This is a genomic window from Corynebacterium sp. LK28, from assembly GCF_014335105.1.
Classification (GTDB): domain Bacteria; phylum Actinomycetota; class Actinomycetes; order Mycobacteriales; family Mycobacteriaceae; genus Corynebacterium; species Corynebacterium macclintockiae.
In genome coordinates this window covers 1-230,686 of the sequence record NZ_PDGZ01000001.1, presented here as the reverse complement: position 1 = coordinate 230,686, position 230,686 = coordinate 1, and the positions used below count along the sequence as shown (strand labels likewise).

The 230,686-nt window shown below is 62.1% G+C and carries 198 protein-coding genes, 3 tRNA genes, 1 other RNA gene, 1 pseudogene and 1 CRISPR repeat array (1 of these 204 cut by a window edge); of the genes and pseudogenes, 72 read left to right on the top strand and 131 right to left on the bottom strand.

All coding sequences use genetic code 11. The features are described 5' to 3' along the window. The 22 genes from ileS to CRD15_RS00905 all read right to left on the bottom strand — a co-directional run. Positions 1 to 2,168 carry the 5' portion of an isoleucine--tRNA ligase gene (ileS, locus tag CRD15_RS01010; protein ID WP_187401687.1) on the bottom strand. 1,093 nt of this gene lie to the left of the window's left edge, so the window shows 2,168 of its 3,261 coding nt (coding positions 1-2,168); the start codon lies at positions 2,166 to 2,168; the stop codon falls past the left edge of the window. A gap of 384 nt (positions 2,169 to 2,552) precedes the next feature. Continuing rightward, entirely contained in the window at positions 2,553 to 2,711 is a 159-nt protein-coding gene (locus CRD15_RS01005; protein WP_034970097.1) for a hypothetical protein, read from the bottom strand. Positions 2,712 to 2,771: 60 nt separating this feature from the next. Beyond that, positions 2,772 to 3,920 (bottom strand): DivIVA domain-containing protein, encoded by a 1,149-nt coding sequence (locus CRD15_RS01000; protein WP_034970098.1) that lies wholly within the window; start codon positions 3,918 to 3,920, stop codon positions 2,772 to 2,774. Positions 3,921 to 4,464: 544 nt separating this feature from the next. Then, the gene (locus CRD15_RS00995) at positions 4,465 to 4,755 is read right to left on the bottom strand and encodes a YggT family protein (protein WP_034970099.1); all 291 of its coding nucleotides are present in this window, start codon (positions 4,753 to 4,755) and stop codon (positions 4,465 to 4,467) included. Between the two features lie 69 nt (positions 4,756 to 4,824). Continuing rightward, complete coding sequence (gene sepF / locus CRD15_RS00990; protein WP_034970100.1) at positions 4,825 to 5,391, bottom strand: cell division protein SepF; 567 nt, start codon at positions 5,389 to 5,391, stop codon at positions 4,825 to 4,827. A gap of 60 nt (positions 5,392 to 5,451) precedes the next feature. Continuing rightward, positions 5,452 to 6,198, bottom strand: coding sequence for a YggS family pyridoxal phosphate-dependent enzyme (locus tag CRD15_RS00985; protein ID WP_187401686.1), 747 nt, complete (start codon positions 6,196 to 6,198; stop codon positions 5,452 to 5,454). After that, complete coding sequence (gene pgeF / locus CRD15_RS00980; protein ID WP_034977335.1) at positions 6,195 to 6,938, bottom strand: peptidoglycan editing factor PgeF; 744 nt, start codon at positions 6,936 to 6,938, stop codon at positions 6,195 to 6,197. The genes CRD15_RS00985 and pgeF overlap by 4 nt, the downstream gene beginning before the upstream one ends. Positions 6,939 to 6,965: 27 nt before the next feature. Continuing rightward, entirely contained in the window at positions 6,966 to 8,285 is a 1,320-nt protein-coding gene (gene ftsZ / locus CRD15_RS00975) for a cell division protein FtsZ (protein WP_034977333.1), read from the bottom strand. A gap of 158 nt (positions 8,286 to 8,443) precedes the next feature. Then, positions 8,444 to 9,172 (bottom strand): cell division protein FtsQ/DivIB, encoded by a 729-nt coding sequence (locus CRD15_RS00970; RefSeq protein WP_035001028.1) that lies wholly within the window; start codon positions 9,170 to 9,172, stop codon positions 8,444 to 8,446. After that, positions 9,169 to 10,653, bottom strand: coding sequence for a UDP-N-acetylmuramate--L-alanine ligase (gene murC, locus CRD15_RS00965; protein WP_187401685.1), 1,485 nt, complete (start codon positions 10,651 to 10,653; stop codon positions 9,169 to 9,171). The genes CRD15_RS00970 and murC overlap by 4 nt, the downstream gene beginning before the upstream one ends. Positions 10,654 to 10,763: 110 nt before the next feature. Continuing rightward, a complete protein-coding gene (gene murG / locus CRD15_RS00960) occupies positions 10,764 to 11,879 on the bottom strand; it encodes an undecaprenyldiphospho-muramoylpentapeptide beta-N-acetylglucosaminyltransferase (protein ID WP_043012227.1) in 1,116 nt (371 codons plus the stop codon). A 3-nt stretch (positions 11,880 to 11,882) separates the two neighbouring features. Next, complete coding sequence (gene ftsW, locus CRD15_RS00955; RefSeq protein ID WP_187401684.1) at positions 11,883 to 13,514, bottom strand: putative lipid II flippase FtsW; 1,632 nt, start codon at positions 13,512 to 13,514, stop codon at positions 11,883 to 11,885. A gap of 26 nt (positions 13,515 to 13,540) precedes the next feature. Continuing rightward, complete coding sequence (murD, locus tag CRD15_RS00950) at positions 13,541 to 15,052, bottom strand: UDP-N-acetylmuramoyl-L-alanine--D-glutamate ligase (RefSeq protein ID WP_187401683.1); 1,512 nt, start codon at positions 15,050 to 15,052, stop codon at positions 13,541 to 13,543. Positions 15,053 to 15,141: 89 nt separating this feature from the next. Next, the gene (mraY, locus tag CRD15_RS00945; RefSeq protein ID WP_187401682.1) at positions 15,142 to 16,242 is read right to left on the bottom strand and encodes a phospho-N-acetylmuramoyl-pentapeptide-transferase; all 1,101 of its coding nucleotides are present in this window, start codon (positions 16,240 to 16,242) and stop codon (positions 15,142 to 15,144) included. 7 nt (positions 16,243 to 16,249) lie between these two features. Then, the gene (gene murF / locus CRD15_RS00940; RefSeq protein ID WP_034972087.1) at positions 16,250 to 17,764 is read right to left on the bottom strand and encodes a UDP-N-acetylmuramoyl-tripeptide--D-alanyl-D-alanine ligase; all 1,515 of its coding nucleotides are present in this window, start codon (positions 17,762 to 17,764) and stop codon (positions 16,250 to 16,252) included. After that, entirely contained in the window at positions 17,761 to 19,356 is a 1,596-nt protein-coding gene (locus CRD15_RS00935) for a UDP-N-acetylmuramoyl-L-alanyl-D-glutamate--2,6-diaminopimelate ligase (protein ID WP_034980655.1), read from the bottom strand. The genes murF and CRD15_RS00935 overlap by 4 nt, the downstream gene beginning before the upstream one ends. Further along, positions 19,353 to 21,245, bottom strand: a complete 1,893-nt coding sequence (locus CRD15_RS00930) for a penicillin-binding protein 2 (protein WP_034970140.1) — start codon at positions 21,243 to 21,245, stop codon at positions 19,353 to 19,355. Before CRD15_RS00930 ends, CRD15_RS00935 begins: the two co-directional genes overlap by 4 nt. Before the next feature lie 124 nt (positions 21,246 to 21,369). Beyond that, positions 21,370 to 22,314, bottom strand: a complete 945-nt coding sequence (locus CRD15_RS00925) for a hypothetical protein (RefSeq protein WP_187401681.1) — start codon at positions 22,312 to 22,314, stop codon at positions 21,370 to 21,372. 67 nt (positions 22,315 to 22,381) lie between these two features. After that, on the bottom strand, positions 22,382 to 23,431 hold the full coding sequence (gene rsmH / locus CRD15_RS00920) for a 16S rRNA (cytosine(1402)-N(4))-methyltransferase RsmH (RefSeq protein ID WP_255463665.1): 1,050 nt from the start codon (positions 23,429 to 23,431) through the stop codon (positions 22,382 to 22,384). Positions 23,432 to 23,687: 256 nt separating this feature from the next. Beyond that, complete coding sequence (gene mraZ, locus CRD15_RS00915; protein ID WP_034970161.1) at positions 23,688 to 24,119, bottom strand: division/cell wall cluster transcriptional repressor MraZ; 432 nt, start codon at positions 24,117 to 24,119, stop codon at positions 23,688 to 23,690. A 498-nt stretch (positions 24,120 to 24,617) separates the two neighbouring features. Further along, a complete protein-coding gene (locus tag CRD15_RS00910; protein WP_034970164.1) occupies positions 24,618 to 25,028 on the bottom strand; it encodes a DUF3040 domain-containing protein in 411 nt (136 codons plus the stop codon). Between the two features lie 154 nt (positions 25,029 to 25,182). Then, positions 25,183 to 25,626, bottom strand: coding sequence for an SAV_6107 family HEPN domain-containing protein (locus CRD15_RS00905; protein ID WP_255463664.1), 444 nt, complete (start codon positions 25,624 to 25,626; stop codon positions 25,183 to 25,185). Positions 25,627 to 25,797: 171 nt separating this feature from the next. On the opposite strand from CRD15_RS00905, the gene CRD15_RS00900 reads away from it, so the two are divergent. Beyond that, entirely contained in the window at positions 25,798 to 26,391 is a 594-nt protein-coding gene (locus CRD15_RS00900) for an N-acetyltransferase (protein ID WP_255463663.1), read from the top strand. Here CRD15_RS00900 and metF read toward each other — a convergent pair. Then, positions 26,388 to 27,356 (bottom strand): methylenetetrahydrofolate reductase [NAD(P)H], encoded by a 969-nt coding sequence (gene metF, locus CRD15_RS00895; RefSeq protein ID WP_187401679.1) that lies wholly within the window; start codon positions 27,354 to 27,356, stop codon positions 26,388 to 26,390. The two genes, CRD15_RS00900 and metF, sit on opposite strands and share 4 nt — an antisense overlap. A gap of 138 nt (positions 27,357 to 27,494) precedes the next feature. Between metF and CRD15_RS00890 the strand changes: the two genes are divergently transcribed. From CRD15_RS00890 to CRD15_RS00880, 3 genes are read left to right on the top strand one after another with little or no spacing between them, the layout of a single operon-like run. Further along, positions 27,495 to 28,670, top strand: a complete 1,176-nt coding sequence (locus tag CRD15_RS00890) for a polyprenyl synthetase family protein (RefSeq protein WP_187401678.1) — start codon at positions 27,495 to 27,497, stop codon at positions 28,668 to 28,670. After that, positions 28,671 to 30,425 (top strand): phytoene desaturase family protein, encoded by a 1,755-nt coding sequence (gene crtI, locus CRD15_RS00885; protein WP_187401677.1) that lies wholly within the window; start codon positions 28,671 to 28,673, stop codon positions 30,423 to 30,425. Next, positions 30,425 to 32,053 (top strand): alpha-(1->6)-mannopyranosyltransferase A, encoded by a 1,629-nt coding sequence (locus CRD15_RS00880; protein ID WP_187401676.1) that lies wholly within the window; start codon positions 30,425 to 30,427, stop codon positions 32,051 to 32,053. Before crtI ends, CRD15_RS00880 begins: the two co-directional genes overlap by 1 nt. Here CRD15_RS00880 and CRD15_RS00875 read toward each other — a convergent pair. Further along, positions 31,953 to 32,348: an Rv2175c family DNA-binding protein gene (locus CRD15_RS00875; RefSeq protein ID WP_051893526.1), complete on the bottom strand. Its 396-nt coding sequence runs from the start codon at positions 32,346 to 32,348 to the stop codon at positions 31,953 to 31,955. The two genes, CRD15_RS00880 and CRD15_RS00875, sit on opposite strands and share 101 nt — an antisense overlap. A gap of 269 nt (positions 32,349 to 32,617) precedes the next feature. On the opposite strand from CRD15_RS00875, the gene CRD15_RS00870 reads away from it, so the two are divergent. Continuing rightward, positions 32,618 to 34,654, top strand: coding sequence for a PASTA domain-containing protein (locus CRD15_RS00870; RefSeq protein WP_187401675.1), 2,037 nt, complete (start codon positions 32,618 to 32,620; stop codon positions 34,652 to 34,654). Here the strand turns inward: CRD15_RS00870 and CRD15_RS00865 are convergent. The 8 genes from CRD15_RS00865 to CRD15_RS00830 all read right to left on the bottom strand — a co-directional run bounded on the left by CRD15_RS00865 (position 34,651) and on the right by CRD15_RS00830 (position 43,081). Then, positions 34,651 to 36,039, bottom strand: coding sequence for a class II 3-deoxy-7-phosphoheptulonate synthase (locus CRD15_RS00865; protein ID WP_034970203.1), 1,389 nt, complete (start codon positions 36,037 to 36,039; stop codon positions 34,651 to 34,653). The two genes, CRD15_RS00870 and CRD15_RS00865, sit on opposite strands and share 4 nt — an antisense overlap. 119 nt (positions 36,040 to 36,158) lie before the next feature. Continuing rightward, entirely contained in the window at positions 36,159 to 36,677 is a 519-nt protein-coding gene (locus CRD15_RS00860) for a polyadenylate-specific 3'-exoribonuclease AS (protein ID WP_034972073.1), read from the bottom strand. 31 nt (positions 36,678 to 36,708) lie between these two features. Continuing rightward, complete coding sequence (locus CRD15_RS00855) at positions 36,709 to 37,875, bottom strand: acyltransferase family protein (RefSeq protein ID WP_080716044.1); 1,167 nt, start codon at positions 37,873 to 37,875, stop codon at positions 36,709 to 36,711. Positions 37,876 to 37,991: 116 nt separating this feature from the next. Continuing rightward, positions 37,992 to 38,720 (bottom strand): 1-acyl-sn-glycerol-3-phosphate acyltransferase, encoded by a 729-nt coding sequence (locus tag CRD15_RS00850; protein WP_034972072.1) that lies wholly within the window; start codon positions 38,718 to 38,720, stop codon positions 37,992 to 37,994. Positions 38,721 to 38,753: 33 nt separating this feature from the next. Beyond that, entirely contained in the window at positions 38,754 to 39,743 is a 990-nt protein-coding gene (locus CRD15_RS00845) for an ROK family protein (protein WP_051873840.1), read from the bottom strand. Positions 39,744 to 39,832: 89 nt separating this feature from the next. Beyond that, positions 39,833 to 41,020: a glycosyltransferase family 4 protein gene (locus CRD15_RS00840; protein ID WP_043012235.1), complete on the bottom strand. Its 1,188-nt coding sequence runs from the start codon at positions 41,018 to 41,020 to the stop codon at positions 39,833 to 39,835. 28 nt (positions 41,021 to 41,048) lie between these two features. Continuing rightward, positions 41,049 to 42,227, bottom strand: a complete 1,179-nt coding sequence (locus CRD15_RS00835; protein WP_222866339.1) for an NlpC/P60 family protein — start codon at positions 42,225 to 42,227, stop codon at positions 41,049 to 41,051. 233 nt (positions 42,228 to 42,460) lie between these two features. Continuing rightward, positions 42,461 to 43,081: a C40 family peptidase gene (locus CRD15_RS00830; RefSeq protein WP_034970221.1), complete on the bottom strand. Its 621-nt coding sequence runs from the start codon at positions 43,079 to 43,081 to the stop codon at positions 42,461 to 42,463. A gap of 481 nt (positions 43,082 to 43,562) precedes the next feature. On the opposite strand from CRD15_RS00830, the gene CRD15_RS00825 reads away from it, so the two are divergent. After that, a complete protein-coding gene (locus CRD15_RS00825; RefSeq protein ID WP_370546760.1) occupies positions 43,563 to 44,324 on the top strand; it encodes a PolC-type DNA polymerase III in 762 nt (253 codons plus the stop codon). A 78-nt stretch (positions 44,325 to 44,402) separates the two neighbouring features. Here the strand turns inward: CRD15_RS00825 and CRD15_RS00820 are convergent, their stop codons facing one another. The 4 genes from CRD15_RS00820 to CRD15_RS00805 form a co-directional block, all read right to left on the bottom strand. Continuing rightward, positions 44,403 to 46,037, bottom strand: coding sequence for a cytochrome bc complex cytochrome b subunit (locus CRD15_RS00820; RefSeq protein ID WP_187401674.1), 1,635 nt, complete (start codon positions 46,035 to 46,037; stop codon positions 44,403 to 44,405). Further along, complete coding sequence (locus tag CRD15_RS00815) at positions 46,034 to 47,239, bottom strand: ubiquinol-cytochrome c reductase iron-sulfur subunit (RefSeq protein ID WP_034977280.1); 1,206 nt, start codon at positions 47,237 to 47,239, stop codon at positions 46,034 to 46,036. Before CRD15_RS00815 ends, CRD15_RS00820 begins: the two co-directional genes overlap by 4 nt. Then, a complete protein-coding gene (locus CRD15_RS00810; protein WP_034970231.1) occupies positions 47,236 to 48,135 on the bottom strand; it encodes a c-type cytochrome in 900 nt (299 codons plus the stop codon). The genes CRD15_RS00815 and CRD15_RS00810 overlap by 4 nt, the downstream gene beginning before the upstream one ends. 83 nt (positions 48,136 to 48,218) lie before the next feature. Further along, positions 48,219 to 48,830, bottom strand: a complete 612-nt coding sequence (locus CRD15_RS00805) for a heme-copper oxidase subunit III (protein ID WP_034970235.1) — start codon at positions 48,828 to 48,830, stop codon at positions 48,219 to 48,221. 355 nt (positions 48,831 to 49,185) lie between these two features. On the opposite strand from CRD15_RS00805, the gene trpD reads away from it, so the two are divergent. Then, positions 49,186 to 50,289: an anthranilate phosphoribosyltransferase gene (gene trpD / locus CRD15_RS00800; protein ID WP_187401673.1), complete on the top strand. Its 1,104-nt coding sequence runs from the start codon at positions 49,186 to 49,188 to the stop codon at positions 50,287 to 50,289. 106 nt (positions 50,290 to 50,395) lie between these two features. On the opposite strand, the gene CRD15_RS00795 is transcribed toward trpD, so the two are convergent. The 3 genes from CRD15_RS00795 to CRD15_RS00785 form a co-directional block, all read right to left on the bottom strand. Further along, positions 50,396 to 50,827, bottom strand: a complete 432-nt coding sequence (locus tag CRD15_RS00795) for a cytochrome c oxidase subunit 4 (protein WP_034970243.1) — start codon at positions 50,825 to 50,827, stop codon at positions 50,396 to 50,398. Positions 50,828 to 50,868: 41 nt separating this feature from the next. Further along, positions 50,869 to 51,978, bottom strand: a complete 1,110-nt coding sequence (locus CRD15_RS00790) for a cytochrome c oxidase subunit II (RefSeq protein ID WP_034970247.1) — start codon at positions 51,976 to 51,978, stop codon at positions 50,869 to 50,871. 286 nt (positions 51,979 to 52,264) lie between these two features. After that, complete coding sequence (locus CRD15_RS00785) at positions 52,265 to 54,025, bottom strand: pyruvate dehydrogenase (protein WP_187401672.1); 1,761 nt, start codon at positions 54,023 to 54,025, stop codon at positions 52,265 to 52,267. Positions 54,026 to 54,184: 159 nt separating this feature from the next. Here CRD15_RS00785 and asnB point away from each other — a divergent pair, with 159 nt between their 5' ends. Further along, a complete protein-coding gene (asnB, locus tag CRD15_RS00780) occupies positions 54,185 to 56,122 on the top strand; it encodes an asparagine synthase (glutamine-hydrolyzing) (protein WP_187401671.1) in 1,938 nt (645 codons plus the stop codon). Between the two features lie 92 nt (positions 56,123 to 56,214). Here asnB and CRD15_RS00775 read toward each other — a convergent pair whose 3' ends face one another. Continuing rightward, the gene (locus tag CRD15_RS00775; RefSeq protein WP_034970256.1) at positions 56,215 to 56,559 is read right to left on the bottom strand and encodes an iron-sulfur cluster assembly accessory protein; all 345 of its coding nucleotides are present in this window, start codon (positions 56,557 to 56,559) and stop codon (positions 56,215 to 56,217) included. Between the two features lie 159 nt (positions 56,560 to 56,718). On the opposite strand from CRD15_RS00775, the gene CRD15_RS00770 reads away from it, so the two are divergent. Continuing rightward, positions 56,719 to 57,447 carry a DUF3043 domain-containing protein gene (locus tag CRD15_RS00770; RefSeq protein ID WP_034980619.1) on the top strand — a complete coding sequence of 243 codons (729 nt, stop codon included), beginning with the start codon at positions 56,719 to 56,721 and terminating at the stop codon, positions 57,445 to 57,447. A 10-nt stretch (positions 57,448 to 57,457) separates the two neighbouring features. Continuing rightward, positions 57,458 to 58,462, top strand: a complete 1,005-nt coding sequence (locus tag CRD15_RS00765) for a nicotinate-nucleotide--dimethylbenzimidazole phosphoribosyltransferase (RefSeq protein ID WP_034991852.1) — start codon at positions 57,458 to 57,460, stop codon at positions 58,460 to 58,462. Here the strand turns inward: CRD15_RS00765 and CRD15_RS00760 are convergent. Next, on the bottom strand, positions 58,429 to 59,592 hold the full coding sequence (locus tag CRD15_RS00760; RefSeq protein WP_187401670.1) for a branched-chain amino acid aminotransferase: 1,164 nt from the start codon (positions 59,590 to 59,592) through the stop codon (positions 58,429 to 58,431). The two genes, CRD15_RS00765 and CRD15_RS00760, sit on opposite strands and share 34 nt — an antisense overlap. A gap of 223 nt (positions 59,593 to 59,815) precedes the next feature. On the opposite strand from CRD15_RS00760, the gene CRD15_RS00755 reads away from it, so the two are divergent. Next, positions 59,816 to 61,546 carry a leucyl aminopeptidase gene (locus tag CRD15_RS00755; RefSeq protein ID WP_187401669.1) on the top strand — a complete coding sequence of 577 codons (1,731 nt, stop codon included), beginning with the start codon at positions 59,816 to 59,818 and terminating at the stop codon, positions 61,544 to 61,546. Positions 61,547 to 61,549: 3 nt separating this feature from the next. Here the strand turns inward: CRD15_RS00755 and CRD15_RS00750 are convergent, their stop codons facing one another. Then, entirely contained in the window at positions 61,550 to 61,945 is a 396-nt protein-coding gene (locus CRD15_RS00750) for a hypothetical protein (protein WP_034980610.1), read from the bottom strand. A 130-nt stretch (positions 61,946 to 62,075) separates the two neighbouring features. Between CRD15_RS00750 and sucB the strand changes: the two genes are divergently transcribed. From sucB to CRD15_RS00730, 4 genes are all read left to right on the top strand, one after another. Further along, positions 62,076 to 63,923 carry a 2-oxoglutarate dehydrogenase, E2 component, dihydrolipoamide succinyltransferase gene (gene sucB, locus CRD15_RS00745; RefSeq protein ID WP_187401668.1) on the top strand — a complete coding sequence of 616 codons (1,848 nt, stop codon included), beginning with the start codon at positions 62,076 to 62,078 and terminating at the stop codon, positions 63,921 to 63,923. A 672-nt stretch (positions 63,924 to 64,595) separates the two neighbouring features. Beyond that, complete coding sequence (lipB, locus tag CRD15_RS00740) at positions 64,596 to 65,369, top strand: lipoyl(octanoyl) transferase LipB (RefSeq protein WP_187401729.1); 774 nt, start codon at positions 64,596 to 64,598, stop codon at positions 65,367 to 65,369. 26 nt (positions 65,370 to 65,395) lie between these two features. Continuing rightward, positions 65,396 to 66,445, top strand: coding sequence for a lipoyl synthase (lipA, locus tag CRD15_RS00735; protein WP_034972050.1), 1,050 nt, complete (start codon positions 65,396 to 65,398; stop codon positions 66,443 to 66,445). Positions 66,446 to 66,550: 105 nt separating this feature from the next. Beyond that, complete coding sequence (locus CRD15_RS00730; RefSeq protein WP_034972048.1) at positions 66,551 to 67,330, top strand: DUF4191 domain-containing protein; 780 nt, start codon at positions 66,551 to 66,553, stop codon at positions 67,328 to 67,330. A gap of 38 nt (positions 67,331 to 67,368) precedes the next feature. Here the strand turns inward: CRD15_RS00730 and CRD15_RS00725 are convergent, their stop codons facing one another. Then, on the bottom strand, positions 67,369 to 67,845 hold the full coding sequence (locus tag CRD15_RS00725) for an RDD family protein (protein ID WP_034966160.1): 477 nt from the start codon (positions 67,843 to 67,845) through the stop codon (positions 67,369 to 67,371). Positions 67,846 to 68,000: 155 nt separating this feature from the next. On the opposite strand from CRD15_RS00725, the gene glnA reads away from it, so the two are divergent. Both glnA and CRD15_RS00715 read left to right on the top strand, forming a co-directional pair. After that, positions 68,001 to 69,437, top strand: a complete 1,437-nt coding sequence (gene glnA, locus CRD15_RS00720; RefSeq protein ID WP_034972047.1) for a type I glutamate--ammonia ligase — start codon at positions 68,001 to 68,003, stop codon at positions 69,435 to 69,437. A gap of 268 nt (positions 69,438 to 69,705) precedes the next feature. Next, the gene (locus CRD15_RS00715; RefSeq protein WP_187401667.1) at positions 69,706 to 70,257 is read left to right on the top strand and encodes a hypothetical protein; all 552 of its coding nucleotides are present in this window, start codon (positions 69,706 to 69,708) and stop codon (positions 70,255 to 70,257) included. Positions 70,258 to 70,397: 140 nt separating this feature from the next. Here CRD15_RS00715 and CRD15_RS00710 read toward each other — a convergent pair. From CRD15_RS00710 to CRD15_RS00690, 5 genes and pseudogenes are all read right to left on the bottom strand, one after another. Then, positions 70,398 to 71,052, bottom strand: a pseudogene (locus CRD15_RS00710) (VIT family protein). 123 nt (positions 71,053 to 71,175) lie between these two features. Next, positions 71,176 to 72,291: a DUF3322 domain-containing protein gene (locus CRD15_RS00705; RefSeq protein ID WP_187401666.1), complete on the bottom strand. Its 1,116-nt coding sequence runs from the start codon at positions 72,289 to 72,291 to the stop codon at positions 71,176 to 71,178. Then, a complete protein-coding gene (locus CRD15_RS00700) occupies positions 72,278 to 75,628 on the bottom strand; it encodes an ATP-binding protein (RefSeq protein ID WP_034972717.1) in 3,351 nt (1,116 codons plus the stop codon). Before CRD15_RS00700 ends, CRD15_RS00705 begins: the two co-directional genes overlap by 14 nt. Further along, positions 75,625 to 76,212 carry a DUF4194 domain-containing protein gene (locus tag CRD15_RS00695; protein WP_034966179.1) on the bottom strand — a complete coding sequence of 196 codons (588 nt, stop codon included), beginning with the start codon at positions 76,210 to 76,212 and terminating at the stop codon, positions 75,625 to 75,627. The genes CRD15_RS00700 and CRD15_RS00695 overlap by 4 nt, the downstream gene beginning before the upstream one ends. Next, positions 76,213 to 77,685, bottom strand: coding sequence for a DUF3375 domain-containing protein (locus CRD15_RS00690; protein WP_237744180.1), 1,473 nt, complete (start codon positions 77,683 to 77,685; stop codon positions 76,213 to 76,215). 280 nt (positions 77,686 to 77,965) lie between these two features. Between CRD15_RS00690 and CRD15_RS00685 the strand changes: the two genes are divergently transcribed. Further along, a complete protein-coding gene (locus CRD15_RS00685; RefSeq protein ID WP_034966182.1) occupies positions 77,966 to 78,337 on the top strand; it encodes a carboxymuconolactone decarboxylase family protein in 372 nt (123 codons plus the stop codon). Positions 78,338 to 78,384: 47 nt separating this feature from the next. Here the strand turns inward: CRD15_RS00685 and CRD15_RS00680 are convergent, their stop codons facing one another. Beyond that, positions 78,385 to 80,313, bottom strand: coding sequence for a hypothetical protein (locus tag CRD15_RS00680; RefSeq protein ID WP_034966185.1), 1,929 nt, complete (start codon positions 80,311 to 80,313; stop codon positions 78,385 to 78,387). 237 nt (positions 80,314 to 80,550) lie between these two features. Here CRD15_RS00680 and CRD15_RS10190 point away from each other — a divergent pair, with 237 nt between their 5' ends. From CRD15_RS10190 to CRD15_RS00665, 4 genes are all read left to right on the top strand, one after another. Next, positions 80,551 to 81,459 carry an MFS transporter gene (locus CRD15_RS10190; RefSeq protein ID WP_370546759.1) on the top strand — a complete coding sequence of 303 codons (909 nt, stop codon included), beginning with the start codon at positions 80,551 to 80,553 and terminating at the stop codon, positions 81,457 to 81,459. Between the two features lie 99 nt (positions 81,460 to 81,558). Further along, complete coding sequence (locus CRD15_RS10185) at positions 81,559 to 82,125, top strand: MFS transporter (RefSeq protein WP_370546758.1); 567 nt, start codon at positions 81,559 to 81,561, stop codon at positions 82,123 to 82,125. A 143-nt stretch (positions 82,126 to 82,268) separates the two neighbouring features. Next, positions 82,269 to 83,006, top strand: a complete 738-nt coding sequence (locus CRD15_RS00670; RefSeq protein ID WP_187401665.1) for an ATP-binding cassette domain-containing protein — start codon at positions 82,269 to 82,271, stop codon at positions 83,004 to 83,006. Further along, the gene (locus CRD15_RS00665; protein ID WP_187401664.1) at positions 83,006 to 85,138 is read left to right on the top strand and encodes a YhgE/Pip domain-containing protein; all 2,133 of its coding nucleotides are present in this window, start codon (positions 83,006 to 83,008) and stop codon (positions 85,136 to 85,138) included. The genes CRD15_RS00670 and CRD15_RS00665 overlap by 1 nt, the downstream gene beginning before the upstream one ends. Here CRD15_RS00665 and CRD15_RS00660 read toward each other — a convergent pair. Both CRD15_RS00660 and CRD15_RS00655 read right to left on the bottom strand, forming a co-directional pair. Further along, on the bottom strand, positions 85,135 to 85,770 hold the full coding sequence (locus CRD15_RS00660; protein WP_187401663.1) for a DUF421 domain-containing protein: 636 nt from the start codon (positions 85,768 to 85,770) through the stop codon (positions 85,135 to 85,137). The genes CRD15_RS00665 and CRD15_RS00660 overlap by 4 nt on opposite strands. Positions 85,771 to 85,800: 30 nt before the next feature. Continuing rightward, a complete protein-coding gene (locus CRD15_RS00655) occupies positions 85,801 to 87,063 on the bottom strand; it encodes a membrane protein (RefSeq protein ID WP_034973183.1) in 1,263 nt (420 codons plus the stop codon). Positions 87,064 to 87,273: 210 nt separating this feature from the next. On the opposite strand from CRD15_RS00655, the gene CRD15_RS00650 reads away from it, so the two are divergent. The 5 genes from CRD15_RS00650 to CRD15_RS00630 all read left to right on the top strand — a co-directional run bounded on the left by CRD15_RS00650 (position 87,274) and on the right by CRD15_RS00630 (position 91,794). Then, the gene (locus CRD15_RS00650; RefSeq protein WP_011273306.1) at positions 87,274 to 87,750 is read left to right on the top strand and encodes a cupin domain-containing protein; all 477 of its coding nucleotides are present in this window, start codon (positions 87,274 to 87,276) and stop codon (positions 87,748 to 87,750) included. 566 nt (positions 87,751 to 88,316) lie between these two features. After that, positions 88,317 to 89,411 (top strand): biotin synthase BioB, encoded by a 1,095-nt coding sequence (bioB, locus tag CRD15_RS00645; RefSeq protein WP_187401662.1) that lies wholly within the window; start codon positions 88,317 to 88,319, stop codon positions 89,409 to 89,411. A gap of 22 nt (positions 89,412 to 89,433) precedes the next feature. After that, the gene (locus tag CRD15_RS00640) at positions 89,434 to 89,709 is read left to right on the top strand and encodes a hypothetical protein (RefSeq protein ID WP_034993682.1); all 276 of its coding nucleotides are present in this window, start codon (positions 89,434 to 89,436) and stop codon (positions 89,707 to 89,709) included. A gap of 117 nt (positions 89,710 to 89,826) precedes the next feature. Beyond that, complete coding sequence (locus tag CRD15_RS00635; RefSeq protein ID WP_187401661.1) at positions 89,827 to 90,363, top strand: SRPBCC family protein; 537 nt, start codon at positions 89,827 to 89,829, stop codon at positions 90,361 to 90,363. A 15-nt stretch (positions 90,364 to 90,378) separates the two neighbouring features. Next, positions 90,379 to 91,794 carry a hypothetical protein gene (locus CRD15_RS00630; protein WP_255463662.1) on the top strand — a complete coding sequence of 472 codons (1,416 nt, stop codon included), beginning with the start codon at positions 90,379 to 90,381 and terminating at the stop codon, positions 91,792 to 91,794. On the opposite strand, the gene CRD15_RS00625 is transcribed toward CRD15_RS00630, so the two are convergent. After that, positions 91,724 to 93,031 (bottom strand): MFS transporter, encoded by a 1,308-nt coding sequence (locus CRD15_RS00625; protein ID WP_187401660.1) that lies wholly within the window; start codon positions 93,029 to 93,031, stop codon positions 91,724 to 91,726. The two genes, CRD15_RS00630 and CRD15_RS00625, sit on opposite strands and share 71 nt — an antisense overlap. A 43-nt stretch (positions 93,032 to 93,074) precedes the next feature. Here CRD15_RS00625 and CRD15_RS00620 point away from each other — a divergent pair, with 43 nt between their 5' ends. Beyond that, on the top strand, positions 93,075 to 93,860 hold the full coding sequence (locus tag CRD15_RS00620) for a sortase (protein ID WP_187401659.1): 786 nt from the start codon (positions 93,075 to 93,077) through the stop codon (positions 93,858 to 93,860). Here CRD15_RS00620 and CRD15_RS00615 read toward each other — a convergent pair. Beyond that, complete coding sequence (locus tag CRD15_RS00615; RefSeq protein ID WP_187401658.1) at positions 93,857 to 96,901, bottom strand: bifunctional [glutamine synthetase] adenylyltransferase/[glutamine synthetase]-adenylyl-L-tyrosine phosphorylase; 3,045 nt, start codon at positions 96,899 to 96,901, stop codon at positions 93,857 to 93,859. The two genes, CRD15_RS00620 and CRD15_RS00615, sit on opposite strands and share 4 nt — an antisense overlap. Positions 96,902 to 96,986: 85 nt before the next feature. Then, positions 96,987 to 98,324, bottom strand: coding sequence for a glutamine synthetase family protein (locus tag CRD15_RS00610; RefSeq protein WP_187401657.1), 1,338 nt, complete (start codon positions 98,322 to 98,324; stop codon positions 96,987 to 96,989). Between the two features lie 92 nt (positions 98,325 to 98,416). Here CRD15_RS00610 and panB point away from each other — a divergent pair, with 92 nt between their 5' ends. Continuing rightward, positions 98,417 to 99,277: a 3-methyl-2-oxobutanoate hydroxymethyltransferase gene (gene panB, locus CRD15_RS00605; protein ID WP_187401656.1), complete on the top strand. Its 861-nt coding sequence runs from the start codon at positions 98,417 to 98,419 to the stop codon at positions 99,275 to 99,277. 384 nt (positions 99,278 to 99,661) lie between these two features. On the opposite strand, the gene CRD15_RS00600 is transcribed toward panB, so the two are convergent. The 9 genes from CRD15_RS00600 to CRD15_RS00560 form a co-directional block, all read right to left on the bottom strand. Beyond that, on the bottom strand, positions 99,662 to 100,348 hold the full coding sequence (locus tag CRD15_RS00600; protein ID WP_187401655.1) for a hypothetical protein: 687 nt from the start codon (positions 100,346 to 100,348) through the stop codon (positions 99,662 to 99,664). A gap of 106 nt (positions 100,349 to 100,454) precedes the next feature. Continuing rightward, positions 100,455 to 100,856 carry a DUF202 domain-containing protein gene (locus tag CRD15_RS00595; protein WP_255463661.1) on the bottom strand — a complete coding sequence of 134 codons (402 nt, stop codon included), beginning with the start codon at positions 100,854 to 100,856 and terminating at the stop codon, positions 100,455 to 100,457. Next, positions 100,857 to 101,225, bottom strand: a complete 369-nt coding sequence (locus tag CRD15_RS00590) for a YidH family protein (RefSeq protein ID WP_255463675.1) — start codon at positions 101,223 to 101,225, stop codon at positions 100,857 to 100,859. It abuts the gene before it with no gap. A gap of 115 nt (positions 101,226 to 101,340) precedes the next feature. Next, on the bottom strand, positions 101,341 to 101,532 hold the full coding sequence (locus tag CRD15_RS00585; protein WP_034966290.1) for an SPOR domain-containing protein: 192 nt from the start codon (positions 101,530 to 101,532) through the stop codon (positions 101,341 to 101,343). A gap of 38 nt (positions 101,533 to 101,570) precedes the next feature. Then, positions 101,571 to 103,055 (bottom strand): RNB domain-containing ribonuclease, encoded by a 1,485-nt coding sequence (locus tag CRD15_RS00580; protein ID WP_034966288.1) that lies wholly within the window; start codon positions 103,053 to 103,055, stop codon positions 101,571 to 101,573. Positions 103,056 to 103,178: 123 nt separating this feature from the next. Then, an RNA gene (gene rnpB / locus CRD15_RS00575) (RNase P RNA component class A) lies at positions 103,179 to 103,639 on the bottom strand. A gap of 13 nt (positions 103,640 to 103,652) precedes the next feature. After that, a complete protein-coding gene (locus tag CRD15_RS00570; RefSeq protein ID WP_187401727.1) occupies positions 103,653 to 105,080 on the bottom strand; it encodes a histidine phosphatase family protein in 1,428 nt (475 codons plus the stop codon). 82 nt (positions 105,081 to 105,162) lie between these two features. Next, positions 105,163 to 105,909 carry a C4-type zinc ribbon domain-containing protein gene (locus CRD15_RS00565; RefSeq protein ID WP_034966286.1) on the bottom strand — a complete coding sequence of 249 codons (747 nt, stop codon included), beginning with the start codon at positions 105,907 to 105,909 and terminating at the stop codon, positions 105,163 to 105,165. 13 nt (positions 105,910 to 105,922) lie between these two features. After that, positions 105,923 to 107,101 carry a Nif3-like dinuclear metal center hexameric protein gene (locus CRD15_RS00560; protein WP_187401653.1) on the bottom strand — a complete coding sequence of 393 codons (1,179 nt, stop codon included), beginning with the start codon at positions 107,099 to 107,101 and terminating at the stop codon, positions 105,923 to 105,925. A gap of 102 nt (positions 107,102 to 107,203) precedes the next feature. Between CRD15_RS00560 and CRD15_RS00555 the strand changes: the two genes are divergently transcribed. Together CRD15_RS00555 and CRD15_RS00550 are read left to right on the top strand one after the other, a co-directional pair. Beyond that, complete coding sequence (locus CRD15_RS00555) at positions 107,204 to 107,920, top strand: HAD hydrolase-like protein (RefSeq protein WP_187401652.1); 717 nt, start codon at positions 107,204 to 107,206, stop codon at positions 107,918 to 107,920. Positions 107,921 to 107,950: 30 nt separating this feature from the next. Further along, positions 107,951 to 108,532, top strand: coding sequence for a low molecular weight protein-tyrosine-phosphatase (locus CRD15_RS00550; protein WP_187401651.1), 582 nt, complete (start codon positions 107,951 to 107,953; stop codon positions 108,530 to 108,532). 566 nt (positions 108,533 to 109,098) lie between these two features. Here the strand turns inward: CRD15_RS00550 and CRD15_RS00545 are convergent. From CRD15_RS00545 to CRD15_RS00535, 3 genes are all read right to left on the bottom strand, one after another. After that, the gene (locus tag CRD15_RS00545) at positions 109,099 to 110,256 is read right to left on the bottom strand and encodes an SURF1 family protein (RefSeq protein ID WP_255463660.1); all 1,158 of its coding nucleotides are present in this window, start codon (positions 110,254 to 110,256) and stop codon (positions 109,099 to 109,101) included. 120 nt (positions 110,257 to 110,376) lie between these two features. Next, positions 110,377 to 110,452, bottom strand: a tRNA-Val gene (locus CRD15_RS00540). 178 nt (positions 110,453 to 110,630) lie between these two features. Beyond that, complete coding sequence (locus CRD15_RS00535; protein WP_051873902.1) at positions 110,631 to 111,104, bottom strand: DUF3052 domain-containing protein; 474 nt, start codon at positions 111,102 to 111,104, stop codon at positions 110,631 to 110,633. 440 nt (positions 111,105 to 111,544) lie between these two features. On the opposite strand from CRD15_RS00535, the gene aceE reads away from it, so the two are divergent. Next, the gene (gene aceE / locus CRD15_RS00530) at positions 111,545 to 114,301 is read left to right on the top strand and encodes a pyruvate dehydrogenase (acetyl-transferring), homodimeric type (protein ID WP_187401649.1); all 2,757 of its coding nucleotides are present in this window, start codon (positions 111,545 to 111,547) and stop codon (positions 114,299 to 114,301) included. Here aceE and CRD15_RS00525 read toward each other — a convergent pair. After that, entirely contained in the window at positions 114,298 to 115,284 is a 987-nt protein-coding gene (locus tag CRD15_RS00525; protein WP_187401648.1) for an alpha/beta fold hydrolase, read from the bottom strand. The two genes, aceE and CRD15_RS00525, sit on opposite strands and share 4 nt — an antisense overlap. Before the next feature lie 142 nt (positions 115,285 to 115,426). On the opposite strand from CRD15_RS00525, the gene CRD15_RS00520 reads away from it, so the two are divergent. Together CRD15_RS00520 and CRD15_RS00515 are read left to right on the top strand one after the other, a co-directional pair. Continuing rightward, a complete protein-coding gene (locus CRD15_RS00520; RefSeq protein WP_187401647.1) occupies positions 115,427 to 115,795 on the top strand; it encodes an acyl carrier protein in 369 nt (122 codons plus the stop codon). Next, positions 115,792 to 116,679, top strand: coding sequence for a serine hydrolase domain-containing protein (locus tag CRD15_RS00515; protein ID WP_370546757.1), 888 nt, complete (start codon positions 115,792 to 115,794; stop codon positions 116,677 to 116,679). The genes CRD15_RS00520 and CRD15_RS00515 overlap by 4 nt, the downstream gene beginning before the upstream one ends. Positions 116,680 to 116,748: 69 nt before the next feature. Here CRD15_RS00515 and CRD15_RS00510 read toward each other — a convergent pair whose 3' ends face one another. The 4 genes from CRD15_RS00510 to CRD15_RS00495 are packed head-to-tail and all read right to left on the bottom strand — an operon-like array spanning position 116,749 to position 120,034. Further along, positions 116,749 to 117,687, bottom strand: a complete 939-nt coding sequence (locus CRD15_RS00510; protein WP_034993703.1) for an amino acid ABC transporter permease — start codon at positions 117,685 to 117,687, stop codon at positions 116,749 to 116,751. After that, entirely contained in the window at positions 117,687 to 118,373 is a 687-nt protein-coding gene (locus CRD15_RS00505) for an amino acid ABC transporter permease (protein WP_187401646.1), read from the bottom strand. The genes CRD15_RS00510 and CRD15_RS00505 overlap by 1 nt, the downstream gene beginning before the upstream one ends. Before the next feature lie 16 nt (positions 118,374 to 118,389). After that, positions 118,390 to 119,286, bottom strand: a complete 897-nt coding sequence (locus CRD15_RS00500; protein WP_034973215.1) for a glutamate ABC transporter substrate-binding protein — start codon at positions 119,284 to 119,286, stop codon at positions 118,390 to 118,392. A gap of 19 nt (positions 119,287 to 119,305) precedes the next feature. Beyond that, positions 119,306 to 120,034 (bottom strand): amino acid ABC transporter ATP-binding protein, encoded by a 729-nt coding sequence (locus tag CRD15_RS00495; protein ID WP_034980538.1) that lies wholly within the window; start codon positions 120,032 to 120,034, stop codon positions 119,306 to 119,308. A gap of 230 nt (positions 120,035 to 120,264) precedes the next feature. Between CRD15_RS00495 and CRD15_RS00490 the strand changes: the two genes are divergently transcribed. The 9 genes from CRD15_RS00490 to cas2e all read left to right on the top strand — a co-directional run bounded on the left by CRD15_RS00490 (position 120,265) and on the right by cas2e (position 130,302). Next, positions 120,265 to 120,942: a nitroreductase gene (locus CRD15_RS00490; protein WP_187401645.1), complete on the top strand. Its 678-nt coding sequence runs from the start codon at positions 120,265 to 120,267 to the stop codon at positions 120,940 to 120,942. Between the two features lie 257 nt (positions 120,943 to 121,199). Next, a complete protein-coding gene (cas3, locus tag CRD15_RS00485) occupies positions 121,200 to 124,052 on the top strand; it encodes a CRISPR-associated helicase Cas3' (RefSeq protein ID WP_187401644.1) in 2,853 nt (950 codons plus the stop codon). A 126-nt stretch (positions 124,053 to 124,178) separates the two neighbouring features. Then, the gene (gene casA, locus CRD15_RS00480; protein ID WP_187401643.1) at positions 124,179 to 125,813 is read left to right on the top strand and encodes a type I-E CRISPR-associated protein Cse1/CasA; all 1,635 of its coding nucleotides are present in this window, start codon (positions 124,179 to 124,181) and stop codon (positions 125,811 to 125,813) included. A 45-nt stretch (positions 125,814 to 125,858) separates the two neighbouring features. Continuing rightward, entirely contained in the window at positions 125,859 to 126,494 is a 636-nt protein-coding gene (gene casB, locus CRD15_RS00475; protein ID WP_034966247.1) for a type I-E CRISPR-associated protein Cse2/CasB, read from the top strand. A 27-nt stretch (positions 126,495 to 126,521) separates the two neighbouring features. After that, on the top strand, positions 126,522 to 127,652 hold the full coding sequence (gene cas7e / locus CRD15_RS00470; RefSeq protein WP_034966244.1) for a type I-E CRISPR-associated protein Cas7/Cse4/CasC: 1,131 nt from the start codon (positions 126,522 to 126,524) through the stop codon (positions 127,650 to 127,652). After that, positions 127,652 to 128,359 (top strand): type I-E CRISPR-associated protein Cas5/CasD, encoded by a 708-nt coding sequence (cas5e, locus tag CRD15_RS00465; protein ID WP_187401642.1) that lies wholly within the window; start codon positions 127,652 to 127,654, stop codon positions 128,357 to 128,359. Before cas7e ends, cas5e begins: the two co-directional genes overlap by 1 nt. Further along, complete coding sequence (cas6e, locus tag CRD15_RS00460; RefSeq protein WP_187401641.1) at positions 128,356 to 129,030, top strand: type I-E CRISPR-associated protein Cas6/Cse3/CasE; 675 nt, start codon at positions 128,356 to 128,358, stop codon at positions 129,028 to 129,030. The genes cas5e and cas6e overlap by 4 nt, the downstream gene beginning before the upstream one ends. Before the next feature lie 37 nt (positions 129,031 to 129,067). Next, on the top strand, positions 129,068 to 129,982 hold the full coding sequence (gene cas1e / locus CRD15_RS00455; protein WP_187401725.1) for a type I-E CRISPR-associated endonuclease Cas1e: 915 nt from the start codon (positions 129,068 to 129,070) through the stop codon (positions 129,980 to 129,982). Then, positions 129,979 to 130,302, top strand: a complete 324-nt coding sequence (gene cas2e, locus CRD15_RS00450) for a type I-E CRISPR-associated endoribonuclease Cas2e (RefSeq protein ID WP_080716911.1) — start codon at positions 129,979 to 129,981, stop codon at positions 130,300 to 130,302. Before cas1e ends, cas2e begins: the two co-directional genes overlap by 4 nt. A 96-nt stretch (positions 130,303 to 130,398) precedes the next feature. Continuing rightward, a CRISPR array of direct repeats spans positions 130,399 to 132,102; the repeat unit is 28 nt; unit sequence GTGCTCCCCGCGCCAGCGGGGATGAGCC. A gap of 44 nt (positions 132,103 to 132,146) precedes the next feature. Here cas2e and CRD15_RS00445 read toward each other — a convergent pair. Together CRD15_RS00445 and CRD15_RS00440 are read right to left on the bottom strand one after the other, a co-directional pair. Beyond that, positions 132,147 to 132,389, bottom strand: a complete 243-nt coding sequence (locus CRD15_RS00445) for a hypothetical protein (RefSeq protein ID WP_187401640.1) — start codon at positions 132,387 to 132,389, stop codon at positions 132,147 to 132,149. 98 nt (positions 132,390 to 132,487) lie between these two features. Next, positions 132,488 to 132,561, bottom strand: a tRNA-Ile gene (locus tag CRD15_RS00440). 209 nt (positions 132,562 to 132,770) lie between these two features. On the opposite strand from CRD15_RS00440, the gene CRD15_RS00435 reads away from it, so the two are divergent. From CRD15_RS00435 to CRD15_RS00415, 5 genes are all read left to right on the top strand, one after another. After that, positions 132,771 to 132,843 (top strand) — tRNA-Asn (locus CRD15_RS00435). 222 nt (positions 132,844 to 133,065) lie between these two features. Beyond that, entirely contained in the window at positions 133,066 to 133,266 is a 201-nt protein-coding gene (locus CRD15_RS00430) for a hypothetical protein (RefSeq protein WP_155270753.1), read from the top strand. A gap of 658 nt (positions 133,267 to 133,924) precedes the next feature. Beyond that, complete coding sequence (locus CRD15_RS10180; protein WP_155270820.1) at positions 133,925 to 134,098, top strand: Ltp family lipoprotein; 174 nt, start codon at positions 133,925 to 133,927, stop codon at positions 134,096 to 134,098. 73 nt (positions 134,099 to 134,171) lie between these two features. After that, positions 134,172 to 134,900 (top strand): Ltp family lipoprotein, encoded by a 729-nt coding sequence (locus CRD15_RS00420; protein ID WP_187401639.1) that lies wholly within the window; start codon positions 134,172 to 134,174, stop codon positions 134,898 to 134,900. A 157-nt stretch (positions 134,901 to 135,057) separates the two neighbouring features. Beyond that, a complete protein-coding gene (locus tag CRD15_RS00415; protein WP_080716089.1) occupies positions 135,058 to 135,729 on the top strand; it encodes an Ltp family lipoprotein in 672 nt (223 codons plus the stop codon). A gap of 50 nt (positions 135,730 to 135,779) precedes the next feature. Here the strand turns inward: CRD15_RS00415 and CRD15_RS00410 are convergent, their stop codons facing one another. The 4 genes from CRD15_RS00410 to CRD15_RS00395 are packed head-to-tail and all read right to left on the bottom strand — an operon-like array spanning position 135,780 to position 139,996. Beyond that, entirely contained in the window at positions 135,780 to 136,058 is a 279-nt protein-coding gene (locus CRD15_RS00410; RefSeq protein ID WP_034967151.1) for a metal-sensitive transcriptional regulator, read from the bottom strand. After that, positions 136,058 to 138,178: a cation-translocating P-type ATPase gene (locus CRD15_RS00405; RefSeq protein ID WP_187401638.1), complete on the bottom strand. Its 2,121-nt coding sequence runs from the start codon at positions 138,176 to 138,178 to the stop codon at positions 136,058 to 136,060. The genes CRD15_RS00410 and CRD15_RS00405 overlap by 1 nt, the downstream gene beginning before the upstream one ends. Before the next feature lie 25 nt (positions 138,179 to 138,203). Continuing rightward, positions 138,204 to 138,845, bottom strand: coding sequence for an MBL fold metallo-hydrolase (locus tag CRD15_RS00400; protein ID WP_034973224.1), 642 nt, complete (start codon positions 138,843 to 138,845; stop codon positions 138,204 to 138,206). A 50-nt stretch (positions 138,846 to 138,895) separates the two neighbouring features. Then, complete coding sequence (locus tag CRD15_RS00395; protein WP_187401637.1) at positions 138,896 to 139,996, bottom strand: S-(hydroxymethyl)mycothiol dehydrogenase; 1,101 nt, start codon at positions 139,994 to 139,996, stop codon at positions 138,896 to 138,898. Between the two features lie 154 nt (positions 139,997 to 140,150). On the opposite strand from CRD15_RS00395, the gene CRD15_RS00390 reads away from it, so the two are divergent. Further along, a complete protein-coding gene (locus CRD15_RS00390) occupies positions 140,151 to 140,471 on the top strand; it encodes a hypothetical protein (RefSeq protein WP_034967143.1) in 321 nt (106 codons plus the stop codon). Here the strand turns inward: CRD15_RS00390 and dnaG are convergent. Then, complete coding sequence (dnaG, locus tag CRD15_RS00385) at positions 140,468 to 142,468, bottom strand: DNA primase (protein WP_187401636.1); 2,001 nt, start codon at positions 142,466 to 142,468, stop codon at positions 140,468 to 140,470. The genes CRD15_RS00390 and dnaG overlap by 4 nt on opposite strands. Before the next feature lie 158 nt (positions 142,469 to 142,626). On the opposite strand from dnaG, the gene CRD15_RS00380 reads away from it, so the two are divergent. Both CRD15_RS00380 and CRD15_RS00375 read left to right on the top strand, forming a co-directional pair. Continuing rightward, positions 142,627 to 144,384 (top strand): GMC oxidoreductase, encoded by a 1,758-nt coding sequence (locus CRD15_RS00380; RefSeq protein ID WP_051893590.1) that lies wholly within the window; start codon positions 142,627 to 142,629, stop codon positions 144,382 to 144,384. 10 nt (positions 144,385 to 144,394) lie between these two features. Further along, the gene (locus tag CRD15_RS00375; RefSeq protein WP_034967138.1) at positions 144,395 to 144,847 is read left to right on the top strand and encodes a ribonuclease domain-containing protein; all 453 of its coding nucleotides are present in this window, start codon (positions 144,395 to 144,397) and stop codon (positions 144,845 to 144,847) included. Between the two features lie 113 nt (positions 144,848 to 144,960). Here the strand turns inward: CRD15_RS00375 and CRD15_RS00370 are convergent, their stop codons facing one another. Next, positions 144,961 to 146,277 (bottom strand): deoxyguanosinetriphosphate triphosphohydrolase, encoded by a 1,317-nt coding sequence (locus tag CRD15_RS00370; protein ID WP_187401635.1) that lies wholly within the window; start codon positions 146,275 to 146,277, stop codon positions 144,961 to 144,963. A gap of 10 nt (positions 146,278 to 146,287) precedes the next feature. Beyond that, positions 146,288 to 146,911, bottom strand: coding sequence for a YdcF family protein (locus tag CRD15_RS00365; RefSeq protein ID WP_230580464.1), 624 nt, complete (start codon positions 146,909 to 146,911; stop codon positions 146,288 to 146,290). A gap of 50 nt (positions 146,912 to 146,961) precedes the next feature. Between CRD15_RS00365 and CRD15_RS00360 the strand changes: the two genes are divergently transcribed. Continuing rightward, positions 146,962 to 148,971 (top strand): TPM domain-containing protein, encoded by a 2,010-nt coding sequence (locus tag CRD15_RS00360; protein WP_187401634.1) that lies wholly within the window; start codon positions 146,962 to 146,964, stop codon positions 148,969 to 148,971. Between the two features lie 602 nt (positions 148,972 to 149,573). Here CRD15_RS00360 and CRD15_RS00355 read toward each other — a convergent pair. The 3 genes from CRD15_RS00355 to CRD15_RS00345 form a co-directional block, all read right to left on the bottom strand. Beyond that, positions 149,574 to 151,199: an inorganic phosphate transporter gene (locus tag CRD15_RS00355; protein ID WP_043014903.1), complete on the bottom strand. Its 1,626-nt coding sequence runs from the start codon at positions 151,197 to 151,199 to the stop codon at positions 149,574 to 149,576. Positions 151,200 to 151,439: 240 nt separating this feature from the next. Further along, positions 151,440 to 152,063 (bottom strand): hypothetical protein, encoded by a 624-nt coding sequence (locus CRD15_RS00350; RefSeq protein WP_034993090.1) that lies wholly within the window; start codon positions 152,061 to 152,063, stop codon positions 151,440 to 151,442. Positions 152,064 to 152,065: 2 nt separating this feature from the next. Continuing rightward, positions 152,066 to 153,445 (bottom strand): glycine--tRNA ligase, encoded by a 1,380-nt coding sequence (locus tag CRD15_RS00345; protein WP_187401633.1) that lies wholly within the window; start codon positions 153,443 to 153,445, stop codon positions 152,066 to 152,068. Positions 153,446 to 154,219: 774 nt separating this feature from the next. Here CRD15_RS00345 and CRD15_RS00340 point away from each other — a divergent pair. Then, positions 154,220 to 154,642: a Fur family transcriptional regulator gene (locus tag CRD15_RS00340; protein ID WP_034967108.1), complete on the top strand. Its 423-nt coding sequence runs from the start codon at positions 154,220 to 154,222 to the stop codon at positions 154,640 to 154,642. Positions 154,643 to 154,648: 6 nt separating this feature from the next. Here the strand turns inward: CRD15_RS00340 and CRD15_RS00335 are convergent, their stop codons facing one another. From CRD15_RS00335 to CRD15_RS00265, 15 genes are all read right to left on the bottom strand, one after another. Further along, positions 154,649 to 155,821 (bottom strand): VIT1/CCC1 transporter family protein, encoded by a 1,173-nt coding sequence (locus tag CRD15_RS00335; RefSeq protein WP_370546756.1) that lies wholly within the window; start codon positions 155,819 to 155,821, stop codon positions 154,649 to 154,651. Next, complete coding sequence (locus CRD15_RS00330) at positions 155,818 to 156,567, bottom strand: isoprenyl transferase (RefSeq protein ID WP_080716057.1); 750 nt, start codon at positions 156,565 to 156,567, stop codon at positions 155,818 to 155,820. Before CRD15_RS00330 ends, CRD15_RS00335 begins: the two co-directional genes overlap by 4 nt. A gap of 33 nt (positions 156,568 to 156,600) precedes the next feature. Beyond that, positions 156,601 to 157,350 carry a DNA repair protein RecO gene (gene recO / locus CRD15_RS00325; RefSeq protein WP_034974726.1) on the bottom strand — a complete coding sequence of 250 codons (750 nt, stop codon included), beginning with the start codon at positions 157,348 to 157,350 and terminating at the stop codon, positions 156,601 to 156,603. A gap of 17 nt (positions 157,351 to 157,367) precedes the next feature. Further along, positions 157,368 to 157,763 carry a DUF4282 domain-containing protein gene (locus tag CRD15_RS00320; protein ID WP_034967102.1) on the bottom strand — a complete coding sequence of 132 codons (396 nt, stop codon included), beginning with the start codon at positions 157,761 to 157,763 and terminating at the stop codon, positions 157,368 to 157,370. Positions 157,764 to 157,766: 3 nt separating this feature from the next. Next, positions 157,767 to 158,351 (bottom strand): DUF4282 domain-containing protein, encoded by a 585-nt coding sequence (locus CRD15_RS10175; protein WP_035001711.1) that lies wholly within the window; start codon positions 158,349 to 158,351, stop codon positions 157,767 to 157,769. 140 nt (positions 158,352 to 158,491) lie between these two features. Continuing rightward, entirely contained in the window at positions 158,492 to 159,511 is a 1,020-nt protein-coding gene (era, locus tag CRD15_RS00310; protein ID WP_034992254.1) for a GTPase Era, read from the bottom strand. Between the two features lie 10 nt (positions 159,512 to 159,521). Further along, the gene (locus CRD15_RS00305; RefSeq protein WP_034992257.1) at positions 159,522 to 160,925 is read right to left on the bottom strand and encodes a hemolysin family protein; all 1,404 of its coding nucleotides are present in this window, start codon (positions 160,923 to 160,925) and stop codon (positions 159,522 to 159,524) included. Next, the gene (gene ybeY, locus CRD15_RS00300; protein ID WP_187401632.1) at positions 160,922 to 161,524 is read right to left on the bottom strand and encodes an rRNA maturation RNase YbeY; all 603 of its coding nucleotides are present in this window, start codon (positions 161,522 to 161,524) and stop codon (positions 160,922 to 160,924) included. The genes CRD15_RS00305 and ybeY overlap by 4 nt, the downstream gene beginning before the upstream one ends. 45 nt (positions 161,525 to 161,569) lie before the next feature. Continuing rightward, a complete protein-coding gene (locus CRD15_RS00295) occupies positions 161,570 to 162,565 on the bottom strand; it encodes a PhoH family protein (protein WP_034974701.1) in 996 nt (331 codons plus the stop codon). 11 nt (positions 162,566 to 162,576) lie between these two features. Next, positions 162,577 to 163,389 (bottom strand): 16S rRNA (uracil(1498)-N(3))-methyltransferase, encoded by an 813-nt coding sequence (locus CRD15_RS00290; protein WP_187401631.1) that lies wholly within the window; start codon positions 163,387 to 163,389, stop codon positions 162,577 to 162,579. Positions 163,390 to 163,392: 3 nt separating this feature from the next. Further along, positions 163,393 to 164,541, bottom strand: coding sequence for a molecular chaperone DnaJ (gene dnaJ / locus CRD15_RS00285; protein WP_035001709.1), 1,149 nt, complete (start codon positions 164,539 to 164,541; stop codon positions 163,393 to 163,395). 112 nt (positions 164,542 to 164,653) lie between these two features. After that, positions 164,654 to 165,679 carry a heat-inducible transcriptional repressor HrcA gene (gene hrcA, locus CRD15_RS00280; RefSeq protein ID WP_034967190.1) on the bottom strand — a complete coding sequence of 342 codons (1,026 nt, stop codon included), beginning with the start codon at positions 165,677 to 165,679 and terminating at the stop codon, positions 164,654 to 164,656. 26 nt (positions 165,680 to 165,705) lie between these two features. After that, the gene (hemW, locus tag CRD15_RS00275) at positions 165,706 to 166,950 is read right to left on the bottom strand and encodes a radical SAM family heme chaperone HemW (protein ID WP_187401630.1); all 1,245 of its coding nucleotides are present in this window, start codon (positions 166,948 to 166,950) and stop codon (positions 165,706 to 165,708) included. Positions 166,951 to 166,954: 4 nt separating this feature from the next. Continuing rightward, complete coding sequence (locus tag CRD15_RS00270; protein WP_034967082.1) at positions 166,955 to 167,755, bottom strand: hypothetical protein; 801 nt, start codon at positions 167,753 to 167,755, stop codon at positions 166,955 to 166,957. Between the two features lie 126 nt (positions 167,756 to 167,881). Next, positions 167,882 to 169,720, bottom strand: coding sequence for a long-chain fatty acid--CoA ligase (locus CRD15_RS00265; protein WP_187401629.1), 1,839 nt, complete (start codon positions 169,718 to 169,720; stop codon positions 167,882 to 167,884). 263 nt (positions 169,721 to 169,983) lie between these two features. Here CRD15_RS00265 and CRD15_RS00260 point away from each other — a divergent pair, with 263 nt between their 5' ends. Next, positions 169,984 to 172,152: a 4-alpha-glucanotransferase gene (locus CRD15_RS00260; RefSeq protein ID WP_187401628.1), complete on the top strand. Its 2,169-nt coding sequence runs from the start codon at positions 169,984 to 169,986 to the stop codon at positions 172,150 to 172,152. A 103-nt stretch (positions 172,153 to 172,255) separates the two neighbouring features. On the opposite strand, the gene CRD15_RS00255 is transcribed toward CRD15_RS00260, so the two are convergent. Together CRD15_RS00255 and CRD15_RS00250 are read right to left on the bottom strand one after the other, a co-directional pair. Next, positions 172,256 to 172,477 carry a hypothetical protein gene (locus CRD15_RS00255; protein ID WP_187401627.1) on the bottom strand — a complete coding sequence of 74 codons (222 nt, stop codon included), beginning with the start codon at positions 172,475 to 172,477 and terminating at the stop codon, positions 172,256 to 172,258. 31 nt (positions 172,478 to 172,508) lie between these two features. Next, positions 172,509 to 174,698, bottom strand: coding sequence for a M3 family metallopeptidase (locus CRD15_RS00250; protein WP_187401626.1), 2,190 nt, complete (start codon positions 174,696 to 174,698; stop codon positions 172,509 to 172,511). On the opposite strand from CRD15_RS00250, the gene CRD15_RS00245 reads away from it, so the two are divergent. The 4 genes from CRD15_RS00245 to CRD15_RS00230 all read left to right on the top strand — a co-directional run bounded on the left by CRD15_RS00245 (position 174,697) and on the right by CRD15_RS00230 (position 180,919). Continuing rightward, a complete protein-coding gene (locus tag CRD15_RS00245) occupies positions 174,697 to 176,178 on the top strand; it encodes a carboxylesterase family protein (RefSeq protein WP_187401625.1) in 1,482 nt (493 codons plus the stop codon). The genes CRD15_RS00250 and CRD15_RS00245 overlap by 2 nt on opposite strands. A 57-nt stretch (positions 176,179 to 176,235) precedes the next feature. After that, positions 176,236 to 177,510 (top strand): MalY/PatB family protein, encoded by a 1,275-nt coding sequence (locus CRD15_RS00240; protein ID WP_370546755.1) that lies wholly within the window; start codon positions 176,236 to 176,238, stop codon positions 177,508 to 177,510. A gap of 11 nt (positions 177,511 to 177,521) precedes the next feature. Beyond that, entirely contained in the window at positions 177,522 to 179,483 is a 1,962-nt protein-coding gene (locus tag CRD15_RS00235) for an ABC transporter ATP-binding protein (protein ID WP_187401624.1), read from the top strand. A 68-nt stretch (positions 179,484 to 179,551) separates the two neighbouring features. Then, on the top strand, positions 179,552 to 180,919 hold the full coding sequence (locus CRD15_RS00230; RefSeq protein ID WP_187401720.1) for an aspartate aminotransferase family protein: 1,368 nt from the start codon (positions 179,552 to 179,554) through the stop codon (positions 180,917 to 180,919). Between the two features lie 97 nt (positions 180,920 to 181,016). Here the strand turns inward: CRD15_RS00230 and CRD15_RS00225 are convergent, their stop codons facing one another. From CRD15_RS00225 to CRD15_RS00200, 6 genes are all read right to left on the bottom strand, one after another. Further along, positions 181,017 to 181,214, bottom strand: a complete 198-nt coding sequence (locus CRD15_RS00225) for a CsbD family protein (protein WP_187401719.1) — start codon at positions 181,212 to 181,214, stop codon at positions 181,017 to 181,019. A 91-nt stretch (positions 181,215 to 181,305) separates the two neighbouring features. Continuing rightward, the gene (locus tag CRD15_RS00220; protein ID WP_034993546.1) at positions 181,306 to 182,160 is read right to left on the bottom strand and encodes a 3-hydroxybutyryl-CoA dehydrogenase; all 855 of its coding nucleotides are present in this window, start codon (positions 182,158 to 182,160) and stop codon (positions 181,306 to 181,308) included. An 85-nt stretch (positions 182,161 to 182,245) separates the two neighbouring features. After that, positions 182,246 to 184,180, bottom strand: a complete 1,935-nt coding sequence (locus CRD15_RS00215; RefSeq protein ID WP_222866317.1) for a BCCT family transporter — start codon at positions 184,178 to 184,180, stop codon at positions 182,246 to 182,248. A gap of 345 nt (positions 184,181 to 184,525) precedes the next feature. Next, entirely contained in the window at positions 184,526 to 185,353 is an 828-nt protein-coding gene (locus CRD15_RS00210) for a hypothetical protein (protein WP_035001503.1), read from the bottom strand. A 97-nt stretch (positions 185,354 to 185,450) separates the two neighbouring features. Then, positions 185,451 to 186,425: a hypothetical protein gene (locus CRD15_RS00205; protein ID WP_187401623.1), complete on the bottom strand. Its 975-nt coding sequence runs from the start codon at positions 186,423 to 186,425 to the stop codon at positions 185,451 to 185,453. 136 nt (positions 186,426 to 186,561) lie between these two features. After that, positions 186,562 to 187,212 (bottom strand): metallophosphoesterase, encoded by a 651-nt coding sequence (locus CRD15_RS00200; protein WP_187401622.1) that lies wholly within the window; start codon positions 187,210 to 187,212, stop codon positions 186,562 to 186,564. Between the two features lie 58 nt (positions 187,213 to 187,270). Here CRD15_RS00200 and CRD15_RS00195 point away from each other — a divergent pair, with 58 nt between their 5' ends. The 3 genes from CRD15_RS00195 to CRD15_RS00185 are packed head-to-tail and all read left to right on the top strand — an operon-like array spanning position 187,271 to position 189,778. Then, a complete protein-coding gene (locus CRD15_RS00195) occupies positions 187,271 to 188,140 on the top strand; it encodes a bile acid:sodium symporter family protein (protein ID WP_370546764.1) in 870 nt (289 codons plus the stop codon). 27 nt (positions 188,141 to 188,167) lie between these two features. Continuing rightward, positions 188,168 to 189,097 (top strand): NADP-dependent oxidoreductase, encoded by a 930-nt coding sequence (locus tag CRD15_RS00190; protein ID WP_255463657.1) that lies wholly within the window; start codon positions 188,168 to 188,170, stop codon positions 189,095 to 189,097. A 57-nt stretch (positions 189,098 to 189,154) separates the two neighbouring features. Then, positions 189,155 to 189,778, top strand: coding sequence for a hypothetical protein (locus CRD15_RS00185; protein WP_187401620.1), 624 nt, complete (start codon positions 189,155 to 189,157; stop codon positions 189,776 to 189,778). Between the two features lie 46 nt (positions 189,779 to 189,824). Here CRD15_RS00185 and CRD15_RS00180 read toward each other — a convergent pair whose 3' ends face one another. Continuing rightward, positions 189,825 to 190,364 (bottom strand): hypothetical protein, encoded by a 540-nt coding sequence (locus CRD15_RS00180; RefSeq protein WP_035001505.1) that lies wholly within the window; start codon positions 190,362 to 190,364, stop codon positions 189,825 to 189,827. Positions 190,365 to 190,493: 129 nt separating this feature from the next. On the opposite strand from CRD15_RS00180, the gene CRD15_RS00175 reads away from it, so the two are divergent. Next, positions 190,494 to 192,206 carry an FUSC family protein gene (locus CRD15_RS00175; RefSeq protein WP_370546754.1) on the top strand — a complete coding sequence of 571 codons (1,713 nt, stop codon included), beginning with the start codon at positions 190,494 to 190,496 and terminating at the stop codon, positions 192,204 to 192,206. Positions 192,207 to 192,221: 15 nt separating this feature from the next. Here CRD15_RS00175 and lepA read toward each other — a convergent pair whose 3' ends face one another. Next, complete coding sequence (gene lepA, locus CRD15_RS00170) at positions 192,222 to 194,072, bottom strand: translation elongation factor 4 (protein WP_034993534.1); 1,851 nt, start codon at positions 194,070 to 194,072, stop codon at positions 192,222 to 192,224. A 117-nt stretch (positions 194,073 to 194,189) separates the two neighbouring features. On the opposite strand from lepA, the gene CRD15_RS00165 reads away from it, so the two are divergent. The 3 genes from CRD15_RS00165 (at position 194,190) to CRD15_RS00155 (ending at position 196,500) form a co-directional block, all read left to right on the top strand. Next, entirely contained in the window at positions 194,190 to 194,789 is a 600-nt protein-coding gene (locus tag CRD15_RS00165; protein ID WP_034967027.1) for a type II toxin-antitoxin system PemK/MazF family toxin, read from the top strand. Between the two features lie 234 nt (positions 194,790 to 195,023). Then, entirely contained in the window at positions 195,024 to 195,287 is a 264-nt protein-coding gene (rpsT, locus tag CRD15_RS00160; RefSeq protein ID WP_005296442.1) for a 30S ribosomal protein S20, read from the top strand. Positions 195,288 to 195,459: 172 nt separating this feature from the next. Continuing rightward, positions 195,460 to 196,500, top strand: coding sequence for an ADP-ribosylglycohydrolase family protein (locus tag CRD15_RS00155; protein ID WP_187401619.1), 1,041 nt, complete (start codon positions 195,460 to 195,462; stop codon positions 196,498 to 196,500). Between the two features lie 6 nt (positions 196,501 to 196,506). Here CRD15_RS00155 and holA read toward each other — a convergent pair whose 3' ends face one another. From holA to nadD, 7 genes are all read right to left on the bottom strand, one after another. Then, positions 196,507 to 197,478 (bottom strand): DNA polymerase III subunit delta, encoded by a 972-nt coding sequence (gene holA / locus CRD15_RS00150; RefSeq protein WP_034967019.1) that lies wholly within the window; start codon positions 197,476 to 197,478, stop codon positions 196,507 to 196,509. Positions 197,479 to 197,512: 34 nt separating this feature from the next. Continuing rightward, on the bottom strand, positions 197,513 to 199,465 hold the full coding sequence (locus CRD15_RS00145; RefSeq protein WP_255463656.1) for a ComEC/Rec2 family competence protein: 1,953 nt from the start codon (positions 199,463 to 199,465) through the stop codon (positions 197,513 to 197,515). Beyond that, a complete protein-coding gene (locus CRD15_RS00140) occupies positions 199,449 to 200,366 on the bottom strand; it encodes a helix-hairpin-helix domain-containing protein (protein ID WP_187401618.1) in 918 nt (305 codons plus the stop codon). Before CRD15_RS00140 ends, CRD15_RS00145 begins: the two co-directional genes overlap by 17 nt. A gap of 102 nt (positions 200,367 to 200,468) precedes the next feature. After that, on the bottom strand, positions 200,469 to 201,398 hold the full coding sequence (locus CRD15_RS00135; RefSeq protein WP_034973295.1) for a DegV family protein: 930 nt from the start codon (positions 201,396 to 201,398) through the stop codon (positions 200,469 to 200,471). Continuing rightward, positions 201,398 to 202,210 (bottom strand): histidine phosphatase family protein, encoded by an 813-nt coding sequence (locus tag CRD15_RS00130; RefSeq protein ID WP_034973297.1) that lies wholly within the window; start codon positions 202,208 to 202,210, stop codon positions 201,398 to 201,400. Before CRD15_RS00130 ends, CRD15_RS00135 begins: the two co-directional genes overlap by 1 nt. 19 nt (positions 202,211 to 202,229) lie before the next feature. Next, a complete protein-coding gene (rsfS, locus tag CRD15_RS00125; RefSeq protein ID WP_034967007.1) occupies positions 202,230 to 202,703 on the bottom strand; it encodes a ribosome silencing factor in 474 nt (157 codons plus the stop codon). A gap of 56 nt (positions 202,704 to 202,759) precedes the next feature. Beyond that, entirely contained in the window at positions 202,760 to 203,398 is a 639-nt protein-coding gene (gene nadD / locus CRD15_RS00120) for a nicotinate-nucleotide adenylyltransferase (protein ID WP_080719935.1), read from the bottom strand. A 190-nt stretch (positions 203,399 to 203,588) separates the two neighbouring features. Between nadD and CRD15_RS00115 the strand changes: the two genes are divergently transcribed. Continuing rightward, entirely contained in the window at positions 203,589 to 204,431 is an 843-nt protein-coding gene (locus tag CRD15_RS00115; protein ID WP_187401617.1) for a YwiC-like family protein, read from the top strand. Between the two features lie 58 nt (positions 204,432 to 204,489). On the opposite strand, the gene CRD15_RS00110 is transcribed toward CRD15_RS00115, so the two are convergent. Then, entirely contained in the window at positions 204,490 to 205,794 is a 1,305-nt protein-coding gene (locus tag CRD15_RS00110) for a glutamate-5-semialdehyde dehydrogenase (protein WP_187401616.1), read from the bottom strand. Between the two features lie 165 nt (positions 205,795 to 205,959). On the opposite strand from CRD15_RS00110, the gene CRD15_RS00105 reads away from it, so the two are divergent. Then, a complete protein-coding gene (locus CRD15_RS00105) occupies positions 205,960 to 206,322 on the top strand; it encodes a DoxX family protein (protein WP_034993517.1) in 363 nt (120 codons plus the stop codon). Between the two features lie 50 nt (positions 206,323 to 206,372). Here the strand turns inward: CRD15_RS00105 and proB are convergent, their stop codons facing one another. Together proB and obgE are read right to left on the bottom strand one after the other, a co-directional pair. Then, positions 206,373 to 207,632, bottom strand: a complete 1,260-nt coding sequence (proB, locus tag CRD15_RS00100; RefSeq protein WP_370546763.1) for a glutamate 5-kinase — start codon at positions 207,630 to 207,632, stop codon at positions 206,373 to 206,375. A 142-nt stretch (positions 207,633 to 207,774) separates the two neighbouring features. Then, entirely contained in the window at positions 207,775 to 209,286 is a 1,512-nt protein-coding gene (gene obgE, locus CRD15_RS00095) for a GTPase ObgE (protein ID WP_034966982.1), read from the bottom strand. A gap of 219 nt (positions 209,287 to 209,505) precedes the next feature. Here obgE and CRD15_RS00090 point away from each other — a divergent pair, with 219 nt between their 5' ends. From CRD15_RS00090 to CRD15_RS00080, 3 genes are read left to right on the top strand one after another with little or no spacing between them, the layout of a single operon-like run. Continuing rightward, a complete protein-coding gene (locus CRD15_RS00090; RefSeq protein WP_034981008.1) occupies positions 209,506 to 210,690 on the top strand; it encodes an ABC transporter substrate-binding protein in 1,185 nt (394 codons plus the stop codon). A gap of 18 nt (positions 210,691 to 210,708) precedes the next feature. Next, entirely contained in the window at positions 210,709 to 211,836 is a 1,128-nt protein-coding gene (locus CRD15_RS00085; RefSeq protein ID WP_034993514.1) for an iron ABC transporter permease, read from the top strand. Between the two features lie 3 nt (positions 211,837 to 211,839). Continuing rightward, complete coding sequence (locus CRD15_RS00080; protein WP_187401615.1) at positions 211,840 to 212,619, top strand: ABC transporter ATP-binding protein; 780 nt, start codon at positions 211,840 to 211,842, stop codon at positions 212,617 to 212,619. A gap of 177 nt (positions 212,620 to 212,796) precedes the next feature. Here CRD15_RS00080 and rpmA read toward each other — a convergent pair whose 3' ends face one another. The 3 genes from rpmA to CRD15_RS00065 all read right to left on the bottom strand — a co-directional run bounded on the left by rpmA (position 212,797) and on the right by CRD15_RS00065 (position 216,774). Continuing rightward, positions 212,797 to 213,063 (bottom strand): 50S ribosomal protein L27, encoded by a 267-nt coding sequence (rpmA, locus tag CRD15_RS00075; RefSeq protein WP_005296479.1) that lies wholly within the window; start codon positions 213,061 to 213,063, stop codon positions 212,797 to 212,799. 45 nt (positions 213,064 to 213,108) lie between these two features. Then, complete coding sequence (gene rplU, locus CRD15_RS00070) at positions 213,109 to 213,411, bottom strand: 50S ribosomal protein L21 (RefSeq protein ID WP_005296481.1); 303 nt, start codon at positions 213,409 to 213,411, stop codon at positions 213,109 to 213,111. 264 nt (positions 213,412 to 213,675) lie between these two features. Then, the gene (locus tag CRD15_RS00065; RefSeq protein WP_370546753.1) at positions 213,676 to 216,774 is read right to left on the bottom strand and encodes an Rne/Rng family ribonuclease; all 3,099 of its coding nucleotides are present in this window, start codon (positions 216,772 to 216,774) and stop codon (positions 213,676 to 213,678) included. A gap of 140 nt (positions 216,775 to 216,914) precedes the next feature. Between CRD15_RS00065 and CRD15_RS00060 the strand changes: the two genes are divergently transcribed. Then, positions 216,915 to 217,679, top strand: a complete 765-nt coding sequence (locus tag CRD15_RS00060) for a hypothetical protein (RefSeq protein ID WP_187401614.1) — start codon at positions 216,915 to 216,917, stop codon at positions 217,677 to 217,679. Between the two features lie 104 nt (positions 217,680 to 217,783). Here CRD15_RS00060 and ndk read toward each other — a convergent pair whose 3' ends face one another. From ndk to CRD15_RS00025, 7 genes are all read right to left on the bottom strand, one after another. Next, a complete protein-coding gene (gene ndk / locus CRD15_RS00055; RefSeq protein WP_034973318.1) occupies positions 217,784 to 218,194 on the bottom strand; it encodes a nucleoside-diphosphate kinase in 411 nt (136 codons plus the stop codon). Between the two features lie 54 nt (positions 218,195 to 218,248). Then, complete coding sequence (locus CRD15_RS00050; RefSeq protein WP_255463654.1) at positions 218,249 to 219,562, bottom strand: peptidoglycan recognition family protein; 1,314 nt, start codon at positions 219,560 to 219,562, stop codon at positions 218,249 to 218,251. Between the two features lie 113 nt (positions 219,563 to 219,675). Then, the gene (locus CRD15_RS00045) at positions 219,676 to 220,134 is read right to left on the bottom strand and encodes a DUF4233 domain-containing protein (RefSeq protein ID WP_370546762.1); all 459 of its coding nucleotides are present in this window, start codon (positions 220,132 to 220,134) and stop codon (positions 219,676 to 219,678) included. A 161-nt stretch (positions 220,135 to 220,295) separates the two neighbouring features. Beyond that, positions 220,296 to 221,834 carry a folylpolyglutamate synthase/dihydrofolate synthase family protein gene (locus CRD15_RS00040; RefSeq protein ID WP_034981023.1) on the bottom strand — a complete coding sequence of 513 codons (1,539 nt, stop codon included), beginning with the start codon at positions 221,832 to 221,834 and terminating at the stop codon, positions 220,296 to 220,298. Next, the gene (locus CRD15_RS00035; RefSeq protein ID WP_187401611.1) at positions 221,831 to 224,593 is read right to left on the bottom strand and encodes a valine--tRNA ligase; all 2,763 of its coding nucleotides are present in this window, start codon (positions 224,591 to 224,593) and stop codon (positions 221,831 to 221,833) included. Before CRD15_RS00035 ends, CRD15_RS00040 begins: the two co-directional genes overlap by 4 nt. 61 nt (positions 224,594 to 224,654) lie before the next feature. Beyond that, entirely contained in the window at positions 224,655 to 225,743 is a 1,089-nt protein-coding gene (locus CRD15_RS00030) for an alpha/beta hydrolase (RefSeq protein ID WP_255463653.1), read from the bottom strand. Between the two features lie 124 nt (positions 225,744 to 225,867). Continuing rightward, positions 225,868 to 226,860: a malate dehydrogenase gene (locus tag CRD15_RS00025; protein ID WP_034973328.1), complete on the bottom strand. Its 993-nt coding sequence runs from the start codon at positions 226,858 to 226,860 to the stop codon at positions 225,868 to 225,870. Positions 226,861 to 227,070: 210 nt separating this feature from the next. Here CRD15_RS00025 and CRD15_RS00020 point away from each other — a divergent pair, with 210 nt between their 5' ends. Further along, positions 227,071 to 227,880, top strand: coding sequence for a hypothetical protein (locus tag CRD15_RS00020; RefSeq protein ID WP_370546752.1), 810 nt, complete (start codon positions 227,071 to 227,073; stop codon positions 227,878 to 227,880). Here CRD15_RS00020 and clpX read toward each other — a convergent pair. From clpX to CRD15_RS00005, 3 genes are all read right to left on the bottom strand, one after another. Beyond that, positions 227,877 to 229,151: an ATP-dependent Clp protease ATP-binding subunit ClpX gene (clpX, locus tag CRD15_RS00015; RefSeq protein ID WP_034966930.1), complete on the bottom strand. Its 1,275-nt coding sequence runs from the start codon at positions 229,149 to 229,151 to the stop codon at positions 227,877 to 227,879. The two genes, CRD15_RS00020 and clpX, sit on opposite strands and share 4 nt — an antisense overlap. Positions 229,152 to 229,279: 128 nt before the next feature. Further along, entirely contained in the window at positions 229,280 to 229,909 is a 630-nt protein-coding gene (locus tag CRD15_RS00010) for an ATP-dependent Clp protease proteolytic subunit (protein ID WP_187401608.1), read from the bottom strand. 3 nt (positions 229,910 to 229,912) lie between these two features. Then, positions 229,913 to 230,479, bottom strand: coding sequence for an ATP-dependent Clp protease proteolytic subunit (locus CRD15_RS00005; protein WP_011273208.1), 567 nt, complete (start codon positions 230,477 to 230,479; stop codon positions 229,913 to 229,915). Positions 230,480 to 230,686: the final 207 nt, after the last annotated feature.

The following is a 230,686-nucleotide window of genomic DNA, read 5'->3' as shown; positions in this document are numbered from 1 at the left end:
CGCAGGAAGGAGTACGCATTCCACATCGGCAACATCGCCTGGCGTACGCCTTCGCGGATGCCCTGCTCGGTGACGATCAGGTTGCCGCCGCGCAGGATCGGCGAGCTCATGAGGAACCACCGCATAGCGTCGGAGCCGTCGCGGTCGAAAACCTCGTTGACGTTCGGGTAGTTGCCCTTGGACTTACTCATCTTCAGCCCGTCGTCACCCAGCACGATGCCGTGGGCTACGACCTTCTTGAACGCCGGGCGGTCGAACAGCGCGGTGGACAAAACGTGCATGGTGTAGAACCAGCCGCGAGTCTGGCCGGAGTACTCCACGATGAAGTCCGCCGGAGAGTGGCTATCGAACCACTCCTTGTTCTCGAACGGGTAGTGCTTCTGCGCGAACGGCATAGAGCCGGACTCGAACCAGCAGTCCAGCACCTCCGGCACGCGGCGCATGGTGGACTTGCCCGTCGGGTCATCCGGGTTCGGGCGGGTCAGCTCGTCAATGTCCGGGCGGTGCAGCGAGGCCGGCTTGCGGCCGAAGTCGCGCTCCAGTTCCTCCAGGGAGCCGTAGACATCCATGCGCGGGTACTCCTCGGAGTCGGAGACCCACACCGGGATCGGCGCGCCCCAGTAGCGGTTGCGGGAGATATTCCAATCGCGCGCGCCCTCCAGCCACTTGCCGAACTGACCGTCGCGGATATGGGAAGGCGCCCACTCGATCTGCTCGTGGTTCAGCTCCACCATGCGGTCGCGGAACTTGGTCACGGCGACGAACCAAGACGGCAGCGCCATGTAGATCAGCGGCTCGCCGGAGCGCCAGGAGTGCGGGTAGGAGTGCTCGATCGTCTGGTGGCGCAGCACGCGGCCCGCAGCCTTCAAATCCTTGATGATGGCCTTGTTCGCGTCGAAGACCAGCTGACCCTGATACTCGGGCGCCAGGGAGGTGAACTTGCCGTCCATGTCCACCGGAATCTCCAGGTCGATACCCGCAGCCTCGCAGGTAAACATATCGTCCTCACCGAAGGCCGGCGCCTGGTGAACCACGCCCGTACCGTCGGCGGTAGTGACGTAGTCGGCGCACAGCACACGGAAGGCACCCGCCTTAAACTCGCTGCCCGGGTTCCCCTCGCCGCCGTCGACCTTCTCACCCGCGCGCTCGGCGAAGTATCCGAACAGCGGCTCGTAGGTCATGCCCTCCAGCTGCGCACCGGTGAACGTACCCAGCACCTCGGCCTTCTCGCCGAGCTCCTTGGCATACGCACCGCGCAGGTCGTCGGCCAGCACCACGGTCGCACCGTGCATGCCCTCTGCTCCGTCGGCTCCTGCGGCGTCATCCCCAATCCGCACCGCGGCGTAGACAACCTCCGGGTTAACGGCCAGAGCAAGGTTCGCCGGCGTGGTCCACGGGGTGGTCGTCCAGCCGATAAATGCAGCATCGGCCAGCTCCGGGTGCTGCGCCAGAGTCTCTACGGAGGCCGTTCCCTCGGTCGCACCGGTGATCGGGAAAGTCACCGTGATGGTTGGATCCTGGCGCATCTTGTAGGAATCGTCCAGGCGGGTTTCCTGGTTCGACAGCGGCGTGTGCTCTGCCCAGGAGTACGGCAGCACGCGGAAGCCCTGGTAGATCAGGCCCTTGTCGTAGAGGGTCTTGAAGGCCCACATGACGGACTCCATAAATCCCGGATCCATCGTCTTGTAGCCATTGTCGAAGTCCACCCAGCGTGCCTGGCGGGTGACGTATTCTTTCCATTCATCCGTGTAGCGCAGCACGGAGGTCGCGCAGTAGTCGTTGAACGAGCGCATGCCCATCTCTTCGATACCGGCGCGATCCTTGATGCCCAGCTGCTTTTCCGCCTCTAGCTCGGCGGGCAGTCCGTGGCAGTCCCAGCCGAAAACTCGGGCGACCTTCTTGCCCTGCATGGTCTGGTAGCGCGGAACGATGTCCTTGACATAGCCCGTCAGCAGGTGGCCGTAGTGCGGGAGGCCGTTGGCGAACGGCGGGCCGTCGTAAAAGACGTATTCTTCGGCGTTGTCGCGGGCAGCGACCGATTCGTTAAAGGTGCCGTCTTTCGCCCAGTACTTCAGTACGTTTTCTTCGAGAGCGGGGAATGCAGTCGAGCCGCCGTTGGACATATCGACGCGCGGGTAAGCGCCGCCTGCGGGAGTTGCTTCAGCCATGGTGGTTCCTAACTCTGTCGTTCGCTGTTGTCTTTGGTCTTTTTCTTTATGACGCCCACCGGCGTGAACCGGCGAACGTGCCATTAAAAACAACAGGGACGCATGGGTATTAAAACCCAGCGCGGTACCACCCTGATTGACGAGCCCGCTTTAGCCAAAGCTTTGCGCAGGGGGCTCGCCCACTTCTTCACTTACGGCTGTGACGTGCCGCGATTCCGCCCGGGTCTAGTGAGATGCGCTGCGCGCATCCGTTCTTCCAGGAACGCTCCCCGGTGATGGCCGGATCGTTGCGTGGTTAGGGCTATTAAGTTGTCAATCGCCTTTAACCCTACACGCTGCGCATATGGGGTGGCGACGTGGGGTGCTCGTGGGGTACTCAAAGCATTAGCGCTTGCGGTGGCGAACCAGGTCGAAGATGAACAGCGCCACGCCTACTGCTGCCACAGCCACGCAGACCCACGCCCAGGAGGTGGATCCGACGGCCAGGCTGACAACGAGCGCCACAAAACCGACGACCGCCAGGAGGATCGCTGCGAAAAGCATCGTCTGTGTATCCTCCTAGCGGTCGTCGGTGCGGTTAGAGCCGGTGGGCTCTGGAACTGCTTACTTGTTGTCGCCCTCGACCTCGATGGAACCTGCGGGGGCTGCGGTGCCGCGGCTGTTCAGCTCTTCCAGCTGAGACTCCAGGAAGGTCTTCAGGCGGGTGCGGTACTCGCGCTCGTAGGTGCGCAGCTCTTCGATGCGTGCCTCGAGGGTAGCCTGCTGCTTCTTTACCGTGTTCATGATCTCGGTGTGCTTGCGCTCTGCGTCCTCCTGCAGGGCGTTTGCCTTCTCCTGTGCGGAGCGGATCTGCGCCTGGGACTGCGCAGTAGCGTCGGAGATCATGACCTCGGACTTCTGCTTTGCATCTGCCAGCTGTGCGTTGGACTTCTCCTCGGCGTCCGCCAGCATCTTCTCGGAGCGGGTCTTCGCGTCGGACAGCTGAGCCTCGGAACGCTGCTTGGCGTCTGCCAGAGTGTTCTTGGAGCTGTTGTCCGCGTCGTCGATGGTCTTCTTAGCGGTAGCGCGAGCCTCCTCCAGCATGCTGGAGGACTCTGCCTTGGCATCGCCGGTCAGGCGATCTGCCATCTCCTGTGCCAGAGACAGGACGCGAGCGGCCTGCATGTGGGTCTCGGCGGTAGCAACGCCGGACTTGCCGTCGCCGGAAGCGACAGCACCCTGGGATGCGAAACCGGAAGCCTGGGCCGGAGCCTGCATCTTTGCATCCTCGGCAGCCTTCTCTGCCTTCGCAGCGCGCTCCTCGGCAGCCTTCAGCTTGGCCTCGTAGTCCGCCTTGATCTTCTTCTCAATCTCATCAGCGTTGACCTGGGAAGCAGCTGCACCCTGTGGCTGTGCGGTTCCCTGCTGAGCCTGTGCCTCTGCACGGGCATCCTTGCGAGCCTGCTCCAGCTTGGTGGAGTACTCGGACTCGAACTTGCGGCGCAGATCAGCCTCGATCTCGCGACGCAGGGCAGCTTCATCCACCTTGGTGGCGCCTGCGGCACCCGCTACGCCGGCAGCGCCGGCGCCAGCGGAGCCGGACTCCAGCTGGTCTACCTTCAGCTTGAGGTCGGAGTTTTCGTCCTGCAGTTCCGCAAGAGTGTCCTCCACGAGGTCCAGGAACTGATCGACCTCGTCCTCGTTGTAACCACGCTTGCCGATCGGCGGCTTGCTAAAAGCTACGTTGTGCACATCAGCCGGAGTGAGTGGCATAGGTTGTCCCTTTCCCTTTCGGATTGCCTCAAAGTGCTAGAAGGCGTTCGCAACAGTGATGAAAACTATTGATGGTTTATGAAACAGATACAAAGCATACCAGCATCTGTTGTATCAGTCTCAACTTTAGCTCTAGATTAACACCTTAACCACTGCTCAACTTCACTCAACTTGAGTCGACCGTAATCACATCAGCCTCACAGTTATCACCCCACGTGCCTCACCCCCTGCTATTACCCCCAAATGACACTTTTTAATTTTCTTTAGCAGAGCACGTAACGCTCCACACTCCCCCGCGTTGTAACAAGTGACCGAAAGGGGAAAGCCGCCGCCAGCCAAGACCCACATTCTCGACCAGCAGCGGCTTTCGTCACTACACACGACATCTCCGCAGCCTCACTCACTTACCGCGAAGATGCCTTTAATAATAAAGATATGAACGGACATTCACAAGCTTTTGAGCTATGTCCGTTCTTTACCTCCCCCATTCACTACCCCCTACCCTTTTGTTCCCCAAAAGTACCACCCCATAAAAGGTGGCTCACTAGTGAATAAGTGCTGCAAGTACTCTACTGAGAATTTGCAGTCCGAAGAACAGCACCAGCACCGAAACATCCAGTCCCACTCCCCCGAGCTGGATAGGTGGAATCAGCTTCCTTAGCGCCTTGACCGGCGGATCCGTTACGACAAACAGCGGTTCGGCGAGGATGCTGAACCATCGCTGCGGCCGCCAATTGCGGGAAAAGGACTGAATCATTTCGATGATGATGCGCAGAATCAAAATCAGCACATAAAAGCGAATCAGCCACAGCAGAACAATGAGAATTTCATTCACTTAAGAGGTCTCTCCCCAACAGAGTTCGGATGTCGGTCTAGGGGCGCTTGAAGGGTCTCCCGCAAGGGGCTAGAGCGACTCAGCAATCGCATCCAGCTGATCCTGCGCCAGGGTTACGCCCTTTGGCAGCAGAATGAAGTTACGCACGCCCTTCAGCTTCTTCAATTGTGCGTCCAGACCACGGCTCAGACCAGCAGCGAAGTCCAGCACGCGCTTGGCCTCACCCTTTTCCATGCCGCTCAGGGAGAATACGACAACCTCGCGAGCCTTCAGGTTATCTACCAGCTCACTGGCCTGCGTGTAGGAGCTCAGGGTGAAAGACACGAAAGCCGAGGGCGTCTTTTCCTCCGCCGGCGCTTCAGCGTAGGAGTCAGCGGAAGAAGAGTAGCGAGAACCGCGCGACGAGTAACGATCCTCGCGATCAGAGTATTCGGAGCGACGGTAGCGATCCTCACGGTCAGCACCCAGACGATCCCGGTCGGCACGAGAGCGGTAGGAAGGCTCGTGTGCGTCACGGTCAGCCTCGCGATCGCGTTCCCGGGAGCTGTAGCCGTCGCTGTAGTAATCCGTTTCGTAGGATTCCACGGAATCAAAACCGAAGAAGCGCTTGGTCTTGTCCATAAAGTTGTCTGCCATTGCTCTAAAGGAACCTTCCGTTGCTTAATTAATTTAGTGTTGTTCTGTTGGCTATGTGCTTTAAAGTACTGGTCGCGCGCCCATAATATCCGTACCGACACGCACCAGCGTGGAGCCTTCCGCGATGGCAATCTCCAGGTCACCGCTCATTCCAGCGGAGTAAACCGGCGCACCGAGAACCCGGTCAGAGATGCGCTCAACGAGCTGTCGCCCGCGAGCGAACACGGCTGCCGGATCGACCCCTAGTGGCGGCACCGTCATGAGCCCTCGCAGCTCCAAGTTAGCGGCTTCCGCGGCGGCATCGGCCAGCTGGTCGATATCGGCTTCCACCGCCCCGCCACGCTGCGGGTCACCGTCGGCGCTGAACTGCAGCAGCACCGGCAAGGCACTATCCCGGTCGCCGCGTTCAAGCGCCAACCCAGCACCTCTGTCCAGCGCGTTGAGGAGCTTCAGCGAATCCACGGTGTGCACGGCGGCTGCCCACCGCGCCACGGAATTCGCCTTCTTCGTTTGCACTTGCCCCACCATGTGGAACTGCAGTCCTGTCTCCGCCAGTTGCGCGTGTTTGTCGCGCGCTTCTTGTTCGCGGTTCTCGCCGACGGCGGTGACGCCCAGCCGTGTCAAAACCCTAAGGTCCTCGGCAACGTGGAACTTGGTGATCGGCAGCAGGTCTGCTCCCCCAGCTACCGCGATACGCTGACGCACGCGGGCTAGGTTCCGGGCGATCTCCTGGCCGCGCGGCCCGAGGTCTGTCGACCCGCCAGGCAGCTCGTCCGGCGCACGGTGCTCGCTCGTCTGCTCAGTCATGGCATCCACACTACGCCAGCCTGGCGACCCGTCGTCCCCTCCCGGCGATAGGAGAAGAAGCGATCGGAGTTCTCCGGCGCAATGGTACAGCGGGGGTCCGCGTCGATGCTGCGCACCCCAAGGGAAAGTAGTTGGCGGGTCAGACCAGCACGGATGTCCAACCCTGTGGTGCCCTGAGCGGTGGTGGTAGCCGAGCCGGGGAGTTTAGCCTCCACGTCAGTCGCCATAGCCTGCGGCACCTCGTAGTTCTCGCCGCTGGCGGCGGCGCCGAGCAGTGCGTGAATATTGCTGGGCACTGCCCCCAGCTCCTCCATGCGGGCAACCGTGCGGCGCACAATTCCATTGCGTGCGCCCATGCGGCCAGCGTGTACCGCGGCCACCACGCCCGCATCCTCATCGGACAGCAAAACCGGAACGCAGTCGGCGGTGAGGACGATCAGGGCTGTGCCCCGCATGGTGGTGACGAGGGCGTCAGTAGCCTCAATCACCGCAGATTCGCCAGACGTGAGGTGGTCGGCGGTGACCTCCGTGACGTTCGGCGAGTGGATCTGCTCCATGAACACCAGGCGCTCCACGCCCAACCCCAAAACATCGGCCAGACGCTGGCGGTTATGAGCCACAGCAGCCGGGTCGTCGCCCACATGGTCGCCCAAGTTGAACGACGCATAGGGGCCGGTGGAAGCCCCACCGTTGCGGTCGGTGAATACCTTGCGCACCCGCGGGTGCTGGTCCTGGGTCACGGATAGCTCCTAACTGGCGGAGGGACTTTAATTGAAGTCCGGCAGATCCAGGTCGTCCTCATCCTCCGACAGATCCACACCGGCGTGGGTGGGGTTCTGCGGCTCCTGCGCCGCGGAGGTAAACAGGCCACCGGACTGGGTGGACTGGGTGGACGGAGCCTGCTGCGGGACGGTACCGCGACGCTGCGCGAAGCTGGTCTGCGCACCTGCCTGCGGGGTGGCCGGGTCAATGGTTGCCTGCGGCTCCGGCTGTGCCGGGGAAGCCTGACCAGCCTGCGGAGCCTCCTGGCCGCCGAATAGGTTCGTCGGCTGGGCAGCGCCGGCTGCAGCTCCAGCGGTTGCGTTGGCAGCCTCCGGCGCGCGGTGTGCACCGGCGCGCTCGTTGACGGACGAGGCGGACGGGGAATCATCGAAGCCGGTGGCGATGACGGTCACGCGGACTTCGTCGCCCAACTGATCGTCGATGATGGTGCCGAAGATCAGGTTGACGTCTTCGTCGGCCTTCTCCTCCACCAGATCAGCAGCCTGGGAGACCTCCAACAGGCCCAGGTCGGAGCCGCCGGCGAAGGACAGCAGCACGCCCTTCGCGCCTTCCATAGTGCTTTCCAGCAGCGGGGAGTTGATGGCTGCCTGGGTGGCCTTGACGGCGCGCTGGTCGCCGCGGGCGGTGCCGATACCCATCAGGGCGGAGCCCGCGTCGGTCATAACGGAGCGCACGTCGGCGAAGTCCACGTTGATCACACCGGGGGTAGTGATCAGCTTGGTGATGCCCTCCACACCGCTGAGCAGCACGTCGTCGGCCTTGCGGAAAGCCTCCATCATGGACAGCTGCTCTTCGGACATCTTCAGCAGCGAATCGTTGGGGATAACGATCAGCGTGTCGCACACCTCGCGCAGGGCCTCGATGCCCTCCATGGCCTGCTTGCTACGGCGGCGACCCTCAAAGCCGAAAGGACGGGTAACCACGCCGACGGTCAGAGCATTCTGCTTCTTGGCGATGTTCGCAACGACCGGGGCGGCGCCGGTACCGGTGCCGCCACCCTCGCCAGCGGTGACGAAGACCATGTCAGCGCCGGCCAGGATCTCCTCGATCTGGTCCTTGTGATCCTCGGCGGACTTGCGGCCCACCTCGGGGTTAGCACCTGCACCCAGGCCACGGGTTTCTTCGCGGCCGATATCCAGCTTGATGTCCGCATCAGTGAGCATCAGTGCCTGCGCGTCGGTGTTGATCGCGATGAACTCCACGCCCTGCAGCTTCTCGTCGATCATGCGGTTGACGGCGTTCACTCCGCCGCCGCCGACGCCGACCACCTTGATCTCGGCGAGGTGGTTTCCAGGATTCGTCATGTGCGTTTTTCCGCCTTCCTAAAGTTTTCGTGCTTTGAGATTTACCGGTTTGCTGTTGCCGTCCATCTTCCTAGCCGTCAAGCATTTAGCGGCGCACATTTTTGGTGGCGTGTCGTATCCTTAAAGTTCAACTTAAAGCTTAAGCTGGGGTTTCGCCCCTATTTCACGGTGGGCATTGCGGGGTTGGAGACGTTCCAATTCCCCTCGCGCCCCAGCACAATACGGGTCGCTTCCGCCTTCTCGTCGGCCCTCTCGGAAGATCCCCAATACACGGCCTGATTAGGGAAAAACAGCTTGATGCTATCCGCCGATTCGGCTTCGATTCCCTCCAGCTTGCCCCGCAGATCATCGGACAGCGCAGTGATCACCTGCGTCGCCGATTGGATAGCTCGCGCATCATCAGCCTTAGTTTTCTTGAACTCCAAAGCACCCTCGGGCTTCACACCCGTCAGGAAAATCTGACCATTCTCGTCCACCACGTGTGGCGTGTCCCCGTCCATGACATAGCCGATCGCTTTGTGCTCCGTGACGTCGATGGTCACCGTCGTAGGCCAGGAACGCTTCACCGTCACCTTCTCGACCCACGGCACCTTGGATACGCTCTGCGCCGCACCAGCAATGTCCAGTCGCAACATGTTATCGCCCGCGTTGATGGTGCTCGCTGTACGGATGGCCTCCGCATCTGCGTTGGTGGTGCCCTGCACGTCGATCTGCGAAACCCTCAGAATCGGCGCCGCATACACCACCACGCCCAGCAACACGACCAGGGCTACCAGCCCGGCGACCAGCCACTGCAGCCGCTTCCTCCGGGGGTTGCGCCCCTTGTCAGCGCTGCGCTTGTTGGTGGCGCTGCGTTTGTTGGTCTTTATTCTTGACGCCCCGCTCATCCGCGGTCACCACTATCCAGCTGCAACAAGATCTCGTCGGCCAGCATCGTCACGGTACCCGCGCCGATGGTCAGCACCATGTCGCCGGGCTGCGCCAGGTTGGCGACAACCCCGGCCACAGCGGAGAAATCGGGCTCGAATACCCATTCGGTAGCACTGTCGATCTTGTTGCCGATAATGCGGGAATCCACGCCCTCCACGGGCTCTTCGCGGGCCCCGAAGATATCCAGCAGAACCACCTGATCGGCCAACGACAACGCCTCGGCAAACTCGGCCGCAAAGTTGATTGTGCGGGAGTACAGGTGCGGCTGGAATACGGCGACGATGCGCCCGCCTCGGGCCTGCACACGCTGGCGTGCGGCGGACAGCACAGCCGCGACCTCGGTCGGGTGGTGGGCGTAGTCGTCGTAGACCTCGACCTCCCGGCGGGTGCCGTGGTACTCGAAGCGTCGACGTACCCCGTCGAAACCGCCAATTCCCTCGATGACCTTTTCCACGTCCGCGCCCAGCAGCACGCTACCTAGCGCCGCGGCCGTGGCGTTAAGCACCATATGCGTACCCGGGATGGCTACACGCAGGAAGTACGTACCCGCACCCTGTCCCACGGCCTCAGCCAGGCGCAGGGTGGAAACGGTGCCCTCGGCGGTGACCTCCGTGCTATCGATGATGGCTGCTGGGGGCACGGAAGAGTGGGCGTCACACCCCTCGGCAGTGCCATAACCAACAACGGTGAACGGCTGGGCCTCGCCGCTCGACGCGGCGGCCACAAGCCCCTCCGCAAGAGCAGCGGAACCCGGATCGTCCAGGCAAGCGACCAGATAGCCACCGGGAACGATGCAGTGGGCGAACTTCTCAAAGACCTCGCGGTAGGCCGCCTCCGTCTTGAAGTAATCCAGGTGGTCGGGCTCGATGTTCGTGACCACAGCGACCTCGGGCGAGTAGGACAGGAAGGAGCCGTCAGACTCGTCGGCCTCGGCGACGAAGATCTCGCCGGTGCCGTGGTGGGCATTCGTGCCCGCTCGGTTCAGCTGGCCGCCGATCGCGAACGACGGATCCTGGTGCGCAGCCTGCAGTGCCGCGACGGCCATCGAAGTGGTCGAGGTCTTGCCGTGGGTACCGGCCAGCAGGAATGCGCGCCGGTTCTGCATCAACAGCGCCAGAACGTCGGAGCGGCGAATCACTGGAATGCCTGCCTCGCGAGCCGCGACAAGCTCCGGGTTGTCCTGCGGAATCGCAGCGAAGGAGGTCACGACCACCGACGGCAGCTCCCCCGACAGGCGCAGGTTATCCGCGGAGTGCCCCACCTGGATCGCCGCTCCGGCAGTTCGCAACGCCATGACGCTGCGCGATTCCTTCATGTCGGAACCGCTGACCTTGTAGCCGCGGTCCAGCAGAATGCGGGCAATGCCGGACATTCCGGCACCGCCGATACCCACCATGTGCACGCGGGTGAGGTCCGTGGTCTGGGGCTGCTCGCTCATCGGGGAAGTAGGTGCCTTTCTAGAGGACGGAGGGGGTAGGTGCTAGCACGAGTGCTCGGGCTCGGTCTTGGGCTCGGTATTGGGCTCGGTATTGGGCTCGGACAGCTCAGCTATTCGGATTCTGCTGCGGCGATGATCTTGTCGGCGATCTTTTGCGCTGCATCGCGGTGGCCAGCTGCCAGGGTGGCTAGGCTGGCGGCCTGCCAGCGGGTCTCATCGCGCAACAGTGGAATGACTTCCTGCGCCACGCGGTGCTCGGTCAGCTCCGCGTCCTTGATGATCACACCGCCACCAGCGTGAGTAATGGGACGCACGTTGAGTTCCTGCTCACCATTGCCGTGCGGCAGCGGCACGTAGATACCGGGAAGGCCCACCGCGGAAACCTCGGCGACGGTCATCGCGCCGGATCGGCAGAGGATCGCATCCGCGGCCGCCAGCGCCAGATCCATCCGCTCGATGTACGGAACCGCTACGTACGGGGGTGTGCCTTCCTGCACTTCCTGCGGGAGCTCCACCTGGTTCTTCTTGCCATAGGCGTGCAGTACTCCGATGTTGGCATCCTGCAGTGTCTTGGCTGCATTCACCACGGCCTCGTTGATGCTGCGCGCGCCCTGGGAACCACCGGTGACCAACAGCAGTGGCGCGTCGGGGTCCACACCGAAGAATTCGCGGGCCTCGCTGCGCAGGGCGGCGCGATCCAGGTTCAGTACCGCGTCGCGCACCGGAATTCCGACAACCTCGGCCTCCAGGCCCGAATCTTCAACAGCCGCCAGCCCTGTTCCGCCCAGCTTCACGCCCAGCTTGTTGGCAACGCCCGCCCGGGCGTTGGCCTCGTGGACAAAGAACGGGATCTTCAGGGCGCGTGCGGCCAGGTAGGCCGGGGCGGAAACATAGCCGCCGAAGCCGATGACCACATCCGCCTCTACCTCACGCAGTACCCGCTTGGTGGCCTTCAAGGCCTTCCCCAGTCGCATCGGCAACGTGATCAGGTCTTTGTTTACCTTGCGCGGAACCGGCACCGGTGGGATCAGCTCCAGATCAAAACCACGTGCTGGGACGAGTGTGCTCTCCAACCCGCGGGTCGTGCCCAGGGCAGTGATGCGCGCGTCTGGGCGCTGCGCACGAACCGCCTCTGCCACGGCCATAGCTGGTTCAATGTGGCCGGCGGTGCCGCCGCCGGCCACGACAACTGATAGCTTCCGGTCGGCTTGTGGCTGCGAGGTCAAGGGCTAGCGCCTCCTGTGTCGATCGTCGATAGTTCTGCGGGTTTTGCGGGCTCGTCTCTGCCCCGCATCGTCCGCCCGCTGACGGCTCCGCGGGATGGGCTTGGGCGTTGCCGTCGGGGGAAGATTCTGCCTTCGTACCCCATCGTAGCCACGCAGGCGCGACTCGCCGCCGACCCGGCGGATAGACTCCTCCACCCGGTCGCGTTCGCGGCGCACGTCTTGGCTGCCCCGGCTACCTCCCGGCTGTGGTCGGGTCACCGGCGTGCCATAGCTATAGGCGGTCTCGCGCCGCTGCGTACGGCGCTGCTCGCCTGCCTTGTAGCCCTGCGGTTCCGGCAGCAACAGAATGCGGTCGATCAATGGGCGACCTTCGTGTTGCATCGAGGACACTGTCTCCGGCTCATTGCGCGCACAGTTGCACAACAGCCCCATGGAAAGCAGGGTGATGATTGCCGAGGAACCACCGGCGGAGATGAGGGGCAGCTGAATACCCGTCACCGGCAGCAGGCCCACGACGTAGCCCATGTTGAAGAACGCCTGAACGGAGATACCGATCGTCAGGGTGGCCGCCAACAGCCGCAGGAATGGATCCGCCTGGGCCATCGCAGTGCGAATGCCGAACCAGCCAAGCATGCCGAAAAGGATTACGACGAATACGGCGCCGAACATGCCCAGCTCTTCGCCAACGATGGCGAAGATAAAGTCGTTCTTCGCCTCGGGAAGGTAGAACCACTTCGCGCGGGACTGCCCCAGCCCTGCGCCGAACAGCCCACCATCGGACAGGGAAAGGATGCCCTGGTGCGACTGGTAAGCCGCGCCCTGGGTAGTGGTTTCACCGAAGTTCAGAGTCAGGGCGTCTTTCCACGTCGTAATGCGGGCACCACGGAAGCTTGCCTGCGTAATCGCAAAAGCGCCAAACAGACCGACCACAGCCAGCAGCGCGAAGAAAACCCTACGATCCACGCCGGCGAAAAACATCAGCGCGGCGACAACGATGCCGACGGAGAACATCATGCCCAGGTCCTTCTGGGCCATCACGAGGATCAGAATCACGGCGCTGACGGCGATGAATGCGCCGAGCCCGGTGTTGAGCCTCTGCGTGGCTCGCGCGCGGTAGGACACTGTCGCAGCGCCCCACACGGCCAGGGCCATCTTTGCCACCTCGGAAGGCTGCACACCGATCGGGCCGATGCGGATCCACGAGTTCGAGCCAACCTCATCCGCACCGACACCCACGCCGGGGATCAGTACCGCGAGCAGCATTCCCACGGCGATCACCAACAGCCACGGGGAGTACTTCCTAATTGTCTGCGGCCGCATTCGCAGTGCGAACCACATGACAATCAAGCCGATGAACACCACAACGGCTTGCTTGATGAACTCGCTGAACACGCTCGCGCCGTTGGCGTAGGAGGTCACCATGGACGACGACAGAACCATCACCAGTCCAAGTCCGGTGAGGCACACCGTAACGCCCAGCAGAACCTTGTAGTTCAGCTGTGGGGTGGCCAATTGTGCAGTGAACTTGCGTTGCAGCGAGCCCAATCCCCGCTCGTCCCGCTCCTCGGTCGTCTGGGGCTCCTTTGCCCCGGGAATGCTCTGTCGTCGTTTCGAACTGGATTCCGGTAAAGCCATGATGTTTCCGTTACCCCCTTTCCTCTTTAGGCATCGGATTCGGCTTCAGCATATGCCACCGCATACTGGGCGAATAGGTCGCCACGCTGGCTCATGCCGGTGTACATGTCTAGCGATGCCGCCGCGGGCGCTAGAACCACACTATCGCCCGGTTCTGCCAGCTCATGGGCGGCGCGCGCGACGGCACGCATCGCTTCTTCTGGATCGGTGGCGTCAATAACAGTGACCGGAAGATCGGGCAGCTGGCGCGACACCTCCGCGACGAGCTCCGCCCGATCCACGCCGAGGGCCACCACTGCCTTCAGACCACCGCCGATCGCGCGGATCAGCCCATCGACCGCCGCGCCCTTCAATTGCCCGCCGGCCACCCAGATCACGTTGCGTTGGCCGCGCAGGGCGGCCTCTGCGGCGTGCGGGTTCGTTGCCTTGGAGTTGTCGATCCAGGTCACACCACCGTGGTCCAGCACCACCTGCCCTCGGTGCGCTTGCACTTGGAATCCGGCCAGCGCACTGGCAATCGCTTCGGGAGCCACGCCCAGCGCCCGGGCCATCGCCGCACTCGCTGCGGCATCGGCCAGGCCCGCCGGTCCGGGTGGGCTAATCCCCTGCGCCGGAGCCAGGTCCACAATCTGGTTCGGTTCGCCGTCGCTGCCGTAGATGACCTCGACCAGTCGCCCATCGCGCACGCCGGTGGCGCGCTCAAGGGTCGTTGTTGTTTTTTCTAGTGACGCCACCTCCTCCGGATCGTGAATCGTGTAGGCACTGCGCGCTGCCACGTGGCGGGCGCGTGCGGTGGCCAGCACGTCGGCGTCATCCACAGCCAGGACAGGCCACTCGGCGGTCAAGGCCTGCGCCTTGTCGGCACAGTAGTTTTCGTAGCTCCCGTGCCAATCCAAGTGATCCTCGGCGAGGTTCAGAATGCAGCCGACAGAGGGTGCAAACATGGGCGCCCAGTGCAGCTGGAAGCTGGAGACCTCCGCGACGAAAATGTCCGCGCGGGGTTCGCCACGGTGCTGTGCCGCCAGGGCTGCCGAGGGGGCGATACCGATGTTCCCGACCGCCAAGGCTGAGCGTCCGTCGGCCACCAGCATGGAGGTCAGCATGGCGGTGGTCGTGGTCTTTCCGTTCGTGCCGGTGATGGCCAGCCAGGTACGGGGCTCGCCGAAGACTCCGGCTTGGTCGGCCAGCCAGGCCGCGGCGATGTCGCCGATCACGGGGATATCCAGCTCGGCGGCGCGGACCAGCAGCGGTGACTCTGGCTTCCAACCGGGAGAGGTAATGACCAACTGGGGTGCCAAGTGGCCGAGGCTATCGACGGCATCAGCGACCCCCAGCAGGCGCAGCTCGGTCTCGCCGCCGTCGGCGATGTGGCTCAGAGCCTGGGTATTGTCGTCGGCCACCACGACCGTGCGGGCGCCCAGGGCGCACAGCATGGAGATCACGCCCCGTCCGGCCACGCCTGCACCCGCGACCAGAACTGTCTGGGTACGCATGGTGTGTAGGGCGTCTGTGGGCTGGAGTGCGTGTGTGGCTTCCACGGCTTTAGGTCCTTAGGTAGAGCAATTCGGGTGGTTCAATTGTGTGAGTTCGGGTCTCGTTCATTCGAGGGGAAGACCGCCAGCCATCGCTACCAGCTAGCGCTGCTGAGCCATTCGGTATAGAACAGTCCCAGACCGGACATTGCGGCAACGCCGGCGAGCAGCCAGAAGCGAATAACGACAGTCGTTTCCGCCCAGCCCTTGTTCTCGAAGTGGTGGTGGATTGGCGCCATGCGGAACACGCGCTTGCCGGTGGTCTTAAAGGAGACCACCTGGATGACGACGGAAGCTGCCTCGATGACGAAGATGATTCCGATCAGGATCATCAGCAGCTCGGTCTGAGTCGTGATGGACAAGCCCGCCACCAGGCCGCCGAGGGCCAAGGAACCGGTATCACCCATGAAGATCTTCGCCGGGGCCGCGTTCCACCACAGGAAGCCTAGGCAGGCGCCCAGGCCAGCAGACGCCAACATGGACAGGTCCAGCGGATCGCGGACGACGTAGCACGCGGCCTCGGCGCTGACGGAGCAAGAATTACGGAACTGCCAGAAAGTGATCAGCACGTAGGCACCCATGACCAGGGCGGTCACTCCACCGGCAAGGCCATCCAAGCCGTCGGTCAAGTTCACCGCGTTCGACCATGCGGAAATCACCAGGTAGATGAACACCAGGAAGATGATCGTGCCGATGACGGCCGGCCCGATGGCGATGTCGAAGGTGGCCATGTCGCGGATTGCCGACAGGTGGGTGGAACCCGGGGTAAGGCCACGGGAATTCGGGAATTGCAGGATCAGCAGGCCGAAAATGATTGCGGTGGCCAGCTGGCCGACCAGCTTCGCCTTCGCATTGAGGCCCAAGTTCCGGCCTTTAACCAGCTTGATGTAGTCGTCGGCAAAGCCCAGGCCGCCCAGGGCCAGTGTCAGCCCCAGCACCAGCCAGCCGCTCACGCCCGGCCCTGCGCCGGTGGTCATCAGCCCCACCAACACGGCCACCAGGTAGCCGAAGACAATTCCGGCGAGCACAGCGATGCCGCCCATTGTCGGGGTGCCGCGCTTCTTAAAGTGCGACTTCGGCCCTTCCTCACGAATCTCCTGGCCCAAGCCCTCGGCGGAGAACCAGCGGATCAGTACCGGTGTCAGCCCAATGGACACGACAAAGGCAACCGCACCCGCGATAAAGATTTGCAACATGGGTCTTTTAAACTCCTTGGTCCTCGCCGATCAGCAGCCCCTCTGCCACGGCCCATAGCCCGTCCGAATACGATGCCTTGATCAGCACCACATCCTGCGGGTTCAAACTCATATCCAGATAGTTCACGGCACCGTCAATGTTCTCGACGATGTGCGTATCCACGCCGCTTTCCCGGGCCTCGGTGGCCAACGCGTGCTGGTTCACCCCGTTGCCCACGATCACCGCGTGGTCAATCCGCCGCTGTGCCAGCACCCGACCGAGCTCCTCGTGTTCCTCGCTCGCGTCCTCGCCCAGCTCACCCATCTGTCCCAGCACTGCCCAGCTTTCGGCGCCACGGCGCCCCTTGGCGGTGTACGCCAGGGCATCGATTCCCGCGCGCATCGATTCCGGGTTGGCGTTGTAGGAATCGTTGATGATGGTCACCCCATCGGAAGCGCGGGTGCGCACGTCCATGCGGTTCACGCTGGCGGCGACGTGAGAACTCAGCGAGGCCGCCACCGTGGCGGCGTCAATACCCAACTCGATCCCGACCGCCGCGGCGGCGAGGGCGTTGGATACCTGGTGGGCACCAAACACCGACAGCTCCACCCGCACCGGTTCGCCCTTCGGGTGGTGCAGCATAAAGCTCGCACGGGCGACGGCATCCAGCTGAATATCGCTGGCGTAGTAGTCCGCCGGCACGCCAGCGGCACCCGTCGCGCCTTCAGTGGAGAAGCGCACGACGCGGGCGGAGGTGCGCTTGTCCATCGCCGCGACCTTATCGTCGTCAGCATTCAGAACAGCCAGGCCACCGTCGGCAGCCTGCGGCAGCGCCTCAACCAGCTCGCCCTTCGCCTGAGCGATGGCCTGGCGGGAGCCGAACTCCCCCAGGTGCGCACTACCGACATTCAGCACCACGCCCACCCGCGGCGGGGTGACGGTCGTCAGGTGCTGGATGTGGCCGACCCCGCGGGCAGACATTTCGCTGACCAGGAAGCGGGTATCGCGGCCGGCGCGCAGCGCGGTGTACGGCAGGCCGATCTCGTTGTTGAAGCTACCCGGGGGCGCCACGGTCTCCCCTGCCTCCCGCAGCACGGCGCCGATCAGGTCCTTCGTGGAGGTCTTTCCGGCCGAACCGGTCACACCGATGACCGCCATGCCCTCTTCGGCGGCTAGTACGTCGGTGTTGTAGCGCGCCAGCTTGTCGACGGCGGCCAGCACTGCGGCACCGTGGCCTTCCGCATCGAACTCGAAGGCCGTCGCGTTGGAGGTCTGCTCGTTGGTCAGCACTGGCTCCGCTAGCAGGGCGGGCTGGTCGACCTTTCGGCCCACTACCAGCAGGGCGGCACCGTTCTGCAGTGCGGAGTCGGCGAAGTCGTGGCCGTCAGCGCGGGCTCCGGGCAGGGCCATGAAGATCGAGCCCGGGGTGATCTTGCGCGAGTCGAACTCTACCGGGCCGGTCACCACGGTCTGCGGGTTCGCCCCGTTAATCAGCGCCCCGCCCGTCACCTCGGCGATCTGTGCGTTCGTTAGTTCAATCATCGCTGCTCACTGCCTTCATGGTTTCTTCCTGCCGCGACCTGCTTCTGCAACGCTGCCGCCATTACCTCTACATCGTCGAATGGGTGCATGGTGCCGGCCACGAGCTGGCCTTTCTCATGCCCCTTGCCCGCCACCACGATCGCGTCGCCAGGCTGGGCCCAGTTCACCGCCGCGGCGATGGCCTGCGCTCGGTCTGGCACGATCTCGCACACGGTGTCTGGGTCTTGTTGTTCTTTCTTTGTGACGCCCTCACGCGCCCCCGCGTAAATGGCCTCCCTGATCGTTGCAGGGTCCTCGTCACGGGGGTTGTCATCCGTCACGAACACGGCATCGGCCAGTTCACCGGCGATCCGTCCCATGATCGGGCGTTTGTCGTGGTCTCGGTTGCCACCGGCGCCCAGTACGATGCCGATGCGGGAGTTCGGATCCGGGAGGTAATCGTGCAGGCTGCTCAGTACCGCCTGGACGGCTCCCGGCTTGTGCGCGTAGTCGACCATGGCCAGGAAGTCCTGGCCTTCCTCGACCAGCTGCATACGGCCGGGAACCTGCACGTCGGCAAGCGCCTTGACCGCCGGGCTGTCGGCACCCAGGACTTCGCCGGTAACGGCTTCGATGCATGCCAGGGCGACCAGGCTGTTCGCCTGGTTGAACGCTCCGGCCATGCCGATGCTGTAGTCGAGTTCCCGCGGGGCAGCACCCCCGGCGATCGTCAGCCGAATGTGCTGGCGGCCGCTGGGCGTGACCTCGGTGGAAGCAATGGACCACGTCGGCGCGTCTCCTGGTTCCTCGCTTCCCTGCGGGTACAGCGCCACGGTCGGCGAGTATTCCCGCGCGATATCGCGCATCCGAACACCCCATTCGTCCTCGCAGCAGATCACTGCCGTGCCCGGCTGCTGGCCGTCTTCAGCACGTTCGAACAGCAGCGCCTTGGCCTGGAAGTAGTCCTCCATCGTCGGGTGAAAGTCCAGGTGGTCTTGGCTCAAGTTCGTAAAAGCCGCCACGTCGAAGTGGATCCCGCGCACGCGCCCGAGCTCCAGCGCGTGGCTGGAGACCTCCATCACCAGATGCGTCGCACCCTCGGCCACCATACGTGCGAGCAAAGCCTGCAGCGTGGGGGCCTCCGGGGTGGTCAGGGACGTCGGAATCGGGTTACCGTTAATACGGGTACCGGTGGTGCCGATAAGCCCCACCTTCTTCCCGGAATCCAGCAGCGCCTTTTCCACCAGGTAGCTGGTAGTGGTCTTGCCCGATGTGCCGGTGATGCCGATGGTCTTTAGCTGGCGTGCCGGGTGGCCGTAGATCTCTGCAGCCACCGGCCCCATCCATTCGCGAACGTCGTCGACGACGATGCACGGTAGCGGCGTAGGGGCGTCATCAATAATGCGCTGTCCTGCGGCATCAGTAAGTACCGCAGCAGCCTGGCTATCCGCAGCGAAGGTCGCACCGTGTGCCTTCGCGCCGGGAACAGCGCAGAACAAGCCGCCGGGCTCTACGTCCTGGGACCCGATCGCGGCCATGGAAACCTCCACGCCCTGCCACGGGCCGGTGAGGGTTCCCCCGCAGATCTCGGCTAGACGTTCCAAAGATGTCATCTGTTTGCCTCCAGCATCAGCTTCGGCCCTGCCTTCTCAGACAGCGGCACATTGTAATGGTCCAGCATCCACGACATGATGTCGTGGAACAGAGGCGCCGCCGTGCCGCCCGCACCACCATCCGTGCCGCGCTGCGGGTTATCCAGCATGATCCCCACCACGAAGCGTGGCTTATCGGAAGGGGCGATACCTGCAAAGGTAATCCAATACGAGGAGTTTGAATAGGCGCCTGTGTTCGGGTCGATCTGCTGCGCGGTACCCGTCTTGCCGGAGACTTGGTAGCCCTTGATCGCCGCCGGGGCGCCAGTTCCCTGCTGCACGCCTGTCTCGTCCGACTGGGTCACAGCCCGGAACATGTCCACCGTGGTGCGGGCGGTTTCGGGAGATACGACCTGAGTTTCCTTCGCCGGCTCCGCCCCTAGCTCTGTGCCGTCGGCGCTGGTGATCTTTTTGATCAGCCGTGGCTCTACGCGCACGCCGTCGTTCGCCAGGGCCTGGTAGATGCTGCTCATCTGCAGCAGACTCATGGACATACCCTGGCCAATCGGCAGGTTGGCGAACGTGCCACCAGACCACTGATTGCGCTCCGGCATGTAACCCGCCACCTCGTAGGGCAGGCCGACGCCCGCAGCCTGGCCAATGCCAAACTTGCGGAAGTAGTCGTACATCTTGTCCTCACCTACGCGCTGAGCGAGCATCAGGGTGCCAACGTTAGAGGACTTACCGAACACACCAGTGGTGGTGTACGGAACCTCGCCGTGGTCCCACGCATCCTTCACGGTCACGCCAGCCATGTCGATGGTGCCGGGTACCTTCAGGACTTCGTCGGGGGTGGTCTTGCCCTCCTGGATGGCCGCGGCAGCGGTCATGATCTTGGCCACGGAACCGGGCTCGAAGGAATCAGCCGTTGCGCGGTCGCCGAAAACCTTCTTGCGCTTCAGCTGCTTTTCGATATCCCCGTTCGGGTCGATGGTGTCGCTGGAACCCATGGCGATGATTTCACCAGTCTTGGAATCCAGGACGACGGCAGAGGCGGACTTGGCGCCGGATTTCTCGCGGGCCTGCTGCAGCGCTTGCTGCACATAGGTCTGCGCATCCAGGTCAATGGTCAGCTGGTAGGAATCGCCGTTGACGGCCGGATGCACATCGCGGGTGGATCCCGGGATCAGGTAGCCGTCGCCTGCAATATCCACAGTGCGGGAGCCGTTGATGCCCTGCAGACGAGCATCCTGCGACAGTTCCAGGCCGAACTGTCCCTGGTTATCTGTACTGATCTTGCCAATCATGTTCTGGCCGACGGCGCCATTGGGATATTGGCGCAGGTCTTGGCGCTCGGCAGTGATCTCCGGGAACTCCTCGGCCACTTTCTCGGCAATGTCCGGGTCGACGTTGCGGACCAGCACCTCGTAGTCGTTGTTGCTGGTCAGCTTGTCACGGATATCGTCTTCTTCGATGTCGTCGCCCTCTTTATTGATCATCTCGGGAAGGCGCTTGACGATATCTTCGATGCGCTGCTTGGGCTCCGGCACACCTTCGGGGTCTAGTTCATGACGCTCCTGCATGAACTTCTCGAGCTTCTTCGGGTGCACCGACAGGCTGCGCGCGTCCATGGTGTACGCAAGAGTCTGGCCGTTGCGATCCGTGATTCCTCCGCGCAGAGCGGGCTCGGTAATGACGGAGGTTCGCTGCAGCTGGGCCTGGGTAGCCAGCGTCGGGCTGGCTACCAGTTGCACCCATGCCAGACGCAGAATGAGGGACAGGGACGTCAGGAAAACGACGAGGAGGACAAGGCGAACTCGCTTGCTAAATCGAGCACCGGAGGTATCGAGGATCAACCACGAGTTACCGTCCACCGTCCGCGCGGAACGGCGATCGTTGGCTTTCGACACGTGGTTGTCCTCCTTTCAATTCACTCTTGGCTATTGTCCCCACAAATACGAAAACAAGCCGGGGTTCGCCCCGGCGTGTCTGAAGTTTTCGTTGTGCTCGGGATCCTGACTGGGGCTTGCCGTATTACCTAGCCGGCGCCGGTGCCGGAGGTGCTGCGGGAACCCGAGCGGCTGGAGCCTGTCCAGCCGGTGCCGGAGCTGGGGCTGGTGCCGCCGGCGCTGGAGCCGGAGCAGGTGCAGCACCTGGGCGACCAGCCGGAGCACCGGCCTGACCGCCGGAGTACGGCAGGCCACCGGAGTTCTGTGCATTCCCCGGAGCGCTTGCGTTGACGTCCGGCGCACGGTCACCGGCTACGACCGGGTTATTCGGGTGCAGCCCCTCGACGCGGTTGGTCTTTTCCGGATCACTAGTAGCGCCCCGTCGCTTGGCGTTGCCGTTGACATCCACGACTTCCTTGCCGCCCTCAGCCTCGGCCGGGCGACGCTCCTTAATCTTTCCGCCCTGGTCCTCCAGGATGCCTGCCTGCTTGGGCGACACCATGCCCATCTCGCTAGCTTCCTTCGCAATATTTGCGGAGGACTTCGCGTTAGCTACATCGCGGTTGAGGCTTTCGATCTGGTTTTCCAGGGTGGTGCTACGCTTCTGCGCCTCGGCGATCTGGAAGGACTGCTTCGTCGTCACACCCGACAGGGCCATCACGGAGATCACACCCACGATGAAAACCGCAACCGCGAATACGATACGACGGGTGAGCTGCGGGTTGCCGCGTTCCAGGGCGATAATGCGACGTCCGCGAACCGACACCTGCTGGCGCGAGCCCGTACGGCTACCACCGAAGCGACGGCTGTGGTCGCTGCGACCTATACGTCCAATACGCTCAGTGCTGTCGGTACGGTTCGGACGATCGGCACGCGTGCCGCTCCAGTCGCTGCGGTTGCGGCGAGTGGGCTCGGTCAGCCCCTCGGCAAAACGAGAAGCAGAGCGGGAGGTAGAGCGTTCCGGGCGGGTACCGGTGGCGGCGCGGTCGTTGTGTGGGCGGCGAGTGCGGATGGTGCCTGGTGCGGTCATGTTTTCCTTCCGAAGTTTCGGAGGTCCGGGTTTGTTTCTATCAGTGCGGTGTAGGTGTTTTGCTTAGCTAACTGGGCGTGTCCAGGGGAAATGTTGTTTTCCCTCTGTCGCTGACCCTGCTGAAGGCTCTGACTCTGACGGGGGCTGCGCGGGAGTTTCTTTCGATCTCCGCGTCGCTGGCCTTCTCTGCTCCGCGAGTGCGGAGTTCGAATTCGGCTTCCATGCCAGGGAGCTCCATCGGCAGCCCCGCCGGAGTCTTTGATGTGCTGAGCTGCACTAATGCCTTCTTAACGATCTTGTCTTCCAGCGATTGGTAGCTCATGAACACGCCCATCGCGCCGACGTGCATCCAGCGGGATATTTCCGGAATCAGGTTCTCCAGCGATTCCAGCTCGGCGTTTACTTCGATTCTTAGCGCCTGGAAGGTTCGCTTTGCCGGATGACCACCGGTGCGGCGAGAAGCCGCTGGGATGGTGGCGTAGAGCAATTCGACCAAACGGCCAGAGTTCTCGAACGGCTGCTTGTCGCGTTCGCGCACAACAGCACTAGCGATCTTCCCGGCAAACCTCTCGTCCCCGTAGGTCTTGAGAATGCGTGCGATCTCGCCGTGGCTGTAGGTATTCAGGATCTCCGCTGCAGTCAGCGGGCTGCTGGGATCCATGCGCATATCCAGCGGGGCGTCCACCGCGTAGGCGAAGCCACGTTCCGGCTGGTCCAGCTGCATGGAGGACACCCCGAGGTCGAACAGGAATCCGGAGATCCCGTGTTCCCGCATGCTCTCGGGAAGCACGCCCTGACCCATCAGATCTTCGAGCGCTTCAGTAACTCCGTCGAAGCGGGTCTGGTAGGACACGAAGCGGTCGCCATAGCCAGCCAGCCGCTCGTTCGCCTCCGCCAGCGCATTGGGGTCGCGATCCAATCCGACGACGATTGCGTGGGGAAAGGCGTCCAGAAAAGCTTCGCTGTGACCACCGGCGCCGAGGGTTCCATCGACGATGACGGGGCGCTCGGGCGCGTTATCGCTGTTCACGCCCTGCCCTACCAGTTCGACCATTCGGTCGCGCATGACAGGTACGTGGCCGTGCTGCGCGTCGCTATTCGCTGCGTCCTGCGTCAATGTTTCCCTCCTTTCCAATGGCGTTGCTTCTGGGAATATCCAGGTTTATCTGGGGTGCTATGTAGTTCATGTGTCACATAGATACGTATGTGACTCAAAAGTTAAAAGAGTGCGAACAGGGCCTCACCTGCGTGGGTGCGGGCTTGACATCGGGGAAGTACGTCAAGATTCCGCGTCGTCCACGCAGGTAAGGGCCTGCGCACACTCTGTTGTTCACTTTGAAGTTGTCAGGTTCATTACCGCTGGTCGCTACTTCCTAGAGGAAGGAAGCCAGCACCTCGTCGTCGCCGTCCGAGAAGTCCTCTTCATGCTCCGCGCTGTAGCTCTCCCAGCTCTCGGCGTCCCAGATCTCTATGAAGTCGACGTTGCCGATAACAACGCACTCCTTTTGCAGCCCCGCATAGTTCCTATGCAGTGCCGAGACCGAGATCCTGCCCTGCGAATCCAGCGCTTGCTCGTCAGCACTGGCAGCCAGGTTGCGGACAAACGCACGCGCCTTCGGGTTCGTGCGCGAAGCTTCGGCGGCCTTCTTGGCGCGAACCAGAAACTCCGCTTTGGGATATACAGCCAGGCTGCGATCCTGCCCCTTGACAACCATGAGGCCGTCCGTGAGCTCTTCCCGAAACTTCGCCGGAAGGGTCAAGCGCCCCTTGTCGTCGAGCTTCGGCGTAAAGGTGCCGAAAAACATGTCATCGGCCCCTTTCTTCTGAAGTTCCTCGCGTTCCTTGCTGCCGTACCGTTTTGCGCGCGAGCCGGTTTGTAGCTCCGACCAGCGGTTTCCCTATGAAGTTAGCGATCGTTGGCAGTTTTGCGCTCCAACGATCCCCACTTTACCCCACTTCCCCCCACAAACTCCACAACACGAAGTCTTTTGCATGTCTTTTCTTTATTTTCTTCACAACAGCAACGCTCAGTCCGGCGGTGCCTCGCCTGTTTATCTTAATGACGCCACCGCCTCCCCACCCAACACCCCAGCCATCGCTTAGCCATTCCCCCAGGCAGTAAGCAATTATTCTCCTCTCATTAACACTTACCCGCCCTCCACACCCACCCGTCAACCAACAGAGTGGGGTGAAGTGGGGAAAGAATACGTACAGGTGGTGAATGCGTCCACCATTCGACACAAAGAAAACCACCGCCCCTTGATGCAAGGAACGGTGGTTTGTCCGGTTTTAGTTGTCGTTGGTTATCGCTCGAAGCGGCGACGGAAGCTATCTTCCATCTTGTCGCCTAGACCCCCAGAACCCCTACCTCCGGAAGCTCGCCGAACTGCGCTCTTCGCCGACTTTCCAGACTTGGAGCGCTTGATGGCAGCTGCCTCGTGATCCCCATTCGGCTGAAACGCCAGCAGTCCCCCGCCGAACATAATGAGGAATCCAAGTACGCTCAGCGCCACGAACCACAGCGACAGCTGAGCGGCGGCAATTCCACCAACCATCACCGTCAGCCCCAGAACGATGAGCGCGACGGAACGAATGTTGAAGTTCAACGTCCGGTTATCGCTGGTGGAAGCCTGCTTCGCCAGGCGCGGATCTTCAGCGATCAGCGCCTGCTCGATCTCCGCGAGCATCCTCTGCTCCTGCTCCGATAGAGCCATCGCGACCTCCCATTTCTTTGCGGCTACTTTTGACAACGCTCGGCACTGAGAAATAGTTCCATCCCGCGCGCTTCACCCGCAGTTTCACTTCACCCACCCTACATCAGCCTGCGGTTTTCAAACAACGATTAGGCTCCTCAACGATTAAACAGACCTAAGCAACCTTCGGCAGGTAGTCGACGACACTGCGGGCAACGTCCACCAACTCACAAGCGTCGCGATAGATCGTCCCGCGAGAATCGGGCGCGATCCCCTGGCTAAGCCCCAACCCCGCCCGGCTAGCTACCCGCGCATGCTTTTCAAAGACCTCTGACCACTCGTCCAAATCTGGACGCAGCACCCGGAGCTTCGCCCAGGCACTCCCGCTAGGGCGACGCTTGCGCGATGCCATCTCCCATTCAATCAGCGCCCCGGCGGCTCGCAACCCTGCCCGGTAGGCGTAAACAATTGCCTCCGATTCCCTGAGCTCCGCACGCGAAAGCTCCAACTGGCGCTCCGCATCATCCAAGAAGCCGCGCGGGCTCACGGTGCGCCGCACGCGCCCCATCCGCCCTACCTGCCGTGTTTGATCTACTTGCCGTGCTTGATCTACTTGCATTGGCCTTTCCTTCCTCATTGGGCAGCCCCCTTCTTCGGCCTTGTTGTTTTCAGTCATCACCATAGGAGGCACCCCGGACAAGCTCTCGATACTCCCCAGCACTTATTCGAACACATGTTTTAATTCTCTATATAGCCCTAAGCCCTCCCCGCAAATGGCACTATGGAAGCCATGCGCGTATCCGTCCTCCCCGCCAACAACCGTCAATTCATCGCGCGCCTCGACGAGCTCATCGATATTCACCTCGCAGCAATGAGCTATCCCCAGGAAACCCACCCCCAGCGCAAGTCGTTGTGGTTTTACAATGCCTCCCAGCCCGACTTCACCTGCAGCATGGCACTACTACACCAGGCGGACTCCACCCCGAACCCAGATGACAGCCGCCAGCGCTGCGTAGGAATCGGCTTTACCTTCCGCGGCTCCCCCAGCACCTGGTGGTACCGCCAAGTCGCGCGGGGACTAGCTCTCGCCGGACATCCGCGCGCGGATGTCTCCCGCATTCTCCACGCCTACGCAGAGCTTTCCGAGATACATGTTCTGCCACCGGCGCAGGGTGAGGGCGTCGGTACCAGAATCCTGAACGACCTGCTGCAGCGAACACCACAGAACACAGTGATGCTCTCCACGCCAGAGGTGGAGGGCGAGGCAAACGCAGCCTGGCAGCTTTATCGCAAGGCTGGTTTCACCGATGTACTGCGGAACTTCAAGTTCCCCGCAGACCCCCGCCCGTTCGGCATTCTGCAGTGGACGCGGGCCGGACTCTAGCGCACCATGTCGTGACCAAGCCCCGGCCCCCACGCCGGCGCCATTCCCAGGTTGTGCAAGACCTCCTGGGTAGCTCGCACGTTATTCATCGTCATAAAGTGCAGGTCGGGCACGCCTTCGGCGATCAGGCGCTCGGCCATCTCGGTCGTCACTTCAATGCCAACCTCGCGGATAGCGTCACGGTTGGCCACCTCGTCGCCAGCTGCGGCATCCAACAGGCGCTTTTCCAGCTGCGGCGGCAGCGCTGCTCCCGCGAGCTCCATCTGGCGGCGCACGCTACGCAACGACGTGATCGGCATTAGCCCCGGAATGATCGGCTTCAGGCCGTGCTCCGGATCAGCCTTGGCCAGGCGATCCCGCAGCCGCAGGTAGCGGTCCACATCGAAGAACATCTGGGTAATGGAGTACTGCGCCCCGGCGCGCAGCTTCGCCAGGGTGTACTCCGTATCCATCTCCAGCGACCCGGTGCGGTAGTGGCCTTCGGGAAAGCTGGCAATGCCGATATCGAAGTCATCGCATTCCGGCATGTCGCGGATCATTTCGATCAACTCGCTGGCGTAGTTCAGGCCGCCGGGCGTGGCCACCCACTCGGCGTTCGGATCACCCGGCGGGTCGCCGCGCAGCGCAAGCAGGTTCGTCAGCCCCAAGGAGGCGTAGGTTCGCAGCATCGCCTGCAGCTCTTCCTTGGTGTGCTGCACCAACGTCATGTGCACCAGGGTGGTCAGCGGCTTGGTCCCTAGTCGCTTTGCCACTCGCAGGGTTCGTTCGCGAGTGCTGCCGCCGGCGCCGTAGGTCACGGAGGCAAAGCTCACCCCGAGGTCGTGGAAGGCTTCGGCGGCGTTCCACAGTCGTTCCTCGGCGGCATCGTCGCGCGGCGGCATGAATTCGACAGAGAAGGGTACGCGCCCCGGCGTGAAGAGGGATAGAGACTGGGATACGGCAACCTGCCTGCGGATACTAGCCATACCCAAACATCATATAGACAGAGCTGTCCATTTCAAGGTTTTCGGATTTTCCACCACGTTTCCCTGCATGTAACCCACCCCCACACGCCATAGCTCTATTCTTCGCCCACGGCCCTCAACCCCTTAGAATAGGGAGCCATGAGTACCGATGAGCAGGCATCCCACCCTTGGAACCTCGAGTCCCCACTGTCCGCTGTTCCCGCCGCCGTCGATACGCAGCTGCAAAAATATCTGCAGCAATCCCAGCAGGAGTTCTCTCACATCAACCCCCTCGTTGACGGCGCCATCGCGGTTCTACGCGACTTCATCGTTAACGGCGGCAAGCGCGTGCGCCCGACCTTCGCCTGGGCAGGTATCCGCGCGGCGCTCGAAGGCGGCGGCGGGTCGCTGGATGCTCTTTGTGGGATTGGTATGGACGCCCCGTCCTCCGCCCCCGCAGAACTCAGCGCACACTCGACAGCAGTGCTTAACGCTCTATCGTCCTTCGAGTTCATCCAGGCCTGCGCCCTGATCCACGATGACATCATCGACCGCTCCGATACCCGGCGCGGCTTCCCCACCGCCCACCGCACTTTCGAGTCCCGCCACCGCGAACGCGGCTGGCTGGGTTCCTCCCAACACTATGGGGTCAGCCAGGCGATTCTCATCGGCGACTTGGCTTTCGCCTGGGCGGATGACCTTTACAACGGTTCGGGGCTCAGCATCAACGCGCTGCACCGTGCCCGCCCGGCTTGGCGCGCCATGCGCACCGAGGTCATCGCGGGGCAGATACTGGACATTGCCGTCGAGGCGAACGGCAGCGAGGACGTCGCAGATTCCTTTGCCGTGATCAAGTACAAGACGGCCTCTTACACTGTCGCGCGCCCCCTGCACATCGGCGCTGCGCTGGCGGGCGCGGGCGAGCGCACCGTAACCATGCTGCGGAATGTGGGGCAGGATATCGGCGAGGCCTTCCAGCTGCGCGACGATCAGCTGGGCGTGTTCGGCGACCCGGAGGTCACCGGCAAGCCGTCCGGCGATGACCTGCGCACGGGCAAGCGCACCACGCTCATCAACGAAGCCCTGCGTCGGGGCGACGCCGCCCAGGCGACCGCCCTGCGCAAGGGGCTGGGCAAGGGCGAGGAATCCACAGAGGCTGACATCGAGCGCCTGCGCGACATCATCCACGACACGGGCGCACAGGCCGAGGTGGAGAAACTGATCGAGGCTCGCACGCAACGGGCGATCGAGTCTCTGCGCGCGGGCGGTTTGGGCGCAGACATCACCACGGAACTCACTCAGCTGGCGGAAAAACTAACGCACCGGAGGTTTTAAATGAAGCTATCTACCCGCTCTGCCGACGGTCGCCGTCACCTGAGCCTGCCGAGCCCCTTGGTGCCCATGACGCGTCCCACTTTGCGCAAGCGCCTACCCAGCAACGGCGAACGCGTAGTCGTGATCGGCGCGGGGCTGGCTGGCCTCTCCGCCGCATTGCGCCTGCGTTCCGCGGGACGTGATGTGACCGTCATCGAGGCCGCCAGCGAGGTCGGCGGCCGCTGCCGTAGCGAGGTGCTGACCAGCGCCCATGGCGACTTCATTGCCGACACAGGCGCCACGGTGCTGACCATGCCGGGACTGGTCGAGTCGGCAGTTGCTTCCGTCGGCTTCGACCTGCGCGCCGATACGACGGTGCAGCAGCTGGGATTGGATCGCCCGTGGGCTCCGCGGCGCCTGGCGCCGGCCTACCACGCGCAATTCGCCAGTGGCCAGCACGTAGAGGTCTTCGCTGACCGCGACGCTATGGTCGCGGAGATTCGCCGCTTCGCTTCCGCCAAGGGGCTGGATAGCGCGGCGACGGACAAGCTGGTGGCCGGTTACCTCACCCACCGCCAGTGGTCGCAGGACGTGTTCAGCGCTAGCTTCGAGAACTTCCTGGCCGCCGACTTTGACGGGGCGCTGGACTTGCTGTCCACGCCCGCTGCGGCGTCCGACCTCAGCCACCTTGGCTCCCTCGGCGCCTTCGGCAGCCTCGGCAAGACCGCCGCCCGGCACCTGCCCGACCCAGACCTCCAGCGACTGTTTACATTCCAGGCACTTTACGCGGGCGTGGCGCCGAAGGACGCACGTGCGGTGTACACCGTTATTTCCCACATGGATACGACCATGGGCGTGTTCTACCCGGGCTTCTCTATGAGCGAGGTGCCGGAGGTCATGGCCGCGGCGCTGCGGGCTGCCGGTGGACGCATCATTACCTCCGACGCAGTTGAGCGCGTGGATTTCTCTGAGGACCTCATCACCGGAGTGCACACCCGCTCGGGCGAACACATCGCCTGCGACGCTGTCGTGGCAACGCCCGACCTGCCGGTGGTGGGCAGCTTGTTGACGCGCTCCGGTCGCGCCAGCTCGCTGGTTTCCCGTTCCTTCGCCCGCCGCATGTGGCGCAAGGTTGCACCGCTGCGCTGGTCGCCCTCGGCCGTAGTCATTCACGGCACCATTCCGACCGACGTATCCGGTGTGTGGGAATCCCAGCGCCACCACACCATCAGCTTTGGAGAGGCCTGGGACGATACCTTCCGCGAGATCACGGCTACCCGCGGGCGCGGCAGCCTCATGAGCGACCCCTCGCTGCTGCTGACCCGCCCGGCGCGGACGGTTCCGGAACGCGCTGCCGGAAGCGATGATGTGCAGCCGGTCGGCACTGCCTATGAGCCGTTGAGCATTCTTGCGCCCGCCCCCAACCTGCGCTCGGCGGATATCGATTGGGACAACGTAACCGCTCCCTACGTCCAGGAGCTCCTGGGTGTGCTGGAACAGCGCGGGTACACCGGCATCGCAGAACACTTCTGTGCTGCCAAGGTGGAAACCCCAGCAACGTGGCACAGTGACCACAGCTTCGGTGCCGGCACCCCCTTCGCCCTGGCACATTCTTTCACCCAAACCGGGCCATTCCGTCCCCGCAACGCCCGGGCGTTCGGGGTGGATAACCTGGTGCTCGCCGGATCGTCGACGACCCCCGGCGTCGGCGTGCCGACCGTGATTCTTTCCGGAGCGCTTGCCGCCCGGCGCATCACCGGCGGTGGTGTGTTGTGATGGCCGCGGAGGGCTTTCTAAACAAGGCCCGATCCCGCCTGCAGGCGATCAGCTATAGCCGTGCCGTGTGGTTGGGGCTTATCGGCAGTGTCTTGTTGACGCTGACTTCCCATTGCGTCGGCGCTGTCCGTTCCCGCGGAGGAATCATGCAGGAGCTAGGTCTAAGCTCCTTCACTTTCGGCCATGCCGCTGGAATGCTGACGGTCGTGATGTGGCTGGCACTTCTGGCGATGATCCTCAGCTGGATCGTCATCGGCAGGCACGTTGTTGTTCACGGTCAGCCCCTTCGCCGGTCTGCGGTTGCGGCCTGGATTGGGCCACTTGTTTTGGCTGGCCCTTTGATGTCCCGGGACATTTACTCCTACCTAATGCAGGGAACCCTGGCCCGCGATGGATTCAACGCTTACGAGGTTGGCGCTGCCGCCAACCCCGGCCCCCTGCTTTTCGAGGTCAGCGCCGATTGGCGAAACACGACCACACCCTATGGCCCACTGCACATGGGTCTCGGCAAGGCAATCACGTCCATCACCGGCGATAGCATTACTTCCGGCATCCTTGCCTTCAAGCTTCTTTCCATCGCATCGGTGCTGGTCATGGCTTGGGCAGTGGCTAGGTTGGCATCCCACTTGGGGGTCCGTCCGGATGTGGCGGTATGGCTTGGGGTTTTCAACCCCCTGAGCGTGCTGCACCTGGTCGGCGGAATGCACACCGAAAACCTGATGATGGCTTTGATCCTGCTGGGCTGCCTGTGCGCCGTGCGGGTTCAACCGGTAGCTGGCGGCCTGGCGGCTGCGGCGCTGATCGGCGCAGCGGCTGCGCTGAAAGCCACGGCGTTTATCGCCCTTCCCTTCACTGTGTGGATCATGGTGGCGCGCGTGGCAGGCCCACTTCCGCCTAGTGAAGGTAAGCGCCGGTGGCTGCAGCTCCGCGATACCTGGCGTCGCTTCGGCGCCCTGGTGTGGACGGGTCTGGCAAGTGCTGCGACCTGCGTTGGAGTCCTGGCCCTCATCACCGTTGCCACCAACCAAACCTGGGGCTGGGTCACGGAGGTCACGGGCAACTCGAAGGTCATCAATCCCCTCGCCCTGCCATCGTTCATTGCATCTTCTTTGGAACCACCGCTTTCGCGCTTCAACGACGATCTGACCTTCAACGTGTTGGTGGAGGCAATCCGCCCCGTCAGCAGCGCCCTCATGCTGCTGGGTCTGGTGGTCGCGTGGTGGCTGTTCCGCCACGACGTGCGCACCGCCTTCGCCGGCATGGCTGTGGCCTACGCCGTTACGTGCGTGCTCAATACAGTGACACTTCCCTGGTACTACACCGCGCCCCTGGCGCTAGTTGCACTAGCCAACCAGTCGCCGAGGTTGATCTACCTGACCAGCGTGTTCTGCATGTGGGTGGCTTTCATGTTCGACGGTGGCGGCAACAACCGCCTCTACGCCCTGTGGTGGGTTATCGCCATCGCTGCGGTATTCGCCTGGGTAGCCCACGCCTGCCTGGACTACTCCCCCACACTGCCCTGGCGGACTACAAAATCGCCATCGCCTGAGCCCTGCGCATCACCTCGCGGGCAAGGTGCCCGTGCAGGGCATCCACCGGTCGCCCCGGCAGAGAATCATCTTCAGTAAACAGGTAATCCAGAATCTCCGTATCGGAATACCCGCCATCGCTCAGCAAAGCGATGGCTCCGGGAACAAACCGGTTTAGCTGTCCATCGTCATCCAAGAATCGGCTGGGTACGTACCGCACGCCGTCGACCACTACGGCCAGCAGCTGCTTCTTGCCCAGCATGTCCATCACCCGGGTGACCACCAGGTTCATCCGTTCTGCAATGTCGGGGAGGGGCAAGACCTCTTCGCCTGCGGGAACCCCGCCCACTACCTCGTCGAGGATCTTTCCCTGGCTTGCGTCCGCGGACTGCATGGATGCGTCGTGGTTGTTTGCGTGCTTGTTTTGGTTGCTCACGGTGGCCACTGTAGCGCGTGGGCGTCAAGAAGAGTCAATAGCATTCGGCAACATTCAGCAACATTCGGCAACGGTCGACCGGAAACAAATAGGGGCGCGCGTAACTCTAAACGTATAATGACACGAGTACCACTAGAATAATTGCGCAACATTGCATACCAATTCTCCCAAGATAACCCTGTAGAAGAACCCAAACGACCGCAAAGAAACCGAGGCTGAGAATAGACGTGAGCGAGCTTTACCCGGGAGACCTGCTGGAGGGGCGCTACCGCATCGGCGCCCAAATCGCCCGCGGTGGCATGTCCACCGTCTACGCAGCGATCGATACCCGCCTGGATCGCGAAGTCGCCGTCAAGGTGATGGATCCCGCGCTCGCCCAAGAACCAGCCTTCCGCACCCGCTTCGAACGCGAAGCGCGCGCCGTGGCGAAGCTTAGCGACCCGACCCTGGTTAACGTTTTTGACCAGGGTGTAGACGAAGACTACGTGTTTCTGGTCATGGAGCTGGTCGAGGGTGGATCGCTGCGCGAACTCCTCAAGGAACGCGGCCCCATGCCACCCCACGCGGCCGTTGCGGTGATGAAGCCGGTGCTGGGCGCGCTGGCTCTGGCTCATTCGAAGGGAATGATTCACCGCGATATCAAACCCGACAACGTACTGATCAGCGACGACCACCGCGTGAAGCTAGCGGATTTTGGGTTGGTGCGTGCAATCAACACCGCCATGGGTGAGCAGTCGGAAACGACCACTGCCGTCAATGGGCAGGTCATCGGCACCGTCGGCTACCTCTCCCCTGAACAGGTTCGCGGTGAGAACCTGACGCAGGCCAGCGACGTGTACTCCGCGGGCATCCTACTGTTTGAGCTTCTGACCGGCCGCACCCCGTTTAAGGGCGGCACCGCCGTGGAAACGGCAATGGCTCGCATCAATCGACCCGTGCCGGCACCGAGCACCCTGATGCCTGATGTGCCGCCGGAGATCGACGAACTGGTACTTCGAGCCTGCCACCGCGACCCCCGCCAGCGCTTCCAGGACGGCACCGAGTTCCTGGATGCGGTCGAGCGCACCGCCGAGGAGCTGGATATCCCGGAGTTCCAGGTTCCCGCGCCCACCGATTCTGCCGTTCGCAGCGCGCTGGCGGGTACGGACTTTGGCGAGCGCACGCCCTGGAACGACGAATCCATGTCGACCCGCGCCGTTACGCTGCCAGAGCAGGATCATGCGCAACCCGGTGCTCACCACAGCGCCCGTCCAGACTCCCGTCACACGACCGAGACCCGCTACGACCAGCCCGGTCGTCCGGGCTACGCCGAGCGCCCGGGACCCCCGGGACCCCCAGCACACCCGGCACATCCACCGCGCGCGGCGCGGCCCGTTCGCAAGCTCACCAACAAATCCCCCCTGGCAACGGTCATCTGGATCCTGGTGCTCCTCGCACTGGTCGTCGGGATTGCACTAGGCGGATGGTGGTTTACCTCTGGCCGCTACGGCGAGATTCCCACCGTCCTGGGCATGGATAAAGCAACCGCCCAGGCGACGATTGAGGAAGCCGGGTTCAGCTCCACGTTGGACGAGCGCTACGACAACGACGCGGAGAAGAACACGGTGATGGGTACCGATCCCGCGAAGGGGCACCGCGCCGTCCGGGGCTCCGAGGTCGCCGTGCTGCTGTCGCTAGGCAAGCCGACGGTGCCTGATCCAGGGAAGAATTCGAGCCTGCAGTACTACACCAAAAAATTGTCCGACCGCACCCTCAAGGTGAAGAAGGGCGACGACGTCTATTCCGAGGACGTAGCAAAAGGGCACGTCGCGGAGGTAAAGCCCGCCGCTGGATCCGAGGTGCAGACCGGATCGACCATCGTGGTGCACATGAGCAAGGGCAAGCCGCCAGTCACCGTGCCGGACGTGCAGGGGCTTTCTATGGATGACGCCCGTAAGGCTCTGCGCGATGCAGGGTTGAACCCGGTCGATGGCGATCCCGTGGAGGACTCCTCCGAGAAATCCGGGCACGTAGCGGAACAGTCGCCCAAGGCGGGCGAGCAGGTGGATCCGGAAAAGAACAAGGACGTGGAAATTCGCGAGTCCACGTCCCAGCGCGTGCCGTGGGTATTCGGCCTGACTGCTGAAAGGGCGAAGGAAAAGCTGGAGGATTCCGGCTTTGAGGTCAAGATCAAGGGGAACCCCCAGGGCTTCGTTATCAGCCAGTCCCCCGGGCCCGGTTCCCGCAGCCACCGAGGGGCCACGGTCACCCTGACCACAATCTAGTTGCGCAGCATCTCCGCCACGAGGAACGCCAGCTCCAGCGACTGCTGGGTGTTCAGGCGCGGGTCGACGGTGGTGGCGTAGCGCTCCGGCAAGTCCAGATCCGAGATGGACTGGCCGCCGCCGACGACCTCGGTGACGTCCTCACCGGTCAGCTCCACATGGATACCGCCCGGGTGCGAGCCGATCTTGCGGTGCACCTCGAAGAAGCCCTGCACCTCGTCGATGATGCGATCGAAGTCGCGGGTCTTGTAGCCGTTGCTGGAGGTGTAGGTGTTGCCGTGCATCGGGTCGCACTGCCAGATGACCTTGTGCCCGGTCGCCTCCACGGCCTCCACGATGGGAGGCAGAACCGTCCGGATCTTGTCGTAGCCCATGCGGGTGATCAGAGTCAGTCGGCCCGGCTTGTTATCCGGATCCAGCTGGCGGACGTAAGCGACGGCCTCCTCCGGCGTGGTGGTCGGGCCGATCTTCACGCCCACCGGGTTGGCGATCAGGGAGGCGAAGCGGATGTGCGCGTCATCGATCCCGCGGGTGCGCTCACCGATCCACACCTGGTGTGCGGACAGGTTGTACAGTGCGTCGTTACCCTCTTCGTCATGAGCCAGGCGCAGCATTGCGCGCTCGTAGTCCATGACCAGGGCCTCGTGGGAGGCAAAAATGTCGGCAGAACGCAGGGTTTCCGAAGTCACGCCGCAGGCGGACATGAACTCCAGGCCGCGGTCGATCTCCGTCGCCAGGGCCTCGTAGCGGGCACCTGCTGGGGAGGTTGCGACGAACTCGCGATTCCACTCGTGCAGCTTGTAAAGGTCCGCCGTGCCGGAGTTCGTCAGGGCACGCACCAGGTTCATCGCCGCCGAGGAGTTAGCGTAGGCGCGCACCATGCGGGATGGGTCGTGGGCGCGGGCCTCCTCCGTGGCCTCTACGCCGTTAACCAGGTCACCGCGGTAGTTCAGCAAACCATTAGAGTCGCGGTCCGCGGAGCGTGGCTTGGCGTACTGGCCGGCGATACGGCCCATCTTCACCACGGGAGTGGAGGCACCGTAGGTCAGCACAACCGCCATCTGCAGCAGGGTCTTAACGTTGCCCCGCAGGTGCGGTTCGGTGTTGGTCTCAAAGGTCTCGGCACAATCGCCACCCTGCAGCAGGAATGCCTTACCCAAGGCGACGTCTGCCAGCTGCTTCTTCAGCTTCTTAATCTCGGGCGCCACTACAATCGGCGGTACGGATTCCAGGATCTTCCGCACCCGTCCGGCGTGCTCCGGATCCCAGCTGGGCTGTTGCTTCGCGTCGCGGGACAGCGCATCTTCTAATTTCTCCGCAATCTTCGCAGGAAGCGGAGGCAGATCGGGCAGTTCGTCTAGCGGTGCATCAATTGTCCAAGCCATAGAGAAAGCATACTGTACCGGGACAGCGCTGTCGGCATTCAGGCCTTTTTCAGGCTGTGCGGTAGCCGACCCCCGCAGATGGGGGTGACGCTGCGGTTAACGGCGGTTAACGTTGGCGGTCAACGTAGCCCGCGCAGCGCTTCCATGGAAAGGCGATACTTCACGGCGTTGAAACGGGCGTCCGCAAGAGCATCGTGAGCGTTGCTCGGGCTTTCGGGCAACCGCGGTCGACCGGCCATCTCCCACAGCTGCTTCAGCTCGTGGGTGAAGCGTGGCAAGTCGGCGGGCAAGCCCGTCATGTCGCCCCACAGTTGCGCCAGAGCCACATGATCGTACGCCCCGACCCAGGCCCACAGTTCGGGGCGCTCCACGGGCTTTCCGCGGGCCTTCGTTGCCCGCTCGGGCACTAGGAACTCATGCAGTTTGGTGCGGATCGTCGCCCTATCCATCCACGCTTTATCGGAACGCGGCGGCAGTTGCGGTAGCACGTTCTTCTGCACCCACTGCCCCGCCCGGTGCGCGTTGAATTCTGTGGAGACCGCGTAGAACTCCCGGCCGTCTTCGGCCACCACGCCGATGGAGATCAGATCGATCGTGGTGCCGTCCTCGATGAATTCAGTGTCGTAGAAGTAGCGCACGGTAATCCAGTCTAGAGCCCCTCACCCACGGCTAGGCCGACAGGGTTCGTTCGCCCCCGGACTTAACGCTGTAGCGGGATTGTTGCTCTTTTTCTTTGGGACGCCGCAGTGGCGGCGGGAACAGCACCCACCGCAAGTAAGGCGTTTTCCCGATGGCATAGCCCACGGCAGAGGCGACCACGCACGCACCAATGGCCCACCACAGCTGGCCGGCCAGGGTGCCAAGGAAGGACAGCGACTCCGGGTGCGCTTCCGCCAAGGAGACTGCGGCTCCGTCCAGCAGGAACAGACCCAGCGGGTGGAAGACGTAGACCTGCAGCGTGTTGCGACCGACGAAGAGGAATACGCGGCGCACGTAGGGAATGGCGCAGATCCAGACAGCCACAACGATGGCGAAAGGCAGCGCGGCCAGCGAGCGCAGCAGATCCGTGCCCAGGGTGATGGCGGCAACGGTAGGCGTCCAATCGCTAAAGACGGTCTTCGACAGGCCACGCATCAGGTATTCAGAGCCGAAGAACATCGCGGCACTGCCCACCACGACCCATGGGCGGAAGGCCACGCTGGCCAGTCGGAAGAAGATGTCCCGGTAGTGCAGCCCAATAAAATACATCGGCACGAATGCCAGTACGTGGCGGAAGAAGATGTCCTCGCCGCCGCCCAGGAAGGCACCGATGATCAGTGGGAGGCAGGAAATCAGGGTTGCCAGCCACGGCGGCTGCTTGCGCAGAAGCCAGGCGAAGATGTTGTAGAGCATCAACGCGTACAGGAACCACAGGCCCACGTTGCCGAACAGCATGGCCTTGATAAGGGCGCGCATCGAGTATTCCCCGTCGATGCTCATGCGGGTCAGCGCGTGGAAGGGGTTAAACACCAGGTATGGCACCAGCAGGAACCACAGGCGACGGTAGAACAGGTCGCCGAAGGAGCGTTCCAAAATGCGGTGGGAAAACAAGCCGGAGACCAGGAAGAACAGCGGCATACGCAGCGGGTCGAGGAAGCTGGAGAGCTCACCCAGGGTCGTATCCTCTCCCCCTGGGATTCCAGTGACCACGTGCATAATGCACACGCCGATAATGGACAGCCCCTTGGCGGCGTCTGCCCAGTCAACTCTTTGCTTCACAGCTAGCGACTGCGCCCGGCGCGGATCCTTCCGCTCGGCCGCCCTGGCTAGGGAAGGCTCCTCATCTGTTTTCGCCATAATTCTTACTAGAAGATCAGTTTTCTACCCGCTACGTCAACCTTCGAAGCGATCGGGGCGTGTCGGAAAAGGCCTGGGTAAAACCCGGGTAGTGCTCGGGTAGCGACTGATCAGCCCTAGTTACGGGGCTCCGATCCCGGCGGGTAGCCCTTGCCTTCCTCCAGGGATTTCTTCACATCCGCGGCATAGAAATCCTTCACATACTCCTGACCGGAAAGCTCGTGCAGGGCTTCCATGATCGCGTCGGTCAGCGCCCTGGCCTGGGCGTAGTCGTCGCCCGCATCACGGAAATCTTCGGGATCGATCGGGTCACCGACATACACGCCGCAGCGCGCCGGACGGGGGATCCACGTGCCGATGGGGTTTGCCTTATTCGTGTTGATCATCGCCACCGGGTACACCTTCACCCCAGATTCCAGGGCGATGCGGGCCAGTCCGGTCTTGCCACGGTACAGGCGCCCGTCCGGCGAGCGGGTTCCTTCTGGATACATGCCCAACAGGTCGCCGCGCTCCAGCACCTTCAGTGCGGTTGCCAAGGCCGCGTTCTGGGATTCCTTGTCCTGGCGGTCAATCGGCACCTGGCCGACGGAGGTGAAGAAGAACTTCTGAATGCCACCGACCAGGCCGGGGGTGGTGAAGTACTCCTTCTTGGCCAGGAACGTCAGCTGTCGTTTGGATACCAGCGGCAGGTAAAAGGAGTCCATCACTGCCAGGTGGTTGGAGGCCAGGAGGCCCTCGCCCTCCTTGGGAAGCTTTTCCAGCCCCTTGGTGAACGGGCGGTTATATACACGCAGCCACGGGCCGATCAGGATGTACTTAAAGAACCAATACGCCTTGTTCTGCATGCTTTAAACCTACCGTTACTCTATTTTCCCTCTTTAGGCGGCGCTTCCTAGGTGCTTGCGCGCCAGTAGTGCCACGCCGATCATACCGGCATCGCCACCCAACTGCGCAGTTTTCACCCGCGCGACTGGTCGGTGACCAGCCCCGACAATGTCGTAGTTCAGCATGGATTCGGCCTGGTCCAGGAACAGATCCGCGTCTGCGCTGACTCCCCCGCCGATGACAATCAGCTCCGGATCCAGCACGTCCTGTACCAGCGACAGACCCCGGCCGAGCCACAGTCCCATGTCCTCTACGGCGGCACGCGCCAGCTGGTCGCCTTCGCGGGCAAGGCGCACTACCGCCCGGCCGGAGATCTCCTCCGGGTGCTGTGCGAACTCGCGAGTAATGGCGGAATCCGGGAACTCGCCCGTCGCAATTAGATCCTGTGCCGTCAGCGCCAGCGCCGAACCGGAACAATAGCGTTCCAAGCATCCCTGCTTTCCGCAGGGGCAGGCCCGCCCGCCGGGCATGACGGTCAGGTGCCCGAACTCCGGGGCGGTTCCGAATGCCCCGCGGTAGATTTCGCCATCGACCATCACTGCCCCGCCGATGCCTGTGCCCAGCGCAAAGAGCACCCACGTGCCCGCTCCCTGCGCAGCTCCCAGGTGGTACTCCCCCAACGCGGCGGAGTTCGCATCGTGCTCCAGCTCCACCGGCAGCCCCAGGCGTGTGCTCAGCCGCTGGGTCACCTTGGTGTTCCTCCACGGCAGGTGCGGGGCGAAGCGCACCGTATCGCGCTGCGAGTTAATGAACCCGGCGACTGCCAAGCCGACCGCCCCGATCCCCTCGTTGCGGCGCTGCAGGCAGCCCACGGCGTGTACCAGCGCGGCTTCCAGGGCGTGCACGTTGGATGGGGTCGGCAGCTTTTCAATGTCCAGAATCTTCCCGTCGGCGTCCACCACGGCAGCGCGCAGGTTGGTACCGCCGATGTCCACGCCTACGGTCAAGCTCCCAGTCACGCGACGATCCACCCTTCCGAACATTCTTTCTGTACTGATTAACCCCCTCATTCTAGCCAGCCCGGCGCCCCATAAAAATCGTGCGGAACGTCCCCCACCGCCCAGTCGGCGTTCTAGGCGAAGCTATGGCGCGGCGGAATCCCGCCCTCACCTGCCATTACCGCACGGCACTGATACCCCAGGACCTGCCAGGTCCAACGTTCATTCACGTGCTTCCTAGCTGCGGTCGCCAGGCGCTGGCGCGTAGGGGCGTCACCAAGTAACACAGAGATACGACCGGCAACGTCGTCCAGGTCCCGCGAGTCCACGACCACGCCCGTCCGACCGTCCATCACGGTCTCCGGGGCGCCGCCGCCATTCCCCGCGATCGTGGCCACGCCGGCGGCCTGCGCCTCGAGGAACACAATGCCTAGCCCCTCCACCGACAAGCCGCCCAGCTGAGTGCGCACCGGCAGCGCGAAAACATCGCCGACGGTGAAGTGCCCCGGTAGCTCTTCTGCCTCAACGGCACCGGTAAAGGTCGTATTCTTTGTGACGCCCAACCGCCGCGCCAGTTCCTCCAACTTCGCGCGGTACGAACCGGGTCCGACGATCAGCAGACGCGCATCCGGATGCTCGCGCAAAATGGCGGGCATGGCCTTGACCAGCGTGTCCTGCCCCTTGCGCGGAACCAACCGGGAAACCGCGACGATAACCTTCTTGTCCTCCAGCCCATAGCGGGCGCGCAGCGCGTCACGGACGGCCGGATTCGGGTGGAACACGTCGGTATCCACGCCACCGGGCATGGGCTCCCAAGCCACAGAGGGGCCAAAGGCGCTGGCCATGCGGTTGCGGGCATAGTGCGAGACATAAGTAAGGCAGTCCACCGTCCGGCCGATCCGACCTAGCACCTGGCGGGTGCCGGGGAACATCGACCAGCCGACCTCGTGGCCGTGGGTAGAAGCGACGATGCGGCGTGCGCCCGCGGCACGGGCAGCTGGGGCCATAAGCGCCAGCGGAGCGGCAGCGCCGAACCAAACCGTGTGGATGTCGTGTTCGCGGATCAGCTGCTGCATCCGCCGGACAGTGGCGGGAGTAGGCAACATGACCTTGCGGGGCCAACGGACGACCGTGTAATCCTGCTGAGAGTCGAACTCCCGGGCGTTAGCGGCATGCTGCGTGGACGCGAACACGACCACCTTGTTGGGGTCCAGTGTGGTGAGGTAGTCACGAACGTACGTCTGAATCCCGCCGAAGGTAGGCGGAAAGTCATTGGTGACAACGAGGACACGCGGGTGGCTGTGCTGGACTTCGCTAGGCATACGATAAAGGATATCGGCGCCAGCTCTACTAGTAGCGGGCAGCACCCTGGACAGGCATGGAGTTCAGCGGAACCACCTGGACGGGGATGCCGTAGTCGGAGGCGTGAACCACCTTGCCGTCGCCGATGTACATGCCAACGTGGGTCACGCCCGGGTAGTAGCCGACGATATCGCCCGGCTGCAGGTCATTGATAGACACGGACTGCCCACCGGCAATCTGTGCGGAGGAGGTACGCGGGATCGTCTTACCCTGCTGCTGGTAAGCCCAGTACATCAGACCAGAACAATCGAAGGCACTGGGGCCGGTAGCGCCCCAAGAGTACGGAGAACCGATCTTGGATAGCGCTGCGGCAACCACACCGGTTGCGTTGACTGGCGCGCCGGAATCACCCTTACCCTTCAGGCCGCCGAGGAACGCCTCTACGTCGACATCGATCGGGCCGTTGCGGTCGGCCCAGCGTCGGCGATCCTCCGGGCTGAGGCCGTCGACGACCTTCATGACCTTGTCTTTGAGCTTATCGAGCTGCTTGTTGCGATCCTCCAGGTCCGACTTGCGGTCGTTGAGGGTGCGCAGCTGGAAATCGGCGGTTGCCTTAGAGCGGCTGGCCTTGTTCTTCTCCTTAGCCGCATCCTTCAGCTTGCGGGTCAGGTTGTCGACAGCATCGGTGCGTTGGTTGCCGATCGTGGCCAGGTAAGAGGAGCGCTCGACGGCAGCCTGTGGCCCCTGGGAGCCGACGAAAGCGGATACCGGGTCAACGGTCGCGCCGCGGTACATAGCCTGGGAAACTCCGGTGACGTTCGCACGGGAGGACTTCACGTCAACGGCGAGCTTATCCGCGCGCTTCTTGGCATCATCAGCGGTCTTGTTAGCCCGCCCCAGGTTGCCCTCGGCCTGCTTGATGTCGATCTTCAGCTGCTCGACCTCGTCCGAGGTCTCGGAGGCAAGATTGGAGATCTTCTTCACGTGGTTCAGCAGCCCGTCGACGTCCTTCGGAATAGGAGCGTCGAGCAGACGGCGAACCTCTTCAGCCTTCTTGTCGCCCTTGTCGCCCTGATTCTGCGCCTCTTGCTGGTTGTTGCGAGCATCCTGCGGGTCAGCGCCGGCTTGCGGGACACTGGCACCCACTGCGAGGGACAGAAGAGCTGCGGTAGCGGCCTTGGTAAGCGCGCGGGAACCGACGAAGCGATCGCGAGAAGAGGAAGACATCACATTCACGACTGGACTTTCTTTAATTCTGAAGGAGTAAGGACCACTGGACGGGCCAACGGCGTAGATCACCGTTTGGTAACGGTAGATATTCTGCCACATGAGAGGGCAAAAGTGGGACTCATACCCAAACGGCACGAGCCCCACCTTTTCACATATTTACCAGCTGTAACTTAAGCCCCAGAAGAACCTTCCAGGCTATTGACATGCTGGGGTGGCGTCACCAAAAAAATTTAGAAACGAACCGCGTTGTAGACCGGCATCATGTGCAGGTTATCGATGCGCACCGGGTTGCCAGAGTTCAGCGCGTGGACGATCTTGCCACCACCGATGTAGATAGCAACGTGAGAAGCGCCACCGTAGTAGGAGATCACGTCGCCCGGCCGCAGAGCGTTCAGGGAAACCTTCTTGCCTGCGGCAGCCTGCGCGGAAGAGGTGCGCGGGATGTTCTTGCCAACCTGGCGGTGCGCCCAAGAGGTCAGGCCGGAGCAGTCGAAAGCGTTCGGGCCAGCAGCACCCCAGGAGTACGGAGCGCCGATCTTGGACTTAGCGATGTCAGCAATACGCTGGCCGATGGAGGAGCTGGCCGGCTTCGGCGCCGAGGCCGGCTTAGCTGCCGGTGCACCCTTTGCGGCCGGAGCCTTGTCACCGGTGGTCAGGTTAGCCTGCTTGAAGTAAGGCTTGATGGCCGGCAGCATGTGGTCCGGAATCTCGACGGTTACGCCGGACGGCTTGTGGGTGACCGGAGCAGCCTGGGCTGCAGCGGGGTTCAGTACAGCGGCGCCCACACCGACGGCGGCGATCATTGCTGCGTTGCGGGATGCGTTGTTCTTCTTCAGGCTGTGCTTGCCCATATTGATCCTCAATTACCTTTCAGTCCGTTGTCTGGGGATGTATCCCCTCGCCCGGTAGCTATTGCCGCTACCGCGGTGCGGTGAGTGTTCTGTTGTAGTTCAACCCTTGGCGATCCAAGTTCCTTGTTTGGGCTCACCGCTAAGGTCTCGAAAAGATTACGAAATGGTTGCAAGTAATGTCTAGCTAATCGCCAAGTTTTCTTGATTTCCGTCGTTTACGTGCGATTGTTATCAATCCGATACTTTACGAACCTTCAACACGAGCGTGAAAGTTATCAAAGCTTTATAATTCGCTGACCTGGGATTTCTTTCCGCCACCCAGAAGAGCCATGCACCCCCTTCCCCTTACCCTTCTCTCAGAAACAACTTTATGTGACCTTAGTCACACACCACGTTTTTTGGCCTATTTTTGGACGCCCCTACGCCCCAACAAGGTGACGAATCAACCCACCTGTCGCGCTCCCCGCTAGACTGATTCTTCGTGTCTCCTTCCCCTCTAGAGCAGAACTCACCGCTGCAGAGCCCACCCCAGCACCACTCCCGCCAACACGCTCTGCCTCAGCGCAGCTTGCCCCAGCAGCCCCGCACCCCGGACCACGCAGATCTGGGAATTCTGCGCGTGGATCTGCAGCGCACCCTCTCAGACTGCATCGTCATCGACTTGGAAACTACGGGATTGCGCCCACAACAGGCCCGCATCATCGAGATTGCCGCGCTACGGGTTGCAGACGGCGAGATCACAGATCGCTTCGCCACCCTCCTCAACCCCCACCAGGACGTACCAGAGGAAGTCACAGACCTCACCGGCATTTCGGCCGGCCTACTCGCCGATCAGCCGACGTTTGCGGAGGTTCTGCCCGATCTCATGCACTTCCTGCGCCCCAACTCCCCCACGGGTGCAACTCTCCCCGCCCATGCAGCCACGCCACGCCTTGTCGGCCATAATGTGTCCTTCGACTTCTCCTTTATCCAACACGAGATTCTGCGGGCACAGCTGGCGCCGCAGACTCAACACAGGGACACAGGCATGGAACCAACCGACATAGATTCTGTGCCTCCTTATACTCCCCGACTAGTGTGCACCGCGGAAGCCTCCCGTGCGTTGATCCCCCGAGAGTCCGTTGGACGGTATCGATTGGGGAACGTGGCGTCATACCTAAAAGTCCCCCACCGCCCGCTACATCGTGCAATGAACGATGCCCTGGCGACCTATGGCGTTCTGCGCGCCTTGACTGAGCAATAAAAATCCCGCCCACCTTGGAAGGTGGACGGGATCTCTACGAGCCTTTGCGAGAGCAGTTGAGTTAGCTCTTAACGAGGGTTACTTGTCGAGCTCCTCCTGGCGACGACGGTTCTCCTCGTTCAGACGCTCGAACATTTCCTTCTGCTCGGCGTGGTTTTCCTTCTCGATACGCTCTGCCTTCTCGGCAATCTCCGGGGAATCCGGGGAGAAGAATCCACCGCGACCCGGGTGGCCAGCGACGCCCAGCTCGTTCATGGTCTTCGGAACGTAAGCACCCTGGTACTCCAGCGGGATCGGGTGGCCGTGCTCGTCGACCGGACCCAGCGGCTGGTGAACCTCGATGAAGCCACCGGAAGGCAGCTGGCGGATCGTACCGGTCTCAATACCGTGCTCCAGAACCTCACGGTCGGAGCGCTGCAGGGAGACGCACAGGTGGTACGTGATGAAGTACGCGATCGGCGGCAGCAACACCAGGCCAATGCGACCCAGCCACGTCATCAGGTTCAGGGAGATCGTGAAGTGCATGGCCAGCAGGTCGTTACCACCCGAGATGGTGAGCAGTACGTAGAAGACCAGAGCCATCACGCCGATAGCGGTGCGGACCGGAACGTCGCGCGGGCGCTGCAGCAGGTTGTGGTGGGCGTCATCGCCCGTCATCTTCTGCTCGATCCACGGGTAGGTGAACAGCAGGACAACCAGCAGACCCAGCAGCAGTGCTACCCAGAACACAGCCGGGATGGTGTAGTTACCCAGGTAGAGCTCCCAGGCAGGCATGACACGTGCAGCACCGTCAGTCCACAGCATGTAGATATCCGGCTGGGAACCAGCGGAAACCTGCGACGGGTTGTACGGGCCCAGGTTCCAGATTGCGTTGATCTGGAACAGGCCGGCCAGCAGAGCGACAACACCGAAGGTGATCAGGCCGAAGGAAGCGGCCTTCAGACCGAACACCGGCAAAATACGAACGCCGACAACGTTGTTCTCGGTACGACCCGGTCCAGGGAACTGGGTGTGCTTCTGGTACCAAACCAGTGCCAGGTGAGCAGCGATCAGAGCCAGCAGGATGCCTGGGATCAGCAGAACGTGGGCGATGTACAGGCGAGGAATGATGATCTCACCCGGGAAGTCGCCAGCGAACATGATCCAGTGCAGCCAGGTACCGATGATCGGCAGGCCAACCATGATGGCAGACATAATGCGCAGACCGACACCGGACAGCAGGTCGTCCGGCAGGGAGTAGCCCATGAAGCCCTCGGCCACGGACAGCAGCAGCAGGACACAACCGATTACCCAGTTGGCCTCACGCGGCTTGCGGAACGCACCCGTGAAGAAGATGCGCAGCATGTGCACCATGATCGACACGGCGAACAGCAGCGCAGCCCAGTGGTGGACCTGGCGGATAAACAGGCCACCGCGAACCTCAAAGGAGAGGTTCAGAGCAGTCTTGTAAGCGGCGGACATTTCCACGCCGTTGAGCGGTGCGTAGGCGCCGTCGTAGATCACCTTCGACATGGAGGGATCGAAGAACAGCGTCAGGTAGACACCGGACAGGATCAGGATAATAAAGGAGTACAGCGCGATCTCACCGAGCATGAAAGACCAGTGAGTCGGGAATACCTTGTTGATTTGCGGGCGGATCAGGCCGGAGGCAGTGTACCGCTCGTCGATGTTGTTGGCCGCTTTAGCAGCGCGGCTCTGTTGCTTAGTGGTCATGAACGACGCTCCCAGAATGCCGGGCCGACAGGCTCGATGAAGTTACGGTCGGCGTACATGTATCCCTCTTCGTCGACCGAGATCGACAGCTCCGGCAGTGCGCGGGCTGCCGGTCCGAAGATCGGCTTACCGTGCTGCAGTGCATCGAACTGAGACTGGTGGCACGGGCAGAGGATGCGGTTAGTTTGCTGCTCATACAGGGACGTAGGGCAACCAATGTGGGTACAGATCTTCGAGTAAGCGAAGTAGTCACCGTAGTGGAAGTCCTCCTGGCCCTCGCGCAGGATTGCCTTCTCGGCATCTGCGGAACGCAGGCGAATCAGCATCACGGCGTTACGCGGGCCGTGGATGGAGTGCATGTGCTCCTCGTAGACGTCGCGGTTCTTGTCGAACTTATCGCCGTCGTTGACCATATCCTCGGTCATGGGGAACACGGTCTCCATCGAGGCCGGATCCAGGTCCTCCGGACGCATGCGGATCAGTCGGGAAACACCCTGGGTGCTGTAGTGCCCATCGTGCTCCTCGGCGATCGCGCCGGTGTCGCGGCCCAGGTAGACCTTCTCGCCCTGCTCCGCCAGCGTCCAGCCGGTGGTCCACAGGGTACCGTCGCCCTGGATGCCCATTGCCTTGGCCTTCCAGGGATTCTTAACAATGCCGCCCAGCGGCAGAGCGATCGTCAGACCAGCCAGGACAGCACCAGTGCCAGCCAGACCAGCAATAACCGGACGACGGCCCAGCGTCGAGGTCTTCCAGGAATCGTTCAGCAGAGCGACCAGCGTGCGGCGGTCAACTTCCTCGGACGGACCATCGTGACGGGTCTGAACCGAGATCTCTTCCGGAACGAAGCTCTTGGTGTATGCAACGATGGCAGCACCCAGCAGGGTGATGCTCAGGCCGGAAGTAAGACCCAACAGCGGGGTGTAGATGGAGTAGAGCCAAACACCATCTTCAGCCAGGTGCTTGTACTCCCACGGCCAGAACAGGTAGATACCGATGAAAGCGATCGCGAACAGTACCGACAGGGCCAGCATGATGGTGACCTTGCGGCTCGCGCGCTTCTCAGCGGGATCGTTGGCGATCGGGAAGCGCTCCTTGCGGTAGGCAACCGTCACACCGTCGAGCTCAGTACCCAGGCGGGCCAGCTCGTCATCATTCATCTTCGACAGCTCTTCGTGGCTGTACTTCTTGGCGTTCTCACTCATGACCGCGATCCAATCCACATAGCGAAGGCAACGAGAACCACGATGCCAACAAACCACATCAGCATGCCCTCAGTCACCGGGCCGATGCCACCCAGTCCGAAGCCACCCGGGTTCGGGGTCTCCTTGGCGGACTTGATGAAGGCGATGATGTCCTTCTTCTCGTCAGCAGTCAGCTGGCGATCGGAGAACTTCGGCATGTTCTGCGGGCCGGTCAGCATAGCTTGGTAAATCTCCTGCTCGTTAGCCGGAGCCAGAGCTGGTGCGTACTTACCACTCGACAGTGCGCCACCCTTACCGGTGAAGTTGTGGCAGGATGCACAGTTCAGGCGGAACAGGTCAGAACCACGGGCTACGTCGGCCGGGTCGATCTTGCCATCCTTGTTGTTGGAGCCACGCAGGGACTCCATAGCGATCTCACCGTTGGAGTCGCGGACGATGCCCGGGCCGCCACCGTTGGCGTTGACGTAAGCTGCAAGCGCCAAAGCCTGCTGCTCGGAGTAGCGCGGCTGCTTACGCTTGGCCTGCGCCTCGTTACGCAGCATTGGCATGCGGCCGGAGTGTACCTGGAAGTACACAGCGCCCTCACCGACACCGATCAGGGAAGGACCGCGGTCCTTCACGCCCTGCAGGTTTGCACCGTGGCAGGTGATACATGCAACTTCGTAAAGTTCCTTACCCTGCTTAGCCAGATCCTCGGAGCTCTTCTCAGCTACGGCATTCTGGGCGTCAGGGGTCAATGCGTTAGCCAGGAAGCCCGCACCGGTGAGTGCGAACAACAAAGCCAACGCGCCGGCGAAGGCCTTGCGGACCTTCCGGCGGCGGCGTGCCTTGGCGGCACCGCCCTTCGAACCACTGGGGGCCTGCCCCGTGGTTGCGTTGGTGGAGTTGATATCCATCTTGTTCCCTTATTTGTTAGTCAATGGAATTGCGATGGGCTGTAGGCCGACTCTCTTCAGAAGGAAGAACCGGCCTGGCCGGCCTACTGAATGAAGTAAATCGTGATCCACAGGCCGATCCACACCACGTCCACGAAGTGCCAGTAGTAAGACACAACGACGGCGGCGGTGGCCTGTGCCGGGGTGAACTTCGACTTCGCGGTCCTCAACAGAACCACAACGAAGGCCAGAACACCGGCGAGCACGTGCGCGCCGTGGAAGCCTGTCGTGATGTAGAAGACCGATCCGTAGACGGAGCCACCGATCGTGGTTCCGTGCTCAACCAAGTGGATGTACTCGTAGATCTGGCCAACCAGGAAGATCGTTCCCAGAAGCGCCGAAAGTGCATACCACTTGCGGAGTGCGAAGACGTCACCCCTCTCCGCTGCGAATACGCCCCACTGAGCAGTGAACGAAGAACTGATCAGAATGACCGTAATTGCTGCCGCGAACGGCACGTTCAGCTCCGTGGGCTCGGACGGCCAATTGCCGCCAGAGTTGGCCTTGGACACGAAGTACATCGCGAACAGGCCAGCGAAAAACATCAATTCCTGAGACAGGAACACAATCGTGCCGACACTGACCATATTGGGTCGGTTCAGTGTCGCAACACGATGTGGTGCTGCCATACCTGGGTTTTCAACTGCGCTCGTCACGCCTAACAGTATGGCCGTTTGAAGCCCGATAGTCGATTCACTCGGACGGTTTTCTGGAAGGAATCTGTAAATCCGCAGGTGAAACCTTGGATAAGCCTGAAAGTCCACCCCGTTAGGGGTTAGCGGGAACTTTTCCATGCACTCATCCGACGGCCTACATAACGACAGGTCAATACACACTTTCGTCAAGAGCAGACACGCTCACCACCCTCTGATGGGGCTAACCATGGCCTCCCCCGGCACCCCCAACGGGAACCGCCTAATCACCCGCCAAAAGCTCCCCGCACTCCCCTCGAGCCTAATAGACTGGTTAGTACGCTTAGATTCTTCTAACCAGAGAGGTACCCCAATAGCAATGTCCCCCGCTACCCCACAGCCCGCACAACCGGGCGGATTGTCCCCCGAACAGCTGCCTTCCAGCTACTTCACCTGGCCCGGCGTGTTGGGGCGCTTGGGTAACGGACAGGAGCTCAGTGAATCGCAGGTGCGCTGGGCCATGAACGAGATCATGGACGGCAAAGCCACCGAAGCACAGATCGCAGCGTTTATCTTCGGCATCCGCGTCCGGGGCATCACCGCTGCGGAACTCGCTGCCGCCGCGGAGACGATGACTAGTTTCGCCACCCCCGTGGACTTCAGCGATGTTCCGAACTGCGTGGACATCGTCGGCACCGGGGGCGACGGCCACCACACCGTCAACATCTCCACGATGGCCTCCTTCGTTGTCAGCGCTGCCGGCGTTCCGGTGGTTAAGCACGGCAACCGCGCTGCCAGTTCCAAGTGCGGCGGCGCGGACATGCTGGAGGCTCTGGGGCTCGACATCGAGCGCTCCCCCGAGACCATCCGCGAGGACGCTCACACCACCGGCTTTGCGTTCATGTTCGCCAAGACCTACCACCCCGCCATGCGCTTCGCCGGCCCCGTTCGCAGCCAGTTGGGCGCGCCCACCATCTTCAACCTGCTGGGACCCATGACGAACCCGGCCTATCCCAAGTACGGCCTCATTGGCTGCGCCTTCAAGGAGTTCATGCCCATCATGGGCGGTGCCTTCGCGCATCGCGGTAGTCGCGTACTCGTGGTGCGCGGCATGGACGGAATGGACGAAATCTCTGTCTGCACGCCCACTGAGGTTGTAACTGTGGACGCCCACGGCCGCACCGGCGAGGAAATCATTAACCCTCGCAGCGTCGGCCTCGACTTCTATGAAGACGGCAGCCTCGCGGGCGGCGACGCGAGCTATAACGCGGACGTTGCTGTGCGCCTCATGAAGGGCGAGATCGAGGGGGCGATCAAGGATGCTGTCTTGATCAACGCGGCTGGCGCCCTGACAGCCGTGCGGGGCTGGGAGGAGGAAGGTTTCCAGGCGGCTCTCGCCGCCCAAGTAGAGGTCGCCCGTGAGGCTCTGGAATCCGGTGCCGCCTTGCGCCAGATGGAAAGGATTGTTGGGCGTGAGTTTTAGTCGGCGCGCCTGAAGGGGCGTCGATAAGAAAGACAAAAAGAGCTCCCCCTCCCGCACCAACCAGAGTGGTTAGCGGTAGGGGGAGTTTTTAGTGAAGTGTGAAGTTTTAGTGCTTCTCCGGCGGCAGGCCGTACTGCAGGTTCAGCATCGTGGTTGCCCAGATCAGCATGGCTGCGCCGAAGACGACCAGCCACAGGTGCCACCAAGCCAGGCCGGCACCCATCACGACGATGGAGACGGTCATCCAGAAAGGCCAGATGGAGCTTGCGGAGAAGAAGCCCAGCACGCCAGCGCCGTCCTCGATCTCTGCCTCTTCCCAGTCATCCGGACCGATGTCGGTCTTGTTGGCGGTCAGGTGGAGGTAACCGCCGAGCATGAAGGCCAGCAGGGTGGCCATGACCAGGCCGGTGCCACCAGCCCACTCAACGCCCATGACGTTGCCCGTATCTTTCACGGAGGAGGTGACGATGAAGTAGAACACCGTGACCACAACGAAGAAGGTACCGATACCGTAGAAAAGCTTTGCACCAGAGTTCATTTGCTTATCTCTCTTCCTTACTTAGCCTTGCGCCCCGCTACTTACGCGGCGTTGCGGTCCTTGTAGTTCTCGTTCGGGGTACGAGTACCGGTGCGGTTGGACTCGAACGGGTGGGTGGAGGTTGCGTACGGCTCCTCGCCGATGGACTTCAGTGCCTCGGAGTTCGGGGCATCCGGGTTGTCCTGGCGGAACTTCATGTACTGCTCGAACTTCTCCGGGGAAACAACGCGCAGCTCGAAGTTCATCATTGCGTGGTAGGTACCGCACATCTCAGCACAGCGGCCAACGAATGCGCCTTCCTTGTCGATGGACTCGACCTGGAAGCGACGCTCAGAGCGGTTAGCCTCCGGGTGCGGGAAGGCATCGCGCTTGAACAGGAACTCCGGGATCCAGAAGGAGTGAACAACGTCGGCGGAGGCCAGGTTGAACTCGATCGGGGTGCCGGAAGGAACAACCAGAACCGGGATCTCCTGGGTGGTGCCCAGGGTCTCGATCTTGTTGAACTTCAGGAAGCTGTAGTCATCCTTGGCGCGACCGTGGATCGGGCCCGGAACCTGGTGGCCGTGCTCGTCGAGCTTCTCGGCCGGCTTCTTGGAATCCTCGGCGCGAGCCTGAGCTTCCTTGTCGATGCCGTTGTACTCCTTGCCACCGTTCAGCTCTGCAGCAACCTTCTCGTAACCGAACTTCCAGTTCCACTGGTATGCGGTGACGTCAACGGTAACCTTCGGATCCTTGTCCAGAGCCGTTGCGCGGTCCTGTGCCTGCACGTTGAAGAAGAACAGGCCACAAACGATCAGAACCGGCAGGGTGGTCAGCACCAGCTCCAGCGGAACGTTGTAGCCGGTCTGGCGCGGGAACTCGTCCTCGCCGCGCTTCGCAGCCTTCTTCGCGCTAGAGCGACCCATGTTCACGAACAACAGAACCCACATGATGATGCCGATGATCCAGGCGACGACCCAGACCCACACCCAAAGGTTGCCCATTTCCTTGGACTCGGGGGTAATGCCCTTCGGCCAGCCCATACGAAGCAGTTCGAAGAACTTGTTATCCGGCGGGGCGACAGTACAGCCAGTCAGCACCAGGCCAGCAAGACCCAGTACACCGGCGAGGCCAATACGGCGAGTCATACCGTGCTTATTTCGCTGTTCCACGCGAGTTTGCCTTCCTCATTCACACGTCACTTGAGTTCCAGATCCTTCGCACCTAACGCGCGCCTGCAGTTCGCGCGCGATAGGTAGACCTAGAACCACTTCACTTAAAGAACCTTAGACCATTGACAGGACAATGCCACCATCACGAAACGTGATATTCCCTTTTCGGGGTTGGCAACCGCCCCGATTGCCCCCACACGGGTTAGGCGGGAGCCCGCGTAGCGCGAGACTCCCGCCTAAGAATCGGCTTAAAGGGCGTGTCTTTCCGGCGCCCGTGGTGTTCGTTTTAGAGCTTGTTGATCTCGATCACTCCGGCTCCACCGATGTTGCGCAGGTTGGCGCGGGCAAGGTTCACCATGCGGCCAACGCCACCCTCAAACACGGTGCGGGTCGCGGAGCGAGAGAAGCCCATCATCATTTCCCACGTGATGTTCGGCGGCAGGCTCAGGGCGTTCGGGTCGGTCACAACATCGACCAGCACCGGACCGTCATAAGCCAGCGCCTCCTTGATGCCGCTTTCGACGTCCTGCGGATCCTCGATACGGATCGTCTTAATGCCGATAGCGTCACCGATCTTGGCGAAGTTCACGTGCTCGTGATCCGTCTCGTGCTCCGGTAGGCCGGCAACCATCATCTCCAGCTTCACCATGCCCAACGAGGAGTTGTTAAAGACCACGATCTTGACCGGCAGGTCATGCAGCTTCGCCGTCAGCAGTTCACCCATGAGCATGCCCAGGCCACCGTCGCCGGAGAAGGAAATCACCTGGCGGTTTCGGTCTGCAGCCTGCGCACCAAGTGCCTGCGGCAGCGCGTTGGCCATGGTGCCGTGGCGGAAAGAGCCGATCTCCTCGCGCTTGCCGTTCGGAGTGATGTAGCGGGCGGCCCACACGTTGCACATACCGGTATCGACGGTGAAGATCGCATCCTCGGCCGCCAGGCGGTCGATGGTGTCCGCCACGTATTCAGGGTGGATTGGCTTAGACTTGCCAGCCTTCTTTGTGTAGGCATCCACCACGTGGTTCAGCGCGCGGGCGTGGTTGCGTAGCTGCTTATCCAGGAAGCTACGGTCGGTCTTTTCCTCGATGTGCGGCAGGATCGTATCGATAACCGCGCCGACGTCGCCGACGACCGGGTAGTTGATCGTGGTGCGGCGCCCAATGTGGGAGCCGTCGATGTCGACCTGTGCCACGTTGCCGGTGGGCAGGAAGTCGTTGTACGGGAAGTCGGTACCCAGCAGGATCAGCAGGTCGGCATCGTACATAGCCTCGCGCGCCGCGCCGTACCCCAGCAGGCCGGACATACCGACGTCGAACGGATTGTCGTACTGAATGTGCATCTTGCCGCCGAAAGCGTGGCCGATCGGGGACTTGATCTTCTCCGCCAGCTTGAGCACTTGATCACGAGAATTTTTGACGCCCTCACCGCAGAACAAAGTGACGGTCTTAGCATCGTTGATGGCCTTGGCCAGGCGGGCTGCTTCCTCGGCATCCGGGTACATCACGGGGCGGCCCTTGGCGTACACCGAGTCGATGAAGCCCTCCTCCTCGATCGCCTGGGAAGATACGTCACCCGGGATAACCAGCACGCTCACGCCGTTGCCAGCCAGGGTGGACTGGATAGCGTTGTGCAGAACCTTCGGCCCCTGGGCGGCAGAGTTAACCATCTCGCAGTAGCCGGAGCACTCCTGGAAGATCTGCTCCGGGTGGGTTTCCTGGAAGAACTGAGTGCCGATCTGCACGCTGGGGATGTGCGAGGCGATGGCCAGGACCTTCGCGCCGTTGCGGTGCGAATCGTAGAGTCCCTGGATCAGGTGGGTGTTACCCGGGCCACACGATGCGGCGCATACGGCGAGCTCACCGGTGACGAGGGATTCGGCTCCGGCGGCAAACGCCGCAGCTTCCTCGTTGCGCACGTGAATCCATTCAATGGAGGACTGGCGAACCTCGTCGACGACTGGGTTAAGGCTATCGCCCACCAGCCCGAAGATTCGTTTAACGCCCTGCTTTTCGAGAGTTTTTACCAGCTGTGATGCGAAATTTTTTGCCATGTGCCCGAGGCTACGCGTACCTCACCCCCCAGCGCACTGATCGCTGGATATTCTCACAGAAGTCAAATTATGTAACGCATATCACTAAACGACTAAACGGTTGATTCCCCGCCGTGGCAACTAGCCCACCTCTACCCCACCCGCGTAAAGTCGGAACGCATGTGTGGATTGCTTGGAATCATTGCGGCTAATGGTGCCGCAGAGAACTTCGTTGATGCCGTGGAAAATGCGCTGCCCTGCATGCACCACCGTGGCCCAGACGATAGCGGCACGTGGCACGACCAGGATGTTGTGTTCGGCTTTAACCGCCTCTCCATTATCGACCTGGAGCACTCCCACCAGCCATTGCAGTGGGGCCCCGAGGATGAACCGAACCGCTACGCCCTGACATTCAACGGCGAGATCTACAACTACGTCGAGCTGCGCGAAGAGCTCAAAGCGGCCGGCTACTCCTTTAATACCGAGGGCGACGGCGAGCCCATCGTCGTTGGTTTCCACCACTGGGGTGCCGATGTGGTGAACCACCTGCGTGGCATGTTCGGCTTTGCCGTGTGGGATTCAAAGGAAAAGAAGCTCTTCCTGGCCCGCGACCAGTTCGGCATCAAGCCGATGTACATCGCCACCACCGAGGCGGGCACCGTCTTTGCGTCGGAAAAGAAGTGCATCCTGTCTATGGCCGAGGATCTAGGCCTGAACCTGGATCTGGATATCCGCGCGGTGGCGCACTACACCGACCTGCAGTATGTCCCAGAGCCGGAAAGCTTGCACAAGCACATCCGTCGCCTGGAATCCGGCAGCTATGGCTTTGTCACCCCGGACGGAAAGGTCGAGGAGACCCGCTGGTTCGAGCCTCGCTTCCCCGTGAAGAAGGTCGCTGCTGGCGACGAGGAAGCCGTGTTCCAGCGCATCGCCGATGCCCTGGAGGATTCCGTGGCCAAGCACATGCGCGCGGACGTCACGGTCGGCTCCTTCCTCTCCGGCGGCATTGATTCCACCGCCATTGCAGCACTGGCCAAGCGCCACAACCCGGATCTGCTGACTTTCACCACCGGTTTCGAGCGGGAGGGCTACTCCGAGGTCGACGTCGCCGCGGAATCTGCCGCCGCCATCGGCGCCGAGCACATCGTCAAGGTAGTCAGCCCCGAGGAGTACGCCGAGGCGATTCCGAAGATCATCTGGTACCTGGACGATCCGGTGGCCGACCCTTCCCTGGTTCCGCTGTACTTCGTGGCGCAGGAGGCCCGCAAGCACGTGAAGGTTGTGCTCTCCGGCGAGGGCGCCGATGAGCTCTTCGGCGGCTACACCATCTACAAAGAGCCGCTGAGCCTGGCGCCTTTCGACAAGATCCCCTCCCCGCTGAAGCGCGTGCTGGCCAGCGTGGGCAACGCACTTCCCGAGGGTATGCGCGGAAAGTCCCTACTCCAGCGCGGCACCATGCCGATGGAGGATCGCTACTACGGCAACGCCCGTTCCTTTAACTACCAGCAGCTGGAACGCGTCCTGCGCGAGATCCGCCCCGAGTGGGATCACCGCGAAGTCACCGCACCGATCTACGCGAAGTCCAAGGACATGGATCCGGTTGCCCGGATGCAGCACCTGGATCTGTTCACCTGGATGCGCGGCGACATTCTGGTCAAGGCCGACAAGATCAACATGGCAAACTCCCTGGAGCTGCGCGTGCCGTTCCTGGATAAGGTCGTCTTCGAGGTGGCGGAATCCCTCCCCCACGAGCTCAAGATTTCCCACGGCACGACCAAGTACGCACTGCGCAAGGCGATGGAGCGCATCGTGCCCCCGCACGTGCTGCACCGCAAGAAGCTGGGCTTCCCGGTTCCGATGCGCCACTGGCTGGCCGGCGATGAGCTCTACGGCTGGGCCAAGGAGAACATCGAGGCCTCGCAGACCGACCACATCTTCAACAAGGCAGAGGTCCTGAAGATGCTGGACGAACACCGCGTGGCGATGAATACCGGCTCCGGCCCGGACCACTCCCGCCGACTGTGGACCGTCATCGCCTTCATGGTCTGGCACGGCATCTTCGTCGAAGATCGCATCGATCCGCAGATCGACCAGCGCCAGTACCCGGTCAACCTGTAAAGCCCCAAAAACGCCCCCAAGGGAGTTCATCCCTAGGGGGCGTCAGTAATTAAAGGGCTAGAGCCGCTGGCGCTGCTTAGCTGACGGGCTGCTTAGCTGAAGGAATCGCCACAAGCGCAAGAACCCGAAGCATTCGGGTTATCGATGGTGAAGCCCTGGGACTCGATGGTGTCCGCGAAGTCGATCTTCGCGCCCATCAGGTACGGGGAGGACATGCGGTCCACGACCAGCTTCACGCCCTCGTACTCGTCCACCAGATCGCCATCCAGGGAACGATCATCGAAAAACAGCTGGTAACGCAGGCCTGCGCAACCACCCGGCTGCACGGCGATGCGCAGGGAAAGATCGTCGCGGCCTTCCTGTGCCAGCAGGGCACTGGCCTTCTGCTGAGCGGCCTCGGTCAGCTCCACACCGGTGACCTTCTCTGGAGCAGTCATGTTGGTCCTCCTCAATAAACGACCGAATCTTAGAATTGGCTTTGCTCACAAGTTACGCCTCATTGTTCCACAACGCCACTGCCGTCTCGGGTTATTCCCAGCAATCAAAAATTGGGTTTTGTTCCCCTGCCCTCCTGCTCTAGCCTGTTACATGTGAAAATGCCATGGAAGAAGCAGGAAAAGGCCGCCGACCCAGCCGAGGATCAGGTCTCGCCACAGGATGCCGATACGACGACTGAGGTAGACAGCGACGCAGACGGTGGCGTCACCAACGACAAGACCTCCAAGGCATTTACGCCGAAGAAGGGCAAGGCCACCCCGAAGCGCAACGAACAAGAGCGCAAGCACGGCGTCCGCCGCAGCGCCTACACCGCACCCCAAACCCCGGGCGAGGCTCGTAAGCAGCGCAAGGAACTCAAGGCTTCCATGTCCAAGGAAGAATACAAGGCCATGAAGCAGCGCCAGAAGGACGAGGCGAACCGCGAACGCCGCCGGGCCAACCAGCGCATGATGGCCGGCGACGAGGACTACCTGATGGATCGCGATAAGGGCGAGGTCAAGCGTTTCGTCCGCGACTGGGTCGATTCCCACCGCTACATGATGAACTTCTTCCTGCCGCTGGCTCTGCTGGTGATCGTCATCATGATCTTCGGCATGTCCAACCCGAGCGTGGCCAACCTAGCCGCCATCGTGATGATGTTCGTGTTCCTGATCATGATCGGCGAGGGTCTGTGGCTGGGTCGCCGGATCAATGGCCTGGTCAACGAACGTTTCCCGAACAATCAGCACGGCAAGTTCAGCCTGGGCATGTACGCGTTCACCCGCGCGACGATGATCCGCCGCCTGCGCACCCCGGCACCACAGAAGCAGATCGGCGACAGCGTATAGTCTTGTCCCCATGGCACCTTCGACTTCCGCCCCTACCTTCCCACCCATCGTCCCGCCGGACGAGGCCGCGCGCAGTCGCGCTACAGAGCTTCGTTCGAGCGCGCCCACCAGCGCGGGAATCCCGGCTGGTTCCATGGGGACGTTGGAGGATGTAGCCGCGTGGATCGCCGCCTGCCAGGGAGCCGCCCCCGCCCAGCCGCTGGATGCGGCACGTCTGATTATCGTCGCCGGTGAGCACGGGGTGGCCACGGCGCACCCGGAGGTTTCTGCCCTGCCCGCCGACTTCACCGCGCAGGTCCGCCAGGAACTGGCCCGCGCACAGGCCCCTGTTGTGGATGCCTGTCGGGCCGCGCGGGTTTCTCTTTCTATTGTGGACGCCACATTGGGCAAGCCCTCCGGCCCCATCGATACTGCAGACGCTCTGACCCCGGAAGAGTACGACAAGCACCTGGCGCGCGGCATGCGATTCGCCGACGAAGAGGCGGACAAGGGCACAGCAGTGCTGCTGCTGGGGGATTTAGGCCGCGGGCTGAGCACCGTCGCCGCCGCGGTGATTGGCAGCGTGTGCAGCGTGGAGCCGGTGAAGATCATCGGCCGGGGCTCCGGCATCGGCGACGAAGCGTGGAAAACGAAGGTGTCCGTCATCCGCGATGCCATGTTCCGCGTGCGCGACGACAAGGCGGTGGCCTCGCGTGTGCTGCAGCAGATCGGTTCTGCGGATCTGGTGGTGATGGCGGGGATTCTGGCGCAGTCCGCGGTGCGCCGCACGCCGGTGATTTTCGACGGCGTGGGGGCAGCCGCGGCGGCGCTGTGCGCGCAGATGCTGGCGCCGGGAGCGGCTGCGTGGTGGTTGGCTGCGTCCGCGGGGACGGAGCCGGCGACCCAGACCGCGCTCACTGCGCTGGGGCTGGATCCACTGTTGGATCTGCGCCTCGGCACCGGCCAAGGGCTCGGTGCCGTGCTGGCGCTGCCGATGGTTCGCTACGCGGTGGCAGCCTGCTCCACCAGCGTGTAGAGCCAGCCGTGCTCATCGGCAACGCGGCCGTTCTGAATGCCGGTTAGCTGCTCGCGCAGGCGCATGGTCACCGGGCCGGTCTTTCCACCGTTGACCTGGAATTCACCAGTTTCGTCCTTGACGGTGCCGACTGGGGTGACCACAGCGGCGGTGCCACAGGCGAAGGCCTCGGTCATGGCTCCGGACTTCGCGGCTTCCTCCCACTCGTCGGTGGAGATGCGGCGCTCCTCCACCTTGTAACCCAGGTCGCGCGCCAGTTCCAGCAGCGACAGGCGGGTGATGCCCGGCAGCAGCGAACCGGACAGCTCCGGGGTGACCAGCGTAACGCCGGTCTCCTCATTGCCGAAGACGAACGCCAGGTTCATGCCACCCATTTCCTCGATGTACTTGTGCTCGGTCGCGTCGAGCCAGACAACCTGGTCGCAGCCTTCCTTCTGCGCAGCTGCCTGGGCTGCCAGGGAGGCCGCGTAGTTGCCCGCGAACTTCGCCGCGCCGGTGCCGCCGGGGGCCGCGCGGGTGTATTCGGTGGATAGCCACACGCTCACCGGGTTGATGCCGCCGGAGAAGTAGGCGCCAGCCGGGGAGGCGATCACAAAGTAGGTATAGCTGCTTGCCGGGTGCACGCCCAGACCGATTTCGCGGGAGATCATGAAGGGCCGCAGGTACAGAGACTCCTCGCCGCCACCCTGCGGAACCCAGCGCTGGTCGATGTCCACGATCTGGCTCAGGGACTCCAGGAACAGCTCCTCCGGCAGCTCCGGCATCGCCATGCGGACAGCGGAGGCCTGGAAGCGGCGGGCGTTCTGTTCCGGGCGGAAGGTGACGATTTTGCCGTCTTCACCGCGGTATGCCTTCAGGCCTTCGAAGATCGCCTGACCGTAGTGAAACACGCTGGAGGCTGGATCCATCTGCACCTGCTGGTAAGGCTCCACGCGGGCGTTGTGCCAGCCCTTGTCCTTCGTCCAGTCGATGGCGACCATGTGGTCGGTGAAGTGGCTTCCGAAGCCCGGCGCGGCCAGGATGTCGGCGATCTGCTGGTCGGTCGCCGGGTTCTCGTTGCGAGTCACGGTGAACTCCACCGCAGAGCCGGATTGATTCGTCTGTGGGTTAGATTCTGGGGTGCTTGTCATACGCCCCAGCGTACTCTGCCGCCTACTGCTCAGTGTGACGGATTTAACATTCTTTTGGAAAACTTCTGCAATTCCCCACTTCCCTAAGTCCATACCCTGGGAGAATGCCGTGCAGCCCGAATCGCCGTTCGCCGGGCAATCGATTCTGGGTAGAGTAAACAGCAGCGAATTAAGACTCTTAACAGAACTAATGCAGAACTAATAAGGAGTATTCGACCCCATCATGACCGCCAATTCTTCGACTCCCCAGTTCGCTTCCTTCGGCGCCGACATCGCCGGCCTACCTTCCCGCGGATACATCCCGCAGATGTCGCTGGTGCACACCGAGTCCGCGCTCGAATCCACTTCTGCGGAGACCCCGTCGGTCATCGATACGCTGGTCATACCGGTCTTCGAGGGTGAAGCTGGGCTGGAACTCACTGGTGCTCCTATTGACGCCCTCACGTCTGAACAGCAGTTGGAAATGTGGAAGCTGCTGATCTCCGTCGGCGCGAAAGGCACGGCGGGAGAGGTCACAGTGGTACCTAATCTGCCAGTGAGTTCGCGCAGCGACGTCGTCTCCACCGGAAACCTGTCCGCGAAGGTGCAGGAATCCACCCAGGATCCGGAGACCGCCGACGGTGTCGTCGACGCGGGCGCTGGATCGCGCGGCCCGGAGAAGATCCTGGCAATCGGTATGGGGCCGGCCGATGAGGTGTCCGCTGAGGACGTCCGAGTGGCCGCCGGCGTGGCGTCCAGAAACATTAAAAAGCCCATCCGCGACAACAGCGACGACAAGGGCGAGAATACGGGGCGCGGCGCGCGTGTGGTGAGCGCCCTGGGTCTGCTGGGTGCCGAGGCAGCGCTGGTGGGGCACGCGCTGGGTGCATATGAATACCGTGGGCTGAAGACCTCCGAGGCAGCGCCCGCGATCGAGTCCATCGAGGTGCTGACGGGTGAGGATCCGGCGGACACGCTGGAACACTCCCTGGCTACGGTGCGGGCGGTGGCGCTGACGCGCGACCTGGTGAACACTCCGTCGAACGTGCTGTACCCCGAAAGCTACGCGGCGATCATTGCCGAGGCGGCGAAGCACACGGACATTGAGGTCGAGGTGCTGGACGAGGCCGCGTTGGAAGAGCAAGGCTTCGGTGGCATTCTGGGCGTGGGACAGGGATCCGCGCGCGGGCCGCGCCTGGTGCGCCTGGACTACAACCCGGACAAGACGGCCAACGACTCTCCGCGAGTAGCTCTGGTGGGCAAGGGAATTACTTTCGATACCGGCGGAATTTCCCTGAAGCCGCCGGCGAAGATGTGGAACATGATTTCCGACATGGGCGGCTCCGCGGCCGTTGTCGCCGCCGTGATCGCCGCCGCCGAGCTGAACATTCCGGTGCACGTCACCGCCACTGTTCCGCTGGCGGAGAACATGCCGGGCGGGGAGGCTACCCGACCGGGCGATGTGCTGCGCCACTACGGCGGCACCACCACCGAGGTGTGGAATACAGACGCCGAGGGACGCCTGGTGCTGGCCGACGCGATCGTGCGCGCGTGCGAGGATAAGCCGGATTACCTGATCGAGACCGCTACCCTGACCGGCGCGCAGCTGGTGGCACTGGGCGACCGCACGCCGGGCATCATGGGTTCGATGGATTTCCGCGACCGCGTGGCGATGATTTCCCAGCGCGTGGGCGATGCCGGCTGGCCCATGCCGCTGCCCGCGGAGCTGGGCGAGGCGCTGCAGTCCGATGTGGCGGATATCAAGAACATTTCGGCCTCCCGCTGGGGCGGCATGTCCGTGGCGGGGCACTACCTAAAGAAGTTTGTGGCCGAGGGCGTGCAGTGGGTGCACATCGATGTGGCCGGGCCGGCCTACAACGAGGGCGCGCCGCATGGGTACACCCCGAAGCGGGCGACGGGCTCGCCAGTGCGCACCATCATCGCGGCGCTGGAGGATATTGCGCTGAAGGGCTAGTGGCTAGCCCTCTTGCTCGGCGCGGCGCTGCTCGAATTGTGCGCGCCGTTCGCGCTGCTCGAGGCGCTTCTTGATCAGCCGGTCGCGTTCAATGCGGTCGCGCATGCGCTGCGGGTAGCCGGTCTCCTCCGCAAAGTACAGCGGGATCCCCACCGTGTGGGCCACCTTGTCGATGCCTTTCGGCCCGCCGATGCGGCGGCGCGTCCACTCCCCTTCGCTGTCGACCAGCACTACGGACATTTCGTTGACGATGGTTTCCGGCTCCACGAACCCCTCGACTCCGGTGCGGGTGCCTGCCCATTGCTGCAGGTATGCCAGGTCTTTGGGGCGAACGGTCTCCCCTGGCGCGCGTGGCGGGCGGGTGGAGCTGTTCTTGTTCCGACCGAAGAGATTAAACACGCTAAGCGATTCTAGTGGACGCACGACCAGGGGCGAACAACGGCGCAGAGTCAAGGCGCGTAGACTTAGGTAGTATTTCAACCAAATAACCACAGCTGATTTCCGTTTAGCTTGAGGAGCTTCAAACACCATGGCGTACTCCGTCGAAATGCCCGAACTGGGCGAGTCCGTAACCGAGGGCACCGTTACTCAGTGGCTGAAGAAGGTCGGAGACAAGGTCTCCGTCGACGAGCCGTTGCTGGAGGTATCCACCGACAAGGTTGATACGGAGATCCCTTCTCCGGTAAGTGGTGTTCTGCTGAAGATCATCGCTGAGGAAGACGACACTGTGGATGTCGGCGCCGTCATCGCCGAGATCGGTGAGGAGGGCGAAGAGCCTTCTGGTTCGGACGCCGACAGCTCCAGCGACAACGATTCCAGCGACGCAGCCAAGGCTGAGTCTTCTGACGACTCCGCTGAATCTTCCTCCGATTCCGACTCCGCCGCTGCTTCCGGTTCCGCTGCTTCCAGCTCTGATGCTTCCGGTTCCGCTGGTTCCGGTGAGGCCGAGGACGTCACCATGCCGGAGCTCGGCGAATCCGTCACCGAGGGCACCATCACCCAGTGGCTCAAGAGCGTCGGCGACAAGGTCGAGGTCGACGAGCCCCTGCTGGAGGTCTCCACCGACAAGGTCGACACCGAGATCCCCTCCCCGGTCGCAGGCACCCTGGTAGAGATCCTCGCCAACGAGGATGACACTGTCGACGTCGGCGCCGTCATCGCCCGCATCGGCGACGAAAACGCCGCCTCTTCCGGCTCCCAGTCCAACGACTCTGACGACTCCAACAAGGCCGACGAAGAGAAGGCCGAGCCGAAGGAGGAAGAGAAGAAGGCCGAGGCTAAGCAGGCTGAAGCAAAGGCCGACGAAAAGAAGGCCGAGCCGAAGGAGGAAGAGAAGAAGGCCGAGGCTAAGCAGGCTGAAGCGAAGGCCGAAACAAAGGCCGACGAAAAGAAGGCCGAGCCCTCCAAGCCTGCTGCAAAGCAGTCGGAGCCGGCCGAGGGCAACCTCCCCTACGTGACTCCGCTGGTACGCAAGCTGGCTGAGAAGCATGGCGTCGATTTGTCGACCGTCGAAGGAACCGGCGTCGGTGGCCGTATCCGTAAGCAGGACATCCTGGCTGCAGCAGAAGGCACCTCCGCATCCGGCGCTTCCGCGAAGTCCGCTTCCCCGGCTGGCCCGCGCGCTTCCTCCTACAAGGTCGACCCGGCTAAGCAGGAGCTGCGCGGCACCACCAAGAAGGTCAGCCGCATCCGCGAAATCACCGCAAAGACCACCCTGGATTCCCTGCACGCTGCAGCTCAGCTGACCCAGGTCCACGAGGTCGACATGACTCACGTTGCTGAACTGCGCAAGGCCAACAAGCAGGCCTTCGCCGACAAGCACGGCGTGAACCTGACCTACCTGCCGTTCTTCGCAAAGGCAGCGGTCGAGGCTCTGATTTCCCACCCGAACGTCAACGCATCCTACAACGCAGAGACCAAGGAAATGACCTACCACGAGCGGGTCAACCTGGGCATCGCCGTCGACACCGAGGCTGGCCTGCTGAGCCCGGTCATCCACGACGCGCAGGACATGACCCTGCCAGAGCTGGCCAAGGCCATCGTCGACATTGCCGACCGTGCGCGCAACAAGAAGCTGAAGCCGAACGACCTGTCCGGTGGCACTTTCACCATCACCAACATCGGCTCTGAGGGCGCCCTGACCGACACTCCGATTCTGGTTCCGCCGCAGGCTGCCATGATCGGCACCGGCGCTATCGTGAAGCGCCCGGTTGTGCTGAGCGAAGACGACGGCGAGGCCATCGCTATCCGCCAGATGGTCTTCCTGCCGATGACCTACGACCACCAGGTCATCGACGGTGCCGACGCAGGTCGCTTCATGTCCACCCTGCGTGACCGCCTGGAGAACTCGGACTTCACCGAGGACCTGGAGCTCTAAGTTCTAGGCTGTTAGCTGCAGCCCGCCATTAAGCGCCAGCTATTCTGGCAAAGCGTCGGCCCCGCTTCCCGCGGGGTCGGCGCTTTTGCGTTTGCTAGCCCCCGCGTAGTGGCTCCCGATGGCAGTCCAGTAGTCCCGGCCCATCTCTAGCGGCCTTCAGAACCCTCAAATGTCGTTAGAACGGGAATACGTTAAAGACAATGAGTTGCATCTATACATAAGCGCAGGTCAGAGAGTTTCACTTTTTCTGAATCCGGATTCTGTTTTGATTAATTCCCGATTCAGCGACATTTGCCACCACAGAGCAACACCTAATGCCCAGAAGCCAGGGCTAACGCCACCCCCAGTGTCTTAAATGTCGGAAAAGTTGCAATTTGTTAATGGCAAAGACTTTCAACTATATAAAGACGCAGGTCAGGGACATTTTAGGAAAGTGAACATCAGTGCAGATTTGAAGAAATGCAACTTTTCCGACATTTAGCTGCGTTCAGCAGGCGCTGACCACCGGAGGCGCCAGCATCAAAGTCACCACCTGACATATGTAGCACCACCAGAAACTCCAGCCCCACTCCCGGCACAACCTGGCACCCACAGAGCAGCACCCGGCAGAACCCGGCACCCATGGAACAGCACCCAGCAGCACCACAGAACCACTGGAGTATCATCGCCACCATGGGATTCCAGCAAGGCAGCATCCGCAAAGCAAACACCGGCACCACAGCAGCAAACACCGGCACCACAGCAGCCAACTCCGGCTCCACACCAGCCAACTCCGGCACCACAGCAGCCGACATCGACATCCGCGAACTCGGCACGGTGGACTACGAGGACACCTGGCACCTCCAGGCGGACCTCGCCGCTCAACGCGCCGAAGGCAAAATCCCAGACACCATCCTGCTGCTCCAGCACCCGCCGACATACACAGCCGGCAAGCGCACCGAGCCCTCCGACCGCCCCACCAACGGCCTGCCCGTCGTCGACGTTGACCGGGGAGGCCGCATCACCTGGCACGGCCCCGGCCAGCTGGTCGCCTACCCCATCATCAAGCTCGCCGACCCGGTGGACGTGGTCGATTATGTCCGCCGCCTCGAACAGGCGCTAATCCAAACTTGTGAAGATCTAGGCCTGCACGGCACCGGCCGCGTAGAAGGGCGTTCGGGCGTGTGGCTGCCTGCGGGCGTCATAAAGAATGAGCTTAAACCCGCACGTAAGATCGCCGCGATCGGCATCCGCGTGACGCGCGGCGTGACCATGCATGGTGTGTCCCTGAACTGCAACAACACCATGGAGTACTACGACCATATTGTGCCTTGTGGTCTGGCGGATGCGGGTGTCACGACTCTTACTGAGGAGCTTGGTCGCGAGGTTACTGTTTCGGACGCCCATTCCCTGCTGGCCCGGCACCTCGTCGACGCATTGAACGGCGACTTGCAGGTGGATTCCTGAGCCTCCCCCGGCGTAGGCTAGTCGGCATGAGTGTGACTGCAGATGGACGCCGGATGCTGCGCATCGAGGCGAAGAATGCCCAAACCCCCATCGAGTCGAAGCCGCGGTGGATCCGCACGACTGCGAAGGTCGGCCCGGAATACCGGGATATTAAGAACCGTGTGAAGGGCGCTGGCCTGCACACTGTGTGCCAGGAGGCCGGCTGTCCGAACATCAACGAGTGCTGGGAGGATCGCGAGGCGACGTTCCTCATCGGCGGCGATACGTGTTCGCGCCGCTGCGACTTCTGCCAGATTAAGTCCGGCCGCCCGTCCCCGCTGGATCGCGATGAGCCGCGCCGCGTGGCGGAGAATGTCCGCGAGATGGGGCTGCGCTACGCCACCATCACTGGCGTGACCCGCGATGACCTGGACGATGAGGGCGCGTGGCTGTACGCGGAGGTTGTGCGGAAGATCCACGAGCTGAACCCGAACACGGGTGTGGAGAATCTGACGCCCGACTTTTCCAACCGCCCGGAGCTGCTGAAGGTCGTCTTCGATTCCCAGCCGGAGGTGTTTGCGCACAACCTGGAGACCGTTCCGCGCATCTTCAAGCGCATCCGCCCGGCCTTCAAGTACGAGCGTTCCCTGGAGGTCATTCAGGCGGCGCACGACTACGGCCTGGTGACGAAGTCCAACCTGATCCTGGGCATGGGCGAAAAGAAGGAGGAAGTGCGCGCGGCTATTAAGGACTTGGCGGACGCTGGCACCGACATTCTGACGATCACCCAGTACCTGCGCCCGTCCTCCATGCACCACCCGATTGAGCGTTGGGTGAAGCCGGAGGAGTTCATGGAGCACTCCGACGCGGCCTACGAGCTGGGCATCAAGGCTGTTATGTCCGGACCGTTGGTGCGTTCCTCTTACCGCGCTGGCCGCCTGTACGCCCAGGCCAAGCAGGCCCGCGGGGAGGCTATCCCGGAGAACCTGAAGCACCTGGAGGAAACTCTGGATTCCACCACGTCGCAGGAGGCCTCTACCCTGCTGGAGCGCTACGGCGCTTCGGAGGACACGCCGGTCACCGCGTCGCGCCGCTAACGCTGACGCTGCGGCTAGTGCGCGCTGACGCTGGCCGCGCGCGGCCAGCAGCATCACGGCGGGGCACTTTCGCCCCGCCTTTATTCATGCCTTATTGTTAGTTCCATGGCGAAGGATAAAAAGGACGTAAGGGTCAAGGAAGAGAAGAAGGCTGCCAAGGCTGCGAAGAAGGAGCAGCGCAAGCAGACGCGCTCCCAGCTGTGGCAGGCCTTTAAGCTGCAAAAGGGACGGGATAAGAAGCTTATCCCGTTTATGGTTCTGGCCTTCCTGATTCCCGTTGTGCTGATGCTGCTGCTCAGCCTGGTTTTCGGCTGGTGGTGGCTGAACCTGATCGTCGGCATCATAATCGGCGTGATCGCGGCGATGTGGACATTCTCCCGTCGCTTGCAGACCGGCGTGTACGACCAGATCGAAGGCGAGGCGGGAGCCGCCGCATGGGCTCTGTCCAACATGCGTGATGGCGTAGGCATGAAGTGGATTACGGAGGCCGGCGTGGCGTCCAATACCCACATGGACGCAGTGCACCGCGTGGTAGGCACTCCCGGCGTCGTGCTGGTCGGCGAGGGCGCACCGCACCGCCTCAAGCCGATGATGGCGCAGGAGCGTAAGAAGCTTGCGCGCATCCTGGGCAAGACCCCGATCTACGACGTGATCGTCGGCAACGACGAGGGCCAGGTGCCGGTAAAGAAGTTGCAGAACCACCTGATGCGCCTGCCGCGCAACATCAAGAAGGATGAGGTGGACGCCCTTAACTCCAGGGTCGAGTCGATCTCGCGACTAAGCAATCCGAATAACAACATGCCGAAGGGCCCCATGCCGAAGGGCGCGAAGATGTCCGGCATGAACCGCCGTGCCCGCCGCGCAGCGCAGCGCGGGAAGAAGTGACAACGCGGCAAGAAGTAACAGCGCGGCAGAACTAGCGGCTAGCGGGTGCGAATGACGGCCGTTCCCGTAGCGCGGTCGTGCATGCCGCGGCCGTCAGTGTCTTGAATAATCGGGGGGAAGAGGAAGACCGTCAACAGGGCGCGCACTACAGAGCGCCACAGCCCCACACGCTCGTCGGGCTGGTCGATGCGTGCCACGCCAATGCCGACGATTGCGTGCCCCGGCGACTGTGCGAAGAGCCAGACCGTCAGGATGCGCCAGACGATGAAGAAAATAATGGTGGCGGTGGCAGCATCGCCCAGGGCACTTGTCATGGAGACGACGAACCACGCCAGGGCGTAGCAGGCCAGCCAGTCGATGGCGAGGGCACCAATCCGGGGGAACAAAGTCGACAGCGAGCCCGGGCCTTCCTTGGGAAGCCCCAGCCGGGCGCCGGGGTACGGGCTGAGGTCGGCGAGGTCTTCGTTTTCGCCTGGGACTAGGGGGCCTTCGAGCCAGCTACGGGATTTACTCATGATGTTTTAGAGCCTAGCTGCCCCCAACTAGGTGGCACAATTTCGTTAAAGTTTGCCTGAGGCCGGGGCTTTTATGCGTAGGATCGATTGTGTTGCTTTTATATGTTGTCGCAACAGTTTGAGATTCCCACTGCAAGGAACGGAAGAAGATTACAGTGCCATTCAAGACCGCAGAAGAAGTCGCAAAGTACATCAAGGATAACGACGTCGAGTTCGTAGACGTTCGCTTCACCGATGTGCCCGGTGTAGAGCAGCACTTCACCATCCCTGCTTCGGAATTCGACGAGGACGCGATGGAAGAAGGCCTAGCCTTCGACGGTTCGTCCATCCGTGGTTTCACCACGATTGAAGAGTCTGACATGAACCTGCTGCCGGACCTGAACACCGCCAGGATCGATCCGTTCCGCAAGGCTAAGACGCTGAACGTTAAGTTCTTCGTCCACGATCCTTTTACCCGCGAGCCGTTTTCCCGCGACCCGCGCAACGTTGCCCGCAAGGCGGAGCAGTACCTGGCCTCCACGGGCATTGCAGATACCTGCTTCTTCGGCGCCGAGGCGGAGTTCTACCTCTTCGATTCCGTGCGTTACGAGGCAGACACTAACCGTGCTTTCTACGAGCTGGATTCCGTCGAGGGCTGGTGGAACCGCGGCGCAGAGGTTAACCCGGATGGCACCCCGAACCTGGGCTACAAGACCCGCATGAAGGGTGGCTACTTCCCTGTCGCTCCGTACGACCACTACCAGGATCTGCGCGACGACATGGCCCGTAACCTGGCGAACGCTGGCTTCAAGCTGGAGCGCGCGCACCACGAGGTCGGCACCGGTGGCCAGCAGGAGATCAACTACCAGTTCAACACCCTGCTGCACGCTGCGGATGACCTGCAGTCCTTCAAGTACATCATCAAGAACACCGCTTGGCAGGCCGGCAAGTCCGCGACCTTCATGCCGAAGCCACTGGCTGGCGACAACGGTTCGGGCATGCACGCCCACCAGTCGCTGTGGAAGGACGGCGAGCCGCTGTTCTACGACGAGTCCGGTTACGCCGGCCTGTCCGACATCGCCCGCTACTACATCGGTGGCATCCTGAAGCACGCTGGCGCTGTGCTGGCCTTCACGAACCCGACGCTGAACTCCTACCACCGTCTGGTTCCGGGCTTCGAGGCTCCCATCAACCTGGTGTACTCGCAGCGTAACCGCTCCGCTGCCGTGCGCATCCCGATCACGGGCTCCAACGCGAAGGCGAAGCGCATTGAGTTCCGCGCTCCGGACCCGAGCGGTAACCCGTACTTCGGCTTCGCCGCGATGATGCTGGCTGGACTGGATGGTGTGAAGAACCGCATCGAGCCGCACGCTCCGGTCGACAAGGACCTGTACGAGCTGCCGCCGGAGGAGGCCAAGGACATCCCGCAGGCTCCGACCAGCCTGGAGGCTTCCCTGAAGGCTCTAGAGGAGGACAACGAGTTCCTGACCGAGGGCGGCGTGTTCACCGACGACCTGATCGACACCTACATCGCCTACAAGTACGACAACGAGATCGCACCTGTTCGCCTGCGCCCAACGCCGCAGGAATTCGAGATGTACTACGACTGCTAAGGGCTGCTTTAGCTGCTCTAGCTGTTTGACGCCGCCGTCTGTTCTTTGGCCGGTGGTGCAAGGTAAGCGGTGATGACCTGCTAACTGGCAGGTTGTCACCGTTTTTGTTTTTTATGACGCCACCTCGTGGATGTCGCTCGAGGGATGTTATTCACTCGCCCTCTCCCCTGCTTAACAGAACCGGTTGTCTTGAAAGACTCGGCGAGGGACCGATTGCGTCGAACTGAAAATCAAGATGAGAAGTGGTGGGTGTGACTTTAGACTGTGCTTGTCACTCAACGAAAGGCACCACGTGATCACCACTCGTCGTCGCACACTCCTCGCTCCAGTTTTCGCCCTCAGCCTCATCAGCGCTTTCGGCCTCACCGCTTGCGGCGGTGAAGACACACCCGCTGAACCGTCCGCCACTACTGTCACCAGCGCTCCTTCTGGCGAGTCCGAGAGCTCAGAACCAGAGACCACCACGGTCACCAGTGCTCCCGAGGACACACCGCCCCCGACCACCACGATCACCAGCACGCCGGAACCCACACAGCAGAGTAGCCCTGCTGCCGAAGAGAACACGCAGCCAGAGCAGCAGGCTCCAGCTAATCAACCCAGAGCCACTTCTCCAGCGCAAAAGCAACCACCGATGGGTAATCAGGGAGCAAGCCCCGACTGCCCCGCCTACCGCTGTGGCTACGGTACTGCTCCTAATGGGGCGCCGAACTTAACCAGTGGTGAGACGCAACTGCTGGCTCGCTGTAACTCGGGCGAGTACAACGCTCCCCAGGTCTGTGCGAATCTGCGGCTGAAGGCTCAGCGGGCGGGACAGAACTAGCTCGGCACAGCGCCGCCCTCCAGTGGCCTCTCGGAATCGACGCGGCGCCAAATTTCCTCCGGTTATGCCCCGTGACTGACCTCACTCAGTGTCCGGCACGCCCCCGCACTGGGGCCGATGCCTCGTCGAAGTTGCGGCTCTTAAGCCACTCCACCGAACAGCGCGCCAGCACCGTACGTGAGCGCCAGGCCCAGGCCGCCACCGATAACCAGGCGAACCATTGAACGCCCCACGCTCGTGCCGGCGATCTTCGCCGAAATCAGCCCCGTCAGCGCCAGCGAGAAAATCGTCACTGCGGTGACCCCCATGCCTGCGTGCCCGTCGGCGCCAGGAACACCGAAGCCATCGGCAGGGCTGCACCGGCCAAGAAAGATAGCGCAGAGAAGAACGCTGCCGCCCACGCACTGGTCAGCTCGTTTTGGTCAATACCCAATTCCAGCTGCAAGTGGGCGCGCAGGGCATCCTCCTTATGGATTTCCCGTGCAGCCTCGAGAGCTGTATCCCTGTTAATGCCGTAGCAGGAAAGAATCCCCGCGAGTTCCTCCAGCTCCTCGTCCGGAGCCTCCCGCAACTCCTGCCTCTCCTTGGCCACCAAGAACTGCTCGGAGTCCCGCTGGGCGGACACGGACACAAACTCCCCAAAGCCATGGACACCCCGCCTGCAATGGTGGCAGCCAGGCCTGTCATCAAGATGGCCTTATCTCCCGCGCCGGTGGCAATCACGCCGATAAGCAGGGCAGCAACGGAAACAATGCCGTCGTTGGCGCCCAAAACTCCGGCGCGCAGGGAGTTCATCTTCGCTGCATCACCGGCGTCGTGAAGCTCCTGGTGAGCGCCGGGAACAGTGGAAAAGGGTGGTTTTCCTCATGAGCGGAATATTAGCCGACTGATTCACAAGCTCCGGGTCTACTGCCGCTGCTATGCACCAGTCCCACTGGAACTCACTGCCCGACGCAGCTGCTGCTGCGCATAGTCAAACAAGATTCTTTCCTGCTCAACGCGCAAGCACCCGCCCGCAGAACGCCCCCGGAGATAGTCCAATGACAAGCGCTCCCCGTAGCTCAACAGCTCAGGCTCGAACCGGCTAGGTTGCGGTTCTTCCACCGCAAGATCAACGTGGTCACGGACCGTATCCAGGTCCATGAGAACAGATCGCGCATGAGGCACGTATCGCCTGACGAGTTCCAGGATATAGAAACCATGCGAATCTAGATCTCCCCAATAAAGAACTTCCTTCGCCTCTAGCGATGGCATCTGCTGGACGATCCTGGCAGCGTTCAATCCACCACCGAAGATCGCGATCGTCGCGGGCAAGTCTGGCAAGGCAAGGAAACTCTGATGATTTTCAACAATAAGAACTCGCGCCCCCGGGATCTCACGAAGTTCTGCCACCGGACTTGCCAAGTGCCGCAAACCGCCAATCCCCAGTGCCGGGTCAAGGCTGCGAACCTCCACCAACTGGGGCTTCGGCTTGAAGTTCAGTGGCCCGACCACCGCTTCAACGACCACCCTGTGCGCCTCGAACCATTTGCTATCGACGCCAAAAATTGGCAGTTCGCGAATATAAAAGGCGCTGACCTCGTGTTCGTGAACCCACCGGACAACAGCGATGAACTGCTCCACAGTCGTATCATTCCAGTCGTCCCACGCAGAAAGGTGCCTGATGAGCTCAGGTCGAACGCTCTCCCCCAATTCCGTGCAAAAACGGTCCAAGACCGTGCGGAGGCGTTGCCAATGATCGAGTTTTCCGGCCACCCGAGCCGCAGTATCCGCGTCCGCGAGAACAACTCGCCGAGGCAGCGAATAAGTCCCCAAATAGCTGAGCTTTTTATCCTCCCACTCGACGGCAATTGAACTGCGGTTCCACTGTGCCACCCAGGCTCTCACGGCAGCGCCGTCATCACGCTCTGCCGACCTTCCAGTCGGCGGATCCAGGTTGATGGTCAGCATCTTGAATTCCCCGGCCAACCAGCTGCGGTGGTTACGTGAATAAAAGACCGCAGCGCGTTGGCGCACTTGATCAGGAGTCTTCATCCTGGACCTCCTCGATCGTCAGAGAACTCGTTCGCGATCGCTTCCGGTCTGGGCATTCCACCATCAGCACACCCCCGATGTAGTCCTGCACAGTCTGCAGCAGCTTCTCGGGCGTGGCCAGAATCATGTGAAAACCAAAGCGGCGAAACGCCTCCATTGCAGCCCGAGTGAACTCCGTATCCGCACGGTCAAAAGCCTCATCCAGAACAATGGTGCCAAATCGCGGGTAGATATCCTCCCCCACCCGGACAATGGATTTCTTTTCTTGTGCGGCTGGCAAGCCCATCCCAGTCAGCCGGTAACGCAAGGCTGCAGCCAAGCAGAAGGAGGACAGCTTTTGAGCTTGACCGCCCGAGAGTCCTTCCGACGAGTCATAGACCGCACCGCGCGTTCCATCCTCGCTGTATTCCACTCCCAGGAACTTCACGTGTTGCCTCGTATCCAGACGCAACTGGCGATCACGAGTTGTCGTACCGTCCGAGACCGTCACTGCGTCGATCACCGCCTGCAGCTTATGGAATCGGTGCTCGCTCTCCTCCTGATCAGCTTCATTGATAATCCCTGCCAGTGCGGAATCCAGAAGTTCAACGAAATTGCGGGCGATCGCGGGCTGTGCCTCCCTCACCTCGATCGTCAGGTAAGCACCCGGATAGAACTCGACTTCCGCAAGTGAATCATTAATCATTTGGATCGAGCTGCGAGTCTTCGCTGTCGCGTCACGGATTAAACGGCGCAGCCGACCCAGATGCTTGTGGGTTTCGTCTTGCAGCATGTCCCGGAAACGCTGTTCAAAACGGGGCAAGTCGTCTGCTTCAAGCCTGCCCAGTTCCCGAAGAAAGTCCTGCTCCCACTCCATATCCGCCTTGAGGTCACCCGCCCGATCAGGCCAGCGCACCAAGTAGAGGTTCATTGCGTTGACCAGATCACCACAATATTTGGTGAAGTGCGCATTGAGGTCTGCAAGCTGATCTTCGATACCACGAATGAGCCGATTGTTGAGCGCATCGATGTTATCGGGCCGAATAGTGCGGTCAATAGCCGTGCAACGTTCTGTCAGACGGGTCGCAACGTCCTCAGAGACGGTCTTCCCACCTCGGCGATTCCGAATCTTCTCAAGCGTTTCTTCTGCCTGCTCCAGGCGAACTTTGGAGACACTAAGCTGGTTGCGCTGCGCCATGACCTGCTCCTCAACTTTGTCGAGAGTAGCTTCAACGCCCTTCAACTTCGCTTTCAGTTCAGCCAGCTCCGCGTTTCCATCAGTGAGTTCATCAACGACTCGCTGGGCTTCTGCAAGCTCCTGGGTCACCGATGACACATCGATATCCTGAAAACGTTCCGTCTCCAATAGCCGCTCGATCGTGGCTATTTGGGCACGCCTTTTCTCCTGGCCAGCCGCGATGGCCTTGCGTCGGCGTTCAGCGTCTTCAAGTTTCGCAACGATGTCACGCACCGCTGTTTGAAGGGCATCGATTTTGTCAGCGAGATTGCCCCAGAGCACCCAGTTCGAACGGTCATCGATTCGGCGGCGATCATCCTTAATGTGGTCGTTGCGGTTATGTTTCACCTGCCCCTTTGCAGTCACCGCCCGCCGGGCAGCACGAAACTCTTCCACAGAGCTGCAGCATAAGTAATCGAACTTCGTAGAAAGTTGGGTCTGGATCCAGTCGTGATACCGCCCGGATTTTACGTTGATTTTCAGCCCCAGTGAGTTCGGTACAAAACGGGACGGGCGCTGCTCTTCCAGATCCCGAGTGAACCTGGTGTAGCTCACTTTCGCACCGAGGTAGGTGTCATCGATAGCTGAAGAAACCTGGTCATAGTGCTCATCTGGGACGAGGATCCGCCGGGCAAATCCGCCCATCACTCGCTCTGCGGTTCCTTGCCAATGGTCTTCACCAGGCTTCATACTCACGAGGTCTGCAATGAATGGAAGGTCAGACTCCCGCACCCCAGACTTCTCTGCAATCAAGGCTCGCGCCCGGAGCAACCGGTTATCCATGGCCGATTCGTACTTACGCAAAGCCTCAAGCTCCACGATCAACTTATCCTTGTTCTCGCCCAGCTCGTAAACGCGCACGTGCGCCTGACCCAGCTTTACGTCTTCTGTTTCATATGCAGCACTCAACCGCTTCCGCTCTTCACGCAACTGCAGCACAAGGTTGGTGAATTCCTCGACACTGCCGGGCTTTGCAGCCCCAATGGATTTGAGCCGGGAATCGAATGCCTCTTCCTCTTTGGTCACTCGCTCCAGCCGGTCCTGCAAACGGTCACGCCGAGCCTGTGCAGAAACCAAGGCTGAATCCTGCGCTCCATGAATCAACGTGCGCAGCTGATCTGCTTGCGCCCGGTGTGCATCTCGAACCCCGGTGGCTTCTTCAATCTTCGCACTGACTGTTTTAATCTCGGAGGTCCACTGATCCCGCTCCTGTTCGGCGAAACGCTGCCGCCACTCGTCGACGAAGGTTTCGACGCCTTCTCGGTCTTCCTTTACCGTGGTCAGCCTGTTTTCGACCCCTGCACGCTTCTCTGCTGCCACGCGCACCGGTGCCAATTGCTCGACCTGCTCACGAGTTTTCACCACCGACTCGTACGCCGTTCGGAGGTCTGTGAAGTTCTCCGCTGCTTGCTCCGCGATCTCGAAGGTCTCTGGTTCGGGCAGCATGAAGGTACGCATCAAGTGATTAAGATCGCCGAGCGTTTTAGCCGATTGCGTTCGGTTCAGCAGGTCCAAAGCACCGGCATCGGCGATCCCCACCGCTCGGCGCAGCGCCAAACTGAACTTCGGATGATTTCGACTGACGTGCAGGGCATCGCTGTATGTCTTCTTCGCCTCACTAACCGGCAAGTTCTTCTGTGCCAGATCCTCAAATTCTGTCAGGTCGGCGGCCCGAGGGAGCAAAATGTAAAGATCCGTGATTTCCTGGCGCGAATAGGCGTTAGCGGGCAAAAACATCAACCGGCACGCGGTTACGGTCTCCCCTGCCCCGTCGCTATAGCGTAGAGCGACGCCCGTCCACGTCGCACCTGTTCGAAGGTAGGACTGCGTAAGTTCGTCTGCCTCGATCGAGTGCTCGCGGCGCCAGGCACCGCGGCAGTAGGTAACCAAGTTACGGCCGGAGTGTGCTTGGTTATCAGCCGCAGCGTTGAAACGAATCTTGCCGGGCGGAACAAGAATCGTCGAGATCGCATCAATCAGCGTCGACTTACCGGAACCTGAAGGGCCTGTGATGAGGAAGCCCTCCCGCGGCACCTCGGCACAGTGAAGATTGTCGAATGTTCCCCAGTTATAAACCTGGATTTGGGAAAGCCGGAATTGGCCAGGCAGAGTCGTCGTCATTGTTCTTCCTCCAGGAGAGCTCGGAAAGACTCGGTGACAGCGGCGATTTCTTCGCTGGAAAAGATGATGCGCAGCACCGGGGACACCTCGAAACGCCCCTCGGTCGGGGTGCTGGCAATAATCGAGTAACTCTTCAGCTTGTTCCACGCTGCAGTAAAACGCTTACGCTGCGTGGACTTGTCCGTGCCGGCGTGGCCTTGATACGGCAGGGTCGCCTCAAAAACCTCACCCTCATCCACGATGGTTCGCTCGTTGGGGCTCGTCGTCACCAGCTCACGGCGCAGGTGGAGAATCACCACCGTGTCCATAAAAGTCAACGACTGTTTGCGTAGCAGCGCACGCTTTTCAGGGATATCCGCTTCCCACGCCTTTGTGTAGGCAACCCCTGCGTGCTCGTCGAGAATGAGAGTGAGGAAGAGATTATCCAGCTGTTGGGCAAGAATCTCACGTGAGTTGGATATCGCAGCAAACACATCTGGCGATTTCACACTCGACACGTATGGGCCGCGGATGAGTTCCGCCAGGGCACGACGCTGCAAACCTGTCAGGGTTCCGGTGTCGCCGTCATACAGTTTGTTTTCCATTTAGATGCGCCCAACCTTCCTCCGAAATTCGAAACGCTCATACCGCCCTTGATACCTTTTCCCGCTTGGTCTCTCCCACTGCAGGACTTCCGTACCATCGGATCTTTCGCCGTAGTCATGCGCAAGTTTGATGAGCCCCACCACACTCGCTAGCCCCTGGGTGGCAGGGTGCTCTTCCAAAACTTCCCGAATCGATGCTTGCTCCTTTTTACCGAGCACATCGTTGATTGCGTCGCGCAGTTCCTGCCAGTCAATTTCTGATTCCCGGATACGCCGACGCATCTGTTCGAAGTCGATCTCGCCTGACTCGTTGACTTCCATTGACCGCTCGATGCGGTATTCCTTCGGGTTGTGTAATTCCCAACTGGAAAGCGACGTCGGTTGCCGCGTCGTCAGCTCGAGCTCGTAGCCGCTCTTCTCGTAAGGCGCGATCCCGCGCTTTGCGAGCTCGAGCGCTTGCTGCTGCGCCTGATTGATTGCCCGCGTGAGGGCCTGCTGCGATTCTGCTTCTCGGGACTGCACGAAGCGCCTTAGCGACCGCGATAAGCCCGTGAGCGAAGTATGCACCTGTCCCGAAGAGGAATCGAGCATGTCTACCAACTGCGCGATCTCGCTCCGCTCTTCCGAGCCGAGCTGCTCCATGAAGTCCCGCGATTGCACTGAATCCATCACGGCATCGAGTTGCTTTGATTGCTCTGGGTCAAGGAAAAGCTCATAAAAGGAGTTGAATGCCCGTCCCGCTTCTGATTCTGCGATCAGATCTACACCGCGGAAGACATTGTCCAGTACCTCACCAGCGTTGAGCTGCCCTTCGACGAGCGATTCTCGAAGTTCGTGATCGACATTTTCAACCTCCTCCCGAACGCGGGAGAAGTCGGTGGGCAAATCCCTCGCCAGAGCCAGGATTTCCCTTGCCCTCTCCACTGCCTCTTCGTCGGAAATCACGCCGACACCGTTCATGCGGATGTTGTCGATACGGTCTTGAATCTGATCTCGCTGAGCTTCCAGGCGACTAATCGCTCTCGCTTCGTCGGGATCTGTTTCAGCGGCAAGATCTTGGAGACTATTGAATAGGGTTCCGAGGCGGGATTTGGTCACCACCCGCTGAGGACTGATCAACTGCTGGACATAGTCGATAGCAACGTGCGCGTCCGTGGTGAGCTCGTAAAACTCTTCCCTCGAACCCTGTGGACTGCGCCTCGTGAGGTATCCGAGTTTCACCCAGTCATTGATATAAGCCACGGCTGACTTGGGCAGCTCCATATTGGTCTGTTCCCGAATATCGATCAGCAAGGACTCCACTGCGAGGGTGAGCTCGGATCCGGCGATCTGGCGATTACCTGCTTGGAAGACAGCACTTAAGACAGAGAGAACAGCTGGGGCGTTATGGGCACGAAGCATCGCCCAAGCAGGTACCGAGTCCGCAAGGCGGATCATCGCCAACGCATCTGCCACCACAGTAGTCCGATTCATGTGCTCAATCTAACAAGCGCTGCAGACAAGGATTCAAAATTATCGAACATCTCGTCGCCAACAGTAGTGTTCGATGCTCATGCGCACGCCCTCAGATTGGCACTGCTGTACAACGAAGGCTTTAGGCGAGTGCACCGGTGAGCCCAGTGCTCCCCCGCGCCCTGGTGCGAAAACTTGGGCTAACCTCGGGGCAACCCACCTCGCTCCTGGTGCACGTGTCTGGCTACATCGCCAGCCGGGCCTAACCGGAGCGTGGATCCAAAGAGAAAGGCATGCCCCCATGGAACTGAACCGCGACAAGGGCGAAGAATTCGTCCGCGAGACCCAAACCCCAGAATCCGCCGCTGCGTGGAAGAAGCAGCTCGACGAGTTCGCACCCAGCGCTTCCGACTGGGTTGTCGAGGCCGTCTTCGGCGGAACCTACCAGCGCGATGGCATTACTCTCCGCGACCGTCAGATGCTGAACATGGCTGCCCTGGCTCCGATGGGTGGCGTAGAGCCGCAACTCACCGGCCACATCAAGACCGCTGTGGACGTCGCAGGCATGAGCCCAGAGGAGGTGGCCGAATGCTTCGTGCACCTCATGCCTTACGTCGGCGTGCCGAAGACTTTAGCCGCGATGCGCTGCATAAAGGCCACCCTCGAGAGCTAATGCTGCCGGGGTAGGCCTGGCCGCTTATTAGCGCTTGGCAGTCGAGATCAACCCGACTGTTTCTTTCTCCGTTGACGGCGCGAGAAATACGTCACCGCGGATATAACAACAATGGCCACGAGGCAAACAATGAAAACCCACCACTGCCCAACAGCGGGCAGAAGCGCAAAAAGGCTTGGGACTGCCAGAACTGCGGCTGCTAACGCGATTAATTCATTGCGTTCGTCGCGCCGCTCTTGTTTACGCTTATGAGCGTCTGCCTCGATGCCATCAAGTCTGATACGTGCGAAGTTGTACTGGGTTGTGTAGACGTTCTCACGTATCTCAAGTTCGCCGACGATGTCATCAAAGTCTCCCCGCGCACCTGTCTTTTCCAACATATGCTGCAGAATGGTGGTCGCTACGTCGCGTCCGGGGACTCGCTCGTACCAGAGGTGATCGCGCACATAGACTAGTTCCGCTTGTATCTTTGCGAACTTCCGGAGACTGCCCTGTAGCTTTTGGTCCGCGCCCCTTATCTTCTCGAGGGTTCCAGCATTGCCCTCAGAGCCGGAGCTTTCCAAGACATTGAGAGCTTCCGGGCCGAAAGATAATTGTCGAAGCTGTTCACTAATACACCCCAGATAGTTATCTGCTCTAAGCACTAAAATAGCCAGATCTACAAAGCGAGTCCCAGCCAGCATAAAGAAATTATTTTGTGAGTTTTCCAGCGGTGCCCGGCGCACTACTGCCAAACCCTCCTCGCAGGAGTGAATAGTCCAATCACGATAGCGAGACACGAGGCTTCTGTTTATAGAGCCATCACGAAAATACGGGATTTCTGTTGTGTACCGGTCGAAACGAGAAGCAAAGTACCATGCCCATTGGTCATGGAGCATCCAGTTCTCCCCCGACTCCTCAGATGCATCCGCGATGGGAGTTGGTAGGGCAATGTCTGTACGGCCCGGGATAGCCATCGTTACGCAATAAGGTTTGGGAGACTGTCGACCGCGTTTCGCTTTTGTACCCCTACGGGTTTTTTTGAAGTATCCGCCCTTGTTGAGATCCCACGGAATGTGAGTTTCCGAGCCAACGAATAGCTGCTTTTCCACAACTTTCACGGCAGCCTCCAATAGGCAAACACTAGCCTTGTTGTTAGTCAGTGGTGAGCCAGTGAGTTCTTCAAGTAGCTCTCTTTGTCTCGCCGCTCCGTTGCCTCCCTCCGCAATCAGGGTCATTTTTTCTCGTGGCTTAGTCAACGACGCAGTAGCTTCCTCCAGCGCTTTTCCAGAGCAATTTTCCGCGACAGCATGGACGACGAGAAAATTCTGTTCGAGGTTACTAGGTTCGCCGCTTTCTAGGTCATAAAGGCATGGCCCGGAATACTGCAGGTACTCGGCACATACAAACTTCAAGGTCGCATAGGGGTGTCCAGTGTCGTCCAAAGCGAAACGCAGCGGATATGTCTCCATTTTTGGTGCCCGCTGCTTGCCCTCCGTCGTAAAGCCCTCCGTCGTAAGGTCGGGCTCAAACACGAGGCGATGTGCGACGACTTTGGCAGGATTAGTAGATGCATCCGAGATCCACTCCGCGGGATCCCCACCAGACGTCGGTACAGCATCAACCGCACTCGCCCCCATAGAACTGGCTAGGGGCTCACGGAAGTACGACCCAGCACTCTTATGGAAAACGCGGGGTACATATTTGTAATCAACTTTATTACCCCAGAACTGGCGAACGAAGTCTCCTTCCTCATCCCGTTCTGCGAACTCAATCTTCTTAATCCCGCGAAAACGACCGGGCACCCAAGCCTCGGGCCAATCGAAAGCCTCCGGTAATTCAGGCACTGGAAGAACCACCGCGAAATGCGCAAGGCGCCACTCCGGCTGAGAGCCGCAGACATAACCCTCCGGAAGATGGAACTCCGCTCCCTGGATTTGATACCAGTTGGAATTCCGAGCATTGTTCGCTTCGGTGAACTCGTCGTTTATCCCCATAACAGAAAGCCTCCGTGATCTTCGAACCACCTACGCCCCAGGCTACAACAGCACTTCAGAAGCCTATCCACTTTGAAACCATCCCCACCCACTGGAATAAGGGCACCCTTAGTGGCGCTATGCTTCACTAAAGGGAATCTCGCGCGCCAGCTCATATAGCCGCGCAACTGCGCGAGACTGCGCGCGCCAGCGTGCAGAACTACACACAGGCGATCCGAAGGAGGGGCACGCACCACCGTGGCTGACCAGGACCCGCACGCCGCAAACTCACAGCCGGGCACCCCGCGCCAGGGCACAGACAACCCCCGCCCCGGCGCGACGGAGGCCACGGTCCACTCACCCGGTACCTATCCCCCGGGTGAGGATCCGCGCCGCTGGAAAGTTCTGGGCGTCATCCTCACGACGATCTTCATGTCGCTGATCAGCGTGTCCATCATCAACGTCGCCCTGCCCTCCATCCAGCAGGGGCTGGGCGCCACCGAATCGGACATCCAGTGGGCGCTCTCTGGCTGCACGCTGACCTTCGGCGTGGTACTCGTCGCCGCTGGCCGCGTCGGCGACCTGCTCGGCCGGGGCGGAATGTACCTCATCGGCTTAAGCGTCTACACCCTGGCCGCCATCACCGCTGGCTTCGCCCCCACCGCGGAAGCCCTGAACATCACCCGCTTCATCCAAGGCGTGGGCGCGGGCATGCTCAACCCACAAGCAGTGGGTATGATCCAGCAGTTCTTCCGCGGCAAGGAACGCGGCCGGGCCTTCGGCTGGTTCGGCACCGTCGTGGGCGTGGCCGTGGCCATTGGTCCCGTCCTTGGTGGTTTCCTCATTCGCGTCGGTGGCCCGGAGCACGGCTGGCGCTGGACATTCCTGGTCAACGTTCCCTTCGGCCTTCTCGCTTTCGTCCTCGCACTCCTGTGGTTCCCGCGCCCGCTGATGGGCCGGGTTGAGGATCCCGCCACCGGCCGTAACGTGGGCGTCATCCGCGCAGTGCGCAGCCTCGACCCCTTCGGATCCCTCCTGCTTGGCTTGGCCGTCCTGGCCTTCCTCTTCCCGTTCGTGGAATCCTCCGGCAATGCCCGCACCTTCCTGCCTCTCCCCCATCGCCGTCGCCCTTCTGGCCGGGTGGCTGGCCTGGGAGCGGCACGTTAAAACAACCAAGCCCTTCGACCCGATGGTGGACATGCAGATCTTCCGCTTCCCCAGCTTCCGCCTGGGCACCATGCTGGTGCGGGAGTGTACTTCATGGGCATGACCAGCATCTGGGTGCTTGTGGCCCTGTACTTCCAAAACGGCCTGGGCTACAGCGCGCTCGTCGCCGGTAGTGTCGGCATTCCCGCCGCGATTAGCAGCTCTTTCGCCGCCAACTGGGCCGGCAAGCGGGTCGCCGACCGGGGCCGTCGAGTCGTCATCGACGGCATCACCGTGGCACTGACCGGCATTGCGCTAACCATCCTCACCCTTGTGCTACACCACGCTACCGGCCTGTCGGAGTGGTGGATGGTAATCACCCTATTCCTAGTCGGCACCGGCCAGGGCACGGTCATCGGTCCGAACCAAACCCTCACGCTCGCGGACGTTCCTCTCAACTACGCGGGCAGCTCCGGCGCGGTCCTGCAAACTGCCCAGCGCATCGGCACCGCCATGGGGCTGGCGCTGATCACCGCGATCGTCTTCGCCAGCTCCCGCGCCATCAACTGGCCCCTCGGCACCGCCATCGGCTTCGGCACCATCGGCTCGCTCGTCGCCGTCGCCCTCGTCATCGCGCTCTACGACAATCGGTTGCGCGCCCGTAGCGCTGTAGCAGCTTCCGGCTAGCTTCCCCGTAGATTTCCGTACATTGCAGCGCCGTTTCGCCACGCCAGGGCCAAAATTGACGAAATCGTCAAAGTCTACAAAAATACGCAGGGTGTCTGTTGAAATAGACCGTGCTTCCCTCCCTACAGAAATCAGGTAAAGCCATGACTTCCCTCGCAGTAGAAGCCCAGGATCTCGAGCTCAAAGGTGACGAGGGCCAAGTATTTGGCCCTCTCTCCTTTTCTATCCCCAACCAGGGGCTAACCAACCTGCTCGGCAAGGGCGGCTCTGGCCGTACCGCCTTGGCTCTGGTTCTTTCTGGGCGCATGAAGCCCACCGGTGGCACCCTCAATGTTCTCGGTGAAACCAAGCCCAAGCAGATCCGCTCCCGCGTCGCCATCGCCGGCGTAGAGCAAATCGACCTGTTGGAGCGTTCCGTCACGGTCCAAGACATCCTCACCGAATCCCTGTCCTGGTCGAAGCCCTGGCTCATGCCGATGCGCAAGGCCACCGCAGAAGACCTACAGCGTATCTGCTCCCAGGTCTACGGCGAACGCGATCTTCCCCCGCTGGATGCCTACATCTCCCAGCTGGATAACCTCGACAAGATCATGCTACGCATCAGCCTGGCCCTGTCGCCCGCCGACAACAAGCCAGTCCACCTGCTGATCATGGACGACATTGAGCAGGTGCACGAAAACGACGAGCGCGCGATCCTACTGCAGGTACTCGAGCGCTTGTCGATGGATATTCCTGTGGTCGTTAACTCGTCGAACCCTATCGTCGGTCCGGTCGAGCCCACCACGGTTATTGAAATTGACGCCTACGCTAACCACGCGCACCCGATTCATACCGGACTGCGCGAATACACCGACATCGCAGAGCCAAAGGAGAACAACTAATGCTCGCCGGTTTTAAACTCAACAGCGAGATCCGCAGCTTCAAGCGCAACCGGCTGACCCGCGCCGCGCTGGTCATCCTTGTGCTCATGCCGCTGCTGTACTCCGCCTTGTACCTCTGGGCATTCTGGAACCCATTCGGCAACCTGAACGCCCTGCCCGTTGCCCTTGTTAACAGTGACAAGGGCACGAGTGTCGACGGCAAGGAGCTCCGCGCCGGCGACATGGTCATCGAAGGCTTGAAGGAAAACGACCAGATCAGCTGGATCGAAACCGATTCCGAGGATGCCCGTCGGGGCGTGGAATCCGGCGAATACTACTTCTCCTTGGAACTGCCGGAGAACTTCTCCGACGCAGTGGCCTCGCCTACCTCCGGGAAGCCGGAAAAGGCCAACCTCATCAGCACATACAACGATGCCAACGGCTACCTCTCCACCATGATCGGCCAAAACGTCATGCGTGAGGTGCTGAACGTCGTCGGCGACAAAATCAGTGCAGAGGCCGTGGATAAAGTCCTGCTCGGCATCGTCGACGCGGGCAGCGGCATGCAGCGCGCCGCCATCGGCGCCGGCAAGCTCGCCGACGGCACCGCCCAACTCAAAGACGGCTCCGTCCAACTGAACGATGGCGCAGAAAAGCTCGCCAACGGCCTGGCCACCGCCAAGGACGGCTCCGGCAAGCTGCGAAATGGCGCCGTCGAACTCGACGACGGCATCGCCAAACTGCACCAGGGCGCCGGCACGCTGTCCGACGGCACCACCGAACTGTCCGACAAGGTAAACGCCGCGGCGGAAAAGATCAACGGTCAGGCTGGAAAGCTCAACCAGCTGGAAGGTGGCGTCGATAAACTTGGCGACGGAGCGAGCCGCCTCAACGACGGCGTGCAACAGCTCAACACCAAACTCGGTGGAGTCACCAAGGCACAGGGCGACCACGCAAGGAACCTGCGCGACATCTCCCGCAACCTGCGTGGCAGTGGCATGCCCGCCGCCATTACGGCCGCGAACGAGCTAGACAAGGTGGCCCTCGCCCTGGAGACGCAGGGCATCGGCCCGAAGTCGCAGAACGCGACCGATCTGAAGCGCCTGGCTGACGGCAGCGCCCAGCTGTCCTACCAGCTCAACGACCCGAACGCCCCGCTGCGCAAGGGCGTGGGCGAACTTTCCGGGCTCCCCGCACAGTTCAAGCAACTGCAGGACGGCGTGAACAAGATCAACAACGGCGCGCACAAGCTGGACGACAAGCTGGGCGAGGCCTCGGCTGGCGCGACGAAGCTGAAGAACGGCGTGATCAAGCTGGACGACGGCAACACCAAGCTCAAGGACGGCGCAGACAAACTGAAGGACGGCACCGCCAAGGCCAAGGACGGCACCGCCAAGCTGAACAACGGTGCCACCGAACTGCGCGACAAGCTTTCCGAGGGGTCCAAGAAGGTTCCGCAGTGGGACGAAGGCCAGCGCCTGGCAGCCTCCAGCACCATCGGCGGGCCGGTACAGATGAAGGCCGATAACGACTCCGGCACGCACACCTTCGGTGCAGGCATGGCGCCGTTCTTCTTCAGCATGTCGCTGTTCATCGGCGGCATCATGGTCTACGTCATGATCAAGCCACTGCAGGCCCGCACCGTGAACTCCGGCATGCACTCCTGGCGCGCCGCCCTGTCCGGCTTCCTGCCGACAGGCATCATCGCCATCCTGCAGGCAGCAGTCGTGGTGGCTGTCACCATCTGGGGTGTCGGCATGGATACCGCGAACGTCCCGGGGCTATTCCTGTTCGCAGCGCTCGTGGCGCTGGTGTGGATGCTCATGAACCAAATGCTCATCGCCTTCCTCGGCCCCGGGCCTGGACGCGTGACCGCCCTGGCGATGCTCATGCTGATGATCCTCGCCTCGGGAGGCTTGTACCCCGTCGAGACACAAAACAAGTTCTTCCAATTCCTGCATCCGTTCGACCCGATGACATACGCGGTCAACGGCTTCAGGCAGCTGATCTACGGCTTCTACGACGAACGCCTGCCGATCGCAGTGGGAGTGCTGTGCCTCGTTGGCCTCGGATGCTTCCTGGTCACCACGCTATCGGCGCGCAGCCAGCAAATGTGGACCATGAAGCGGCTGCACCCCGTGCTGAACGCTTAAAGGTCGTTGGGACGAGGGGGCGTCACTACCCTCTCGGCTCCCTGTACACCCAACAAGATCGAAGGGTCGATCTGCTCCCCCACCCGCAGCGTAGAGATCGAACCATTGGATTCCAGCACCATGCAGGCGACCTCGCTGAGGTCGCGCACGCCGGCCTTGCGCATCGCAGTGGCAATGGCGACATCATTGATGTGATAGCGCTGCAGGGCGGACTCGATGATCTCGCCGTGCGCGATCAGAACCGTTGGCTGCGGGTTGATGGTCCGGTGGAGCCCCACCACATCCTGCACGGCGCCGAACAGCGCCTCCATACACATCAAAGTAAGCAGGCCGATCACGCCCGCAGCCAGCGACGGCGGGTGGCCAATGACGGAACGGCCGGCGACCGCGCCGAACATGAAAATAACCACTGCATCGAAGCCGCCGAGACTGCTTAAGATCCGCTGTCCGAAAAGACGGACCGCCACCAGGAACGTCAGATAGATGCCGACGGCGGCGACCATCACAATCGGAATGCGCCACAGGTCGATGCCTAGCTGTTCTTTAAGCACCGGCCCCCAACCCTGCGGCGGGGTGAAATCCGCAGCGCTAATCGCAGCCGTCGTGAGTGATCCGTAGATGCCGCCAAACATGAATACCCATTCTACGCTGTGGTTTTGGGGTTAGGATTCCGGCTTGGCGGGGCTTTCCATGGACTCGTCAGGGAGCTCGCTCTTCACCTCGTCGGTGATGGTTTTGTGCAGCTCCTTGTCCTCGATGTTGGATTCGCCGACCAGCTTGCGCAGTTCCTTGCGGTCCTCGGCGGTGTATTCCTCGTCCTCGTGCTCGCGGTTATAGGCCAGCTCGTGGATGCGGTCGCGACGCTTCGATTCCAGGGAAATGCGGGCGCGGGAACGCAGCCACCAGGCAATCATCACGACGATCATGACCATGCCGATGTAGCCAATGACCGGGTACACGTACGTCATCAGGGTCTCGAAGCCGACGAAGCTGATGCCGTAACCAATCAGCGTCACCACGACAAACACCGGACGGAAAGACTTGTCCGTGCTGGCCGTCAGGCGCTTACCCAGCGCGTAGAACATGCCGATCGCGGTGTTGAAGATCATGAAAAAGATGATGATCGCCATGATCACACCGAGGGTGGGGTTGATGTTGTTCATCAGCTCCAACATCGGGACGTCGCTGTCCTGCACGGTTTCGATGTTCAGGTACAAGGTGATCGCGGCGATGATCAGCATGACCGTGTACAGGGCGCCACCCATCAAGCCACCGATACCGGCCTCCTTCGGCGAGGAGTAGTTACCGCCGATGACCAGTGACATGGACACGCCCAGCAGCAGCGCCAGGCCGTTGTAGTTCAGGGCGGACAGGATCCACGGCGATACGGGGGAATCCGCCCCCTTCGCGATCTCGCTGAGGTGGGACGTGTCCGCGGGCATGTTGATCAGCGTGTACACGAACGCGAAAAGGACGGCGACGATGATCAGCGGGGTCAGCGCGCCGATCACCTGGCTGACTTTTTCCACGTCCAGCATGCCCGCAGCCAGCACCACGCCGGTCATGATCAGCGCACCGGCCCACGCGGGCAATCCGAACTGCTGTTCCAGGTTCGAACCCGCACCCGCCAGCATGACAAATCCGACGGCGAACAGCGTGAGCGTTACCGACAGATCCAAGAAGCGCGAGACTATCGGGTGGGCGACATTGCGGAACACCATGCGGTGTTCGTCAGCCAGGAAGTAGCTTCCCACCTGCAGGATCACGCTGCCCGCGATGGTCATGACGATGCCGGCCAGCACCGCACCCCAGATTCCGTTCATGCCGAAGGACACGAAGTATTGGATGACCTCTTGGCCGGTGGCAAACCCGGCGCCGACGGTCAGGCCGACGAAAGCCATGGCGATGGAGAACGTTCTCTTCACGCTCGCAGAGCTCCTTAGTTTTTGCTCGATGGTTCTTATTCGATAGTGCTATTTTTAGCCCGAAGTTCGACTGTACTCCGTCGGCTTCCCGGTGGCAGCTCGGCGCTTCACCGGTCCGCGCGCGGATGGGCGCGGAAGGGCACGCGTCGGAATCCGACGGGAAAACGGCCTAGCATGGGAAATAGAGGACATCTCACCGGAAGGAGAACCATGAAGATCGTCGACAACGGACCAGAAGCCAACGTCTTTGATATTGAAACGGCCACCCGAGAGAACACGAACTACCGAACCACCGCGTGGACGGGCAAGTACCTGCAGGTGACCCTCATGTCCATCGCCCCGGGCGATTCCATCGGCCTGGAGGTGCACCACGATACCGACCAGTTCCTGCGTCTGGACGCGGGTGTTGGCAAGTGCATCATGGGTCCGGACAAGGACAACATGACCATCCAGCAGGAGGTCTCCGACGGCTGGGCGGTGCAGGTTCCGGCTGGTGTGTGGCACGACATCATCAACACAGGTGACGAGCCGATGCAGGTGTACGCGGTTTACGCACCGAGCCACCATGCCAAGGGCATCGTCCAGGAGACGGCCGAGCAGGCAGAGCAGGACGAGGAGTCCGGCAAGGACGTTCCGCCGGAGTGGACCGTTCAGCCTCCCAAGCAGCAGGCTGACGAGCACGCTTAAGGCTCGGCTGGGCTGGTGACCGGGCTGGCTCCTGTGCAGGCTCCCTGTGCTGGCCCCCGTGCAGGCTCCCTGCGCTAACCACTGACAGTGGCACCTCCCCGCGTGGTGCCACTTTTCTTTTTGCCCTTCACCGCGCAGCCTCCACCGCATAACCTCCACAGCGCCGGAACCGCCCACGCCACGCGCGTCACATCCGCCCCTTGTGCCCCACAGGCTCCACGATCGCAAACGGGCTGCGGCGACAATGTCCCAAATCTTCGAGTTACTAAGAATAGCAGGTGTGCGGCCATTTTACGCAACGCACTGACCTGCATAAACAGAATAGTTATATTCTAAGACGTGGAATTTGGGACATCACCCCCTCGCATCACGCGACATCACCCCCTCGCATCACGCGCCCTCACCCCCCGAACTACACGCCCAACCCCCGGTATGTCACACACTGCAATCGCGGTAAGTTAGCATGTGAAACTAAACAGCGTTCAAGACTAACGCTCAAGAGCGATATGCCCCCATGACTCGCCAAGACGCGCCATGACTCGCACGAGAACTAGAGGAGACCGACGATGACTACTGCGGAAACCAATGCCGCGAAGACCCCCGCGACCGAAAGCCCAGCACAAACCCCCGCGACCGAAAGCCCAGCACAAACCCCCGCGACCGACACCCCAGAAATCCTGAACCTCGCCCGCACGAAGGTTCTGGAAAACGGCGAGCCCCTGAACTACGAGGAAACCCTCCAGGTCCTGCAGCTCGGCGACGAGCACCTGGACGAACTGCTCGACCTGGCCCACCAGGTCCGCCTGAAGTGGTGCGGCGATGCTGTGGAGATGGAAGGCATCATCTCCCTGCAGACCGGCGGTTGCCCCGAGGATTGCCACTTCTGCGCCCAATCTGGCCTGTTCGAGTCCCCGGTTCGTTCCATCCAGCTGGATATCGCCCAGCTGGTCGAGGCTGCGAAGCAGACCGCGAAGACCGGCGCCACGGAGTTCTGCATCGTCGCCGCGGTGAAGGGCCCTGACGAGGACCTCATGAACCAGATGGCGAAGGCCATCGCCGCTATCCAGGCGGAGGTCGACATCAACGTTGCCGCCTCCATCGGCATCCTCACCCAGGAGCAGGTTGACCGACTGAAGGAGCTCGGCGTCCACCGCTACAACCACAACCTAGAGACCTGCAAGAGCTACTTCCCCGAGGTCGTCACCACCCACACGTGGGAGGAGCGCACCTCTACCCTGGAAATGGTCCGCGACGCAGGCATGGAGGTCTGCTGCGGCGGCATCGTCGGCATGGGCGAAACGGTCGAGCAGCGCGCGGAGTTCGCCATCGACCTGCAGAACCTCGACCCCACGGAGGTTCCGCTGAACTTCTTCGATCCGCGCCCGGGCACCCCATTCGCGGACCTCGAGCCGATGCCGGTCAACGATGCCCTGCGCACGATCGGCGCGTTCCGCCTGGCCCTCCCCCGCCAGCTGCTGCGCTTCGCGGGCGGCCGCGAGCTGACCCTGGGCGACCTCGGCGCAGAAAAGGGCCTGCTGGGCGGCATCAACGCCGTGATCGTGGGCAATTACCTGACCACGCTGGGCCGTCCCGCTGAGCGCGACGTGGATATGCTCGGCAAGTTGCAGCTGCCGATCAAGGCTCTGAACGCAACGCTGTAGGCGCCTGACCGTGACTTCCTCGATGCCTCTTAGCGAACTTACTGCCCTCTATGTTCTCGGCGGTATCCCTTTATATGACGCCCACACGGGCCAGCCACTCGATACGTCCGACGGCTCTTTGCGCGTCGGTCGCGGGGCTCTTGCACAGGCGAGCCGCGGAGCTCTGGCGGGTTTGGAGCCGCCACGCTTCTGCCCGCTGTGCGGTCGGCGCATGAAGGTGCAGGTGAATCCGATGGGCTGGACGGCGGAGTGTTCCCGGCATGGTGACATGGATTCGTCGATTGTGATGGATGTCTAGCTTGTGGCACGTAGGGTGGAATCACCGCTAGTTCTAGTGCCAAAAGTTCCAGCACAGTTTCCATACAGCACAGATTGCACCACACAGATTCCACCGAAGAAAGGCAATACCCGGACCATGGCAGCACCTGAGATTTCCGCCAGCATTGACGTCAACGCTCCTGTTAGCAAGGTCTGGGAGCACGTCACCGACTTGTCAGCGATGGGCAAACGTAGCCCGCAGTGCAAGAAGATGATCCTACTGAAGGGGCGCGGCGGTAGCAGCGGCTCAGGTGCGGGCACGGCCGGCGCAGGCGCGGGCACAGCCGGCTCAGGTGCGGCCCCGGCGCCGGGATCCATCACCATCAACCTCAACCGCCAGGGCTTCCTGTGGTGGCCCACGTGGGCGGTGGTCACGGAGGTCCAGCCAGGCCGGGTCTTCGAGTTTAAGATCCCGCTGAATGGCTCCCACTGGCGCTTTGAGCTGACGGAATCTGCCGACGGTTCCCGCACCACCCTCACGGAGAAGCGGCACATCCCGGGCGGAAACACCTCCCTGCTCTCCCGTGCGCTGGTGGCGACCGCCCTGGGCGGGGAGAAGAAATTCGAGGCCAGTCTCCAAGAAGGAATTGAGCAAACTATTCGTGCCATTGCAAGGGAAGCTGAAGGCCTTTAGGTACAGTTCACTTTCGTGAGTGATCAGACGAACCTATCCGCCGCCCCGTGGCCACGATCGAAAATCATCGCAGCCTGGGCGCTGGTGCAGACGGTTATCGTCGGTATCCTTATCTTCTGGCCCTTCGCAAACGGCGACCCGCTGTACTACTTCCGCAACTCCGTGAAGGAGCCAACCCGCCCCCACAATGGCGCCATCCCCCTGTCCGAGTACCCGGATGCAGGACTGTGGCCCGTGCGGGCGATCATCCAATTGTGTGGGGATCATACGCGCGTTTTCCTGACCCTCTTCTCGGGGTTTTTGTTAGCCCTGAGCACGGCGTTTTTCTTTTACCTGCTACGCCGCAGCCACCGGGCCGCCCTGTTCTGGACGGCCTTCTCCGCCGCGGCCGGCCCCATCGCCTACTCCCGCCTGGACCTGATCCCCGGCCTTCTGGTCGCAGTCACCGCTGCGGCGCTTTTCACCCATCCAAAGATCGCCTCGGCTCTGCTGGGGTTCGCGGCGATGTCGAAGCTCTGGCCCGCCGCCTTGGCCGCGGGCCTGGTGGATAAGTGGAACCGATCGGCCACGTGGACCCGGCTGGCAACCTTCGCGGGCACGATGTTGGCCGTCGGCGCGATAACGTGGCTGACTTCCGGCTGGGATCGCCTGGTCTCCCCTCTGACGTACCAAGACGTCCGCGGCCTGCAGATCGAGTCGATCCTGGCCACTCCCCTCATCGTCGCCGCGGCCATCGTCCCGGGGCGCTGGCACATCGCCAAAGCCCCTTCAAAGAGCTTCGAGATCTTCGGCCCTGGCGTGGATCAGCTGGTTTTCGTCAGCTCTGTGCTGATGCTCGGAACGGTTCTGTTCGGCCTGGGTTGGGCTCTGTGGCGCTTTCTTTTTGACGCCTGGTCTCCCCGCAGCACCGCCCTCTTCTTCCTGTCCATGGTGCTGCTTCTGATCATCTCCAACAAAGTGTTTTCCCCGCAGTACGTCGTGTGGTTCGGCCCGCTGCTCGCCGTGTTGATAGTGAAGCTGTCGCCGGAGTCTCAGTCCGCACAGGAAAACGAGCCTGTGCTTGATGACCAGCACGCGCAAGTTCGCGAGCCCGCACAGGATGGCGAGCGCGCGCAGGACGTTCTCGGAGAGCTGCCCCGCCTCAGCGTCATCGCTGCCGCCCTCACCACTGTGGTGTTCCCTTTTACCTATAACCTCCTCTTCGAGGGGCCCCACTGGTTCGCCGCGCTCGTGCTTGCTCTGCGCAACATCCTGATGGTGTACATCACTTTCTTGGCGATCAAGCTCACCATCCGCGAAGGGCTTAAGTCGCGAGTCTCCGGCGGGCTGGGGACTGTGGGCGTCCTAAAGGAAAGAAATGCTAGGAATAATAGCGAGCGTTTCGATCCCGCGAAAGCCACATTCCGCAGAAACCAAGCGCCCACACGGTAGCCACGGCCAACCAGGCCGCACCGAAGTTACCCCAGGTGTAGTGGCCATCGGGGGCCTGGACGTTCAGCAGGATTCCGACGGCCTGGGCGCCGATCATGCCCGCGACCCAGCCGCCCATATTCGCCAAACCCGTGCCTGTGGCGACGAAGCGACGGTCCACCTTTTCGCGCACAGAGTCGAAGCCCAAGTTCGCAACGGGGCCGGTGAAGCCCATGACCACGTTCATCAGGCACGCCGCCCACAGCACTCCCGTCGGCGCGGCGGTGAAAAACCACAGCCAGCCCAGCCAGCCGGTGATGGAAAAGAGCATCACCACGTACATGCGGCGGCTGTAGAAACGCGCGGATAGCAGGCCTACGATCGGGCCGACCGCCACCGAGGCGAGGGTGCCCAGGGATAGCGCCAGGCCGGCCTGATCCTTTGGTAGCCCCATGCCCAGAGTCATGATCGGCAGTCCCCATAGCAGCGTGAATACCACAAGGGCTCCCAGGCCGGTCCAGTGGATGAAGAAGGCGTGCCAGCAGACTCGGTTGGTCAAGACATTCGCCAGGATCGTCTTGACAGGCAGGCGCTGGGCGGGCGCGGCGGACTTAGCGGGCTCGGGCGCAGAGGGTTCAGCGGGCTCGGGCTTCTCGGGCTCGGGCGCGTCCTTCACCAGCACTCCCGCGGCCATGGCCAGCAGCGCACCAACCGCGCCGAGGCTGAGGAAGCCCACCTGCCAGCTGGTCGCGTGCAGCAGGCTAAGGAAAGGCACGGCCGACAGGAACTGGCCGAACTGCCCCACCGCGCCCGTCAGCTGCCCCATCAGCGGGGCGTGGCGCAGCGGAATCCAGGCGGGGATCAGGCGCATCACGGACAGGAAGGCCGTGGCATCGCCCGCTCCGATCAGCATGCGGGCGCCGATCGCCACTGGATAGCTGGTGGTGCACGCCAGGATGAACTGCCCCAGCGCCATCACAAAGGCGCCCGCGACCATGAGTTTCCGCGGCCCGAAGCGGTCGATCAGCAACCCCACGGGGATCTGCGACAGCGCATACACCGCCAGCTGTAGCGCGGTGAATACCGCCAGTTGTGCTGCGTTGATGTGGAAGCGGTCGATCGCATCCACGCTGGCCACGCCGAAGGAGGTGCGCCCCGTCACCGCCAGGGTGTAGCACAGCACTCCGGCTGCCCACACCAGCAGCGCCCGGCCGCTGAGTTTGTCGGCACTTGGGTTGTCTTTCTCTCTTGCCGTCACTTGTCCAACGCTACTCGTCGATAAATAGATAAACTTATTCACCATGAGCTTTACCCGTCCCTTTAGCAATCGTCGCCGAGTAGCCGCCGCCGTTGTCGCGTTATTGGTCGTGATCGCGTTGCTTGTGTGGGCGGTGGGTAGCTTTTCTGGTGATGACGCCCCCTCGGCCTCCAACGGCACCAACTCCAGCGAGGGCACCGGCGGTTCTGCTTCTTATTCGTCCTCAACGCCGAAGCCCAGCAAGAAGAAGGAACCGAAGTCGGAGGACGAGAAGGATCCATCGGTGGTTCCGGGGCAGGTCGGGCAGACGGGAACGTTCAACATGGACGGCCCCGCCCCAGTGCAGGGTGCGACTTTTGCTTCTATGCCCTATGCGCTGCCACTGAACCCGGCGGGTCCGCAGAACACGATGGTGCGCTGGGTGGACGGCTGGGGAGTATCCCCCGCCGATGCGAAGAAGGGCACAATGTACGTGCTGGGACACGCCTGGGGTTCCGCCCCGCTGGTGTTTAACCCGCTGAGCGAGGCCGTGACCGCCGACGTGAACCTGAACGCCCCGGCGAAGACCGTTACCGGTACGGATGGGAAGCCGGTGAAGCGCTACTCTTCGGACGTGCTAAACGGGGCGCGAATCAAGATGCGCGATGGCGCGAACCACCAGCGCACCTGGAAAGTCACCCGCAGCTGGCTGGTGGACAAGAACGAGGCCATTGTCGACCCGGACATCATGGACGACAAGCGGCCGGGGCGGATTGTGTTGATCGCCTGCTCGGTCTCCGGAACCAGCGACCTGGGCTACAACGTGATCGTCGAGGGTGAGCTGGTCTAGCCGCCGTAGTCGATGCCGACGTCCTCGCCCCAGAAGATCCTGTCCACCACTCGGTGGGCTTTGCGGGTTTTCTTCAGGTAGTCGTCCAGGAACTCCTGAGCCTTCTCCGGCGGCCAGTGGGCGGCAGCCGCGACGTGACGCAGCTGGTCGCCGTGGCTGGGCAGCTGATCCTTTCGCTTGCCCTTGACCAGCACAATCGCATTGCGGGCAACAGTGGCGGTGAGCCACGCTTCGCGCAGAATGTCGGCGTCCGACTCGGCGATGAACTCGCCGCTGGCGAGCTCACGCAGCATCTCCAGGGTTGATGTGTTGCGCAGGTTCTGGGCATCATCCCCGTGCTGCATGGCCAGCAGCTGCACAGTCCATTCCACATCCGTCAGGGCACCACGTCCCAGCTTGGTGTGGGTCTTGCGATCCGCCCCTCGGGGCAGACGTTCGGAATCCACGCGGGCCTTCATCCGGCGGACTGCCTGGACTACCTTGTCGTCCACGCCACCCGGCGGGTAGCGGAAGTCGTCGATCATGCGCAGGAACTCGATGCCCAGGTCTTTGTCACCGGCAATCCAGGTGGCGCGCAGCAGAGCCTGCATCTCCCACGTCTCGCCCCACTCCTTGTAGTAGCGGCGATAGGAATCCAAGGTGCGAACCACCGGGCCGTTTCGGCCCTCTGGGCGCAGATCAATATCCACATCCAGCGGCGGGTCCTGGCTGGGTCTGCCCAGCCGCGTGCGTACCGAGTCACAAATGGAGGTAGCCCACTTCAGCGCCTCTGATTCATCCGCTCCTTCGACAGGCTGAGCGACAAACATCACGTCGGCGTCCGAACCATACCCCAGCTCCGCACCGCCCAAACGGCCCATCCCGATGACGGTGATGCGGGCGGGTGCATTGGCGACGTTTTCGTCTTCCCAGAAACGAATCTCGGCGCGCAGGGCGGCCTCCAGCACCGCGTCCCACACCCAGGACAGGGACACGCAGACCTGCTCTACGTCCATGAAGCCCAGCAGGTCAGCCGCGGCGATGCGGGCCAGCTCCGCGCGGCGCAGGGAGCGGGCGACGGCGATCGCCTTGTCCGGGTTCAGGTGCCGACCAGCGGCCGCGACCAGGGAGTGGGTCACCACCTGCGGCTCGCGAGCCAGGAACTTCGGGCCGGTGGCACCATCGGACAGAACCTTCACGGAATCCACCGAGTTGAGGAACAGCTCGGAGGCATAGGGCGAGGTGCCGAGGATGTGCATCAGGCGCTTGCCCACGATGTTTTCATCGCGCAGCAGTCGCAAGAACCAGCTGTAGTCGTGCGCGGCCTCCGACATTTTGCGATAGTTCAGCAGGCCGGCATCCGGATCAACGGTTTTGCCGAGCCATTCCAGCAACGTGGGCAAGATGATGGCCTGGAGTTTTGCCTTGCGGCTCTTCCCCGCTGCTAGCGCACTCAAGTGCTCAAATGCACGATCCGGGTACGCGTATCCCAAGGCGGCAAGCTGGCGCTTGGCGGCCTCCGGAGACAGGCGAATGGTATCTGCCTCCATCGCTGCCACCGAAGTAAGCAATGGGCGGTAGAACAGTTTCGAATGCAGGTGGCTGACCTGTAGGTTAACGCGCTTGACATCCGCGGATAGCTGCTCGTCCATCGACCTGGTGCCCTCCGGTCGGCAGCCGGCTGTGCGACCCAGCCATACACGTGCGCGGATGTCCTCCTTGGGCGGCAGGGTGTGGGTGCGCTTAAGGCGCTGTAATTGCAGGCGGTGCTCAAGCAGGCGCATGAACGCATAGTCTTCCTGCAGGCTCTGGCAATCTGCCCGGCCGATATAGCCACCTGCGGCCAGAGCATTCAACGCGGAGACGGTGGAGCGGGTACGCAAAGATTCGTCGGTGCGCCCGTGCACCATCTGCAGAAGCTGGACTGCAAACTCGATGTCGCGCAGGCCCCCGGGGCCCAGCTTCAGTTCGCGGGCGCGGAGCTCGTCCGGGATGTTCTCGATCACGCGGCGGCGCATGGCTTGGACGTCCGGGACGAAGTCCTCGCGCTCGGCGGCCGACCACACCAGGGAAGCCAGGGAGTCCACGTAGTCCTGCCCCAGCTCCATGTCGCCGGTCATTGGCCGGGCCTTCAACTGAGCCTGGAACTCCCAGGTTTCGGCCCAACGGTTGTAGTAGTTCACATGCGATTCCAGGGTGCGCACCAGCGCACCGCTCTTGCCCTCGGGGCGCAGTGCCGCATCCACCTCAAAGAACACGCGAGTGCCGATGTTGATGAACTCCCCTGCCCAGCGCGTAGCCTTCGGGTCTGCGGGTTCGGCAACAAAGATGACGTCCACGTCCGAGATGTAGTTCAACTCCTGCGCACCGCATTTGCCCATGGCTAGTACGGCAAGCCGGGCGGGTTCCTCGTCGGCGTCATACACCTGCGCACAAGCCACTGCCAGCGCGGTGGTCAGGGCAGCATCCGCAGCATCCGACAGGCGTCGGGAGACCAGCTCGAAGCTGACTGGTTTGCATGGCTTCTGTCCGCGCTGAACAAAAGTGCCCGCCACATCCACAGCGGCGATGCGGGCCAGGATTGTGCGATAGGCAAGGCGCATGGCGTCGTCGGCCTGCGAACCGGTAACGGCTGCGCGGAACACCCGTTCACCCGCGCCCTCAACGCGCGTCGCCTCGACGCTGTCCAGCATCAGCTGCATCATCTCTTGAGAGGTGGGCATGCCCGATTCCAGCTGCTTCCACTCCTGCGGATGGGCGACAATGTGATCACCCAACATCGACGATGCACCGAAAAGCCCCAGTAGCCGCACGGCGAAGGTGCGGGACTCGGCAATGCGATCCAGCAGCTCAGATGCCCCATCACCCAGCGCCTCCACCAGGCGAATCAAGTTATTCAGCGCCAGATCCGGATCCCCCGTCGCCGCGAGCGTCCACATCTGCTCCGCGTGCTGGGTATCCACCCAGCCCAAGCGCTGCAGGTCCTCCTGCGCCTTGGGGTGCGTCAGCCCCAAACTGCGGGCGTTGGGCACGGAAGATCGCGAGCTGCGTGGGCGGGTCATAAAGTGCAGGTGCTCCTGGGGTTAGTGAAGGTGAGTACGTGAGGGCGTCAATAAATAGATCAATAAAAGAGAGTCAACTAAGGAATCAGAAAGACAAGTTATTCCGCAGCTCCCACGGCGTGATCTGCGACTGGTACTCGTACCACTCGCGCCACTTGTTGCGCAGGAAGTACTCGAATACGTGCTCGCCGAGGGCATCGGCGACCAGCTCGGAACGCTCCATCTCGCGCAGCGCGCTGTTCAGATCAGACGGCAAATCCTTGTAACCTGCGGCGATGCGCTCGCGGCGGGTCATGCGGGAGACATCCTCCTCCGCCGGGGCGGGCAGCTCGTAGTCCTCCTTGATGCCCTTCAGGCCCGCTGCCAGCAACACCGAATACGCCAGGTACGGATTGCACGCGCTATCCGGCGAACGCACCTCCACGCGACGGGAAGCCGCTTTGTGCTGCGTGTACATCGGCAGGCGCACCATCGCGGAACGGTTCGACGCACCCCACGCCGCCGCGCGCGGAGCCTCATCGCCGGACGTAATGCGCTTGTAGGAGTTCACCCACTGGTTCGTCACCGCCGTGATCTCCGGGGCGTGCTCCAGAATGCCCGCGATGAAAGACTTCGCGGTGCCCGACAGGCGCAGCTCATCATCCGGGTCGTGGAAAGCGTTATTCTCCCCCTCGAACAGGGACATGTGGGTGTGCATCGCAGAACCCGCGTGCTCCTGGAAAGGCTTCGGCATGAACGTCGCCGCCACTCCATTACGGCGCGCTACCTGCTTAATCAGGTAGCGGAACGTCATCACGTTATCCGCCATCGTCAGGGCATCGGCGTAGCGCAGGTCGATCTCCTGCTGGCCCGGAGCATTCTCGTGGTGGGAGAACTCCACCGAGATGCCCATGTGCTCCAGCGCACTAATCGCGTGGGCGCGGAAAGCCGGCGCATCGTCCGTGACGGCCTGGTCAAAGTAGCCACCATTATCCGTCGGCACGGGCGGGTAGCCATTGGTCTCTAGCTCCTTGACCAGGAAGAACTCAATCTCCGGGTGGATGAAGCAGGTGAATCCCAAGTCCGCCGCGGCCTTCATCTGGCGACGCAGCACCTGGCGCGGATCCGCCCACGACGGCGTGCCATCCGGCATCGCAATATCGCAGAACATACGCGCCGACAGCTCCCCGGTATCGGACTTGAAAGGCAAGATCTGGAACGTCGACGGGTCCGGCTGCGCAATCGTGTCCGATTCCGCGACGCGCGAAAACCCTTCAATCGCCGAGCCATCAAAGCCGATGCCCTCCTGAAACGCCCCCTCTAGCTCCGCCGGCACCACCGCCACGGACTTGAGGTACCCCTGGATATCCGTAAACCAAAGGCGAACGAAGCGGATCTCGCGCTCTTCCAGCGTGCGCAGAACATATTCCTGTTGGCGATTCATAGAACCCATTGTAAGAGCTTCCCTCTTCGCCGCGCCCCCTTTCCTGGCCTTCACCGGTGGCCGGGTCGTTGGTGCTGGAGGCGTCACTTAGAATGAACAGCATGACTGCAACATCTGGAACATCCGGCTCCACCCCCAACGGCTACCTGGTCCCCACCAAGAAGGTGCGCATCGCCGATCTGAAGGCGCGCAAGGGCACGGGCGAGCCGTTCGCGATGCTGACCGCCTACGACTACTCCACCGCCGTCGCATTTGCCGAGGCGGGCGTGGAGATCATGCTAGTCGGCGATTCTGCCGCGAATGTGGTGTTTGGGTATGACGCCACCCAGCGCATCAGCATGGACGAAATGGTCTACCTGGTCGCCGCCGTCGTCCGCGGGGCTGGCAATGCCGTTGTGGTCGCTGACCTGCCCTTCGGCACCTATGAGGCCTCGGACGAGCAGGCCGTGAAGGCCGCCACCGAGATGCTGCATCGCACAGGCGCGCACGCGGTGAAGATCGAAGGCGGGGTGCGGATTGCGGATCGCATTCGCGCTATTACTGACGCCGGTATCTCCGTCTGTGCCCACATCGGCTTTACTCCGCAGTCCGTCAACCAGCTGGGCGGTTTCAAGGTGCAGGGCCGCGGGGCTGGGGCCGAGCAACTGCTGGCCGACGCCCGCGCTGTGCAGGAAGCCGGTGCCGACATGGTGGTGCTGGAGATGGTGCCCGCGGACGTGGCTGCTTCGGTAACCAAGGAGCTGGCAATCCCGACGATCGGCATTGGCGCAGGTCCAGATTGTGATGGGCAGGTTCTGGTGTGGCACGACATGGCTGCCTTTCCGGCCGGTGGGCACCGTCCGCGCTTCGCTAAGCAGTGGGCTTCGGTGGGCGCGGATATGACTGCCGCCGCGGCTGCCTACAAGCGGGAGGTCGCTACGGGCGAATTCCCGGCAGCGGAGCACTGCTTCTAGGCCTGCTGGCGCCTCCTTGCCGCCGCGCCACACCAGCCCCACTGGCCCCACTCGCCCCACTGGCCACACATCCAACCTCCCAGACCCCGCCACCTCCCCGCCCCCACCGTTCGACGCACCACACCAGCCCCACTGGCCACTCTGGCACCCTTCGAGCGGGCTGGCGCCGCCTTATAAACCACTAAATGTCGTTAAAGTGGGAATTCGTCTTCCCGAACAAATTTTTCCAACCGTAAAACTGCCCTGACCTGCAACTTTACACTATCTGCAATCGTTGCCAGTAAGGTTTTACCACTTTAACGACATTTAGCGCGCCAGCCACCGCCAGTTACCACGAGCCACTGTCAGCCACCGCCAAGCATCGCCAGCCACCGCCAGCCACCACTAGCTTCGCCCAGAAATGTAAATCTTAAGCCGAACCGGCATGCCGCCGCCAGGCGAGTTTTCTAAATCCATCCCTACACTTTCTCGAATATATTCTGGCCTCTCCCCAAAATGAAAATGGGGATTTAAACTAAACTCTTTCCCTCCCTTAACAGCATGAACACCGGAATCCAGATAGCCGCCGCAGAGGATTGACTTCTCATGCTTGTCATCCCCTTGACCCCTACATCCCACAAGGTCATACTGCATTAACTCTGGGTCACTAGACAAAGCGTCTTGGATCTCTCGATGGTACTTCTCCAAAAATGTCTTCTTGGTGTGATCCATTCTCACAGTGTTCATTGGGGAATCTTCCGACACCATGGGAACCGCCCTCCCATTCCCATATTTATCCAGCGCGTAGATTTTGGAGGATATTCCACCCGGGAACAGCACTAATTTGAAGGACAACGGAACAGAAATCACGTATATCGCAAAGGACAGAGCAAAGATAACTGTCCACAAACGGGTTTGTCTGCCGGGGTTCTTTTTTCTCCAAACCGATCTGGAAATCAAAATAATGATTGCCGCCCAGGCCATAATGCTGGACAGAACAGTAAAGAGGATCAACCCGTGAAAGATGAGATCTAAGACATTAGCCCCTGGGGCAACATCAGAGACGTCAAAAGTCCGATAGAAAACATTCACGTCCACACGCTTTTTGCCCCTTTATTACGCCTGCACATAGTGACCTGCCTTGAACTGCGCGTTTGATCAACACTTAGGACAGTACAACAATACTGGGCGGTTGGGGTTAGATGGCGTCCAGAATAACGAAGATGGCAGCGACAAAGCCGCAGATCAAGACAGCCGCAGTGACCGCGACGACCGAGCCGACGTTTGCGGTGAGGCGTTCGGCGCGCAGGCCGGCGCTGAAGCGCAGGTAGCGACGCCTTTGGGTCAGCAGAATCAGCGCTGCGAGCAGCACCAACACTCCTGCGGCGGGCAGGACGACCACTCCGTAGCGGCCGATCCAGCGGAACAGCAGGGCGCTGACGACCAGCAGCGCCAGCAGGGTGCGCTGCCACGACAGGCTGGTGCGCTCCGGCTGAAGCCCCAGGTCAGAGTGCGGGCGCGCAGGAGTCTGGCGCGTAGTCCGGCGCGCGGAAGTCCGGCGCGCAGGAGTCCGGCGCGCGGAGGGCCGAGGCGCAGGCAACTACAGCTCCATCCCGAAGTCGCCGAAGATCACAAACCCCAGCGCCACGGCGCAGGCGACCACGGCCACGCCCGCCAAGAAGGGCACGATCGCGGGCACAGGCAAAGCCTTCCCGGTGCGCATGGCACGTTCCACGCGAAGCCAGCGCACCGCCGCACCCAGCCCGATCAGCATGCCGACGAGCAGCACCAACACAGCTGCGCCGCTCCACAGGTGCTCGGGGACGCTCGGAGAACGGAACGCTTCCAAAGCTACGCCACCGGCAAGAAACGCCAGGCTAGTGCGGATCCAGGCCAGGAAGGTCCGCTCGTTGGCGAGGGTGAAGCGCGGGTCGGGCTCCTCCCCTTCGGGCAGTAGCGTGCGCGCCAGCCACGAGCGCTCGTCCGCGCCGCCAGTGCACGAGCGCTCGCCCGCGCCTGTGCTTCCCGAGCCGCTCGAGCCCGCGCCCGCGCCGCCAGCGCTCGAACCCGCGCCGTCCGAATCCTTAGTCGTCATTCTCTTCCGCGTCGTACTCCTCGGCTTCCTTGGCGCGCCGCTGCGCGGTCTCGATAGCCGACTGGGCCTCCTCGCGCGAGTCGTAGGGCCCCATGCGGTTTTCCCAGGCGCCTTCCTTACCCTGGCTGACCTGCCCAGTCTTCGTGTCGTAGTACCACTTCTGCGCATCGTTTTCGCTCATATGCCTATGTGTACCACACGCACCGGACAGCCCCCGCGCTAATCCGCTGGCCAGGCGAAACGCACCTTTCGCGCTGCGGGTTCGGCGATGACCAGGGTTACTTTTACTGTTGACGCCTCGTCCGGGCCGCCAACACAAGTCGTCAAGATGGGCGGCTGTTCGACCAGGATTTTTGCTTTGTCTGCGCCGTCGCTATGCAGGACGGTGGCGTTGAAGTTCTGGCCGACCCACGGTTGCAGAACGACTGCCTCGGTGAGGTTCAGGCAGGCGCGGTCGACGGCGCTAGCCGTCTGGCCGCTGGACTTCATCGTGCTGAGTACCTGGTCTACGTTGGCGGTGACCCACTCCGGGATGGGCTGGGAGTTCGCGATCGCCAGGCAAACCTCCGTGGCGAAGCGGTCCACCAGCCGGCGCAGTGGAGCGGTGACGTGCGCGTAGTGGCCACCGATGCCGGCGTGGATGCTGGGCTCTGCGTCGGCATCCTCGCCGACCAGGCCGAAGTGCTGGTACCCCGCCCCGCGCAGAAGAGTCTGCGCGTCACGCATGAGTGCCATGCCGCGCGGCGTGGAGGCGTCAATATCAGCGAGCAATTCCCCGATCGAACGACCGGAGCGATCAAAGCCCAACGCGCGCGCACCATTGTCGAACGCGGCGATTTCCTTGTCTCCGGCGGGAGGCAGGGTGCGCAGGATGCCGACTCCGGCGCGAACCATCATCTCGCCGGCGCACATACCCGCCAGAAGGGAAAGTTCGGAGTTGAAGTCGTTCATCTCCAGACGCTCGTCGATGTCCAGGACGTAGCGCTCGGTGCCGTCGTCGCTTTCGGTGCGCTCCACGGAAATCGAAGGTAATCGCAGGTTGATGGCCTTTCGACGCAGGTCAGAGGACTGGCGCGCCCGGCCAACCTCCGGCAGCTGCGCGATGGCGGGGTGAAGAGTGCCACGCTTCATGTCGGCCTCAACCTCGGTGTAATCGAAGCGCTTCACGGAGCGGATCAGTGCGCGGTAGACGGTGCACTCCGCGACCTCGCCGTCGGCGTGCAGCAGAATGTCCCACACCACGGCGGGGCGGGTCTGGTCCGGCAGCAGCGAGGCACTGCCCTCGGACAGCTCCGCGGGGTGCAGGCGGGTCGGCTCGTCGGGCAGGTACATAGTCTGGCCGCGCTGCAGGGACTCCGCCATCAGGGCCCCGGCCGGGTCGACGAACGCTGCAACGTCCGCGATGGCGTAGCGCACGCGCCACCGGGCCGCGCCGCCAGCCGGGTCCGCGCCGCCGCCAGCCCCGCCAGCCGCGCCAACCCCTCCAGCCCCGTCTGCGTCCTGGATGTTCACTGCCTGATCCAGGTCCATCGAACCGGCCGGGTCGATCGTCACAAAGGGAACATCCAGCAGGTCGCGGCGCTGATCCGCATACCGGTCGGTGGCGTGCAGCGCCTCGGCGTGGACATCCTCCGGGAAGTGTTCCGGCAGTTCGAACTCCTCGGCGATGGTGCGGAAGTTCAGCTCGGCGGCGAAAAGTTTCATGCCTTCAAGAGTGGCACAACCGCCCTGCCCGCGGCAGCCCAACGCCCCGCCTCAGCCACACCCCAAAGCCCCGCCCTAGCCACACCCCAACGCCCCGCCCCTGCCACTCCCCAAAAGATTTTTGCGTCGAGACGACCTGTGAGCCGGATTCTGTCCTATCCCCCGCCCACCCCGCAGCACCTATGGCACGCGAGGCCAGCGTGGGACGAGGCGATCATCCATCTGAGCGCACCATTGCTGATGGCTTCAAGCGGCCTACCTGCTCATTGTTGGGCGGGCAGCCCTAGAGCTACGCCGCACGTCTGCACTATCTGGGATAGCGCGCGTGCGGGCACCTTGACCTTGCTCCCGGTGGGGTTTACCTAGCCACCCCAGTCACCTGGGGCGCTGGTGCGCTCTTACCGCACCTTTTCACCCTTACCCGCCTGTGGCGGGCGGTTTGTTTTCTGTGGCACTGTTCCCGCGGGTCGCCCCGGGTTGCTGTTAGCAACCACCGTTGCCCTGTGGAGTCCGGACTTTCCTCCGCGCCCGGCCTGCCCCGTGTGCAGGGTGGTTCCGCGCGCCGCGATCGCCCGACCGTCTCGACAAGGGTTAACTCTAGCGCACCGTTTCTGTATCCAGGAAGTGCGTATCGTTCACCCGTCGCACTACTGCACTGTCTTTATTCTGGACGCCCACTTCTCCCCCGCGGGCCGCCCCATCGGCACCGAAGATCTCGATGACGGAAAGCCCCGCCAGGTCCAGGTGCAGTGTGCGGTAGATGGCACCGCTTGCGCACAGCGCGTGGCGCAGGATGGATTTGATGGGGGTGACGTGGCTAACCAGCACGACGTCCTCGCCCGGGTGGTTGCGGGCTACGTCGCGGAGGAAGGGGCGGACGCGGGCGAGCACGTCATCGGGGCTTTCACCTCCACTGGGGGCGGCGGAGCTGTCCCAGAGGCAGGCGTCGTGCTCGAGGGGGAATTCGTCCATGACCTCGGCAAAGGTGCGGCCTTCCCAGTCGCCGAAGTTCATCTCAATGAGGGCCTCGGTGGTGTGGACGCGGGGGCGGGCTGGAGCGCCGCCTGCGGTGCCAGTTGCGTTGCCAGCGTCACTAGAGCCACCAGCCCCGCCCGCGTTCGCAAGTGCCTCGGCCACGGCTTCAGCGGTCTGGCGAGTGCGCTTCAGCGGGGAGCTGTAAATGGCCACCGCGCCAGCGCCAGCACTTGAGCCAGCGCCACCACGCGAGCCGCCGCCAGCACTTGAGCCAGCAAGCTGCCCTGCCACGTACGCTGCAGCCCGCTTGGCCTGCTCTTGTCCGTGCGCGGTCAGCTCCGGGTCGGAGAGTCCGGAGAACTGCCGCTGAACACTCATCTCCGTCTGTCCGTGACGTAGCACCCACAGGCGCGTCGGCTTCCCGCCGGGGTGCCATTCCGGCGAGCTTGCGGCCTCCTGCGCCGGAGCCGGTGCCGTCCCCTTCGGTGCAGCAGGAGCCGTCTGCGCCGGAACAGCTGGCGTCGCCTGCGCCGTGGCAACCTCCGCAGACTCTGCCCCGGCCCCCGCGCCAGCGCTCGCTGAATCGGCGGCAGGTTGGAACGAAAGGGCGTCATCAAACCAGCGACCCCCAACCTTGTCATCCATGGCGCGGTTGGCCAGCTCGTCGGCGCGCTTGTTCTGCGCGCGCGGCACCCAGTTATAGGTCACGGTGGCGAGGGTCGCTTCCAGCTCCTTCACCCGCGCGGCCAGGGGCTTCATGTCGGGGTGCTTGATTTTCCAGCGGCCGCTCATCTGCTCGACGACGAGTTTGGAATCCATGCGCACCTGGATCTCCAGCTCGGACGGCGCAGCACCGCGCATTTTCGCGACTTCGATGGCCAGCTCCAGGGCATTGATGAGCCCCTGGTACTCGGCCACATTGTTGGTGGCCTTGGCGATGAACTCCCAGCGTGCGGCAACTTCCTGGTCGCCATCCAGAACCGAGCTGCCACAGCCAGCGATGCCCGGATTACCGCGGGATCCTCCGTCGCATTCCACGTCTAAGCGCATCATTCATCACCCTCGTCTGCCGAAAACCCTCGTCTACTGTTTTGCACAACCTCGCGCCGCCGTGCGCGATCTTCACGCCACTTTATCGCAGCAGCAGGACATTACATTCAGGGCACCGCGGCACTTCCCCACTACCACTGTCGGCCAGCGCGTCGAGCTCCTTCATCGACAGCGGGTCGAGCTCCATGAAGCACGCCTGGCACGTCCGCCCTTGCAACTCTGCGGCCCCCACGCCATGCTCGGACATCTGCTGGTCGTAGGCCTGTAGAAGGCCAGGGTTCGTGTCCTCCAGCGCTGTTCGCCGCTGAGCTAGCCGCGCCTGGATCGCAGAAATATCCGCCTGCAGCGCACTGGTCGCCCGCTCCACATCGGTCCGCGCGGCGGCGATGTCCGCGTCGATCTTCGCGTGCGTCTGGCTATCGGCCTGCTCGGCAGCAGTGTTCGCTCCGCTAAACAGCGACTGCACCTTCGCGGAGCGTTCCAGCCGCTGTTCCATCTCCCGCAAGCGGTCGCGAGTACTGCGCAGGTCGTGCTTTAGATCCCGCCGCCGCTCGGGGTCGGTCTGCGCGCTGAGCCCCGCCACGTTGGCGCGCTCTCGCTCCTTCAACTTCGCCACGTCCTGGCGGAGGCGCTGCACCGTCGCCTGGTCACTCCTGACCTGCGCCTTATTCAGCACATTTTTACGCTGCTCCGCCCGCTTCTTCGCCAGCAGCTCCTCCAGTGCCGCCTGTTCAGGCAGAGAATCCAGCCGCGCCTGTGCGATCCCCAGCTCCTCCTGGTCGCGCGCCAGGTCTGCCAGTGTGTGTCGGTCCTCGCTCGTCCAGCGCATCGCAGTAACCCTCCTATTGTTCGTGCACGGTCCACGGATCGGTGCGCACGTCGATCACTGTGGTCTGTGCCTTCGTCGCTTTCTTTATGACGCCCTCCGCCTGGAAACACCACGGAAACTCGCTGGCCCAGTGGGCGGTATCGATGACCGGGCATCCGCCCATGCGTAGGTGTTCATCCACCGGGTGGTGGCGCAAGTCGGAGGTGACGAAGCAGTCCACATTCATTTTTGCGACTTGGCCCAGGAAGCTGTCGCCGGCGCCGCTGGCGACGGCGACGGTACGGATCATGGCGTCCGGGTCTCCGGCTGCGCGCACGCCCCATTCGGTGCGGGGTAGGCGCTCGGCTACACGGGCGGTGAACTCCCGCAGAGTCATTGGGGTATCCAGCTCGCCGACGCGCCCGATTCCCAACTGCTGATCGGCGGGCGTGGGCAGGGAGGTTTCCACGCAGTCGTAGGCCGGCTCCTCGTAAGGGTGTGCCTTAATCAAGGCCGCACGGATGGCTTCCCGCTTCGCGGCGGGGGCTACGAATTCAATGCGGACCTCCTCAACCGTCTCGACCTCCCCCACCGCGCCGAGGTGCGGATTCGCCCCTTCCGTGGGCCGGAACTGCCCGGTGACGGAGAACTCAAAGCAGGCCTGTTCATAGTCACCCTGCGCTCCGCCGCCTGCGGAAAAGATGGCGGATTTCACCGTGGGGGCGTCATTAAGAGGAACGGTGAAGCCCCACTTATCGGTGCCGGAAGGGATCGGCCGCAATGCTGCGCCCGGGGTGATGCCGAGGAGTTCGGCAAGGCGATCGTTCACGCCAGGGCGGGCGGAATCGGCGTTCGTGTGCGCGGCGAACAAGGCGATGCCGTGGCGGATGAGCTTGTGGACGATGCGGCCCTTCGGGGAATTGGCGGGCACGGCGGTGACGCCGCGGAGCAGCAGCGGGTGGTGGACCACGAGCATCTGCGCGCCCTGGGCGATGGCGGCATCCACGACGGCATCGGTGCAGTCCAGGGCGAAGGCAACCTTGTCGGCGGGCTCGGCGGGGTCGCCGCAGATCAGGCCGACTGCATCCCAGGATTCGGCGAGGTAGGGCGGGTAGGCGGCCTCCAAGGCGGCGACGACGTCAGCGACGGTGGTGTTGACGGCGGAGGTCGCGGCGGTTTCGGTCGCGGCGGGGTTGGTAGATGACTCTGGCACGGATTCTCCTGGGGTACTGCTTTGTGCTGCTGGCACTAAATGCTGCTGGCACTGCTGTCTGCATGCTTCACCCAGCCTAGCCAGATCTGACAGACTGGAGGAGTGCGAGATTTACCAATTCTGCTTGTAGACGTAGACGGAACGCTGATGGATAGCTACCCCGGCATCCGCGCCAGCTTTGTAGAAGCACTGGAGGCACACGGGGTGCCGGTTCCTCCCGAGGAGCGCGTGCGGCAGATCCCCGGCCCACCGATGGTCGAAACTCTGCGGGACATCGGGCTGGAAGGCGAGCTGCTGCAGAAGGTCTTCGACACGTACCTGTCGGACCAAGAGAACGGCCGCTGGCAGGAAGCCACCCCATTCCCGGGCATGCGCGACCTGCTGGAAAAATGGTCCGGCGAAGGCATTGTGCTGTCGACGGCGACGTCGAAATCCGAGGTCTCGGCGGAGCGGATCCTGCGCGAACACGACATGCTGAAGTACTTCGCGGTTCTCGGCGCCGCCCAGGAGGACGGCACGCGCCGGTCCAAGGCCGCCGTCATCGAATATGCGCTGGAGCAGCTGAAAGAGGCCCCCGAGGTGCGCGAAGTGCTGGCGCACATGAGCGCCGAGGAAGGCCTGCGGGCCCTCGACCCGACGAAGATGCTGCTGATCGGCGACCGCATCCACGACGTGGAGGGCGCCGCGCAGTCCGGCATCCCCACCGTGCTGGTGGGCTGGGGTTATGGCTCTGCGGAGGAGCGCGCCAAGGCCGCCTACACCGTGGACACTCCCGAGGAACTGGACGCTCTGGTGCAGCGCTGGGCCAACGAGGGCTAGCCGGATCGGCGAGAAACGGAAAGGAAAACAATGCACATCACTGTCGTATGCACGGGCAACATCTGCCGCTCCCCGATGGGTGAGGTCATCCTGCGCGCCGGCTTCGAAGATGCCGGCATCGCCACCAGTCACTCCCCTGAGTCTGGCCCCTCGCCTGAGCCTGGCTCCTCCCCGGAGTCTGGTCCCTCGCCTGAGCCTGGCCCCTCCCCGGCAGCTGAAACCGCTGGTTCCGCCGACGCGCCCGTGACCCTGAACTCCTGCGGACTCGGCGGCTGGCACATCGGCGACGGCGCTGATGGTCGGGCGGTGGACGAGTTGGCGTCACTAGGCTACGACGGCACAGCGCACCGCGCGGCACAGCTTGGCTCTGAGCATATGGGCGCCGACCTTTTCCTGGCGATGGACGACGGGCATGCGCGCGGGTTGCGCAGTGCGGGGGTCGATCCGGGGCGCATTCGCTTGTTCCGTAGCTTTGACGCCAACTCCCCCGCCGGTGCCGAAGTCGCCGACCCTTATTATGGCAGCCGTTCGGACTTTACCGAGGTCGGGCAGCAAATCGAGGCCGCCGTGCCGGGGATTGTGGAGTATGTGCGGGAGCAGCTGGGGCGCTAGCGGCCCTGTTCACCGCCTAAATGTCGGAAAGCTTGCACAGCATCTGGGCCGCGCGCTTCAGGTCGCCGTCTATGACCCCCAAATGTCGGAAAACTTGCACAACACCTGGGCCGCGCGCTTCAGGTCGCCGTCTTTGACCCCCAAATGTCGGAAAACTTGCAATTTGTTACTGCAACAAATTTTCACTAGTCCAAACATACAGGTCAAAGCGTTTTGCTCATTCTTCGCAAACCTACCGCGGCGCCCTATTGCAACTTTTCCGACACTTACCCCCTCCTCCCGCATTCTCGAACACTGCTAATTCGCGCACCCGGACTCCCCGGAAGGCCAAATGTCGTTAGAACGGGAATCCTCGGCCACTCCAGATGGCCAAATGTCGCTAGTACGGGAATCCGTTACAGAACATCGTTATCAACAACGCAAAAGAGCTGGTCAGCGCATTGCAGAAATCCAAAGCTCTGCGCCCGCGCTTCCTAATTCCCGTTCTAACGACATTCGCGCCTAGCTGCCCCGGCTAATTCCCGTTCTAACGACATGTCGCGGGCTGGGCGGATAGCTTGCGGAGACTAGAAGCGCTCCTTGCCACGCTTTTCGGCGCGGCGTTCCTCAAAGCGGGAACGGGTACCTCCATAGCGGTCGGTAAGGTCAGACCGCTTTCGAGATTCCTTGCCGGAGGCAGCATTATCCCTGTTCGGAGACGTTTCCCTCTTGCTTGGCTCAGATTTGGCATCGGCGGAACCAGCGGATTTGGCATCGGCCGCACCAGCAGAATTACCAGCAGACGTGTCCGCAACAGCAGACTTGTCCACGTCGCCAGACTTGTCCGCAACAGCAGAAGCACCTTCAGCGTCTCCGACAGAACCGCCGCCAGCACCGTCGGTGACCTGGGCGTTTAGGCGGGCGACCTCGGCGCTTTCCTCACGCTCGCGCCGGCGCTCGCGCATCTCCGCATACACGAACCAGCCCAGACCCGCCGGAGCCAGAATGCCAAACGCAATCCACTGGATTCCGTAGGACAAGTTCGTGCCACCATCCAAGTGTGGCAGAGGCAGCGCCTGCAGATCCGGGACTTCAGCACCACCGCCACCGCCACCGGCCATACCGTTCAGCCGATCCACACTCTCCGAGTCCAGCTGCACATAGTCCGCCGCCAGATCCTCGCCCGTCGCCTCGGAAATCTGCTTCGTCGACATGCCCGTGACCTGCGTGTATCCCTGAGATTGCGACGGCTTCGCAGACGGCACGGCCTCGCTCATCCGGATAAACCCGGTCACCTTCACGTCACCACCCGGCGCACGCTTCAACTTAGGCGCAGCCCCGTCACCTTCCACGGCAACCCACCCGCGATGCACCAAGACGGTCTGGCCGCCGTCAAGGCGAAAGGGCGTCAATGATTGATAAGAGTGAGCCGATTCGACCGGACGGTTACGCAGCAGCACCTCTTTATCGGGCAGGAAGTGGCCCTGTAGTGCGACTCTGGTCCATTCTTTATCGACGCCCACCGATCCCCCGTCGCCCGGAATCACATCGGTGATCGGGGCGGGGTCGACCTGGAGGGATTGTTCGAGGCGCTGGTTAAAGGCGTTTTTATCCTTGTTCTTGCCGAGCTGCCATGGAGCCAGGAAGCTGAATGCGGTGTAGGTGAAGGCGATGACCAGGATGGCAGTGATGATCCATCCGGGGGTGAGGAGACTTCGCCAGCCGCTGCGCTTCGAGGGTGTCATGTGATCCATTATTGCCCCGGCCAGCGGAGAGGCCAAATGTGGCGCGGGCGAGTGCGCGTGCAGTGCGGGCGGAACGCAACAGCCCCGCGACCGAGGTGGCCGCGGGGCAGTGAAAAATCTTGGTGCGCCCTGACGGGTTCGAACCGCCGACCTGCTGGGTGTAAACCAGCTGCTCTTCCAGCTGAGCTAAAGGCGCGTGCCGTTTCTAAGAAAGAAACTGTGGCTTCGTTTGAAGCGTTAATGACTCTAGCACGTCCACCCGCAAAATAACGAAACCGCAGGTAGCGCCCGGTCCGAGAAGCATCCGCACCAACGGAAGCGCCTGCGACTGTGCCTGCGACCGCGACTTCGCTAACGGCAGCGCCGGGTTGAAGCTAGCGCTTGGCTCCGGAGGAAACGAGGCAGGCACCCTGCCAGTCGCCGAGGCGCTCCGACTTGGTCTGCACCAGTCCCGCCAGTTGGGCGGACTCTGCGATCACGCCTGGCTCGACGCGGCCGGCGTCCAACTTTGCGGGGGTCAGCAGCCAGATGCGGCCGTCCTCCCCCAGGCTGCGCGTTGCGTCGACCAGGCCGTCGACCAGGTCGCCGTCTTCGTCGCGCCACCACAAAAGCACCACATCGACGACCTCGTCGGTATCGATGTCCAACAGTGCGTCGCCAATGGCATCTTCCAGGGCTTCGCTGATGCTGCTGTCGCAGTCTTCGTCCCAGCCGATTTCCTGGATCAGGTAGTCGGACTCGATGCTGAGCAGGTCCGCCCAATCAGACGCGCCCTTCGCGCCCTTCGCATCCTTGCCTTGTGCACCGCCAGCGGAGCCTGCAGAGCTCTGAGCCGAACCGGGGGCCATTGCCACTGTTATTACGTACCTTTCCTAATCGTCCAACCCGGCATACAAATCCGCCATGCAAATCTGCCGCACATTCCTGCCGTACAGATCTGCCACGCGAACTAACCGGGCATACCAGCCACGCACACTGCCTAGCCATACAACCGTCGCAATCGCACCGCGCACTTACGCCGCGCAATCACAGCGCGCACGTGCACCGCGCAATCACATCACGCAGTCACATCGCGCCCATGCACTGTGCGGTTGCACATACACTTGCACAACTTTGCAGTTACCGCAGCTGGTGTGGTTAAAAAACTACATTTTTGAACCTAACACAATCGGCCAACCAGCGGAGGTTTTCTAACCCGACTTTGACGTACTGTGGCAAGTACTGTGGGAACAAGAGCAGGGGCTCACCCTGAACCCCCGGAACACGTGGATCATAGGAGGACTAACAAGTGTCCGCTTCAGCTGAAGAAAACAACATCCCAACCGATGCCAGCAACTTCGCTCTCATTCGCGATGGGGTGGCCTCTTACCTGGCCGATTCCGACCCGGAGGAGACCCAAGAATGGATGGAATCCCTCGACGGGTTGCTGGAAACCGCAGGCCCGGATCGTGGCCGCTACCTGATGCTGCGCCTGCTAGAGCGCGCCACCGCCAAGCGAGTTCCCCTCCCGCCGCTGCTATCCACCGACTACGTCAACACCATCCCCACCACCCAGGAACCCGACTTCCCCGGTGACGAGGAAATCGAAAAGCGCTACCGCCGCTGGATCCGTTGGAACGCGGCCATCATGGTGCACCGCGCCCAGCGCCCCGGCATCGGCGTGGGTGGCCATATCTCCACCTACGCTGGCGCCGCACCTCTCTACGAGGTCGGTCTGAACCACTTCTTCCGTGGCAAGGATCACCCGGGCGGCGGTGACCAGATTTTCTTCCAGGGCCACGCCTCCCCCGGCATGTACGCCCGCGCTTTCCTGGAAGGCCGCCTCAGCGAGGAGGACCTGGATGCCTTCCGCCAGGAGGCTTCCAAGCCCGGCCACGGCCTGCCTTCCTACCCGCACCCGCACGGCATGCCGGAGTTCTGGGAATTCCCTACCGTCTCCATGGGCTTGGGCCCGATGGATGCCATCTACCAGGCACGCTTCAACCGCTACCTGCACGACCGCGGCATCAAGGACACCTCCGAACAGCACGTTTGGGCATTCCTCGGCGATGGCGAGATGGACGAGCCGGAATCCCGCGGCCTGATCCAGACCGCCGCGCTGAACAACCTGGACAACCTGACCTTCGTCATCAACTGCAACCTGCAGCGCCTGGACGGCCCGGTCCGCGGTAACACGAAGATCATCCAGGAGCTGGAAAGCTTCTTCCGCGGCGCCGGCTGGAACGTCATCAAGGTCGTCTGGGGCCGCGAGTGGGACGAGCTTTTCGCCCGCGACGAAGAAGGCGCCTTGGTTCATGCCATGAACACCACCCCGGACGGCGACTTCCAGACCTTCAAGGCCAACGACGGCGCCTACGTCCGCGAGTACTTCTTCAACAAGGACCCGCGCACCGCCAAGCTGGTCGAGGACATGACGGACGAGGAGATCTGGCACCTGCGCCGCGGCGGCCACGACTACCGCAAGATCTACGCCGCCTACAAGCGCGCCCTGGAGACCAAGGACCAGCCGACCGTCATCCTGGCGCACACCATCAAGGGCTACGGCCTGGGCCACAACTTCGAGGGCCGCAACGCTACCCACCAGATGAAGAAGCTCACGCTGGACGATCTGAAGCTCTTCCGCGATAAGCAGGACATTCCGATCTCCGACGAGGAGCTGGAGAAGGACCCGTACCTGCCGCCGTACTTCCACCCCGGCAAGGACGCGGAGGAAATTCAGTACATGCTGAACCGCCGCAAGGAACTCGGCGGCTTCCTGCCGGAGCGCCGCGAGAAGTTCACCCCGCTGACGATGCCCGACCTGTCCATCGCCAAACTCGCCCGCAAGGGCTCCGGCAAGCAGGAGGTCGCCACCACAATGGCGTTGGTCCGCGTGTTCAAGGACCTCATGCGCGACGACGAGCTGAAGAAGCGCATCGTGCCCATCGTCCCGGACGAGGCGCGCACTTTCGGCATGGATTCCTGGTTCCCGACGCTGAAGATCTACAACCCGCACGGCCAGAACTACACGCCGGTGGACCACGACCTGATGCTGTCCTACCGCGAGGCCACCGACGGCCACATCCTGCACGAGGGTATCTCGGAGGCCGGTTCTATGGCTTCCTTCATCGCCGCGGGCACCAGCTATGCCACCCACGGCGAGCCCATGATCCCGCTGTACATCTTCTACTCCATGTTCGGCTTCCAGCGCGTGGGTGACGAAATCTGGGCGGCAGGCGACCAGATGGCTCGCGGATTCCTGATCGGAGCCACCGCGGGCCGTACCACGCTGACAGGCGAGGGCTTGCAGCACATGGACGGCAACTCCCCCGTGTTGGCGTCCACAAACCCTGCCGTGGTGACCTACGACCCGGCGTTCGGCTACGAGATCGCCCACATCGTGCACCGTGGCATCGAGCGCATGTACGGCGAGAACAGCAACAATGGCCGCGGCGAGGACGTGATCTACTACATCACGGCCTACAATGAGCCGATCCACCAGCCGGCGGAGCCAGAGAACCTCGACGTTGAGGGGCTGCACAAGGGCATTTACCTTTATGACGCCGCCTCGGGCTCAGCGGAGTTGCAGGCCAATATTCTGGCCTCTGGCGTGGCCATGACGGCAGCGTTGAAGGCGAAGGAACTGCTGAAGGAGTTCGACGTCGACGCGAACGTGTTCTCTGTGACCAGCTGGAACGAGCTGGCCCGCGACGGCCAGGCCGTGGAGTTGGAGCAGCTTCGCGATCCGTCGGCGGAGCCACGCACGGCGTTCATCACTCAGCAGCTGGAGGCTGCGGAAGGTCCGTTCGTGGCCGTCAGCGACTACGCCACCACCGTGGCGGAGCAGGTGCGCAAGTGGGTGCCGGGCGAATACGTTGTGCTGGGCGCCGATGGCTTCGGCTTTGCGGATACCCGCGAGGCGGCGCGTCGTTACTTCAACGTAGATGCGGAGTCCATCGTCGTGGGCGTGCTGCTGGGGCTGGCGCGCGAGGGCAAGATCGATCGCTCTTTGGCTGCGGAGGCGGCCGAGCGTTTCCAGATCGACAACCCGACCGCTACCAACTAGCCCAGTAGGTTCAGTAGCGCCCGGTTGACGTCCTCCGGGCGCTCGACCGGCAGCATGTGCCCGGATTCCGGGTACTCGTGGAAGTCGGCGCGTGGCCAGAGTACGTGGATGCGCTGGCTTTGACTGGGCGGGGTGACGTCGTCCATGGCGCCGACCAGGATCTCGCCGGGGATGTCGGCCAGAAGGTCGGCGGTGACGAGCTCGTCGTGCTCCGTCAGATCGTCTAGGTATCCCAGCAACGTACGCGTGGAGGTTCCGGCGATCTCATTGGCGTGGAAGCTAAGGACGTCGAAGTCGTCGGACTTCCCCTCGTCCAGCGAGCCGTGGTAAATGAAGGCGGCGATGACGGGCTTGATGGCCCACTCCACCAGCGCCTTTGCCCATTCCAACTGGCTGGGGCTCTTGGCTCCCAGCCAGCGGGTCGCGCGTACAAGAGGCGAATGCAGGATCCGGGTGACTCCTGCGGAGGCGAAAGTATCGATCGCGCCGTTAATCAACGCAATGCCGCCGACCCGCTGGAGATCGGCCTTATCCAGGTGGCGCAGCCCGCCCAGCACCGTCATCGCGCCCATCGAGTGGCCCGCCAGGATCAGCCTGCCCGTCGGCGCGAGTTCGCGGATAGTCGCGGCCAGGTCGATGGCGGTGCGTTCAATATCCAGCCCAGGTGCGTCCTCGCTGGCGCCGTGGCCGCGCAAGTCCGGCAGCAGGATGCGCAGGTTCGGCTGCTCACGCAATGCATCCAGTTGGAAGAACCAGGAGGCCGCCGTCAGGTTGAAGCCGTGCACGAGGATGAGCGTGGTGGGGGCGGACGAGGGGGCGTCCTCAAAAGAAAAAGAGTAAGAACGCACCTCATGGACCGCGACCTTCGCGCCGTCGTCCATGGTCAGGCGATGGATCCACCGTGCGCGCGGCAAGCCCGGGACGGCGGGAGGGTCTCGCAACACAATGCTGGCGAGGTTGCGGACGGCGGTAATGGGACGCATGGGTGGAGCCTTCGGAAGATTGTTAGGATGAGTGTACAAATGGCCGCGCGGCGCGGGGTTGCGCTGGAGCTTTAGCCACAAGGCTTATAGCTTAGTGCCCGGCGTGCGCGGGCCTTGAGGAGTGGCAGGAGAAGGGACAAACATGGCGGAACAGAACAACCAGCTGGCGGCGGCGCTGTCGAAGAAGCTGAAGAAGGACGGCGCTGCGGATACTGCTGGCGCTGCTGGCGCTGCCGACAAGGTCGATAAGGCCGACAAGGCTGGCGTAGCCAACGCGACCGGCGAGAAGAACAAGCGCGCGATCGTGCTGGACATCGTGGAAGACGCGACGGGCATCGAGCGCGAGGAGCTGGAGGGTTCCAAGCGCCTGGGCGACGACCTAAACATTGACTCGCTATCCCTGATGGACATCGCCGTGCGCCTGGAAGAGGAGTTCGGCGTGGAGGTGCCGGACGAGGACATCAACCGGGTGAAGACCATCGACGAGCTGGTCGGCCTGGTGGACAAGTGAGCGGCGCAGCGGCAGGCGGCGCTGCTGCAGTCGGCGCGGTAGAGGACGTACTCGCCGAACTGCGCGACTGGCCCGTAAACAACGTGGCCGCGGCGGCGCTGTGGGATGGCGGCTCCGGCGCCCGTACTGCAACCTTCGGCGACACTGCCGCGCAGTTCCCCCTGGCCAGCGTGAGTAAGCTGATCACCGCCTACGCCACCCTGCTGGCCGTCGAGGAAGGCGCCTTCGAGCTGGACCAGCAGGTCCCCGCCGAGCTACTCCCCGACTTCGACGACCTTCCGACCGTGCGCGAGCTACTGGCTCACACCAGCGGCATTGGCTTCCGCGGCCGGTCCCCGGAAAGGCGGCGCGGCACCCGTCGGATTTATTCTTCGGCGGGCTACGAGGTGCTGGCCGACTTCATCGCCGCGGAGGCCGACATGCCCTTCGCCGATTACGTGGCCGAGGGCGTGTGCGCGCCCCTGGGCATCGAGGTCGCGGTCGAGGGCAGCGCGGGGCATGGTTTTTCTGCCTCGGTGGATGCTCTTGCGGTGTTGTGCTCTGAATTTTTGACGCCCACAGTCATCGCCCCCTCCACCCTCAACGAGGCGCTGGAGCCCCAGTGGCCGGAGCTTTCCGGGGTGGTGCCGGGCTACGGAATGCAGAAGCCCTGCCCGTGGGGTCTGGGCTTTGAACTGCACGGCGAGAAGTCGCCGCACTGGCTGGGCGATGGAATGCCGGCCACGGTGGCGGGGCACTTTGGCCAGTCGGGAACGTTCCTGTGGTTCGACCGGAGTGCGGGGACGAAAAAAGCCGCCGTTGTCCTCACGGATGAGGACTTCGGCGACTGGGCCAAGCAGCGCTGGGGTGGTTTCAACCAGCGGCTGTGGGAGGCGCTGGGCTAGCCGACTCGGCTAGCACGCCTGGCGCGCGGGCCAGGCAGCGCAGTCCGGCTAGCCCAAGCCAGCGCGGGGCTACTCGAAGGTCGTGCGCAGGTCCTGGTGGCCCTCTGCGTGCCAGTCGACGTAGGCATTATCCTTCGTATCGATACCCTGCTCCTTCTGGTGAGGAACCTTGGCAACGATGTTGCGGCGCGCGCGGCCGGAACGCAGCTGGATCTCGATACGCTCGGCCAGCTTTGCCAGAGCCATATTGATCAGGATCATGATCAACGCAATCAGCAGCAGGGCCGGGATCATCGCACCGTAGTACTCGCCCAGCTGGCGACCGGAGCGAACAACCTCGACGAAGCCGATCATGTAGCCCAGCGCGGAATCCTTCAGCGCAATAACCATCTGAGAGATGATCGCGGGCAGCATGGCAGCCACTGCCTGCGGCAGCAGGATCAGGTTGATGGACTGGCGGTGGCTCAGGCCCAGTGCGATCGCGGCCTCACGCTGGCCACGGGGCAGGGACTGAATGCCGGAACGCAGGGTCTCTGCGATCACGGAGCCGTTGTACATCGTCAGGCCGAATACCACCGAGGTGAAACCCAGCCAGCTGGATGGCACCAGCTGCAGCAGGGAGAACGTTGCGTAGGCAAACAGCATCAGAACCAGCACCGGGATGGAACGGAAGAACTCCACAATGATGCCGCAGATCCAACGCACCGGTGCAGAGGTGGACAGTCGGCCCACGCCCAGCAGCGCACCGATGGCCATGGCCAGCACAATGGAGACCACAGCCGCGCCGATCGTGGAAATCAGACCTGGGAGGATGTAGGTCGTCCAGGTGGAGCCCTCCAGGAAGAAGGACCACTTTGCAGATTCGAACTGGCCCTTTTCGTTGAGCTTCATGCCCACCAAAACCAGGATCACCGCGACCACTACGACCGTGATCGCCGTGAGGATCGAGTTGAGCCTGCGGCCCTTCGGGCCTGGGGCGTCATAAAGAACAGTTGCACGTGCACTCATTAGCGCTTCACCGCCCATCGCTTACCTGCCCAGCCGAAGAACAACCCGGTCGGCAGCGTCAAAATAATGAATCCAACTGCGATGATTCCGAAGATCACCAGGATGTCGCTGGCGTAATCCTCCGTCAGGGTCTTCATCAGCAGGGACGCTTCAGCAACACCGATCACCGAGGCGATGGTGGTGTTCTTGGTCAACGCGATCAGGGTGTTGCCCAGCGGCACGATCGCGCCGCGCAGAGCCTGCGGGAAGATCACGTGCCGGAAGTTCTGGCTGAAGCTTAAGCCCAGCGAGCGGGCGGCCTCGGCCTGACCGAAGGGCACCGTGTTAATGCCGGAGCGGAGGGATTCTGCCACGAAGCAGGAGGTGTAGGCCACGAAGGCCAGGACAGCCAGGCGGAAGTTCTGCTTTTCGATGAAGGAATCGTTCTCCACCGCCAGCAGCAAGCCCAGGTTGTAGTACAGGCCCATGGAGGCCAGCAGAATGATCAGCGTCAGCGGGGTGTTACGAACAATGTTGATGTACCACGCGGACAGGTTGCGCAGGATGCCCACGGGGCTAACGCGCATGGCGGTCAGGATGATGCCAAAGATCATCGATCCGACTGCGGAGAAGAACGTCAGCTTGACGGTTACCCAGAATGCCGGCAGCAGTTCGGGCTTCATTTCGGCCCATAGTTCGGGGTTCATAGTGCGTTCCTCCTTCCTACTTCTTGTCGACGAACGACAGGTCGCCGATCTTCGGCTTCTCGCCGAGGTCCACGTTGTCGCCCAGGTTCTTGGCGACGATCTTCTGGAACTCGCCGGAATCGTGCATTTCGTTCAGCGCTTCGTTGACCTCCGCCTTGGCCTTGTCGTCGCCCTTGGGCAGGCCGATGCCGTAGTTCTCGTTGGTCCAGAAGCTGCCGTCGTCCTTCTTGAGCTGGATGACGCTGTACTTCTCGTTGAAGCGTTTCTGGTAGCGCTGTGCGAAGCCCGCCAGGATGGTCGCGTCCGTGGTCGTAGCGTCGACCACGCCTTGCTTCAGGCCTTCCGCACACGCGGCGTAGGTGTCGAACTCTTGCAGCTGCACCTCTGGCAGTGCGGACTTCACCTTTTGCGCCGGGGTGGAGCCAGACACGGAGCACAGGCGGGTGCCCGGCGCGATGTCGTTCAGCCCCTTGATGCCGGAATCCTCGCGGACCAACAGTGCCTGGTGGGTAACCAGGTACGGGCCGGCGAAGTCCACGGCCTTGAGGCGGCCCTTGTTGATGGAGTACGTCGCGGTGATCATGTTGACCTCACCGTTGTTGATGAGGGTCTCGCGCTGCGCGGACGGCGTTTCGCGCCATTCGATTTCCGGGGTGGCCCAGCCGTGCTTCTTCGCGATGTATTCCACCACGTAGCGGGATACGTCGGTATCCAGGCCAGCGAACTGCTTATCCGGGGTGCGTTCACCCAGGTTGGGCTGGTCGAATTTGGTGCCCATCACGACGTGGCCGGATTCGATGTCTGCCAGCAGGTCGCGGGCGCCACCGGATCCACACGCGGTCAGCGCTACTACGGATGCGGTGGCGACCACTGCAGCCGTAAGGCGCTTGAGTGCGCTTTTGAATGTAGACATGTGAAACTCGCTTCCCGAACTAGTGGTTCACGATCTTCGCCAGGAAGTCCTTGGCGCGATCGGATTGCGGGTTCGTGAAGAAGGTCTCCGGGTCGGCGTCCTCAACAATGGCACCATCGGCCATAAACAGGATTCGATCCGCAACACGGCGAGCAAAGCTCATCTCGTGGGTGACAACCACCATGGTCATGCCGCCCTTGGCGAGGTCGGTCATGACGTCCAGGACTTCGTTGATCATCTCTGGGTCGAGGGCGGAGGTCGGCTCGTCGAAGAGCATCACCTTGGGGTCCATGGCCAGGGCGCGGGCGATGGCGACGCGCTGCTGCTGTCCGCCGGATAGCTGTGCCGGGTACTTGTCGGCCTGGGCGGCGATGCCCACGCGGTCCAGCAGCTTCTCGGCGGTCTTGCGTGCCTCTTCCTTGCTGACCTTGCGGACCTTGGTGGGCGCCAGCGTGACGTTATCGCGGATGGTCTTGTGGCTGAACAGGTTGAACTGCTGGAACACCATGCCGACCTCTGCGCGCAGCTTGGCCAGATCCTTGCCTTCTTCGGGCAGCAGTTCGCCGTCGATGCGGATTTCGCCTTCATCGATGGTTTCGAGGCGGTTGATGGTGCGGCACAGCGTGGACTTGCCGGATCCGGAAGGGCCGAGGATGACCACGACCTGGCCTGCGGGGACTTCGAGGTTGATGTCTCGAAGAGCGTGATACTCGCCGAAGTGTTTGTTCACTCCCTTGAGCTCAATCATTGTTTTGGAAACAGTTGGTTCAGACATAGGTCTCATAATAAGTAACGCTGATCACTTTTAAGAAATGAAAGCTAGGTGACTCACTGTTGGGCGTTCTTATCGGATTCTTGACGCCCTCACGGTGAGCGAGTCGAGGGGGATAACAGGGCTAAGACTCGGCGGCTTGGGGTGAGGGGTTGCGGAGGCGGTGGCGGGAAAGAAAAGACAGATAAAAGCGTACGGTGGCAGACATGAACTTTTCTGAATTTATACGTAACCGCCACTCCCCTCGCGCGTTCCTGCCGGACGAGATTCCGGCAGAGGACATCAAAGAGATTCTGCTGGATGCCCAGTCCGCGCCTTCGAACTCCAACACCCAACCGTGGAACGTCCACGTGATCGGCGGGCAGAAGTTGAAGGACTTGAGTGCCGCGCTGATCGAGGAGTTCGATACCAACGGCCTGAACCCCGATTTCACTGTGGACTACGGCGAGGGTGTGCACCCACAGCGTTCCATGGAGCTGGCTGCGAAGATGTACGGCTTGCTGGGCATTGCCCGTGAGGATAAGGAGGCGCGCACCGAGTTCGTCCGCGAGAACCTACGCTTCTTCGGAGCCCCGTACTCGGCGCTGATGTTCATCCCGCCGATGGGCGACCGTATTCGTGCGGCGTTCGACCAGGGGACGTATGCGGAGAACTTCCTGCTGTCCCTGACTGCCCACGGCTACCACGGGGTGCCCCAGGGCATGATCTCCCTACTGGCGCCGACGGTGCGCGAGTTCCTGGGCGTGGATGAGGAGTACAAGCTGGTCACTGCGCTGACCTTCGGCCGCGCCGATGAATCCAGCCCGGTATTCAAGACCGACCCGGGCCGCGTTGCGCTCTCCGAGACGGTGACGGTGCACGGGATTGAGGGGTTGGGGCTTTAGATCGCAGGTCGATCAGAGGTAAAGAAAACCCCGCTGGCGCGGGGAGCAAGTGACCCCACGCACTGAACCGTGCAAAGCCAACGGCTCATCCCCGCTGAGGCGGGGAGGCATGGGCGTCACTAGTTCCCCACCCTACAAAACCAACTGATTTAACCCAGCTCGCGGCATGCCCAACTTTTTTCATAACTTGGTATTGCATGGTTAGACAGCAACTGCTAGATTTGACTGTACACACAACACTACGAAAGTCAACGGACATGACAGACCACCATCACACACCACTGTTCGATTTAGATTCCTGGAACGGAATAGTCGACGACTTCTCCCCCACAGCCCGCGCTTTCCTGGCCAAATCAGGCGACGCAAACGGCCCCATGTCACTCGTCCAACATTTGGTCGACTCGGGCGCGGTCGCAACCTACCTTTGGGATTCCTGGCTCTCCCAACAGATCAAGGACTTCCTCAGCCGCACTACACGACTCTCCCCTGAACAAATCCGCTCACTCACGGTTTTCCTTGTCTCCGGCCACGACATCGGCAAGATTTCCAACCCATTCTTACGTAAGCTTCGCTCCCCCGAGACGAACGCCCCGATCCTCTACCCACTCGAGAATACTGGCATTCCTATCCCAGACCTTACTCCCGATGAAGAGATCGCTAGTCTTGCCCACCCGCTCTATTCGCGCGAACTCTTGGCGCGATGGCTAAAGGACAGAGGTCTCAAACCGCCAGCTGCATTGTCTCTCGCCCAAACCGTCGAAGCTCACCATGGCTGGCTTGACGCCAGCGGACGAAAAGCTGCCGTGCCCTTCGTCGACAGTTACCCTCCCGAGTGGCAGAGTGCCGTCAACGAGATTCTGAATATCCTCGCGGCTGCAACCCAAGTTCAATCAGCTCTTGAATCGCTGGCAAAGAAACCGCCGACAACTGCGATACAGATCATCACAGGATTCATGGTGATGTGCGACTGGCTGGCTTCCAACACCGATTTCTTCCCGCTTCGCTTTGAATACCCTCAATCTGAACGCATCAAACAGGGAATGGCTAAAGCTGAGTTTGATCTCCGCACAGAGTTCAAACAACTCGATGACGATCCCACTCTGGTTGCCCAGAACTATCGCTCGAACTTCTCCTGGCCAGAAAGCACCACTCCACGCCCCGTCCAGCTCGCAGTTGCGGACATACTGCACGCCAAATCTTCCGGCCCCTCCCTACTCATCATCGAAGCCCCTACCGGCGAAGGGAAAACCGAAGGTGCCCTCTATGCTGCTCTGCTATTCGCTCAACGCAATCGCGCCAGTGGTGCGATCCTGGCGGCCCCCACAATGGCAACGGCAAACGGCCTGTTCAAACGATTTTCCCATTGGGTAGAAAACATCACTGAAAATTCTGCCGTGTCCTCTCTCTATCTGGCTCACAGCAAGAATCGCCTCAATACGGATTACCGCAAGCTCCGGTACCGCGATATCGGAGAGGACTGTGCCGACCACGGGACAGTCATCGCCACCGACTGGCTATCCGGCCGCAAGAACGGCCTGCTTGCGAACTTCGTGGTGGGAACCATCGACCAGGTCTTGATGATGGCGTTGCAGATGCGACACTCCATGCTGCGGCACCTGGCACTTGCCGGGAAAGTGGTGGTCCTCGACGAGGTCCACGCCTACTCGACCTATACCAACGAATATCTCGCGGAAACACTGCGGTGGCTCGCCACCTACGGCGTGCCAGTCGTCCTGCTGTCAGCCACGCTGCCGACGAGCCGTAAAAAGGAACTCGTTGCAGCCTACGGTGGCCAGCTCATCAAAAAAGACTTAGACCTTGTCGAAGAAGGCTATCCACTTCTCACACTGGTGACCGCGGATGGCGTCAGCGAACAAGCCGTCGCACCTCGCCCAGACGACATGCACGCCAGGGTGAAGCTCATCGACGATTCCATTGAGACACTGACCCAAGTCGTTACCGAGCTCTGCGCCGACGGCGGCGTAGTTCTTGTCATTTGCAACACCATCAGGCGGGCCCAGGATGCCTTCGTCGCTTTGGAAGCAGCATTCCCCGGTGAAGTCCGCCTCCACCACTCTGCATTCACCGGGCTCGATCGCGCTCGTCATGAAGAAGAGCTCCTCGACGAGCTGGGGCCAGCATCACATAGAAATCAAGGGCGCCCGAACCTGCGCATCGTATGCGGTACGCAGACACTGGAGCAGAGTCTTGATGTTGACGCCGACGCTTTGATCACCGACATCGCACCGATGGATCTAATCATCCAGCGGGCTGGGCGATTGCATCGCCACCAGCGACCAGAGAGCGATCGACCGGAGAAGCTGCGTGATGCCTGCATTTACATTCGAGGGGTCGTGGAAACTTCACCTAAGCCCGAATGGGATTCCGGCACGAAACACATCTACGATGATGCGTTGCTTCTCACTACGTACAGGCTGCTCTCCACGGAGGTAGTGGACAAGGGATTTCACCGTCCTTCAGATGTACCGGGGTTAGTTCAAAAAGCATACGACCTCGCGACAGATCATGAGTTCCCAGAAGACTGGGCGGAGCGCTGGGAAGAGTCTCGGCTGAAATCGCAGGCCAATAGCTCTGCCGATAAGTCAAAATCTAGAGTCTTCAGGATTCCGAGCCCAGGCAAAACGGGCGGCAGCTTGGATTCGCTCTTCGAAATGTCGGTTCATGACCGTTCACAGGAAGAAGTCAAGGCGACTGCATCAGTTCGAGATGCCGAGAGCAGTATCGAGGTCATCCCTATCGTCGATGACGTTTACGGATACCGTCCTCTCAGTGCAAAGGGCGACGATCACCTCATGGAGCTCGTGGAAGACACGACTACCCCGAATTTCGATACGGCCTTCCGCCTCGCGGCATCCACGGTGCGCCTACCTTCGATGTTCACGCGCAGTGACAAGGTTTGGGACCGCACAGTCGACGCCCTAGAGGATCAAACACCAGAAGGATGGAAGGAACACTACCTGCTCAAAGGCCAGGTCGCGCTGCGCCTGGATCAGAATCTCGAGGCCACACTGTCGGGTGTGAAGATCCGCTACTCGGAGCTTCTGGGTTTAAAGACCGAAGGCTTTCCAAAAATTCAGGATGAGGCCTGAAATGGTTGGTTTACAAGTAGTTTTAAAGGAAATATGTGCTCCCTTTCAACCACCCTAGGGAGTGATATAACCCCACGGTTCTTTGCCAAAAACCGATAGAAACTAGATACGAAAGGAAGGTTTGTCGTGACAGAGAGCTTTAGCCTCCTCGATCAGCCGTGGATTCTCACGATGCTGACCGACGGCTCCACTGCAGAGCTCAGCCTGCGCGAGATCTTCGACGGTTCCCATTCGATTGCCTCCATCCGCGGCGATAGTCCTGTTCAGGATGCCGCCATCTACCGCCTACTCCTAGCAATGTATTGGTGTGCTTACCGCGAGGAACTAGACCTAGCCCCTAGCGAAGAACTGGACATGGCTGAATGGATACCCGAAAGACTAGAAGCAGCCACAGAGAACCAGCCAGACGATACGGTGCTGGGATACCTAGACCGCTACGCTGATCGTTTTGATCTACTGGATGCCAAAAAGCCGTTTATGCAAGTTGCCGACCTGCATACAAGCAAGAACGCAACGTCCGATGTGCGCCGGATCGTGCCGGATTTCGAAGACGATTACTTTACGCTCCGAGCTGGCGACGGCGCGATCTCGCTTACCTTCGCCGAAGCTGCCCGCTGGCTGGTATACATCCAGGCTTACGACTATTCAGGTATCAAATCCGGCGCCGTCGGCGACCCTCGAGTCAAAGGCGGTAAGGGTTTTCCGATCGGCACCGGTTGGACCGGAGCTATCACTTCGACAATCATTCTTGGGTCGAACCTCCAAGAAACCCTGGCGCTAAACACCACCGCGGAAGTCCTTCAGGCTGAGGGCGACCGCCCTGTGTGGGAACGCGAGCCAGATACCTCTGCGCAGCGTTTGGACCCCGCAAACAAAGACGGCATCTACCCCAAAGGACCGGCTGAAATTCTGACTTGGCAGTCCAGGCGGATCCGTCTCTTCCCAGAAAATGGCCTGATTACCCAAGTCCTTGTCTCGAACGGCGACCGCATTCCGAACGCTAATGCGAATGTCAAGGACGATCCGATGACGCCCTATCGTTATAGCAAGAACAAGTCCAAGAAAGGCTTGGATGTCTACTACCCCAAGCCCCTCGATGCCCAGCGGACGATGTGGCGCAGCTTGGAACCACTGATTGCCCTGGAAACAGATCCCGTCTATGACGAAAAGAATCGCGCCCCAGAACGTCCGCGAACGATCGACCAGCTGGCTTACCTAAAGGAAAACGAGGTTGATCTTCCTGAGACACTGGATGTCTCGATGTCCTCCGTTCAGTACGGCTCGAATAGCTCAGTCGTAGATATCAGTATTAGCACTCGAATAGAGCTGCCTCTTGAGCTTCTACCCAAGTCCGCTGTCGCAGAGCGCCAGGCTGTGCTCAACCTCGCAGCTGCGACTAGCCAGGCTGGAACCATGCTAGGTAGCTTTGCCGGTCAGCTTTTCCAGGCAGCGGGTGGGGATTATGAGTTCCAACCAGCCGCAACCGACACCCTGCTAGCCGAATTGGAGCCGAAGTTTAGTGAGTGGATGAAGACCCTCCAAAACTCAGATCTAGAACCCCGGCTAAAGGCATGGGAGATGACCGTCCGCAACGCTGTTCTACAGCACGCAGACGTACTCCTCGTCGGTGCCGGTCCAAAGGCGTTGATCGGCAGAATTGTTGAAACCAACGGAGACGAACGCTTTGTATCCGCAGGAACAGTAATGAGTTGGCTGCAGAAAAAGCTCCGCGAGATTCTGCCACGCACCGTTCCACGCTAGATTTGCCGGTTCACTGCAACGCCCACCAAGAATAGGAAAACAACCATGGACCAAATAACAGATGACCGGCCACAACTAAGTTCGTCGGTCGCCGCTACGTGTACACGATTGCAAGCCGATTACTTAGGCCGCAATGGCTACCCCAACCAGGCACAAGCCCGAGGAACCCTTGCTGAACTTCGCAAATCGGCTGGGCAACCAGCACTGCAGAACCCGCTTGTGTTTGAAAACGTTCTATCTTCACTGGTCACCCCTCTGTCCGAAAAAGAGATGGGATGTGGCGACGCACCTTCCCCATCCGAGGAAGCCGCCTTCCACGCGCTGACTTACTTCGCGCTCCACATGCAGGGCGCCACCCACGAGGTGCACGACAGTTCCCACTCTTTTGCCTCCGCTTGCGGTCGCCTGGCGCACACTAGCGAGTCGAAGTCCATCAAGGGGCGCTTCGATGCCCTGGTGCTAGCGCGTACCGCCCAGTCCAGGTTGATTCAGACTCGCTCTTTGATCTCGCTGCTGCGATCCAAAGACCTCCGTTTCAACTACGGCTGGTTCGCCACGGACCTGCGCAAGCTCTCTAACCCACGCACCCGCAATGGCGTACTGCTGCGCTGGGGGCGTGATTTCGCCTTTGCTCAGTACCCGCGCGAAAACAACAGTTCCTCTGCCACCAAAGAAAACTAAACTTCCCAGTTTCGAAAGGATTCTCTCATGTCCATCACCATCGATTTCCACGCTCTACAGACCCTCCCACCAAGTCTGATCAACCGCGATGACACCGGCGCACCCAAGACGGCCATCTTCGGCGGAGCTCCTCGCCAGCGTGTCTCCTCTCAAGCTTGGAAGCGAGCCATTCGCAAAGATTTCGGAGAGACGTTCCCGACCGGCTTCGTCGGCTACCGCACCCGCCGTGCGATCGAACTGCTCGCTGACCGCATTCAGGAACTGGATGTCTCCATTGAAGATGCCGAAGCAACCGCCTTGTCAGAGAAAGTATTCACCGCCGCTGGCTTCAAGCTGACAAAGCGGAAGCCTGCAAAGGAGATTCCCGAGGGCACGGAGCAAAAGTCCGAGCTCGGCTACCTGCTATTCCTCAGCGTCCGACAGGTCGACAACCTCGCGAAGTACGCTATCGATCACCGTGAGGAGAATAAGTTCCCCAAGAAGGAAGTAGCCGTACTGTTCGACCAAGAACACGGCGTAGACATCAGCATGTTCGGCCGCATGGTTGCTGACGCCCCGGACTTCAATGTCGATGCATCTGTACAGGTCGCACACGCTATTGGCGTACATGAGTCCGAGCCGGAGTTCGACTTCTACACCGCAGTCGACGACATGGTAGAAGCCGACGAAGAAGTCGGAGCAGCGATGATGGGCACCGTTCAGATGATGTCCTCCACTCTGTACCGATTCGCCACGATCGATGTTGACTCGCTGGCCGACAACCTCGGCGACCAGGACGTACTGGCCGAAGCTATCAAGGCGTTCACCAACAGCTTTATCACCTCGCTACCCACGGGCAAGCAGAACACTTTCGCCCACAACAGCGTGCCGGAGCTCGTGTACGTGACCGTGCGTGATGATCGCTCTATCTCCCTGGTCAATGCCTTCGAAGAACCGGTGGTCTCCGAGAACAACCAGGGCCGCCGTAAGTCCGCTGCCGACCGCCTGGCTCACGAGGCTGAGCAGATCCAGAACACTTATGGCTTCGTCCCTCAGGCCGCGTTCGTCATGTCCCTCGGCGACCTGGCCGATGCGTTCGTCGAACAGAACCTGGCCAAGAAGACCACTCTGCCCGAGCTCGTCGAAGCTGTCGCAGAAGCTGCCACCCAGGAGCGCTAATGCCTTCCACCCTTCTACTCAGGCTGTCTGGCCCCATGCAATCGTGGGGCGCCAGCAGCCGATTCAAGCAACGCGCCACCGAACAGGTTCCCACCAAGTCCGGCGTGCTGGGGCTTCTAGCCGCTGCACAAGGGCGCCAGCGCACTGACGACCTGCAAGATCTTGCGGCTCTAACGTTCGCCGTTCGTGTGGATCAGCCTGGTTCCCTACTGCGGGACTACCAGACTGCTCAGCCATGGCAGAAGAGGCCAAAGGACAACGCGAACCTGGTCACGCGGTACTACCTTGAGGATGCTGTTTTCGTCGCTGCCGTCGAATCAGACAATGAACCCTTCATCGACGAACTCGCAAGTGCCGTCCAACGCCCCCGCTTCCCGTTATTCCTTGGGCGTCGATCGTGCCCTGCTCCCCCGACCCTCTACCTCGGAACTTTCCGTGGCTCGGCCGTCGACGCGCTGCGAGCTACCGACTGGCAGGCCACCCGCGCACACAGAAAGACTCGGGCGCCGAAACTCTCGCTGCCTATTTTTCGTGACGCCACGAGTGGTGAAACCGGCATTGCTACTCGAGACGTACCGATCTCCTTCTCTCAAGAGCATCGAGAGTACGGATGGCGGGATGTCGTCCAAGACCAGACGGGTGTGCCCATCGAGAATGACCTCGGTTCGACCAACGACCCATTTATGGAGGCGGTGATGCAGGCATGACGACCTTCACACGACTTCACCTAGATCCCCGTAGTCGCCAAGCGCGAAAACTGCTGGGTAATCCGCAGGCTATGCACGCTGCGGTTCTGAGCTGCTTTCCTAAAGAAGTAGCCGACAAGGAACGTATCCTCTGGCGCCAAGACGGAGAACTCCGAGGCACAGACGAGCATGCTGTCTACATCGTCGGACCGGATAACTGCGATCCGAACAAAATCGCTGAGCAAACGGGTTCCCAAACTGAACCGCAAAAGGCAAGATACGACCGTCTGCTCGGGGCACTGGAAGATGGACAGCATTGGCACTTCGAGGTGGTTCTGAACCCTGTGGCTGCTAAAAAGGCTCCTGGTTCCCCACGCGGAACCCGTGGCAAACTCACTGCACTGGTGGGCGAGGATGCTCAGTTGGAATGGTTTAACACCAAGGCTAAAAGCTGTGGCTTCACCCCGCTGGAAACCCTCATCGTGGAACGAAAAACACTGCGTTTCTCGAAGTCGGTGAACAACTCCAAGGGCCGCCAGGTTGTGATTGGCACGGTGCGATACCGCGGCACACTGCAGATTGACGATGCCGAAAGCTTCAAGAAAGCACTCGTCGAAGGCATCGGGCGAGGCAAGGCCTACGGTTGTGGCTTACTGACACTCGCCAAGCCCATTACCGGCAAGCCAGACTAGGGATATCGCAGTGGCACAGCACCCTTCGAAGTCGCCCATGGATCGTCCGATCCTACCGCGCGTGCAGGATCGGATCTCGTTTCTATACGCCGAGCGCTGCGTAGTTAATCGCGATAACAACGCTGTTACCTTCACGGATGAACGCGGCATCACCCATGTGCCTGCGGCAGGTATTGCTGCCTTAATGCTTGGCCCAGGTACGAAAGTGACATACGCAGCGATGGCTCTGCTAGGGGACTCCGGGGTTTCCGTCGTATGGGTTGGGGAAAAAGGCGTGCGCTACTACGCATCCGGCCGTTCGCTTTCGAATTCTTCGGCAGCGGCGGAGGCGCAGGCGTCAATAGTAAGTAACCAGCGCCGCAGGCTTTTCTGCGCACGACAGATGTACGCCATGCGCTTCCCCGGCGAAGATATTTCAAGTGCGACGATGGCACAGCTGCGTGGGCGTGAGGGATCCCGGATGAAGAAAGTCTACCTGGCGGAGGCCGAGCGAACCGGGGTGCCGTGGAAGAAGCGGATGTATGATCCGCAGAACTATTCTAGTGGTGACCCAATTAACCGGACTCTTACTGCAGCGAATGCAGCACTTTATGGTGTGGCTCATGCCGTTATTGTTTCGCTGGGATTCATTCCCTCCTTGGGCGTAATTCACCAAGGCACGGAACGCGCGTTTGTTTACGACATTGCGGATCTGTACAAGTCGAAGATTTCAATTCCGGCAGCGTTTGATGCTGTGGCGGAAAATGAGTTAACCGCCGATGCAAATATCCGACGAGTGATCCGTGATTACGTGGTGAAGAAAAACCTCATACCGACAATGATTCGGGATCTCATGTTTCTGATGGAAATGACCTCCGAGGCGCAAAATATCGATTCCGAATTGTTGCTCTGGTCGGATTTAGAGGTTGTCGCTTCAGGACATAACTGGTCGAACGAAGGACCAGTGGAATGATGGTTCTGGTTGTTTCTGCGTGCCCTGCAGGACTTCGCGGTGATCTAACACGGTGGCTTTTGGAGATTTCACCGGGAGTGTTCGTGGGGCGTCCCAGCGCCCGAGTGCGTGACCAGGTTTGGGAGCGCACGTGCGATCTGGTGAATGACGGTCGGGCAATCATGGTGTTTCAAGCAGCGAACGAGCAAGGATTTGATTTCAAAACCCACCGGCATAACTGGGTTCCGACTGACTTCGACGGAGTGAACCTGATTACGCGACCGAATAACCGAGCACCATCATCACGACGGCGTGGGTGGAGCAAAGCACGGCGAAGATAGATGCGTGGGATGCAGTTCGCGGGTCCAGCGGCTGGTAGTTAAAACAAGTTGAACTAGAATCGGCTTTAAGGCTCAAAGAACCACAGCTCAGAGAGTGTGCTCCCCGCGCCAGCGGGGATGAGCCCCGTGGAGACGTGTTTGAGGCAGGTGCGCACAGGTGCTCCCCGCGCCAGCGGGGATGAGCCTTCATAATGTTCAGCAACCCACCGTTAATCTGCGTGCTCCCCGCGCCAGCGGGGATGAGCCCTCGTGGCTGTCCGGCTCGCTAGGGCGAATCTTGTGCTCCCCGCGCCAGCGGGGATGAGCCTGGATTCGGTAAGTAGCGCCCTTGTGCGACTGGGTGCTCCCAGCGCCAGCGGGGATGAGCCGGCGTTCGCAGAGCGCTTGGAGAAGCCCGCGAAGTGCTCCCCGCGCCAGCGGGGATGAGCCCGTGGCTGTGGCAAAGCGTCCTGCAACCCGTTTGTGCTCCCCGCGCCAGCGGGGATGAGCCGGAGCTGGGCAAGTCGCCGGAGGACGTGCAGAAGTGCTCCCCGCGCCAGCGGGGATGAGCCCCTCGGCTGCCTTCTCCTGCGATTTAGCGGAAAGTGCTCCCCGCGCCAGCGGGGATGAGCCTGGTGGGGGGTCTATGGGGGAATCGCTGCACGGGTGCTCCCCGCGCCAGCGGGGATGAGCCGTTTGAGGAAGCGCGCGATCCCGAGAAGGCAGCGTGCTCCCCGCGCCAGCGGGGATGAGCCGACGTGAAGTCTGATTCCGGTGAGGCTGCTAAGGTGCTCCCCGCGCCAGCGGGGATGAGCCCAACAGGAAAGAAGTATGAACTGCTGGAAGGTAGTGCTCCCCGCGCCAGCGGGGATGAGCCGCTAGTGCCCCACGAGGCGTAAATACCCGCAGCGTGCTCCCCGCGCCAGCGGGGATGAGCCCGACCGATAGCACCCCGCACAATGACCACACACGTGCTCCCCGCGCCAGCGGGGATGAGCCGCATGAGCGAAGACCACGCCCTGCAGATCGCCTGTGCTCCCCGCGCCAGCGGGGATGAGCCGGAGTACCGACAATGGCTAAGAACCTAGAGCAAGTGCTCCCCGCGCCAGCGGGGATGAGCCTGCCACGGCGTAGCAGACCCAGGACGCCAATGGGTGCTCCCCGCGCCAGCGGGGATGAGCCCATGTGCAGATTGTCCCCCTCAGACTGGTTCGAGTGCTCCCCGCGCCAGCGGGGATGAGCCGCGGTCGACTTTTCCAACGGTCATGATTCCACCGTGCTCCCCGCGCCAGCGGGGATGAGCCTACAGGTGCAACGCAATAGGCTGCGAAGAGTCGGTGCTCCCCGCGCCAGCGGGGATGAGCCCAACTCCCGCCTTCGCTTCGCTCAGTTGTGCTGGTGCTCCCCGCGCCAGCGGGGATGAGCCGGATGTAGGGGTGATCCGCGCGGGCGTCGCCCTGTGCTCCCCGCGCCAGCGGGGATGAGCCTTATCGACTAGCTAGCTCACTGCGTGAATCTCGGTGCTCCCCGCGCACAGCGGGGGTCCACCGTGCTCCCCGCGCCAGCGGCGATGCGCCCTATGAGATCGGTAAATCCACCCCACGGAGGTCGTGCTCCCCGCGCCAGCGGGGATGAGCCTGCATACCGTCCCCGCCCGTATACGGGAGTGATGTGCTCCCCGCGCCAGCGGGGATGAGCCGGTAGCTGACGATAAGACGAAGGCTGCGCAGGCGTGCTCCCCGCGCCAGCGGGGATGAGCCCTGATCCCACCGCTCAGCGAGATCCGCCGTCTCGTGCTCCCCGCGCCAGCGGGGGCATGCTTAGGCCCGTTCTAGCGACAATCTGGACGGCTCGCTGCAGGGGATTTACTTAACCGGAACCTCTTTTCGCAGGAATGCCAGCTGCTCCTCAATGATCTCCGAGAACAGCGGCTCCACGTAGGGGTCGAAGTGGCCGCCCTCGTGAATGTGAATCGTAGCGCGCTGGACCTTGCCAGCTGCTTTGAGAGCGACATTTGTTGGAGTGACGGCGTCATGAGACATCACCTGGAAAAGCGCCGGGCAGGAAACATTCCCGGCCGTCCGCGCCGGCGAATAGAAACCAATCAACGCCAGAATGCTGTTCGACGTGGCCGGTGTACCAACTCACGCGCCTATTCTTCCGCTTCTATAGGTAGGGGAAATAGGCTCTGACGTGCCGTTTTCTGTGGGGCCAGCGGGGCTCGAACCCGCGACCAGCGGATTATGAGTCCGCGGCTCTAACCGACTGAGCTATAGCCCCAGTATGCGTCGCCACTCGATGGAGTGGCTTGCTAACAAAAGATTCAACCACACTGCCTTTGGCGGGTAGTCATATACCCCAGCTTCAACGAAAACAGCCCCCACAATAGGTGACCTGACCTGGCGATTTGTCTGTTTACACCCCAGGCATATAAAGTATGATTCCGTTGCACAGAGCAAGGGCTTACGCCTGAAGCTCAAACAACTTAATCCCCTATAGCTCAGTTGGCAGAGCATTCGACTGTTAATCGAAAGGTCACTGGTTCGAGCCCAGTTGGGGGAGCAACTAAAAGCCCCGATCGGCTGCACTACATGCAGGTGGTCGGGATTTTCGCGTTGGTGCCGCTACGTCACTTCTGAGCGATCTTAGAAATCTTAGGCTGAGATATAGACCCTTTGTTCGATTGCTAGGTGGCTTGTCCATTCCCCTCTCTACACTTACCTCCATTCTCAACCACCACAGTTGTTCACCTAAGCGAACGTAGAAGGGTAAGGTAATGGAACCATGACGACCACGAACCCCAGCAAGCGCCGGGCGTTCCTGACGGGAGTGGGCAGCATCCTCGATCTACAGGGCGCCGCGACGTACCGCCGCATGCAAAGCCTAATGCCACCCCCAGCGCCGAGGACTTCCATCAACGCAGCATTGGTACGGGCATCAGCTCTGAGCAGCTCCGAAACGACCCCGTTCTCCTCGCCCAAATAACCGCCTACCTGGAAGAGAACCATCTGCATGTCCCGCTTCTTATGCCGGACATCGACAAGATGAGTGAATTGCGAAGTGAAACTCCCGAGCTTTACTCGGCGTATGTGGAGGCATTGCGCTCACAAACCCGGGCCGACGAGCTAACGCGAACAGCGCCTTACATAGAGCCTGCCAAGGCCGCGAGAAGGGGGCAGATATTTGGCCTCACCGCAGTGCTCGCAGTTCTACTTCTATGTGGTTACCTGGCCTTTTTGGGATATGTGATTAGTGCAAGCATCATTGCAGGATTCGATCTGGTGGCCTTAGCAAGTGTATTTGCCAACGGTCGGCGAATAGAGAACTCCTGACCACTTCCCTCGTGCACGTCAGCCCAAGGGCGATCACAAGGGTGAAAACCACGGACGACACAATTTGTTGGGAACCCGCTACCGGTCGACCACCAACCGAGTACTACTTGCAAGTACAAAGCTAGTCCACGGAAACAAAACACGATTCTTCCGCATTTTTACCTACAGCCGTGCATTTTGCATACGGTGCATCGCCTTTACTCAGCCACAGAAAAATGTAGACAGATGAACTCGCCCAACAAGAATCCTCAAGACCGCCCTTCCCCAGCACCAACCCCAGAGCCAACCTCTATTCAGGCTCCGAAGAGCAAATCAACAAGTCCCTGGAAAAGATCAAGCCGGACTGGAACAAGCAGGCAATTAAGTATGCCCGTCACCTCGCCGAACCCCTTGGAACCGATGATCGGGATACGATATACAACACCATGACTGAGGGCGTTGGCTTCACCCACGAACAAGCCGAGTACGGCATCAGCAACATGTAGCCCGCGCCCCCTTTCGCCCCCTCCCATCTCTCCCCTCCACCACTCTCAAAAGTCCAGACTCAAAGGAACTCCAATGGAAACCCCAACCTCGAACCCCTCACCTCAGAAACCTAATCCGTTCGAAGATCCGTCCAACAGGCCACCTGGCGCAGCCCAAGAGGATGCAAAGCAGGCCAATCCCGGCGGCAAGAAACTGGCCCTGATCATCGTCGGCGTGGTCGCTCTGATCGGCATCATCGGTGGCTCCGTCTGGTATTTCACTAGCGGCGACGACAATGAGTCTGGCAACGACCAGCAGCCCGCCGCTACCTCCGAAGACAAGGGCTCCGCCGAAGAATCCAACTCCAAAACCGACATGACCGCCATGGACGTCAGAGGTGACAACAACGGCGGGACTAACGCCCCGAATGGCAACCCAGCGGACTCCCCATCGGACTCCTCAGCGGACTCCCCGACCAGCACCCCCAACGCATCTGGCGCGCCTGCACTGCCCGACCTTTCCGACCCTTCAAAGCCCAAGACCCAAGATGGTGCAAACAAGGCAGCCGCAACCGCCTACAACGTTTTCAAACTGTCCGAGAAAGGCATCCACGACAATCTGAAGATCCAGGGCTACTCCGAGGATCAGATCAACAAAGCCATCGAAAAGCTAAACCCCGATTGGAATAAGCAGGCCGTGGACATGGCCCGCCAACTCTCCAAGGGCGACTCACCGATGCCCAAGAATCAGCTCAAGGACATGCTCACTAGGAACCTTGGCTTCACCGACGAGCAGGCCCAGTACGCCCTGGACAACATGTAGCCCACACCCCACCCCTAACCTGAGAATTAACCCAGGAAAGGGGTGGCTTTTCTTATCGTGTAGGTAGATTCGCCGACGGTTATTTAGTCTTTACGGAGTGTGCACAGAGCAAGCCTGCTCTGCCCTCCACTTTTGACAGACGACAAGGACTAGGCCAATGACCGCTCCCCAACCCGCTCCCTACGGCGATTCCTACGGTTACCCCTCCAGTGGTCCGGCACCTCAACAGTCGGACAACAAAGGAATGGGCAAGGGCAAGGTTGTGCTCATCTTCATCTTGGGCGTCGTCGGCACGCTTGTAGCGCTGGGCATCATCGGAACCATTTGGGGTGAGGAGGACTCGAGTGACAATGCATCCTCTTCCTCCAGCAGCGTTGTCACCGTGACCGAAACCGCACCGTCTGAAACCAGCGATAGTCCCAACCCAACCTCTCCGGAAGAAAATGCCACAGAAAGCACCGGCCAGGTTGCTGAGGTACAGAACTCTGACTCCGAGGAAGTAGAAGAACCAGCCGGTGATTCCAACGCTGCGGACGGCAATGCAACTCGCGAGCAGCGCAACGCGCTGCGCTCTGCCAACAACTACCTCAATCTGATGGCATTCTCAGACCCGGGGCTCCGTAAGCAACTCGACTATGAAGGTTTCCCGGCCGATGCCATCGAATACGCCATGCAGAACATCACGGTCGATTGGAACGCTCAGGCTGTCAAAATGGCTCAGCAATACGACCAGTCCGGCCTAGCAATGTCTAACGACGGACTCTACGACCAGCTAATCTACGAGGGCTTTACCCCAGAGCAGGCCCAGTACGGCGTGGACAACATGTAGTCCCCTGCCCCTGCACCCCTGCCCCCCTGCACCGCTACCCCCGCCAGCGCTTACCGAACCAGCCTCTTCACGGCCTGGGATACCTCCGCCAGTTTTTCCTCGGCTTCCTCTCCCCCGGCCTCCGCGGCGTGCCGCACGCAGTGGTTCATGTGGTCGTCCAACAACCCCAGCGCCACGCCCTTCAGCGCAGACTGCAGCGCACTGACCTGCGTGAGGATGTCGATGCAATATTGCTCCTCATCCACCATCCGCTGCAGCCCGCGCACCTGCCCCTCGATCCGCTTCAGCCGCGCCAGGTAGCGCTCCTTGTCACTCAAGTACCCGTGCATTATTTGAATCCTTTCAACCGCAGGCTGTTGCTCACCACAAACACACTAGATAACGCCATCGCCGCCCCAGCCAGCATCGGGTTCAGCAGCCCGAATGCGGCCAGCGGGATCGCCGCCACGTTGTAAGCAAATGCCCAAAACAGGTTCGCTTTGATCGTCCGCAGCGTCTTGCGCGCCAGCCGCAGCGCATCCGCCACCGCCAGCAGGTCGTCGCGCATCACGGTGATGTCCGCCGCCTCGATCGCCGCGTCCGTGCCCGACCCCATCGCGATGCCCAGATCCGCGCTCGCCAGCGCCGCCGCGTCGTTCACACCGTCACCAACCATCGCCACGTTCTCTAGGGAGCGGATGTGCGCCACCTTATCCTCCGGCATCACCCCGGCGATCACCTCATCAATGCCCACCTCGCGCGCCACGGCGTCCGCCACCTGCTGATTATCACCGGTCAGCAGCACGGTCTTCAGCCCCATCTCATGCAGCTTCCGCACGGCCTCCGCGCTGGTGGGGCGCACCGTATCGGCCACGCTGATGGTGCCGATCGCCCGCCCATCCGCGCTCACGCTGACTGTGGTTGCCTTATTTCTGGACGCCCCCTCATCCCCCCGACCAACCCGAATCACCTGGCCTTCGGCGGTTCCCTCCACGCCGTGTCCAGGCAGATTCCTAAAGCCGGTAACTTCCGGCAGGTCGCCGAACTCCGCCCGCCCGGCCTCTGCAATGGCTCGGCCGATGGGGTGCTCCGAGTACGCCTCGACCGCCGACGCGGCGCGCAGCACCTCAGCGCGGTTGCCGCCTGTCGGGGTCACGTCGACGACCCGCATGGTGCCCGTCGTCACCGTGCCGGTCTTATCCATCACCACGGTGGTGATGGCGTGCGCGCCCTCTAAAACCTCGGGTCCGCGGATTAGAATGCCCTGCTCGGCCCCGCGACCCGTGCCGACAAGCAGGGCTGTGGGCGTCGCTAAACCAAGGGCGCAGGGGCACGCGATGATCAGCACCGCGACCGCATTGCTAAAGCCCGCGAACAGCAAAGTGACCAGCGCGATCGCGATGACGACCGGAACGAAAATGCCGGAGACCTTGTCGGCCAGGCGCTGGACGTCGGCCTTGCCGGACTGGGCCTCGTCGATCAGCTTCGCCATCTGCGCGAGCTTCGTCTGCTCGCCGACGCGCGTGGCCTCCACGACCAGGCGGCCGGAGGTGTTGATGGTCGCTCCCGTGACCTCGTCGCCGGGACCGACGTCGACGGGCACGGACTCGCCGGTGAGCATCGACTGGTCAACCGCGGACAGGCCATCCACGATGCGGCCGTCCGTGGCGATCTTTTCGCCAGGTCGAGCCAGGAAGTGGTCGCCGATCTGCAGCTGCTCGATGGGTAGCAACGTTTCCCCGCCATCTCGCAGCACCGTGACCTGCTTGGCGCCCAGGTCAGTCAGCGCGCGGATGGCATCCCCGGCGCGCTGCTTCGCGCGCTTCTCGAAGTACCGGCCCGCCAGCACGAACGTCACCACTCCCGCGGCAACCTCGAAGTAGATGTCCCCCATCGGGTCGCCTGCGTGGTTCAGGATGGACCAGCCGTGGCGCATGCCGGGCTCGCCCGCGTGGCCAAAGAAAAGGGCGTACAGCGACCACAAATAAGCCGCTGAGGTGCCGACGGTGATGAGGGTATCCATCGTCGCCGCGCCGTGCTTCAGGTTCACCCACGTGGTCTTGTGGAACGGCCAACCCGCCCACAGAATCACCGGGGTCGCCAGGGCGAAGCTGATCCACTGCCAGTAATCGAACTGCAGCGGCGGGATCATCGCCAGCAGGATCACCGGGGTGGCCAGCGCGACGGCAAGCACCAGGCGGCGCTTCAGGCCGCGCAGCTCCTTGGCTGTGGGGTCGACGCCGGCGGGCTTCTCCGGCTTTGGCACGCTGCCGCCGTAGCCGAGCTTCTCCACGATCGCGATGTACGCGTCCGCGTCGGTGGCCGCCCCCTCCCTCGTTTCGATGTGCGCCTTCTCGGTGGCGTAGTTGACGGTGGCGGTCACACCCTCCTGCTTGTTCAGTTTCTTTTCGATACGGTTCGCACAGGAAGCGCAGGTCATTCCTGTGATGTCGAGATCTATTACAGCCATGCCCCCAGCATACCCCTAGGGGGTATTAGTAGCCGCGCTCGATGTACTCCTCGATGCGCGCTGCCTCGGCACCCACCGTCGTGGAATCGCCGTGGCCGGGGTACACCTCCATGTCGTGTGGCAGCTTAAACACCTTCGACTGCAGCGACTCGATGATCGTAGGGAAGCTAGAGTACTTCCGTCCCGTCGCACCCGGGCCGCCATTGAACAGCGTGTCGCCAGACAGCAGCGCGTTCTGCGTTGGCACCTCCACCACGATGCAACCCGGCGAGTGGCCCGGCGTGTGGTACAGCTTCACACCCCAGTCGGCCCACCGCGGATCCTCCACGTCAATCGGGCTGAACGGTGCATCGCCGTTGGATTCCTCCCACAGCATCCGATCGTCCGGGTGCAGGTAGACCTCCACTCCCCACTTCTGCGCCAGCTCCGGGGCCAGCTCACAGTGATCGTTGTGCGCGTGGGTCAGCAGGATAGCCTCCACGGTGCGATCCCCCACGTGGTCGATAACCTTCTGCGCATCGTGCGCCGGGTCCACCACGATGCAGCGATCCCCTTCGGCCAGCAGGTAGACGTTGTTATCCACGTCCCACTCGCCGCCATCCAGCCGGAACTTGCCGGAGGTCTCAAACTGCTCGATCTGCGGGTTGTCAAACTTGTGCTCGCTCATGCTTCCTCTCTACCTGCCTCTTTACCTTCCGGGTCTACGCCCTCGCCTGCTTACTTAAACTCCACCACGGAGCGCAGGACCTCGCCCTGCTTCATCTTCTCGAAAGCGGCTTCCACCGCGTCGATGCCGATGCGCTCATCCACGAAGCGATCCAGCGGGAAGCGGCCCTCCTGGTACAGGTCCACGTACATCGGGAAGTCCCGCTCCGGCAGGCAATCGCCGTACCAGGAGGACTTCAGCGCACCGCCGTGGCTGAACACGTCCAGCAGCGGCATCTCCAGGGTCATCTCCGGGGTCGGCACGCCCACCAGCACCACGCGGCCAGCCAGGTCACGCAGGTAAAATGCCTGCTTGAAGGTCTGGGGCAGGCCCACGGCGTCCACAACTACATCCACGCCGAATCCACCGTTGATCTCCTGAACCTTCGCCACCAGCTCTTCATCCGAAAGCTCGGAGCTGTTGATCGTGTGGGTTGCGCCGAACTCCTCCTTGGCGCGGGAGAGCTTGGCGTCCGAAACATCGATAGCAATGATCTTCGTCGCACCGGCAACGGCCGCACCCGCGATGGCGGCCATGCCCACGCCACCTACGCCGATGACGGCGATGGACTCGCCGCGCTTGACCTCACCGGTGTTCACGGCGGCGCCGAGACCGGCCATGACGCCACATCCCAGCAGACCCGCGACCGCAGGGTCGGCATCCGGGTTCACCTTGGTGCACTGTCCTTCGTGGACCAGGGTCTTTTCCGCGAAAGCGCCGATGCCCAGAGCGGCTTCCAGCTCCGTGCCGTCGGTGAGGGTCATCTTCTTCGACGCATTGTGCGTATCGAAGCAGTACTTCGGCTCGCCCTTCTTGCAGGCGCGACACTGGCCACACACGGCGCGCCAGTTCAGCACCACATAGTCGCCGACCTCCACGTGGGTCACGCGGTCGCCGATCTGCTCGACCACACCGGCGGCCTCGTGGCCCAGCAAAAACGGGTAATCGTCCGTGATGCCGCCGTCGCGGTAGGCCAGGTCGGTGTGGCACACGCCGCAGGCCTGGATGCGGACGATCACGTCGTTGTCACCCGGATCAGGGATGACGATGTCGGTCAGCTCGACGGGTTCGTTCTTCGCACGAGAAATTACGGCTTTCACAGTTGTAGTCATGTCACCCATTGTAGGAGCGACTCGGACAGGCGGCAGCGGGCGCCGAATCACCCGCCTGTTCCGTGCTCTGTTCTGTGCCGTCGGGGGCTTCGCGTAGGATTGGGGCACCAACGGCATTAATGCAGCAACTAAAGCCAAAAACCAAGGAGCCACCATGATTCAGCTCGTCGTCGGAGCCGCCGCGGGTTACCTGATGGGTACGAAGGCCGGCCGCCGTCGCTACGAACAGATCCGCCGCGGCTACCAGTCCGCAGTGAACTCGGACATCACGAAGGCCGTTGTACGTTCCGGCCGCAAGGCACTGGCCAACCGCCTGGATCCGGAGCCGCGCATGCACGAGGTGCGCGACCTGAACCGCTCCACCCGTAATTCGCTGGGCGAGGGCCAGACCATCGTCGAGGCCGATGACCTGCACCCGAACGACAAGATCGACCAGATCGACCAGCCGAAGAATCCTTTTAAGAAGAAGCGCTAACGCGTAAAGTCGCCGAAGTCCGCCGCGCGCTCCTGCAGCGAGCGCCGGTATTTCTCCAGCGCAATCACATCCGCAAATAGCGCGTTATACTCCTCCTTTTGCAGGTCGGGGCGCATGCGCTGCATACGGGACTTCATGTCCGCAATCTCGTTGCCCACCCAGCGTTCCTGCATCCGCGCCATGATCGCATCCGCGTAGTATGGCAGCCGCTCCTGCGGGCAGTGCAGGTCTTCCACCGCCAGCTCGGAGACGACCGCGGCCCCCATCGGATCCTTCATCTGCGTCGCGATCTTCTCGATCCATCCGGGCCCGCCGTTGCTGTTCGCCGCCCCTCCTAAGGACGCCACAGCCTCAGCCATCGCCACGTATGTCGGATGCACGAAGCTCTCCGGGGGCATGAGGTCGAAGATGGTGGAGGCCAGCTGCGGTTCCTGCAAGGCCAGCTTCATGACCTCGCGGGGGCCTTCCAGGAAGTCGTCGTTCGGGTTGGGGCGCTCCATGCCCTTGACCACGTGCAGCCCGGGCGCGCCCACGCCGCCAGAACCAGTGCCGCCAGTGGCTCCCGCACCAGCACCGCCGCCAGCACCCGCACCAGCACCGCCGACAGCACCGACACCACCACCGGTTTTCAACTCCAACCTCGGCCGCTGCGCGCCGGACTTCCGCGCCTCCTTTCGCACCTGATCCAGCACGTCGTTGGGGTTATCCCACCCCACCCAGCCCGCGGCCTGGCGGGCGTATTCGTCCCGCAGCGCCTCGTCTTTGATCCCCGCCAGCACCGGCACAATGCGCCGTAGGGCGTGCACGCGCCCGTCAATGCTGGCCGTATCGTAGTCGGCGATCAGGGTGCGGATCACAAACTCGAACATCGGAATGCGGGAGGCCACCAGCTCGCGCACCGCCGCATCGCCGCGCTTGATGCGCACGTCACACGGGTCCTGCCCGCCCGGCGCGACCGTCACATAGCTCCGCCCGGCGAACTGCTGGTCGCCCTCAAAGGCACGCATGGCCGCCTTCTGCCCGGCCTCGTCGCCGTCGAAGGTGTAGATGATCTCGCCCCGGAAGAACTGGTCGTCCAGCATGAACCGCCGCAGTGCCGCCAGGTGCTCCCCGCCGAAGGCCGTGCCACAGGCAGCCACCGCCGTATCCACCCCGGCAGCGTGCATGGCCATCACGTCGGTGTACCCCTCCACCACCACGGCCTGGTGCTTAGAGACAATGTTCCGCTTCGCCTGATCAATGCCGAAAAGCACCTTCGACTTCTTGTACAGCATCGTCTCCGGCGTATTCAGGTATTTGCCCAGCTTGTCATCGTCGAAAAGCTTACGGGCGCCAAAGCCAATCACATCACCACTGACCGAACGGATCGGCCACAAAAGGCGGCGGTGGAACCGATCGATCGGGCCGCGCTTACCCATGCGGCCCAGGCCCGCTGCCTCGATTTCCTTGAACGTAAAGCCCTTCTGCTGCAAGTGCTTCGTCAGCCGATCCCATCCTGCCGGTGCATACCCGCAGCCGAACTGCTCGGCGTGTTCCATGGTGAAGCCGCGTTCGATAAGGAAGTTGCGGGCGACGGCCGCGCCTTCGGCGTCACCAAGAAATTCCTTGCGGTAGAACTCAAAGGCCGCCTTGTTCGCGGCGACCAACCTGCGCCGCGTGCCGGGCTCCTCCCGCTTGCCGGGACCGCCGCCCTCGTAGTTGATGCGGTAGCCGATGCGCTCGGCGCAGGCCTCCACGGCCTCGGGGAAAGACATGTGTTCCATCAGCATGAGGAACTTGAAAACGTCGCCGCCCTGGTCCGTGGAGAAGCAGTGGAAGTAGCCGTGGTTCGGGCGCACGTGGAACGAGGGGGTCTTTTCGTCCTTGAACGGGCTAAGTCCCTTCATGGAATCGACGCCACCCGGTTTGAGCTGCACATAATCCCCCACTACTTCTTCGATGGGGGTCTGCTCTCGAATTGCTTCGATGTCCCGCTCCGGAATCCTGCCCTTAGCCATAGCCACATGCTAGTACAACCCCCGGACAGCCTGGATCGGGCAGCATTCCGGTGCCGGAAAGCTATTTTTCTTAAACAACACATCACGGCTATTCGTGGCGCTAACGTGTTCAAAATAGGATCTACGTCACACCAATGGAAGAGGGATGGTTGACTACCATGTCTAGCTCGCAGACTGACTCACAGAACGCCTCACAGACCAACAACCACTATGACGTGCTGATTATCGGCTCTGGTTTCGGCGGATCCACCACCGCTCTGCGCCTGGTGGAGAAGGGCTACAACGTCGGCATCCTCGAAGCCGGCCGCCGCTTCAAGGACGAGGAATTCGCCAAGAACTCCTGGCACCTGAAGGACTTCCTGTGGATGCCGCACCTGGGCCTGTACGGAATCCAGCGCATCCACCTGCTCAAAGACGTGATGATCCTCGCCGGCGCGGGCGTGGGCGGCGGCTCGCTGAACTACGCGAACACGCTCTACCAGCCGGGCGAGGCCTACTTCAACGACAAGCAGTGGAACACGATCACCGACTGGGAAGACGAGCTCACCCCCTACTACAAACAGGCGCAGAAGATGCTCGGCGTGGTGGAGAACCCCACCATGACCCCCGCCGACGTCTACTCCAAGAAGGTTGCCGAGGAAATGGGCGTGGGCGACACATTCCGCATGGCACCCGTCGGTGTTTTCTTTGGAGAAAAGGTCGGGCTCGAAGGTAAGCCGTGTGAGACTGTTCCGGATCCATACTTCGGTGGCGTCGGTCCCGACCGAACCGCCTGCCACGAGTGCGGCGAATGCATGACCGGCTGCCGCCACGGCGCGAAGAACACCCTGCTGAAGAACTACCTGTACCTGGCCGAGAAGGGCGGGGCGAAGGTCCACGACCGCACCACAGTCACCGACATCACCTTCGATGGCACCACCTGGACGGTGCAGGCGAAGCAGACCGGGCCGATCACCAAGCGCAACCCCAAGACCAGCACCTTCACCGCCGATAACCTGGTCGTCGCCGCAGGCACCTGGGGCACCCAGAACCTGCTGCACCGCCAGAAGGCCAACGGCAACCTGCCGAAGCTCTCGGACAAGCTGGGGCACCTGACGCGAACGAACTCCGAGGCATTGCTGGGTGCGAACCGTTCGACCTACTCCCCCGACATGGATTTCTCCGAGGGCGTGGCCATCACCTCCTCCTATTTCCCAGCCCCGGATACGCACATCGAGCCGGTGCGCTACGGCAAGGGCTCCAACGCGATGGGCCTGCTGCAGACCCTGATGACAGACGGCGATAAGCTGCAACCCCGCTTCCTGGAATTCCTCAAGCAGGTGGTTTTGCAGTACAAGGCCATCCCCCGCCTGCTCAACCTGAGCAAATGGTCGCAGCGCACCGTCATCAACCTGGTGATGCAGACCAGGGACAACTCGCTGCGCACCTTCCTGCGCAAGGTCGGCCCGTTCAACATGCTGAGCTCCGAGCAGGGCACCGGCGAGCCGAACCCCACCTGGATCCCCGAGGGCAACGCCGCCACCCGCATCCTGGCGAAGATGCTGCCGAAGGGCATCGCCGGCGGCGTGTGGTCGGAGGTCTTCAACATCCCGCTGACCGCTCACTTCCTGGGCGGCTGCGTCATTGGCTCCTCCCCCGAGCACGGCGTGGTGGATCCCTACCACCGTGCGTGGGGCTACCCCAGTCTGTTCATCACCGACGGTTCTGCCATCACCGCGAACCCGGGAGTGAACCCGTCGCTGTCCATCACCGCCAATGCCGAGCGCGCCGCCGCCATGTGGCCGAACAAGGGTGAGGCCGACCCGCGCCCACCGCAGTCCGAAGGCTACCGCCGCATCGACCCTGTACAACCGAACAACCCGATGGTTCCGGACGACGCACCGGCCGCCCTCCGCCTGCCACTGCGCGTGCTCTAGACTCTTCCCTATGTCTCAGGGAAGTCTGCAGAGTCTCGTACCCAAGAAGTGGGCCAAATATGCCACGCCGATTGTCGGCGCGGCGGTCGTCGCGGCCGGTTGGTTCGGCCTGCATGACGACGGAAACGAGGGTGGTGCTTCCGGTGTTTCTAGTAATGACGCCGACACCTGCGCCGTTGACACCCTCCCGCCGGAAGCCAAGAAGCAGATCGACGACATTTTGCAGGACGCTCCGCCGGACGACGGGGAAGCCGACGGCAAGCACTTCGGCAACTACGAGGGCCTGCTGCCGAAGGAAAAGGGCAGCTACTACCGCGAATACACCGTGAAGACCCCGGGGGTTAACCACCGGGGTGCGCGCCGCATCGTCGTCGGCGGTGGTACCAAGACGGATCCGGAGGTGTGGTACTACACCTCCGACCACTTCGAGAGCTTCTGCTCCATCCCGGACGCGGAAGATTAGCGGGCTTGCGCTGACTCGCACCGCATTGTGCCCAGAGTGAGCGGCAGTGCGCAGCGTGAGCGGCAGCGCGCAGCCAGGCCCGGGCGGCGCGCAGCGTGAGCGGCAGCGCGCCGCTAGGCCCAGGCGGCGCTGATCCCGCTGGCGCGCTTGTCCAGCCGCTCCAACCTGGATTCCGTTAGCGAGGCCACCTGGTCGATAACTACCCGGCGTGCTTCGCGGTCGGAGGCTGCGGCGTCAAACCACGAAGAAAACATGGGGTCCAGTGCGCCCGAGCCGCCGCGCCACAGGTAGTCCGTGACGCGAAAGATGCGCTCGCGCTGACGCTGCTGATTGGCCAGGTGGCGGGCCTCGTCCATCACGTAAAGGACGGCGACGGACTTCAACAGCGTGACCTCCGCCTGGACGGGTTCGGGGATAACCAGGTCGGCGGCGTAGCGGCCTAGTGCCTCCTCGCCGAACTGCTGGCGGGTTCCGGTGACCGCGGCGGTGACGAAGCGGGAAACCAACTCGGACGTCATAGCCTTCAGCGCCGCGAGGTCCTGCATGGAACCCCCGAAATCCGCCGCGCGGGAAACCAGCGCCATGCCGCGCAGGCGGTCGGCTGCCTCCAAGAGTTCCTCCGGGGTGCCGCCGAACACGCGGGCGCCCTTCTCGGCCAACGCGGCCAGCTCCACCAGGTCCCACAGCACGCCAAAGTCGATGCGGCCGGAAAGGATCCCGTCCTCCACGTCGTGCACCGAGTACGCGACGTCGTCGGACCAGTCCATGATCTGCGCCTCCAGGCACTTCCGCCCCTCCGGTGCGCCTTCGCGGATCCACTCGAGGGTCTCCACGTCCTCGGCATAAGCGGAATACTTGGCACGCTTGTTGCCCTGTTCGTCGACGGGCCCCCACGGGTACTTGCAGGCCGCGTCCAGGCTGGCGCGCGTGAGGTTCAGGCCGTAGGAGACCGGCGCTGTGCCGGCTGTGCCGGCAGTGCCCGTTGTGCCTGCAGCATCCGCCAACACCTTCGGCTCCAACCGCGCAAGAATGCGCAGCGTCTGCGCGTTGCCCTCGAAGCCCCCACAGTCGGCGGCAGCCTCGTCCAAGGCGCGCTCGCCGTTGTGACCATACGGTGGGTGGCCAATGTCGTGACTCAGCCCCGCCAGCTCCGTGAGGTCCGGATCAGCGCCCAACGTCTTGCCGATCCCGCGGGCGATCTGCGCAACCTCCAGCGAGTGCGTCAGCCGCGTGCGCGGCGTATCCCCCGACCCCGGCCCCACGACCTGCGTCTTATCCGCCAGCCGCCGCAGCGCCGCGGAGTGCAGCACGCGCGCCCGGTCGCGGTCGAAACTATCCCGACCGTCGACTACTGCCCCGGGCAACCCCAGAGTCTTCGGCCGGTCCGGCAACCTCCGCTGCTGGTCGTGTTCGCTATACGGGTAACGCATGTCTTCTTTCTTACTTCTCTACTGCCTGGTAGTACAGCATGCCGAAGGTCTCGTGCAGGATCGAATTTACCTGCGACTTTCGGGTAAACACCGACGGCCCCTGGCGCGTCGGGCTCGCCCACGCCTGCATCCCCTGGTCGCGCACCATCCGCGTGGCCCGCAGCGAATGCGCCGGATCCGTCACCACCACGGACGTCTGCCAGCCATGGTCCTGCGCCACCTGGGCAAAAGCCTTCGCGGAATCCAGCGTATCCGTTCCTTCCTCCACTGAGACGACCGCGGACTCCGGGATGTCGAAGTTCTCCACCAGGTAGTTCTTCCCCGACGCAGCCTCGGTGTATTCGTCGCCCGCAGCCTTCCCACCGACAGTGACGATCGTCGGCGCCACCCCCTGCTTGTACAGCTCCGCCGCATGGTTCAACCTTGAGGCGAACCAATTCGACGGGTTGCCTGCATACTGCGCCGCGCCTAGCACAAAGATCGTATCCGCCGCGCGCCTATCGTCCGCCCGGGCGAAATGCCAGATCTGGAACGCGGTCACACCGAACACACCCACCGCCACCAAGACGAGGGTTAACAGCGCAACGAAGACATACTTCACCGCGCGCTTCACCGGATGCCGTGCAACTGCCATGCGCAAAACCATACGCGGTCTCCCCCACTTTTTTCGTTAAGGTGGGCTGTATGAAACCGACTTTTTCCCCTACCCGCTTCCTGGCGATCCTGGCTGCCGGCGCCGTTCTCGGATTCGGCTCTTTTCTTATTGACGCCCCCTCGGCCTCAGCAGCCACCGCCACCAGCGAGGTGAAACTTACATCCCAGCTGGTTGACGAGTCCGGGGTGTTGTCTGAGCAGGAAAAAGCGGACATTACGGCGTCATTAAAAGAAGCAACGAAGGAATCCGGCAAGAAGCTCTACATCGTCTTCGTCCCGACCGCACCAGGCGACATTAAAGCGCTGGCCGAGCAGCTGCGCGAACAAGACGGCACCGAGAACGTGATCGTGCTGGCCGTGGCAACCGAAACGCGGCAGATCGGATATGCCGCGGGGGCGAAGGTGGAAACCAGCGAGGCGGAGAAGCTGCAGAACGCGGCGCGGGAGCACTTCGCCGACGACGACTGGGCCGGAGGCGCGCGGGCCGCAGCGGACAAGCTGGCTGGCAAGACCTCCACGGCAACAAAGGTGTGGATCGGCGCGGGAGCTGCAGGAGTGATCGGCGCCGGGGTGGGCGCGGCAGTGTGGACTCGCCGGAACCGGAGGAAGACGCACGCGCAGCAGCTGGAAACTGCGCGCTCGATTGAGCCGGGGAACGTCGGCGACCTGTACCAGCAGCCCACCGACGTGCTGCGCGAGCTGGCGGCCGAGGAGCTGACCAGTACCGACGAATCGATCCGCAAGGGCGACGAAGAGCTTTCCGTTGCACGCGGAGAGTTCGGCGAAGAACGCACCCGCGACCTGGCCAAAGCACTGCAGCACAGCCGCAGCACGCTGAACAAGGCGTACAGCATGCACGAGCGGCTGAGCTCTGGACTGGTCACGGCAGAACCGGAGCAGCGCGACCTGCTGATCGAGATCGTTTCTACCTGCGGACAAGCCGATGACAACCTGGACGGGCAGGCCGCCAAGTTTGCCGAGCTGCGCCAGAAACTGATGAACGCGCCCGAGCTGGTGGAAAAGCTACGGCAGACCAGCATCAGCCTGCACAACCGAATTCCGAACGCGCGGGAAATTCTGAGCGATGCGGAGACCCGCGTTGATCCTGCGCTGCTGGATTCCGTGCGCGACAATCCGGACGTGGCCGAGGATGCCCTGACGGAGGCCGAGAAGGCACTGGATACCGCGCGTGGTCTGCTGGACAAGCCGGCCGGGCAGCAGGGCGGACTTATCGATTCCCTGGGCGCCGCGAAGCTGGCGCTACAGCAGGCAGATTCCCAGCTGTTGGCCGTGGAGCGTGCGGAAGAACACCTGCGTGCAGCGCAGAACAACCTGCCGGCGCTAATTGCTGAGGTTGAAGGCGAGATCTCCGAGGCCGCGGAACTGTCAAAGACCGGCGCGGACCTGGACCGAGACGACTTGCAGGCAGCTGTGGACCAGGCGCACAAGGCACTGGACAGGGCGCGGGCTGAGGGTTCAACGGATCCGCTGGGCTGTTACTCCGAGCTGCTGGAGGCCGATGGCGCGCTGGATGTGGAGCTGGACGAGGCGCGTGGCATCGCCAACGACTACGCCCGGACGGTCAACATGGTGGACCGCATCATGGAGGATGCGACCCAGCGGTTGGAGGCCGTGGAAGGGCTGATCCGGAACCGCCGGAAGATCATTGGCGTGGATGCGCGTACTTCTGCGCAGGCGGCGCGTTCTGCACTGAACGAGGCGGAACGGCTGCGCGCGGAGGATCCGAAGCAGGCGCTGCGGTCGGCACAGCGCGCTAACCAGTTGGCGAAGCAAGCCACGGCGGAGGCTCGCAAGGACATTAACGACTTCAACAACCGTGGCGGTGGCTTCACCGGCAGCAACTTCGGAGGTTACCGCGGTGGCGGCAGCGGCAGCTTTGTCTCTGGCGTGGTGCTGGGCTCGCTGCTGAGCGGCAACGGCGGCTTCGGCGGCTTCGGGGGTGGCGGTTTTGGTGGCGGCTTCGGCGGCGGGGGCTTTGGTGGCGGCGACTTCGGTGGTAGCGGCTCTTCCAGCTTCTAGCTGGCTGCGCCCCCGCTTCCGGCTGCCTGCCCCAGTTTCCAGCTTCCCCATAAGACTATTTGCACCCCACCAACCCTCTCAGCGACATTCCATCATGCACGCCGCCAAGCCGCGGCAGCTAAATGTCGCTAGAACGGGATTATGTTATTGCAAACATTTTTCAGCTACACATAACCGCAGGTCAGCGGTCTGCGAGTTTTCCCGAGCCAAGTGCCGCTCCTACAGATTCCCGTTCTAGCGACATTCGACCACTTTCCGTCCCCCTCCACGCCCCCTCCACGCCCCCTCCCACGCCCCCGTTGAAGGCTCCAAAAAGATCGGCATCACCGACCGAGGTGCCCACCAAACCCGCAAATGTCGGAAAAGTTGCAAAACCTTAGTGACGATACTTTCCAACTACATAAACGCGCAGGTCAAAGCGTTAGCTAATATGAAGCCTTGTGCAAAATATACGACAACTACAACTTTTCCGACATTTAGCGCCCCACAATCACGGAAATCACGCAGCCCCAACGGCAAAAAGCGCCCACCCCGAAGGGCGAGCGCTTCAGCAGTAGCCAGCCAACCAGCTTTGACCGACCTAAACCATGCGTAAGCCTGACTTAGAAAACTACGCGCAGGACAGAGACTGTACCGCCGGCGATAATTGCAGCGGCCGGCAGGGTGATAACCCAAGCCAGGGCGATGGGCTTCATCAGGCCCCAGTTGGCGTCCTTGTTAATAAGGCCAACGCCCAACACAGCGCCAATCAGAATGTGAGTAGAAGAAACCGGCAGCCCCAGCACGGATGCGCCCATAACCACGGCCGCTGCGGACAGCTCGGCAGCAAAGCCAGAGGCCGGGTGCATCTTCGTCAGGCCGGAGCCCACGGTGCGGATCACGAAGCGGCCAATGAACCACAGGCCGGAGATCAGGGCAACACCCATGGCAACCATGACGGGCAGCGCCACGCTGGATTCCTCAGAAATGCTGTTAGTCTTCAGCACGTCCAGCACTGCCACGAACGGTCCAAGCGCGTTAGCGATGTCGTTGGATCCGTGGCTGAATGCGAAGGCAGATGCGGTGAACACCTGCATCCAGCTGAACAGCAGGAAGGTGGAGCGACTCAGAGCATGCTTCTTCAGAGTGCGGGAGAAGATGTAGACAGCCATCCAGACAACAGCTGCAACCATGCCCATGATCAAGAAGTTGCCCAGGCTGGACAGCTCCAGGTTCATGTTCTTCAGACCCTTGAACAGCAGCATCGCGGAGATAATGATGGAACCACCAGCAGCCAGCAGCGGCACCCAGGTATCCAGAGCGTGGTGAGCCTCAACATCCTCAACGGACTTGTTAATGCGGTGCAGCTTCTTGTAGTAATCGGATTCCAGGTCTTCCTCAGAGAAGCTGTCCTCGCGCATCGTGGTCGAGTCGCGGATCATCGAGTCGGTCATGGCCAGCTGCTCTTCCTCGCTGAGCTGTCCGAAGGCGATCTTGTGCTGAATATTCAGCTCCTTCTTTTCCTTCTTAATCGCCTCAAGGCGCTCTTCAGCCAGCTCGTTATAGACCAGAATTCCGCGCTTAATTGCGCCGTATAGCAAGTATGCAACCACACCGCCCAGCGCCGGGGACAGAACCCAGGAGATCGCGATCTTGCCAACCGCGCCCCACTGAACCATGGACCAGCCGCCGGTACCGGTAACGAAACCAACGGTCAGCGCCGCACCGACGATACCGCCGACGATGGAGTGCGTAGTGGACACCGGCCAACCCATGCGGGTGGCGACAAGCAGCCAGACGGCTGCGCCCAGCAGGGAGGCCATCATGATGTATGCGAAGTTCATCGGCTCTAGGCCATCGATGGCATCCAGGTCGACAATGCCGGAACGGACAGTGTCCGTAACCTCGCCACCAGCCAGGACAGCACCGGAGACTTCGAAGATCGCGGCGACCACCAGGGCCTGCTTCATGCTCAGCGTGCCGGCACCAACGGAGGTACCGAAGGAGTTCGCAACGTCGTTACCACCGATATTGAACGCCATAAACACGGCAAAAATGATGGTAGTCAACAGCACGACTACGCTGGCGTTTTCGCCAACGTAGTCGTGTGCCCAGAGACTAAAAGTCACCAGGGTCACGGCCAGAAGTCCACCGAAGAACAGGTGCCACCAAGTATTATTTCCGTCCTCAGGGGTGGGGGTTATACCCTGGGCCGACGCAGGCGCGGCCGTATCGGTTGTCGCCGACAAGATTCCTCCAAAAGTCAAGATCTCAGACGAGGAATACCTTGACCCATGCAGGTAAAAGAAATGAGTGCAAAAGGTTAACTACAGGTTAACAGGCGCGAAAATCTCGCATTATTTCTAGTGAAATCTCAGCACCTGCCTGATCAGCGCTTACCTCTCCTCACTCCGGCACCTAAGCAAAGCACCCCGGCGCCGTCATGAACCCTCCCTCAGGCGCCCCACCCCGGCGCCATCACAGATGGCTTAAACAAACCCAATCCAGTAGAGCACCACAATCGGAATGCACAGCAGCAGCGCAATGGTGACCGCCCACGACGAGCTGATCATCCGCGTCTCCATACACAGCCGCGCCGCCCACGAAATGAATACGCGCACGTCGATGGGCAGCTTCTCCCCTGGCCCTTCGAACTCCACGTGGAGATTCCGCAGGCCGCGGTTTTCACTACTGAACTGCCCGGCCTTCTCGCCGTCGATGTCCAGCACGAAGTTCTTCTTCGTCTCCGCGATGATGGTCACGCGGTGCCGGTCGGCCTGTACCTCGTAGCGCTCCGATTTGCCGAAGCTCTTGCCGTCGCCGGTCACCGTCCAAGTGCCCGTCTGGGTCGTCGCCGAGGCAGTGCAGCCATTCTTTGTGACGCCACCGCCGCGGGACTCACCGTCTGCAGCACTGTCGGCAGCCGCAGCGCTGTCGCTGACGTTACTGTCGTCGGGGCCGTGCAGCTGCCACGTGTCGCCGCCGAAGCGGATGTTCGTGACGCCGCGCTCGTCGGCGAACTCCGCCACCTTCACCAGATCGTTGCTGGGACCTTCATAGATGGGGAACGTGTGCCCATCACTGGGCAGCCCCCAGCGGATATCGCTGGACATTCCTAGCAGCCCGCCAGTCGCTCGGCGAAGTAGCTGTGCAGATCCTCGATCTTGATGCGTTCCTGCTCCATCGTGTCGCGCTCGCGCACCGTCACAGCGTTGTCTTCCAGCGTGTCGAAGTCGACCGTGACACAGAACGGAGTACCGATCTCATCCTGTCGGCGGTAGCGGCGGCCAATCGCGCCGGAGGTGTCGTAGTCCACATTCCAGAAGCCACGCAGCTGGCCGGCGATTTTCTCCGCCGTCGGCGTCAGCGTCTCCTTCTTAGACAAAGGCAGAACGGCGACCTTAACGGGAGCCAGTCGACGGTCCAGCTTCAGCACCGTGCGGGTGTCGGTTCCGCCCTTCGCATTCGGTACTTCTTCTTCCGTGTAGGCGTCAACAAGGAAGGCCATCATCGCACGGCCAAGGCCGGCGGCGGGCTCGATGGTGTACGGAATCCAACGCTCCTCCGTGGTCTGGTCGTAGAAGCTCAGGTCCTCGCCGGAACCTTCGGAGTGGACGCGCAGGTCGTAATCAGTGCGGTTAGCCACACCCTCGAGCTCGCCCCACTTGGAGCCGTTGAAGTGGAAGGCGTACTCCACGTCGACGGTGCGCTTGGAGTAGTGGGACAGCTTCTCCTGCGGGTGCTCGTAGAGGCGCAGGTTCTCGGGCTTAATGCCCAGGTCGATGTACCACTGGTGGCGGTCATCGATCCAGTACTGGTGCCACTCTTCGTCCTCGCCCGGCTTGACGAAGAATTCCATCTCCATCTGTTCGAACTCGCGGGTGCGGAAGATGAAGTTGCCCGGGGTGATCTCGTTACGGAAGGACTTACCGACCTGCGCGATGCCGAACGGCGGCTTCTGGCGGGAGGTGGTCATCACGTTCTTGAAGTTCGTGAAGATACCCTGAGCGGTCTCCGGACGCAGGTAGTGCAGGCCTTCCTTGTCATCGACGGGACCCAGGAAGGTCTTCAGCAATCCAGAGAAAGCCTTCGGCTCGGTCCAGGCGCCGGGCTGGCCGGTCTCCGGATCGTTGATGTCGGCCAGGCCGTTTGCCGGCAGGTGGCCGTGCTTTTCCTCGTAGGCTTCCAGCAGGTGGTCGGCGCGGTAACGCTTGTGGGTGTGCAGAGACTCGACCAGCGGGTCAGTGAATACCTCCACGTGGCCGGACACTTCCCACACGCGCTTCGGCAGGATCACGGAGGAGTCCAGGCCGACAACGTCGCGGCGGGAGGTCACCATGTGGCGCCACCACTGGCGCTTGATGTTCTCCTTCAGTTCCACACCCAGTGGGCCGTAGTCCCAGGCGGAGCGGGTTCCGCCGTAAATCTCACCGCAGGGATACACCAGACCCCTACGCTTGGCTAGATTAACGACGGAATCAATGGTGCTTGCCATGGTGGGCGTATCTCCTTGGTCGGACTTTTGCTTCGGTGCAGGCTCAGCTTTCCGGCTCAGAACTTCAGCTCAGCCGTTTTAAGCTGTCGTGCCCCACATCTTAGCCTGTTCCAGGCAATAGCCGACGGTCGGGGTGGGTTCCCCCACAGCGTTTACGCGGTGTGGGAAGCACGCTCCGCGCAGTGCCTACAAAACGCTCCGCGCGGGACATAGAAAACGCTCCGCTCAAGGCAAGGAGTACCGACCGCAGAATGCTTGAAAAATAGAAAGAACCCGCGGTTAGGGGGGGGGGTAAAACCGCGGGTTCCGGCCACTCTGTCCTCACAAGGAGAATGGGGCCTGTTCCCTTATAAGCGGGAGCTGCGAGGGGGGGGGGATTACGCACACTCCCAAGGGAACTGCCTCAAATCTAGCCCGTTGCTTTCTACAAAGTCAAGCGTCTACGGAACATTGGTGAAGCATTATTTTGCACGCCCCGCCAAGCACCCGAAACTGGGCATTTCACCAGGCATTTCTACCCCTCTCTGGGGAGTGCCGGCAAGACTTATCGAAAGCTTATTGAAAACTGTCGGCTAGAGACCTAGTGTTGGTAGGTATCGCAGAGTAGCGTTGCGCACGATCGCATCCACATAGATCTGCCAGCTACAACCCCACGACAACCCCACAACTCCACCGCTCCCCCATTCAAGCGCTGAAGTTGTACCGGAGCCAATCCCCCAAGGACTCTCCCCCAAGGACTGGCACCGAGAATATATCCCAAGGAGCGAACTCACCGTGAGCACGCCAGTTAACAGCAAACTTCCGAAGATCGGCCAGCGCAGCACCCGCCAGCGGCGCGCTGTGGCGGAGGTACTCGACGGCCTCACCACGTTCTGCAGCGCTCAGGACATCCACCAAAAGCTGGTTGCCAAGGAGCACAAGGTCGGCCTGACCACCGTCTACCGCACCCTGCAGCAGATGGCTGAGGTCGGCGCTATCGATACGTTGCACGACGAATCCGGCGAAACGCTATACCGCGCCTGCGCCACCGATGATCATCACCATCACCTGGTGTGCACCTCGTGCCGCCGTACCGTGGAGATCGATGGCGGCCCGGTCGAAGAGTGGGCTGCTCAGACCGCCAACAAGTTCGGCTACGAAAAGTCCGGCCACACTGCTGAGATTTTCGGCTTGTGCGGCGACTGCCAGAAGAAGTAGCCGGCGCTACACGTTGAAGATCGAGCCCAGCAGGTACGTCGCCCCGGCAGCGCCGTAACCGATAAGTAATTGACGCAAAGCGCGTCGACCCGGCTCGACCCCAGACAACAGCCCCACCACAGAGCCGGTGAACATCAAGGCCAGCCCCACCACCACACAGGCGACGATCGCTGCGGCGGATCCGGACATGCCAAAGATGTATGGCAGTACCGGGATTAATGCTCCGACTGCGAAGCACATGAAGCTGGAGACAGCGGCGGACAGGCCTGATCCGGCGTCCTCAGCACCATCGTCTGCACCAACAACGGTGGCCTTGGCGGGATCGAAAGGCTGCTCCCCCACTGGCCGGCTGGTCTCGATGATCGAGTCGAAAACCTGGCGGGCGCGCAGGGCTGCCTCCTCCGCGCTCATACCGCGGGCGCGGTACACCAGCGCCAGCTCGTTCTGATTCACGTCCAGGTTCGGCAGCGAACGGCTGGCATTCGGATCCGGGGCGTTCGCACCCAGCAGCTCCTTCTGCGAGGTCACAGAAACGTATTCGCCCGCGGCCATCGACAGCGCACCGGCCAGCAGACCGGCGATACCTGTCACCAGCACCAAGTGGGCCGACCCACCTGTACCGACCATGCCCAGCACCAGCGCCAGGTTGGACACTAGCCCGTCATTGGCGCCGAAGATCGCCGCCCGGAAATCGCCAGACATGCGGGCGCGCCCGCGTGCCGCCAGCCCACGTACAACCTCGGCGTGAATAGCTTCGTCGGCAGCCAACCGGTCCGAGGCATCCTTGTCGGACACATACTCGTTGCGCTGCTCCGACGACTGCATCAGCGCCAGCACGAACACCGACCCGAAGCGCCGGGCCATCCAGGCCTTCATACGGGTATCCAGGCTGGCCTTCCGCGGCAGGCCGACGTATTCGCCCAGCCGGTTCTTCCAATATGCCTCGTGGCGTGCTTCAGCCTCGGCCAGCCCCAGCAGAATCTCGCGCTCCTCACCGGTGCGTTTGCGCGCCAGTTCGCGGTACACGGCTCCCTCGGCGCGCTCATTGGCGAGGTACTGCTGCCAGCGCGCGATCTGTCGCTTCGTCGGCTGCGGCTCGGTCTGCCCTGCCGTCTGCTCCGTCTGCTCCGCCTGCCCTGCCTGCCCGGTCGGCTGCGGCTGCTCTACTGCGTCGCTCACTTCACACCACCGAAGCGCCGGTCGCGCTTCGCGAACTCCAGCACCGCCGCCCGCAGGTGGTTCGGCGTGTAGTCCGGGAACAGAACATCCTGGTAGACCATCTCCGCGTAAGTGGACTGCCAAGGCAGGAAGTTAGAGGTTCGCATCTCCCCCGACGGGCGCAGGAACAGATCCACATCCGGCATGTCGGGCTCGTCCAGGTAGCGGGCGAACGTCTTCTCGTTCACCTGCCGGGGCTTCAACCGACCAGCCTTCACGTCCTCGGCGATCAGGCGCGCAGCATCCGCAATTTCCGCGCGACCGCCGTAGTTCACGCACATGCCCAAGGTCATGGTCGTGTTGTTCTTCGTCAGTTCCTCGGCTGCCTCCAGCTCCGAGATCACCGTCCGCCACAGGCGCGGGCGGCGCCCCACCCAGCGGATCCGCACTCCCAGGCTGTTCAGGTAGTCGCGCTGGCGGCGCAGCACGTCGCGGTTAAAGCCCATCAAAAAGCGCACCTCGTCGGCCGATCGGCGCCAGTTCTCGGTGGAAAACGCGTAGGCCGACAGGTAGTCCACCCCTAGCTCGATGCATTCTTCCACCAGCGACATCAGCACTGCCTCGCCCCGGCGGTGCCCCTCGGTGCGAACCATGCCGCGTTCCTCCGCCCAGCGACCATTGCCGTCCATCACTAGAGCGATGTGCTTCGGTCGGAGCTCTTGCGGGATTTCGGAACGATCCACGTGCGGATATTCGATGCTACTCACCCGTACTATCTTGCCACACGCCCGCGACCGCCCCTATAGCGCTGCGTACGCCGGGCACCCGACCTCTAGCTGCTGCCGTACGTGCGCCAGCACAAGGCGGTGCGCCGTCGCCGCGATGTCCTGCCCCTGATGGTTGCGGATTTCTTGGGCTGCTTGGTCATGACGCCCCCTTTTCAGCAACCACAACACGTGCACCGCCGCGGACGGAGGCGTGAATGCGCCCGGGGGTCTACACGTCACGCACACCGCACCCCCGGCTGCCGGGTGGAAGGCCCGGTGGGGGCCGGGTTTCCCGCACTGCGCACAGTCGACCAGGCTGGGTGCCCAACCAGCGACCTCCAGGCCATGCAGCACGAACTCGTCGGCCACGCACACGGGCGGTAGGTCTGAGGTGATGAGTTGCTGGAGTGCGGCGTCCAAAAGAAAGAAGATCGAGTTCGACGACGAAGGTTCGGCGGCGAAAACCTGGGCCATCTCCAACATCGCAGTGGCCGCGTAGAAGCGATCGACATCCGCGACGATACGCGAAGCGTAGGTGGCGACGGTGGCGGCGTCCGTGACATTGGCCAACGAACGGCCGGGGTAAATCTGCACATCGACGCGGGAAAAGCGATCCAGGCGGGCGCCGAAGCGGGACCGGGTCTTCCGGATTCCCTTGGCGACGGCGCGGATCAGACCGTGATCCTTGGTGAGTAGAACGAGGATCAGGTCGGCCTCGCCCAACTTGTAGGTACGAAGCACAAAGGCCTCGTCCCGGAAGCTGGGACGAGACCTTCTACTCATGAAGAGCAAGTATAGCGCTAGGCAGCCAGACCCCGCTGTTTGATGCGACCCCAGGCGGCTGCGGTGCTTACCAGCGCAACGGCGATCTCCATGATGACCCGGACAATCACCAGGTTGATCAGCGACTGCAGAACAATGATCAGGGTCAAGACCACCTTGGCAGCCGTGTTGTCTTCAATAGAGGAAACAGATTCCGTCTTATCGGCGCTCTCAGCGGCGCTTTGATTGAAGCCTTCGCTGTTTACCGTGATGTTGAATTGAAACGCATCAGTCCACGTTGCCAGCAAGAACAACACCAGATTCAGGGCAACGATGACGAAGGCGATGATGTACAGCACACGCAGGAAAGGCCTGGTTGCGTACTTCGAAAAATCCAGGTTGAAGAGGGAAGAAAAGAAAGATTCGTTTCCCATGGGCTACCCCCCAAAGCTGGAGTTACGCGCCTGCCGCTCGTCGATGGACTGCACCGACTGTGCAGTGCGAATGATGGAGACTGCAACTTCCAGACCAACGCGATAAAAGGCCAACCAGGCAATTGCGCCCAAGATCACCAGTGGCAGAAAGATGATGGCTGCGACAGCGGAAGATCCATCCTGGCTCATTGCAACGATCAGTCCAATAACCGCGAGCAGCACGAACAGGCCAATAACGACCATCAGCAGAGTGTACAGCACCTTCACCACGGACGGCGTGACGTAGCGGGTGAAGCTGAAGTCGAACAGGGCGGCAAAGAAGCCGTCCTTGTCCGCTCCCGTCGTCATGTTTGCCTGCTGGGCGTTCGGGTAGGCAGCCATGCCGTAAGGAGCACCTGCAGGCTCGCCATATGGAGCGGAGTTGTACTGGCCCGGCTGGCCGTAAAGGTTCTGTGGATCCTGCTGGAAAGAATCCTGCGGGTAGCCCTGGGTAAAGTCGCGGGTAAAGTCCTGGGTCTGATCCTGCGGGTTACCCTGTGCACCGCCCTGGGAATCATCAGAGCCAAACGGGTTCTGTGGAGTTGTCACTAAAGCCCTTCCTAGCGCCACCACGGGTGGCATACGTTCGCTTGTTCGCTATCGGTTAATAGGTCAATTCAACGTATCGCATTTCGCAACGTTGCACCGGGCGAACAGCATATCCCCAGGCCGGGACCGTTACCCCCGAGCTAGAACCCCATCCGCCCCAGCTGCTTCGGATCCGACTGCCAGTTCTTCGCCACCTTGATGTGCACGTCCAGGTAGATGTTCTGGTCCAGCATCTTCACGATTTCCAGCCTCGAGCGGTGGACGATGCGCGACAAGCGCCGCCCGTCCTTGCCCCGCAGAATCGCCTTCTGCCCTTCGCGTTCCACATAGATGACCGCATGGACATCCAGCACGCCTTCGCGCTGCGGGTTCGGCAGAACCTCTTCGATCTGCACGGCCACGGAGTGCGGCAGCTCGTCATGCAGACCGTCCAGCGCCGCTTCGCGGATCAGCTCCGCCATGCGGGTATCGCGATCATCATCGGTCACGTGATCGTCCGGGTAGAACTTCGGCCCCTCCGACAGGTGCTCACGCAGCACGTCCAGCAGCACATCCAGCTGCACCTGCTTGGTGGAGGAAACCGGTACCACGTCCGCCCCGTCCAGCAGCTCGTGCAGCGCCAGCAGCTGTGCGCCGACCTGGTCCTTGGAAACCTTGTCCAGCTTCGTCACCACGCCGATCAGCGGGGTTTTCGGCGCGACGTTGCGGACGGCCTCCACGATCCATCGATCACCGGGGCCGATCTTCTCGTCCGCGGGCACGCACATGGCGATGACGTCCACATCCGAGTACGTCTCCTTCACCACCTCATTCAGCCTCTCGCCCAGCAGCGTGCGTGGGCGGTGCAGACCGGGTGTGTCCACCAGGATGATCTGCGCGTCCTCGCGGTGCACAATGCCGCGGATCGGGTGGCGGGTCGTTTCCGGTTGGTCGGCGGTGATGGCGATCTTCTCCCCCACCAGCGCGTTCGTCAGGGTGGATTTACCTGTGTTGGGGCGGCCGACGAAGCTGACGAACCCGGAGCGGAAGCCCTCGGGCGCGCGGTATTCTTCCGGCACCTGCAGCTCTTCGGGGGCAACGGCCGCCCCGTCCGCACCGTCGGGCATGCCCGCGCCCGGGTCGAAGGGATCTTCGGGGATGTAAGGATCGTTCATGGTCATCAAGTATCCCTTATTGCTGTTCTTTATCGCTAGCGCTGTTAGCTTGGCCGCTGTTTCTTGTGGACGCCGCCACGGCCATACCGCCTGCCGCCCCACCATCGTGGCCGGCATCGCCAGTGCCATCAGCCTGCTGTTCGCGGCTAACCACGGCGGAACGAATCTTCACGCGCCCACGCCGATCGCGACCACCCTCGTAGCGGAAGTGTAGGCCAGCGGTCGTAATCTTCGCCCCGGGAATCGGCACCCTGCCCAACTCGAAGGCACCGAGTCCGTAAACCGTATCCACTTCCTCGTGCTGTTCTTCGCTGAACTCCACGTCGCCGTAGAGTTCCTCCAGCTCGTCCAGGGACAGTCGCGCCTGCACCCGGTAGCTGCCGTCGTCCAGCGGCTCGATCGGCGCTTGTTCGGAAGCATCGTATTCGTCCGCGATCTCGCCGACGATTTCCTCCAGAATGTCCTCAATGGAGATCAACCCGGCCACTGCACCGTATTCGTCGATGAGCATCGCGATGTGCACCTGGTCGCGCTGCATGTCCTCCAACAGGTCATCCAGCTTCCGAGAATCGGGCACGAACACCGGCGGACGCATGCAGTCCCGCACCAATGTGGAGCTGCCGCCGTCGCGCATGTGATAGGTCTCTGCGATGAGGTCTTTGAGGTAAATGACGCCCACAATGTCGTCCACATCATCGCCCACCACAGGCAGGCGGGAAAGACCGGTGCGCACGCATAGACTGGTCGCCTGCCCTGCGGTTTTATCAGCCTCGATCCACACCATTTCCGGCCGCGGCACCATCACGGAGCGCGCCGACGTGCTGGCGAGGTCAAACACGGATTGGATCATCTTCCGCTCGTCGTGCTCCACCACGCCACGTTCGGAGGCAATGTCCACCATCTCACGTAGCTCAATTTCGGAGGCGAAGGGGCCGTTGCGGAAACCCCGGCCGGGCGTCAACACATTACCGGCGCGCACCAGCAGCTTGGCGATGGGGCTTAAGAGCTTGGATAGCCCCAGCAGGATCGGGGCGGTGGCCAGGCTAATTGTGTACGGATTTTGCCTACCAAGCGTGCGCGACAGCACGCCGATCAGGATGAATGTCAGCAGCGTGACGATCAGGATGGCCGTGGCATAGGCCCAGCCGCGCGAGCCCATCAGCTGCACGCAGGCGGAGGAAGCCAACACCGCGCCGGAGACCTCGCAGATGGTGCGGAGCAGCACCAACAGGTTGATGTGCCCGGCGCGCCCCTCTAGCACCCGTTCCAACCGGACCGCGCCCGGGCGGTCCTCCTTGACCAGGTTTTCCACCCGAGCGGCGGAGAGGGAGGACACTGCGGCCTCCACCAGCGAAAGCACGCCGCCGAGAACAAGGGCGAGGACTGCAAAGGGAATGGCTAAGGGGATGTCGATTGTCATGAATTAGATTCAGTATCGCCGGGGTTGTCGCCGTGGGTATCGTCGCGGGTATCGCCGTGGGTATCGTCGCGGTCTGCAGCGCTGGGGAACGCCCCGGCGCCCGTGGGCTTGGGGGCGAAGCTCACCCCACGCTCTTCCTGCGAGTCGTACCAATTGGCCAGGATCTCGTTCTGCAGGGCGAACATCTTCTGTTCTTCTTCCGGGGTGACGTGGTCGAACCCCAGCAGGTGCAGCACGCCGTGGACGGTCAGCAGATCCAGCTCGTGTGCCAGGGAATGGCCCGCGCGCGCCGCCTGTCCCTCGGCGAAGTCGGGGCACAGCATAATGTCGCCCAGCATCGCCGGTGAGGGCTCCGCCGCGTCCTTGCGGCCCCAACCGGGCGTCAATTCGTCCATAGGAAAGCTCATCACGTCGGTAGGACCGGGCAGATCCATCCAGCGAACATGCAGGTCCTCCATGGTCTCCAGGTCCACGATGTGGATGGAAAGCTCGGCGGCCGGGTGCACGTCGAGGGTCCACAGGGCGTAGCGGGCGACGTCGATCAGCTCTTCCTCGTTGACCTCGCCGCGGCCGGATTCGTTAAAAACTTCGATGCTCATGGGTGCTAGTTGCCTCTTCGTAAGTGCTTCAATTCTTGGTCGCTGCTAGATTTCGTTTTCCATCTCATAGGTGCCGTAAGCCTCCACGATCTTGGAGACCAAACGGTGGCGCACCACGTCGTCCGAATCCAGGTTGATGATCGAAACGCCATCCACGCCCAGCAGGACCTGGCGGGCGACCTTCAGCCCAGATTCCTGCCGATCCGGCAGATCCACCTGGCTCAGGTCGCCGGTGACCACCATCTTGGAGCCGAAGCCCAGGCGGGTGAGGAACATCTTCATCTGCGCCGGGGTGGTGTTCTGCGCCTCGTCCAAAACCACGAAGGAATCGTTGAGGGTGCGGCCGCGCATGTAGGCCAGTGGCGCGACCTCGATCACGCCGGTATCCATCAACCGCGGGATCGTCTCCGGATCCACCATTTCTCGCAGCGCATCGTGCAGCGGGCGCAGGTAGGGGTCAATCTTGTCACTGAGGGTGCCGGGCAGGAAGCCCAGCTTCTCCCCTGCCTCCACGGCTGGGCGGGTCAGGATAATGCGGTTGACCTGCTTGGACTGCAAGGCCTGAACCGCCTTCGCCATCGCCAGATAGGTCTTGCCGGTTCCTGCAGGGCCGATGCCGAACACAATGGCATCCTCGTCGATGGCCTCCACATACTCGCGCTGGCCGGGAGTCTTGGCGCGCACGGTCTTGCCACGGTAGGAGACGATGGGCGCGAGGTCGCCACTGGAAATCAACTCCGTGGCCTGCTTCTCCACCAGGGAAATGGCTCGCCGCGTGGCCGCGGGATCCACCGCGTGACCGCGATCCACCAGATTGATCATCTCCTGCAACACCCGGCGTGCCTGGGAGACCTCGGAGGCCTCGCCACGGATCGTCACGCGATTGCCGCGGGTCAGGATGTCCGTATCGAAGGCGAGCTCCAGCACCCGTAGGTTTTCATCTGCCGGGCCGGCGACAGCCACGATGGAATCCGGGTCGAACTCCACAGTAGAGCTGGCTACGCGGGGGCGCGGTGACCTGGCGGAGTTGGAAGACGTCATGTGAATAGATCCTACCGCCAACGCTCCGTCACAGCGCCGATGGCGCCCAGGGCCACCGCCGCGGCGGTGGCGGTGCGCAGCACCTCCGGCCCCAGCCGGACCGGGGTGGCACCCAACTGTGCCAACTCTTCCAGCTCCTCGCGGCCGATGCCTCCTTCTGGTCCGACCACCAGAGCCAGCTCGGCGGCACCCGCGGACACCGCGGCGGTCACGGCCGCGGGAAGCGGCTCGGTAGCTTCCTCGTGCAGTACCAGCACGCGGGTGGTGTCGGCTGCGCCGGTGTTCCCGGCAGCGCCACTGTTATCGGCGGCGCCACTGTTGCCGACTGCGCCGGCCTCTCCGAGCTCTAGCACCCGGGCGAGTTCCCGCGGACTACGCACCAGCTGGGTGACCTCCGGGATCTGCAGGCGGCGGGACTGCTTCGCCGCCGCGCGGGCAGCGTTCTCCCACTTCGCGTGCGCCTTGGCCTCCTTGCCATCCCACTTCGCGATCGCCCTGCGGGCCGCCCACGGGACAATCCGATCCACGCCCGCCTGCACCATCAGGTCCACAGCCAGTTCCGCCCGGTCGGACTTTGGAATCGCCTGCACCACCGTCACCCGCGGGTGCGGGACGGGAAGCTGCAGAATGTCGGCGACCTCCACGGTGGCGTCACCAAGAAAAGAACACTGCACCGCGCGAGTGGTGCCGTCGGTGACAACCAACCCCTCCCCGACCTCGAGACGCTTGACGGTGGCGTGCTTGGCCTCCGCGCCGGTCAGCGGGAAGCGATCCCCGGCCGCGATGGGCTCGGGGATGGGGTGGATGAACACCGGATCGGTCATGGGCTAACGGCCAAACTTCGAGCGGAGGCGGGAGAAGAAGCCGTCGTGCGACTCGTCCTTGGTGGCCACACCGGCGTTCTGGGAGCTAGCCTCGCGCAGCTGCTCCAACAGGTCGCGCTGCTTGTGGCTCAGGTCGGTGGGGATCATGACTTCCACGTGGGCGATCAGCGAACCGTGGCCTTCGCGGCGCAGGTGCGGCATGCCCTTATCCGACAGGCGGATGGTGGCATCCGGCTGGGTGCCGGGGGCGATGTCCACAGTGGCGACGGAATCGTCCAGCAGCTTCACTTCCACGGAGGTGCCCAAGGTCGCCTCTACCGCCGGGACCTGCAGGTTCACGTGCAGATCGTCGGATTCGCGGATGAAGTAGGGGTGCTCGGTGGTGTGTACCTCCACGTACAGGTCACCGGCCGGGCCACCACCGGGGCCGACCTCGCCCTTACCGCTCATGCGCAGACGCATGCCGTCGGAGATACCAGCGGGGATAGAGACCTTGAGGGTCTGACGATCGCGCACGCGCCCGTCGCCCGCGCAGTTTTCGCACGGATCCTGGATGACCTCGCCGGTGCCCGCGCAGCGGTGGCAGGCGCGGCGAACCTGCACGCGCCCCAGCATGGAGTTCTGCAGCTCCATGACCTCACCCACACCCTGGCAGGTAGGGCAGGTCACAGGGGCTGCCTTAGAGGCAGAGCCGGTGCCGTCGCACACGTCGCACAACACGGCGGTTTCCACGGTGATCTCGCGATCCACGCCGGCGTAGATTTCCTCCAGTGAAGCCTCGATCTTCACCAGGGCATCGTTGCCGCGGCGCACGCGGGACTGGCGCGGCCCACGCTGGCCACCACCACCGCCGCCGAAGAACGCATCGAAGATGTCCCCCAGGCCACCGCCACCGAAGCCGCCGAAGCCGCCCGCTCCCGGCTGGCCGAAGCCCTGCTCTTCCGGATCCCCACCGGCGTCCACGATCTGGCGCTTCTGCGGGTCGGTCAGCACCTCCTGGGCAAGGGAGATTTCGCGGAACTTCTCCGCGGCCTCTTCAGAAGGGTTGACGTCGGGGTGGTACTTGCGAGCCAGGCGGCGGTACGCCTTCTTGATTTCGGCGTCCGTAGCGTCGCGATCCACACCGAGGATTCCGTAATAGTCTCGAGCCACGTTCAGCGGGTCCTTTTCACGTCTATCTTGAGTTGCTTGCGGTTGCTTGCAGTTACTTGCAGTTGCTTATCTGCGGTCTTATTCCTAAACCAACTGCATTAGTCTACTATTCCTACTCTTCGCTCAAAATCCGCGAGACGTAGTGCGCCACGGCCGTCACCGAGGAAATCGTGCCGGAGTAGTCCAGGTGCGTCGGGCCCACCACACCCATGCCGCCGAGCACCGCGTTGGCGTTGCCATAGCCGGTAGATACGACGGAGGCCCCGCGCAGCTCCTCGTCCTCATTCTCCTCACCGATGCTCACCTGTACATGCAGGTCGCGCACGCTATTCAGCAGTTTCAGCACCACCACTTGTTCCTCCAGCGCCTCCACCACGGGTGTCAGCTCCGAGGTGCGCATCAGGTTCGGGGTGCCCGCCAGGATCAGCCGGTCGTTGGGCCGCTCCAGCAGGGTCTCCACCAGCACGGTCGTCACCACAAGCGCAACGTCCCGCAGTTCCTCCGGCATGCTGTTGCCCTTGGCCTCGCTGGCCAGCGCGGCGATGTTCGTGCATGCGTCGTCGAGGGTGCGCCCCACCATCGCGGAGTTCACCAGGTCGCGCAGCCGCGGCAGGTCGTCGTCGCTGATCGGCTGGCCCAGATCCACGTTGCGCTGGTCCACGCGCCCAGTATCGGTGATCAGCACCAGCAGAATGCGGTGGCTTCCCAGCTTCACCAGTTCGCAGTGCTTCACCCGGCCACGCCGCAAGTCCGGCATCTGCACCACCGCCACCTGGCGGGTGAGCTGCGATAGCAGCTGCACGCTGCGGCGCAGCACGTCTTCCAGGTCCACGCCGTTTTCCAAGAAGTCCAGGATCGCGCGCCGCTCGGGCGTGCTGAGTGGCTTGATATCGTGGATGCCATCGACGAAGCGCCGGTAGCCCTTCACCGTGGGAATGCGCCCGGAGGACGCATGCTGTTGCGTGATGTACCCCTCGGCTTCCAGCACCGCCATGTCGTTGCGAATCGTCGCCGAGGAAACACCCAGTTGGTGCCTGTCCACCAGCATTTTCGATCCCACCGGTTCGTGCAGGGCGATGAAGTCGCTGACGATCGCCCGCAGCACCTGGTTCCGTCTGTGTTCAGTTCCGCTGGACAGTATCTTCACCCCTTACGTGAGTCCGGCTATAGCCCGAGCGCCAGCACAATATCGGTGACTATGCCGTCGGCTAGGTAGCGCCCTTTATCCGTCAATCTTAGGCGCTCGCCGCGATTGTCCAGCAGCCCCAGGCCGGTATATCGCTCAATCACCCGCTGGAGCTCGGCATTCTCATCGCTACCGGCTAGCTGCAGCCCTTCGGCCAGTCGCAGCTGCAGCATCACTTGTTCGGTGCGCAGGTCGTCGTTGCTTAAGCGCTCGGTCGTCACCACCGACCCTGGTACGGGTAGGCCGTCCTTTCTTGTGGACGCCCCTTCGCCCTCGCCCAGCAGACCATCCCAATAGGTCGCTGGACGTTTCGCATTCACCAGCCTCACCAGGCCAGACTCGCTGTGCCGCTCCCCGCGCAGCCGCACGCATCCGTGGGCGCCGGGGCCGGCGCCCCACCACTGCCCGGAGCGCCAATAAATCAGGTTGTGCTGGCATTCGCCGCCGGGTTTGGCCCAGTTAGAGACCTCGTACCAGTTAAACCCGGCCTGGCGCAGGCGGGCGTCGATGGCGTCATAACGATCAGCGAGGGTGTCCTCGTCCGGGGCGGGCAGCTCGCCGCGCCGCACCTTCCGCGCCATGGCCGTGCCATCCTCGACGATCAGGGAGTAGGCGGAGACGTGGTCGACGTCGGCCTCCAGCACCGCGTCGAGGGTGCGCTGCAGGTCCTCGTCGGTCTCGGTGGGGGTGCCGTAGATAACGTCCAGATTGATGTGCTCGAAGCCCGCCCGCTTGGCCTCGCGGGTCGCCTCGATGGGGCGGCCTGGGGTGTGCTGGCGCTCCAGAACCTTCAGCACATGCCCCATGGCGGACTGCATGCCTAAGGAAATGCGGTTGAAGCCAGCTTCGCGCAGGTGCTCAAAGAACTCCGGGCTGGTGGATTCCGGGTTCGCCTCGGTGGTGACCTCCGCATCGGCGGCCAGGCCAATCGTTCGCCGGGCGGCATTAAGCGCCCGGGCCAGCCCCTCGTGCCCCAGCATGGAGGGCGTTCCGCCGCCGAAGAAGACGGTCTGCACCTCGCCGGGGTAATCCCACACCTCGGCGGCGACCTCCAGCTCGCGTTCCAGCGCATCCAGGTAGCCGGAAATGGTGTTGCCATCCACAGCCCTGCCTTCTATAGCGCTGCCTTCGGCCGCGCTGAGCTCCTGCGGAGTGTACGTGTTGAAGTCGCAATAGCCGCAGCGGGTAGAGCAAAAGGGAACGTGGATATAAAGGCCGTGCATACTACTAGACTGCCGTGCCGCGCTTCCGGCGCTGCAGTCGGCCGACGATCTCCTCCACCCGGGCGCGCTCGACCAGGAACTCCGGTGGCGCCTCGCCGCGCATACCCGCGGCCAGCTCCGGCTGGCGGTCAATCACCTCGCGCCACTGGGCAACCAGCTCCATCGTGCGCTGTTCGGCCTTCACATAAACCTGCGGCAGCAGAACGGACTGGGATTCCAGCGCGCACTGGGTCTGGTTGACTACCCAATCCTCCACCTCGCGCAGATCCGCGCGGATGTGCTCGGCTTGTTCGCGCAGCCACATGCGCCAGGAGGCCGTGGAGGCCATCGTCGCTGGGGCGGAATTCTGCGCCCCAGCAGGGGAACGGTCAGCGTTGCTGGGGTTGGTGGCGGTGGAGGCGGTGGCGTCACCAAAAGAACCACGAAGACGCGCACCCACCTGGCGGGAGGCGCCGGGCTTTTTATGCATGAAGCTCAAGGTGCGGCCGGGGTGCGGGTAATCGCCGCTGGTGGTGGTACCAAGGGCGCGTGGGGTGCGGGAGGGGGTCACGCCCGACATGCTGCCCGCGCGCACGCCGGAGACGAAGGCTTGGCGCAGGCCGTTGAGCTCGGACAGGCCGGGGCGGACCTCCGCGCGCCCCTCCGCGACGATCTCCTCCAACTCAAGCAGGCAGTCTTCCACCAGGTCGGCATCCCAATCGGCGATGGCCTGGGAGACGTGGTTGATGTAATCGGCGATTTCGTCGCCAATGTCGTAGATGTTTTGGGTGAGCTCGCGAACGCGCAGGGCAGCGTCGTAGTGCACGCGTTCTCCTCTCCCCGAGCCCGTCAGTAGCCCAACATCTGGTGGTTGATATCGCGACTAACTTTAAAACACGAACACCGGCCCTGCGCGGAGGCTTGGCCGGTGTGGTGGGGTGGAATTCTTAACTTATTTTGAGTTGTAGATCCAGGCGATATCGTCGGCGAAGTTCTTCGCTACAACGAAGCGCTTCAGCTTCAGCGACGGGGTGACCTCGTCGTTCTCCTCCGTGAAGTCGCGGTGGACGATGCGGAACTTCTTGATGCCCTCGGCGTGGGAGACAGTAGCGTTGGCCTCGTTGATCGCGTCCTGGATCTCGGAGCGCAGAACCGGGTTCTTCGCCAGCTCGCGGATGGAAACACTGTCCGCGATGCCATTGTTTTCCTTCCACTTCTTGGCTGCTTCCTCGTCCAGGGAGATCAAGGCGCCGACGAACTTCTGGTCATCGCCCACGACCATGGCCTGGGAGATCAGCGGGGCGGAGCGCAGGATGTCCTCCATCGGGCCAGGCGAGACATTCTTGCCGCCGGCGGTCACGATGATTTCCTTCTTGCGGCCGGTGATCTTCAGGTGGCCGGTGGGCAGCAGCTTGCCCAGGTCGCCGGTGCGGTAGAAGCCGTCCTCGGTGAAGGATTCCGCGGTGGCTTCCTCGTTCTCCCAGTAACCCGCGAAGACCATGTCGCCCTTCAGCAGGATCTCGCCGTCGTCGTCGATCTTGACGGTGATGCCACCCAGCGGGCGGCCGACGGTGCCGATGATGTTGTCCGGGGCGAAGTTAGTGCAGGCTGCGGCGGTGCACTCGGTCAGGCCGTAGCCCTCGTACAGGGTCACACCCACACCGCGGAAGAAGTGCATGAGCTCCGGGTTCAGTGCGGAGCCGCCGGAGATCGCGTAGTCCAGCTCGCCACCCATGGCCTCACGGACCTTGGAGTAGACCAGCTTGTCGCCGATCGCACGGTTGATTTTCTGCTTCAGGCTCGGCCCCTCTTCGGTATCGAGCGCGTGGGAGTAGTCGACTGCGGCGCGTTCTGCGAAGTTGAAGATCTTTGCCTTGACGCCGCCGCCCTCCGTGGCCTTGGACTTCACGCCCGCGTGGACCTTTTCAAAGATGCGAGGCACAGAGCAGATCAGGTTCGGCTTGGTGCGCTGGAACTCTGCGACCAGCGTGCTCATGTCGCTCCAGTGGGTCTGGGTAGCGCCACCGACGGTCGCGGCGTGCGCCATTGCGCGGGAGAACACGTGCGCCAGGGGCAGGAAGGTCAGCTTGCGGTAGCCGAAGGACGCGGCGCGGCCGACCGGGTGGGTCAGGATGGCGCGAGCCTCTGCCAGCCAGTTGTGGTGGGTCAGCTTGCAGCCCTTGGGGCGGCCCGTGGTGCCGGAGGTGTAAACGATGGAGGCGACGTCGGTGTGCCGGGTGTTGGCGATGCGCTCCTCCAGAACCTCCTGCTGAATACCGGCTTCCTTGCCGTCGTTAATCAGGATGTCGATCGCGCCGCTGTTGAGCTCCAGCACGCGGTTGAGGTGCGCGGAGTCGTCGCCCTCCGGGCGGTCGCCTTCCTTGACGAAGGTGGACAGGCGGGTGGTGTGGCCAGACTTCTCAGAGATAGCCAGCTTCGCGCCGGAGTTGCCCACGATCCACTCGCACTGGGAGGTGGAAGAGGACGGGTAGATCGGCACGGTGATCGCACCGGCGGCCCAGATGGCGTAGTCCAGAACGGTCCACTCGTAGCGGGTGTCGGACATGATAACCACGCGATCGCCAGGCTCGATACCGTTGGCGACCAGGCCCTTGGCTACCGCGTACACGTCGTCCAGGAACTCGGCGACGGTGACGTCCACCCAGTCGAAGTTCTTCGGGCGCTTAAACAGCACCCCATCCGGGGACTCGGCACCAAGATCGCGAACTGCCGATAGGCAGGTCTCGTGCTCGTCGATCGTATATAGGGCTTCAGAGGTGTACTCCGTCATGCTGCTCCCTTTGCTTATGTCCTGACAGTTGCCTGACCTGGTTTTTTACGTGAAAAACGGGCGCATCTTGGGTTTGATCGCCCGTCGCTTCAACGTGATTAATACTTCTACAACCATATATGAGTGGTGTGGGTCACGCCGAACCTTCACTAAAAATGTACCGCGAGATCCCGCCCACGCTAACCCCGGCTTCCTCCCGCTACCCTCCGCTCCCCCATGAACTCTGGTCAAAAGAGTGGAAGAAGCTCTGCTCAACCTGCACAATGGCAGTTGTGACTAGCTCTGTGGAACCCGGCGGACAGATCGCCCCCGATGTCAACGCAATCCTCAACGAACTGGCTGCCGAATGCGGTGTGGCCACCTGGTACACCGGCCAAAACGGCCAGCGGGTGGATGTGAAAAGCAGCACCGTACTTTTCGCGCTCCGCGAGTTGGGGCTGAATCTGCCGGAGGATCCATCTGCACTGACCGAAGAGGTTGTGCAGACCGCCATCGAGGATCTGCTGCGCACCCGCTACAGCCGCATGATCGCCCCTACCATCACCGCCATCGCCGACCGCCCGCGCACGCTGCACGTCCACTGCATCGATGGCGAATCTTTGCAGGTGCGGGTCCGCACCGAGGACGGCGACACGATCGAGCTGGAACAGCTCAACGAGTGGGTGGACCCCATCACTGTCGGCGCGGAAGCCACCGCGACCACCTTCGGCACCGCCACTTTCCAACTGCCCGCCCTACCCGCCGGCTGGCACCAGATCGAGGCGCAGGCGGAATCCACCGAAGCGACCTCCACCCTGCTGGTCTCCCCGCAGTCGCTGGAACTGCCTGAAGCCCCACGCGCCGGAGTGATGGCGCAGCTGTATTCCCTGCGCGATAAAGGCGCCTGGGGAGTCGGCGACTACGGAACGCTGGAGGTTTTGAGCAACTCACTGCAGAAGCTCGGCGGGGCGGACTTCGTGCTGGTCAACCCCATGCACGCTGCGGAAGCCGCTCCCCCGGTGGAGGATTCCCCCTACCTGCCGACCACCCGCCGCTACACCAACCCCATCTACATCCGGGTGGAAAACACGCCCGAGTACGCCGCACACCCCGAGCTCCACGCGGAAATCCAGCAGCTGGCCGAGCCACTGAAAAAGCGCAACCACACCGCTGAATTGTTGGAGCGGGACCCGGTGGTGGCGTCCAAAATTAAGGCACTGCACCTGCTGTACACCGCAGGGATCGGCGACGAGCGCACCGCGCAGCTGCGCGACTTCCGCGAGCGCGAGGGCGAAGGCTTGGTGGGCTTCACCGAATGGTGCGAACGCGCGGCTAATGATCCAGCACTGACCAGCGACTTCTTCGCCTGGATGCAGATGCTGTGCCAGGAACAGGAGCTACACGCGCAGCAAACGCTGACCGAGCACATGAGCATCGGCCTCATGGCGGATCTGGCCGTCGGCGTGCACCCCGGCGGCGCGGACGCCCAGACCCTGGCCGACGTGTTAGCCCCTGGAGCCAGCGTTGGCGCCCCACCTGACGGCTACAACCAACAGGGTCAGGACTGGTCCCAACCCCCATGGCACCCGTGGAAGCTGGCCGAAGAGGGCTACCGTCCGTGGCGCGACATGCTGCGCACGATCCTGCGCACCGCCGGTGGCATCCGCATCGACCACGTGCTGGGGCTTTTCCGCCTGTGGTGGATCCCGCGGATGGAATCGCCGACGCTCGGCACGTACGTTACCTACGACCACGAGGCTCTGGTCGGCGCGCTGGTGCTGGAAGCTCACCGCGCCGGCGCTGTCGTGGTCGGCGAGGATCTGGGCACCTTCGAGCCGTGGGTGCAGGACTACTTGGCCAGCCGTGGCGTGATGGGCACCTCAATCGTCTGGTTTGAGGGCGACGCAAATGGGGCCAAGGCTCCGGAGGCATACCGCCGCACCTGCCTGACCTCCGTGACCACGCACGACCTGCCGCCGACCGCCAGCTACCTGCGCGGCGGGCACATCGACCTGCGCGAAGAGCTGGGAGTGCTGACCCGCAGCTCGGATGAGGAATTCGCCGAGGATGCCAACTGGCAGGTCGACGTGCTGGGGACTATTGCCCGCCACGGCGCCTTCCAGGGTATGGACTGCGAAAGCTACTTCCTCAACGACCTGCGCCACGAGCTGGACGACCCGCGGCACGGGCGCGAGCGCCGCCCGGACGTCTCGTACATCCTGCGCGCCATGCACCGCTACATCGCGCAGACCCCGTCGCTGCTGCGCTGCGCCGCCCTGGTGGATCTAGTGGGTGACCTGCGCGCACAGAACCAGCCGGGCACTACGCAGGATCTGTATCCGAACTGGCGGGTGCCGCTGTGCGATGGGCAGGGCAACCCGGTGCTAGTGGAGGATCTGCCGAACATCCAGCTGGCCCGCGAGGTGCTGTCCGCCACCCGCGGCGAAGGCTAGAGGGCGAGGGTTAGAAGAATGTGGTGGCCAGCCAGGCCACCAGCAGCAGAACCAGCAGCAAAGCCAAAGCCTGGCGCACCTTAGAGTGGTGTTTCATCGCCTGTTAGTCCTCCTGCTTGTCGCTTGCTGGGTTTGTGCTCCGGCTAGCCCATAGCTCCCGCAGCGTGAGCGCGCCGTGCACGCGCTTTTCCTCCGCACTTGCGGGGAAAATCCGCAGCGCAATTACCAGCCATATTAAGGCCAGCGCGGCGCAAACAACGAATAGGGCAAGGAACACCAGTGGCGTTTGGATCCACACCGGCGCGTTGATCAGCCATTCCATCATTGTTTTGATCTTGCCCTTTCTTTCTTGACGCCTACCCCTGGCTCAACCCGCGACGGTGAAGTAGCGGCTGCACGCTGCGCTGCTGGCCGCGGAACATCCAGAATGCGTCTTCGAAGTCGATGCTAGCGCCGCGCGAAAGAATAATGCGGCGAAAACGCTCGCCCGCGAAGCGGACATCATCGTCGTCGAGGACCGGGGTGGCGTCATTAGATTCCGTACCGGACTCCCCCACCGCAGCGCCGGTATCGACGAAGGCTTGGAAACCATCGGCATCCAGGACCTCGGCCCAGAGGTAGCTCCAGTAGTCGGCGGAGTAGCCACCGGCGAAGATGTGGTTGAAGTAGGTGGAGCGGTAGCGCGGAGCGAGGGCACCGTTGACGCCCACCCCGGCGCGCTCCAGAGCTTCGGCTTCGAAGGCTTCGACCTGTGCGACAGCGTCCTCGGTGGCAGCCTCGAGGAGCTTCTCCGCTTCCACGGCAGAAAGCTTGTGCCAGGCCAGGTCCAGCCAGCAGGCCGCCAGGAACTCGGTGGTGGCCATGCCCTGACCCCACTTGGCTTGGGCGCGGATCGCGTCGACGAACTCGCCACTGATGACTTCCCCGGTCTCCACGTGGCGGGCGTAGTTGTGCAGCACGGCGGGTTCCAGGGCCCAGTTTTCGTTGATCTGGCTGGGGAATTCCACGAAGTCGCGGGGAACGTTGGTGCCGGACAGCGTTGGGTAGCGTACGTCGGAGAGCAGGCCGTGCAGGGCGTGGCCGAACTCGTGAAAGACGGTCTGCACTTCATCAAGGCTCAGCAGGGCCTGTTCGCCTTCGGCGGGCTCGGCGATGTTCATCACGTTGACCACCACGGGAGCCTGGCCCAGCAGGTTGGACTGTTCGACGAAGGAGTTCATCCACGCGCCACCGCGCTTGGTGGGGCGGGCGTACATGTCGGTGAGTAGCAGGCCGATGCCGACGGGGGCGCCGGCCCCCTCGGAAGCGTCAGTGCCCTCGGTAGCGTCGGCGCCCTCGGTGACCTCCCACACCCGCACGCCTGGCGCATAACCGGCCAGGTCGGTGCGTTCGCGCACGTCGATGCCGTACAGGCGCTTGGCGGCGAAGAATGCCCCGTCGACCATCACCTGTTCCAGCGGGAAGTACTTCTTGAGCTCCGCCTCGTCGACGTCGAGCTCCTCGGCGCGCAGTTTGGCATCCCAGTACGGCCAATCTGCGCCGGTGAGGGCGCTTTCCCCCTCCCCGTCCTCTGCGGTGGCTGTGTCCGCTGCGCTTTCGGCTCCACTGACGGCCATCTTGTCCAGCGCCCGTTTGAACTCGCCCTGCGCATTCGCCACGGCGGCGGGCGTCACCTGATTAAGCAACTCCTCGACGGCCGCGAGGCTTCCCGCGGTCTCGGCAGCAGCGACGAACTCGGCGTGGTTGGCAAAACCCAATAGCTCGGCGCGCTGGGCGCGCAGGTGGACGATCTGTAGCAGCGTGGCCGCGTTGCTGTCGGCCGCGCGGTTCAACGATGCCTGGTGCACCTTCGCACGCGCCGCCGGGTTATCCAGCGATTCCAACACTGGTTGGATGCTGGGCAGGCCCAGGCGGATCAGCCAGCCTTCCTCCCCGCGCTCGGTGGCGGCCTTGGCGAAGTATTCCTTGTCAGATTCGCTGAGGCCCGCTACCTCGGCTTCGTCGGTCAGCAGCACCGCCGCATCTTCGGTGGCGGTCTGCAACTGCGCGCCGAAGGCGGTGGTCAGTTCGGCCAGCTGCGCGTCGATGTCGCGCAGGCGCTCCCGCTGGTCGTCGTCTAGCTCTGCACCACCGCGGATGAAGCTCTTCTTCAGTTCGCGCAGTAGTGCCTCTTCCTCGCTGCCCTCCGCCTGCTCGGGCAGGGCGCAGATGCGCTGCCACAGCGTGCGGTTCAGCCAGATTTCGCTGAAGTGCCGGGCCAACTCCGGGCTGATCGTCGCCTCGATCTCGCGCACCTGATCGGTGGCATGTGCGCCCGTATAATTAAAAACAATGGCCAGCACGCGCTGCAGCATCTGACCCGATTCTTCCCACGCCTCGGCGGTGTTTTCCCAGGTGGGAGCCTCGGGGTTGTTCGCGATCGCCGCGATCTGCGCGGCGTGATCCACCAGCGCAGTGCGGAAAGCGGGCACCAGCTCGGCTAGGTCGATTGCCGCGAAGTCTGGCAGTTCATAAGGCAGTTCGGAAGCGTTTTGGAGGTAATCCATGATCCCCCACTCTATCCCTGAGCCCAAGGACTACGTTGATGTGGCCATCGAACAGGGTCGCAAACGTGGCTTCCTCCGCGGTTCCGTCCTCCGCTTCGAGTCCATCCCCTACGCCGGGGGCGAACGCTTCGACCCTCCTTCCCCTGCTGTCCCTTTTCAATTCTTCTTCGGCGACCCCTCTACCACCACCCACCGCCAAGCCCTATCCGTCACCTGCCCGGTCGACGCACCCCCTTCCATCATCGAGTCTGACTTCCATCCCAGGGCCAACGCCGGAACTGGATCCACCCCCACCGACGGCACCAGCCCCGGGGCACCAGTGATCGTGTTCATCCACGGTGGTCGCTATGAGGAAGGCTTCGCTGACGAGCTCTGGTACCAGGGTGTCCGCTTCGCCGAGGAGGGTTTCGTATACGTTTCGCTGAACTACCGGTATCGCTTTGAGGGCTTCCTTCCCCTCGTCGACGAGCAGCGCCCGGCCGTCATTGATCCTTCAATAGACCCAAACACAGAGCCGGAGTATTACCGCGGCGCCGAAGATATCGTCGTGGCACTGCAATGGGTGCGCGACAACATCGCCGCTTTTGGCGGTGATCCAGAACAAGTCACACTGATGGGCCAATCCGCCGGCGGTGCTCTGACGGCATGGACTCTATGCAATCCCCGCACCGAGGGCTTGGTGCACCGCGCCGTGATCCTCAGCCCTGGTTTTCCGCGCGAAGGCTGGCCGAGCCGCGAGCATGTTGCCCGTGCCCTCCTCGGCGGTCCTCTGACGACCAAGCACCTGTCCCGCCTCACGCCGGATCAGCTACAACGTGCCTACCGCCGCTTTGCCCGGATCTATCGCACGGACTGCGCGGTGGGTCCCTATCCTTTCCGGCCGGGTCAGATGCGGGACGTTCCCCTGCTGGTCGGCACTCTGCGCGAGGAGTTAGTGCAGATGCCCTTCGCTCGCGCCCTCGACAAGCACTTAAGCTCCAAGAACCCACTGGTTCGGCAACTGGCCAAGGTCTTGGCACGGTACGCGGAACGGGCGCTGCAGGCGCGGGTGCGGTGGGCGTCAGAAAACCCGGTGGGAATGGCTATCGGTGATTCGGCCATTAAACGTTGGGCCGTGGCGATCATGGAGGAAAAACGCGATACAACCTGGTCCTACGAGTTTCACGGAAGCCAATCAGCTTGGCACTGCGCGGATCTGCCTTTGGTTTTTGACGCCCTTAAGGTCGCGCCCAAAACAGTGAAGTATTTCTGCGGCGAGTCCGCGGCCGAGCGCTTACAGCCACTGGCGACGGAGTTTCACGGGATCGTCGCGCGCTTCGCCCGCGGGGAGGATCCGGAGTGGCCGCGCTATGGTTCGCGACGTTTGGTGCGGCGCTTCGACACGGATGCGGCGGCGCGCGGCGAGGTGACCCGCGAAGTGGCCGAGGATGCTTATCTGCAGATTCGCAAGGATTACCCGGAGCTCTACCCGCGCCGCTAGGCGACAATGCAGCGCCCACACTAGACAGCTCGGTCTAGAATGCTAGGGTGGAAAGCTATGAACGCCACACCCCAGAACAACAGCTTCCCGAACGCCAGCCACCCGAACGCCGGCCGCCCGAGCGATACCGTGACCGTCCCCGACCTCGACACCCTGCGCGCCCGCGGGACGATGAAGTGGACCGTCTACGACGAGGACGTGCTGCCGCTGTGGGTCGCCGAGACCGACTTCGACACCTGCCCCGCCGTCAAGCAGGCCATCGAGTCGGGCGTGGATCGCCAATACTTCGGCTACGAGCGCCGCAACGGTTCCGTGGAGAAGGCCCTGGCAGGCTTCCTATCCCGCCGCTTCGACTGGCAGATCGACCCGTCGTGGGTGCGGCTGGTCCCGGATGTGGTTAAGGGCGTTGCTGCAGCTATTGATGAATTGACGCCGCAGGGCTCCGACGTGATCGTCCCAGTGCCGAGCTACCACCCGTTCTTCGACGTGCCGAGTGCGGTGAACCGCCCGAAGGTCGAGGTGGAAATGACCAAGAGGGGCAACAAGAGCCCGCGAGGCGCCGAGGACACAGAGGAGTGGGCCTTCGACTACGAGGCCCTAGAAAAGGCCTTCGCTAGCAGCGAGAACCCGGCGGGTGTGGGCGCGATGATCGTGTGCAACCCCTACAACCCTTTGGGGCGCGCGTGGCGCCCGGAGGAGTTGGCCAAGCTGGTGGAACTGGCCGACAAGTACAACGTCCGCCTGATCTCCGACGAGATCCACGCGCCAGTGGTCTACGCCCCGCAAAAGCACACTCCCCTGGCGACGCTCAGTGAGGCAGCCGCGCGGGTGACCGTCACGGTGCTGGCGACCTCGAAGGGCTGGAACACCGCGGGCCTGCACTGCGCGCAGATGATCTTCACAAACCCGGACGATCGCGCGGTAATGGCGAAGGTCAGTCCGCTGCGCACGGGATCCTCCTCCACCCTGGGGCAGGTCGCCGCCGAGGCCGCTTACACAAACGGCGAAGCATGGCTAGATAACGAACTGGAGTATCTGCAGGGCAACCTGGATCTGCTGGAACGCCGACTACCGGAGGTGCTGCCCGGCGCGAAGTTCACCCGCCCCGAGGCCAGCTTCCTGCTGTGGGTCGACCTCAGCGCGGTACCGGGGCTGGAAGAAAGCCCGGGTAAGAAGCTGCTGGAAGGCGCACACGTGGCCTTCAACGAAGGAACCATGTTCGGCACTCAAGGTGCGGGGCATGTGCGTATCAACTTCGGAACGTCGCGGGAGATCCTCAACGCGGCCCTGGATCGCATCGCGGAATTCGCTAAGACGAACCTGAACGGTTAACTTGGCACAGTGTGATCAAAGCCTTCAGCCGAATTCTGCGCTCCACTAAGGAACTGTGGCCCTTCTACATCATCGTGATGATCACCAGCATCGTCACGGCGGGACTAGCCCTAGCCACTCCCTACCTGGTGAAGCTGGCCACCGACACGATCGTGGAGACCGTCGGGGGCGGGGGTGCTTCTGACGCTGCCATCGAGGGCGCCACAAAGACCGTCATCTGGCTCGCCGTCGGCCTGCTGGCCGTGGAGCTGGCCAACACCCTCATCCACAACATCGGCGGCTGGTTCGGCGACGTGATGGCCATGCGAATGCGCCAGATCCTGTCCAACCGCTACTACGCCAAGCTTTTGTCGCTGCCGCAGGGCTACTACGACAAGCAGGTCACGGGCACCATCATCTCCCGGCTAGACCGCTCCATCCTGGGGCTGACGGACTTCATCAAGTCCTTCGCCAACAACTTCTTCTCCATGCTGATCACCGTCACCATGATCTTGGTGATCACGGCCATCTACTACTGGCCATTGGCGCTGCTACTGGCGATCATCTTCCCGATGTACCTGTACCTGACCATGCTGACCTCCAAGAAGTGGATGGTGTGGGAGAAGGAAAAGAACGAGCACATCGACGTAGCCCAGGGGCGTTTCGCGGAGGTCATCGGCCAGGTAAAGGTGGTGAAGTCCTTCGTATCCGAGCTGCGTGAGCTGCGTCTGTTCCAGAAGCACTTCGCCGACACGATCCAACTGACGCGCGAACAATCCCGCTGGTGGCACTTCATGGACGTCTTGCGCATGGGCGGGATGAACCTGATCTTCTTCGGCATCTACCTGATGTTGTTCTGGCGCACCCTGCACGGCGACTTCACGCTGGGCGACATGGTGCTGTTGCTGCAGTACGTGGTGATGGCTCGCCAGCCGGCCGGCATGATGAGCTGGATGGTGGATACCGCCCAGCGTGCCGCCGCGGGCTCCCGCGAATACTTCAAGACTATGGAGGAGCTGGAGGAACCATCGGCCACCGCTCCCCTGCTGGAGGCTGCCCGCCCGGGCGGGCCGATGCTGGTCTCCCAGGAGGACGTGGATCAGGCTGTGCAGCCGCAGCTTTCCGCCCCGGAGAACGGGCCGGTGATCGACTTCGACCATGTCAGCTTCGAATACACCAAGGGCGAACCCGTCATCCACCAGGTCACCTTCCAGGCGGCCAAGGGCGACCAGATAGCACTGGTCGGTGAATCCGGTGGCGGCAAATCCACCCTGGTGAACCTGCTGCTAGGCCTGTACCGCCCCACCGAGGGACAGCTGAAGGTGTGCGGAAAGGACGTGGCGGACATGACAGCCGCGGAACTGCGCAGCTCCGTCGGAGTGGTGTTCCAGGAACCCGCGTTGTTCTCCGGCACCGTGCGGGAAAACATCGCCTACGCGAAGCCCGACGCGACGGATGAGGAGATCGAGGCGGTGGCCAAGCGCGCCTTCGCCCACGACTTCATCATGCACTTCAAGGATGGCTACGACACCCTCATCGGCGAGCGCGGCCTGCGCCTGTCCGGTGGGCAGAAGCAGCGCATCGCAGTGGCCCGCGCCATGCTGAAGGACGCGCCGGTGCTGATTTTGGACGAGGCCACCTCCGCACTGGATACCAAGGCCGAGCGCGTGGTTCAGGCCGGCCTGAACGAACTGATGGTGGGCCGCACCACCATCGTCATCGCCCACCGCCTGTCCACCATCGCCGACGTCGACAAGATCGTCACCCTGGACAAGGGGCACGTCTGCGAGGTCGGCTCCCCGGCCGAGCTGGCAACCAGCGGCGGTATCTACAACGAGCTTTTGCAACTGACCAGCTCTTCCTCCGCCGCCGACCGAGCGCGGCTGAAGCGCTTCGGATTCAGCGATCCGGCCGCCGAGGACGACGAAAACTACGACGAGTACGACAACTTCGACGAGAGCTTTGCGGAGCAACCCACCCAGGAGCAGTCCTAGGCAGCATCTCCGCTGCTAACGCCAACGTGCAAGAGTAGCCTGGAAGAATGACTGAGTTACCCCCTAGCATCACCGAGTTCACTACCTTCGACGGCGCAAAAGTTGGCGTCGGCACCGAAGAAGCAAAGACCGCAGAGCAGCAGGTACGCGACAACGACAGCAACTACGTATTCCACAGCTGGTCGGCGCAGGAAAAGATCAACCCGCAGCCGCTGAGCTACGCCGAAGGCCCGTGGATCTACGACTACCAGGGCAACGGCTACCTGGATCTGGGCAGCCAGCTGGTGAGCGCCAACCTGGGCCACGCGCACCCGAAGCTGGTGGAGGCAATTCAGCAGCAGGCCACACGAATCACCAACCAGAACCCTGCGTTCTCCAACGATGTTCGTAGCGAGCTTGCCAAGGAGATCGTGGAGCAGGCGCAGGGCGACTTCTCCCACATCTTCTTTACCAACGGCGGCGCAGACGCCATCGAGCACGCCATCCGCATGGCTCGCCTGACCACCGGCAAGTCCAAAATCCTGACGGCTTACCGCAGCTACCACGGCGCCACTGGCTCCGCAATTATGGCCACCGGCGAGGCACGCCGCCACGGCAACCCCACCACCGACGGCGACGTGAAACACTTCTGGGGGCCGTTCCTGTACCGCAGCGCCTTCTACTCCACCACTCCGGAGGAAGAGTGCGCCCGCGCACTGCAGTCGCTGGAGGAAACTCTGGTGTACGAGGACAACGTGGCAGCAGTGCTGATCGAGTCCGTCGTGGGATCCAGCGGCATTATTGTCCCGCCAGAGGGCTTCCTCCAGGGCGTACGCGACATCTGTGACCGCCACGGCGCGCTCTACATCGCCGACGAGGTCATGGTCGGCTTCGGCCGCACCGGCAAGATGTTCGCCTACGAGCACGGTGGCGCGGACCTGCAGCCGGACCTGGTGACCTTCGCTAAGGGCGTGAACTCCGGCATGGCGCCGCTGGGCGGCGTGATGATGAACGAGGCTGTGTACCAGCGCTTCGCGGACAAGCCCTACCCGGGCGGCCTGACCTACTCTGGCCACCCGCTGGCTGCGGCCCCGGGTCTGGCTGCACAGAAGGTATACCGCGAGGAGAAGATCTTCGAGAAGGTAGCCGACCTAGGCGAGCGCGTGATTGCCCCGGCGCTGCAGAAAATCGCGGAGAACCACCCGAGCGTTGGCAACGTCCGCGGCAAGGGCTTCTTCTGGGCTGTCGAGTTCGTCAGCGACCAAAAGGCCAAGACCCCAATGGGCGGTGAGGCCATGGGCGCGTTCGGCGCGGAGCTGAAGAAGGCTGGCATCTGGCCGATGGTTTCCGGCAACCGCCTGCACTTCGCCCCGCCGCTGATCACCACCGAGGAGCAGCTGAACTGGGCTCTGGAGATCGTCGACCGCGCTGCTTCGGTCGTTGACCAGGCACTGTAAGGCTTTCCAGGCCACGGCGCTGCCGGCCCCAGCACCGGCCCAGCAATAGCAAAAATCCCGGCTGATTCTTCCAGCCGGGATTTATTGTCCTAAAGTTTTACTTCTGAGCGTCGCCCAGAACCTTGTTCACAGCGTCGGTGGCCTTGTCCTTCAGCTCGTTGGCCTTTTCCTTGATGTCGGACTTGGTCTGGTCTGCGCGACCCTCGTTGGCCAGATCGTCGTTGTTGGTAGCCTCGCCTGCGGCCTCCTTGGCCTGACCTGCTACACCCTCTGCCTTGTTCTTCAGATCGTCGATGGACATGTAGTGACCTTTCCTTTCGTTGGGGTCTGCCCACCGGGCCGGGCCGCGGTCACGACCCTCGAATCACCCAGCGGGCATGGTGGCTTTAATTGTACTCGTAAAAACCCTTGCCGGACTTGCGTCCGGTGTGGCCTGCGGTAACCATGCGGCGCAGCAGCGGCGGGCATGCGTAGCTCGGGTCACCGAACTCCTTGTACATGACGTCCGCGATGAAAGCGCAGGTATCCAGGCCAACCATGTCGGCCAGAGTCAGCGGGCCCATCGGGTGGTTGGCGCCCAACTTCATACCCGTATCGATGTCCTCCGGGGTTGCCACGCCGTTTTCCACCATGCGAATGGCGGAAAGCATGTACGGCACCAGCAGGAAGTTCACGATAAAGCCGGAACGGTCCTTCGCACGGATGGCCTGCTTGCCCAGGGTCTCGGTGGCGTAGGTCTGTGCAACCTCAACGACGTCCTCGTCGGAGGTCAGCGCCGGGATGACCTCCACCAGCGGCAGAACCGGAACGGGGTTGAAGAAGTGCAGGCCCAGCACACGGCCCGGGTTCTTGGTGGCGCTGGCGATGGTCTGGATCGGCAGGGAGGACGTGTTGGAGCACAGTGGCGCCTTCTTATCCTCAACGATCTCGTCCAGCTTGGCGAAGACATCCTTCTTGATGTCCTCGTTCTCGATGATGGCTTCCATCACCAGCTCGCGGTCAGCGAAGTCTTCCAGCTTGGTGGTGAAGGTCAGGCGGCCGAGTGCTGCGTCGCGGTCTTCCTCGGACAGCTTGCCGCGGCTCACGGCCTTCTCCAGGGACTTCTCAATGCGAGCCTTACCCGCATCGGCGAACTCCTGCTTGGCCTCCCATACCAGCACGTCGCTGCCGGCCTTGGCTGCGACCTCTGCGATACCGGATCCCATCAGGCCTGCACCGATGACACCTACACGCTGAACCATGGTCACTCCTTTTTTATAGGTTTATTCGTACTTGATCCAGACTACCGATGTTGCCGCCCCTGATGTGCCTAACGCTATTCCTGGTTTATTCCCGACCTATTTCTTTTTTGACGCCCTCTTCTTCCGCCACCTTTTCGTCCTCAGCAGAGTCGTCCGTTATCAGCTCGCCTTCCTGGTCGTACATCGGGCGTGTGGGCGAGATTTCTGCGTCGTTATCCACGTCGCCAACGATTCCCAGGTCTCCCTCGATGCGCACGTTACCGGGGATAACGAGGTTTCCTTCCGCGTCGTATTCGAAACGTGCGTGCTCGTTGCCCTCGTTGTCATAGCCCGGCGCCGGGCGGGATTCGTGCTCGGCTAGCTTCTCAGCGGAGTCGGTCTTGCCCCACTGGCGGCTCGGCGGCTCGGGGCGAGCCGCCGAGTCGTCATTCATGCCCTTAATAAGCGAGTACATCATCACGAAGTTAAACAGCACGAATGGGAAACCGATGATGATCACCGTTTGCTGCAGCGCATCAATTCCGGAATCCGGAGCCATGATGAGAATCGCGCCCGCGACAGCGCCGATCATGATGCACCACAACAGGCGATACATCAGCGGGGTCTTGCCCTCTACACCGGCGGCGAACATGTCGTTGATCAATGCGGCAGAGTCGATCGAGGTGACGAAGAAGATGGCGATAACGAACAGCGCCAGGATGCTGATAGCCAACGTCCATGGGAAGTGCTCCAGGAACGTAAACAGCGCGGTGGCCGGGTCGCCCTGCTCAACGATCGGCTTGGTCAGCACACCCGGTTCCTTCTTCTCGATGTCCAGTCCGGCGTAACCGAAAACGGAGAACCAGAGGATCGTGAATGCCGTCGGCAGCAGCAGAACGCCACCAATGAACTCACGGACAGTACGGCCACGGGAAATGCGGGCGACGAACATGCCAACGAAGGGGGACCAACAGATTGTCCATGCCCAGTAGAACACCGTCCACTTGCCCTGCCAGCCCGGGTTGACCTGCTGGGAATCGGACCAGAACATGATCTTCGGCAGGTATTCCGCGTACAGACTTGTTGCATCCATAGTGCCGCGCAAGAGCAGCAGCGTCGGGCCGGTCAGCAGGATGAAAACCATCAGGCCAGTGGCCGCCAGGATGTTGATGTTGGATAGCCACTTAATACCCTTGGATAGCCCCGTGGCGACCGAAATGGACGACGCGGTGACGATCACAACCAGGATAATGATCTGCATCCACGCTACGTTCTGTGCACCGAACACCGTGGCCAGGCCAGAGTTGATCTGCAGCGTACCGAGTCCGACCGACACCGCGATGCCGAAAACGGTGCCGATGATAGCGAGGGCGTCAATAAGCTTTCCGGGCCACGAGTAAATGCTCGCCCCAAGGATCGGCGCAAAGATGCTGGACACACGCGGCGGCAAGTGGCGCTTGTAGATGAAGTAACCCAAGGCCAGGCCAGGCAGTGCGAAGATGACCCACATGTGCAGGCCGAAGTGGTACAGGGTGAAGCCCATGGCTTCCCCGATAGCCTCGGTACTCATCGGCTCTGCGTCCTGCATCGGAACGTTGACGACGTGGTTGATCGGCTCGGCCACACCGTAGAACATCAGCACTGAACCCAAACCACCGGCGAAGAGCATGGCGAACCAGGACGTGGTTCTAAAAGCTGGCTCCTCGCCCTCTACGCCCAGACGCATCCGGCCAAAGCGCGAGACGAACAGCACCATCAGGAACAGGAAGGCCAGAGAGATGCTGCCGATGTAGAGCCAGTTGAAGTTCTCCAGCAGCCAGTTAGCACCTGTGGACAGGCTACTTGCGGCCTTATCCTTCAAGATGATCGCAGCAGAGACGAAAGCAACGATAAAGCCGAAGGAGACCCAGAAAATGAGCGGGTCAACTTTCACCTTTTCCGCAGTAGCCTTGCCCGAGGTGGTGTCCGCCGCGCTATCCGCGGTGGTTTTGTCTTTTGACGCCTTGGCCGTGGCCTTGGCAGTAGATGATTCGCCTTCCATGACGGGATCACACCCTAAATTCTTGCTAGTTCGTGTGTAGCCGGGAGATCCGACTTACCGCCCTACCCTAGTGCCTCGGCCAGACAAGTTCCGACGCAGCCTCCTCAACTAGTGCCCCAGAAGGTCTTTCGGCTGTCCGGCAAACCAGCAAACAATGTGTAGAGACCTTGCAGATCGTACACAGCTTGTTCCCAGAAAGACTATTTACATTGGGCACCAGTGGTCAACAGAAAGGAATCACATACGAACGGTCATTTCTCCTCTTGAAACGTCAGCAAGAAGCCCCCAGGTTTTAAGTCCGCCTGGGGGCTTCTTGTATGTGGCATTGGCCGGTGACGTTGAGCCTTAGCTCGGGGTGCCCTGCGGCTCCCTGGGACTATTAGACAAGCTGCTCATGAGGTCGTTGAGGTCGCTCAGGCTATCGTCGAGCAAGTCCTCCATGTCCGACAGGTCAGTTCCCATCGTCGGGAAGTTGTCGGTTGGGAACGGCAGGCTAGGAGACGTGTTACCTCCGCCGGATCCGCCAGAGTCACCAGAACCGCCGGATCCACCCAAACTGTCGCTACCTCCCTGGCCCGTCGTGTTCGTCGGCTGGCTTTCGGAGGAGCTGGGCTTCTTGTCTCCACCCTCATCGTCATCGGACATGGAGTTGTAGATCAGTACACCGCCAACAATGAGGGCAACCAGAACCAGCAAACCAATGACGATCTTGGCTACATTGCCATTTCCGCCCTGAGCGTTGGGGCCGCCCTGGCCATAAGGCTGACCAAACGGCTGGCCGGGCTGGCCGGGTTGACCGTAACCCTGCTGGCCGTAACCCTGCTGACCGTAACCCTGTTGGCCATAACCCTGCTGGCCATATCCACCCTGGGAGGGGTTAAACCCCTGGTTACCGGGGTAAGGTGCGCCACCCGGCGCAGCGTTAGCGGCACCTTGCGGGGCTCCATAGGGCGAACCATATTGGCCAGCACCCTGAGCGCCTGCTGCATTATTGGTTCCAGAGGAACCGAATACTTGGGTACTTTGGTCGTCCTGACGACGGTACTGTGGCGGCTCCGGGGTATTGTCCGCGGATCCAGCGCCGGTGCCGTTGCTGCCACCATTCGAGGAGGAGAACGGGTCAGAGTTGCCGTTTCCTCCTCCGCCAAAGGGATTGTTGTCCTGTGGTGCCATCTATCTAAAACTTTCCATAACAAGAGCCAATATCGGTTGGCCTGAGGGTAACACGCCCAGGCCAACCTGCACGCACCTCTAGACTCCGAGGAACATGCTAACGCAGGTAACCTGCTGCTGCGCGAGTATCTGCGTTCTGAACCCCGCGACCGCCCCAGGAAAACGATGCGACTGTGTAGGCGTTACCGAAAGAAGCCGAGGCCAAAGTCTGCGGGCCGGAGTCCGACCAGCCCCACTTGGTGCCGTTGACACCTGGCAGGTGGACGGTACCCCAGTCCTGGCGGGTTCCATCGGCTGCCACGGGAGCTGCAGTGCGCATCCAGTGCAGAACTGCAGAGCGCGGGTGCCGGATGCGCAGCTGGTGCAGGAAGCGCGCAGTATCCGTGGCCGAGGTGTAGGAGTTGCCCCAGTGGGCAGCCGCACGGGTATTGCGCAGAACGTATTCGCGGGCAATAGTGCTAATTGCCCGCGGGTACTTCCGGTTGATCTTCGAAGCAGCGCCATCGTCCGAGAAGCGAATCATGCGCTCGGCCAGGTAGCGGTCAGAGTTGCTTCGGTCGCCGTAGCGCAGCACGTAATCGGCCATGTACAGCTTCACAATGGACAACCCTGGGCGCGCCTCATCCGCGTTCGGGGTCTTGGCGATGCCGTTGTTGGTCACCACGGCCAGGGAAGTACGGGCGGGCACGTTGTGGATCGTGCGCACCTTGTAGCCAGGGTTCGGTGCGGGGCGATTCGGTGCCGGTCGATTTGGCACAGGGCGGTTCGGCGCAGAGGATCCTGGAATCTGGTTGGCGGACATGCCCAGTTTGTTCAGAGCGTCCTCCACGGCCTGCGGCACGGGCGGCAACTTCGGTGGCGGCGGGAGCTGCGGAAGCTGAACCTGCGGCAGCGGAGGCACCGATCCGGCGGGGCCTGGAGCAGCCGGGGCTGCGTTGGCCGGAACAGCCAGGCCGGCAACGCCCACTGCAGCAGTCATTGCGGCAGTAGCGAACCCCTTGGCTACGGAGTGGCGAGAATCCTTAGCCGCATGCCGCGGCCGGTAGGTGTACTGGGAAAAGTCGAACGTCATAACCTCTAGTCCCGTTGGTTGACTCTGTCTTGGGCTGACAAGTGGGCGTCAACTAGAAAAAGATCTAGTTAAGAAAATACAGAATAAATATACATAAATAGCAACGTGTGTTCTCGCCCAACGCGCGTAGCGCGGCCTAGCGGTAGAGCAACTCCATGACCTCTTGGTAGGGCGCCGGGTGCATACCCCAGGCATCCACGCCGACATCAACCTGGCCGGGACCGGTGACGGGTTCCGCGGAGTGCAGGTGGCCGTGAATCACAAAGGGCACATCCAAGCGCAGGTTGTCATAGCGCGACTCCATGCCCTCATGGTCTTGCCCGGGGCGCGGAAAGTGGCACAGCCAGGCAACTTCACTATCGGCCTTCTTCGCTAGATCCTCATTGTCCGCGACCCCATCGCCGTCCGGATCCCACGGGACAATGCACTGGTACGGCTGAACGGAATCGAAGACCTCCAGGAACCTGCGCTGGCGAGTCGCGCTATTGGCGTGCAGCGGATGACAGGTGTCGTGATTTCCGGCAATCAAATGCGCCGTCACGTCTAGATCCAACAACGTATCGTGCAGCAGTGATAGCGCCCTTTCCTCCTGCGGACCCCAACCGGAAGAAATATCCCCCAGCACCCACAAGATATCGCCGGGGCTGAGAGCCGCGGTGAGGTTGCCAAGGATGGCCGCATCGTGGCGTTCGACATCGGCATCCCCGCGATCGTATCCGCGCAGCTCAGCAACGAAGGGGTGGCCTAGATGAAGGTCGCTGGTGAACCAGGTGCGGGGATGGCTCATTTTCACTCCTTGTGTGCGGGTACCAGCCCTACTCTAACGCTTCCCCTCCCCCGCATTTATCCTGATCGGCGCCGGCCTGGCGCTAGTCACTCCCGAAACGTTCACACCGTTGGCGGCACACATCTCCACGATGATTGCGATCATCATGCTGTGCATGGGGCTGACGCTGCCCGACTTCGCACTGGTCATCAAGCGCCCCCTGCCGATCTTCATCGGCGTGCTGGCGCAGTTCGTCATCATGCCGCTGGGTGCTGTGGCCGTGGCCAAGCTGCTGGGGCTGAACCCCATGCTGGCTATCGGCCTGCTGATGCTCGGTTCGGTGCCGGGTGGCACGACCTCCAACGTGGTTTCTTACCTAGCCCGCGGTGATGTTGCCCTGTCTGTGACCATGACCTCCGTGTCCACAATCCTCTCCCCGCTGGTCACCCCGGTGATCATGCTGTTGCTGGCGGGCGAGGAAACCCCCGTGGATGGCAAGTCCATGGCGTGGAGCCTGGTGCAGACCGTGCTGCTGCCCGTCATCGGCGGCTTGGTCATCCGCGTGATCTTCGACCGCATCGTCCAGGCCCTGCTTCCGATCCTGCCGTGGCTGTCGATCGTCGCCATCGGTGGCGTGGTCTTCCCCGCCGTGGCTAAGTCGTCGGAGACTCTGATGAACATCGGCGTCACGGTGCTGATTGCTGTGATCATCCACAACACCATCGGCTACGTCCTGGGTTACTTCGCCGCCCGTGCGACCGGCGAGTCCCCTGCAGTGTGCCGCACCACCGCCATCGAGGTCGCCACGCAGTCCGCCGGCCTGGCATCTGGAATGTCGGGCAAGTACTGGGCTCCGGAAGCCGCCATCCCCGGCGCGGTCGCCGCCGTCTGGCACAACATCTCCGGCGCACTGTTTGCCTTCCTCGCGCGCCGCTTCGCCAAAAACTAGCGCCCCGAGCCCCCTACCATGGGGCTCATGCGTATCTTCGGCTTTGAATCTTTCGGCGGCCCCGAGGTCACCCGGTTCCTTGATGTCCCCGACCTCACCTGGCAGCCCGGCAGCGTGCTGATCCGCCCCACCGCGATCAGCCTGAACCCGGGCGACATTAAAGTTCGAAACGGCCAACGCCAGGGCGCTTTCCCCGTCGAGTTCCCCATGGCCATGGGTCGCGAGGCCGCCGGGATCGTCGTCGAAGCCGATCCTTCCACCGGGTTTTCGCCAGGCGATCATGTCTTCGGGTCGGCTTTCTCTGGCACTGGTGCTGCCAGCGATTCTTTCGTTCTTTTGGACGCCACCTCGACCGCAACTATCCCCAGCGGTGTGGAGGCCACGGATGCGGCCTGCCTGCCCGCGGCCGCCGGGACCGCCTACGACGCTTTGGCGGAACTGCACGACCTGGAAACCTGGCCGGATGAGGGCGCCCGTCTGCTGGTGATCGGCGCGGGCGGCGGAGTAGGCACGCATGCTCTGCAGTTGGTGCGGCATTACAACATTGAGGTCATCGGCATCGCCAGCGCCCGCAAGAAGATGCTCGTGGAGCGCCTGGGAGCGCGTTTTATGGATACCGCGGAGCTAGGCAAGACAGGCTCCCACGTCACCGTTCCACCGGTAGACGGCATCCTGGATCTGGTCGGCGGCGAGGTCTTGGAGGGGCTGGCGCATCTTGCACCAGAGGGCGCCATCCGCAGCGCCGCCGACAAGCAGCTGGCCACCCGCCTGGGCGGTAGCGGCATCACTCGCACCCGTACCCAGGAGCGTTTCGCAGAACTCGCCCGCTTGGTCGCGGAGGGCGCGATGCGCCCGGTCATCGGCAGGGAGCTGTCCTTCAGCGCAGCCGCCGAGGGCTACGAGGAGGTGGAGTCGGGGCACGCGCTGGGAAAGGTCGTTCTCACTGTGAATGACTAGCGGAAGCGCTAGGCTTCTTCATTAATACGACTCTTCTCTTAACTTAAGGACGGCTCCATGAAGCGCACGTCTGCCCTTGCCCTGCTCTCCGTCGCCGCACTGAGCCTAAGCGCCTGCGGTTCTGAAAACTCCAACGATGCCGCCGACTCCGGCAGCTCCGCCAACGCCTCTGCACAGCAGGATTCCGCGGCTAAGGATGCGGGCTCTGAGAAGAACGATTCCAAGAAGTCCGGCCCCAACCCCACAGTCCCGGGAGCGAGCGACCAGGCCGCCGATCCCTCACCGGATGATGGCTCGAGTTCTGAACCCCGCGGGGGCTCACGGGCAACCCCCAGCAAACTCGGAGGATCTTGTGGAACCACAGCGGAAGGCGCCAAACTTAGAGCGCACGAAGCCACCTCGTGCGAGTTCGCGCGAGCGATCTACCAGACTGCGTTGAAGGCTAAGTTCGAACCGTTTGCCTTGAGCCCGGATGCGACGGCAATACCCCGCGCCTCCATTAGCGTCACCAGTCCGATAAACAACGAATCCTACGATCTGACGTGTACCATCGGCTCCGCTAACACCGACATGGACTGCATCGATCAAAGCGACCGCTCTGTAGGTGTAAGCGTCGGATTCCCCAATGCCGGTTATCTCCACCGCGCAATGCCGCAGGTACTGGCTCTATACAACGGCTAGTCGGCCCTCACCCAGACACCGGCGACCTGCACGTTTAAGGCGAACGCTAGGCAGGGGTCAGCGCGCCGGCGGTAGCGATCAACGCAAACTCCGCGATCCAGATCCACAGCCAGGGGCGCTTCGGCAGCAACGGCAGCTCTTCGGACGGAGCAGGTCGAGCGAACACGGACTTTGTTGCCGGGTCGAAGGATTCCCACACCTCCCGGTAATCAGCTTCCGTGGCGGCCCATTGCCGAACCGACTTCGTATCGCGTTTGTTCGCATATATCCAATACAACGCTGGGCCTGCGAAGACGAGGAAATACAGGACTGCGAGGAGGATTTTCAGACCTCCCGAGGTACCTTCCACAGCCCCCGAAGGAATCCCGACAAGCATCATGCCACCCAAGATCAGTGCAAGCCACGCCGCGAGCTTTTTAGCGGTATTCGGGCGGTACCTGGCCAACCGGATGCGGCGGGTTTCCACTTCTTGCTCGTCTGTGGAACGCACGACGTGCCCGTCGGTGGGATCCTCGTCCGGCATCCAGCCAGCCAAGTAATCCTTCTTGCCCTGCTCACCATACCCCTGCGGCTCTTTGTAGTTCATGACTCTTAGTGTAGGTAGAGCCCGGACAACCCACAGCGGGACGTTCGATTCTCTCCGGTTAGACTATGACTGTCCAACCCGATCCTTTTAGTTCCATTGAGCGATCCTTCGAGGAGGCCTACAGCCGCAGTGAGCCAGCCCAGTCCCGTAAAGCGCCCCGCCGAGTTCCCCATCCCCCAGCGCCCTAGCGCCTGGGAACTCTTCACTACCTTCAACTCCAAGGCCAAAGGCTGGGCAGCTGGCGTGCGGGCCGCACTGTCTTTGCTGATCCCGGGCACAATCGCGTGGTCTTTAGGCCACACCGATGCAATGCTGCTAGTCGCCGGAGGCGCGTTCGCTGTTATTTACGGCGGCAACCTTCCATACCGAACCCGTCTGAAGGTCATGGTCTTCTCCGCCGCACTTCTGGCCATCTGCCCCACCATCGCAGCATGGCTGGGAAAGATGATGTGGGCGCACATGGACTCCGGGGGTTCGCACTGGTGGCTCCTGATCGCCGGTGCCTATTGCACCTTCCTGTCGGGCGTATTCACCTATGCCCAGAACGCTCTGCGTCTGCCGCCACCGGGCGGCTTCTTCATCGTCATGGTCTCCGGCGGCGCCACGATGATCGCCCGCAACGGCCTCAACCCGCTAGCCATCGGTGGCTGGGCTCTGTTCGGCGCGTTCGTCGCCGTCATCGTCGGCATGTTCCCCGCCCTGCTCAACCCGCGGGGCCCAGAGCAGCAGGCGATCCGCACCCTCAACAACGCGGTTGCGGACTTCGAGGCCGATCCTTCGCCCGGCCACTACTACCTCGCCCGCACCTCTTTGTTTGAGGCCTGGTCCGCTCTCATGGGAGCAGGGATCGTCTCTGGTGGCAAGGTTGTCCGCGAAGCTCAGCGCAACCTGGTGGCGCAGGTGCAACAGGCCCGCAAGCGACTCATGGCTCTCAGTGCCGAGGCCGGTTACGTCGACACGGACGAGGATTTCTCCGACTCCAACGGCATGGTCGAGCCCACCCGCACCGCCATCCCCCACCACCAGCCGTCGGTGAAGTACCGCATCGGCCGCTCTCTGAACATCCACAGCCATGCGGAACTCAGCATGGAAAAAGTAGTGCTCGCCAGCCTGACCTCCTGCACCCTCACCATCTGGCTGGGGCTGGATCGTCCCGACTGGGGTGTGATTACCGCTCTGCTGATCCTGCAGTGGGGGCCAGAGAAAATCCCCGGCACCATCCGCGGCGTCCACCGACTCTTGGGCTCCGTGCTGGGCATCGGCATGTTCGCCATCGCCCACGCCTTCCAGATCGGCGGCCTACCCCTGCTGTTCCTCCTGGCCATTTGCCAATTCGCCGCCGAGTTCTTCATCGTCAAGAACTATGCGTTCACCGTCATCTTCACCACCCCCATGGCTCTGATGATGGGTAACTCGCTCGCCCGCCCGCTCAGCGATGTCACCATCGATCGCCTGGCCGAGGTGTTTGTTGCGATGATCTGCTCGTTTATCTTCTTGTGGTTCTGGCGCACTACGTCGGACACCCACTATCACCGCCGCCTGGTCGGCCATTGTAAAGCCGCCATGGGCTCCCTGCTGGGCGCTTTGCTGACTACCCACCCCGACGATGCCCTCTACGCACGCCGCGACCTGCAGTTTGAGCTGCTCAGCGAGCGCAAGCACATGATGAAGATGATCAACAACAACTCGTCGTACGCGCGCCGTGTGTGGGCCAAGCACAACCAGCTGCAGCTCACCGGGTATACCCTGCTGGATTATTGCAACGCCCACGCGGACGAGGAGCTCTCCTTAAGCGAAATCAACCGCCTGGCCGCGTCGGTACGGGCGCTCGGTGGAACCTAGTCGGCGTCAATAAACCTAGTCGGCGTCAGTAGACAGGGCAGCGACGAAGGCTTCCTGCGGAACAGAAACCGAACCGATGGCCTTCATGCGCTTCTTGCCTTCCTTCTGCTTCTCCAGCAGCTTGCGCTTACGCGAGACGTCGCCGCCGTAGCACTTGGAAAGAACGTCCTTGCGCAGGGCGCGGATGTTCTCGCGGGCAATGATCTTGGAGCCAATGGCGGCCTGCACCGGCACTTCGAACTGCTGGCGCGGGATGAGCTCCTTGAGCTTCACCGTCATCTTGTTGCCGTACCAGTGGGCGTTTTCGCGGTGCACGATCGCGCTGAACGCATCCACCGGGTCGCCCTGCAGCAGGATGTCGACCTTCACCAGGTCGGCCAGCTGCTCACCAGCTTCCTCGTAGTTCAGCGAAGCGTAGCCCTTGGTGCGGGACTTTAACTGGTCGAAGAAGTCGAAGATAATCTCTCCCAGCGGCATGGTGTAGCGCAGCTCCACGCGGTCCTCGGACAGGTAGTCCATGCCGCCCATCTGGCCACGCTTGGACTGGCACAGCTCCATAGTCGAACCCAGGAACTCCGCCGGCACGATCACGGTCATCTTCACGATCGGCTCGTAGACCTCACGCATCTTGCCGCCCGGCCAATCCGAGGGGTTGCGGACGTAGACTTCCTTGCCGTCCTCCTTGACCACGCGGTAGACCACGGAAGGCGCGGTGGAGATCAGATCCAGGCCGAACTCGCGCTCCAGGCGGGTGCGGGTGATCTCCATGTGCAGCAGCCCCAGGAACCCACAGCGGAAGCCGAAGCCCAGGGCCACCGAAGTCTCCGGTTCGAAAGTCAGGGAAGCATCGTTAAGCTGCAGCTTCTCGATTGCTTCGCGCAGGTCGGGGTACTGGTCGGCGCTGATTGGGAACAGGCCGGAGTACACCATCGGGGTCGGCTCCTGGTAGCCCTTCAAAGGCACCTCGGCTCCGTTGGTCGCCCAGGTGATCGTATCGCCCACCTTGGACTGGCGAACGTCCTTCACACCGGTGATGATGTAGCCAACCTCGCCCACACCCAGGCCCTTGGTCTTCGTCGGTTCTGGGGAGACCACGCCGATCTCCAGGGTTTCGTGGGTCGCGCCGGTACTCATCATTTGGATCTTCTGGCGGGATTCCAGCTTGCCGTCCATCATGCGCACGTAGGTCACCACGCCGCGGTAGATGTCGTAGACGCTGTCGAAGATCATGGCGCGGGCCGGGGCATCAGCGTCCCCCACGGGAGCGGGCACAAGTTCGCAGACCTTATCCAGCAGCTCGGGCACACCCTCGCCCGTCTTGCCGGATACGCGCAGTACGTCCTCCGGCTCGCAACCAATGATGTGGGCGAGCTCCAGCGAGTACTTCTCCGGGTCTGCTGCCGGCAGGTCGATCTTGTTCAGCACCGGGATGATTTCGAGGTCGTTTTCCATCGCCAGGTACAGGTTCGCCAGCGTCTGGGCCTCGATTCCCTGCGCTGCGTCGACCAGCAGGATGCAGCCCTCACATGCCTCCAGGGCGCGGGAGACCTCATAGGTAAAGTCGACGTGCCCCGGCGTATCGATCAGGTGCATCACCAGCTCTTCGCCCGCATGCGCGCCCGTCTTCGGCACCCATGGAAGGCGCACGTTCTGCGCCTTAATGGTGATGCCACGCTCGCGCTCAATATCCATGTTGTCCAGGTATTGGTCGCGCATGTCGCGGTCTTCGACAACGCCGGACATCTGCAGGATGCGGTCCGCCAGGGTGGATTTGCCGTGGTCAATGTGGGCAATGATGCAGAAGTTACGGATCCTCTCCGGGTCCGTGAACGTCTCTGTGGCGTAATTCTTCTGCTTGGCTGCCATGTGCCCTCCTCTTTCGCTTACGCGTAACCCTACTATGTATCGGCCCGGAAGTAGCAGACGGGGTTTGGCTGCGAAACTGCATTCCTGTGTGTGCCTCGTTCAGGTAATCTGTCAGCTATGGCTGGTTCCGAAGTTAGTGATGTGGAAGTGACGCCCCCACGTGGCAAATCCACCAATCTCTTTGGGGCTATTCGGGGATTCTTCCAGCATTTTTACCTGCGTCATTTCACGCGCAAACAAGCGCTGAAGCGCGGTATCGCGGAACTCAACGCACATCTGGGCATGGGGGCGAAGCACGCTGCTGCGACGGAGTCGCGGGAGGAAACTATTAAGACCCCCAGCCGGGATCTTGCCCGTGCCGTCACTTACATCCCGGATATGGACGGGCAGGCAGATGCTGGAGAGGTCGTGTGGGCGAACATTCGCCCCAAGAAGGGCATGGTTCCCGAGCAACGCGCGGTCCTCGTGGTGGGTCGCAACCACCACCGGCTGCTAACGCTACTGATCTCCTCCCGGGAAGAATACGCCGATAAGATCAACTGGATCCCCGTCGGCACTGGCCCGTGGAGTACCGGCGCGGACCTGGATAGCTGGGTGCGTATGGATAAGGTGCTGCAGGTTCCGGAGTCCCACATTCAGCGCCGCGGCATCCCGCTGCCAGCCCGTCGTTTTGAACGGGTGGCCAACGAACTCCGCCAGGTCTACGGCTGGAGCTAAACTCCCCGCGTTTTGTCGTTTCCCGACCTGTGCTGCTAACATTTCTCGAGTTCACAGTGCCCGTGTTGCGCTCGTAAAAAGTACGCCCCGTAATACGTAAGCACTGCAGGCCACGTCGCATTCCACAGGACCTTGGGTGGGATGTAAGAGATCACGTGGACACAGCGAAGCTTTGCGCTTCCAATGAACGTCAAAATTTTTTTCGAAGACTTTCAGGAAAAGAGGCACGCCACCATGGCAAACATCAAGCAGCAGAAGAAGCGCGTTCTGACCAACGAGATCGCCCGCAAGCGCAACCAGGCTATCCGCTCCCGTCTGCGCACCGAGACCCGCAAGTTCAACGCTGCGGTTGAGGCTGGCGACAAGGAAGCCGCAGAGGCTCAGCTGCGCGTCGCTTCCCGCTTCTACGACAAGGCCGTCACCAAGGGCACCATTCACCGCAACAACGCGGCGAACAAGAAGTCCGGTATGGCCGCTCGCTTCAACAAGATGGCTTAAGCTTTCGCTAGCTTCTTGTGTAAAAGAGGCCCGCATCCTTTAAAAGAGGTTGAGACGTTGCGTCACTAAGCAACGACAGCAACAGCCTCCCCGGGTGCGGGCTTTCACTTTGCCCTAAAGTGATTAGCTAGGTTTCAAACGCAATGACTTTCCGAAGGAGTTCGAAGAAGGGATGAAGGATCGTTTCCGATCAGCCCTGCTCGGCACCGCATTGGGCGATGCGTGGGGCTACCCGTATCAGATGCCTCCGCAGCCCGAGCGCACCCCGCTTCCCGAACCGCTCGTTATCAGTGACGCTACGCAGATGACGTTGGCGCTCTGTGCCGCGATGAGGGATATCGACCGAGGGAACCTCGACCGCGAAGAGGGCATGCAGGCCATCGGCCAGCACTTCATCAACTACCACTCCGACCCAGACTACGACCGCCTGCCCGGCCCCTCCACAACGGAATCGCTGGACCGCCTGAGCCAGCTCGGCGCGGAACACTGGGACGATGTGTCTACCCACTCCGGGGGTTCGGGCGCGGTCATGCGCGTGGCCGCCAGTGCGCTGCTGGCTCCGTCGGATCAGGGCGTGGGCTGGTCCGTGCTGCAAGGCATGGTGACCCACGACTCGGGCGTGGCCCGTGCGGCGTGCGCCGTGATGGCATGCCTGGTGTCCGCCCGCAAGGGCACCGACCTGGTGAATGTCGCTGAGGGTCTGGCCGGCGACGAGAACTTCGACAACGACAATCTGCTGACCAACGAGGAGAAGTCCGACATTCTCCAGGATCTGGATTCGGCGCTGATCACGGACCTCACCGGCCCCGACGCGCCGCTGAGCGAGTTGATTTCCCGCGTGGCCGCTGTGCGCGAGTACCTAGATCCTTTCCTCGCCCAGGGCGACTTCGAGGAGCTTTACCGCTGCCGCCGCAAGTTCGTGCAGATCTTCGGCCGGGGCTGGGATGCCGGTTCGTGCACGGCTTCTGCCCTGCTGCTGGCGCAGCTGTACCTGGATCACAGTAATCAATACGCCCCGCACGATTTCCTGCACGTCGCGGTGAATTGGCCGGGCAACCGCAACACCCGTGCGTCGTTGACGGGTGCGCTGCTGGGTTCCCACCTGGAAGGTGGCGTGGACCAGTGGGAGGAAACGCGGGACTACCAGTTTGAATCCCGCTACAACGACGCGATCCACTGCGGCGTGTGGAAGGGCTTCCGCCCCGCGGTATAGCGGGTGTTAGCGCCGCAGCGCCACCTGCGCGATCCGGCGCACCGCATCTTCCACTGCGTAGTCGGGGTCCGCGCTGTGGCCCTTCACCCCGGCATCCAGTGCGCCGGTGATCTGTACCGCCTGGGCGATCATGGGGGTGCTCCAGCGCCGGGCCGTACGGATCGTCTTATCCAGCTTCCACGGCGCCATGCCGAACTTGGCCGCATCGCGGCGGGAATTAATGTTGCCCGCCCCGGCGACCTTTGCAATGTCCGCCACCGCGGAGCTCAGAGCGCTGGCCAGCAACACAGGTGGCACGCCTAGCTGCAGAGCCCGGCGCGCCAGAGCCACGGCGGCAGAGACATTTCCGGCGATCGCATAGTCCGCCACTTCGAAACCGCTGACTTCCGCTTTGCCCTGGTAGTAGCGCTTCACCGCGGCGGCGTCTACGTTCCCGTCGGTATCCGCGATCAGCTGGCTGATGGCGCTGGCCAGCTGCCGTAGGTCGCTGCCGACAACGTCCAGCAGTAGCTCGCAGACCTCGCGGGTCACGCGCGCGCCGTGGGCGCGGAATTCTTGGTCGATGAAGGCCAGCTGTTCCCGCCCTTTCAGCGCCCCGGCTTGGAACACCACCGCGCCGAGTTTCGGCCAGCTATCCACCAGCTTCTTGTTACGCCCCTTGCCGGTGTGCACGATGATCAGAACCACGCCGTCCGCCGGGTCTTTGATGGCTTGTTCCAGCAGGCTGATGATGTCCTTACCCGTATCCTCTACCCCGGTGACCACGACGATGCGGTCTTCGGCGAACAAGCTGGGGCTGAGTAGTTCCGCCAGTTCGGGGGCGCTGAGCTCCGACGCTTTTCGCATCTCCACCGGCAAGTTCGGGTCCCCGCTGGCGGCCCGTGCCTGCTGCACGATTCCTTGTCGGCGCCGTTCGGCGAGGAAATCATCGCCACCGACGATGAGGTTGATGGGTGCGGGGTGCTCGGTGGCGTTCATGGGTTCGATCTTGCCAGATCCACGCCGGGGACTTCTAACGGAACTTCAGCTTGTCTTTGCACGGGTAGTACACCGGCACCCCACTGGGCATGTAGCTGGGCCTATCGTGGGGTTTCCCGCACTCGGTCACCACCACAGCCACCTGCCCTGCCCCACCCGCGGCTGCCACGGCGTCTGCGATCTGTTGCTGTTGCCGTATCGCTGCCTCGTCGTCGCTCACCCGAATCACCGTTGTGCCGTTGAGATCTATCACCCCGGTCTGCATTGTCGCTGTTGTGTGTTTATCCGGTCTTTCTAGTTTTATGACGCCCCCACGATCCCCTAACCCAAGCATCACCAGGCCGCACAAGAGCGTGGCCCAACACCACCGAAGCTGTCGCCAGTGCCGGGCGTAGCGCACACTGAGAAGAAGCCCTGCCAGTAGTGAGGTGGCCAGAGCTGCCCATAACCACCCACCAGGGGTAGCTAGCATCGGCGCGGTGGAGCCTGTGCGCGCTACCCACATCACCCATGCCGCGCACGGCACGGCCGGGGCTACTATTGTCTGGGCCAGCAGAAACGTCAGCGGTGGATACACCGCGGCTAGCAACGCGCTGAGCAGCCCCAACACCGTAATGATTGGTACGACCGCCGTCACGGCGAGGTTACACACCACCGCGACCAGAGAGACCTTGCCCGTCATGTGGACGATGATCGGGATGGTCACCAGGTCCGCAGCCACGGCGATCACCACCATGCGCACTGCCATCGCTTGCAGCTGGGTGGGGCGGTCGTCTTTGACTAACCAGGGGACTTGCTGCAGCCTCAACAAAATGGCTTTCGACCACCACGGAAGTACCACCAGGATGCCCGCGGTCGCTGCCACGGATAATACGAAGGCGTAGCTGATGGCCATGCCCGGGGCGATCACCATCAGTAGCAAAACGGCGGCGCTCAGGGAGGCCAACACGTCCGTCCAGCGCGCCGATGCCACGGCCACCAGGCCAACGCTGCCCATGATCGCCGCGCGCAGCACGCTGGGTTCCGGGCCGACCAGCAGTACGAATGCCGCTAAGAATAGCGCTGCTACAACGAGCCGGCTTCGGTAGCCTGCTCGGCACGCTGTGGCTATGAGCAATGCGGTTCCGGTGATCACAGCGACGTTGGAGCCAGAGACTGCGCTCAGGTGGCTGAGCCCCGTGACGGTGAACTGATTGCGAAGGGTGGAATCCTGCATGCTGACGTCCCCCATCACCATGCCGGGCAGGATCTTACCCGCATCCCACGGCAGGTCGGCGCACAGCGCGTGGAAACTTTCGCGTAGCCAGCTGGTGATGCGCCATAGCCCCTCCGGCTCGCCTAGATTCTCCGGCGCCCGGGTGGCCGACAACGTCACCGGGATGAGCTCTGCCCCTTGGGCTGGGCGCGCAGTGGCGGAGATATCGAAGCTCATGCCTGGCTGAAGTGACGTGAAATCAATGGCATTCGCGCCAGCTCCGCGGGCTAGCTCGGGACGCAGGAATAGTGGCACGTCCCCCAAGCCGGGGACTTCTACGGGAACCACCACCCTCCCCTCCGTGAGCTGCTTCGGCAGGCCCGCCACCGTCACCCGCTCCCGCACCACGGCCGCGTTAGTGGAGAGTGTGCGCAGTAGCGGGTGGGCGTCAATAAAAAGAATCCGCAACCACGTGCCGGCCCCGACTGTGCTGGCGATAGCCCCGACGGTAGCGACGCTGCGCGCGAGCACCCGGGAAACGCGAAAACCATAAGCACGGCGGAGGCGAAGCCACCACACGGCCCCGCCTAGCGCGGCAGCCAGCCCGACAAGAAGTGGCCAATCACTGCGGGTCAGGATGATCGCAGCGGCCATCAGCCAGCTAGTCAGGGCCACTGGGACGAGGCGCAGATCTATACCCCGCGCCTTCGCGACAGCCTCCGGGGAGTAGGGCTCGATGACGCTGTCGGAAACAGTGGAATCAGTGGAAAGGGCGCTAGATGGTGACCGCATCGCGCATCGATTCAAACTTCGCCGGGCCGATGCCGCGCACCTCCAGGAGCTGCTCCACGCTGGTGAATGGCCCGTTGGAGTCGCGCCAGGCGATGATGGCCTCCGCAGTGGCAGGTCCAATACCGCTGATGGTTTCCAGCTGCGCAGAATCGGCGGTATTGAGGTTGATCTTGCCCTCCGCCGAGGTCCCCGGTTTGGAGCCAGGATTGGCGCCGGATTTGGCACCGGAATTGGCGCCAGGGTTGCCGCCCGCCTTGTTCGGATCACCCGGCGCGGCCGCACCTCCGGCAGAGGTCTGCCCCGCCCCGGCGTACACCACGCTCGAGCCCTTATCGTCCACCACAATCTGCATGCCATCACTGACCTGCTCGGCCAGATTGATGCCCAGCACGACGGCCTTGGGCAGAGTTCCACCCGCTGCCTCTATTGCCTCCCCCACCCGGGTATTCGCCTCTACGCGCAGCAGACCAGGATGGCGCACCATGCCCTGCACGCTGACGACGCACTCCTGGTCGCCATCGCCTTCTTCCGAGTTCTCTGTGGCGCCACCGGCAGCACCTGCATCACCCGCGCCGCCAGCACTGTCAGTCGCCCCGCCCGCGCTGTTTGTCGCCACGCCATTGTTACCCGGCGCGTTCGTGCCAGCCAGCAACTCCGGGCCACTGGCTGGTGCTGCCTCTCCGCCCTCCGAATCCGACCGTTGGCAGGCGAAAAACGCAAAGCCAATGAGGGCAGCCACCACAACCGCCACCACCAGCGCCCGCGAAGCCCTGCCGCCCATGTCCGCGTGCGTATCTAGATCGACGTTGGCTAGCTCGTGTTCGGGCATTGGCTGCGCCAGCGCTTCCGCCCGGGCGCGCACCTTGTCTACGGAACTCAACCGCATTCGTCGTGTGGACATGCGCCCGATCACAGCACACCGGCGGGACGGTCAGCGCCGTGCCCTTGCCGTCTAGAGATCAAAGCCCCAGAAGGCTGTGGATAACTCCTTGCCTGTGGAAACTCAGTCCGAGTGCGAGTCCGACGTCGAGTTCTCCCACATCGTCGCTGCCACGCCCAATGCCCCCTGGCCGACGTGCAACTGCAGAACCTCCGGGATGGTCACAATGCTGACCTCCACCTGCGGCAAAGACTGCCAGGTTTCCACTCGTACCTGTCGGCGCAAACCATGGGCCCGCGGCTCCGGAGGCTCGGTTGGTGCCTCCAGTTGGTTCAGTTCCTCAACCATTTCCCCGATCCGGGCAGAAAGATCCACCGCCTGATCTTCCGCGTCGCTGTGGTGCACGGCGATCTTCACATCGCGGGGGTTTCCCTTGGCCGCCACGGCCTCGTCGATGACCAGCTGACGCACCAACTTCACCACCCTATCCATGGCTTTCACCTGGGTACGGGTCTTTGCCGCCAACGTCAGCCTGCCCTCCGCTAACTGCAGGATCGGCTTGATCGCCAGCGTGGAGGTCAACAGCGCCTGCCCCACCGACAGCCGCCCACCCTTGCGCAACACATCCAGCTCATGAACATACAGCCACAGCGAGGAGTTCTTCAGCGATTCCTCCGCCACAGCCACCACCGCATCCAGATCCGCGCCCTCCCGGGCGGCCTCGGCGGCACGCAGCGCGGCGAAGCCCAAAACCATCCCGATGTTCTTCGAATCCAGCACCCGCACCTTGCCCTCGAAAACTCCCGCGGCCACGGAAGCGTTGGCGAAAGTCGCGGACAGTTGCTTGGACAGGTGCAGCGCCACCACGCCCGCATCGCCGCCGCGCTCCATCAGGCGCGCATAGCTCGCGGCCAGCTCCAAACTGCTGAGGCTGGCGGTGGTCTGCTCTTCGCCCTCGCCTTCCACGTGCAGATCCAGCACGGTGATGCCTGCCTTCTTCGCAAGGTCCTCTGGCAAGCAGCAGGAAGAATCAGTGACAATCTGGACAGCCACTAGCCCCTCCCCTGGCTGGGATCGTGCGGGGCGGAGGCGGTGGCGTCATGAGTAGAAGAAACAGGGCTACTACCTGGAAGGGCACCTTCATCCGGGCTTGCGTCGGTGGCCACGCCCAAATTCCATCCCTCCAGGTGCCACTGCGGCAGCTTCCACCAATCGGGACGGCTAGAGGGCACCAACGGCACCGTCGAACCATCAATGGCTACCGGCGTGGTTCCCGTGGCCTCGCCGGTAAAGCGGGGACGGGCCAGCAGCTGCGACCAGCAGGCATTGCCCAGGCCAGTGAACACCGGGTAGTAACGGCTCGGCAGATCCAACAGACGGGCAGTCAAAGCGCCGATCGTTCCGCCGTGGGCGACGATCATCACATCGCCTTCGTCGAAGACATCGGTCGCCATGATCTCTTCAATCACGGCATGGGCGCGCTCGGCTACCTCCAGGCGCGTTTCGCCACCCGGCGGCGCCCACAGCGGATCGTGGCGCCAATACGCGCGCTGACCAGGGAAATCACGGTCGACCTCTTCGCGCGAGGCGCCTTGCCACTGCCCCAGATCAGTCTCCCGCAAGCGAGGGTCGGTCGTCACCTCGCAGCCGAAAGGCTCCGCGAGGATCAGTGCCGTATCGTAGGCGCGCTTCAAATCGCTGGAGATCACCCGGGCGATGCGCTTATCCTCCAGCATCTGCGCCGTGACCTTAGCCTGCTGTACCCCTACCGGGGACAGATCCGTATCCAACTGGCCTTGCATCCGCCCTTTGGCGTTGTATTCCGTCTGTCCGTGACGGACCAGATAGACCCTGCGCTCGCCCATGATCAGAAACTACCGGGGTTTAAAGCTCGTCTGCGTCCGGCGTGGGGCCGGCCAGCGGCAGGTCGTCGATGCTCCTGGCCTCCAGGATGTCTACCTCTGCATCGGCATCCCAGTTTCCGCCACGATCCAGCTGTTCTACGCCCTCGACCTCGATCTGCGGGGCATCGCGCCACAGGCGGTCCAGCGCGTAGAACTCGCGCTCCTGCTTGCGCTGGACGTGCACGACGACATTGCCGTAGTCCAGCAGCACCCAGTGCCCCTCGCCACGGCCTTCGCGACGGGTTGGCTTCGGGCCATCCTGGCCTACTTCGTACTCCACCTCGTCGACGATGGAGTTAACCATGCGCTCGTTATCGCCACTGACGATGACGAACACATCGGTGATAGCCAGGCGGTCAGAGACGTCGAGAACCAGGATGTCCTCCCCCAGCTTCTCGGCTGCTGCACGCGCCGCTACTCCGGCGAGCGCGATAGATTCTGCGGTAGCAGTCAAAAAAATTCAGCCCTTCTTGCTTGATTAAAAACACACTCAGTCTAGCAACCCACCAGCTATTCGCTGGAAACGTACATGCCGTGCTTGGCGATGTACTGCACCACGCCATCGGGCACCAGGTACCACACCGGTCGGCCTTCCGACGCCCGCTCGCGCACGTCGGTGGAGCTAATGGCCATGGCGGGAATCTCCACCAGCGACAAGCGCCCCGCCGCGACTTCCCTAGACAGGGGATCGTCGCCGCTGCCATCGCCCGCCGGCAGCTCGTAGCCGGGGCGAGTCACACCCACAAAGTGCGCCAGGTCGAAAGTTTTTTCCCAGTCCCGCCATGTCACGATCTTCTGCAACGCATCGGAGCCCGTAATAAAGAACAGCTCGGCCTCTGGGTACTGGGCGCGGATATCCGCCAAGGTGTCGACCGTGTAGGTATCGCCACCTCGGTCGATATCCACCCGAGAGACCAGGAAGCGGGGGTTCGAGGCCGTCGCGATGACCGTCATCAGGTAGCGATCCTCCGCGGCGGACACCCGCTTGTGTTTCTTCTGCCAGGGTTGCCCCGTGGGCACGAAGATAACGACATCCAGGTCGAACAGATCCGCGACCTCGCTGCCTGCAACCAGGTGGCCGTTGTGGATCGGGTCGAAGGTCCCGCCCATGATGCCGACTCTGGTGGGCTGTGTCGTAGTTTTTTGCACAGTACTTTTCTGCTTTCTCGGCTTCCACGGCCACCCGGGGCTTTCCCATCGGGTCGGGAAGATTCTAGTCTGGAGGAATATGGGAACTGGGCACTCAGTACAGGGCACCCAATGCCGAGCACCAAGTGCCATTCACGTGCTTTGTTGCCCAGAATTATAGGTCAAAGATCAGGGAGTTTCCGCGCTAGAAATGAGTACCAACCCGTGGGTTCCAAACCAGCATGGCGCATGGGCAATGCTTCTTTTGCCCATAGTCACCGGCCTGATCACCGCCGCTGTCATCGTCCCTTCCTATGGCAACCCGGTGCAGTGGCTGGCGCTGACGTTCATGCCTTTAGCTTGGATTTTCGGCTACGCGGCCTTCTTCGCGTTCGGCCTGTGGTTTAAGACCCGTGCCCCGTCCCGTCGCCGTGCTTACCTTTGGCCACTGTTCACGTACGCTGCGCTGACGATCGCGTGTTGCGCTGTGGTGTTGTTCTTGCAGCCCCGTTTGCTGTGGTGGGCAGTCGCGTTTATCCCGCTGATCGCGGTCGCTGTGATGGAAATTTTTCGACGCCGCCCCCGCAGCCTCATCTCCGGCATTTCCACGACGGTGGCCAGCGCTTTGATGTACATAGTCGCTGTTTCGGCCAGTGGCTTTTCCGTTCTGCCGTGGTTTTTCAGCGAGGCTCCGGTGGCCATTTGGGTGACGACCCTGATCATCGGCCTGTATTTCACCGGCACGATCTTTTATGTAAAGACGATCATCCGCGAGCGCGACAACGCTCCCTTCGAGCGTGTGTCCCTGCGCTATCACCGGATCGCTTTGTTGCTTACGCTGATCACCTCTGTCGCGGCTGCTCTCGACGGCGGCTATGCAGCCAGCGGTCCCCTGATGATCTTGTTGATGGCCGCGGCCGACCTTCGCGCCAAGCTGATCCCACCGATCGCGAAGGCTAACCCGCGCGAGTGGACTCCTAAGAAGGTCGGTATGTGGGAAATCCCCCTCTGTCTGGTTCTGGCGCTCGGCGCGAGCCTGACCCTCGTGGTGTAGCTGTTCTTTCTTTATGACGCCCACTTCTCAACCGGAAAAGCTGGCGCCAAAGCGGCACTTAGGGGCGAACTTGGCCTTCGCCGTTGATGATCCACTTGGTGCTCGTCAGCTCCGGCAAGCCCATAGGTCCGCGGGCGTGCAGTTTCTGGGTGGAGATGCCAATCTCCGCGCCGAAGCCGAACATCTCTCCGTCCGTCCAGGCTGTGGAGGTGTTGATGGAGACAGCGGCTGCGTCGACGTACTGCTCGAAGTAGCTGGTGGTCTTGTAGTCGCGGGCGGCAATACCCTCGGTGTGGCTGGTTCCGTAACGATTGATGTGGGTCACGGCCTCCTCCACGCCATCGACGATGGCCACGGCGATATCGAAGCTCAGGTACTCGTCGGTCCAGTCGGTTTCTTCTGCCTGGACGACGTCGTTGATCAACGGATCCAGTTGATCCTTCTCACCGTGCAGGGTCACGCCGGCCTTCTGCAGCTCCTCCAGAACATGGATCTTGTCCGGGTCCGGCAGGGCGGAATCCAGCAGTAGAACCTCGGTGGCGTTGCACACGGAGCAGCGGCGGGTCTTGCCGTTGATAACCAGCTTGGTGGCTTCCTCGATGTCCGCAGAGGAGTCGATGTAGAAATGGCAGTTACCCGTACCGGTCTCGATGGTGGGCACGGTAGCGCCCAGCACAACAGCGTTGATCAGCCCCGCGCCACCGCGCGGGATAACCAGATCCACCAGGCCACGGGCGGTGATCAGGTCCTGCACCGAGTCATGGGTATCGCAAGGCAGCAGCTGCACCAGCTCCCGCGGCAGGTCGTGGCTTTCAGCCACGTCCTGCAGGATCTGCACCAGCTTCTCGTTGGTGTGGCGGGCGGACTTCGAGCCGCGCAGCAGTGGCACGTTGCCGGACTTGATGGCCAGGCCGAAAGCATCGACAGTGACGTTCGGACGAGCTTCGTAGACCATGCCCATCACACCCAGCGGCACGCGCACCTGCTTCATGCGCAGGCCGTTGGGTCGGGTGTGTCCGCGGACGATCTCGCCCACGGGATCTGATAGCCCGATGACCTGGCGCAGGCCGCCAGCGATGCCGGAAATTCGTTCAGTGTCCAGGGCAAGACGGTCCAGCAGGGAGTCGGCGAAGCCGCGCTCCTTGCCCGCTGCAATGTCCTTCTCGTTGGCGGCGATGATGTCAGCCGCGTTAGCCTCCAGCGCATCTGCCGCGTCTGCCAGCAGATCGTTCTTCTGCTGGGTGTTCAGCAGCAGCTGGGAACTGACCTCCTTGGCCTTTTTAGCCTTGGCTAGAACCTCGTCGCGTTCTGCCTGGCGTTCCGGGGAAAGAGCGTTCTCTTTAGCGTCGTTGGAGTTTGTCATACCAACCCATGCTAGCGAACCAGCCCCTAAGCTGCGCCGTGTTGCATGGAAACCGGAAACAGCATTGGCTTTCTGAGAGTAGTGTGGCTTAAAGTCCACTTCTCCGAAGACAAGGCGTACTTTCATGTATCGCTCTGACCTCGATCTTCGCAGAAAGGAATCCGAATGAGTTCCCTAGCAACAGGTGGCAGCTACCTTTTGGCCGCCGTTCTCGCCGGTGACGCATTGATTTCCGTCAAGCCACCTAAGTTCATACGCCGTTGCCTGGAGGGCGTTAAGTTCCCCGAAGATTGGTGGTGGACGCTGATCGCGATCAAGTCTCTCGCAGCCACAGGCCTGGTTTACGGTGCGGCTACCGGCAACGCTTCAGTCGCGACAACCGTCTCAGTAGGTGTACTGGGCTATTTCCTTTCCGCAATCATCGCTCACATTAAGGCGAACTTCCTCGGATCAGAATTCTGGATCAACTGCCTGGGAATGACGGCTCTTAGCGCAGGCGTCCTCTCCCTCAATGTGGCCTCCAAGTAGCTAAGCGCAGCTTAGCCCCCCGGGCCGAGGCCCCACAGCCCTACTACCTACTAGCCCTTTAGCTGCGCTCGGTTAGCGTAATGGGACATGTAGTCGGCGTGCACCACCGGCCTGCGGGCGAACTCCGGCAAGTCGGAGGTCGATTGGCCGATCAAGTCGTGGAGCATTGCGGAATCGTAGGCCACCTCGCCGCGGCCAATCATCTTTCCATCCGGCCCCACCAGATCCACCACGTCGCGCTGCGAAAAGTCGCCCTCGACCTTGGTGATACCCACCGACAACAGGGACTTGTGCCCCTCCGTCACTGCGCGTACCGCACCGGCATCCAGGTGCAGCTGGCCATGCGAATCCGCGGCGTAGAGCACCCAGAACTTCCACGCGCTCAGGCGATCCTGATCCGGCCAGAAGCAGGTTCCTACCTCCGCGGTATCCAGGGCTGCGCCGATGTTATCTGTAGAGGTCAATAGCACCGGCACACCCGCACGGGAAGCCAAGCGGGCGGCGGATACCTTGGCTGCCATGCCACCTGTACCCAATCGCCCACCGTCTCCAGCGACCACGCCTTTCAAGTCCTTGGAAGACTTCACCTCGGCAATGAACTGTGCCCCCGGCTCGGCCGGGTTGCGGTCATACAGGCCGTCCACATCGGACAACAGCACGCACGCATCCGCGAACGCCAGGTGGCTCACCAACGCGGCCAAGCGGTCGTTGTCGCCGAAGCGCATCTCAGAGGTAGCGACCGTATCGTTTTCATTGACAATCGGCACGGCCTTCAGCTGGCGCAGACGGTCGATCGTTCGCTGGGCATTGCGCGCCCGGTCGCGTTCTGCGGCGTCCGAAGCAGTAAGAAGAACCTGGCCGATCGTACGACCGTAACGGGCGAAGCTACGCGCCCACTCCTGGGCCAACAGCACCTGGCCAACAGACGCGGCGGCCTGCTTAGTGGCCAGATCGGTGGGGCGCTGGGCAAGCTCCAGCGGGCCCATTCCGCAGGCCACAGCACCGGAGGAAACGACGATGAGGTCGGTGTCGCGCGCCATGCGTGCCTCCAGCGCATCGGCGATCATGTCGATCTGGTTCGGATCCACACGGCCGTCGTCATCGGTCAGGGAGGACGAGCCGATCTTCACTACCAAGCGGCGGGCGTGAGCGATATCGCTGCGAACAGAGGAATCGTGCCCCATCGCCGGATCGTCTTCATCCGCTTCCGGTTCGGGGAACTCAATGGATGTCGCGGGCACCACCGGACCCGGCTCATGCACTGGCCTTTGCCCGTAGGTAGGCACTGGCTTCACTGGTTCGGGAGTCATCTCCCCCGGCCCCGCGTAGCTAAACGCGGACTGGGCTGAACTGAACTCTTTATCGGCTGCAACGTCGGATTCGGAGGATGACATACGTTCCAGTATGCCAGCCGCCGCTCGCCCCCGGTGCGGTTTGGGGGCAACGGCAGCGCTAGCCTTGCCAGCGCTCGCGCTCTGCGATCTCCCCGTCGCCGAAGTCGTTCTCGTCGATCAGGCCACGGCGAGCCTGGGACGCACGCTTGCGCTCTTCCGGGGTGGCGCGGGTGTTCTGCTCCAGGCGCATATCGGTGCCGCGTCCGCTGCGCATGACGTCCACGCCCGCGGCGGTCTGCGGGTCCCACTCGAAGGTGATCTCCCCGATGGTCACCTCGCTGCCCGCGTCGGCGCCAGCCTTGTACAGCGCTTCCTCCACACCGGCTTTGGCCAGGCGGTCGGCCAGGTAACCCACGGCCTCGTCGTTCTCAAAGTCGGTCTGGCGGATCCAACGCTCGATCTTTTCGCCGCGGACGATGAAGGCATCCTCGGCAGATGGGTCGGCTTCCACTTCGAACTCGGCAAAGCGCCCACCGGAGCGCTTCCGCAGTCCCTTCGGGGTAATGACCTGCGCGGGCTTCTCCTCCACCGGGTGCGCCTTGCGGTGCTCCTTCACGATGTCCATCAGCGCATACTTCAGCTCATCCAAGCCCTGGTGCGCGATGGTGGAAATGCGGAAGATCGGCCAGCCAAACTCCTTGAGCTCCTCTTCCTGCAGGTCCGCCATGTCGGAGGCATCCGGCACGTCCATCTTGTTCAGAATGATCACGCGCGGGCGTTCACGCAGGTCGCCCAGCCCGGAGTCACTCGCCAGCTCCTCCTGGTAGTTCGCTAGCTCTTTTTCCAGCGCCTTGATATCGGCGACCGGATCGCGATCGGCTTCCAGCGAGGCGGCGTCCACAACATGGGCCAGAACCGCGGTGCGCTCGATGTGGCGCAGGAAGTCCAACCCCAACCCCTTGCCTTCGCTAGCACCCGGAATCAGACCCGGCACATCGGCGATGGTGAAAACCTCGTGGCCGACATTGACCACGCCCAGATTCGGCGCGAGGGTCGTAAACGGGTAGTCCGCGATCTTCGGCTTCGCGGCCGAGACCACGGAAATCAGCGAGCTCTTGCCCGCCGAGGGAAAGCCGACCAACCCGACGTCGGCCATGGACTTGAGCTCGAGGGTGATGTCTTTTACCTCGCCTGGTTCGCCCAGCAGCGCAAAGCCCGGTGCCTTCCTGCTTTTGGACGCCAACGCTGCGTTTCCCAACCCGCCGTGTCCGCCCGCGGCAACGATCATCCGCGTGCCCTTGCCTGTCAGGTCGGCAAGCGCTTCACCCTTTGAGTCAAGAACCACGGTGCCCTCTGGCACCTGGAGTACGAGGTCCTCCCCGCGAGCGCCGTGGCGATGATCGCCGGCGCCGTTGTTGCCGCGCGGGGCTTTGATGTGCGGGTGAAAGTGGAAGTCCAGCAGGGTGTGAACCTGCGGGGAGACTTCCAGAATGATGTCTCCGCCGTGGCCACCGTTACCGCCATCGGGGCCGCCGAGGGGAACGAACTTTTCGCGGTGCACGGAAGCACAGCCGTGGCCACCGTCACCGGCCTGCAGATGCAGAACGACGCGATCAACGAATTGTGGCATAGCTTTCCCTTGCTTTCTTTTCGCCCCAATTAATTCTTCGAGCTCCGAGTCTATCTGTGTTTGGGGTGGTGGCCTAAAAGGGTGGCGAATCTAAACCCGGTGTTTCCTACACAGAGATACATGAACTATAGTTAGCCTACCCTTGCCACTGGTAAGGCTAAGCTAAGCATGAGAGTGGGTTAAATCCTTGCTCTCGTACCCCTCACATAAGGAATAACAATGCGTTTTTCTCCGCTTCGCAAAGTCTGCGTCGGCGTCGTGGCAGCAACCGCTGCCCTCGGCCTCGCAGCCTGCGGCGCATCTAACCCCAGCGACGGCGACTCTTCCGATGCGAAAAAGTCCGGCTCTTCCATCACCGTCACCGACGTGACCGGCCGACAGGTCTCCTTCGACTCTCGCCCAGAAAAGATCCTCCTCGCAGAAGGTCGCGGACTGTTCGCCACCTCCATTCTGAACAAGGAAAACCCGACGGAGCACGTCGTGGCCATCGGCTCCGACATGCACTCCGCCGCCCCCACCTTCGAGGAGAAGCTCTCCAAGGTGGATCACAAGTATGGCGATCTCCCGACCGTTGGAAACATCTCCAAGGGCGATGTGACCGTCGAGAATCTGCTTGCCCACAAGCCGGACGTCACCGTGCTTTCCCTGGATCACAAGAAGGCCGCCGAAGAATCCGGCCTGTTGGACAAGATGGACCAGGCTGGACTGAAGTACGTATTCAGTGACTTCCGCCAAAAGCCGCTGGAGAACACCACCAAGACGATGAGCCTCTACGGTCAGCTCCTGGGCAAGGAAGACAAGGCCAAGGAGTTCAACGACTTCTACGACGGCAAGGTTAAGAACGTCACCGACCGTGCAAACAAGGCAAAAGACAAGCCGAAGACCCTGGTCTGGCGCGCGGCGGGCATGAAGGACTGCTGCGGAACTGTGAAGAATTCCAACCTCGGCGATCTGGTCAACGCTGCGGGCGGAAAGAACATCGGCGACGACCTGCTGGACACGGAATCCGGGGATCTCACCGCAGAGAAGGTCCTTGCCGAACAGCCAGAGCAGATCATTGCCACCGGTGGCGCATGGGCCAAGGATCCCGAAAAGCCCGAGGTGCTGCCGCACGTGGAGCTCGGCTACACTGCCAAGCCTGACGTATCTGAAAAGACCCTCAAGGGACTGCTAGCCACGCCTGGCTTTAATGCTCTGAAGGCACCCAAGGAGGGCAAGCTGCACGCGGTTTACCACCAGTTCTACGATTCCCCGTTGAACGTTTTCGCCCTTGAGCAGTTCGCACAATGGTTGCACCCCGAACTGTTCCAGGACCTCGACGTAGAGAAGGACTTCGCGGACTTCCACAAGAAGTGGCTGCCGTTCGAGTACTCCGGAACGTTCTTCACCTCCACCAAGAGCTAACCCCAAGAAGTAACCCCCATGTCCCATCTTGTAATCCCAGAAAAGTCATCGACGGAAGAAGGCGAGATAGCCGACGGGCGCGATGCTGCACTTCCGGCCGAAGCCAGCGCGGTTGTCAAACAGTATCGCCGCCAGGCCAGGCGGAAGATCCTCGCCATCCTCGCACTGGCCATCGCTGCTTTCGCTGCCTTCGCCATCGCCACGATCGTCGGCCCCATAGACCTGAGTTTGATGGAACTATGGAAGGCTCTCATCGACCCCAACGGGGTGGATGAAACGACCCACACCGTCCTGTGGAACCTACGCCTGCCTGCGTCTGTGATGGCCGTCCTCATCGGTGCCTCGCTTTCCCTATCCGGGGCGCACATGCAAACCATCCTGGATAACCCGCTGGCAGAGCCGTTCACCCTTGGTATCTCCGCAGCAGCGGCGTTCGGCGGAGCCGCATCGATTGTGTTGGGCTGGACGGTGTTGGCCAACCCGCAGTTCAACCTCGCGGCCGTGGCCTGGGTGGCCTCGCTGGTGGCGGTGTTTATCGTGGCCGGCGCTTCATTGTGGCGTGGAGCCAGCGCAGAATCGATGATTCTGCTCGGAATTGCGCTGGTGTTCCTGTTCCAGGCAATGCTCTCCCTGATGCAATACCGCGCGACGACCGAAGCACTGCAGCAGATCGTGTTCTGGACGATGGGCTCGCTACAGCGCGCGAACTGGACGTCCAACGCCATCATCGTTGGTGCGCTGGCAATAGCGATACCTTTCACCGTCCTGAACTCGTGGAAACTCACAGCCCTACGACTGGGCGATGATCGCGCGGCGGCGCTGGGGATCAATGTCCAGCGCTTGCGCGTTAGCACCCTCGTAGTCTCCTCCCTACTGGCGGCCAGCGCGGTAGCGTTCGCGGGCGTGATCGGCTTCATCGGCCTGGTCGGCCCCCACGTCGCCCGCATGCTCGTCGGCGAGGACCAGCGCTACTTCGCCCCTGCATCCATGGCGGCCGGAGCACTGTTGCTGGCCGCTGCACACGCGGTATCGATCACTGTGGTTCCGGGCGTGGCGGTGCCGATCGGCATCATCACATCCCTGGTGGGAGTTCCCTTCTTCCTCATTCTGGTGTTCGTCCGCCGACGCACGGTCTGGGGGTCCTAGCCCATGCTGACTATCGAAGATATCCACGTCCGCTACGGCAAGAATCCGGTTCTGCAGGGAGTATCAGCTTCCGGTTTTCAGCCGGGGTCCATCACCGGCCTGTTGGGGCCTAATGCCGCGGGAAAATCCACCCTGGTGAAGACGATCGCTGGGATACAGAGGGCGTCATCAGGCACCTGCCGCATCACCAGCAACGGCGAGGAACTATCCGGCAGTAACCGGCGCGATGCGATTGGTTATGTGCCCCAAGACCTGCTCTCTAGCGCTTCCCTGACGGCCTTCGAATCGATCCTCGTGGCGACGAAACGATCGACGCGCCGGGCAGCCACCGCGACCGCACAGGAACAAGCGGCCGCAGTGCTAGAGAGGCTGGGGATTACGCACCTGGCTTCGCGCTATGTTCACGAACTGTCGGGCGGGCAGCGGCAGCTGGTCGCCGTGGGACAAATGCTGGTGCGCGAGCCCGAGGTGCTACTTCTGGACGAGCCGACGTCTGCCCTGGATCTGCGGCACCAGGTGGAGCTTCTGCAGCTCATCCGCCGAGAGGTATCCCACAATGATTCGATCGCGCTGATTGCGATTCACGACCTGAACCTGGCGGCGCGCTACTGTGATCAGCTTATTGTGCTGCACCGTGGGCGCCTGATGGCGCAGGGGCAGCCTTCCGAGGTGCTGACCCCGGGTCTGTTGGAAGAGGTCTACGGACTGCGGGCGAAGGTGCTTGACGATTCTGGCACGCCAGTGATCTGCCCTGTCGAGGAGTCAGCGCCGAGCCTCTTGTAGCATTGCTACTTCAAGACAAGCCCCGGTCCTGCCGGGGCTATTTTTATGGCCAGAATCATGGCTTTCATGGCTGTATCGAGGCACGAAAAAATCCAGTGGACGCATTGACTGCGTCCACTGGATCTTTAAGCTCTGTGCGGGTCTCCGCCGAAAGCTATGTCGAATGCTGGTGAAGGCTTAGGCCTCGACAGCCTCGTTCTCGACGATGTTCACCACGCGGCGACGGCGCTTGGTAGCGAACTGTACGGCGCCGGCCTTCAGGGCGAACAGAGTGTCGTCGCCACCGCGACCGACGTTCTCACCCGGGTGGAAAGAGGTACCACGCTGGCGGATCAGGATCTCGCCGGCCTTGACCTGCTGGCCGCCGAAGCGCTTCACACCGAGACGCTTGGACTCGGAGTCACGGCCGTTGTTGGAGCTAGATGCACCCTTCTTGTGTGCCATTTGTCTCTCCCTCCTTAAGGAAGATTATTGAAGTGTCTCGGTAGTTTACTTGATACCGGTGACCTTCAGAACCGTGAGGCTCTGACGGTGGCCGAAGCGGCGCTTGTAACCGGTCTTGTTGCGGTAGTGCATACCACGGATCTTCGGTCCGCGGACGTGCTCTACGATCTCAGCGTTGACGTTGACAGATGCCAGCTTGTCACCGGTGGTGACGTTTGCGCCATCGACGACGAGAACCGGGGTGAGAGCCACGGACGAACCCGGCTCACCCTCGATCTTCTCGACCTTGACGAGGTCACCTTCGGCAACCTTGTACTGCTTTCCGCCGGTCTTGACGATCGCGTACATGTAGGGCTACCCCTTTAATTTCTCTAATCGGCTCAGGCAGCCCCCTGCGGGAAGGAAGCATCCTGACTGTTACTTTTGCTTAGCTGCGTCCGTTCCCCCGAAACTCAGGGCTTCCCGCGCGAACACATCTCGCTGTTGAAGATGTATTCACGCAGTCCCCGGCGACGCGCGCGTTAAAGCTGGTCACCGGCGGAACGAACAGCGACTGGTTAAGACTACCCGGTCAGGGGGCTAAAAACCAAATCCCTTTTCTTTCGCCACGAACTAGTTCTTCTTACGGACAACGCGGCGGCGACGGCCTCGCGAGCGAGGATTCTGAGCACCCGATTCCGCACCGGCATCGCGGCCACGATCACCGCCGCCATCGTTGCCACTGCCACCGTTGCCACTGCCCTCGAGGCCCTGACTGCCCTCGAAGTCCTCCCGTCGCGGAGCGAAGTCGGACTTTGAGTTACCACGCGTGCGGCGCTTGCGGCGAGGAGACTCGTCGAACTGACGTTTTGCTTCCTCGTAGCTGGAAGGCTGATCGTCGGAAACGTGGGCGTCCTTAACAGAAGAACGAGAAAAGCGACCCGAATCCGCGCCAGTCGACGCCGAGCGAACTACACGGCGACGGCAGCGACGCTTCGCCGGAGTCTCAGTGCGTTCGGACTTCTCAGCGCGTTCCGGCTTCTCGGCGTGATCGGCTGCCGAGGGCTCGTCCGGATCCTCCTGCGCGGAGCGCTTCCGGGCGCTGGCAACGATGCTGTTGATGTCCTCGGCGGACTGGCTTGCGTGCGGATTGCCGCGGCGCACGACACGGCGCCGCACGCGACGACGGCCGGTGCCCTGCTCGTTAGCTCCCTGCTCCTTGGCATTCTGCTCGCTGGCTCCCTGCTCGTGCTGCGGCGCCCGCTGGTTGCCCTGGTCACGCCGGTTGCCCTGCTTTTCCTCGCGGCGCTTGTCTTCCTGGCGCCTTTCCTCGCGGCGCTTGTCTTCCTGACGCCCATCGTCGCGGCGCTTACCCTGGTTCTTCGCCTGCTGGCGCTCCTTGCGTCGGCCGTGATCGCGGCGCGGCTCCGGATCCTGCTGCTCGACAGGGTCCGGGTACATGATGAAGCCGCGGCCGTCGCAGGCCTCACACGGGGTGGAGAAAGTCTCCAGCAGACCGGTGCCCAAACGCTTGCGGGTCAGCTGCACCAAGCCCAGCGAGGTCACCTCGCCCAGCTTGTGGCGGGTACGGTCGCGCCCCAGGAATTCCGATAGGCGACGCAGCACCAGATCCTGGTTTTGCTGCAGCAGCATGTCGATGAAATCCACCACGATCATGCCGCCGATGTCGCGCAGACGGAGCTGGCGCACGATCTCCTCGGCCGCTTCCAGGTTGTTCTCGGTGACCGTGGCCTCCAGGTTGCCACCGCTGCCGACGAAGGAGCCGGTGTTCACATCGATGACCGTCATGGCCTCGGTGTGGTCGATGATCAGGTAGCCACCCGAGGGCAGCCACACCTTGCGGGCCATTGCCTTTTCCAGCTGCTGGTCCAGGTCCAGCGGCGCGAAGGCATCCTGGCCGTCGTGCTTGCCGCGGTTCCATTTGTGCACCCGATCCATCAGCTCCGGAGAGGTCCGTCCCAGGTAGTCGCGGACGACCTGCCAGGACTTATCGCCGTCGATGATCAACTCGGAGAAGTCCGCATTGAAGACGTCGCGCACGACCTGGATCAGCATGTTCGGCTCTTCGTAGAGCGTCACCGGCTTGGAGCCCTTGGAGTTGCGCTCCTTGTTCTCCAGCTTCTGGATCTCCTCCCAGCGCTTCTGCAGGCGCTGGACGTCATCGGTGATCTGCTCTTCCGTGGCGTTCTCCGCAGCGGTGCGGATGATCGCGCCGCCGTCACCGGTGATCACTTCGCCGAGGATGTCCTTCAGGCGCTTGCGCTCACCGACGGGCAGCTTGCGGGAAATGCCCGCGGTCGTACCTGCCGGGAAGAACACCAGGTAGCGGCCTGCGAAGCTGATGCGGTTGGTCAGGCGGGCACCCTTGTGCCCGATCGGGTCCTTCAACACCTGCACCAGGATCTGGTCGCCGGGGCGCAGTGCCTGGTCGATCTTGCGGCTCTTGGAATGCAGGTGCGGCGAACGCCAATCCATCTCACCTGCGTACAGCACTGCGTTGCGGCCAGTGCCAATGTCCACAAAGGCTGCTTCCATGCTGCCCAGCACGTTCTGCACACGGCCGAGGTACACGTTGCCGATCAGCGACTGGTGCGTTGCATCCGCGACGAAGTGTTCGACCAGCTGACCGTCCTCCACCACGCCGACCTGCGTCAACATTCCCTTGTCGTCGGTGCGCTGCGAGTCGCGGACGATCATGGTGCGCTCGACGGACTCACGGCGTGCCAGGAACTCGGCACGGGTGATGGCCTTGTAGTTCCTGTCACGGTTCTTTGCACGCCAGCGGCGCTGCGATTCAAGGCGAGTGGAGCCCTTCATCTTTACCGGCTCATCCACCATGTCGTCGGTGGAGCGCTCAGCAGGGTGCAGGTCCTCGGGCGCGATTGCCTTCTGGTGTTCCTGTTTACTGTCTTGCTCTTCGCCCTTTTCTTCTGACGCCCTCTCCTCCGCCTGGCGCACGCTTCCCACACGGCGCACGACTCGGCGAACCCTGCGCCGACGAACTGGTTTCTTCTCGGAGCTTTCAGCCTCAGCCTTTTCTGGCTGGGCCTTTTCTGGCTGGGCCTTTTCTGGCTGGGCCTTTTTTGCCTCAGCCCTAGCGACCGGTGCTTCCGCCTGCTCGGGCTTCTGCTCCGGCTTCACTTCCTGCTCAGCCTGCTTGGCCTGCTTAGGCTCCGCGTTCTTGGCGGTCTTCTTCACCGCGCGCTTCGTCGTCCGCTTCGCGGTGCGCTTGGAAGTCCGCTTAGAGGGCTTCTCCCCCGCCTTGTCCTCGGGCATCTCCGCTGGTTGCTCCGCCAGCTGCTCTGCTGGCTGCTCGACAGTTTTCGCAGTTTCCTTGTCAGAAACCTCTTCGGCAGGTTGTTCTGCTGCCTTCTTTGTCTGCCTCTTCGAGGTCTTCTTGGCTGCCTTCTTTGTTGCCTTCTTGGCAGTCTTTTTCGCAGGCTTCTCTGCCTGTTTCTTCGCAGCCTTCTTGTCTACCTGAGCTGGTTTATCGGTGGAACTAAGGGCGTCCAGAACAGAAAAGACCTGCGCCTGAGTCAGCGACGAAGCCGTCTTCTTTCCCTCAATTCCATGGTCCGCCAGTACGCCCAGGAAATCCGTCGCGCGGATCCCCAACTGCTTGGCAATGGTGTGGACGCGAACCTTCTCCCCCACACTTCCTCGATCAATTTTCGCAGCCTGAGCTGCAATTTCCGGGCTGATGGTCGCCACGAAATCTCCTTTTAAAGTCTTCAAAGTTTGCCCGATCGCAATGCCGCATCATCGTTGTGGGCATCCGATCTGCACCCATTGTCTCATATCCACCCGACAGTGCAGCGAACGCGCCGAAACCGGCTGTTACGCTAGTCGCTATGCCAACCCCCACGCAGCCCCCTAAAGCTTTCGATCGTGCGGTTCTGACGGACGTAACCAACAGTATGAAGCCGAACAAAGGCGCGCAGTTCGCATTGGCTATCGTGTTTGCAGCAATGATGCTGATCCTGTGTTCGCCGCTAAACGGTCCGCTGCCCGCACTGGGGATCCTCGTCACCGCCGTCGTGGCTTGCGTGGTGTGGTGGCGCTACCTGCGACGGGGCGGCGTGCGCGGGAACGACTACTCCCCCATGAAGACGGACGTCGAGGCCGCCCGCACCCCCTTCAGCTGGAAGGAGGAAGGTCGCCTCGTGCTGTTGCTGGGGTTGGTTTTCGGACTATCCCAGGTCGCGTCGATGGTTGTTGGCAGCGGTCGGTGGGCCTACGCAGGTGTTGCCGCACTCATTACCGTGGGGGTTGCCTACTGGGTTATTTCTTTTGACGCCTGGCGCCCCGCCCGCTACACCACCCCAGAAAAGCTTGATCGGGACATCAAGATTGAAACCCCCGTGGAGTGGCTGCACGCATTTCTTTACTGCCGCCGCTGCGTGCCGGGCGGGCTGCAGATGCTCAGCGACAGGCTGAAGGAGGATCTAGCGCACTACGGCTGGACCGCGAAAGAGGCAGACGAGGCTCTGAACAAACTGGTCAAGCAGGGAAATGCGGTGAAGATCCGCGAGCTGCGCTCCGCCGATGGTGCGCTGAACTGGGTAACACTGACGGAAGAAGGTTCACAGAAATTCCAGCAGCACTACGGCGGATAATGCGCCGGATAATACCGCGGCTACGACCAAGCACGCACCCCCTTTAACACGCAACACGCAAAAACCGCGGACGCGATGCGCCCGCGGTTTATTTGTCTAGCTTTTTACAGGTTCGGGAACCAGATGCCGATCTCGCGCTCAGCGGACTCCGGGGAGTCGGAGCCGTGGACAACGTTCTCACCAACGGTCAGTGCGAAGTCGCCGCGGATGGTGCCCGGGGTGGCCTTCTCAACCGGGTGGGTGCCGCCGGCCAGCTGACGCCAAGCAGCGATAGCGGACTCGCCCTCAACGATGCCTGCAACCAGCGGAGCGGAGGTGATGAAGTCCACCAGCTCGCCGAAGAAAGGCTTGTCGGCGTGCTCAGCGTAGTGCTTCTCCGCGGTCTCGCGGTCAGCGGTGCGCAGATCCAGCTCGACGAGCTTCAGACCCTTCTTTTCAATGCGAGAGATAATTTCGCCCACGTGGCCGTTCTTCACGCCGTCGGGCTTGATCAGAATGAGAGTGCGTTCAGTCATGCCAGCAATTCTACACGTGGCGTCACGGCGCTACAGCGCCGAAGCACCCCACTGCTACACGCGACCGCGCACCTGGTCCATCAAGGCATACGCGCGGTCACCCGGGCACGCCGTTGCCGTGGATACGTCGCCCCAGTCGCGGTGGCCGGTAATCGTCCGGCGGGTCAGGTTCAGGCGGGCTGCGTTGTTGACGTAGCGCACGCTGCCGCGCGGATCCAGACCCAGACCGTGGCACAGGTGGCGTAGGACGCGCACGAGGGAATCGATGGCAGCGGGGGTCGGGCTTTGCGTCATAAAGTTACCCAGCAAGCACACACCGATGTTGCCGTCGTTTGCGTTGTACACGTGCCCTGCGGTCACGGACATCGGCGTACCTCCCAGGCTGCCGGACTGGAACACCGCCTGGCCATCCGTGCCGGTGGTGCGGCCCTGGAACACGGTGCCGTCCGGGGCGATCAGCAGGTGGTAGCCGATATCGCCCCAGCCGCGCCCACCATTCGCGCTGGAGGCGTGGAAGGCATAGATACTGCGGACGTTCGCGGCATAGTCGCCGTTGGCCGGGGTGGCCATGGCGGTGTGGTGCACGGTGATGAGTTGCGCGCGGGTGAAGCGGGGCGTCCACCCCATCAGTGATTCGTTCGCACCCCACTCGCGACGGGAAGCCACACGCAGGCCGTCGATCACGTTCGCGCCACCGCCGATGCCGCCGCCTGGGGCGGGCAGCCCCGGAATTGCCAAGCCACTAGACGCCAGAATTCCAGCAATGGTTCCCGCCAGCGCCAGCGAGCCGACCACACCCGCAGCACCGGTCTCCAGGCTGCTCTGCAGATCAGCCGGATCCGTGGGAAGACCAGGCGCGGAATAAGGAGCGATGCCCGCGCCGAAGATCTTCTCTTCCTCCCCCTTTGGAGCCTCCACGACGTGCAGGAACACCCGGGTCGCCGGATCGTTGAGGTCGGCGGGCAGCCACACCTCGGTAGCCCCTTCCGGCAGGTTCACAGGGTCGGACTTCAGGGCGGAATCGTCGCCCTCGCGGTCGTGTGCCTCGGCGTGCACCACGCGATCTTCCGTGCGCCCGCCCGCGAACTCAAAGCGGAGCGTCGCCGTACTATCCTCGGTCGCCGCGGGCGGAAAGGTAATCGTCAGGTACCCGGTGCCTCCGGGAAGCTGTCCCTTCTGGTTGACGCCGATTCCCGTCGCCGTAAATTCTGCTAACTGGCCAGGGTTGGCTGGGTCGGTGGGGCTGGCGGCGTTGTCAGCGGAGGAAAAGACCCCCATATTGTTGCGGTTGGCGAAGAGGAGGGTGCCACCTACGGCGGCTCCAAGGGCGGTGGATGAGCGGAAAAATGCGCGGCGCGTCAACGTCATGATGCGCATATTAAGACACATTCGGGGGTAGCGGGCACATCACCCCCTTTTCGGGGTATCCCCTGGTCGCTGCTACTGATGTTAAAGCAGTTGCGAATGTGGCGTCACAAAGGCTACTCAGTGGGGGTAGCCGGACGGCGCACGTTCCCTTCCTCATCGAGGTGCTGCGAGGGCAGCAGACCGCGCTCCATCCGGCGCAGCAGGTTCGAGCGAAGGTGGTAAACGTACCACCAGCACAGCGCGAAGATCACGCCCATCGCACCCATCGCCGGGTGCACAATGAAACCCGCAACGGCCAGCACCTGCAGACCGATGTTCAGCCAATCCGCCCATTTCAGCTTCTGCAGGAAAGCCGCCACGATCATGGCAGCGCCCAGCCCGATGACGTAAACCATGTTGAAGGTGGTGGCGGAGGCGCCGGCGTCCACCCGCGTAATCACGGTGAGAACCAGCAGGATCACGATGGCCTCCATGATGTGGGTGCCTGCCATCACTCCGCGCAGTCCCTTCAGGGGATCATTCGCGGGAGCCTGGCCTGGACCTAGCGGGCCGTATTCGACCTGCTCCCCCACCTGCTTGCCGGCCTGCTTGTCGGCCCGTTTGCCAGCCCCAGTGCGGTTGTGCGGGTTCTGTGCCACGATCGTGCAGCTCCTTGCTAGTTCTGCTAATTCTTCCGGATTGAATACTTCTTTCGGCGCCTGTGAGTGTGCCCGTGCCAGTGTGCCCGTGTGCGCTACGCCGGTTCCTTGCCAAACAGCGTACGGGCCTCCCCGGCCGTCACAACAGAGCCGGTAATCAGCACGCCCGCGCCGGACAGCACACCATCTTCGTCGTCTTCGGCCAGCTGGGTGGCTAGCTCCACGGCGCCGGGCAGGTTAGCCGCCACGTGCACGCGCTCCTCGCCGAAGGCATCGCGCGCGTACTCGGCCAACACGTCGACAGGCAGGGCGCGGGGAGAATTCACTTCCGTCACCACGACCTCGTCCATCACGGGCTCCAGAGCGGCCAGGATACCGCGGGCGTCCTTGTCCCCCAGCACGCCGATCACGCCGACCAGCCTGCGGAACTCGAAGTCGCGGTCGATGGCCGCAGCCAGGGCCTTGGCTCCGTGCGGATTGTGGGAAGCGTCGATGAACACGCTCGGGGTGGAACGCACGCGCTCTAGTCGGCCGGGCGAGGCAACGGAGGCGAAGCCCTGGCGCACAATGTCCACGTCCAGCTTCCGATCTGCCCCGGCACCAAAGAAGGCTTCGACGGCCGCCAGCGCCACAGCCGCATTGCGCGCCTGGTGCTCGCCGGATAGGGGCAGGAAGATGTCCTCGTATTCCCCGGCCAGGCCGCGGATGGTCAGGCTCTGCCCACCCACTGCGATCTGGCTGGACACCACACCGAATTCGCTACCCGCACGGGCAACCGCGGAATCCTTGGCGACCGCTTCTTCCAGGATCACGCGCATCGCTTCGGGTTCTTGCTCGGCGACGATAGTCACGTTATCCGGCGGGGTCAGCAGGTCATCGGCGTCCCAGCGAGCCTTGATGATGCCCGCCTTCTCGCCCGCGATCTGCTCCAACGTGTCGCCCAGGTAGTCCGTGTGATCCAGCCCTATCGGGGTGATCACGGCAACGTCGGAGTTCACCACGTTCGTCGCGTCCCAGCGCCCGCCCATGCCGGTCTCCACCACGGCGACGTCCACCGGCGCATCGGCGAAGGCCGCGTAAGCCATGGCCACCAGCACCTCGAACTTGCTCATCTGCGGGCCGCCTTCGGCCTGACTCTTCGCGTCCACCATCTCCACCATCGGCTGGATGTCGCGCCAGGTGTCCACGTAGTCGCGCGGGTGCAGCGGCTTGCCATCGATGGCGATGCGTTCGGTGACGATCTGCAGGTGCGGGCTGGTAGTCCGCCCGGTGCGGCGGTGGAACGCGCGCATCAGCGATTCGATCATCCGCACCACGGAGGTCTTGCCGTTCGTACCCGCCACGTGAATCACGGGGAACGCGCGCTCTGGGTGACCAAGCAGGTCCATCAGCATTTCCACCCGCTCGAGCGTCGGGTCGATCTTCGTCTCTGGCCACCGCAGGTTCAGTTCCGCGTCAACCTCGGCCAGGGCGGCCAGGTCCTCGGGCGTAATGGGCCTTTCTTTTGGTGACGCCACCTCAGCCTCATCCGACCCCACGCCGTCGATAGGCAGGGCCAGGCCTGCCTCGTCGAGGGTTACCTCTTCGGGGTAGCTATCCCCGAGCTTGTCGTCGGTGGTTTTATCGTCGGTCATGCCTTCGGCAGACCTTCCAGTCGGGCGGTGATGCGATCGAATTCCTCCTGCGCAACGCGCTGACGCTCGCGGATTCCCTCGACAACCTTCTCCGGCGCCTTGGCTAGGAAGTTCTCGTTACCCAGCTTCTTCGCTGCGTTGTCCAGCTCCTTCTGCGCTGCCGCGAGGTCCTTCTCCAGACGCTTGCGCTCCGCGGCCACGTCTACGGTGCCGGAGGTATCCAGCTGCACCGCGATGGTGGCCTGGGACAGGCGCACCTCGATGGATGCGGTCTCAGCGAAGTCTTCGGCCGGGGTTTCCAGGCGCACCAGCGAACGCACGGCGTCCTCGAAGTCAGCCAGGTCGGCGGCGGCGAAGTCCAGGGCAGCGGGCACCTTCTGGGAGGGCTTCACGCCCTGGTCGCTGCGGAAGCGACGCAGCTCGGTGACCAGCTTGTCCACGTCAGCCATGCGGCGCACCGCGTCGGCGTCAGTCTCCACCCCACCGTTGGTCAGGTCGGCGGTCGGCCAGTCGGCGGTGACCAGGGATTCGGAGTAGCCCTCTTCCCCAGCGGTCAGTGCCTTCCACAGCGTCTCGGTGACGAAAGGCATGGCGGGGTGCAGCAGGCGCAGCACTGCGTCCAGCACGCGCCCCAGCACGATCTGGGTGCTGATGCCCCGCTGGATCTGCTCTTCGGTAGCACTGTCCCAATCGCGCGGGATCTGCACCTTCGCGATCTCCAGGTACCAGTCGCAGAACTCGCCCCAGGCGAAGCGGTACAGGTTTTCGTTGGCCAGGGAGAACTCGTAGCGGTCCAGAGCGTCATCCACCAGCTGGCGGACTTCCTCCAGGCGATCCAGGATCCAGCGGTCAGCGTCCGTCAGCGTCTCGCGGTCCGGCAGCTCACCGACGTGCGCACCGTTCATGAGGGCGAACTTGGTGGCGTTGTACAGCTTGGTGGCGAAGTTGCGGGAAGACTGTGCGGCATCCTCACCCACCGGCAGGTCGGAGCCCGGGTTGGCGCCACGCGCCAGAGTGAAGCGCAGCGCATCCGCGCCATAGTCGCGCACCCAATCCATAGGGTCGATGCCGTTGCCTAGGGACTTGGACATCTTGCGGCCGTGCTCGTCGCGCACCAGGCCGTGCAGGAAAATGTCCTTGAATGGGATCTGCGGGCGTCCGTCCTTGCCCGTGCCCAGCACCTCGGTGGTGTGCTTGGAGGCGAAGGTGGCGAACATCATCATGCGGGCAACCCAGAAGAACAGGATGTCGTAGCCGGTCACCAGCACGCTGGTGGGATAGAACTTCTCCAGCTCCGGGGTCTTCTCCGGCCAGCCCATCGTGGAGAACGGCCACAGGGCGGAGCTGAACCAAGTATCCAGCACGTCTTCGTCCTGGCGCCAACCCTCACCCGTCGGGGGTTCATCGTCCGGTCCGCAGCACACGATCTCGCCGTTCGGGCCGTACCAGATTGGAATGCGGTGGCCCCACCACAGCTGACGGGAAATGCACCAGTCGTGCATGTCGTCCACCCAGTCGAACCAGCGCGGCTCCTGGGAGGATGGGTGAATCACCGAGTCGCCCGAGCGGATCGCATCGCCGGACATCTTCGCCAGCTCGTCAACCTTGACGAACCACTGCTCGGACAGGCGCGGCTCCACGGCCTCCTTGGAGCGCTCGGAGTGGCCCACGCTGTGCACGTAGGGGAACTTGCGGGCAACGATGCGCCCCTGCTCCTCCAGCGCGAAGCGGATCTTCTCGCGCGCCTCGTAGCGCTCCATGCCGTCGAACTCGGTGCCGGTGTTCGCAATGTGGCCGGTCTCGTCCATGATCACCGGCATCGGCAAGTCGTGGCGCTGGCCCATCGCAAAGTCGTTCGGGTCGTGCGCCGGGGTGATCTTCACCGCACCGGTGCCGAACTCCGGGTCCACGTAGTCGTCGGCCACCACGATCATCTGGCGGTCCGGCAGGAACGGGTGCGGCAGGGCCTTGCCCACCAGGTCCGCGTAGCGCTCATCCTCCGGGTGCACGGCAACAGCCACGTCGCCCAGCATCGTCTCCACACGAGTGGTCGCCACGACCACGTGCGGCTCGGAATCGTCCAGCGAGCCATAGCGGATGCTCACCAGCTCGCCCTCGTCGTCGGAATACACGACCTCGATGTCGGAAATAGCAGTCTGCAACACCGGGGACCAGTTCACCATGCGATTCGCCCGGTAAATCAAGCCGGCGTCAAAAAGCTCCTTGAACATGGTCTGCACCGCGCGGGACAGGCCATCGTCCAGAGTGAAGCGCTCGCGCGACCAATCCACCGAGTCGCCGATGGCGCGCATCTGGCGCTGGATCACGCCACCGTACTGGTCCTTCCACTCCCAGACCTTGTCCACGAAGGCCTCGCGGCCATAGTCGAAGCGATCCTTGCCCTCGGTTTCCTTCAGGTTGGCCTCGACCTTCGTCTGGGTGGCAATACCCGCGTGGTCGGAGCCCGGCAGCCACAGGACCTCGAAGCCCTGCATGCGCTTACGGCGAGCCATCGCATCCATCAGGGTGTGGTCCAGTGCGTGGCCCATGTGCAGCTGGCCGGTCACGTTCGGCGGCGGCAGCACAATGCTAAAAGGTGGCTTATCGCTGGCCGGGTCAGCCTTGAAGTAGCCGGAATCCACCCACCCCTGGTACAGGTTTTCCTCTACCGCGGCGGGGTCCCATGCCGCGGGAAGCTGTGCCGAGCGGTCAGCACCAATCTGGTTAGAGCCATTTGCCTTAGAACTGGAGTCACTCACGCTTGCCCAGTCTAGTAGACGGCCCGGACGGGCTGTACAACCCCGCCTACATCTCGCGCGCCTACATCTCCAGCGCCGCCCGCAGCACACCGGCGGCTTCGTCCAACGCCCGCGCGGCACCATGCCACACTCCCGAAGAATTCACGAAGGGGTGGATCAGGCCGGGGTGGCGTCGGAAAGAAACAGGAACCCCTGCCTGGCGCAGCTTATCCGCATAGGCCGCGCCCTCGTCACGCAGAGGATCGAACCCCGCGACGGCTACATATGCCGGAGCGACCCCACTCACGTCATCAGCCAGCAGCGGGGACACGTCCGGATCCTGGCGCTGCGCCTCGTCGGTGAGGTACTGGTCGCGGTACCACTGCATGTGCGCCTGGGTCAGAAAGTAGCCCTTGGCGAACTCCTTGTGGCTAGGTGTATCCATCTGCGCCAGGTTCGTGACCGGCACAAATAGCAGCTGAGCCCGCGGCTGCTCCTGCCCTTGCCGCTTCCGGCGCAGGCACACCACGGCGGCCAGGTTGCCTCCCGCAGAGTCGCCGCCGATGGCCACCTTTTTCTTATCGACGCCCCTCACTTCACCCGCCATCGCGGCCTCCGCAACGGCACAGCAGTCATCCGGCGCGGCGGGGAAAGGATGCTCCGGGGCCAGGCGATAGTCCACCGCCAGCACCGCCACACGGGCGCTTTCGCACAGCCAGCGGCAGGTCGAATCGTGCGAGTCGAGGGAGCCAACCACCCAGCCGCCACCGTGGAAGTACACCAGGGTCGGCAGGTCCTGGTCGGGTGTCACAGCACCGGTTGGCCGGTAGTGGCGCACCCGCACGCCGCGGATCTGCTCCTCCACCACCGAACCAACCGGCCTGACGCGCCCACCGGCCATGTAGGCAGCGTCTTCCACTACTGCGCGGGTTTCCGCGACAGGCTGATGGGAATAGTCCGCGGGGTGCATCAAGTCGGTGACCAGGCTGGAGGCGCGAACGTCAGCGTCCAGCCTGTCGCCGTCAGAGTTCGTGCGAGTGCCGAGTACCCGCAGCAGGGTTTCGGGAATGTTGGGCAATACCCACCCGGCGCGGGCGGACAGCTGATTAAACAGGGAGTGCTGGCGGTGCTGGGAGTGGATCGGGGCTGTGGTTTCAGTTGGTGAGTTCATGCCATACATAAAACCACCCGACCAGGTGGCCGGGTGGCGGTATGAGCAAAAAAGTTTCTAGGTGAAAACTAGAGGTTTGCTAGCGGCTGGTTAGCGGCTAGTCAGCGGCACGTTAGCGGCTCAGTTACAGCAGGCCAGCTTCCACGACCGCTGCCTTTTCCTCCTGCAGCTCCTTCACGTTTGCGTCGATGCGCTCCTGCTGCGCCGGGCTGATCTCCAGCCCCTGCACGATCTCCCACTCGCCGTTGACGGAGCGGCAAGGGAAGGAGAACACGAGGCCTTCCGGGATCCCGTAGGAACCATCGGAGGGCAACGCGACGGAAACCCAGTCACCCTCGGCAGTGCCGTTCACCCAGTCGCGCATGTGATCCAGCGCGCCGTTGGCGGCGGAGGCTGCGGAGGAGCGGCCGCGCACCTCGATGATCTCCGCGCCGCGCTTAGCTACGCGCGGGATGAACTCGTCGTTCACCCAGGCTGTGTCCAGCTTGTCGGCGATCTTCTCGCCATTCAGCGTCAGCTCCGTGACGTCCGGGAACTGGGTGGCGGAGTGGTTGCCCCACACGATCATGTTCTTCAGGTCGCGAACGGCCACGCCCAGCTTCTCCGCCACCTGAGCCAGGCCGCGGTTGTGGTCCAGGCGGGTCAGGGCGGTGATGCGGCGGGGATCCAACCCCTCGGCGTGGGCGGCGACGATCGCGGCGTTGGTGTTTGCCGGGTTGCCGACCACGATCACGCGCACGTCGTCGGCAGCGTGCTCGGCAATGGCCTTGCCCTGGGGGCCGAAGATCTTGCCGTTGGCGGCCAGCAGGTCGGCGCGCTCCTCGCCTTTCTGGCGCGGCTTCGCACCGACCAGGAACACCGCGTTGGCGTCCTTGAAGCCCTCGTTGATGTCGGTGGTGATGGTGACCTCGCCCAGCAGTGGGTAGGCGCAGTCGGCCAGCTCCAGCGCCACGCCACGTGCAGCCTGCACACCGTGCTCGGTCTCCAGCAGTCGGAGGTTCACCACCCGGTCGCCGAAGACTTCACCCTTGGCGATGCGGAACAGCAGGGAGTAGCCAATCTGGCCACCCGCACCCGTAACGGTGACGGTGACGGCGTTCTGGTTGTTAGTGGTCACGCTGGGCTCCTTTGAAAGCAGGTTTCTCAGATTATTTTTAAACCGCTTCCCACTGTAATGACCCTCCCGTTGACCTGCATGGCACAGCAGGTCAGGCTCCGCACCCTAGGGCGTAGCTTGCCATTCCTCGCCTTTCCCACCACCCCCGATCGCACCCTCAGTTACTGCACATCGCTGCAGGTTAACCCGGTGGGTAGATAAACTACTTTGGTGCAAAATAAGCCCCACCTCCCCGCTTCTGCGGCCTGGTATGCGCTGAGCGATCAGCAGTACATCCGGGCCATGAACGCCGCCGTGACCATCGCCGTGCGGGTCGGTGCTGCCTTTACTTCCCAGCACTTGGCCACCATCGCCCGGGTTGCCCGCGTGTCGGCAACGTGCGATCTGCTCGCCTCCCCCAGTCGGCTCTATGAGGAAGCTCTGCGTTATGCGCACTCTTCCATTTGGCCCGTTCCGCTGAACGGCTATGACAACCCGGAGATGGACCGCTCCCCCGTCCGCGAGATGCGTAACCTCGTCGGCGCTACCTATACCCGCTTCGCCACGCACCCGGAATCTGTGCGCTTGATTGTGGCCGAAAATCTTCTGGGCGACCCGGAGCTGGTGCACCGCGTAGGCGTGCTGGAGGATTCGCCTGTCGTGCTGCACATCGATCGTGTTCTGATGCGTGGCCACGACATTGGCGCGTTCCGCAACGGTGTGTCCGCAGAGGACACTTATGCCCTGATTACCGCGCTGTGCTCTTTCGCCGTCACCCAGGGCACCACGTTCCACGCGCTGTATGGCATGGATTCTAGGGAGCCGTTCAACGAGGCCGGCCTGCGCAACCTCACCTGCGACGCGGTCATCGCTTTCCTCACCACGACGATGCCAACGAAGCAGGGTAATTCATACACTCACGCTTCACACTCGTCGGTGATCGGTTCGTCGGTCGCCGCGTCGCTCTACGCCGATTCGCGGGATGGGGCTGGGGATGTTAGTGACGCCCCCTCAGCCTCCGACGACCTATATCACGACTAGGCGCTCTTCTTATCCCGCTTAGCTACTTCTTCGTGGGTCAGCAGGGTCGGTTCTGCCTCACCGCGGGCGCATGCGCCGGTGATGATGACTTCCCCAGTTTCCTCGTCCTCCGGGATGGCGAACATGGTCGGCAGCAGCAGGGTCTCCATGATGGAGCGCAGGCCACGGGCGCCAGTTTCGCGCGCCAGGGCCTTCTGGGCAATCTCCCGCAGAGCCTCGTCCTCGAAGGTCAGCCGCACGCCGTCCATCTCAAATAGGCGCTGGTACTGGCGCACCAGGGAGTTCTTCGGCTCGGTCAGAACCCGCACCAGTGCGTCCTCGTCCAGGTGGCCGACATGGGTCAGCACCGGCAGTCGGCCGATCAGCTCGGGGATCAGGCCGAACTTCACCAGGTCCTCCGGCTCCACGAACTGGAACGGGTTCGGATCCTCCTCAGACTTCGCGCTGATCTCCGCGCCGAAGCCCAGGCCCTTCTTACCGCGGCGCTCGGAGATGACCTTCTCCAGGCCTGCGAACGCACCAGCCACGATGAACAGCACATTCTTCGTGTCGAATTGGATGAACTCCTGGTTCGGGTGCTTTCGCCCACCCTGCGGCGGGACGGCGGCGACGGTGCCTTCCAGAATCTTCAGCAGCGCCTGCTGCACGCCCTCGCCGGAGACATCGCGGGTGATGGACGGGTTCTCCGACTTGCGGGAGATCTTGTCCACCTCGTCGACATAGATGATGCCGCGCTGCGCCTTCGCCACATCGAAGTCAGCTGCCTGCAAAAGCTTCAGCAAGATGTTTTCTACGTCTTCACCGACGTAGCCAGCTTCGGTCAAGCTGGTGGCGTCCGCAATGGCGAAAGGCACGTCCAGCATGCGGGCGAGCGACTGCGCCAGATACGTCTTACCCGAGCCCGTCGGGCCGAGCATAAGAATGTTGGACTTCGCCAGCTCTACCTCGTCGTCAGAGCGACGGGCGGCGGCATTAGATTCCTCAACCTGGATGCGCTTGTAGTGGTTGTACACCGCCACGGCCAGGGTGCGCTTAGCCTCGTCCTGGCCGATGACGTAGTTATCCAGGAACTCGGCAATGGCGGCAGGCTTCGGCAGCTTGGCCGATCCCTCCGCGGGGTCGACGGCCAGCAGTTCCTCTTCGATGATCTCGTTACAAAGCTCGATACATTCGTCGCAAATGTAGACACCAGGGCCGGCAATCAGCTTGCGGACCTGCTTCTGGCTCTTTCCACAGAAAGAGCACTTCAGGAGCTCTGCGCTTTCAGGCATGCGGGTTATCAGGCTTTCTCGGATCGGGGAAGTTACGGGACAGCTAGGTTAGCACCCTCGTAGGCTTACAACTCTACCGCGCCACTCCGGATTCCCCGGGAGGCCCACGACCCCGCGGGTCGTGCCCTCTACTTCTGAGCCGACAGCTTGCGGTAGTCGAATACCTGGTCGACGATGCCGTACTCCTTGGCCTCTTCGGCCGTCAGGATCTTGTCACGATCGGTATCGATACGGACCTGCTCGGCAGTCTTGCCGGTGTGGCGGGACAGAGTCTCTTCCATGAGCTTGCGCATGCGCTCGATTTCCTTGGCCTGGATCTCCAGGTCGGAAACCTGACCCTGCACACCACCGGTGGCGGGCTGGTGGATCAGCACGCGGGCGTTCGGCAGAGCGGCACGCTTGCCGGGGGTTCCGGCGGCCAGCAGAACAGCGGCCGCGCTGGCAGCCTGGCCCAGGCAGACGGTCTGCACGTCGGGGCGGACGTACTGCATCGTGTCGTAGATGGCCATCAGGCTGGTGAAGGAACCACCGGGAGAGTTGATGTACATCGTGATGTCCCGGTCCGGGTCCAGCCCCTCCAGTACCAGCAGCTGCGCCATGATGTCGTTGGCGGAAGCGTCGTCGACCTGGGTACCCAGGAAGATGATGCGCTCTTCGAACAGCTTGTTGTACGGGTTGGATTCCTTCGCGCCGTAGCTGGAGTGCTCCACGAACGACGGCAGGATGTATCGCATTTCTGGCATCTGCATCTCTGACATGTCTTAGCTCTCCTTCGCAGAGGTGATGACGTGGTCGACGAAACCGTATTCCTTGGCCTGCTGTGCAGTGAACCAGCGGTCACGGTCGGAATCCTTGGTGATCTGCTCCACCGTCTGGCCGGTGAACTCCGCAATCAGCTCAGCCATCTCACGCTTGGTGTAGGCGAACTGTTCCGCCTGGATGGCGATGTCGGCAGCGGTACCGCCCACGCCCGCGGAAGGCTGGTGCATCATAATGCGGGCGTGTGGCAGAGCGTAGCGCTTGCCCTTGGTGCCTGCGGAAAGCAGGAACTGACCCATGGACGCCGCCAGTCCCATCCCGTAGGTAGCGATGTCGCACGGCGCGTACTTCATCGTGTCGTAGATTGCCATGCCCGCGGTGACAGAGCCACCGGGAGAGTTGATGTAGAGGCTGATATCGCGCGTCGGATCCTCTGCGGACAGCAGCAGGATCTGGGCGCACAGTTCGTTGGCGATCTCATCATCCACCTGGCTGCCCAGGAAGATGATGCGTTCGCGCAGCAGGCGCTCATACACTGAGTCTCTATGGTTAGGGGTTTCCGAACTCAACTTCGCTCCTTGCCGTAAGTATTACGAAAGTTCACTTTTGTCTGCGCCCCAGCCTAGTCACAGCTCCGGACAAAGCGTGCCTTCTGGTGGGGTTGTTCGCTGTCAGCGCACGGTAGCCGTGCTCAAAGGCAGGCAAAAAGAAAACCGCCGGAACCTCAGCGAGAGGTTACGGCGGCGGGCGGAAGCTTAAAAGGGAATTCCTAGTCT

Coding starts and splice junctions, on each gene's coding strand:
- CRD15_RS00835 (WP_222866339.1), bottom strand. CDS start 42,227: ATGTCTTCCTCTTCTCGCGATCGCTTCGTCGGTTCCCGCGCGCTTACC.
- CRD15_RS00935 (WP_034980655.1), bottom strand. CDS start 19,356: ATGACATCTTTGGAACGTCTAGCCGAGATCTGCGGGGGAACCCTCACC.
- CRD15_RS00245 (WP_187401625.1), top strand. CDS start 174,697: ATGATCCCCCACTCTATCCCTGAGCCCAAGGACTACGTTGATGTGGCC.
- CRD15_RS00865 (WP_034970203.1), bottom strand. CDS start 36,039: ATGGCTTGGACAATTGATGCACCGCTAGACGAACTGCCCGATCTGCCT.
- CRD15_RS00535 (WP_051873902.1), bottom strand. CDS start 111,104: ATGGCCCCCGGTTCGGCTCAGAGCTCTGCAGGCTCCGCTGGCGGTGCA.
- CRD15_RS00405 (WP_187401638.1), bottom strand. CDS start 138,178: ATGGCTGTAATAGATCTCGACATCACAGGAATGACCTGCGCTTCCTGT.
- CRD15_RS00155 (WP_187401619.1), top strand. CDS start 195,460: ATGAAGGATCGTTTCCGATCAGCCCTGCTCGGCACCGCATTGGGCGAT.
- CRD15_RS00360 (WP_187401634.1), top strand. CDS start 146,962: ATGAAACCGACTTTTTCCCCTACCCGCTTCCTGGCGATCCTGGCTGCC.
- cas2e (WP_080716911.1), top strand. CDS start 129,979: ATGATGGTTCTGGTTGTTTCTGCGTGCCCTGCAGGACTTCGCGGTGAT.
- CRD15_RS00265 (WP_187401629.1), bottom strand. CDS start 169,720: ATGACGGAGTACACCTCTGAAGCCCTATATACGATCGACGAGCACGAG.
- CRD15_RS00420 (WP_187401639.1), top strand. CDS start 134,172: ATGGAAACCCCAACCTCGAACCCCTCACCTCAGAAACCTAATCCGTTC.
- CRD15_RS00525 (WP_187401648.1), bottom strand. CDS start 115,284: ATGCGTCCCATTACCGCCGTCCGCAACCTCGCCAGCATTGTGTTGCGA.
- CRD15_RS00775 (WP_034970256.1), bottom strand. CDS start 56,559: ATGACTGCTCCAGAGAAGGTCACCGGTGTGGAGCTGACCGAGGCCGCT.
- lipA (WP_034972050.1), top strand. CDS start 65,396: ATGAGTGTGACTGCAGATGGACGCCGGATGCTGCGCATCGAGGCGAAG.
- sucB (WP_187401668.1), top strand. CDS start 62,076: ATGGCGTACTCCGTCGAAATGCCCGAACTGGGCGAGTCCGTAACCGAG.
- CRD15_RS00050 (WP_255463654.1), bottom strand. CDS start 219,562: ATGACGTTGACGCGCCGCGCATTTTTCCGCTCATCCACCGCCCTTGGA.
- CRD15_RS00570 (WP_187401727.1), bottom strand. CDS start 105,080: ATGCGCTTAGACGTGGAATGCGACGGAGGATCCCGCGGTAATCCGGGC.
- CRD15_RS00080 (WP_187401615.1), top strand. CDS start 211,840: ATGCTGACTATCGAAGATATCCACGTCCGCTACGGCAAGAATCCGGTT.
- CRD15_RS00730 (WP_034972048.1), top strand. CDS start 66,551: ATGGCGAAGGATAAAAAGGACGTAAGGGTCAAGGAAGAGAAGAAGGCT.
- CRD15_RS00765 (WP_034991852.1), top strand. CDS start 57,458: ATGGCACCTTCGACTTCCGCCCCTACCTTCCCACCCATCGTCCCGCCG.
- CRD15_RS00395 (WP_187401637.1), bottom strand. CDS start 139,996: ATGACTACAACTGTGAAAGCCGTAATTTCTCGTGCGAAGAACGAACCC.
- cas5e (WP_187401642.1), top strand. CDS start 127,652: ATGCCTTCCACCCTTCTACTCAGGCTGTCTGGCCCCATGCAATCGTGG.
- CRD15_RS00290 (WP_187401631.1), bottom strand. CDS start 163,389: ATGACCGATCCGGTGTTCATCCACCCCATCCCCGAGCCCATCGCGGCC.
- CRD15_RS00185 (WP_187401620.1), top strand. CDS start 189,155: ATGAAGCGCACGTCTGCCCTTGCCCTGCTCTCCGTCGCCGCACTGAGC.
- CRD15_RS00925 (WP_187401681.1), bottom strand. CDS start 22,314: ATGACCGCACCAGGCACCATCCGCACTCGCCGCCCACACAACGACCGC.
- CRD15_RS00820 (WP_187401674.1), bottom strand. CDS start 46,037: ATGACCACTAAGCAACAGAGCCGCGCTGCTAAAGCGGCCAACAACATC.
- CRD15_RS00505 (WP_187401646.1), bottom strand. CDS start 118,373: ATGAACCCCGAACTATGGGCCGAAATGAAGCCCGAACTGCTGCCGGCA.
- CRD15_RS00430 (WP_155270753.1), top strand. CDS start 133,066: ATGACGACCACGAACCCCAGCAAGCGCCGGGCGTTCCTGACGGGAGTG.
- CRD15_RS00400 (WP_034973224.1), bottom strand. CDS start 138,845: ATGAGCGAGCACAAGTTTGACAACCCGCAGATCGAGCAGTTTGAGACC.
- CRD15_RS00210 (WP_035001503.1), bottom strand. CDS start 185,353: ATGGCACCACAGGACAACAATCCCTTTGGCGGAGGAGGAAACGGCAAC.
- CRD15_RS00060 (WP_187401614.1), top strand. CDS start 216,915: ATGCCAACCCCCACGCAGCCCCCTAAAGCTTTCGATCGTGCGGTTCTG.
- obgE (WP_034966982.1), bottom strand. CDS start 209,286: ATGCCACAATTCGTTGATCGCGTCGTTCTGCATCTGCAGGCCGGTGAC.
- CRD15_RS00695 (WP_034966179.1), bottom strand. CDS start 76,212: ATGGAAAACAAACTGTATGACGGCGACACCGGAACCCTGACAGGTTTG.
- holA (WP_034967019.1), bottom strand. CDS start 197,478: ATGAACGCCACCGAGCACCCCGCACCCATCAACCTCATCGTCGGTGGC.
- CRD15_RS00620 (WP_187401659.1), top strand. CDS start 93,075: ATGAGCTTTACCCGTCCCTTTAGCAATCGTCGCCGAGTAGCCGCCGCC.
- CRD15_RS00495 (WP_034980538.1), bottom strand. CDS start 120,034: ATGATTGAGCTCAAGGGAGTGAACAAACACTTCGGCGAGTATCACGCT.
- CRD15_RS00910 (WP_034970164.1), bottom strand. CDS start 25,028: ATGGCTCTATCGGAGCAGGAGCAGAGGATGCTCGCGGAGATCGAGCAG.
- CRD15_RS00365 (WP_230580464.1), bottom strand. CDS start 146,911: ATGGCAGTTGCACGGCATCCGGTGAAGCGCGCGGTGAAGTATGTCTTC.
- CRD15_RS00660 (WP_187401663.1), bottom strand. CDS start 85,770: ATGTTTGGCGGCATCTACGGATCACTCACGACGGCTGCGATTAGCGCT.
- CRD15_RS00240 (WP_370546755.1), top strand. CDS start 176,236: ATGAACGCCACACCCCAGAACAACAGCTTCCCGAACGCCAGCCACCCG.
- CRD15_RS00320 (WP_034967102.1), bottom strand. CDS start 157,763: ATGGGAAACGAATCTTTCTTTTCTTCCCTCTTCAACCTGGATTTTTCG.
- proB (WP_370546763.1), bottom strand. CDS start 207,632: ATGACTCCCGAACCAGTGAAGCCAGTGCCTACCTACGGGCAAAGGCCA.
- CRD15_RS00165 (WP_034967027.1), top strand. CDS start 194,190: ATGGCTGGTTCCGAAGTTAGTGATGTGGAAGTGACGCCCCCACGTGGC.
- CRD15_RS00130 (WP_034973297.1), bottom strand. CDS start 202,210: ATGGGCGAGCGCAGGGTCTATCTGGTCCGTCACGGACAGACGGAATAC.
- CRD15_RS00785 (WP_187401672.1), bottom strand. CDS start 54,025: ATGGCAAAAAATTTCGCATCACAGCTGGTAAAAACTCTCGAAAAGCAG.
- metF (WP_187401679.1), bottom strand. CDS start 27,356: ATGGCTAGTATCCGCAGGCAGGTTGCCGTATCCCAGTCTCTATCCCTC.
- CRD15_RS00375 (WP_034967138.1), top strand. CDS start 144,395: ATGTCTCAGGGAAGTCTGCAGAGTCTCGTACCCAAGAAGTGGGCCAAA.
- CRD15_RS01000 (WP_034970098.1), bottom strand. CDS start 3,920: ATGCCACTCACTCCGGCTGATGTGCACAACGTAGCTTTTAGCAAGCCG.
- sepF (WP_034970100.1), bottom strand. CDS start 5,391: ATGGCAGACAACTTTATGGACAAGACCAAGCGCTTCTTCGGTTTTGAT.
- CRD15_RS00880 (WP_187401676.1), top strand. CDS start 30,425: ATGGCCGCGGAGGGCTTTCTAAACAAGGCCCGATCCCGCCTGCAGGCG.
- CRD15_RS00490 (WP_187401645.1), top strand. CDS start 120,265: ATGAACTTTTCTGAATTTATACGTAACCGCCACTCCCCTCGCGCGTTC.
- CRD15_RS00260 (WP_187401628.1), top strand. CDS start 169,984: ATGGCAGTTGTGACTAGCTCTGTGGAACCCGGCGGACAGATCGCCCCC.
- CRD15_RS00680 (WP_034966185.1), bottom strand. CDS start 80,313: ATGGGGATAAACGACGAGTTCACCGAAGCGAACAATGCTCGGAATTCC.
- CRD15_RS00110 (WP_187401616.1), bottom strand. CDS start 205,794: ATGACAAACTCCAACGACGCTAAAGAGAACGCTCTTTCCCCGGAACGC.
- CRD15_RS00010 (WP_187401608.1), bottom strand. CDS start 229,909: ATGTCAGAGATGCAGATGCCAGAAATGCGATACATCCTGCCGTCGTTC.
- clpX (WP_034966930.1), bottom strand. CDS start 229,151: ATGCCTGAAAGCGCAGAGCTCCTGAAGTGCTCTTTCTGTGGAAAGAGC.
- cas1e (WP_187401725.1), top strand. CDS start 129,068: ATGGATCGTCCGATCCTACCGCGCGTGCAGGATCGGATCTCGTTTCTA.
- ftsZ (WP_034977333.1), bottom strand. CDS start 8,285: ATGACGAATCCTGGAAACCACCTCGCCGAGATCAAGGTGGTCGGCGTC.
- CRD15_RS00795 (WP_034970243.1), bottom strand. CDS start 50,827: ATGAACTCTGGTGCAAAGCTTTTCTACGGTATCGGTACCTTCTTCGTT.
- CRD15_RS00415 (WP_080716089.1), top strand. CDS start 135,058: ATGACCGCTCCCCAACCCGCTCCCTACGGCGATTCCTACGGTTACCCC.
- CRD15_RS00510 (WP_034993703.1), bottom strand. CDS start 117,687: ATGAGTGCACGTGCAACTGTTCTTTATGACGCCCCAGGCCCGAAGGGC.
- CRD15_RS00345 (WP_187401633.1), bottom strand. CDS start 153,445: ATGGCAAGCACCATTGATTCCGTCGTTAATCTAGCCAAGCGTAGGGGT.
- CRD15_RS00770 (WP_034980619.1), top strand. CDS start 56,719: ATGCCATGGAAGAAGCAGGAAAAGGCCGCCGACCCAGCCGAGGATCAG.
- CRD15_RS00725 (WP_034966160.1), bottom strand. CDS start 67,845: ATGAGTAAATCCCGTAGCTGGCTCGAAGGCCCCCTAGTCCCAGGCGAA.
- CRD15_RS00635 (WP_187401661.1), top strand. CDS start 89,827: ATGGCAGCACCTGAGATTTCCGCCAGCATTGACGTCAACGCTCCTGTT.
- CRD15_RS00685 (WP_034966182.1), top strand. CDS start 77,966: ATGGAACTGAACCGCGACAAGGGCGAAGAATTCGTCCGCGAGACCCAA.
- CRD15_RS00250 (WP_187401626.1), bottom strand. CDS start 174,698: ATGGATTACCTCCAAAACGCTTCCGAACTGCCTTATGAACTGCCAGAC.
- CRD15_RS00220 (WP_034993546.1), bottom strand. CDS start 182,160: ATGGTTCAGCGTGTAGGTGTCATCGGTGCAGGCCTGATGGGATCCGGT.
- CRD15_RS00030 (WP_255463653.1), bottom strand. CDS start 225,743: ATGAACTCACCAACTGAAACCACAGCCCCGATCCACTCCCAGCACCGC.
- crtI (WP_187401677.1), top strand. CDS start 28,671: ATGAAGCTATCTACCCGCTCTGCCGACGGTCGCCGTCACCTGAGCCTG.
- CRD15_RS00550 (WP_187401651.1), top strand. CDS start 107,951: ATGCACATCACTGTCGTATGCACGGGCAACATCTGCCGCTCCCCGATG.
- CRD15_RS00700 (WP_034972717.1), bottom strand. CDS start 75,628: ATGACGACGACTCTGCCTGGCCAATTCCGGCTTTCCCAAATCCAGGTT.
- mraY (WP_187401682.1), bottom strand. CDS start 16,242: ATGTTGCAAATCTTTATCGCGGGTGCGGTTGCCTTTGTCGTGTCCATT.
- CRD15_RS00140 (WP_187401618.1), bottom strand. CDS start 200,366: ATGTCCACACGACGAATGCGGTTGAGTTCCGTAGACAAGGTGCGCGCC.
- bioB (WP_187401662.1), top strand. CDS start 88,317: ATGACTACTGCGGAAACCAATGCCGCGAAGACCCCCGCGACCGAAAGC.
- CRD15_RS00305 (WP_034992257.1), bottom strand. CDS start 160,925: ATGACAATCGACATCCCCTTAGCCATTCCCTTTGCAGTCCTCGCCCTT.
- cas3 (WP_187401644.1), top strand. CDS start 121,200: ATGACAGACCACCATCACACACCACTGTTCGATTTAGATTCCTGGAAC.
- CRD15_RS00650 (WP_011273306.1), top strand. CDS start 87,274: ATGAAGATCGTCGACAACGGACCAGAAGCCAACGTCTTTGATATTGAA.
- panB (WP_187401656.1), top strand. CDS start 98,417: ATGAACAGCATGACTGCAACATCTGGAACATCCGGCTCCACCCCCAAC.
- CRD15_RS00855 (WP_080716044.1), bottom strand. CDS start 37,875: ATGGCGAAAACAGATGAGGAGCCTTCCCTAGCCAGGGCGGCCGAGCGG.
- CRD15_RS00295 (WP_034974701.1), bottom strand. CDS start 162,565: ATGACGTCTTCCAACTCCGCCAGGTCACCGCGCCCCCGCGTAGCCAGC.
- CRD15_RS00190 (WP_255463657.1), top strand. CDS start 188,168: ATGCGTATCTTCGGCTTTGAATCTTTCGGCGGCCCCGAGGTCACCCGG.
- CRD15_RS00180 (WP_035001505.1), bottom strand. CDS start 190,364: ATGAACTACAAAGAGCCGCAGGGGTATGGTGAGCAGGGCAAGAAGGAT.
- trpD (WP_187401673.1), top strand. CDS start 49,186: ATGTCCCCCGCTACCCCACAGCCCGCACAACCGGGCGGATTGTCCCCC.
- CRD15_RS00585 (WP_034966290.1), bottom strand. CDS start 101,532: ATGAGCGAAAACGATGCGCAGAAGTGGTACTACGACACGAAGACTGGG.
- CRD15_RS00705 (WP_187401666.1), bottom strand. CDS start 72,291: ATGAAGACTCCTGATCAAGTGCGCCAACGCGCTGCGGTCTTTTATTCA.
- CRD15_RS00690 (WP_237744180.1), bottom strand. CDS start 77,685: ATGAATCGGACTACTGTGGTGGCAGATGCGTTGGCGATGATCCGCCTT.
- CRD15_RS00615 (WP_187401658.1), bottom strand. CDS start 96,901: ATGACCCGCCCACGCAGCTCGCGATCTTCCGTGCCCAACGCCCGCAGT.
- CRD15_RS01005 (WP_034970097.1), bottom strand. CDS start 2,711: ATGCTTTTCGCAGCGATCCTCCTGGCGGTCGTCGGTTTTGTGGCGCTC.
- CRD15_RS00085 (WP_034993514.1), top strand. CDS start 210,709: ATGTCCCATCTTGTAATCCCAGAAAAGTCATCGACGGAAGAAGGCGAG.
- CRD15_RS00115 (WP_187401617.1), top strand. CDS start 203,589: ATGAGTACCAACCCGTGGGTTCCAAACCAGCATGGCGCATGGGCAATG.
- CRD15_RS00370 (WP_187401635.1), bottom strand. CDS start 146,277: ATGCGTTACCCGTATAGCGAACACGACCAGCAGCGGAGGTTGCCGGAC.
- casB (WP_034966247.1), top strand. CDS start 125,859: ATGGACCAAATAACAGATGACCGGCCACAACTAAGTTCGTCGGTCGCC.
- CRD15_RS00815 (WP_034977280.1), bottom strand. CDS start 47,239: ATGAGTGAGAACGCCAAGAAGTACAGCCACGAAGAGCTGTCGAAGATG.
- ndk (WP_034973318.1), bottom strand. CDS start 218,194: ATGACTGAACGCACTCTCATTCTGATCAAGCCCGACGGCGTGAAGAAC.
- CRD15_RS00090 (WP_034981008.1), top strand. CDS start 209,506: ATGCGTTTTTCTCCGCTTCGCAAAGTCTGCGTCGGCGTCGTGGCAGCA.
- recO (WP_034974726.1), bottom strand. CDS start 157,350: ATGAGTAGAAGGTCTCGTCCCAGCTTCCGGGACGAGGCCTTTGTGCTT.
- CRD15_RS00850 (WP_034972072.1), bottom strand. CDS start 38,720: ATGCAGAACAAGGCGTATTGGTTCTTTAAGTACATCCTGATCGGCCCG.
- CRD15_RS00665 (WP_187401664.1), top strand. CDS start 83,006: ATGCTCGCCGGTTTTAAACTCAACAGCGAGATCCGCAGCTTCAAGCGC.
- ybeY (WP_187401632.1), bottom strand. CDS start 161,524: ATGAGCATCGAAGTTTTTAACGAATCCGGCCGCGGCGAGGTCAACGAG.
- CRD15_RS00200 (WP_187401622.1), bottom strand. CDS start 187,212: ATGAGCCATCCCCGCACCTGGTTCACCAGCGACCTTCATCTAGGCCAC.
- era (WP_034992254.1), bottom strand. CDS start 159,511: ATGACCATGAACGATCCTTACATCCCCGAAGATCCCTTCGACCCGGGC.
- CRD15_RS00830 (WP_034970221.1), bottom strand. CDS start 43,081: ATGGGCAAGCACAGCCTGAAGAAGAACAACGCATCCCGCAACGCAGCA.
- rplU (WP_005296481.1), bottom strand. CDS start 213,411: ATGTACGCGATCGTCAAGACCGGCGGAAAGCAGTACAAGGTTGCCGAA.
- CRD15_RS00205 (WP_187401623.1), bottom strand. CDS start 186,425: ATGACGTTCGACTTTTCCCAGTACACCTACCGGCCGCGGCATGCGGCT.
- dnaG (WP_187401636.1), bottom strand. CDS start 142,468: ATGGCTAAGGGCAGGATTCCGGAGCGGGACATCGAAGCAATTCGAGAG.
- CRD15_RS00900 (WP_255463663.1), top strand. CDS start 25,798: ATGCGCGTATCCGTCCTCCCCGCCAACAACCGTCAATTCATCGCGCGC.
- CRD15_RS00810 (WP_034970231.1), bottom strand. CDS start 48,135: ATGGATATCAACTCCACCAACGCAACCACGGGGCAGGCCCCCAGTGGT.
- CRD15_RS00985 (WP_187401686.1), bottom strand. CDS start 6,198: ATGACTGAGCAGACGAGCGAGCACCGTGCGCCGGACGAGCTGCCTGGC.
- CRD15_RS00410 (WP_034967151.1), bottom strand. CDS start 136,058: ATGCACGGGTACTTGAGTGACAAGGAGCGCTACCTGGCGCGGCTGAAG.
- CRD15_RS00040 (WP_034981023.1), bottom strand. CDS start 221,834: ATGACCGACGATAAAACCACCGACGACAAGCTCGGGGATAGCTACCCC.
- CRD15_RS00380 (WP_051893590.1), top strand. CDS start 142,627: ATGTCTAGCTCGCAGACTGACTCACAGAACGCCTCACAGACCAACAAC.
- CRD15_RS00145 (WP_255463656.1), bottom strand. CDS start 199,465: ATGCGGTCACCATCTAGCGCCCTTTCCACTGATTCCACTGTTTCCGAC.
- mraZ (WP_034970161.1), bottom strand. CDS start 24,119: ATGTTTTTCGGCACCTTTACGCCGAAGCTCGACGACAAGGGGCGCTTG.
- lipB (WP_187401729.1), top strand. CDS start 64,596: ATGGGATTCCAGCAAGGCAGCATCCGCAAAGCAAACACCGGCACCACA.
- CRD15_RS00755 (WP_187401669.1), top strand. CDS start 59,816: ATGACCGCCAATTCTTCGACTCCCCAGTTCGCTTCCTTCGGCGCCGAC.
- CRD15_RS00970 (WP_035001028.1), bottom strand. CDS start 9,172: ATGAGCGGGGCGTCAAGAATAAAGACCAACAAACGCAGCGCCACCAAC.
- CRD15_RS00845 (WP_051873840.1), bottom strand. CDS start 39,743: ATGTTCGGAAGGGTGGATCGTCGCGTGACTGGGAGCTTGACCGTAGGC.
- CRD15_RS00350 (WP_034993090.1), bottom strand. CDS start 152,063: ATGTCCAGCGATATCCGCTGGGGGCTGCCCAGTGATGGGCACACGTTC.
- murC (WP_187401685.1), bottom strand. CDS start 10,653: ATGAGCGAGCAGCCCCAGACCACGGACCTCACCCGCGTGCACATGGTG.
- CRD15_RS00390 (WP_034967143.1), top strand. CDS start 140,151: ATGATTCAGCTCGTCGTCGGAGCCGCCGCGGGTTACCTGATGGGTACG.
- CRD15_RS00905 (WP_255463664.1), bottom strand. CDS start 25,626: ATGCAAGTAGATCAAGCACGGCAAGTAGATCAAACACGGCAGGTAGGG.
- cas6e (WP_187401641.1), top strand. CDS start 128,356: ATGACGACCTTCACACGACTTCACCTAGATCCCCGTAGTCGCCAAGCG.
- rpsT (WP_005296442.1), top strand. CDS start 195,024: ATGGCAAACATCAAGCAGCAGAAGAAGCGCGTTCTGACCAACGAGATC.
- hemW (WP_187401630.1), bottom strand. CDS start 166,950: ATGCACGGCCTTTATATCCACGTTCCCTTTTGCTCTACCCGCTGCGGC.
- CRD15_RS00670 (WP_187401665.1), top strand. CDS start 82,269: ATGACTTCCCTCGCAGTAGAAGCCCAGGATCTCGAGCTCAAAGGTGAC.
- CRD15_RS00610 (WP_187401657.1), bottom strand. CDS start 98,324: ATGAATCGCCAACAGGAATATGTTCTGCGCACGCTGGAAGAGCGCGAG.
- cas7e (WP_034966244.1), top strand. CDS start 126,522: ATGTCCATCACCATCGATTTCCACGCTCTACAGACCCTCCCACCAAGT.
- CRD15_RS00580 (WP_034966288.1), bottom strand. CDS start 103,055: ATGAAACTTTTCGCCGCCGAGCTGAACTTCCGCACCATCGCCGAGGAG.
- murF (WP_034972087.1), bottom strand. CDS start 17,764: ATGATTGAACTAACGAACGCACAGATCGCCGAGGTGACGGGCGGGGCG.
- CRD15_RS00890 (WP_187401678.1), top strand. CDS start 27,495: ATGAGTACCGATGAGCAGGCATCCCACCCTTGGAACCTCGAGTCCCCA.
- CRD15_RS00565 (WP_034966286.1), bottom strand. CDS start 105,909: ATGCGCTGGACGAGCGAGGACCGACACACACTGGCAGACCTGGCGCGC.
- CRD15_RS00500 (WP_034973215.1), bottom strand. CDS start 119,286: ATGTCTACATTCAAAAGCGCACTCAAGCGCCTTACGGCTGCAGTGGTC.
- rpmA (WP_005296479.1), bottom strand. CDS start 213,063: ATGGCACACAAGAAGGGTGCATCTAGCTCCAACAACGGCCGTGACTCC.
- CRD15_RS00215 (WP_222866317.1), bottom strand. CDS start 184,180: ATGGAAGGCGAATCATCTACTGCCAAGGCCACGGCCAAGGCGTCAAAA.
- CRD15_RS00255 (WP_187401627.1), bottom strand. CDS start 172,477: ATGATGGAATGGCTGATCAACGCGCCGGTGTGGATCCAAACGCCACTG.
- CRD15_RS10185 (WP_370546758.1), top strand. CDS start 81,559: ATGACCAGCATCTGGGTGCTTGTGGCCCTGTACTTCCAAAACGGCCTG.
- ftsW (WP_187401684.1), bottom strand. CDS start 13,514: ATGGCTTTACCGGAATCCAGTTCGAAACGACGACAGAGCATTCCCGGG.
- lepA (WP_034993534.1), bottom strand. CDS start 194,072: ATGGCAGCCAAGCAGAAGAATTACGCCACAGAGACGTTCACGGACCCG.
- asnB (WP_187401671.1), top strand. CDS start 54,185: ATGTGTGGATTGCTTGGAATCATTGCGGCTAATGGTGCCGCAGAGAAC.
- CRD15_RS00105 (WP_034993517.1), top strand. CDS start 205,960: ATGAGTTCCCTAGCAACAGGTGGCAGCTACCTTTTGGCCGCCGTTCTC.
- CRD15_RS00545 (WP_255463660.1), bottom strand. CDS start 110,256: ATGACACCCTCGAAGCGCAGCGGCTGGCGAAGTCTCCTCACCCCCGGA.
- CRD15_RS00875 (WP_051893526.1), bottom strand. CDS start 32,348: ATGCAGTCCGCGGACGCAAGCCAGGGAAAGATCCTCGACGAGGTAGTG.
- CRD15_RS00760 (WP_187401670.1), bottom strand. CDS start 59,592: ATGACAAGCACCCCAGAATCTAACCCACAGACGAATCAATCCGGCTCT.
- CRD15_RS00840 (WP_043012235.1), bottom strand. CDS start 41,020: ATGCCTAGCGAAGTCCAGCACAGCCACCCGCGTGTCCTCGTTGTCACC.
- CRD15_RS00640 (WP_034993682.1), top strand. CDS start 89,434: ATGCCTCTTAGCGAACTTACTGCCCTCTATGTTCTCGGCGGTATCCCT.
- CRD15_RS00520 (WP_187401647.1), top strand. CDS start 115,427: ATGGCGGAACAGAACAACCAGCTGGCGGCGGCGCTGTCGAAGAAGCTG.